We start from the raw sequence: 230,686 nt of genomic DNA on the forward strand, positions 1-230,686 counted from the left end.
ACCTAGCGGTTCGAAGTACCTAGCAGTTCGAAGCACCTAGCGGTTCGAAGTACCTAGCAGTTCGAAGCACCTAGCGGTTCGAAGCACCTAGCGGTTCGAAGTACCTAGCGGTTCGAAGTACCTAGCAGTTCGAAGCACCTAGCGGTTCGAAGTACCTAGCAGTTCGAAGCACCTGGCGTCACGAGTACCTGATGGGTAGTACTGTAGTTGCAGCACGGCAGTAGGCAGGACCAGCAGCACCTCACCTCGGAATAGCAGCACCTAGCAGTTGCAGTAGCAGCACCCCTGGAAGTGGAAGCACCCCTGGCAGTAGATTCACCTCACCTCGAAGTTGCAGTAGACGGGCCCTGCCTCTTCCCTGGGTAGGGCCCTGCGTTTTTCCGCGCCATTCCCCACGGGCCGCCTACTTCGATACGCTGATGCCGTACGCGCTATCGTTCGCCGTCACGGGACCAAACCGAAACGACGACTGCTCCCGCTTGGCCACATACATCGCCGCATCGGCAACGTCGATGAGCTGGCGTACATTCTTCACGCGATCCGGAAATGTGGCGATCCCGATGCTGAGGCCGATCTCGAATCGCCCGGCGTACTCGGCTTGAGCGACCGCACGGACCTGCTCGATCAAACGGCGAGAAAGTGCCCGCAACTGCTCGTCATCGCCGTAATCGGTCAGCAAGACGACGAATTCGTCACCCCCTACTCGCGCCAGCACATCTTCGCGCCGGACAGCGGCCGAAAGCCATTTGGCGAGCCGCCGCAAGAACACGTCGCCCGCAAGCAACTGCCGCATCGCCTGCTCGACGTCGCGCGTTCCGCGCAAGTACGGCTGCAAATAGGCTGCGGAGCCTGTGAGGAGGTACCCGCGCTGCCCCGTCTCGGCGTCTTGCAGATCGTCGAGTGCGCGGTTGGTCGTGCCCAACACCGTGAAGGCACGGTCTTCGAACACGCCGTCCTGGATGATGATGCGCGCCTCATAGACGAACGCCGCGGCGGCCGACAACAAGCCGAGGACAAGCACGACATACAGCACGACGAAACGATTGCGATCGTTGCGTGCCGATCGAAACAGCCGCGCGGGCAAGGCTTTCTCCGGAAGACGGGGTGTTTGATCAGATGGTTTCAATGATAGTCGAGCATGACCGCCATATCACGTCCACGAGAATCCTGATCAACCCGGCTGCTCCACCTGTTCGTCCGACTCGCCGTGGGACGATGCCATCACGACGCAATCGCGGCCTAAGGCCTTTGCGGTGTAAAGCGCCGCATCCGCGCGCGCCAAGACACGTGCAAGCCTATCGCCCGGGCCGAACTCGTCCACGCCGGCGCTGAATGTGTACGGCGTTTGGCCGCACGGGTGCGCCGCGATCGCCAAGCGCAGACCGTTCATCAACTGCAAGGCTTCGGCCTCGCGCGTTGCGGGAAACAGCACGGCGAACTCCTCTCCTCCAAGACGGCCGAACAGATCGCCGGATCGCAGCGACTTCAACACCGTCGACGCAAAGTGCACCAGCGCGCAATCGCCGGCCGCATGACCGTGGCGATCGTTCACTGCCTTGAAGTTATCGAGGTCCAGTATCGCTAGAGCAAGGGGTGTTCCACTCGCTTGCGAAGCCGCGACCGCCGCATCGGCGCGCTCCATGAATGCCCGCCGCACGAGCGATCCGGTCAATTCGTCGATCGTCGCGAGCCGCTCCATGCGCTCGGCTAGCCGATCGTGCGCAAGCATCACCATCCCGATCGACATGAACGGGAAGCTCAAAATGCCGAGCCCCAGGAAAGCGATGTTCAGCGGAGACGGGTCGAGAAAGGCAGTTTGATGATCCCACCCGAAGCCATATGCGATCGACCGCGCCAGATGCAGCAAGGCGCCGACGAGTGCGGCGATCCCGAGAAAGTAGTAGCTGTATTTCGGCCGATGGGCGGGCCGATAGCGCAGCGCCGTCCAACCGACCGCCGCGCGAATGTAGGCGAAGTACGCCGAAGTGACGAAGACGCTCGCGTCGAGATTGGGCCTGACGTAGATGAAGTACAGGAGCGCGATATAGACGGCGACGACTGCCGCATACTCCGGTGCCGTTGCCTTATTCCTGCCGAAGAACTCGCGCGCGCCTTGCAAAATGGCGAAGCTGCCGAGCAAAAAGAGCCCATGCGCGAAAGCGATGCCGAGCCACGGCGGTACATGCGCTTTGTCGAGAACCAGCCCGATCCCGACGGAAAAAATGCCATAGGCGGCGCACCAGCGCGCCACGCCTCGGACGTTCGCACGCAGCAGCGAGCCGAGCACCGCTGCGCTCATCACGCAGGACATGAGCGCTATGCTCAAAAGCGCGACGGTGCTGGGCATGATTTAAGTTGGTTTGATGGTATCGATGGGCACGGGGTTAGAGCGCCCCGTACCTCGCACGGCCGGCTTCCCCGTTTATGCCGCATATCGTATCGCACTCCATGGTCCGACTAAATGAAGTGTTGCAAAGCAACACCTCGATTCTATCGATTTCGTGTGCCCAGCACGGTTGCAATGGGCGGATTGGCTTCGAATTTAGCTCTACCTGTCGAGAAAAACGTCCGAACATTGCGAACGTTGGAAGATTGCGTAAAGAGCCGGCGCGCGAATTCGTCATACGAGCGCATGTCGGGCAATTCGACGATCACGACGAAGTCCGGCCCGGGCGACACCCGATAGCATTGCGTCACGGCGGCTTCGGCACAGACATAGGCTTCAAATGCGTCGTAATCCTCGACTGCCTGGCGATCGAGACTAACCTCGATGACGGCCGTGACCGTCGACGCAATTTTGGAGAAATCGAGCACGGCCACTTCCCGCTCGATAAGACCCGCCTCTTTCAGTTTGCGGACTCGTCGTAAGCACGTAGGTGCCGATGCGAGCGCTCTTTGAGCTAAGTCAATATTCGATAGCGAGGAATCTGCTTGCAGGATCGCCAAGATCCGCAAGTCGAGATCGTCCAAATCGAGTTCCTGCACCCCGGCCTCCATACCGTCACCGGCGCCTTCGTTAAATGAAATTTAATTTCACATTGAATCATATCTCACGCTTCACTTCATTTTCTACTATTTTTTGAAAGAAAATTTCATTGCCATCCCCTTACGATCGCCTCCATGGACCTGCAACGCGGGTCGCCCAACGGAGAGAACGAAATGTGCGGAATCGTCGGCGCGGTCGCCCAGCGAAACGTCTTGCCTACTTTGGTCGACGGATTGAAGCGGCTCGAGTATCGGGGCTATGACTCTTGCGGCGTTGTGGCGTATCAGGATCGCAAGCTCGTGAGAGCACGCAGCGTCGAGCGCGTCGCCGCATTGCAAGCCGACGTCGCGGCGCTCGGGTTGTCGGGCTATACGGGAATCGCGCACACGCGGTGGGCGACGCACGGCGCGCCTATTACGACGAATGCTCATCCGCACTTCTCGCCGAGCGACGACAACGCGCGCATCGCGCTGTCGCACAACGGCATCATCGAGAATTGCGACGAATTGCGAGTAGAACTCGAGCAGCACGGTTACGTATTCGCGAGCCAAACCGACAGCGAAACGATCGTCCATTTGATCGACCATCTTTACGACGGGGATTTGTTCGAGGCGGTGCGGCAAGCAGCGGGCCGGCTGTGCGGCAGCTACGCGATCGCCGTCATGTGCCGCGACGAACCGCATCGGATCGTCGGCGCGCGGGAGGGTATGCCACTCGTCGTCGGTTTAGGCGACGGCGAAAACTTTTTGGCTTCGGATGCCATCGCTTTATCGAATGAAACGGATCGAATCGTCTACCTCGAAGACGGCGATGTCGTCGATATTCAACTGCATCGCCATTGGGTGGTCGACCGTGACGGCCATCGCGCCGAACGAGCCGTGCACATCGTCGCCGCACACAGCGGAGCGGCGGACCTAGGCGGCTATCGTTACTACATGCAGAAGGAAATCTTCGAGCAGCCGCGCGCGGTGGCCGATACGCTGCTCGACGTGAATTCGATCATGCCGGAGCTTTTCGGCGACGGCGCTTGGCGTGTTTTCAACGGGATAGACTCCGTGCTGCTGCTCGCGTGCGGCGGCAGCTATCACGCCGCGCTGACGGCGAAGTATTGGATCGAGAGCTTGGCGGGGTTGCCGGCCAGCGTGGAAATCGCCAGCGAGTTTCGCTACCGCGATAGCGTGGCCAATCCCAAGACGCTCGTCGTTGCCGTATCGCAGAGCGGGGAGACGGCGGACGTGCTGGGTGCCGTGCATGTCGCGAAGCGGCTCGGGATGGTCAATACGCTTGCGATCTGCAACGTGCCGACGAGTGCGCTCGTGCGCGAATGCGCGCTGAACTTCATGACGCGAGCCGGGATCGAGATTGGCGTGGCGTCGACCAAGGCGTTCACCACTCAACTCGTCGCACTGTTTCTTTTGACTTTGACGTTGGCGCAGATTCGAGGGCGGTTGAGCGACGAGGAGGAGCGCCGGCATCTGCATGCGTTGCGGCATTTGCCCGATGCGATGGGCAAGGTGCTGGCGCTCGAGCCGCAGATCATGGGGTGGTCGGAAACGCTCACTCGGAAGGAGAACATTCTGTTCCTTGGGCGCGGCATGCATTTTCCGATCGCGCTCGAAGGCGCGCTCAAGATGAAGGAGATTTCATATATCCATGCCGAAGCTTATGCGGCCGGAGAGCTTAAGCACGGGCCGCTGGCGCTGGTTAGCGATGAGATGCCCGTGGTTGCGGTTGCACCGAACGATCGGTTGCTGGAGAAGCTGCGGTCGAACATGCATGAGGTCAGCGCGCGCAACGGACGGCTGTTCGTGTTTGCCGATGTCGATTGCGGGTTGGTGTCCAGCCCGGGCGTGAGTGTGATTCGGCTCAATGAGTACTACGGGCCGCTATCGCCGATCCTGCATACCCTGCCCGTGCAATTGCTCGCGTTTCACGCGGCGCTGGCTAGGGGAACGGATATCGATAAGCCGAGGAATTTAGCCAAGTCGGTTACGGTGGAGTAATAATCGGCGCCGCCAATTAGGCGGCTATGGTATTCGCCACTTCGGGGAGCACGGCCCTGCTCTTGCCGACTGACGCCGCGCATGCCCCCAATCTCACATTTGCGTTGCGTGCGCGGTCTCTTCCGGCATGTCGTGCGAAGCCCCAATTCAAACGAACGGCGGGATCGCAATGCGAACTGCCCTCTACAGCAGTTCCGGATCGACCTTGGGGACCTTAGGCGCGAGCTTTAGCAAACGGTCGGCCTGCGTACAAATGAAATCCGATACACGACGCACCAAGTCCCTCTCGTCGCCGATATACACTTGAGACTGGGCCAGTTCAGGAGCAAACCGCTTGGCCGCGAGCGCCATTCGTGTCATCTCGCGCCCAACCAAAGCGGTATCCATTCCGATCCGCTTGGTGAGATCCGCTAACTCGAACGCAGTGACCTGCTCAAGAATGAAGGCATCGCCATAAGCCATCGCCATTTCCTGCTCGACGACATCGCTGCCGCCATACGCATTAATCGACACGAGATCATACATTGGCGCAGGCAAGAGACGCTTTCGTCTTACATAGAAAGAGACATTCTTTCCGTGCGCATCGCTATTCCCGATCAGCAGTTGCAAGAGCGCCCAGCGCAGCAAGAACGCCTTTGCGCTCGCGGGAGCTTCAAAGTGCTTTTCTAGCGAAAAGAGCTTCTCGAAGCTTACCCCCTCGCGAATGTTCGCGACGTGTTCCCCATGACCGAAGTTTCGTTCGTACTTGAAATGCGACGGCAAATCGAGCGCCTGGCAACCATCGATGATATGCAACCGGTCGACAGCAACGATGCGTTCGGGATCGTCCAAATCGCGATGCACGATGCGATCGAAACGCTCGATAAGCAATATGGGTTCTGGAATGCGTCGAATCTGGACCCGCGAAACCGGCAAGCCCAGCGCCGCAGCCAACGTCATGCAAAAGTGTTCGTTGGCAACAAGGAATGGCGTATTCCGACCTCGCGATTCGGGCTTCAGGATATGGGTCGAACTGAGCGTACCGTCGACCAGCGAAATCCGCCCTCCTTCCACCATCACTTGCAGTTTGTCCTGATAGCCTGCGATCGACAATCGCACTCTTCGGTCCCAAACCGGAAACGGGATGGCATCTCGCTCGCGGATTCGCTGACTCAGTTCATCATTCGGAATTTCGCGGCGGATAGGTTCGGCTGGCCTATTGCAGCGATCCGTTGCGGCTTCGAACGGCAAGAAACTGAATGCACCGACGGGCTCCTGTCCAAGTACGCCGATGAGCCCGTACACATTGTTCTTCGATATCTGGTTGACCACCGACGCGACCTCGAGCGCGCGACCTTCCGGCAGCAGGTTTTCGAGAAAGCGATGAACGGTACCGGAGGACGGGACCTCGCCCGAATGCAGGATATGCGGCGAGAGAGAAAAGGCGCCCTTCTTTTTCTGCCACACCGCGTCGTACGCGAAGCTGTATTGCCCTTGTAGAGGCTCGAAACCGAGCAGGCCAACTGCCTCGTTATTGGTCGACACACGCAGGAAATGCGCCATCAAGCATTGTCCTCGGGCTGCGGCCGTAGCGCATCGACTGCATCTTCCGCTTCGCTGGGCGTTACGACGAGCAGCTTCAGACCGAGCCCGTTCAATACCTTGAATAGCTTTTCGAGCCCGACCGACTGTCCGTTCTCGATTTTGGACAGCACGTTATGTGTTACACCGACCAGAGCCGACGCGTCATCGATGCGCAATTCGGAGCGCGCGCGCTGGTTGCGAACGATTCGCCCGAGGGCAGCTAGATCATCGGCGAGCGGACTCAAGGAAGCGTCAGAGCGCGGTAAGGTTCTAGCCATAGTTCAGATATTTCAACAACTATCGATCTCGGAGCAGCGACCGCTCCTTTGTTCAGAGATTTCAGCAATTATAGATCCATGTTACCTTCAACGCAAATAGTTCATAAATTTCAACAACTATAGTCGCTGCATCCTATCTGAGAGGCATAGTTCACGTATTTCGACAATAATCGAGGCGCAATAGTCATAGTCGAGCATGCTGCCGGCGGGTACTACCCGCTGACCTGCGCATCGGAGCGGGGGCGTCCACGTCTTCATGGATCAGCCCGCTCCTCGCGAACGATGATCGCGAGACAGAACCGGATGAACATATCGACAGCGAGGTCGCATACGCAACTCGGCTGAAAGATCGCACCAGTCGGCTTTAATGCTTACGCTTGACCTTCGATCAAAAACTTCGTGCGGTCCTTGGCAGCCGCCAACCACGCCGGCGCGCGACCGCGACCGCTCCAGGTCGCGCCGCTCTTCGGATCGGCATACTTGGCCGGCTGCTGCCCTTTGACGTAGTTGCCCGAACGCTTCGTCCCGCTCTTCGTGGAAGGAGCCGGCGACGAACTCACTGCACCGCCGTCGACTAAAAAGCGGTCGCGGTTCTTCGCGCTCGCAATCCAAGCCGGAGCACGGCCGCGTCCCGACCAAGTCGCACCCGTCTTTGGATTCTGGTACTTCACCGCAGCCGCCGCAGTGCGAGCTACAGCCTTCCTACCGGCCTTCGCACCGCCCTTCTTGCCGCCGACATAAGCCTCGATATCCGCCACCGTTACCCCACTCTTCTTCATGAGGCCAACGATTCGGTCGAGCGTTGCCGTGGCCTGCCGAGCCTTGAGTGTTTCGGCCTGCTCTTGCAGGCGCTTGATCTTTGTCTGGATTGATTCCAACGTTGGCATGAGGTCCTCCCTTTATATAATTGGTCGGCACTATGCCACGACAGCCGGTGCTCCGCCAGCGGCGAGGGCAATTTCGGGCACTTTGACGCCCATTCGTTTCAAGACTTGGGGCCATCGGCTCATTGAAAGCCACTTGCGATTATCGATGTAGCGCTACACCTTAGCCCGGCCATTCAGCAAATGCAGTACCGTCTCGACCGCTGCCTCCGTCGTCTGCAAACTCGTATCGATCGACAACTCCGGCGCTAGCGGCGCTTCGTAAACATCGCCCACGCCGGTCAAATTCGCAAGCTCGCCGGTTCGCGCCTTCTTATAGAGCCCTTTAGGATCCCGCCGCTCGCAAACCGCGAGCGGCGTCGAAACGAATACCTCGACGAACCGAGCGTCTCCGACTGTCTCCCGCGCCTTATCTCGATCGTCCCGGTAAGGAGAAACGAGCGCGGCGATCGCAACGACGCCGGCCGCATTGAGTTCTTTACACCTCACCGCCACACGTCGAATGTTTTCGCTTCGGTCTTCCCGCGAAAAGCCAAGATCGCGGCACAGCGTCTGCCGCACGACATCGCCGTCCAACACGTCGCACATCCTGCCTTGGGCAGTCAGCGCGGCAGCCAGCGCATGCGCAATCGTCGTCTTGCCCGCGGCGCTCAAACCCGTCAGCCAAATCGTGCAAGGAAAATGCTTCATTTATTGCCTCGATGTCGATGCATTTCGCCGAGCACGCCGGCGCGAATCTTCCGCTAGCCCCGCGCTCAACTCGAGGGCCAGCCGCAAGGATAACGACTAGCTTCGGCCAAATGGCGTTTTCCAGTACCCCGGAGCCACTGGACAACATTACTTACAAAAATATTGCATTGGCACGACAGAATACAGGGCCCGTCGCCGCAACGTATCGACGACAGCCCCGTCTACTTACCCCGCTATTGACTAGCCGGAAGGCCCGACGTCAGGATGCTCGTCACCGCCGCGGCATTGGAATACGTCATCGCAACGATCTTCGCGATGTGCTGCGCGGCCGAGCTACCGAGCGGAATGCTCACGGTCACGACATTGCCTGACGTGTCGGTACAGGCGTAATAGCCCGACGCGTTGCTGATCCCGTACGTACTCTGACTGACCGAACCATTGTCGTAGGTCGTCTGAATCGCGCATCCGCTCGCTCCAATGGCCGCCGAGAACTTCGGCGTCCAGGTCAGCGACGCCGACGAACCCGTTATCTGCCAAGGCTTCACCCCGTTGAACGCGAGTTGGATCGCGTACCCGCTGCCGTTGTCCACCTTCTGTGCGGTGATATCCACGGGCAGGTTGTACGAGGAACCCGACGCATTGCTGTAGAGCGGCACGTTATGCACGGCGATATAGTTGCTCGTCGTGAAATCCGACGGGAACCGCGGCAGCGTGGAGAACGCGTTCTGAATGCCGTCGAAATCCAACCCCATGACCTTCGTCACGGAATCGGCGATCAGGACGAACGGGACCTCCGGGTAAGTGCTCGCAATGCCGTCGCTGCTGTTCGACGCGTTGGCATACTGCGTTTGCGCCAGCCGGCGCATCCACTTCCAAGCGTAGTCGTACCGGTTCGTCGAGCCATCCGATACGTTGAAGAACGACGTAGGCAGATACGTGAAGCTCTCGATCCCCGGCGTGTAATTGTCGTTGTTGTTGTCGTACTTGTACTCGGCGGAGTTGTTCACGTAATCGGCCTGAGCGGCCACCTTCTGCCAATCCGTGATGACATTCTTATAAAGCGGGAAGAAGTTCGGCTCCTCCGCATAGCCGTCGAGGTAGGTCAAATTCGAGGCCGGCATCGACGTTCCGTTCGGCGCCGCTTGCGTCGTATAGGTATCGTTCGCCAGCCCGACCTGCGCCACGTAGAACCGGTTCGCGCTACTCTCCCACCAGTTCGTATTGAAGTTCGAACGAAGGGTGTTGCAACGCGCCGTATAAGTCGACGCGGTGCTCGGGTCGCTCAAGAACTGCGGATAGCTCGCGAGCTTGCAGAAATAAGCAATTTGCGATGCGGCCGAATCGCCGCCCAGGAAAATGTCGTAGCCCGGCCATATGATGTTCGACTCGGTCGGATCGTAAGCGAACTCGTTGTACGTTGCCGGATCGTTGCCCGGCGAGTTCGTCACTCGGAAGCCGTCGGGATTCCAAAAGTGATTTCCGTTCGAATCCTGTGCATTCCAGTACGTCGAATTCACTTCGCCGTTGATGTACGACGCCATGTTCTTGTAGCTGGGGTCGCCCGTCATCTTATAGAGCGTCAAGATGCTGTCGCCGATCTCGAACACCGCCGGTTGCTCGGCCCGCCGCTCGTACGGCTTGCCGTTAACGCCGAAAGCCCACCATGGAATCGGATGCGAAGGGTCGGTCGTATCGATCACCGTCGAGAACTTCTGCGCCATGTTCAGGTTCTGACTGTCATAGCCCATGTAATACGCGCCGATCAGATAATGCGCGTAGTCTCTCGAGTAGTAGGCGCATCGCCCAGCCAGCGATGCGAAATACCCTCCGCCCCCGCTGTCCATCCCCGATTGGCTGCAATCGGCGCTGGTCGCGGCCGCCCAATCGAACCGGTTGTAGAGCCAGCTATAGTTCGCATCGGTCAGCGCCAGTTTGCTCGCCTCGTTGACGGCGGCATTGAAGCCGTTCGCGATCGTCCCTTGATCCGCGCTCGTCGGCGCCGGCTCGTTGGAACTCATATAGATGCTGCTCGTATTGACCGGCGCCGCGGCGGCGCTTACTTTCATGGCCTGGCTCACGGCCGCCGCGGACGGGCTGCTTCCGTCGCCGCTCCCGCATCCGGCCAAAACCGCGGAGAACGTCGCCAGGACACCAATCTCTAAATAACGACGCGCGTACGGCACGGACGACACAAAGAGCCGTTGCTTTTTCCGAGACATGATTCTCTCCAAGATAAATGGTTGGAACGTCACGCTTCGTCAAGCCGCTCCGGCTTAAAAGAGGCGTTGTCCGCCCCGCAGGAGCGTTCCTTTACTGCATACAGCCCAGCAAACGATTAGTTGTCCTAATCGATATGAAAGGAATCGATTCGCGATTTCACGGGCCGGGGATCGGCCCTGCGGCCCGATCAGCTGTCTTCGGCCACGGCCTTCATGCAGACGATCACGGCCGACTCGGGCGGCATGGGGGGAATCGGCACGCCGAGATCCATCAGCGTCGCGCCCGGCATCTCCACGCCCCCTTCCCGCATGGCCGCCAGCCATTCCGTCTGCCCCTTGAAATGCGGCGCATGGGGCATATGAAGGATGCGCACGACGTAGCTCAGATCGCGCCGCAATCCCTTCGCGGGAACCGGCATCGCATAGCGTGCGGTGTCCTCTCGGCGACGAAAAACGCTCAGCAGCGACGCGCGTCCGTCTTCGGCCGTCGCCTGCGTCCAGACCAAGGCATCGCCGAAGCGCCCTTGGTGCAGCACGCCGCGGTGCGAAATCGGCCGGCATTGCTTATAAAGCGTGATCCAGTACCGGAGTTCATCGGCCTCGGCATCCGATAGCGTGCGTACGTCGAGCTCGAGACCGAGATGGCCGAGCAGCGCCACCGCGGCGCGAAACGGCATCGAATGCCGCCGGCCGGTCGTGTGAGAGCATGCCGCGCCGATATGCGCGCCCATGACCTCCGGCGGAAAGAAGCGCAAGAAGCCGCGCTGGATATCGATCCGCGTCAACGCGTCGTTGCAGTCGCTCGTCCAGACGCGATGCATATAGGCAAGCGCGCCATAGTCGGCACGCCCCCCGCCCGAAGCGCAACTCTCGATCTCCACATCGGGAAACGCGCGGCGCAAGCGCTCGAGCAATCGATATAGGGCGAGCGTCTGGCGCCGATAAGCCGCGCGTCCATGATGCCCCGCGGTGGCCAGGTCGCGATTCATATCCCACTTCAAGTACGCGATCGAGTGATCGCGCAGCAAGGCGCCGATGCTTTCGAACAGATAGTCCGTCACCGCCGTTTCGGCGAGGTCGAGCACCAGCTGATTTCGACCTGTCACGAAGGGCCGGCCGGCAAGCTGGAGCACCCATTCGGGATGCGTTCGAAAGAGATCGCTATCGGGATTGACCATTTCAGGTTCGATCCACAGGCCGAATTCCATGCCGAGCTCGCGCACGTGCTCGACGAGCGGCGTCAGCCCCTGCGGATACTTGCGCGCATCGGGCCACCAATCGCCAAGCCCCGCCCGGTCGTTGCCGCGCCGATGAAACCAGCCGTCGTCGAGAACGAATCGCTCCACGCCGATTCGCGCCGCGGCACCCGCGAGTGCCTGGAGATCGTCGAGGTCGTGCTCGCAATAAACGGCCTCCCACGTATTGAGGATGACCGGGCGCGGGCGCATGTGGCGCTGCGGCCAGTCCAGCACCCGCGTTCTGACGAAGCGATGAAATTGCGCACTGAGCCCGTTCAGCCCCTGGTCGCTGAACGAGAGAAACGCACACGGCGTGCGATAACGCTCGCCGCGCGCGAGGACAACTTCGCCCGGCGCCAGCCATTCGCCAAGCTGCAGTTGGCGGCGTCCATCCGTCAACGGCTCGATGAGGATCGTATGATTGCCGCTCCATCCGAGGTGGGCGCCGAACACCGCACCTTCATCATCGCCGAGCGACGCGCCGACGATGACGCCGGGAAACGAGTCGTGCGACGTCCGCCCGCGCCGGTTGTCGCGCCGCCATGTCGCCACGCCCAGCGTTTCCCGTGCCTCTTGAAACTCGAGCGTCCAGCGGCCGGAGAAGCCCAGCACTTGGTCGGCCTGCGCCGGCAGCGGCACGCAGGCGGCCGCCAGCCAATCGAGGCGATACGGTGTTTCCCCGAGGTTCTCGACTTCCGCCCAGGCACGGACGACGTCCGATCCCGGGTCGATCGAATAGCTCAGCGTGACCGCCAGCGATGCGATCGGGTCGCTCAACCTCATGAGCAACGCATCGCCGTCACGGCTCATGCCGTCGAGCCGAAAGTCCTGCGCCCAATCGCTATCGCCCTGCGAGCCGGGGCGGCTGCCGAGCAGCGCCGGCTGATGAAACCAGCCAAAGCCATGAGTCGGCAGCACCGTGAACGGCGGGTCGCCGTCGAGCACGGTGGGCGGCGGCGGCCGCATGCCGTCGGCCGGCCAGACGAGCGCGTGCTCGCCGAGCGGCGCCCCGAAATGGCGCCAAACGGGTGCCGTCGAGCGCGCTTGTTCCAACGCCAAGCCAACCTTCCCGCCGTTCAATTGAATAAGCATCGTATCCGTCATGCAACTATCCCTTGGTGGCGCCCATCGTGAGACCGGCGATGAAATGCTTCTGCTTGAGGAAGAAGACCAGCACCGGCGGCAACGCGGCGACGATCGATCCGGCGGCGACGAGATGCCACTGGGCCACCCAGATGCCGCTCAGCGCCTTCAGCCCCGCTGTCACCGGCATAGCGTGATCCCCCTGCACGAGTACCGTCGCCCAGAAGTAGTCGTTCCAGACGAAGGTGAAGACGAGCACGGACAGCGCGGCAATCGCGGGGCGTACGAGCGGCAGCACGACCTTGCGAAAAACCTGAAACTCGGAAGCGCCGTCCATCCGCGCGGCTTCGATCAATTCGTACGGAAGCTCCCGGACGAAATTGCGCATGAAGAACGTACAAAAGCCGGTGTTGAACGCAATGTGAAACAAGATGAGACCGGGCACCGAGTCGTATAGCCCCAGTTGCAGACTCATGAGCCGAACCGGGATCATCAAGATCTGGAACGGAACGAAATTGCCCGCGAGAAAGAGGAAAAACACGACGACGTTCAATCGGAAGCGATAGACGCCGAGTGCGAATCCCGCCATGCAGCTCAGTGCGATCGTGCCGGCCACCGCGGGTACCGCGATGAGGCACGTATTGAGCAGATATCGGCCTAGCTCGGTATCGCGGAAGACAGCCCGATAGTTCTCGACCAATTGCCATCGAGTAGGCCAGCCCCAATAGTTGCCCGCGAAAATGTCGGCCGGGCCGCGAATCGACGTCAAGGCAACGGCCGCCAGCGGCATGAGCCAAACCACCAGCGCAACCGCTACCGCAACGCGATAGAGCCATTGCGCAGCGAGACTCCTTCGTTCGATCGGAGTGGGAAACATTCAGGCGTGCTCCTTTTCCTGGCGGTAGACGCGAATCAGAACGAAGCCGATATAGACGAGCATGACGAGGAACAATACGGTTGCAATGGCTGAGCCATACCCGACTCGATAGCCGTAGTCGCCCAGCGCTTGCTCGTACATGTAGTAGGCAAGCACGCGCGACGATCCGTAAGGGCCGCCTTGCGTCATGATCGACACCATGTCGAAGCTGCGCAGCGCGCCGACCACGGTCACGACCACCGCGACGAACGTAGCCGAGCGCAACTGCGGCAGCACGATACGCCGCAGCATCGCCCATCCGCTCGCCCCTTCGAGCCGCGCCGCCTCGATCAGATCCGCCCGTACGCCGGCCAAGCCGGTCAGATAGAGAATCATGCAGTAGGCGATCTGCGGATAAAGGCCGGCCGCGACGATCCCGTAAGTGACGTACCGATCGTCGGCGAGAATCGCGATGCTCGGCACGCCGAACGCATGCAGCACGTGAAAGAGCAAGCCGTTCGCGGGGTCGTAGAACCAGCCGAAGACCAAGCCGATGACGGCTTGCGAGATCACGAACGGAAAGAAAAAGAGCGACTTGACGGCGCGCATGCCGAACACGCTCTGGTTCAGGAACAGCGCGAGAAAAAGGCCGGCCGGTACAGACAGGAGAAAACCGGCCAGCCAAATAAAATTGTTCTTCAGCGAAACCCAGAAATTCGGGTCGCCATAGAGTTCCAGGTAATTGCCGAGGCCGATGAAATGCGGCGCGGAGAGTCCGTCCCATTCGTCGAGGCTAAAACCGATCGAACGCACGATCGGAATGAGCACGTAAAGCGTAAACAGGATGAGCGCGGGCGACAAAAAGAGCCAAGGCGCGATCGCACGCTGATGGCGCTCCCAGAACGAAGCGACGGGCATGTCGGCTGACTTTGCATCCACTGACGCAGCGTCCACTGAAGTGGCGGCGGTTTGCACGAGATCTCCCTGAGCGGACGCGCGTTTTTCGCCGCCCGTCCGCTGCACGAATTGAACGTTATTTGAAGACGCGCTGACGGACCTGCTCAAGACGGTCGAGCACGTCGGGGCGCGACGACGGCTTCAACATATAGCGTTCGAATCCGTCCATGGCCGCCTGCGTCAACTCGGGCGGCGCGTCGCGGTCGAAGAACTGCGACAGGCCGTCGGCCTTCGCGAGGAGCGCCGCCCCCGCCTGCAAGTACGGATCGGTCGGCGCCGGCGCATCGCGATTGACGGGCAACTCCTCCGTCGCCTCGCCGAATTTAGACTGCACGTCGGCACGCGCCATATAGACGAGGAAGCGCCGTGCATCCGCCTTGTTCTTCGCCTTGGCGGGAATATGGATCGTTTCGATCGGCGCTTCCTCGGCATCGGGCACCGACGAATCGATCGTGGGGAACGGCATGAAGCCGAGCTTATCGGGGCCGAGGCCGGCCTGTTTCATCGGCGCCACCACGAAGTTGCCCATCAAATACATCGCGCCTTTACCCTGCGCGAGCCACGTTGCGGCCTCCTGCCACGTGTACGACGCGTGATTGGCCATGAAATAGCCGGGCTTCACCAATTGATCCCAATGATCGAATACCGCTTGCACATGCGGGTCGGTGAACGGCACCTTGCCGCTCGTCAATGCCATGTGGAACGTAAAGCCGTTGGTGCGCAGATCCAAATAGTCGAACCAGGCGAGGTTCGTCCAGGGCTCCTTGGTCCCGATGACGAACGGCGCGACGCCGTTCGCTTTCAATTTCGCGCAAGCATCGAGCAGTTCCTGCCAGGTCTTCGGCGGCTCGATCCCGAGCTTCGCGAAGATATCTTTCCGGTAATAGATACCCCACTGATAGTAGGTGTAGGGAATGCCCCACTGCTTGCCGTCCAGCGTCACTTCGCCCAGCGCCGATTTCAGCTTGTCGTTGAGGCCGTTTTGCGCCCAGAGGCTCGACACGTCCTCGAACAGGCCCGCTTTGACGAACGGCTCCATCTTGTGCCCGGCATACCAATTCACGACGTCGGGCGCATCGGCCGTCAGGAAGTTGCGGATGGCCGTTTTATAGGCATCGTGATCGAAGCGGTTCACTTTGACCTGAACGTCGGGGTTTTCGGCTTCGAAGCCTTTCACCGCGGCATCGAACGCAGTCCTGACGGCTTGATCCGAAGTATCGGTATTGATGACGAGCGTTGCCGCGCCGGCGTGCAGGGCCATCGCCGCCGCAAGTGCCGACAACGCCGCTCTCAATAGCTTCTTTCGTGTCTCCATTTCTCTCTCCTTGTAATCGCGCGTGGCGACGCCGTCCTTCGACGACCGTTGTTGTTGACTGCGGGTGAATACGGGGGAATACGTGGAAATTGCAGCCGCCTCATGAATTCATGAGACGTGCGTGGCATCGCTCGCGGCGCTGCGGCTCGGCGGGACATTCCGTGGCGCGCCGGGTGTGAGTTCGACACGGCGCTCGAAGGCATCGCCTTGCGCGTCGAACGCGTGCAGCGCGTGCCGCGGCAACGCAAAAGGCAGACGCTGCCCTGGCGCGACGCTCGCCGTGCCGGGCAGTTTCACGACCCACGGCGCGTCGTCCTCGCGGCTTTTCAGGTAGACATAGGTGGCATCGCCCAACCGCTCTTGCCACTTCACTTCGCGCACGACGTGCTGCACTTGCGTCTGCACCTCGGCATCCTCGGGGCGAATGCCCAACGTGATGAGCTCGCCCGGCCGCAGGCGCCGCGCGTCGACATTGGCCGCGAGGGTCTCGCCGCCCGCAAGCCGCACCTGAGCGACGGATTCGCTCGCCTCGACGAGAACGGCCGGAATGAAGTTCATTTTCGGCGACCCGATGAACTCGGCCACGAACCGATTGCGCGGGCGATGGTAGAGATCGAGCGGCGAACCGCATTGCGCGATGCTGCCGTGCCGCCGTGCCGCTTCGCCGGAATTGAGCAATACGACGCGGTCGGCGAGCGTCATCGCCTCGACCTGGTCGTGCGTTACATAGACCGTCGATGCGTCGCCGACGTCTCGGTGAATCCGAGCGATTTCGTAGCGCGTTTGCGCGCGCAGCGAGGCGTCCAAGTTCGACAGCGGTTCGTCGAACAAGAAAACGCCCGGCTGACGGACGATCGCGCGCCCGATGGCAACGCGTTGCCGTTGGCCGCCCGACAGCGACCGGGGCTTATGCTCGAGCAAATGATCGATGTGCAACGCACGCGCGGCGGCGGTGACCGTTTCCCGTATGACCCGCTTGTCGGCCTTCGCCAACGAGAGGCCGAACGAAAGGTTCTCGTACACGGTCATGTGAGGAAACAGCGCGTAGCTTTGGAAGACCATCGCGACGCCGCGGCGGGCCGGCGGGACATCGTTGACTCGTCGATCGCCGATGAACAGATCGCCTTGCGTGATGTCCTCGAGCCCGGCGATCAAGCGCAGCAGCGTAGACTTTCCGCAGCCGGAAGCACCCAGCAGCACGCAGAATTCTCCCTGCGCGATATCCAAATCGACACTGTCGACGGTGGGCAAGCTTCCACCGTACGACTTCGATACCCCTCTAAGCGCAACGCTTGCCATGCCTGTCTCCGAGTTTTTTCGCGTTGTTTCGGGCCGCGGAACGTCGACTCGTTCAGTCGACGAGGCTTCCCGCGGCGGTTTTACGTATTTATTTAGTAGTGCTAATTATTTTTCGTTCTTGAGCGCCCGTTTCGGCCCCTATGTCGATCCCGGCCGATTCCCCTCGATGTTCGATGAACGAATGTCCTGACTACGTCATCCTGCGATTCACGTTGCCGTTGCTCCGCACGAGCGCCTCACGATCAAGGGCGCGACGTCGCGCCGATGCGAGCCGTCGGCCGACTCGCCTCGAATGATCTTGAGCAGCGTCTGTGCGGCGTCGATCCCTTCGTTGAACGGCTCCGTGCGCATCGTCGTCAGCGGTGGCGCAGCGAAAGCGGCCAGCGGAATGTCGTCGTACCCGACTACCGCAACGTCATGCGGCACCTTTAGCCCGGCGTCGCGCAGTGCCGCCATAGCACCGAAGGCGATCGTATCGTTGCCCGCGAACAGGGCGGACATGCGAGGGGCGCGTGCGAGCATCGAACGCATCGCGTCATAGCCGCTTTGGGCGCTGTAGTCGCCGAATGCGATCCACCTCGGATCGGCGTCGATCTTGCGTGCCGCGAGCGCCTCCCGGAACCCGTCCAGGCGATCGCGAACGACCTGATAGCTTTCCGAGGCAAAGCCGATGTGCGCAATGCGCTGATGCCCGAGCGAAAGCAAATGCTCCGTCGCGCACTTGGCCGCTGCGCGATTGTCCACGCCGATGCTGCAGACCGTCAGTTGCTCGGCCAAATTGGAGCCGAACACGACCAGCGGGAAACCCTTCTCCGCCAGCTCGCACAGATAGGCTTCGTCCAGCCGGCGCGGGTTCAAGACGACCAGGCCATCGACCCGGCCGCTGTCGATCAAGTCAACGAACGTGCCGGGCCGGTCGGAGTCCTTGACGGGCTCGAGCAGCACCTTGTACTCGTTCTTGTGGCAGGCCAGACTGAGCCCAGCCAAAAAGCGCGGCAGATAAGCATCGACGTCGACGTGAACGTGGTCGCCATGCGGCATCAGCAAAGCCACGGTTTTGGACGAGCCGCTCGCAAGCGAACGCGCGAGCGCGTTCGGCACGTAGCCGAGCTGCTTGGCCGCGGTCAGCACGCGCTCGCGGGTTTCCTCGCTGATGCCCATGCCGGACACGCCGTTCAAGACGAACGACACCGTCGTTCGAGAGACGCCGGCGAGCTTTGCGACTGCGGTGCTGGTGACACGGGGCATGTTCTTCGGGTCGCGAACTAACGCGCGTTAGTGATTTATTCGAAAAAAGTCGCACGGATGCATGCGACTTGACCTGACGCGAGTTAGTTTAACGTCGGATGGCGGAGAGTCAACTCAGTTGTGATCAGGGGTTTCCCTAGGCATCGTGGCTTGCGGATCGAGTTGCTTGTGAAAGAACGTCGTCCCGCAAAACGCGCCATCGGGCATCATGGCGTAGTTGGGCACGGTGCCAACCCGCGCCCACCCTGCTCGCTCGTAGAGTCTTTCGGCGTCGCCGCCGGCTACGGCGTCCGCCACGCTGCGCCAAAATTCGACGGCGGTCCGCCTCGATATCGGCAACATGAAGCTCACCGAGGCGCCCCCTTCCACACAATCGATCAGCACGTCGGCCAATACATCGATGCAGGCCATTGCCTGGTTCATGCCCACTCGCCCATTGAATCGGCGACCAGGCCGGCGGCGACACGTTGCGGCGAACGTAGCCCGAGTCGGGGTCCATCCACACCAGTTGCTCATGCCGCGAACAATGCGGCAACGGCTCGTGGATCGTCACGTTCTCGGACTGCTCGAACAGCGCGGCCAATGACACGCCGAACGCCATCGACAGCTTGTCGAGGACGATCGCAGTCGGGCTGAGATGCGCGCAAACTGGATCAGCACCGAGCCCGCCTCCGCAGGCGGCGCAAACGGTCGTCCTCGCACCGCTGTCTCTCGATGCTTTCGAGTTCAAGTTCGGGATCGCGGGCGCGCTCGATTCACTTCGCTACAAACCAAAGGCACGGTGCGACCGGCCAGCCGCAAGAAACTTATCTCCGGTTAGCGCCTCGATGCCTGCGCTTTGTCGCCAGTTGTTTGACACCAGCGCGCCATGGCCTAGCCGCCTGGCGACATTCGGCCGAAACCGACCCGCATCGGACTATCGAATTTCGCGGCAGAGAGAGAGCGTTTTCGCTCCATCAGCGGACGTTCGTATTTCAGACCAAGCATAGGGGTCGCGAAAAGGGATTTCGTCGCGCCACCTCTCGCCGACGAGACCGCGGGGACGGGCGGCGAAATAGCGGATCAGGACGCTTGCTGCATGTCATTGTCGATCGGCAGCATCTGTCCCGAGATCGACTTGCCCGCGTCCGACGCAAGGAAAACAGCCATTGCCGCAATATCTCGTGGATCGACGAAGCGTTGTAACGACTGGATCGACATCGCATCCCGCCGCTCGTCGTCCACGGACCGTCCGCTCACCTGCGCGCGTCCCGCGAGAACTCTTTCGATACGCTCGCCCTCGACCGCGCCCGGCAGGATCGCGTTGACGCGCACGCCGGACTCGCCGAGTTCGCGCGCCAGCGTCTTCGTGAATCCGATCAAGCCCCACTTGCTGACGGAATACGCGCTTCGATTCGGATAACCAAAACGGCCCGCCACCGACGACATCACGATGATCGACCCCGCGCGCGACTGTTTGAGATGAGGGATCGCGAGCCGGGTCACGTTGAAAGTGCCATTCAGATTGATCTGCATGACCGCGTCCCAGGCATCAGGATCGTAGTCTTCAACCGATGAGGTCGGCCCTGAGATGCCCGCGTTGTTCACCAGCACATCCAGTCCGCCGAGGGCTCGAACGGCATCCGGCACCACGCGTTCGATATCGGCGCGACTGGCCATGTCACAGACTGCAGTGTCGATGTTCGGCGATTCCGCGGCGAGCGCCGACAGGCCACTCGCGTCGACGTCGACCACGAACACTTTCGCACCGTTGTTCGCGAAGGCGCGAACGATTTCCCGACCAATGCCTGACGCACCTGCCGTCACAAGAACTTTCTGCGCACTCAATTTCCACCTCCGTTACGGGTTAGAGTCAGCCACTCCGCAACGAATGCGTCATTCGTCAAGCGGCAACAGCGCCAACAGCAGACGCCGCAACACCTGGCTCTGCCATACGGCCAGATGCCGCTGCTGGGCGCGTCGGACCAGACTGCCGGTGAATCGGGAAAGCGCGTCGGGGTGGTCGGTTTTGGTCGGCACGGGCTAGCGGTTCTGCGAAATGGGATCGGTTAGAAAAATGGGCTTCAGGAAAGCGTTCAATTCGTCGAAGGCGTCGAGCGGCAGCACGTGCGCCACGTATTGATCGGGACGGACAACGACGAGCGCGCCCCGTTCGCGATCGATGCCGCGCTCGTTGAAGATATCAGTCGATGCATCGCTCGTAAATGCCTTCTCGTAATCGACCAGCCGATACCGTCCCCTGCGCGGCAACAACGACGCATGCAGATCGTCGAGCCGCACTTCGCGATGAGGCGTTTGCAGCACGGCGCGCAGATCGAAGACGCTATCCACGTCGGCACCGGCCGGTGTGGCGAGGCGTACGACCGATTCCGGCGACGAGGCGAGTTGATCGCAGAACGCTTCGAGTGCCTTACCGCTCGCGTCCGCGAAAGCGTACAGACGCCAGCGGCCATCTGCGCGAGCGACGTGACCAAAATGCATCGGCCTGGCATCGGCGATGCGAACGACGGGCGACGAATGAAACCGAGTGCCAATCGTGAAGCCTTGTGCGAGCGACTGATGCGTCGAATCACCCGTCAGCGCACCCGGGCGATAACGCGTTGCGACGCCCGCCGTATATCGGCCTGCGCGCACGAAATACGCCTGAAGTTCCGCGGGATCGACGCCGCCGGCTTCGGGATGCGCGGGGTCCTTCGGCGGAGCGGCCATCATCGCGGACCACTCTTTATCGAAGTCGATCAGTTCCTGTGCGACAGGCTGCCGCTCGTCCGAATACGAGCGCAGCAGACTTGTGTGACTGCGTCCTTGCAGCACCGCCCCAAGCTTCCAGCCGAGATTGAAGCCGTCCTGCATCGATACGTTCATACCCTGGCCCGCTTTCGCGCTGTGCGTATGGCAGGCATCGCCTGCAATGAACACGCGCGGCTCGCGTGATGTTCCGTCGCTTGCAACGGCATCGTCGAAACGCGAAGTGAGCCGTTGCCCCACTTCGTACACCGAGAACCACGCGACTTCTTTCACGTCGAGCGAATACGGATGAAGAATCCCTTGCGCAGTCTCGATGATGCGCTCGACAGTCGTCTGTTTGATCGCGTCGCGATTCTCCGGTGTGACTTCGCCGAGATCGACATAGAAGCGCACAAGATAGCCACCTTCTCGCGGAATGATCAGCAGGTTGCCTTTGCTCGCGGACTGGATCGCGGCCTTCAAACGGATGTCCGGAAAATCAGTCACGGCAAGCGCATCCATCACGCCCCACGCGTGGTTGGCGGCGTCGCCATTCAGCGTCTGACCGATTACCGTACGCACGCGGCTTCGCGCACCGTCGCAACCCACCACATAGCGTGCGCGCACGGCGACGGTTTCGCCAGACCGCGCGCCATCCGTACGGCGCAACGTGACGTGTACGGGATACTCATCGGTGTCGACGCGCTGCACGTCGACGACTTCGAGACCGTAGTCCGGTTCGAGCCGCTGTGCGGAGCGGCGCATCAGATCGAGCAGATACTCTTGCACCCGAGCCTGATTCACGATGACATGCGGAAACTCGGAGATACCTGTTTCGGTATCTTGAACACGGCCGGTACGCCGGATCGCGCCACGATTGTCAGCGTCCGGTCTCCAGAAGACGGTTTCATTGACCCAGTACGCTTCGCGCAGCAGACGTTCACTCAGGCCGAATGCGTTGAACATCTCGACCGTCCGGCAGGCGACACCGTCTGCCTGTCCCATCAGCAACGGACCCGCGCGACGTTCGACGATGCGCGTCGTAATCGACGGAAACTGCGACAACTGCGCCGCGAGCACGAGCCCCGCAGGACCGCTGCCGATGATGAGCACGTCGACTGCTTCAGGCAGATCGACGCGAGGTGCGCCCTCGGCAGCCGGCTCGATCATCGGATCGTCCGGACGAAAACCGTTGAGATGAAACTGCATGATGTCTTCCTCCGTATGTCTTCAACTACGCTTGCAACGCATATACTCCGTACACCAACCATACTCAAACGCTTCCTGCTTTCCCGCTTTTTACCCTGGGATCACGCTACGTTCTCCACCGATTCGCACGCAGCGCGGATAAATTCAGGCACAGGGACGGCCTTCAACTGTCCGCCGTCCTGCTTGACGCACAGTGCGCGCGTCGCCTGCCCTTCGCAGATCAGCGTATCGTTGCGCATGATCCGATGGCTCTGGATAAAGACCTTGCCACGCCATTCCTCGACTCGCGTATGCACCGACAGACTTTCGCAGTAGGTTGCCGAGGTGTGAAAGCGCGTGTGAATTTCGAGCAGCGGCGCGCCGATGCAATGCGGCAGCGTTTGCATCTCGCGCCATGGCGGCAGGCCGCACTGTATAAAATAATCGTGCGACGCTGCGTCCATCCAGCGAGAGAAGTTCGGGAAGAAAACAATTCCGGCCGGGTCACAATCGCCGAATTGCACGTCGATACGATAGACAGTTTCTTTGCTCACGGGTCCATGCTCCTGCTTTCAGTTCAGCCATTGTGTGCGGGTCGCCTGCACAACACTGTCGATGCGGCGACAGTTCGCATCGAAGCCGTGCAACTCCCTCTGGAGTGACGACATGACGAGGCAAAAGCGGACGGCCACGGTGTCGCTCACTCTCGACGAACTGCTCGCGCAGTCGTCATGGTTCTGCAAGCTGGACGACGCCGCGCAGTCCCGCGTGCGCGCTGAAGCATCCGAGCGCGTGGTCCCGGCCGGTCAGGTTCTCGGACATCATGGCGAGCGGCAACATGTCTGGTTCGGCGTGCTCGAAGGGCTGATCAAGTGGTCGATCACAGCCCGCGACGGACACACGGTGACGCTCGGCGGCCAGTCCGTCGGCAGCTGGTTCGGAGAAGGCACGCTGATACGCAACCTGCCGCGCGAGTCCGATCTCATCGCGTTACGCGATAGCCGCGTTGCGCAGATTCCACGCGCGACCTTCGAATGGCTTCGCCAACACCATCCGTCGTTCAACGATTTCTTGCTGTTGCGGGTCAACGAGCGGCTGCACTGGTTCATGGGCGCCGTCGCCGCGTACGGTCTGCTCGATACGGATAGTCTCGTCGCGAGAGCGCTCGTCGGCATGGTCCATCCGCTGTCCAATCCGAGCGGCGCAGCGCATCTGCAACTGTCCCAGGAAGAACTCGCCAACCTCGCCGGCGTGTCGCGTCAGACATGCAACAAGGCGATGACCCGCTTCAAGAACGCGGGCCTGGTACGCACCGAATACGGCGGCATCGTCGTGCTGGATCTGCCCGGGCTTCAGGATCTGGGCCGGTAGCGCCGCGTCGGTTGCGACTTGGTGTTTACGCTGTCCGCGACTGTCGCGCCATCGACAGTCGTGCGGGCGGCCGCCCGAAATAATGCGTGTCATACAAGGTCAGGAGACACGCAATGATTCGCGCCCGTTCAATACCGCCCACCGCCGCGCTCGTCGGGCATTCTTCAGACGAGATAGTGGAAGACGCACTCTTCCGGAAGATAAGCTGGCGCGTCATGCCGCTCATCCTTGTCGCTTACGTCTGCGCGTTCCTCGACCGGATCAACATCGGCTATGCGCAGCTGCAGATGAAACACGATCTGGCTTTTTCCGATGCAGTGTATGGACTCGGCGCAGGCATTTTCTTCGTGACGTATCTGCTCTTCGAGGTGCCGAGCAATCTGCTGTTCGAAAAGATCGGTGCGCGGCTGACTTTCCTGAGAATCATGGTGCTGTGGGGCCTCGCGTCTGCGGCGACCGCGTTCGTCTCGGCGCCCTGGCAGTTCTACGCGATCAGGCTGTTGCTCGGCGTCTTCGAAGCCGGCTTCTTCCCCGGGATCATCCTGTATCTAACGTACTGGTATCCGAGCCAGCGCCGGGGCCGCGTCACGGGTCTGTTCCTCTTCGGCATGCCCATTACGGGTGTGCTGGGCGGCCCGCTGTCGGGCGCCATCATGAGCGGCATGGAAGGCTTTGGTGGCATGCACGGCTGGCAATGGCTGTTCCTCGTCGAAGGACTGCCGACCGTCCTGCTGGGATTCGTGCTGTATCGCATGCTGCCGGACGGTCCGGCCCGTGCGTCCTGGCTGAGCGGCGCCGAGAAAACGCTGGTGCAGAACGTTCTGGACGCCGACCATCGTGGCGAGACGAAGGCTGGACATCACGGACGCCTCGCCGCAGCGCTGGCCGACCCGAAGACGTACGTGCTTGCGTTCATCTATTTCTGCTGCGCCTGCGCCGTCTACACGCTGACCTTCTGGCTGCCGACCATGATCAAGGGCCTCGGTATCGCGCCGATCGCGACGATCGGCTGGTACACGGCAGTGCCTTATATCTTCGGCGCGCTCGGCGTGCTCGTCGTCAGCCGCAGTTCGGACCGTTTCAAGGAGCGTCGCTGGCATGTAGGCGGAACGTTGGCACTCGGTGCAATTGCACTGGCGTCGACCTCGTATCTCGGCACTGCTGTCGTTCCCGTGATGGTTCTGCTCTGCGCCGCATCGTTCTTTATCTTCGGCGGCGGCTCGCTGTTCTGGTCGATTCCGCCGACCTATCTGGACCGTAACGCTGCCGCTGCGGGCATCGCCGTGATCAGCTCGCTGGGCATCCTCGGCGGGTTCGTCAGCCCGACGCTGATCGGCATGATCAAGGGCGCAACAGGCAGCATCCAGATGGGACTGCTGGCGTTGACCGCGCTCGTCATCTGCGGCGGACTCACGATTCTTCTCGGCCTGCCAAAGAGCGCGCTTCGCGTGGGTCCCGCCGACAACGCCAGCGCGCACTAACGAACACTCAGCACATTTTTCTCTGGAGAGCATCAACATGAGCAAGCCCAAAGTCATCGTGACCGTCGCCCCGACGGGCGGCATGGCCAGCAAGAAAATGAATCCCGCCCTGCCGACGCAGCCGCAGGAGATCGCAGACGACACGTATCGCTGCTACAACGCGGGTGCCAGTGTGGTTGCCGTGCACGCACGACGTCTCGACGACGAGGCCACCTGCGACCCGGCGATCTACAGCCAGATCAACCGCCTGATCCGCGACAAGTGCGACATCATTCTCAACAACTCGACGGGTGGCGGCATCAATGGCGACATGGTGCGCGAACTTGACAACGGTCTGTGGGAAATCCAGTGGGAAGAACGTCTGAAGGGGATGCAGGGTGATGGCGTCGAGATGTGCACGCTCGACGCGCAGACGGTGATCGCGAGTTTCGGCGGCAAGGAAATCCTGGTGGCGACGCCGCCTTCGCGAATCCGGCAGATCGCGGAGATGATGAAAGCGCGCGGAATCAAGCCCGAATGGGAAGTGTTCGGCCTTGCCGACATCGTTCAGGACGTTCAGCGCGCGATCAACGAAGGCCTCGACGACGCGCCGCACTTCATTAACATCGTTATCGGCGCGAATGCCTTTCAGGGCGCGCTGCCCTATACGCCGCGGCTACTGCAGACGATGGTCGACCATCTGCCCCAAAAGACCGTTTTCAACGTCAGCGCCATCGGCGCGGCGCAGTTGCCTGCCGCGATGAACTCGCTGCTGCTTGGCGGGCATGTGCGCGTCGGACTCGAAGACAACCTGTACTACAGGCAGGGTGAACTCGCCACCAACGTCCAGTTGGTCGAGCGGCTGGTTCGCCTCGTGCGCGAAATGGGCTACGAGCCAGCGACGCCGTCCGAGGCGCGCGAAATCATCGGTTTGCAGCCGCTGCGCGAAACCATCCACGCAGCAGGCATGGAGGCTTAGGCGATGACGAACCGACCCGCCACCATCGCCATCGTCGGCACGGGTGTGATCGGCGCTGGCTGGGCGACGCACTTTCTCGCTCATGGTTTCGCCGTCACGGCAACGGACCCCGGCGAAGGCGCCGGATCGCGGCTGCGCAACTGGGTCGACGACAACTGGCCGGCCGTCGAGCGACTGGGACTGGCGGAGGGCGCCTCTCGCGACAATCTGACCTTCACGACGGACCTGAACGCGGCGGTGCGCGATGCCGACTTTATTCAGGAAAGCGGACCAGAGCGTCTGGACGTCAAGCGGACGCTGATCGCAAGCATCGAATCGGCAGCGAAAGCGGAAGCCCTCATCGCTTCGTCGGCGTCGGGTCTTTCGATCAGCGAGATTCAGGCTGGCGCGAAACACCCGGAACGGATCGTGTTGGGACATCCGTTCAATCCTTCCCACATCATCCCGTTAGTGGAGGTTTGCGGCGGCAGTCTCACATCGCCTGACAACATCGCGAAGACGATGGCGTTCTATGCGTCGACGGGCAAGAAGGTCATCAGGATCAACAAGGAGATCAAAGGTCATATCGCCAACCGGCTTCAGGCGGCGATATGGCAAGAAGCGATCAGCCTGGTGGAGCGCGGATTCGCTTCCGTGGAAGACATCGACACGGCGATTTCCCACGGTCCGGGTCTTCGCTGGGCGCTGCTCGGTCCGTTTCTCAATCTTCACGCTTCGGGTGGCGCTGGCGGGATAACCCATGTGCTGCAGCATCTGGGTCCAGCGCAGCGCGAATGGGCCAACGATCTTGGTCAGTATCCCGAGTCGGATGATTACATCGAGTCGATTGCGGCAGGCATCGAAGCGGAATTGGCGTCGTACGATTTTCCGGAAATGCTTCGCCAGCGTAATGAACTGCTGATTCAGTTGCTGGAAGCCAAGCGCAATCGTGCTGAGATTCCGTGAGCGCTATCTTGTTTTCCGCTTCAGCAGCCGGTGACAAAATTTCGCAAGAGTGCTTTCGCATCCGGCAACAACCTGGTATCCCTTGCAGCAACACCTACCGCCTGTAAGAAACGGCAAACGCTAACCATAGCTTGTAGCTGCCCCTCCGGAATGAGAATGACAGTAAAGGCCGACGACACAACGCCGGCGGTCGACAATCGAATGACCGTTTTCTGGCCGGAACTGCCGTCCGAATGTCTGACGACTGAATCAGACCAAGATCTCCTCCTTGCGCATTACCCGCACTTACCGGCTGGCGTCGCGGACGGGTCCGTGCGGACTCTGCACCGGCTACTGGACCGCGAGGGTGGGCCGCAGTTCTGGTTCGTGAGCGTCGACGCCGTTGCGCGACCTTTTTCTGTAGCAAGCGTGACATGACCCTAAGCCCCGACAGTCGCCTCCTGTCACATCACGGCGTGCACCGCCGTCCCCGTCCGCCCCGGTAAAATGTCTTCCCTCAGCGTGCCCTCGGGAATGACGTAGTCTCCGGCATTCTGCCGCCGGTACGGAATCGGTCTCGTGCTCCACAGTTCGTCCAAGCGCCGGCCCAACGCATCGCTCGTCTGGGCGAAGCGGGCCTCGTCCATCTTGCTCGTCCGATGGACGACAAACGGCGGCAACACGTCGAAGCCCGGATAGAACAGCACGCCGTGATTGATCGGAAACAGGATGTCGTCGATCGGCCCGTTGATGCCGCGCGGGCCATAGTGCGTGTCCCACCCGCCGGTCGTGACGACCAGCATCGCGCGCTTGCCGGCCATCGAGCCTTCGCCATAGCGATCGCCCCAGCGCTCGTCGGAATGTTCGCCCACGCCGTAAGCGAAGCCGTACGCATAGACACGATCCACCCATCCTTTGAGAATCGCGGGCATCGAAAACCACCAGAGCGGAAACTGCAGAATCACGGCATCGGCCCACTTCAGCTTCTCCTGCTCGGCCGCGATGTCGTCGCTTTGAGTGCCGTTCGCATAGGCGTGCTTCGAATCGAGCGACGCGTGGAACGCAGTTTCCGGCTGGTGATCCGTGTTATCGGAAGCGTCGACCGGCGCCTTCCACTTCATGGCGTAAAGATCGGATACGCGGACGGTATGTCCGGCATCCTCCAGCCGCTTCACGGAAAAATCCTTCAACGCGCCGTTCAACGACGTCGGCTCCGGGTGCGCATAGACGATCAGTACGTTCATGACATCGATCTCCAAAGGTTGTTGGAGACACAGCGTACGGCTCGCTGAGCTATATTAGAAATGAATTACAAGCATGATAGGTATTGTCATGGATAATCGCCTCAGAAATCTCGATCTCAATCTGCTCGTGACGCTCGACATGCTGCTAGCCGAGCTGAACGTCACGCGTGCGGCGCAGCGGCTGCATTATTCGCAGCCGTCCGTCAGCGTCCAGCTCGCGAAGCTCAGGGATGTATTCGACGATCCTTTGCTGCTGCCCGGGCCGCGCGGCATGCGTCCGACGAAGCGCGCCGAGTCGCTGCGCGAGCCGCTGCGCGAAGCACTCGCCGCGATCGAGCGCGCCGTCACCCCGCCCCGCGCGTTCGATCCGGTGAGCGCCAATCAAACGTGGAAGCTCGCCGCGACCGACTATGCCGAATCGACGGTCGTGCTGCCGGCATTGCAGCGATTGCGCTCGGCCGCGCCGGGCAGCCGGCTCGCCGTCGTCGAGATGGCGCCGCCCCGCTTCGAGAAACAAGCTGAACAAGGCGAGATCGATCTCGCCTTTCATACGGTCGAGGGTGCACCGGAAAGCATGCGCCGCCGCCTGCTGTTCGCCGAACGATATGTGCTGGTGGGCCGCGCCGACCATCCGCGATTGAGGCGGCGGCCCACGTTGGCACAGTTTTGCAAGCTCGATCACGTACTCGTATCGCCCGAAGGCGGCGGTTTTCATGGCGTGACCGACGAAGCACTGCAAAAAGTCGGGCTCACGCGGCGCGTAGTCCTCTCCGTTCCGCACTTTCTATTTTTAGTGTCGGCGGTCGCGAGCACGGACCTTGTAGCGATGGCGCCCGCGCGGCTGGTGCAGGCAAACCCGGCGCTACGCGTGACGGACTCGCCGATCGAGGTGCCGGGCTACGAGATGTGCATGCTCTGGCACGAGCGGGTGCATCGGGATCCCGCCCATCAGTGGCTGCGAGAGCATATCGCAGCATCGGTGTAGAAGAGCAGCGAGCCCCGAACGCCGGCGGCTCGGGACTCGCTTACAGCGCATTAGCTTTTATCCGTGCGCCCCGGCTCGCACACGGTGCGGCCAAACCCGCACCGCCAGCGCGGCGAGCGACGTGGCCACCGCCATCGCGATCACGCCAGGCCATCCCCACTGCGCCAACATCAAGCTGCCGAGCGCCGCGCCCGCCGCCATGCCAATGAACATCCCGACGAACAGCACCGCGTTGAGACGGGCACGCGAGGCGGGATCGATGCCGTAGACGATGGTTTGATGCGCGATCAACGTCGTCTGAAATCCAAGATCGAAACCGACCGTCGCCACCGCGAGCAGCACCAGTTGGGCGTGCGGCGTCATGAACGAACCCAAGGCCATCGCGGCGAACGACGCCATCGCGACACCGATGCCCAGCCGCGTCACCATCTCGGGGCCGCGCCGGTCAGCCAGGCGTCCCGCGATCGGCGCAGCGAGCGCACCGGCTGCGCCGGCCAGCCCGAAGCCGCCTGCGACCGCACTGCCCAGATGAAACGGCGCCCCGTGCAGCAGAACCGCGAGTGTCGACCAGAACGCGCTGAAGCCCATCGCGAGCAGCCCTTGAGCGGTCGCGGCACGGCGCAGCGCTCGCTGGTGTTGCCAAAGATGGCCGAGAGAGCGGATCAATGCACGATATGAGAGGTGCGTCGTCGGTTTGAACGACGGCAGGCCGCGCCACGCGGCCAGGGCGATCGCGGCCACGCTGACCGCCGCGGCAACGAACATGGCGCGCCAGCCTGCATGCGCCGCGACCAAGCCGCTCACGACACGCGATAGCAGGATGCCGAACAACAGCCCGGTCATCACCGTCCCCACGATCTTGCCGCGCTGCGCGTCGGGCGCGAGCATCGCCGCGGCCGGCACGACGTCTTGTGCCATCGTCGCCGCCACGCCGATCGCAAAGCTCGCCGCGAGCAGGAAGCCGACCGACGGCGCGGCGGCCGCGAGCAGCAGCGCCACGACGAGCGCCATCGCTTTGGCCAGAATCACGCGGCGCCGGTCGTAACGATCGCCGAGCGGCGCCAGCAGCAATATCCCAAGGGCGTAGCCCAGTTGCGTCAGCGTCGGCACCATCCCGATCACGCGCGCGGATGCGCCCATGTCCGACTCGAGGACACCCAGCATCGGCTGGCAGTAGTACAGCGGCGCGACGCCGAGGCCGGCTGCTGCCGCGAGCAGCATGACGAGGCGCGAGGGCGGCGAAGCAACGGCATGGTGCACGGAAACGGGGCGAGACGCGCTTGTCTGCGTCGTATCGAGCATTTCAGTGGTAGACATGGTCAGGCACTCACAGACGGATCGAGGGAATGGATGCGAGTGTGACGGCCGAGACACGATGCCGGTAGTACCGCCGGATGAAGATTTGTTATACGCTGAACGTATGACTGAGAGAAATCGCTCCCCCAATACGCCGAAAGGTAAAGCGGCCGCTTCCGATTTTTCGTTGGATGGGGCGAGCCAGCGCTTTCAGCTGATGGAAACGTTCGTACGTATAGTCGAGTCAGGCAATCTCTCTGCCGCCGCAGCTCAATTGCACACCACGCAGCCAACGATCAGTCGCCGCTTGCAAGCGCTGGAACGCTCGCTGGGTGTGCGCTTGCTGCAGCGCTCGACGCATACGATGCGGTTGACGGTGGACGGCGAGCGATGCTTCAAGCGCGCCAAGGAATTGCTGGCGAGCTGGGCGTCGTTCGAAGCCGATGTGCGCGGCGCCCAAGAGGAGCCCGAGGGGCTGCTGCGCGTGGCGGTGCCGCACGCGTTCGGTCAGCAAAGATTGGTCGAGCCGCTGGTGCAGTATCTGAACGATTATCCGCGCGTGTCGGTCGAGTGGCTGCTGCAGGACGACGTGCACGATTTCATCGCCAAGGGGATCGATTGCGCGATTCAGGTGGGCGAGCCCAACGATCCGGCCGTCGTCGCGATCCGGCTGTCGAAGGTGCCGCGGATCGTGGCCGGCTCGCCGTCGCTGCTGCAGGGGGGCCGTATTCCGCAAGATCCGGACGAACTCGTCGCATTGCCGTGGCTGGCGTTGCGAACGTATTACCGAACCGAGTTGACGCTGACACACGAGGAAACCGGCGAGACGCGCCGCATCTCGATCGCCCCTCGCATCAGCACCGATAACCTCTACGCGCTGCGTAGCGCCGCCGTGCTCGGCATGGGCGCCTGCGTCAGCTCGGCCTGGTTGATTGCCGACGAGCTCGCCGACAAGCGTTTAGTCCTGCTAGCACCGAAGTGGCAAGCGGCCTCGCTGCCCGTCTACCTCATCTATCCGCATGCCCAGTTCTACCCATCACGATTGATCCGGTTCATCGCGCTGATGCGCGAAGCCGTATCCGTCGCGACGAGCGGAGCCTGGGTGAGCGAGACCTGAAACGGCGCTCAGGCGTATTCGTACACGCCGCGGCCCGTCTTGCGGCCGAGCCGCCCTGCCGCGACGAGTTCGCGCAGCAGCGGGCACGGACGATACTTCGGATCGCCGAGGTCTTTCACGAAGACTTCCATCACCGATAGGCACACGTCGAGCCCGACCAGATCGGCCAGCGCGAGCGGGCCGATCGGATGATTGGCACCGAGCTTCATGCCTTCGTCGATTTCCTCGGCCTTGGCCACGCCTTCCGCCAGGACGAAGAACGCCTCGTTGATCATCGGCACGAGAATCCGGTTGACGACGAAGCCCGGGCTGTTGCGCACGCCGATCGGCGACTTGTCGAGACGCGCGACGACATCGGTCACCGACGCCGCCGTGGCATCGCTCGTTTGCAATCCGCGGATGATCTCGACGAGCGGCAGCAGCGGCACGGGATTGAAGAAATGCATGCCGATGAAGCGCGAAGGCTCGGCGAGCGTCGCGGCCAGCGCCGTGATCGAAATCGACGACGTGTTCGACGCGATGAGCGTGCTCGCCGGCACGACCGCTTCGATCTGCTTGAGGATGCGCGTCTTCAGTTCGAGATTTTCGGTGGCGGCTTCGACCACGAGATCAACCGCCGCGAGACGCCCGTAATCGGTCGAAGTCTCGATCCGTGCCAGCGCGGCATCGCGCACGGCCGCATCGAGCTTGCCCTTGGCGACGAGCCGCTCGAGGCTCGAGCCGAGCGCGGCCAGGCCCTTGGCCAGCGCCGCTTCGGTCACGTCGATGAGGATCACCTTGAATCCCGATACCGCAGCCGTTTGCGCGATCCCATTGCCCATCGTGCCGGCGCCGATCACGCCCAACGTTTCGATTGTCATAGCTAGACCTAGACTGACTGAACTTACTGAAGATTTTCGAAAATCGCGGCAATACCCTGTCCGCCGCCGATGCACATCGTCACCAGCGCATAGCGCCCGCCGATGCGCTGCAATTCGTCGATCGCCTTGACCGTGATCACGGCACCCGTCGCGCCGATCGGGTGGCCGAGCGAAATGCCGGAGCCGTTCGGGTTCACCTTGGCCGGATCGAAGCCGAGCTCGCGCGTCACCGCGCAGGCTTGCGCGGCGAACGCTTCGTTCGCTTCGACGACGTCGATGTCGGCGACGGTCAATTTCGCCCGCTCCAACACCAGCCGCGTCGCCGGCACTGGGCCGATGCCCATGTGCAGCGGGTCGACACCGGCATGCGCGTAGGCCACGAGCCGCGCCAGCGGTTTGACGCCACGCCGCTCGGCCGCTTCGCGCGACATCAAGAGCACGGCCGCGGCCGCATCGTTGATGCCCGAAGCGTTTCCGGCCGTCACCGTCCCGTTCTCGCGCGCGAACACGGGCTTGAGCTGCGAAAAATCCTCGATCGTCGCGTTGTTGCGCACGTGCTCATCGGTATCGAACACGACGTCCTTGCCTTTGACGCGACGCGTGATCGGCACGATCTGCCGCTTGAAGCGGCCTTCGGCGATCGCGCGTTCGGCGCGGCGATGCGATTCCAGCGCGAGCGCGTCCTGGTCCTCACGGGAAATACCGAACTTGCGCGCGACGTTCTCCGCCGTCACGCCCATCGGCACCGCGTGAAATGGATCGTTGAGCGCGCCGAGCATCATGTCGATCAAGCCCGCGTTGCCCATGCGCGCGCCGAAACGCACGTCGGGGGCAATGTACGGCGCACGGCTCATGTTCTCCGCGCCGGCGCCGATCGCGATTTCCGCGTCGCCGAGCATGATGGTCTGCGCCGCGGACACGATCGCCTGCAAGCCCGAACCGCAGAGGCGATTCACGTTGAACGCCGGCGTGGTGTCGGGAATGCCCGCGTTGATCGCGGCAACGCGCGACAAGTAGAAATCCTTCGGCTCGGTTGCAATCACGTTCCCGAACACGACGTGATCGACGTGGGCGGCCTCGACGCCGGCGCGCGCCAGCGTCTCGCGCACGACGATCGTTCCGAGTTCGGTCGGCGCGAGGTCCTTCAAGCTGCCGCCGAATTTTCCGATGGCGGTGCGAACGCCGCCTACAACGACCACTTCCTTGCTCATTTCGTTCTCCTCAATGATCCGTCCGATCGGATCGACCGGTTCGATCCGTTCGATCGATTCGATCCGCCCATGAAACGCTGCTCGCTACATGTTCGAGTAGTTAGGACCGCCGCCGCCTTCGGGGGCGACCCATACGATGTTTTGCGTGGGGTCCTTGATGTCGCAAGTCTTGCAATGGACGCAGTTCTGCGCGTTGATTTGCAGCCGTTGGCCTGCGGTCTCGTCCGCCACGAACTCATAGACACCGGCCGGGCAGTATCGGCTCTCGGGGCCCGCATAGTCCTTCCAATTCACTTGCACGGGTACGCCCGCATCTTTCAGCGTCAAATGCGCGGGCTGATTCTCCTCGTGATTCGTGTTGGAGAGGAACACCGACGAAAGACGATCGAAACTGAGCTTGCCGTCGGGCTTCGGATACTCGATCGGCTTGCACTGCGATGCGGGCTTGAGCATCTCGTGATCCGAATGGCGATGGCGCAATGTCCATGGCACCTTGCCCCCGAACAGCTTCTGCTCGACGCCGACCATGAACGTGCCCATGTAGAGGCCCTTGCTCATCCACGGTTTGAAATTGCGTCCCCTGTGCAGCTCCGCATGCAGCCACGAGCCGGCGAACGACTGCGAATAGGCCGACAGTTCGTCGCCCTGGCGCCCAGCGCGCACAGCGTCGAATGCCGCATCGGCCGCGAGCATGCCAGTCTTGATTGCCGCATGGCTGCCCTTGATCCGTGAAGCGTTCAGAAACCCTGCCTCGTCGCCGACGAGCGCGCCGCCCGGAAACACGAGTTTCGGCAACGATTGCAGCCCGCCCGCGGTGATCGCCCGCGCACCGTACGACACGCGCTTGCCCCCTTCCAAGAAGCTGCGAATCGCGGGATGCGTCTTGTAGCGCTGGAATTCCTCGAACGGCGAAAGATAAGGATTCGAATAGCCGAGACCGACGACGAAGCCGACGATGACCTGGTTATCGCCCATGTGATACAGGAACGAGCCACCGTACGTTTGCGTATCGAGCGGCCACCCGGCCGTATGAACCACGAGACCGCGCTGGTGCTTGGCCGGATCGATGTCCCACACTTCCTTGATGCCGATGCCGTAGACCTGGGGATCGGCACCGTCGCGCAGCTTGAAGACGTCTTGCAGCTGCCGGCCGAGATGGCCGCGCGTGCCTTCGCAAAACAGCGTGTACTTCGCGTGCAGCTCCATGCCGCGCTGGAAGTTGTCGGTCGGGTGGCCGTCCTTGCCGATGCCCATATCGCCCGTGGCGACGCCCTTCACCGAGCCGTCGTCGTGGTACAGCACCTCGGCCGCAGCGAAGCCGGGGAAGATCTCGACGCCGAGCGCCTCGGCTTGCTGACCGAGCCAACGCGTGACGTTGGCAAGACTCACGACGTAGTTGCCGTGATTCTTGAAATTATCGGGCAGCATCCAATTCGGAACGGCCGTCGCCCCCGTCTTCGAGAGGAACAGGAAGCGGTCTTCGGTGACCTCGACGTCCAGCGGTGCGCCCTTTTCTTTCCAATCGGGAATCAGCTCGCCGATTGCGCGCGGATCCATCACGGCACCCGACAGGATATGCGCCCCGATCTCGGAGCCCTTTTCCAACACACAGACGCCGAGCTCGACGCCCTCTTGCGCCGCGCGCTGTTTCAGGCGAATCGCGGCCGACAGCCCGGCCGGGCCGCCGCCGACGATCACCACGTCGTATTCCATCGATTCGCGTTGCGAGGCCGTCGTCGTCATGCTTATCTTCCCTTGAAACTCGGAGTCGGCTCAGAGTCAGAATTGTTCGATGTCTAAAGCGAGCCAGCCTTCGCCACCCTTCGCGCTGACGATCGACGCCTGGAGTGCGGCGGCGTGCGGCAGCAAGTGTTCGGCGAAGAATCGAGCGGTCAGAATCTTCGCGCCGTGGAACGAAGGATCCTCGGCACGCTTGTCTTGCGCGACGAGTGCAGCGCGCGCCATCTGCCAGCCGCCGAGCACGAGGCCCGCGAGCTTCAGATACGGCACGCTGCCCGCGAATACGGCGTTCGGGTCGGTCTTGGCCTGCTTGACGACGAAGTCGACCACGGCAGCCAATGCATGCCGCCCTGCTTCGAGTTGCGTCGCAATCGAGCTGAACGAACTATCCGAACTATCGCCGTGCGATTTCAAGGCTTCGACCGTCTTGTCGATTTCGCCCAGAAGCCCTTGCGCCACGGCACCGCCGTCGCGCAGCGTCTTGCGCCCGACGAGGTCGTTCGCCTGAATCGCGGTCGTGCCTTCATAGATCGGCAGGATCCGAGCGTCGCGGTAGTACTGCGCCGCGCCCGTCTCTTCGATGAATCCCATCCCGCCATGTACTTGCACGCCCAGGCTCGTCACGTCGAGCGACAATTCCGTGCTCCAGCCCTTCACGATCGGCACGAGGTATTCGTAAATCGCCTGATGTTCGGCACGCACGCGCTCGTCGGCGTGGCAATGCGCGATGTCGCTGTGAGCCGCCGCCACGTAGGCGAGCGCACGCGCCCCCTCGGTCAGCGCGCGCATCGTCGCGAGCATGCGGCGCACGTCCGGATGATGAACGATCGTCACGGCTTGCTTGGCCGAACCGTCGACGGGGCGGCTCTGCACGCGCTCCTTCGCGTAGGCCACCGCCTTCTGATAGGCACGATCGGCCACGGCCACGCCCTGCATGCCGACCGCGAAGCGCGCCGCGTTCATCATGATGAACATGTATTCGAGGCCGCGATTCTCCTCGCCGATCAGGTAGCCGACCGCGCCGCCGTGGTCGCCGAATTGCAGAACGGCCGTCGGGCTCGCCTTGATGCCGAGCTTGTGCTCGATCGAGACGCAGTGGACGTCGTTGCGCGCGCCGAGCGTGCCGTCCTCGCCGATCATGAACTTCGGCACGATGAACAGCGAGATCCCCTTCACGCCCTCGGGCGCACTGGGCGTGCGTGCCAGCACGAGATGGACGATGTTCTCGGCCATGTCGTGCTCGCCCCACGTGATAAAGATCTTCGTGCCGAACACGCGGTAGGTGCCGTCGCCCTGCGGCTCGGCGCGCGTGCGCACGAGCGCGAGATCCGAGCCCGCCTGCGGCTCGGTCAGGTTCATCGTGCCCGTCCACTCACCCGAAATGAGCTTCGGCACGTAGCGCTGCTTCTGCTCTTCGCTGCCCGCGGTGAGCAGCGCTTCGATGGCGCCGTCCGTGAGCAGCGGGCACAACGCGAACGAGAGATTCGAGGCGTTCAGCATTTCGATGCAAGGCGTCGCAATCAGCTTCGGCAAGCCCTGCCCCTCGTATTCCGACGGATGCTGCACGCCCTGCCAGCCGCCCTCCGCGAATTGGCGGAACGCTTGCCTGAAACCGGGCGATGCCGTGACCACGCCGTCTTTCCACGTGCTCGGGTTGCGGTCGCCTTCGACGTTCAGCGGCGCCAGAACTTCGCCGCAGAGCTTGCTCGATTCCTCGAGCACCGCCTGCGCCGTGTCGAGGCCGGCTTCCTCGAAACCGGGGAGACCGGCCACCTCGTCGAGACCGGCCAGCTCTTTCAGCACGAACAGCATGTCCTTGATCGGGGCGGTGTAGCTCATAGCGAACTGTCCAAAGGAGTGTGGGAAACCAGCATGGCACGATATGACATATACGGCCACGTCGGGATGATATGAACGAGATCGTAACGAGAAATGGCCGCCGCCGGCTGGCTAAACCGGACCACCTACTGACAAATCTGGCCAAAAAATCAAAAAGGGCCAGAATCATGGGCATCGCGCTATGCCCGGCGGCGGTAGGTTCCGGGCGTGCTGCCCGTCCAATGGCGGAAGGCTCGGTGGAAGGCGCTCGGATCGTCGAAGCCGATATCGCCGGCGATCTTCATGATCGTCTCCTCGGTTTCCGTGAGGCGCTGGATGGCAATGTCGCGCCGAAGTTCGTCCTTCAATGCTTGGAACGCGGTTTCCTCGCCGGCAAGACGCCGGCAGAGCGTGCGGACCGAGCAATGGAGGTGCTCGGCCGCTTGTTCGATCGTCGGCAAGTCGGGCAGTTGCGCGGCCAGATATTGACGCACGCGATGGCTGACCAACTGCTCGCTGAACGAACCGAAGATCCAATCGCCGGGCGCGCGCGCGAGAAATTTGCCCAAATTGCGCTTGCTCTGACGAATCGGCATGTCGAGGTACGCCGCGCTGAATCGCATCAGCGTCCCGTCGCAGTCGAACAGCACCGGCCCCGAAAAGAAGTAGCGATGATCGAGCGCATGGGCCGGGCGCGGGCATGCCAGGTCCACTTGAAGCAGCGGGATGTTCTGGCCGATAAGCCAGGACGACACGCCGTGGACGAGTTTGAGCATCAACTCATGCCCCAACGGCCCGATGTGATGGAACACGGGATTGGCGCGCAACGTCAGTTGAGCGATGGGCCCATTGCGCCGCGATTCCAAGCGGAAATCGTCGAGCACGATATGGAAGAACTGACAGAAGCGATGCAGCGCCGTTTCGAGGTTGCGTGCGTCGAGCAAGCTCAAGCAAAGAAACTTCAGCGTGCCGCTGCGCAGCGGGCGGCTGAAAAAACCCGGCATTTCATCGTCGAGTGCGATGGCGATCGCCTGATAGAACGTCGAGAATTGCTCCTCCGTTACACGCGCGCCGGGCTCGGCCAACAGTTCCGGCGCGATGCCGGCCTCTTCCAGATAGCGGCGAATCGTTTCCGGACGCGCCTCGGCACCCGCGAGAAAGGCTTTCACGAGGGAGATCGGCACGGTGGCGACCGGCGGCTCGGGCGACGCGTTTTGCGCGGCCGCGAGCGATTCGTCGAGGTTCGAGCGATGCATAGGTCGCGTCAGGATACCAGTGCCCGTTGCGCCCCGCGCTGCCCGCGTTCGCTAGCTCGGCGCTTGGCAAAGACTGCCGATGCGCCCTTGACGCACGAAGCCTAGCGTTTCGTAGAGCCGGATCGCGTGATAGCTTTCGTCGGCGACGATCACCAAGCGGTCGCGCGCACCGGCGGCGCGCTTGATGACCTCCGAGAGCAGCGTCCGGCACACGCGTTTGTTGCGCTGATCCTCGCGCGTGACTATCGACTGAAAACGGCCGATGCTTCCGAAAAAGAACAAGCCCAAGCTTCCAACGAGTTCGCCGTCGAGGAACGCGCCCCACCAATTGCCCCGCTGCCGCTCGATCAGCGAGCGGTAGGCCGAGCGCTGAAACTCGACGCACCGTTGTGATACCTCGCTCTCGGGGTCGGGCATGTTGGCGAGCGAGATGCGCGCCCAATCGTCCCAGTCGCGATCGAATTCGAAAAGCCGGACGTCGATGGACTCGTTGATTTGCGCGCAATGGATGGCGTTGCTTTCGGCGACGAGCACGCTGAACATCGTGGCCTCATAGCCTCGAGCGGCGTACGAATCGAGGGCGCCGGCCGCGCCCTCGGTCCCCGCCTCGCCCTCGTTCTCGGGCCAAGCGAAGCTGCGATGCGCGATCGACGGCGGCAGGCCGACGAGGCGCGCGAAGTCGTCCTCCAGACGTTGACGGTCGTCCTGAGCGGGACGGCCGTCGAGGACCAACATATTTCCCGAGAAATAATCCGGTGCCTGCGCCGTGCGCATAACGACATAACGATCGTCATGCGAGACCGAGCCGATCTCGGCATGCAGCAATAGATCCGTTGCCAGTCCTAGGTTTTCTTGTAGTTGCCGACGCATACGAAATGACTTCGTTGGAGCGGCGACGTGGCATCGCCACGCGCGCAGCCTGAGCAAAAGGGAGGCAATGATAGCGGCTCACCGTCGTTCGTGCTCGCGTTCGCGCTCGCTATCGTTGCGCTGACTCGAATGCGCTCAAAATCTGATACGCAGCGCGCACACGTTCGTCGATGGGGAAGTTTTTATTGGCGAGCAGAACGATCCCGAGACGCTTTTCAGGAACGAAGGCGATGTAAGCACCGAAGCCGTTCGTCGATCCGGTTTTGTTGATCCAGACATCCTGGCTCGGTGTCTGCGGTGGTGCGATGCGCGATACCGGCGTGGGGTTCAAGATGACCGCCGCCGAATTGCCTTGCAGCAACGCGTCCAACGCCACGGGATACGCGTATTGCTCCCAGATCAGATCTTGGGTCATCGAGCCTGCCCGGTAGTAGCCCGTGTGGGTCTGCGTGACGGCGCGCTGCCATTTGTCGTCGAGCTTGGCGAGCCTCATGTTCGCTTCGAGGAAGCGAAGCACGTCGGACGCCGTCGTCTTCACGCCGTAAGCCGGTGCCGAGAGCATGCCCGGCGACATGCGAATCGGGGTCCCTTGCTTCGTATAGCCCTGCGCATAGTCCGCCTCGCGTGCGGCTGGAACATCAATGAACGTGTTCTTCATTCCAAGCGCGGGGAACAGCCGCTGCTGCATGAGCGATGTGAAGTCGTCGTTCATGCTTTTCGCGGCGATATCGCCGAGCAGGCCAATACCGATATTCGAGTAAGTGCGATAGGTGCCAGGCGCATAGGCCGGCTGCCACGCCTTCAAGTATGCCGTAAGGTCGCCGTCGTTTTTGATTTGATCGGGCACTTGCAGCGGGATGCCGCCCGGCGTGTGCGTGCCGAGATTCACGAGCGGGACGGCACCGAATTTCGTGTCGCGCAATGCCGGCAGAAATTTGCTCGCCGGATCCGACAGAGATAGATCGCCGTTCGTGTCAGCGTACGAAACGAGCGTCGCGGTCAGCGTCTTGCTGACGGAGCCAAGCTCGAACAGCGTTCGATCGCTGACGGGGCTGCTTGGCGAGGCCGATGCGACGCCGTAGTTGAAGACGTAGGGCTTGCCGTCTTCGATGATGCCGACGGCCATGCCGTGAATTGCGTCCTTTTGCATGAGCGGCTCGATCACGGCATCGACGGCTTTACGGACGCTGGCTTTCGTCGTTTCGGCCGCGTGGCCGATCGTTGCCGCCGCGCCTGCGGCGAAGGCGATCGTGGCGGCAAGGCTGATCATTCGACCTTTCATCGGTCTGATTCTCCAGGGGTTTGGTACTTCGGTGAATGTTTGAGACGAACATGAGCAAAGCGTCTGCGAGACTGGCGCGACTCAACAGTTCCGCTTGCATATCAGCTGACGTCCGGCATCGCATCGATGCTCGCGTTGACTGCGGCGATGCGGAAATATCCGCCGATCGGCAGCCGAAGACAAACGACGATCATTTGAGAAAGGGTAAAGAAAAACTATGAGCTCGATTATTTTGAACGACACGGCCCATGCGAGAGAGCGCGGGATGATATATGATATGGATATCACGCTTGGAGCCCCTGATATGAGCCGGATCCTTATCGACCTGCCCGATGCCCAGCTCTCTGAACTCGCGGCATTGGTTGAAGCTGAGCAGCGCCCGCGCGCCGCAGTTATCCGCGATGCGATCGAAGCATATATTGCGTCGCACAAACGCGCGCGAGGCGCTGACGTGTTCGGTCTGTGGAAGGACAAAAAAGTCGACGGGCTTGAATATCAGCAGAAGCTCCGCTCGGAATGGTGAAAGCGCTCTTCGATACCAACATCCTGATCGACTACTTGGGAGGCGTAGCTGCGGCCAAGAAGGAACTCGCACGCTATGAAGAACGAGCCATCAGCGTCATCACATGGATGGAAGTGCTCGTGGGCACGCCCGTGGACGACCAGGCGGCGATTCGATCTTGGCTTTCCTCATTCCACGTCATTGGACTAGACAGCGAGATCGCCAGCCGAGCAGTCGAAATCCGCAAGCGGCGCCGAATCCGCCTGCCCGATGCGATCGTTTGGGCGTCCGCGGATACCCATTCCCTGCTGCTGGTCTCCCGCAACACGAAGGATTTTCCTGCCGACGAGCCAGGCGTGCGTGTGCCTTACAAGATGTAGCGGCGTTAAACGGCCCCGGCATCGCAAACGGATCAACCCGCCGGGCTTCGGGCCGATCGCTTATGCCGCTCTCGATATCGCGCCGGCGTTTCGTCGGCGATATGGGACTCGGGCGCACCGGAGACCTCGAAAACATTCGACATGACATACCCTCCTGGATGAACAGGGGGCGATGTTAGTCGCCGCTAAAGAACGGCAATGCATCACGCGCGCCATATGCTGGCCATGCTGGCCGTTTTCCGCCAATGAACTCAATGCGCCCAACGCGTCGTCGCATCTACTTGCGGCCACCTCATCCCTGTCCCTCCCGAACGAAATCGATGAAAGCACGCAGCGGCGCCGGCACGTGCCGATGGCCGGGGTAATAAAGAAATGGCCCGGTGAACGGGACCCACCAAGGTTCGAGAATGGGTTCCAACTGGCCGCTGTCGAAGTACGGCCGCAACATGTCCTCGAATAGATGAACGATGCCGGCACCTCCGACCGCCACGCTGATAGCCAAATCTAGCGACGACGCGGGCTTGACGAGCAACGGGCCGGCCGGATCCAGTTGATACGTCTCGTCGCCACGCCGATACTGCCAGGTCACCATCGCGCCGCTCGAGAATTGGATGCGCATGCACGCATGCGAAAGCAACTCGCGGGGATGAGTCGGCCTTCCACGCGCAGCGAGATAACCCGGCGCCGCCGCCGTCGCGAGGCGCTGCACGCGCGGGCCGATCGGAATCGCGATCATGTCCTGCTCGAGCCGCTCGTCGTAGCGAATGCCCGCATCGCAGCCGATCGAGAGCACATCGACGAACCCATCGTCGACGATCACTTCCACACGCACACCGGGATAAGCCGCGATAAACGCCCCCACGATACTCGGCAAAGACGTGCGCGCCGCGCTCGACGGCACATTGAGCCTGAGCGTGCCGGTGGGCGTATCGCGAAACGCGTTCAGAACGTCGAGCGCCGCTTCCATCTCGCCGAACAACGGCGTCAGCCTCTCGAGCAAATGCAAGCCGGCCTCGGTCGGCGCGACGCTGCGCGTCGTTCGATTCAGCAGGCGCAGGCCGAGCTTGCTTTCCAAGCGCTTGACCGCCGTGCTCAAGCTCGATGCCGATACCCCGCTCGCCCGCGCCGCATCGCGGAATCCGCCCGCGCGTGCGACCGACGCGAACGCCGCAAGGTCATTGAAATCCATGGGAACAGTTAGGTTAGAGCAGTGGCGACAGTTGGGGTCGTTGGGACCGTTCATTGTTCATAATTTTGAACGGCCTGTGCAACTTAAATCGGATTATCGAACAATGCAATCGCTTCCATAATCCACAGCGTCGACCAACCAACCAGGAAAGCGCCGTGTCCTCATCGCCAGTCGAAACTACCTACCCCTTCGCCGGACATACCGTCCGCCGCCTCGGCTACGGCGCCATGCAACTGGCCGGGCCCGGCGTATTCGGCCCGCCGAAGGATCGCGATGCAGCATTGAGCGTGCTGCGGGAAGCCATGGAACTGGGTGTCGATCACATCGACACCAGCGACTTTTACGGGCCGCACGTCACGAATCAAATCATCCGCGAGGCGCTGCATCCGTACCCCGAATCGCTCGTCATCGTGACGAAGGTCGGTGCGGTTCGCGGAGACGGAGGATCATGGCTGGCCGCGCAAGAGCCCGAGGATATTCGGCGCGCGGTGCATGACAACTTGCGCAACCTGAAGCTCGATGCCGTGGACGTCGTGAACATGCGGCTCATGTTCGATACGCATGGGCCGAAGGAAGGATCGATCGAAAAACAAATCACCGCGCTCGCCGAACTGCGGCGCGAAGGACTCGTCCGGCACATCGGGCTCAGCAATGCCACGGCGGCGCAGGTCGCCGAAGCGCAGCACATCGCGCCGATCGCCTGCGTGCAGAACCACTACAACTTGATGCATCGGCACGACGACGCGCTCATCGACGACCTGGCTGCGCAGGGAATCGCTTATGTGCCGTTTTTCCCGCTGGGCGGGTTCTCGCCGATTCAGTCGGCCGCGCTATCGAAGATCGCGCAATCGCTCGGAGCCACGCCGATGCAGACGGCGCTCGCATGGCTGCTGCACCGGGCGCCGAACATCCTGCTGATACCGGGGACGTCGTCGCTCGGCCATCTGCGCGAAAACATGGCTGCCGAGGCGTTGCATCTGTCCGCCGAAACGCTCGCCGAACTCGATGCGGTCGGGCGCCTCGCTGGGTAGCTTTCGTTATTTCGTCAAGAAAAGAGCTTTCTCAACTCGGCCAGCGACTTGCGTTGCTGGCCCTGCTCGTCGAAGTTATCGGCGGCGAGCCAAGCTTGGAATGCTTGCTTTTGCAGCGGCCATTGCTTGTCGACGATCGAGAACCACGCGGTATCGCGATTGCGGCCTTTATAAACGACGATCTGCCGAAAGATGCCCTCGAACTCGAAGCCGAGGCGCTCCGCGGCCGCGCGCGACGGCGCATTCAAGCTGTCGCACTTCCATTCGTAGCGCCGATACCCTAGCTCGTCGAACACATAGGACATCAACAGGAACTGCGCTTCCGTCGAAATCGGCGTGCGCTTGAGCAGCGGCGAAAACGTGACGTGACCCACCTCGACGACACCGTGTACCGGCTCGATGCGCATCAGCGCCAGCGTGCCGACTGCCTTCCCGGTCTTGAGATCGATGACCGCGTAATGTCGCGGATCGGTACTGCGTGCCGCCGCCTCGGCGTGGCGCCGGTAGACTTGTGGATCGTCGAACGGCCCGACCGCCAAATAGGTCCAGTCGCGGCCGTCGGGCGCCGCCCGATAAGCCGCGTAAAGATCGTCGGCATGGCACTGAGCATCGAGCCGTTCTAGGCGGCAATATGTCCCTGCGAGCGTCTCGGCGCTGGGCAGAGGTCGCGCCGACCAGGTGGGCACGGGTGCGCCGATCGGTTGGCCGTATTCGTTGGTCAAGTTGGACATGGGTTCTCCCGATTGGCGTTGTGGACGGGACACTTTAGAATTTCTCGTGGCCCGCAGAAAAGAGCCACAAAAGCACGATTTGATGGTGCCACGAATACGATCGACGTAGCGGATCCACGGAGCTTTCCACCCGCATGCCAGACCTTGACGAGTCCGCCGGCCCCGTGCTGGACCTACTGCTCGAAACACCGCTCGTTAGAGATCGGAACGGCGCCTCGCTGCAGCGGCAATTGCACCAGCGCATTCGAGGCGCGATCCTGGACGGCCGCTTCCCGTCGGGCTGCCGCTTGCCGGGCTCCCGAGCGCTCGCGGCCGCGCTCGGCATCTCGCGCAATAGCGTTACCACTGTTTATGAGCTGCTCGGCACCGAGGGGTATATCGCGCTCAGCCGCCAGGGAACGCGGGTCAGCACGCTCGAGCGGCCCGCAGGCCGCCCCCGCGCGGCGCGACAGACGGCCGCGCCGGCAATCGCGCAGCGAGCGGCTCGGGTGAGCGACAGCACCCTCAACGCCGGCGATAACCTGGCGCTGCGGCCCGGCGTGCCGGCGCTCGCGCGCTTTCCCTTGGGCGCATGGAAAAACTGCCTCGATCGTGCCGTGCGGGGCGCGGGAACGTCGGGCCTCTGGTACGGAAACCCTCAAGGCGAGCCGGCCTTGCGCACGGCGATCATGCGGCACCTCGCCGTCGCGCGCGGCGTGCGCTGCGAGCCCGAACAAATCGTCATCACCGAGGGGGCGCAGGAAGCATTGACGCTGTGCGTGCGTCTCGTCACGAATCCGGGCGATACGGCCTGGGTCGAAGATCCTGGCTACCGCGGCGCCAAGACGGCCATGCTCTGCGGCGATCTCGACGTCATCCCCATGCGCGTGGACGAGAACGGATTGGCCATCCCCGAGAGCGCATGGACCACACAAACGCCACGGCTCGTTTATACCTCGCCTTCTCACCAATATCCGACAGGCGCCGTGCTCACAGCGGCGCGCCGGCTCGATCTGATTGGCAAGGCGCAGCAGCACGGCGCCTGGATCATCGAAGACGACTACGACAGCGAGTATCGCCATTCGGGCGAACTGGTCGGCGCGATGCAAGGCCTCCTCCCGCATGCGCCGGTGTTTTACGTGGGCACGTTCAGCAAGACGCTGTTTCCGTCGCTGCGCTTGGGGTTTCTCGTCCTGCCGGAAGCGTTGGCCGCGAAAGCCGCGCCGCTGTTGAAGGAGACGCTGCGCGGCGGTCACCGCTACGAACAGCTTGCCTTGGCCGAGTTCATCGAGAGCGGGCAGTTCACCCGCCATCTGGGACGCATGCGCCGTTTGTACAAGCGGCGCCAAGATGCCTTGCGCGCAGCCTTGAAGCAATATCTCGACGTACCGCACACGGTGGACGGCGGCGACAGCGGCATGCATTTGACCATCCGGCTGCCCGGCGATTGCTCCGACGTGCGCATCGCCGAAGCCGCGCGCGCGTTCGAGATGGCGCCGATGCCGCTGTCGCGTTTTGCCATGCATCCATTGCCCGAGGACAACGGCCTCGTGCTCGGCTACGGCAACACGTCGGAGTCGCTGTTCGTTCCGCTGATTCAGCGCCTGGCCAAGCTGGTCGAAGCGGACCGGCAAGCGAAGGCGGAACGGACGACATCAGCGTAAATCGATGCAAATCGGCGCGGCGGCAAGGACTGCGTACAATACGCGGCTCATCGATCCAACCCGCGGGACGTAAGCCATGGCAATGAAGAAATTCGACCTTGAAAAGAACAAGGCGCTGAAACTGACACAATCGATGAAGCAGTCGCAGTCCGACCGCTTCGGCAAAGGCGCGGCCGAAACGCCGGCGAATCGCCGCGAGCAGCGCAAGCTCGACCAGGCGAAAGGCCTGGTGGCGTTCGCGTGCAAGCTCGACGGCGACCTCGTCGCAGAACTGAAGGAACGCGCAGCCGTGCATCCCGAAGGCATGACGGGGCTGCTCGACGAACTGTTGCGGCAAGCTCTGGCGAAAGCGAACTAGACGGGGACGCGCGCGGTCGGGGCTCCGCCAAAAAATCGCCACATAAAGCGCCATACCGCCATACCGAGCCGTAATCCGCCCGTAATGGAGCGTTACCAATCTCGCATGGCTCTTTCACATGTATCGCGGGGCCACCCCTACACTGGGCTCGTCTTCAACAGAAACGAGCGCAAGTAACGCGCAAGGAGTGACCCCATGAACAAGAAGCTCGTCGCAGTGATCGGTATCGGTGTCGCGGCGCTCGCGATGTCCAAGCTTGCATCGGCCCACGTCGATATCGGCGTTGGCATCGGTATCCCCGCACCGGCTTACGTCGAGCCGGCCCCTGTCTATGTCGCGCCGCCGCCGGTCGCCGTAGGCTACTGGCGCGGCGACGACGGCTGGCGCCAACGCGAATGGCGCCGCCGCGAGTGGCGCGAGCATCAATGGCGCGAACACGAGTGGCACGAGCATCACGGTTGGGGCCGAGACTAAGCGGCTAGCCCGGCTGAGTCGTAGGTCGGATCGGTTAAGCCCCAACCGCCGGGCGTCGACTACGACGCCCCCGTTCCACCCACCGGGCTTTCGAGCCAATGCACGCTGAACAGGCGCGCTTCGTCGGTCCAGACGGGGCCTGGCCGAAAGCCCGCCGCCACAGCCAGCTTCCGAAAGCCTTCGATCGTGAACTTGTGCGAGTTTTCGGTATGAAGGCTTTCTCCTTCGGCAAAGCTGAAATCCTGCCCCGCCACATGAACCGTCTGCGCACATCGGCTCAGCAGATGCATTTCGATCCGGCATCGGTACGGATCGTAAAACGCGTAATGCGCGAATTGGCGCAAATCGAAATCGGCCGATAGCTCCGCATTCGCCCGCTTCAGCAAATTCAAATTGAACGCCGCCGTCACGCCTTGTGCATCGTTATAAGCGCGATGCAAGGTTTGCGGGTCTTTGACGAGATCGACGCCGACGAGCAAGCCGCCGCCTTCGAGCAAGCGCGCGGCCAATCGCAGGAAGGTCATCGCTTCGTCGCGATCGAAGTTGCCGATCGTCGAACCGGGAAAGAACCCCACTCTGCGGCCTGTAGAGGCGTCGAGCGCCGACAGCCTGTCTTCCTGCATGTAGTCGGCCGCGACGGGCCTCACTTGCAGCCATGGGCATTCGGCGTGCAGCCGGCGCGCGGCCTCTTCCAAATGCGCGGCCGATATGTCGATCGGAAAATACCGGCGCGGCAATGCGCGAGCATCGAACGAGCGCAGCAGCACGCGAATCTTCTCGAGCGAGCCCGCGCCGAATTCGATGATGTCCGATTGCGGCCCGATCACCTCGGCCATCTCGCGCCCGTACCGTTCGAGAATGCGGCGCTCGGTGCGCGTCGGGTAATACTCGGGCAGCTCGCAAATGCGATCGAACAGCGCCGAGCCTTGCGCATCGTAGAAGTATTTCGGTGCGACGCTGCGCGGGGTCTTGGACAAGCCGGCCAGCAAGTCGCGGCAAAACGCACTGTCGTTACGATCGGCTCGGAGCTGCCGAGGGGGCGCGCCCGTAAGCGCCGCTGCGTCAGTTGTCTCGTACAAGGCGTACTCCCGTGAATTGCCAGCGGGCCGCCGGCGGGAAAAAGTTGCGATACGTGCGGCGCGTATGCCCCGGCGGCGTCGCGATACTGCCGCCGCGCAACACTTGCTGCCCCACCATGAACTTGCCGTTGTATTCGGCCGCTACGCCGGCCAACGGACGAAACCCCGGGTAAGGGTCGTACGAGGAGCGCGTCCATTGCCAGACGTGCCCCGTCATCTGCTCGATGCCCGGCGTGTCGAACGCCGCCTCCCACTCGAATTCGGTCGGCAGCCTGGCGCCCGCCCACTCGGCGTAGGCCGCCGCTTCATAAAAACTGAGATTCGAAACGGGGGCATCGGGATCGAGCGCCGTCAGGCCCGACAGGCCGAAGACGCGCCAGTTCCCGCAGTCGTCCGCATGCCCCTCGTCGCGGACCCAATAGATCGGTGCGGTCAATCCATCGCGCTGCACGGCGGCCCAACCGTCGGACAGCCAAAACTCGGCGCGCGCATAGCCGCCGTCGGCGATGAACGCCAGGTAGTCGCGGCATGTGACGAGCCGGTGCGCGATGTCGTACGGCCGCAGCAGGTATTCGTGGCGCGGCCCCTCGTTATCGAAGGCAAAGCCTCGACCCTCATGGCCGATACCGACAACGCCGCCCGCTTGATGCAGCCACTCGACCGGCTGCGCACGCCTTGCCTTTTGCTTGGACGGGGTATCGGTATTGCCCGGTTCGGGACGATAGGCCGGCATCAGCGGATTGCACGAGAGCGCATGCACGATGTCCGTGAGGATCAACTCCTGATGCTGCTGCTCGTGATGCAAGCCGAGCGTAATGAGCGGTTCGATGACCTCCCGCGTGTCGGCGTCCGCGCCCGTCATCAGCATCGACATCGATTCGTCGACATGACGCCGGTAGGCATGCACGTCTTGCAAGGACGGCCGCGTCAGCAGACCGCGTTGCGGGCGCGCATGACGAGGCCCCAATGCTTCGTAGTACGAATTGAAGAGGTAGGCGTAGCGATCGTCGATCGGCCGATACCCCGGCAGGTGGGGCTTCAGCACGATCGTTTCGAAGAACCACGTCGTATGGGCGAGATGCCACTTCGTGGGGCTCGCGTCGGGCATCGACTGCACGCCCTGGTCTTCCGTCGAAAGCGGTTCGGCAAGCGCCATGCTGTGCCGCCGAACCTCGTCGTAAGCGCGCTGCAATTCAGATACGACGATGCTCATCGGTGCGCTCCTGTCAAAGGAAAGGACGGGCCGGCAAAAACCGGACCATCATCGTTGTGCAGGTCGCGGTGCCCTGACCGCGAAGCGTTCTAATTTAAAGTGTTTTCGGCGCGGCTGCTTGCACGTGCGCTGGACATGCGAACGACGCGAACGATGCGAACCATGCGAATGCACCGCAAGCCCACGCGCGATCGCGTCGTCGATCATATGAGACAGCCGTGACAAGAATCGTTCGAGCCGAGTCGCGTCGAACGGGGAGTTTGGCGGGATTCGCCAGAGGGAGAGCTTGAGCGGTGCTTTTTGCATCCGGGCATCGGAGCAATCGGCGTTCCAGGCCTCCCGCGACTGCGACGCGATGAGCGGACAAAGGCGCGGCCGCTCATCGCGGCTCGCGCCGTCATGCACCCTCACGCAGCCGCTGCCGCGCTTATTGCACGATCCGCGTCACGCCGCGGCCGCGCGGGTCGGCCACGGCCTCCGGGGTGCGTCCGTCCACCTTGATCACTTGGATATCGCCGTTGAAGCTTTGGCCCTTCAGCACGTAGCCCTTGGCTTCAAGCGCCTGCGCGAGTTCGCCTTCGATCGGCTTGTACGGCTCCCAGAAGATCGTGTTCGGCGGCAGCAGCTGGTGATGGAAGCGCATGGCAGCGACGGCGTCGGAGAGCGGCATATTGAAGTCGTAGACATCGCTGATCACCTGGAAGATCGACGTGAAGATACGCGAGCCGCCGGGCGTGCCGATCACCATCGCCACCTGGCCGTCCTTCGTCAGGATCGTCGGCGTCATCGACGACAGCGGCCGCTTCTTCGGCGCGATCGCGTTCGCGTCGCTGCCGACGACGCCGAACATGTTCGCTACGCCGGGCTTCGCCGAAAAGTCGTCCATCTCATCGTTCAGGACGATGCCGGTGCCGTCCACGACTTCACCGGAGCCGAAATAGCCGTTCAGTGTGTAGGTGTTGGAGACGGCATTGCCCCATTTGTCGACGATCGAAAAGTGCGTGGTCTCGGCCTTCTCCGGCATCGACGTGCCGAGCCCCGGCTGCACCGACTTCGTGTCGCTGGGCTTGTTCGGATCGACCTCCGAGGCGCGTTTCGCGAGATAGGGGTCGTCGATCAGCTGCGCGACCGGCACTTTGTAGAAATCGGGATCGCCGAGATACTGGGCCCGGTCGGCGAACACGCGCTTCTCGATCTCGGCGACGAGATGAATGTATTGCGGCGAGTTGAGCTTGACGCCCGTGAAGTCGTCCTTCAAATCGGCCTTCATCTTCAGCAACTGCACGAGGCCGACACCGCCCGAGCTCGGCGGCGGCGCCGTGATCACACGAAAGCCGTTCCAGTCGGCCTCAACGGGCTGCCGCCATACGGCCTTGTATTCGCGCAGATCCTCTTTCGTGATGAGGCCGCCGCGCGATTTCATCGCCGCGGCGATCAGGCCGGCCGTCTTGCCCTCGTAGAAGCCCTTGGCGCCTTGATCGGCGATGCGCGTCAGCGTCGCGGCCATTTCAGGCTGCTTGAAGGTCTCGCCGGCCTTCAGCTGTCCAAAATATTGTCCGAAGTTCGTCTTGTCGCCGAAATCCTTCGCCGCGTTATCGCGCCGCTCCTGCAACTGTTCGCTGACCTCGAAGCCGTCGCGCGCGTAGTGGATCGCCGGGGCGAGCACCTGCTTCCACTTCAGCTTGCCGAAGCGCTTTTGCACTTCCCACATCCCCTCGACGGTCCCGGGCACGCCGACCGCGCGCATGCCGACCAAGCTCATGCCCTTGATGACGTTGCCGTCCTTGTCGAGGTACATGTTTTTCGTCGCGGCCAGCGGCGCCCGCTCGCGATAGTCCATGAAGTACGGCTTGCCGTTGACGTAAAGCGTCATGAAGCCGCCGCCCCCGATGTTGCCCGCCTCGGGATAAGTCACGGCGAGCGTGAACGCCACCGCCACGGCGGCGTCTACCGCATTGCCGCCTTCCTTGAAAATCTGCTGGGCCGCATCGGCACTGAACCCGTCCGCCACGGCCATGGCCGACGCGTCCAACACGGGCTGCTGCGCGCCCGTCTTCGCCAGGGCCGGCGCGGCCGAGACGAAACCGAGCGCGACGCTTGTAACCGCGATCAATCCTTTCACGCGGGCGGACATTCCGATTCGAGTCATCGTGTTCATTGGCGATCCTCCATGGTGGTCTGCGGTCTCCAATTCCAGGCAACGCTACGGCACGGCAATAGTCGAAATGACCTGTCCGTCGCTTATAGCACGCGCATTTTCATTCCGAAATAACGAAATGGCGTAGGATTTTCCCCGGCTTGGGCAGGCACGTTTTTTTGCGGCGCCCGTTCCGAACCCCCGTCCGGTCCGCCGGGCGATAATTGCGGATTGCCGGTCGTCGGCCCGTTTTCAGCCGGTCTTCAATTTCCTTTCGTTCGGGAGAGGTTTTACATGCATATGCGCGCGGTCGCCGCTCGTCAAGGTTCGAAGTGGTTCTCCGAGGGCTGGACGGTGTTTCAGCAGCAACCGGCCACGTGGATCCTGCTTGGCGTCATCGACCTGCTCGCCACGGCCGTCCTCTATGAATTGCCTTATGCGAGCGACCTCACAGCCGTCTTTACCGTGCTGTGGACCGGCGGCATGATCAGTGCCGCCGATCGATGCCGCACGACGGGCTCGGCCGGGCTGGCCGATGTCGTGCGCGGGATCCGCACGAACTTTCAGCCGCTGTTCGCGGCAGCCGTCTTCGGCCTGTTGATCGCGATCGTCTGCGATCTGACCGGCGATCGCGCCTCGAGCGCGCTGCGTCTGCTCGCGTTCGGCGGCGCCGGCAACGAAAGCTCCCTGCTCGCGCTGATCGCCGGCGCGCTCTATTTGACAGCCGCGCTGATCGGTACGATGGCGCTATGGCTCGCGCCCGCGCTCATCGTGCTGAACGGCGCCACGCCGGGCGACGCCATGCGCGCGAGTTTCACGGCCACCTGGCGCAACGGATCCGCCTCGCTCGTCTACGGGTTGATCACCGCGGGCCTGATGCTCGCCGGCGTCCTGACGCTCGGCGTGGCGATGCTCGTCGTCGCCCCGCTCGTCTATCTGTCCACGTATGCGGCGAGCCTCGATATGTTTCCTCCGAAATGAACGCGAAAGCAACGTCGGGCACCGGCGCGCTCGCCTTGTTCCATCCGGCCGTCGCCGCCTGGTTCGAGTCGGCCTTCACCGCCCCGACCGATGCGCAGACGCGCGCGTGGCCGCACATCCGCGCCGGCGAATCGACGCTCGTGGCCGCCCCCACGGGGTCGGGCAAGACGTTGACGGCATTTCTGTGGGCGCTCGACGAACTCGTGCGCGACGGCCTCGCGCAGGGCGGTGCGTTGCCCGACGAAACGCTCGTCGTCTACGTCTCGCCGCTCAAGGCGCTCTCGAACGACATCCACGCGAATCTCGAGCGGCCGCTCGCGGGCATCGGCGAGGAACTCGCGCGGCTCGATCTGCCGCGCATCGACATCCGCACCGCGGTGCGCACCGGCGATACGACCCAGCAAGCGCGCAACGCACACAAGCGGCGTCCGCCGCATATCCTCGTGACGACGCCCGAATCGCTTTACGTGCTGCTGTCGTCGGATTCGGGACGCCGCATGCTGGCCACCACGCGCACGGTCATCGTCGACGAAATTCACGCGATGGTCGCGAGCAAACGCGGTGCCCATCTCGCGCTCTCGCTCGAGCGGCTCGATACCCTGTGCAAACGCCGCCTGCCGCGCATCGGCTTATCCGCCACGCAAAAGCCGATCGAAGCCGTCGCGCGCTTTCTTGTCGGGGCAAACGAGGGCGCGCGCTGCGCGATCGTCGACGTCGGCCATCATCGCGAACGCGATCTCGCGCTCGAATTGCCGCCCGTGCCGCTCGAAGCGGTCATGGCGAACGAGGTCTGGGAGCGCGTCTACGACCGCTTGGCCGAACTCGCCAGCACGCACGCGACGACGCTGATCTTCGTCAACACGCGGCGCATGGCCGAGCGCGCCGCGCGCCATTTGACCGAGCGCCTCGGCAAGGATGCCGTCGCGGCCCATCACGGGAGCATGGCGAAGGAGCATCGGCTCGACGCCGAGCAGCGCTTGAAGGGGGGAACGCTGCGCGTGCTGATCGCGACGGCCTCGCTCGAACTCGGCATCGATATCGGCGACGTCGACCTCGTCTGCCAGCTCGGCTCGCCGCGCGCGATCGCAGCGTTCCTGCAGCGTGTCGGGCGCTCGGGCCACCAAGTGGGCGGCATGCCGAAGGGCCGGCTGTTTCCGAACTCGCGCGACGATCTCATCGAATGCGCCGCGTTGATCGATTGCGTACGGCGCGGCGAACTCGACGCGCTGACGCTGCCGCGCGCGCCGCTCGACGTGCTCGCCCAGCAGATCGTGGCCGAAGTGGCTTGCGAAGAGTGGCACGAAGACGCCCTGTTCGCCTGCGTCAAAAGCGCGACGCCCTACGCCGGTCTCGCACGCGAACAATACGATGCGATCCTGCGCATGCTGGCCGAAGGCTATACGAGCCGCCATGGCCCGCGCGGCGCGTATATTCACCGAGACGTCGTCAAAGGCACGCTGCGCGGCCGCCGCGGCGGGAAGATGACGGCGGTGACCTCGGGCGGAACGATCCCCGACAATGCCGATTACGCCGTGCTGCTCGAGCCGCAGGGCCTCAACATCGGGACCGTCAACGAGGATTTTGCCGTCGAGAGCCTGGCCGGCGATATCTTTCAGCTCGGCAATACTTCGTACAAGATTGCCCGCATCGAGCCGGGGCGCGTACGCGTCGTCGACGCCGAGGGGCAGGCGCCCAACATCCCCTTTTGGCTCGGCGAAGCGCCGGGGCGCAGCGACGAACTGTCCGCGGCCATTTCGAGGCTCAGAGCGCGCGTCGACGAAATGCTCGGCAGCGCCAAGCTATCGTCGAAGGGCACGCCCAACCCATCTTCCGAACCCGGCAACTCGAGCGCGTCGCATGCGCCGGTCGTCAATGCGCTAATGAGCGAGCTGCGCATCGACGAAAGCGCGTCGCGTCAAATCGTCGATTATCTTGCACGCGCCAGAGCGGCCCTGTCCGTCCTGCCGACGCAGCGCACGCTCGTCATGGAACGCTTCTTCGACGAATCGGGCGGCACGCAGCTCGTCATTCATTCGCCGTTCGGCAGCCGCCTGAACCGCGCGTGGGGCCTCGCGCTAAGAAAGCGCTTCTGCCGCACGTTCAACTTCGAACTGCAGGCCGCGGCAACGGAAGACGCCATCGTCCTCTCGCTGACGGGCAGCCACAGCTTCGCGCTCGACGAGGTATGGCGTTTTCTGCACTCGAACAGCGCCGAACATGTGCTGATTCAGGCCTTGCTCGACGCCCCGCTCTTCAACGTACGCTGGCGCTGGAATGCCGTGACTTCGCTCGCGCTGCCGCGCTTCACGGGCGGCCGCAAGACGCCGCCGCAGTTGCAGCGCATGAAGAGCGAGGATTTGCTCGCGGCCGTCTTTCCGGATCAGGTCGCGTGCCTGGAAAACATCGTCGGCGAACGCGAGCTGCCGCATCATCCGCTCGTCGATCAAACAGTGGACGACTGCCTGCACGAAGCGATGGACTGCGAAGGATGGCTCGCGCTGCTGCGGCGCATCGAGCATGGCGACGTCGCGCTCGTCACGCGCGAGCTGTCCGCCCCCTCGCCGTTGGCCGCCGAGATCCTCAACGCGCGCCCTTATGCATTCCTCGACGATGCGCCGCTCGAGGAACGCCGCACGCAGGCGGTCCTCTCGCGCCGCTGGACCGATCCCGAGGACGCATCCGATCTCGGCGCGCTCGATGCCGACGCGATCGCGGCGGTTCGAGTCGAGGCTTGGCCGCAAGCGCGCAACGAAGACGAGATGCATGAGGCGTTGATCGGGCTCGCCTGCGTGGGTGAAAGCGAGGCACACGCCCACGAGGGCTGGCGCGAATGGCTCGACGCGCTCGCGCGCTCGGGGCGCGCGACGCGCATGCAGGTGGCCGAAGACGAAGCGCTCTGGCTGCCCGTCGAACGTCTGACCTGTCTGCGCGCCGTCTATCCCGACGCCGTGTTCGCGCCGCGACTCGCTCCACCCAAGGGATTCGACGAAACCTGGGCCTACGACGAAGCGCTCGTCGACATGCTGCGCGCGCGGATGTCCGGCCTCGGCCCGGAGCCCGTATCGGCGCTCGCGCGGGGCCTGGCCCTGCCTGCGTCGAGCGTCGCGGCCGCGCTCGTCAAGCTCGAAAGCGAAGGCTATGCGATGCGCGGACGCTTTACGCCCGGCGCGCAGCAGGAAGAATGGTGCGAGCGCCACTTGCTGGCGCGGATTCATCGATACACGATCAAGCGGCTGCGCCGCGAGATCGAGCCCGTCGAGCGCGCCGATTTCGTGCGCTTCCTGATCGAATGGCAGCGCCTCGCACCGAGTACGCGCGGGATGGGACGCGAAGCGCTCGCGGCCACGCTCGAGCAGCTCGAAGGCTTCGAAGCGGCTGCGCCGGCTTGGGAAGAAGAGATTTTGCCGGCGCGACTGCGCGACTATACGGGCGTAACGCTCGATGAACTATGCCGTTCGGGGAAATTCGTCTGGGCCCGCTTCGCCGCGGACGGACGAAGCGCCGGCGCACCGGTGCGAACGACGCCGATCCTCATCGCGCCTCGGCGCGATTTGCCGGCCTGGCATGCGCTGGCGGATCGGCGTGCGGTCGGGGTCGGGGCCGGGACCGCCGTACCGGAAGCGATATCGGCGCGCGCTCGAACGCTGTTCGACGCGTTGTCGCGCCACGGCGCCATGTTCTTCGACGAGTTGGTCGGGGAGGCCCGGGCGCTGCCGCTCGAAGTGGAGGGCGCGCTCGGCGAACTCGTCGCAGCCGGGCTCGTCAACGCCGATAGCTTCGCGGGGTTGCGCGCGCTCATCGCGCCCGCCGTCTCGCGCCACCGCGGCGCCCGCGCGACGGCGCGGCGCGGTGCCCATCGCGGGGCGTTCATCGGCGGGATGCAGGATGCCGGACGATGGGCGTTGCTGCGACGCCCCGCTCAGCAGGATGAACCCGGCACCTTGGAGCATGCCGAGCAGCCGTCGGGAGCCGAAACCGCCCTCTCGCGTGCCGGTGCCCATGCGCTGCCGCCGGATGCGATCGAGCATGTCGCGATGACCTTGCTGCGCCGCTATGGCGTCATGTTTTGGCAATTGCTCGAACGCGAACCCGCGTGGATGCCGCGCTGGCGCGACCTGCTGCATGTGTTCCATCGAATGGAAGCCCGCGGCCTGATCCGCGGCGGCCGTTTCGTGGGTGGGCTATCAGGCGAGCAATTCGCGCTGCCGGAAGCCCTGGCGCTGCTGCGCGACGTGCGCAAGCGCGAACCGGACGGGCAATTCGTTTGCGTATGCGCGGCTGATCCGCTCAATATAGTGGGCACGATTCTGCCCGGCGAGAAGGTACCCGCCCTGGTCGGCAATCGCATCGCATTGCGCGACGGCACCTGCGCGGCCACGCTGATCGCCGGCCAGTTCGATTACGCGGCGCAATTGACGGCCGCGGAGAAGGAAGCCGCACGGCTTTGCCTCGCGCATCGAGGATAATCTCGCCCTCAGGCGAGCACGTGGCACAGCCCCTCGAACAAGATGTCCGCACCGAGCACGAAACCGCGGCCGTCCACGTTCACGTAGGCCGACAACGTGACACACAGATTCTTCGAACTCGCCGACATGTAGGGCTCGCTGACGATCGTCTCGCCCGGATGCACGAGCGCGTCGCGAAAATAGGTGCGCTTGGACCAATTCGCTCCGGCGGCGCGCTCCAATATGGGAAAGGTAGCCCGCCGCCAACGATCGTGCCGGTCCGATTCGACGTTCTCGCGGACTTGCCGGCCCGTGTCGTCGAGAACGTACACGCGCAATGCCCACTCGCAGGCCAAGAAATGCTGCGCAGCCATCTCGATCGGAAGGCCCGAGCACCATGCATTCTTCAATAGACCGAACGCGTGGCGGTACTGGGCCAACTCGTCCAAATCGCGCACGCGGCGCAGCTTGCGCGCATCCGTGAGCTGATCGTTGCAACTGGCGGCGCAGATGCCCGTCAGCGCCTTGGCCGATTCGATCTCGATCGTCGGCCGGCCGAAATAATAGCCCTGGACAAAATCGGCATCGCAATCGGCGGAGAGCCGCGCCTGCTCCTCGGTCTCGATGCCCTCGACGACGATATACGTGCCGATGTCGTGCAGCAGATCGACGAGCCGCAACAGGCTTCGCGCGTTCCGATAGCTGGAAACCGCCTTACAGATCAATTCACGATCGAGTTTGACGACGTCGGGCCGCAAATCCCAGACGCGGCCCAGGTTCGTCAGCCCCGCGCCGAAATCGTCGAGCGCGATGAGGAACCCCAAGCTGCGCAGGCGCGCGACGGCTTCACCGAGTATCGATGAAGTTTCCTGCTTCGCCTCGAGAATCTCGATGACGATGCGCTCCGGCGCCATCCCGCTCGAGAGCAGATCGTCCGCCAACGCGGGCCCGTGCACCGGATCGGCGAGCACGTCGGGATGGACATTGAGGAACAGCACGCTGTCCTCGTCTCCGAGGCGGACAAAGCGGCGCACGTGATGCAGCATGCAAGCGCGTTCGAACTCGCCGTAGCGCCCTGCCCGCCGCGCAATGCCGAATGCCTCCTCGGGCGAACACGGCACGCCGTCGTGCGTCGCGCGCAACAGGGCTTCATACCCGACGGCGGCCGCGTGGGCCAGCGACAGCACCGGCTGAAAGGCGCTTTCCAGCCGCGGCAGTCCGGGCGCGAGGGCATCGATCATGGCAGCAGTGGCGTGGTTGGAGTCGAAAGCTGAGGTGGCGATCGTCATGAGGCGTATGCGTCGCCTCTCTGTATCTAGCGTTATATAACGTCATATTTTTCGGTGAACTTAACAGTTTTCTTGGGGGAAACGCGAATCCGTATCAATTTTCCCGGCCGCGCGCCGTTATCAGCGGTATAGCCCGAGCGTCGGCGCCGCCACCCTGCCCTGGGTGCAACCGCCGCGCGCGGGCGCAACCCAAGAGGAAACTTTCGATGGCCGCTGATCATCACTCGATCGACGAACGCACCAACCTGACGAGCTCGAACAAGTTCGAGCTGCTGCTGTTCCGGCTCGGTGCCGCCCCCGGAAACGACGATTCGCACGAGTTGTACGGCATCAATGTCTTCAAGGTTCGCGAAATCATGACGATGCCGGCGATCACGCCGATCGCCGGCGCCTCGGAGCATATGATCGGCGCCGTCGACATCCGCGGCCAGATCATCCCCGTGATCGACTTGCCGAAGTTGATGGGTTGCCAGCCGACGCGCGGCCTGAACATCCTGCTCGTGACCGAGTTCGCGCGCTCGACGCAGGCGTTTGCGGTCGAGGAAGTCGACGACATCGTCCGCCTCGAGTGGAATCAAGTGCTGTCCGCCGAAGGGTCGGCCGGCGGCAGTTCGGTGACGAGCATTGCGCGCATCGACGGCAATACCGGCGATTCGCGCCTCGCGCAGGTGGTCGACGTCGAGCAGGTGCTGCGCGACGTATTCCCGGCGCAGCACCCGAGCGTCGAGGTGGCCGACGTCGGCACGGCGGTCAAGATGATGGGCGGCGCGAAGATCCTGGCCGCCGACGATTCGGGCTTCGCCCGCAAGCTGATCGAGCAGAGCCTGTCCGCGCTCGGCGCCGAGTACATCATCACGAAGACGGGGCAGGAAGCGTGGGACACGTTGTCGAGAATCGCGGCAGAGGCGCAGAAGGAAGGCGTGCGCACGCGCGACAAGGTCGCGCTCGTGCTGACCGATCTGGAAATGCCCGAGATGGACGGCTTCATGCTGACGCGCCAGATCAAAGCCGATGACCGGATGCGCGACATTCCCGTCATCATCCACTCGTCGCTGACCGGCACGGCCAACGAAGCGCACGTCAAGAACGCCGGGGCGACCGGCTATGTCGCGAAGTTCGCGGCCGGCGATCTGGCCGAGGCGATTCGCCAGGCGCTCGTCAACTGACCGAGGGCACCTCCCTCCCGCCGTGGGTTGGCCGCTCCTATTCCTGTAGGAGCGTGCACGTCGCCCGCCGTCCGGGTTTGCGGCTCACGCCTGTAAGAGCACGCATTTTCCCCTCCTCCTCGGTTTGCCGCGCCTATAAGAGCGGCAAACCCGCATCGCTTTTGACCTCCCGCAGCGATAGCACGGACTCCACCGACGTGACGCCGGGCAACGCGCGCAGCACGTCGCGTACGAACGCGCCGTAATCCTCGAGATCGCGCGCCACGACGTGCAATAGATAATCGGCGCTGCCCGACACGTTATGGCACGCCACGATGCGCGGTATCGCCTGGATTTCGCGCTCGAACTCATCGGCCAGACGCCGCTCGTGCACCCCGAATCGCACGAGGGCAAAGGCCGTCACGCCGATCTGCAGCGCCGGCTTCGACAGCACGGCGCGATAGCTGTCGATATAGCCGTCGGCCTCGAGCCGCTTCAGGCGCCGCGCGCAGGGCGTCTCGGTCAGGCCCACGGCATCGGCCAGGCTCGCGTTCGTGATACGGCCATCCGCTTGGATCGCCATCAGGATGGCTCGGTCGGTCTTGTCGAGAGTCATGGATGCGTCGCTGCCCTTGCGCGTTTGGTTTCGATAACGGATTGTCTAATAAACTACGTCCCAATGAATCCCTTGAAAACGGGCAGCCACGGCCCCGATGTGGCGACGCTGCAGCGCCAATTGCTCGCACACGGGTATTCTCCCGGTGCGTGTGACGGCATATTCGGCGCGCACACATACGATGCCGTGCTCGCATTTCAACGCAGCGCCGGCCTGAAGGCCGACGGTGTCGTGGGCTCGCAGACGGAAGCCGCCTTGCAAAGCGAGCCCGCGAAAGCCGCCCCAGCAACAGCCGTCCCCAGGCCCATCGATCCGAAGCCACTCGCCGATCCGGCTCCGCCAACGGTGTCCGTGTCCGACATCCCTGTCGACGTCGTCGCCTCGATGTTTCCCGATACGCCGCTCGCCAACATTCAAACGCATCTTCCAAGCGTGCTGTTGGCGCTGCAAGCCGCACGACAAACCGCGCTGCCGCTCATACTGACAGCGCTCGCCACGATCCGGGCGGAGACCGGCGACTTCGCGCCTCTGGAAGAGCAAACCTCCCAATTCAATACGAGCCCCGGCGGCAGAGCATTCGATCTCTACGACCACCGCCAGGATCTCGGCAACTTGGGGCCCACCGATGGGTGCACGTTCAAGGGCCGAGGCTTCGTCCAGTTGACCGGCCGCGCGAACTACACCCGTTTCGGCCCGCTCGTCGGAGAGCCCGACCTCGTCAGCGAGCCCGAACTGGCCTGCGATCCGGATGTCGCGGCGAGTCTGTTGGCCGCCTTTCTAAAGGCGCACGCGAGCGAGATCGGCGCCGCACTGCAGCGCGGCGATTTCGCGGCCGCGCGACGGGCGGTCAACGGCGGCACGCACGGGCTCGCTCAATTCCAGGCGGCGTATCAAACGGGTATGGCCATCCTCGGCCTCTAGCTCAAAACCGGAAGCCGAAAACTGAAGCGCGAGCGCCGCCGGTAGGCCGCCTGCCGGCTCATCGATTCGTCCGCGCGGTTCCACGCAGATTCGTGACGCTTTGCAGCAGGTCGAACCAGAACGGCGCGCCGAACAGCGTCGACAATGCCGTGATCAGCCACCCGACGATCATCAGCAGCAATTGCACGTAGGTGTAATTCCAGACGATCGAGCCGCTTTTGAAATTGAGTGGCGGCGTCCCCCATCCAATCGGCAACTCCGTGATGTTCAACTGATTCCAGGCAGACTTGGCGTTCGCCAACTGGTCGAAGTCGAACCCTTGCACGAGCGCCGGATGGATCCAGAGCACGCTGAACAAGTGCAGCGCGTCGATATTCATCAATATCGCGATGACGAGCCCGAACAATACCGTCCAGAACTGGATCGTCCGCTTATAACCCGCCGAAACATGCTGCATGGCGCTGTCGTACCAGGTGGCGATCTCTAACTCGAAATGCGCAACGTCTCCGGCGACGCGCTGATACAGCGCTTCCAGCATTTGACGCAGTTGCTCGTCGGGCACGCTATCGATGGCGCTAGCCAGATCCTGGGGCGTGGAAGCATTCCTTTGCAGGACGTCGATGAAAGCCAATGCGAACTGCCGCGGCGCCACGAACGGCGGCTTCTTGACCAGTTCCTGCTCGTTGGCGGCATCACCGGTGCCGTGCGGATTGAACAAGGCGTGGTTGTAGACGTCGAGTGCGAGGCCGTTGAAGTCGGGGTCGTTAAGCAGAGCCTTGATGCCTTGGAGCAGATACTTGCCCCGCAACTGCAACGCCGACGCGATGGCCTCATTGATCGAACTGACGATCAAGCTGACGGCGCAAAAGCAGAAGACGATCCCGAGACTGACTTCGAGTACGGTGCTGTTGAACATGGTCTCCTCTTTTCTTTTCTCTTCTTTTATAGGCCCGACGTTTCGTCGAATGCAGACTGTGGCAATGCATTGTCGAACTTCCCTTGGACCGGGACTTTGTCCTTCTTCCCGGGCCTAGGCACGGGCAAACCGCCCATCTTCTTGCGCTGCGCCGTCATCCGGGGGCTGGCGTCGATTGCGGCCGCGAGCTGAGTCAAACCGGCATGCCGCTCGCTCGCCATCGACACGCCATGGGTCTGCGGCTCCGTCGCGTGACTGACGGAGGGCTGAGTCGTCGCCTTCTTTCCTTGCATGGTGATCTCCGCGAATCGTGAAGACGAGTCTCAAAGAAAAACGAGCACATCGGCAAACTGCTTTCCATCCTCGGGACTTCCGACATTCTCCGGCCGTGGGTACGCGAGGCTCAGATTGAGTTGAGGGCTCGCATCCGGCTTTGATGCCAACCGAACGCTGAGTACGTCGCCAGGCCGCTCGGCCAACGGAAGCGGCTCGCGCGCAACGAACCGGCAACTCGGCTGGCCGTTGAACTGGGCGCCTTGCGGAGGCCCGAACAGCACCGGCTCGCCCGTCTTGCGACGCGCGAGCAACTCATAGTGTTCGAAGTTCAGTTCCGTTTGGCCGATCAGGTTGTAGCGCCAAAACACCTGCTTGGCCAGAAGCTCGATGCTGTAGCACTTGGGGCTGACCTCGCCCTTCTCGTCGATCGCGCGCGCAGCCGGCGCAACGCCTGCGGCCTGCCGCCGCCCGCCCGGATAAATGGCCACCACGCCCCAAGCGTCGGCGGGCGCGTGACCGAGCCAGAAGTCGAGCACCTTCGCGCCATCGCCCACCAACTGGTATCGCCCCTCGTCCTGCACGCCGAAGTCCAACGCCAGCGCGGCCAATTCCACATCGGGGCTTCGGCCCTGCCACACCGGCTGCTTGCCGCCATCGAGCCGGCGGAACAGTTCGAGATTCATCGCACGCCGCGGCGGATCGAGCGGCAGCCCGAAGCGCGCCGGAAGGCAGGGAAGCTGCGGCGCGGTCAATGTTCCACTGGCGAGCTTGCAGTCCAGCAGGTTGTCGAAATAAAACAGTCCGGCGGCATTGCTCGAATTCGAATCCGTGTAGCTGAGCAAAGCCGGATCGCGACCGATCAGCCAGAACGCCAAAGGCGCGCTTTCGTCGAATTGAGCAAGCGGACTCACGCCTTCCTGGTAATAGACAATGCCGCCGCCCGCCGAAGAACGGAACAGCAGGCGGTAGCGCGCGAGCATGCTCGCGCAGGCCGAAGTGGGCATCAGGCTCAGCACGCGGCACACGCCGTCGAAAAAGTAGCTGTGCGAGCACTGGATCGTCAGCAGCGGGCTCACGCGCCACGCCCCACGTTGGTATCCGGCTTGAGCACGTCGGGCACAACGGCGTCGGCCCAACCCTGCTGCAACGTAATCATGCGCAGCTTGAACACCGCGGACGGCAAATACTTCGCGCCGTGAATGCCCCAGAGGTTGTTTATTTCCTGAGTGCTGATGCTCACGAGTTCCGCGGTCAGCTTCTGGAGGTTCGGCGGGAAATTGGCGCAGCTTTGCGCATCGAATCCTGGCCTGCCCTGAAAGAAGCCGAGCGCGCCGCTCAACATGCGCAGCGAGTCGAGATAATTTTGAAACGACGCCGAGACCATGATGTACAGATTCAGGTTCAGCGGCGCCGCGCCGCGCACGTAGCCGCCGCCTTCCGCCTTCGTCGGAATGCCTAGCGACGGCGCCGCGGCCTCCTTGCCGATGTTGACGAGCGTGAGGATCAGCTTGCCGGTCAGACCCGGCACGAGAGAGCCGTCCATGCTCGATAGCGCGGAAAGCACCGCCACCTTTTCCGCACTCTGCATATGCAGGCTCAGATAGGTGTTCAGTTCGTCCAACAGGAAGCTCAAGGTCTTATCGATCATGCCGGCTCCTAAACGCTGATGCGCCCGTCCTTTCGGAGTTCGCGCCGTATGCCTTGACGAATGTCGTTCATGTGGATTTGCGGCTGCCCATGCCGCACCGCGGTCAATGCCGCGTAGCGGAGTACGTTGATGATGGCGCCGCCCGACAGCTCGTATTGCTCCGCAAGCGCAGCGAAATCGCAGTTCGGCTCCACTTTGCAAGGCGCTGCGAAGGCGCCCTGCCACAACCGCAAGCGCTCTTGCGCGTCGGGCATCGGAAAGTGGATCATCGACTGAAACCGTCGCGCGAATGCTTCGTCGATGTTGCCTTTGAGGTTGCTGGCCAAAATGATCACGCCGGGGAAATCTTCCACGCGCTGCAGCAGATAAGCGATCTCCTGATTCGCGTAGCGATCGTTGGCGCTCGATGCATGGCCGCGCTTGCCGAACAATGCGTCGGCCTCGTCGAAGAACAGAATCCAATCCTGGCGTTCGGCTTGATCGAACACGCGCGACAAGTTCTTTTCCGTCTCGCCGATGTATTTGGACACCGTGAGCGACAAGTCGACCCGATACACGTCGAGGCCCGTGCTCTTTCCGAGCAATGTCGCCGTGAGCGTCTTACCGGTACCCGGCGGACCGTAGAACAGCGAACGGAAACCCGGCTTGATCTGACGGGCCAGCCCCCAATCCTGAAGCAGCGTGCGGTGATGTTCGATCCATGCACGAATTTCTTGCACGTCGTCGCGCACGTGCGGCGGCAACACGAGATCGGCCCAGTCGAGCGGCGTGCGGATGAGCTGCGCCGGGAAATCGCCGCCATAGGTCGGCTGGAAGCGATCACCCGTGGTCAGCACGCTCAGACACTCGCGGCTCACCTGTAGCGGCTGGCCGAGATGGGCGCGAATCGTCACCGCGCCGTCCGCCGGCTTGGCTTCGTCCCAAGCCAACACTCCGTGGCGGCGCAGCGGCGAATCGGGGGCGAACAAGCGGTGAACGCAGGCGCGAGCCTGCAAGCTATCGCCCGCCAAAATGAACGCCGCCGTTTCGGCGGTCGGCCAGAAACCGCGATGATGCGCGCCGGAGTAACCGCCGAATTCGCTGAACGGATGCTCGAGATTCGCGTTGCGGATCAAGAAAGGGTCGAGCACTTGAGGGCGCACGTGCGGTGCGAGCGCAAGAATCAGCACCAGCCGTTCCTCGGCGCTCAAGTCCCAGTCGGCGACGGCGCATGCATAGGGCGACTCGGCGGGCAGTTCCGGCGGCGATAGTTGCGCGACGCGTTCCATCGTCGGCTCTTGGCCGAAATACAGCTGCATGGCACTCGATACCGCCTGATCGAGCCACTCGATCTCTAGTTCGAGTGCATTGGCTTGTGCAAGCATGGATGTCATCTCCATTTCACGAACAGGACCTGCGCAAGCCAGGGCGCGCGAATTGTGCTGTAACTCCACGGCATGCTCTCCTGCAGGATATCGACGGTCTTCTTTTCCACCGTGAGCGTTGCGCGCTTCTCCTCGACCGACAGACGCCCCTCACGCCTCAGAAACGTTTCCTGCAACCCTTCGATCGACGTGCCGTTCAGTTTTCCCCATTGCTGCGTCACGGAATACAGCAGCCCGCGCGCAAGATCCTTTTCATCCTCTCGGGGCGGATCCACTAGTTCGGGCGCGCGCGTGAGCGGCATGCCGCACAAGAACTTGTTCAGCGTCAAGGCGTCCTCGGGCGCATCGTCCTCGCCGCAAGCCAAGTAGTGCAGCAGATAGACGGCGCGGCTGCGGGCCACCTCATCGACGAAATCGTCGTTCTCGACAAGATGCAACATTTCGAAAAAGCGCGGCAGGAACGGCCACAGCAGCACCAGCCCCGCGTTCTGAACGTACAACGGCGCGTCCGCCGGCAACGGCTGGCGATCGGGATCGATGTAGGGTATCGGTCGTGACGGCGGTTTCGGAAACGACGACACCACCGTCATCCTGCGCGCTTGCCTCACGGAGCGGCGCAGTTCGGCCTCGGAGCCCGGCAGCGCATGCTCCATGGCGGCAAGGAGCTCAAGCGGCGAGGGCTTATGGTGTTCGGCCAGACGATCGGCCACAGCCGAAACAAAACGCGGTAGTGCCCATCGGCTGCCGCGCTGAAGATGAAGTTGCTCGAAGAGCGCGTCCCAGGCTTGAGCCTCTCTGCGATACCGGCCCTGCCCCGGAAGGATCGTTAGCGTTCCTAACTGCTCGAGCACGATATCGACAGCGGCGATTTGTGCCGGCGCCAGCCAAAGCGGCAACAGGCGAAGCAGCAACGCACGGGGCAACAGGCTGGCCAGCCGCTGACGATGAACAGACTGTGCGAACACGCGGTAAAAGAAGCGGCGCCAAGCGCGGCGGCGAGCGGCAGGCCAATTCGCCGCCGCGGCACTCAGTTCAGCAAGCGTCCTGCGCGCCTCCTCATGCAGCGGGTGGCTGTAGCGCAGCATGTTTTCCAGCGCGGCGAGCACGGCTTCGTCGCCCCTGCCCGGTTCGGTCCCGCGAGGTGCGCGATCGGAGCCGCGCCGCTCATCGGCCAAGCGATAGCGTACGCGTGCGATTTCGATCGGCTCTGGAATATGCGCGGACGATCGGTCCGAAGGCGGATCGCCGCCGAGCAATTCGGCCAGCACCGCGTAGCGCGCCGCTCGCTCGGCGCCCTTGGCTGCCACCGCGCTCAGCGCATCCCGGTAACGCGCTTCCGGCAATTCGAGTTTGTGCGCGACTCGGCGTGCGGCATCGTCCAAAAAGCTCGCCGCCGAAAACACGTCGCCATGAGGTCTCAACAGGAGACTGAGCGCCACCTCCCAATGTACGCGAGCGGCGTGGCGGCGCTGACTGCCCGTAAGGGCGGGCGAATTCGCAAGCGCGCTGCCGGCATTGATCCAACTTAGGATCAAACCGCCCGCGTCCGGGCTCAGCGTTAGCAGCAACCGGCGCCGCGTGACCGCCGGCAGCCAATCCAACAGACGCGGCAGCACGCGCGGATAGACGATGGCCTTGCGCAACGCGTCCGTCAGTTGGTCAGGCTGCCGGTCGAGCAGGCGCTCGAAACGGCGTTGCGGATACCGGCCGTCGTCGCCCCACCAGGGCGAGTTGCCGGTCGTCAAGAGTGCGACCCATTGCGCAAGATCGGCCCCATCGCTGCGGGGCGCGTGGGGCAGCCATACCGGGCGCGCGAGATTGATCGCGCGGCGCGGCCAGCGCCGGCGAGCGAGTTCCGCCCGAATGAAGTCGAGGGGACGCTGCGGTGTACGGACGAGACCCGTTCGGCCTGGCCCTCCCGATGCGCCTTGTTCGATCGCGCGACACAACGCCGCAATCGTCGTCGCGGACATCGGCTCGGCAAAATAGCCGTGATCGAGCCATGCATCGACCTGCCGGTGCAATGCGGCCTCTGCCGCCGGATCCGAGACGGGTTCCGGTGCCGGGGCGGCAAGGCCGAGCGCGGCCATCACTTCGCCGTATTCGCGCAGCGTGTGCATCGCCAGACTTTGAGCCATCCGGCTGCCCCACTGCGTGAGATCGTCGACGGAATCGAGCAGCGACGTCAGCAGACTCAAGTCCGCCTGCCGAAGCAATTCATGCTCCGGCACCTGCAGCTGTCGAGCAGCATCGGGCAATGCGGAGCGCAGCCGGATCAAATCGCCGGCCTGCTTGCCGGCAAGCAGGCGCAGCAATCGCTCGCGCCGGGCCGGCTCGAATTCCCTGACGATGCGGGCCGCGGCCGTCGGGCCTACCGTCATCGCCGTCTGTGCAACGACATCGTCCGGCAGTTGTGCAAGCCAGTCGCGCAATGCAACGCCCGGCGCGACATCCCACAGCCCATACTTGAACCCATTCCGAAGACGATCGACGGTGCTTGCGGCATTCGGCTCTTGCGGCCGTTCGTCCCGTCTGTCGAGCAGCCACGTCGCGTCGGCAGGAAACCGGCCTGCGTCGAATTCGTGCAACAAGGCGTGCGCCGGCACCGGATTCATCTCGGCATAACGACTCAGCACCCCGCGCGCAAAGCGAGCCGAATCGAACGGCGCCGTGGCGCTTGCCCAATATTCGAGCGCGGCGCCGTCGAGACGCGTATCGCTCTGTGGGCCACTCTCGTCGCGCAACGCGCGTTTGAGCGAACCGAGCACGGCACCGATGCGCCGCGCATGCACCGGCGCCAGCCAGCGCCAGAGCTTGTCCCGCCGGTTTGCCGGCAAGCCTCGCATCATCCGTCGCCGCGCATCCTCGCTGTGCAGGGAGGAACGTAACGCCGCCTGCAGCTCGAGCGGCAGCCGCCGCGACAGGTCGGCTAAGCATGCGTCCAGAGCGCCCAAGGTTTCACGATCGTGGCGGTCGGCCCGGCCTTGCAGCAGTGCGATCAGGGCGTGCAATCGCCGCTCCGCCGGTTCGAGGACCGTCACGCCGGAATCGTTCGCGGCGGCGAGCGCTTGCGCCGATTCGGCTTGCGCTTCGCCCAGATCTCGCCGCAACGAGTAAAGCGTGCCAAGCAGCGATCCTGGCCGCCCCTCGCGCGTCATGAGGCCTTCGATGGAGCGGGTCAGCTGATCGAGCAAGCCCGCGAAGCTCATCCGATAGTGCGCCGCCATCTGCCGCAATGTCGCGGCGACGAACGCGCGACGATTGAACTCGGAACCGCGCGAATCGAGCAGATAGTGCAGAACGAACGCCCACAGTGCGACGCGGAAATCATGGCTGCCCGCTCGTACCTGCGTGCCGACGAGCTCGACGTGCCGCAATCGGCGTGCACAGCCGATGACGTACGCGGCATCGCTAGGCACCAGCACGCCGACCGTCTGCTCGATGACCGGCTCCGGCAACGCACTCGCCAAACGCCGGCTCACCTCAGCGGCCTTGCTCGTGCGACGCAACGTCGACGCGAGGCGGATCGGTGCATGCGTGACGGCCTGCTGCAACAAGTCCGCCGGCCGCAAATCGGCTCGCACCTCTCCTCGCTCGAGCCACTCCACCAGCGCCTGCCAATAGACCGGATCGGCCTCGCCCGATCCGCCGACAGCAACAGCCTGCGAACGACGCGGTAACCCGAGCCGGCGCAATCGCGTGCGCAGCGCGGCGCGAAGCCGCTCGCTCAAATCGGATTCCAAATGCTCCGGTGCAATTCGTCCGAGATCCAGTTCGATGCGCCGAATTTGATAGACCTGCGCATCGCCGGCCGCTTCATCGAAACAGGGCTGCAGCACTTGCTCCAGCTGCTCGCGGCAATAGGCACTCAACCGCTGCTGCATCTGCCGCGCGCGTTCCTGATCGCCGCCTCCGCCAATGCGCAGTTGCAGATCGAACGATAAATTACGCAGGCGGTGCGTGGCGGCGGGCTTCATGGCGCGGCGTCGCCTCGCGCCAAATCCCGCAGAAAATCGCGCAGGTGCCGCGAGAGCTTGTCCAGGTTCGCGAGTTGCGGATCGTCATGACGAACGGATCGGTACTTCGCACAGGCCCACGCCTCATACGAAGATTCGAAGGACCACATTTGACCGAAATCGAGCCAATAGCAATCCGCCTGAACGTGCGCAGGGCTGTTCTCGCGAACCAGCCGCTCGGCAAACCGCTTGAATTCGTCGCTTTGAAAACGCGCCGGCCAATTCGGGAACAAGATGCTGATCCGGTAGCCGTAGAAGCCGTCTTCGTCATGCTGAAGAGGCGGGGCCAACGGCCGAAGCAGAATATGCTCCAGGACATACAGCCCCTCTCCGTGGAACACGTGCATTCCGGCCGCGCCGTCGGGACGCAGCCAGTCGATCAGATCGTCGCGGTATCGCTCCAGGCGCTCGGGGTCGGTGGCCGTCAACACACGATGCGTGTCGCCCGGCGACAAAAAATGCAGCACCCAACGTCGGGCGTCGGCCTCGCGCTCGATCGTATAACGCGCCAAGTCGGCCCCATACCGGAGCAGTTGCGTGAAGACGGCGGGATGGCCGGCATCGAAGACGAACCCGTCTAGCTCGCGCTCCGCGCGTGCAGCCTTCTCACCGCCGGCCGCGCCGCGCCTGCGCTCGAACTCGTATCCGGGATGGCGATCGGTCAGCCGTGCGAGCGATCTCGGATAGCGCGCGAACCGCTGCCGGCCGCCGATGCCGAGCAGGCTGTAGAGCCGATGTTCGAGCCCGGAGCCGAACGGCATGGGCGCGGCGCGTTTCATGCCGTAATCGAAGCCGCTCGCGCGCCGCCGGCTGGCGTGCGCGTAGGTCGTCAGGAAGCTGCGCTTGCAGTCGGCCAACTCGTCGAGAAACCGATCGGCGGCGGCGGGTCGCGGATCGAAACGTTGCAGCGAGTCGTCGTCGAAGCGTTCGTTGAAGCGCGCGAGCAAATGATTCAGAAACATATTGCGGCGCCGCGGCGAGTCGTCGAACTGCGCCATGAGCCGCTTCAGGCGCGCGAGGTATCGCTCGTCAGGCGTCGACGGCGCCGAATGTTCGCGGATCGGCAGCAGGCCGCCCGTCTCGCTCGCGTGCTGGCGGCGGATTTCGACGAAACGCGCCAATCCCCCTCGTTCCTTCGCGTTGCGCAAACGGAGCGCAAGCCGGCGCGCGGCGCGCCGCGCGCGAGTCAGCGTGTGATAGCGTTCCTGGCCGTGGGCGATGATCTCGCACGTTGCGTCCACCAATACGATCGCAATCCGGCCGCGCGCCCAACTCGCACAGAGGTAATGAGCGGGATCGACACAACGTTCGGCGATGGTCTTGGCCAATTGCCGCGCGTCGGCCAGACCGTCGCAGGGAACGCTGATGAGCGCGGTGCCGCCGGGCTCTCCGCCGACTGGCTCGCGCACGCACACCGTATAACGCCGGCGCGGGCAGTCGTGTTCACGATCTTCTTCCGGCTCGTCGCGCAGCAGCTCGCGTATGCCGTTGGGGTCCGGAAAGTCGACCGCCGCATCGTTCAACAACGACTGAACGAAGTAGCTCTCCGCCCGCCCCGGACGCAGCGAAAACAACCGGCGAACATTGGCAAGCTGCGCGAAGGCATCGGCAAGCAGCTGCTCGTACAACATCAGATAGCCGCGCAACTGCTTGACTTGCGCCGCGCGCTTGACGGCAGCCGCCCCCGTGTTCGGCAGGCTCGTTGGACCGTCGATGCCGGTTCCGGTCTGCAGTGCGAAATTTTCCTGAATCCCGTAGCGGCTCAGGCCGTATGTCGTCGGAAACTGATGTTGAATCGAGTAATAGCGCTCGATGTCCAGGAAGCGCCCGCTCGGCAGGCGGCGATAGTCCAAGCCGTCCGTGCAGCGCTTGACGGCATTTTCTCGGGCGCGAGCCTCAGCGACGCATTTGCGGAATGCGGCGATGACGCGGTCCGCGTCGATGGGCGCCGGCTGCCCCGTCGAGTCCACGAGTTCGAACGGCCATCTCGGCTGCGGCTGGTTGCGCTGGGGAATCTCGACGAACGGAACTTCGTTCTTCAACGCCAGCGAAGCCTGATCCGTGTTCGAAAACCGCAGGTTGCTCAACAGACGCACGCCCGGCACCGCGTGAACCACGCTCGCGATCTGATGCAGCGTCACGCAGGTCGGACGCGCGGCGAGTTGGCTGTCGTCGGCGGCACCGTATTCCAGCCGCGGGCCCTCATAGATCCGATCGAACGGCTCCCCCTCAGCGACTTGCGCGTCGACCGCGATGAGCAGCGGCTGCGGCACCAGCTTACAGTCGAGATCGAAAAATACCCTGCCCATGACATCGTCGGGATCGGCATCGGCCGCAAGTTCCAATCGCCCCGCCAACTCGAGCGTCTTCCAGGCGAGGACGTCGAGCTCGTCGACGTCCTCGCACAGCGTGCGATTGGCCCGTAGGATCTTGCGGACTTGCTCGACCAGCGCTTGCGGCTCGGGGCCCCAGCGAAATCTCTCGATCCAGCCGCGGTACAGGCCCGGCATCCCCTCGACAGGCTCCAGCCAGAAGTTCTTCAATCCTTGCACGCGGTCGTACATCACCTCGCGATAGTCACTGCCGGAAATCGGTGCGCTCGTGAGAATGCGATCGCCCGTGAACAACGTATCGCGGTCGATGAACTGCCGTTCGTTCGTCAAGAGATCGGCGATCTCGTACCGGCTGCGCAGCCCGAGATCGGTCAGCGCATAGCAAAGCTGCTCGAGTACGGTGAGACCCGGATCGTGTTCGTTGAAGTCCGTCCAAACGTCGCCCGAAGTCGCTTGCACGTAGGCGATGCCCTCGGCCAGCAGGGCATTGAAATCCATGCTGGTAGGCAGGGTGCCGGGGAACGTCGGCAGCAAAGGCGTCTCGGCCATGCCTCAGCCCTGGCCCGCCGCGGCGCGGCGCGTGATCTCGCATCGAATCTGCGTGGGCAGCCCCTTGCAGTTCGGTCCGAACGCGATGCGCGCACGCACGTTGAGCGCATAGGAAGAACCCGCGCCCTCAACCCATTTGAACTGGATCGTGTGCCAAGGCAGCAAGCTGTCGCGCTCGACGTTCTGTACGAGCCGGCGGGCCGGCGCACGCGCGCCGACAGCCGCCATCGCCGTGTTCTTGATCCGGTATGAAGAGCGCGCGTCGACGGTGGACGCCAGGCACATCCACGTGCCCACGGTCTTCTCGGTGATCGAGAGCGGATACCACTTGCCGTCCGCGGGCACGGTCACGACCGACGCCGCCGTGCCGGCACCGGCGGGTGTTGCGCTTCCCGCGGAGCTTGCACCGCCGGCGGGAGATGCGACACCGGCACCGGACGATGTGCCGCTACCGGTCGAACCGCCACCGTCGAAGACCGCCCAATCGTCGGTAGGGTTCAGCGTGCCGGCCGTAGGCGCAGGCGCGGACGCCGCGCCACCCGAGTCGCTTGCCCCGGCCGAAGGAGATGTGCCGGTGTCGCCGCTGCAGGCGGGACTGCGCTTGCGCCACCAAGCAATGATTTGGCGCAGCGCCTCCAAGTCGTCGTCAGGAAGCGAATCTCTCGGAACGAACGAGTCGATCAAGTCCGCGAAGTCCGACTCCGTCGGCCTCGCACCATTGACGAACACCTTCTTGATGTCTTCCGGCTTCTTAATCATCGGATTTTGAGAGATCGACGTCTGACGGCTGGGAGACTAGCTTCAGCGGCACGTGCAACCGATAGCGCCGATCGGATGGGCTTTGCGCGAGCTTATTCGCGGGCGGGGGCGGCTCCGGCAGAACCATCGCATCCTCGCCGATCGCCATGCTGTCAATGCCGTAGCGTTCATCGCAGGATCCGATGAAATGGCTCGCGGCGGGAATCAGCACGGCCCAAGGGCTGGACGGCATCAACGCCTCGTCGCGTCCGAACCAGCGTGTCGCGCGCGCGCCGCCGCGCTCGTAGCTATGCAGGACGTTCAACTGCAGACGCGCAACACGCTCCGCACCGACGCGGTTGACGATGAACGCCTGCAGGTCGTTCACGTTTCGATTCGACGGATCGCCGCCGACCGGCAACGCGATCGAACGATCGTCGCGCCACGGCGCGAGCCACGAAGACATGTCGCGATCGAGCGAACTCAAATCGTATGCGGCCGCTTTCCCCGAGTTCAGGTGCGTCTCCGGCTCCGCGCGCAGATCGATCTGCAGCACCACCTTCACTTCCTCGTACACCGGATTGGCCACCGACAAATCACGCAGGGTCACGACGGTCCTTTGCAGCAATGCCGAGCGTATCAGCGCGAGTTCGTCGAGCGAGATCTTGGGCCGTGCCGGATGGTTCTTGCCTTGAGCAGGCTGCGGGACGACGACGAGCTTGAGCGTGCCGGCCGGCAATCGCGCGCAGTCGTATCCTTTCGCGCGCACGACGTCCGGCGTAATGCACTTGGCCTGCAACAGCGCCGGAAGCACGTCCAATGCGATCTGCTCGAAGTCCGCTGCACTCACGGCCCGCTGCTTGTGACGCAACCGCTCGCTCACGCGCACCTGAAAAGCATCCGTGAGTTCCGCCGCCTGGCCGCCGCAGGTGGGCAAAGGTTGGCCCACACCTTGAATGCCGGGCGGTTTGCGGACGAAATCGTTGATCGAGCCGACCGGCAACGGAGCACTCGCCAAGGGCGCGGCGCCGTTCAAGACTTGCGTGACGGCAACGGCTTGCGTCCCCACATACGCGGCACGACTGCGTGCTTGCGGATCGTCCACGACGGCGGCAATCCAGTACAGGCCGGCCGGAAGCAAAGTGTTGTCGCTGTTCATGCGCCGCGCGCCGGTCTGCAAGCGCACGATGCCGCTTCTCGTCAAGCCGGCGGTCCCGTCCTCGACCAGCCCATCGCCGAAGCGGTGCCACGCATTGTCGAGCAAGTAGTACCAATCGACGGCGCCGGGTGCCGATCCCGAGCCGGGCGCGGACGGCTCCTCGCTTGCCGTCCGCCCCTGCGCTTCTTGCATGCCGAACAGCAGCGATACGATTTGCCCCGGCACAAGGTTGCGAAGACCGATATACAACTGCCCGGCGCGCGCGATGCCTTCTAGCAGCAATGTGCCGGTCAGCGGCTGAGCCACGTACCCGAACGGCCCGATCTTGTAGAAACATGGAATAGGCGCCGACGTCACATCCGGCGCTTGCCGCGCCTGCAACTGCTGGCGAGCGACGTAATCGACGGTGATGCTCTTCGCCTGCGGCAGAAACGGCGGATTGGGCATCTTGGGCAGACTGGGAAGATAGGGGTAAGGCTGAATCCGAAGCTCAGGCTCTTGCTTGATCTGGGTGCTGATCGCGAGCGCGGCCTTCATCGACGCATCCGCCAGCACTTGAGGGTACAGCGCATGGCCGAACGCCCAGGTCGGCCCGGCCAATTCCATGCGAATCCCGTCCAACGGCTGCAGCGCGCCGTTCCTGGTTGGTTCGACGACGCGGAACGACCGTCGCGTCTGCAATCCGGCCGTAATGCTATCGTCTTGCGTAAACAATGGCTTGCCGCAGCACGGCGGATTCCACCGATCGTTTGTCCTGATCGAAAACGCCCCCTGAAACATATTGTTCGTCACCGATGTCAGGTAGCCGGCATAGTGCCCCGCCAAGTTTTGCGGCGCTATCGGCAGGTTGAACCATTCGACTCGCACTACCGCGCCCTTGATCGGCTTGCTCGCGAGTTCCGGGTCGACCATTTCCAAATAGCTGCCCAGGATCGGCAAGTTCCCGAACGGCGCAAACGGCGCGGTCGCATCGACCGGCCCTTGAGTAGTCGTCATGCTCGCCGGCACCAACCCCGCCACCCGCGTCTGCACTGTGATGCCCTTGATCAGCAGGTGTTGGATAAACGAATACGGATACACTCGCGCATCGGGCTTGAGCATCAGCTTCAGGCGCGGCCACGGCGATGCGCCGCCGGCCTCCGATACCGCCGGCGGCCCGGGCTCGACCGGCGGAAAAGAAGCCGGCAGCATCAGAACGAGATCGACGCGGCATCGCGCGAGGTCGGCCAACACGGCCACGCGTTTGACGCTTTGCCACCCTTTCGCCGTGGTGACCGACACCTCGCAAGCCTGCCTCAACGCGCGCCGAACCATGGCGTCGAGCGAGCGCCCCGCGAAATCCGCATAGGCCTGATTCGTCACCTCGAGAAAAGCACGGACCACATCCGCGAACGCCAACGGAGCGGCCGCCGTCCCGCCAGGCGTTTTTTCGATCGGCGAGCGAGGAAGGCTCGAGGGTTTCGCTTCGAATTCGAAACGCAAGCGCAACGCGCGCCGGCCACCACGCAGCAATAGCATGGGCGAGGTGACGACGAATCCGATCTCGGCCGGCGGCGAACTATCCAACAACAGCGGAGCGCCGGTGCAATCGGTCCCGAACGTCGGCCAGCTCGGATTCGGCTGCACGAGCAGCGCCCCGAGGCCATCGCGCGAATCGGCGTGCGGGGAGGCATACAGCCGAGGCACATACGGCACGCCTTGCGCTATCGCTTGCGTGGCACGAATCGTTTTGAGCGCGCCGACCGCGTCCTGATTGACGACCAGATCGTCGTCGAGGGCGTAAATCAAATCGCGCCCGTCGGGCAGCTTGCCGGCGCGCAATTGGGTCAGGGCCGGTACCTTGACGTCTCGCCCCGCCGGCGTGGGCTGCAGGCAAACGAACGCGCGATCCGGCGTGGCCGGACGCTCGCGCAGCCGCAATATGTCGCGATAGTAGAAATCCAGATGCCGGGCCGTGATGGTGTTCGCGCTTTCCTGTGCGTGCCGCAGCAGGCGCACGAAAGCAATCATCAGCGCGGAGTGCGGCTGATGGCCGACCGTGTCTTGCAAGGAGTCGGCGAAGTACCGGCGCATCGTGGCTTGTGCCGCAACGATGTATTGGACGAACGACTGCAGGATATCGCGCAAGCTTCGCGTGGCAACGGCATCGCTGGGTGGGACCGACCCGTGCCACAACCACTTCAAATAGTCGCCGTCGGCGCTGTGCTTGCGCCAAAATTCGCGCGACAGCCTATGCCACGTTCGCTCCCACTCCGGGTTGCCGGCGACCTCGCTGTACAAAGGCGCGAGTTGCACGGTCACCAGCGTTTCGAGCGCCAGGCCGGCCGACGTCCCGAGCGGAAGAGACGCGCCGATGTGCTTGACGCCGACCACCCACTCGGACACCTGCCGAAACAACTCGAACAACTGCGATAGGAGCCCCTCTTCGCGGTGTGCCGGATGCGGCTCCGCGGCCGCGAGGCGTTCGGCGTCCGCCAAGATCCGCCGGCCGTCGAAGTTGACGATCGGCGCCAATGCAAAGCTAATGTCGTTTGCGAAGAACGGCTCCCAGTGGCCGTCGTGCTTGCCGTCCGTGCCGACATAGATCAAGAGCTGCGCGAACTGCCTGACGAAATCGAGCTGCTCCGGCAACGTGCGAGCGTCGACGGGCGCGCTCTCGGGAGACAGCGCCGCCAGGCGGCGAGCAGCCTGCGTCGTACCGATCACGCGGCGGCTCCGTTAAGCGATCGTACGGACATTGGTTCCTTCGGCTAGATAGAACGGGAACACCATATTGCTGCGCGTGTTGGTCTGGCGCACCAGATACGTCAAGGTGATGCGCAGGAGTCCATCGGTTGCATCGCTCAGATCGAAGTCCACATTCTCGAGCAAAATCCTGGGTTCATAGCGCAGCACCGCGTCTGAAATCAAGGTTTCCAGCAGCGTGAGCGTATTGGCGTTCATGAGGTCGAACACATGCTGCTGCAAGGCGCACCCGTAGCCCGGCAGCATGATCCGCTCACCCGGAGCCGTGTTGAACAGGATCCTTAGACTTTGACGGATGTCCTCCTCCGCCTCGGCCATCTGCACGCCCGCGCTTGCTTTGTCGAACGTCGGCGGAAACTGCCAGCCGCGCCCGAGGAATCTCGTATCGCTCGCCATGGCGCGGACTCACCCTCCTATCAATACCGTCGGAAACCCGATCGCTATCGTGCCGCCGTGCGCGCAGGTATCGCCCATGCGCGCCGCGGGACGCCCGCCGATGAAGACCGTCGTCGATCCCTTGATGATGGTGTCGGGAGGGCCCACGCAGGTGAGCATGTCTCCCACGACCGCGGCCGGCAGCTTGCCGATCAGCACCGTCGGCACGCCGGGCCCGATGATCGGCCCGCCCACGTGCGGAATCGGCACGGGACCGGCCGGTGTCTGCATCGGACACATATGCATATCGGAAATGCGCGCGGCAGGCGGCATGGTGCTTCCCCGTTAGTTGATCATGACCACGCCGCCGGTCACGGCCACGCGCGCCGCCGAGTTCAACTCGGCGGAGGCCGTTCCCTTCAGCGTCAACGTGGCCGATGCTTCGGCGCCGATTTGCGGCGCCTCGGCCTTGACACTGGCCGAAGACTTGATGCTGACGCCGGCCGTCCCTTGAATACTGACCGAACCCGTAGCCTTGATCGTAATGTCCTTGGGACTGTCGAGCGAAATTCCGCTCGACGACAGCTTGATGTTGTTCTTGTTCGAATCGGTGATGCTGATCGACTTGTCCTTGTCGCTCATCACCACGACCTGGCCTCCGGGCGTTTCGATCGTGACGATCTTGTCCACGTCCTGCAGCGTGATCTTGATTTGGCCTTTCGTGACGATGGCTTTATTCGTATTGGGCTGATCCGGGGTATAGGGCGGCGTGTGCTTGCTGCTGTACAAGCTGCCGAGCACCACCGGGAAGCGCGGGTCGTCGTTGATGAAACCCACCATCACTTCGTCGCCGATCTCCGGCATGAACATGATGCCGGCCTTATTGGTGGCATACGGCGTACCCAACCGCGCCCAGATCCCGTTGCCGTCGCCGTCGATGAGCGGCAAGTCGAGCAATACGCGCGTCATGGTCAGCGGATCGGCATCGATCTTCTTGACCGTGCCGATCTGAAGCCCCGAGATTCCGGGCAGCAACCCCGCCGCGGGCGGTGCTTCGACGTCGGGCTGCTCTTCGACGAACCAGCGGGGCGACAGTCCGAAACCCACCTCCGTCAACCAATTGCCGTGCTCCAGCGTGTGCGCGACGCGCGCGATGAAGGCTTGGCCGTTGAAACGTGTCCCTAGCCCGGCCAATTCGATTGTCTTGCCCGGCACGGCAAGCGCACTCCCCTGGAACGTCACGGTGCCGCGGATCCTCGCCAAACGCGATTTGAGCAGTTGCGCGTCGGCCCAATTCTGCAAATCGGCGTTCTCCAGCGGCGCCGGCGAATTCAATTCGAACGTGCCCGCACTCAACACGCCGGCGAGCGTGCTGCCCTCGATATCGCCTTGCGCGTTGACGGTAGGAGCGGCGCTCGTGGCCGTGATCACCTTTTGCTCGGAGATGTCCCAAGCGGTCGCGCTCACTTGCGTGTACTGGTTGCGAGCGTCGATTTCCGCTTCCAATGTCCTGAGCGCGTCGCCGTACTTCACGACGAGCCCGCACCCTTGCGCCACCGCCGGCGACTGTACCGTCACCTTGTTGTCGTCCACGAGCACGAGCTTGCCGTTGACCTCGGCACGGCTGAGCAGGAAGTCCCAGTCGGTGCTGTAAAAGCGCACGAGCTCTTCGTAAGTCACGCTGGTGGATTCGACCGTTGCCGTGAGCCCGTGCTTTTCGATCAGGGCTTTCAGCACGGTGTTGTCGGTCTTGTCCTTATAGACATTGCTCTTGCGCCCCACCGTCATCTTGACCGCACTGTCGCTGCAGGTGACGAGCAACTGCGCAGCCGCCTGCTCGCGCACCCGGATGCCGTGCTTCACCACGATGCCCTTGAACACCGAAGTCGCGTCCTGGTGGTAAGCCATCTTGATTTCCACTTTGGCGCCCGGAACGAAGGTGCTCGACTCGCTGATCGGGAACGTGCCGGTGCTCGAGTTGCCGTCGACGAGCGCGATGCGTGCCGTTCCGATACGGTTGACCTCGCGCACGATCTTGATGCTGCTGACACGGTAGGTGTCGGGAATGGGGCTGCCGTCCACCAGAACGGTGACGGAGACGAGATCGGTTTTACCTGCCAGCGGGGAGACGTTCACGATGAAACCAAAGGGGGAAAAGCGATAGGCTGCCCGGGTTGCAGATTGCGAAAATCGGTCAGGCCGTTATAGTTCGCCACCATCAAGTAGTGGCGGCTGTCGCCGTAAATGCGCTCGCACATCAAGGGCAGCGTCTCCCCCGTTCCGGCATACCGCACATGGGTCATATCCGGGGAATTCTTGCCGCTGATCTTCTCGAGGTCCTTCGCCGAGAGGAATTGCTCGAAGCTCGGCGTGAGTTTAGCGCGCAGCGGCAAGCCGTCCGGGTCGAACAACGTGTACTCGATGTCGAGCTTGGTCAACCGGCACTTGAACGACAACTTGCCCCATATCACCATCAGGTAGTTGGGGCTATGAATGCTGCCGTTGTACCGGTAGACGAGCAGCTTGAACTGCTTGATCGAATCGCTCAGCTTCAAGTCGCTGACGACGCCCGTGCCATCGAGGTAGAAGCTGAACGACAGCGTTTCGGGCGTGATCGAATCGTACTTGGTGGTCGAGCCGGCGGTATCGGTGCTCTTGGCCGGGTTATAGCTCGCGGAATGGTTGTGCGTATAGCTTTCCGGATTGATCTGCAAGCTATAGCTGCCGATTTCCTTGGTGAAGTCCGCATCGCTATAGGCGTGTAGGGTCAGCTTTTGCAGGGCCATTCTCGATCGCTCCGTGGGGCCGGTCCGATAGCGCTCAGCGCTCGCCCGCGCGCTGCAGCTGCGTCTGGATCTCTTCCTGACACAGCTCCAGCAGTTCGGCTCGCAGCATGCGGCGCAGGGCGTCCCAATCGGGAGCCGGCGTTTCCGGATCGGCCACGGTCACGCGTATGACCAATTCATGGATTTCCATCGGCATGGTTCATCTACGAGTCAACGTTTGAAATGCGAACTCCAGTGTCTCGACGGCCACGTCGTTCCTGGTGGAATCGAACGCGCCCACGCTCCACTTCACCGGCCAAGCGCGCGTGCAGTTCCAAGTGAGCAACGGCCGGCCTGCTCGATCGAGCAGGAAAATGTTCAGGTCCTTGCATGCGATCTTGCCGATGACGCCGTCTTGAAGCGTCGACTTGCACCAGTTCGAAAACTGCGACCCCTTGACCAGGATGCCGCGCTTGAGCACGAGATTGCCGTGCTTGCCCCGCCCAGGAAGGCGGTGGCTGAAGCCGTTCTCGCCGCCCTCCTTGATCTCCTCCAATTCGATTTCCATGTCGAGGCCCGAGACCTCGGTAAAAGCCGCGTCGTCCTCCGACTTGGCTCCCGAGATCTGCACCTTGAAATAGAAACCTAAGGGCGGGTAATAGCTCATCGTCACGCGTTCTTGATTTCAAGACCTTCGTGCGCGATTTCCAGCGTCTCCACGGCCACTTCGTTGCCGTCGGACTTCAGGTCGGTGCCCGTGATCTTGGTCGGCCATGCGTTCTGCAGCGTCCAGACCATGGTCGCGCCGCCCTTTTCGTCCAAGAGCTTGATCACCACCGGCACGCGCTTGATCGTGTTCATCTTGATCTGCGAATACCAATCCCAGAACTTGTTGTCCTTGACGAAAATGCCCTTCTTCAGCGTCACGTTGCCCACCTTGTTGATGCCCGGCATCTTGACGGTGGAAAACGTGGAGCTGTTGCCGGCACGGTATTCGATGATCTGCGTTTCCGTGTCGAGCCCGGACACCTCCTGGAACGCCAAGTTCTGCTGATCCCCGATATCCACGGAAAAGTAAAACTTCGGCAACGGCCAAACTTTTGGATCCTGTGCTTCACCTGCCATAATCGGTTCTCCTCTTCCGTGTCATCACGAAGTCTGCATCTGCTGCTGGAACGTCAACTCGATGAATTCAGCAGGATGCGAGATCGCCACCAGAATCGTGACGCGCATGTATCCGTCCAGGACGTCCTGCCCGGTCATCGTGCTGCCGAGGCCCACGCTCACGCTGTATGCGTCTTGCGCCTTCGCTCCGGCCAAGGCGCCCGAACGCCATAGGTTGAACAGGAAATTGGAAATCATGCTCTCGACGGCAACCCACGTCGTCGACACGTTGGGTGCGAACACGTAGGCCATCACGGCATTCTTGATCGACTGCTCGAGCATGATCATCGTGCGACGCACGTTGATATAGCGCCAATCGCCGCTGTTGCCGTCGAGCGTGCGAGCGCCCCACACCACCAAGCCTCGAGTCGGGATGTTGCGGATCGCATTCACCGCGCGGCCGTCGAGCGGCATGTTCAGGTCTTGCTGATCCTCCGCCGAGATGTCCACCACCGGCTTCACAGCGAGATTGATGCTCGTATTGGCTGGGGCTTCCCATACGCCTTCCGTCGCGTCGACGCGAGCGTAGACACCCGCCATCGCCGCGCTCGGCGGGAGCACGTTCACCTGCTCGGCCATCTTCGTCGTCAGCCGCTTGTAGAGCGGGCTCACCGACACCACCTGATTGTGAAGGCGCGCGATCTGATCGGCTGCCTTCGTCGCGTTGGCAAGCGTGTTGCCCGCGTCGTCGGCTTTCGGAACCCCGTTGTCGTCGGTCAGATCGTTGCCCTTGTCGTCCGTGACTTTCAACGCCAGGGAGCTATAGAGCGCCTGCATCTTTTGCTGCTGCATCAGGCTAGGCTGCGGAACGAGCGTGGCGATCTCGTTCGCCAGCGCCGTCTTCAACATGCCCAACGAGTCCGCGTCGAGATTGGAATAGGTGATCTTGCTCTTGTCGACGACGTCGAACTCGACCCAAGGGTAATACGCGGTGCCGTAGTTCAAGAATGCCGTGCCGATTTTCTCGCGAAACCCGGAATCGCCGGAAATCACGTCCGTCGCGGGGGCATGCGTGCGCCGCTGGTCGCCGCCGAACATGTCGATCAAGGCCATCCGGCTCTGCATGTACCCGCAGTGCGCCAGCGCCTGCTGCCAAAAGCCGTAGCAGTCGTCCGCTCCGCCCAGCAGCACCGTGTCCGGCGCCACGAGCAAAGTGACGTCGAGCACCTTCTTCAACGCGTCGAAAGGCGCTACCTGATCAGGATTGGCCGGATCGGGATCGGGCGTGAAGTGGTTGGCGTTCTTGCCGTTCGCCACCGCGTCCGCGTAGTTGCCGACCGAGATGATGTAGGCCGGGCCGCCGCCGTTGACGAAGTAAAGCTTCACCGCGTAATACATGAAGAACCGCGTGACGGCGTTCAGATCGGCTTTGTAGCTTTTGTCCGCGCCTTGCGAAAGCTTGAACTGAGGCTTGTAAGGGCCGCCGAAATACGTGACGTAGTCGTCCAGCGACTCGATGTAAGTCGGCACGTATTTCTTCGGAACGCTGCCGTCCTGCGCCTTCTCGGTATAGCCGATAAAGGCCGGTATCGCGGTGGCAACCTCGACCACCGTATTGGGAAACGCGTCTTGCTCGACGATATAGACGCCTGGGGTTTTGTATTGCGCCATGGTCCCTCACGTGGAAATCAGCCGGCAGCCACCGCGGCGCCCGGCGGGCGGCGGTGCGCCGTTTTGCAAACAGGCCGCATCAAGCGGTCATCGTTTCCGCGGGTGCCTCGGCGGACGACACCGGCTGCGAGGTTGGCGCGGCGGCGGCTTGAACGCCGCTGCGAGGCTTCAACTCAGGAAGAACTTGCGCCAGCGTCAGGACCTTGCAGTCCGGTGTGGTCACCACGTAGTTCTCCGAGCCGAGCAAGGCAACGACGCCGTCTTTGGGATTGCCCGTGGCGGAGTTGAAGCTGAAGTTCAATGAGGCGAGCTTGACCCACACGTTCTTGACCAACGAGAACAGCTGATTCTCGCCCATGGCGATGTAGCCGTTCAGGCCGTCACCGAAGAGCGCTTCGATGCCGATCTTGGGCTCCGGCGGCGGGGTGGGTGTGCCGCAAAGCTGGCCGGAAAACAGGTAGACGGTCGGGATGAACTTGCCGTCGTCGTCGCTAGTTGGGGCCTTGCCCGACGACTGCGCGTTGCGATAGACCGCGATCCCGTTGGTGCCGTCACCGGCAATGCCCGCGATCGAAATACGCGGGCTGATGTTCGTCTCGAGCCAGACCGGGTTGTTGAATACGTCCTTGATCTGAGCGATGTTCGTGCCGTCGTGGATCACGATGCCGTTGATCAGATCGCCGCACATGCCCTTGATACCCGTCTTGAACGGGGCTTCCGGCAAGGCCTTCCATTTCGCCTTGGGGTTGTTCACGTCGGTGAGGTACGAGACGGAATTGCCGAAGAAGTAGACAATCCCGTTGGCGGCGTTGCCCGTGATGCCCGAGACCGGCGCCGACGGAAGGCCTGGGGCACTCACCTTGGGCGGGACCGCTCTGGGCAAGCCGAACTGCTTGAGGTCAAAGGTATAAACGACTTGGTTCGGCTTGTCGAACACGACATAGTTGTTCGTCTTATCGCCGACGATAGAGGCTCCGTCTGCCATTACCCGATTCTCCTTAAGTCTTCATGGACAAGCGCAGCTCAATTGAAAGAGTGCAAGACTCCCCCAAAGCTGCAGGCGCAAAAAAACCTACACAGCTATTACTGCAACGATTACTTGCTGATTACTGTTCGAATCGGTCTGACGAGGCAGACGAGACATGCGGCCCTATCCGCTTGTACACGCTTGTACACGCTTGTACATCGGACTCAAGCGCAATGTCATGTTCGTGTCACGGAATGTCTGATAGACCGGGATCCCCTCGGCGTGGCGAAGCGGATTCGAATGCGCAATGCCATCGCGCACCGACAGAGACGGCCTTGCGCCGCCTGAACTTGCCCCCGGTCATCCCCGCTCTCCTTCGCTTACCACGCCGCCGATGTGCCGGCGACGTCAATTGGTCTCTTTCAGTTGTGCTTGATCACACCCTGAGCGCCCGTTGTCTTCTCTTCTTAACTGCTACGGGACGCATTCCAGCGCGACAATATCATAAGATGATTGCACTTCGTCAATGATTTTTTAGAATGCCGGCGGCGCAATGTGCGCAGGCCGCACGCGGCGCGTTTGGGCCATTTTCGTGAAGGTAGGCAATGCGTGTTCCAGCCTCATCGCCCCGATCGGATCGTCCGAATGCCCCTTGCAGCTTGCTGGGGGTGCTGCTTATGGCTAGCTAGGAGCGCAAGAGCCGGCGTGAAAGCGCCGGCTCTTGGCATTCGAGAAGGGAAGATCGATGGCCGGGGTATCCGACGAGCGACGATCCAACGAGGATCGGAGAAGCGGAAAATGCGAGCAGCTCGTTATTTAGGATCACTAATCATCTTCCCGTCGTTTATCTTCGCTTCGCTCTTTCATTCGCCCCCAGGCAGCCCCGACGAGGCAACGACGCGGGCAATCTGACGCTTCGCCGCTTCGTAGACGTGCTCGGGCGTGAACCCGAACTTGCCCAGCAGATCGCGTATCGGAGCCGACGCGCCGAACGTATGCATCGCGATCGTTTCTCCGGTCCGCCCCACATAGCGATCCCATCCAAGCGATGCCGCTTGCTCCACGGCGACCCGCGCGCCGATTTCCGGCGGCAGCACCGCATCCTTATACGCGTCGTCCTGTCGTTCGAAGATATCCCAAGACGGCATCGACACGACCCGCGCCGCGATCCCCTCCTTCGCCAGCCGCTCGTAGGCCTGCATGCACACGTGCACCTCGCTGCCGGCCGCGAGCAGCAGCACCTTGGGCGCCGAGCCGTCCGGGGGATCGGCCAGTACATAAGCGCCCCTGCGCACGCCCTCGGCGCCGGCGTACCGCGTGCGATCGAACGTCGGCACCGGCTGCCTGGACAGCACGAGCGCGGTCGGGCGGCGTGCGCTGGCGAGCGCCATGCACCATGCCTCGCGCACCTCGTTAGCGTCGGCCGGGCGCAGCACGGTCAAGCCGGGCACGGCGCGCAGCGAGGCCAATTGCTCGACGGGCTGATGCGTCGGCCCATCTTCGCCGAGACCGATCGAATCGTGCGTGAAGACGAACACGACCGGAATCTCCATCAGCGCCGCGAGCCGAATCGGCGGCTTCATATAATCGCTGAAGATCAGAAACGTCCCCGTATAGGGCCGCAGATTGCTGAGCGCCAGGCCGTTGGCCACGGCCCCCATCGCATGCTCGCGCACGCCGAAGTGCAGGTTGCGGCCCTTCGGGTCGTCCGCGGAAAAACTGCCCGCGCCTTCGAACTTGAGCAGGGTCTTCGTCGACGGCGCGAGGTCGGCGGCGCCGCCGAGCGCCCACGGCACGCGCGGCGCGATCGCGTTGAGGATCTCGCCCGACGAGGCTCGCGTCGCCTCGCCCTTCGCGTCGGGCTCGAACGACGGCAAATCGGCGTCCCAGCCCTCGGGCAATCTGTGCTGCTCGATCAACTCCAATTCGCGAGCGAGTTCGGGATAGCGCTGCTTATAGGCGTCGAGGCGCGATTGCCACGCCTCGCGCGCTTTCGTACCGCGCGCGCCGACGCCTTGCGCAAAGCGTTCGGGCACATGCGGGGGCACGTAGAACTGTTTGTCCTCGGGCCATCCATAGGCCCGCTTCGCGAGCGCCACCTCTTCTTCGCCGAGCGCATCGCTATGCGCGGCCGACGTGCCTTGCTTGTGCGGCGCGCCCCAGCCGATCACGCTCTTGACGACGATCAGCGTCGGCGCGTCGGTCGTGCGATCGGCTTGCGCGAGCGCCGCCTCGACGGCGGCGCAATCGTTGGCGTCTTCCACCGCCAGCGTATGCCAGCCGTAGCCGCGAAAGCGCGATTGAACATCGTCGCTGTAAGCCAGATCGGTGTGCCCTTCGATCGTCACGCGATTGCTGTCGTAGATCCACGTGAGATTCGACAAACGCAGGTGGCCGGCGAGCGAGGCGGCCTCGTTCGAGATGCCCTCCATCAAGTCGCCGTCGCCCGCCAGCGCATAGACGCGATAGTCGAACAGCGGAAAGCCCTCCCGGTTGTACCGCGCCGCATACCAGCGCGACGCGATCGCCATCCCGACGCTATTGCCCAGCCCTTGCCCGAGCGGGCCGGTAGTCGTCTCGACGCCCGTGGTCAGCCGGTACTCGGGATGGCCCGGTGTCCTGCTGTCGAGCTGACGGAAGTTGCGAATGTCGTCGAGCGATACGGCCGGTGCTTGCGTGGGACATCCTTGGTCATCGACGGCTTTGACACCGGCCAAATGCAGCACTGAATAGAGCAGCATCGAAGCATGGCCGACCGACAGCACGAACCGGTCGCGGTTGGGCCACAGCGGTTCGTTGGGATCGTAGCGAAGATGGTGTTGCCAGAGCTGGTAGGCGACGGGAGCGAGCCCCATCGGCGCCCCGGCATGGCCCGAGTTGGCCTTCTGCACGGCGTCCATGGCCAAGGTGCGGATCGTGTCGATGCAAAGCTTATCGAGAGCGGGGTCTGAGCGCATGGCGTAGCGTCCTCTTCGGGGTTGCAACGGGTGCCTTCGATCGAGCAACACCCATACCCATTCTAGGGCGGCAAAGGCTGCATCGCCCCTGCAGCTTTTAAGGCCCATTAGGACACGTCCTGGACCCGCTCACCGCGATGCCGCCGGAACAGGGGCAAGCGAGCGCCACAGTGCGGGGAACGGTCGTTGCTGGAATCGAAAGCGTGTTCAACTTCGCCCCAAGAGGCATGCATGGCTCAGCATCCGGCTCACGCCCAGGATCACCGGCATCCAGGACAGCCCTCGCCGGTCGCCGGTCCAGAGGGCGGATGCGGCCGCGCGGATGCGGCCGTGCGAGTGAGCAGCTTGGTAGCGGTTCAACCTCCGCCGATGCCCTGCAGCACGCGGCCCGTTCCACCGCAGATCGTGCAAGGCTGCCCTTCCACCATGCCGGTGCCGCGGCATACACGGCAAGGGCTCTCGCCAACGCCCGGCGCATCCGGCGGCGCTTCGTCGCCGGGGTTCTTCGGTTCCTGGGTTTCTTGCATGGGGCACTGTCCTCCGTAAATGGCCGCGGCTCGCCCGCGCTGCCGTCACGTGCGGGGGAGCAATTCCCGGGCCGCGTCACGGCACGGCGGCGTCGGCCCGGCGGCCAATAATCGAATCGCTGCGCCGCAATGCGAGTCGGCCGGGATTTTCGGCTTGGGAACCGATACCCGCCCGGAAATACAGGGTTCCACCTTCCGGGGTCGACTCTACCCGCGCGATTGTGACGAGCGAATTAAACGGAACGCATTATCTGTAACGGAGCGTTTCCGAAAAGTAATGCTAAACAGATGATTCAACGCCTACCCATCAAAACAAACGGGGTGGTAGACAAAGGTTGATCTTCCATATTGCGAACTGCCGAAGAGGGGATTAGTATTGCGCCAACCACGAATCAAGCCCGGTCTCACCCAACCCGCCGGGCATTCGAAACAATTACCGGATCGCTGCAGGATGCGTGCCTGCGGCGGGTAATTACTACCTTTCGCGGTTTACACAATATAAATCTTCGAAAACGTTTTATAGCGTCATATGAATAGCCATTCCGACCGCCTCGTGATTTACGGTTTCAGCCCGGAATTCTTTCCGGTTTCACTCCGTGCTTTTCGCCGACGAAGTAATTGATGCGTTGGGCAACCCGGTGCAACCGGTACCGCCCATTGCTGATCGACGAGATCAATCGACTATCTTTGTTCTACTGGAGAGAAGCATGCTGAGCCCTCACGAACTCGCCACCTTGATGCTGGTCAAGGACGCTCCCGAGCAGATCGGCGATCGCGCCGAGCTGAGCACGTTGCTCGAGCGCCACCTCATCGCGTTGGAACAACCGGCCGAAGACTTCGGTCTGCCTCGTCCGCGTATCACCGAAAACGGCAACTCGATTCTCGAAGCTTGCTCGCGCCTGCGGTAGCGGCGCGGGCAGGCCGGGGTACCGGCGGCGCGACGGCTGTAGCGGCAAGTGCAGTTCGTCGCGCCGCCTTAGTTTTACTTCGTCAAACGCTCATCACCATCAAAGGAGAACCGAAGATGACCAGAAGGATTGCCCTCGTAACGGGCGGCATGGGTGGCATCGGCGAAGCGATCAGCATTCGGCTGCACGATGTCGGCCACGCCGTCGTCGTCACCTATTCGCCGAACAACACGGGCGCCGACGATTGGCTCGCGCGCATGGAAGCGTCGGGCCGGCAGTTCCGCGCCTACCCTGTCGATGTGGCCGATTACGACTCGTGCCAACGCTGCGCCGCGCAGATCAAGGCCGAGATCGGGCCGGTCGACATTCTCGTCAACAACGCCGGGATCACGCGCGACGCGAGCTTCAAGAAGCTCGACAAAGGCGGGTGGGACGCCGTGCTGAGCACGAACCTCGATTCCGTGTTCAACATGACGAAGCACTTGTACGAGGACATGACCTCTCGCGGCTGGGGGCGGGTCATCAACATCTCGTCGGTCATCGGCTGCAAAGGCGGCTTCGGGCAGACGAACTACGCGGCGGCCAAGGCGGGCATGCACGGCTTCACGAAGTCGCTCGCGCTCGAAGTGGCTCGCAAGGGCGTGACCGTCAACACGGTGTCGCCTGGCTTCATCGCCACGCGCATGGTCACGGCCGTTCCCGAAGAAATCATGCAGACGAAGATCCTGCCGGAGATTCCGGTCGGCCGTCTCGGCGAACCCGAAGAGGTCGCCGCGCTCGTGGCCTATCTGTGCTCGAACGAGGCCGGCTTCGTCACGGGCGCCAACATCTCGATCAACGGCGGTCAGCATCTGCAATAACCGTAGTACTCGTCGTATCCGTAGTACCCGGTAAGCCGCGTCGACGGCTCCGGCCAAAACTGAAAAACGACGGCTGCGGGCGGCTCACGCCGCGATGCTCAGCCGCACGTCCCGACCGGTACGCCTCTCGCTTTGCAGCCGGTCTGTATTTCTCGCGCCGCCTTCGGAAACTCGGTCTGAACGCGGCGCACTCGTATCGAACGGCGGCGATGCTCGCCTGAGCACATCCGGAGGCGTCAAGCGCTCCGAGCACCGGCCGGTATCGAACGCGCATGCCGAAAGCGGCACACGGCCCGGCACGAGGCTTGCAGCGTCGCCCGGCGCCGATGAGTCGCGCCGTATCCGGCTTGGGCCTTGCCCCTTTTCGGCCGTTCGCATCGGCGCTCAAACGAACTACGAGAGGAACCGCTCCATGCAATTCGCCTTCGCGCGCCCGGCGCTCGCCGCCGCCTTGCTTTGCGCCGCCACGTGCTTTGCCGCCGAGCCCGCCGCCAAGCCGGCCACGCAGGCCCCGTCGGTGGCGCCAAGCGAGCACGCCGCATCGGCAGGCACGCCGGCCGCCGCATCGAGTCCGCTCGCACAGCCTTCGGCCCCGCCACCTCCGTCCGAAAGCTTCGGCGATCTTTACCGGGATGTCGAACTCGCCCATCTGTTTCCCGACAGCAAGACATTCGCCGACATGATTCCGAAGGAATCGCCGGCGCGTATCGTCGCCGCGTATAAAGCCGCGCACGGGCAAGCCGGATTCAATCTGAGCAAGTTCGTCGACGCGCATTTCGACATGCCGCCGCACGACGCGCGGCCGTATGTCTCCGATCCGAAGCAAACCGTCGTGCAGCATATCGACACGCTGTGGAACGTCCTGCGCCGCGATCCCGATCCCGCGGCGAACCGCCGCTCGTCGCTGCTGCCGCTGCCGGCCCCGTATGTCGTGCCGGGCGGGCGCTTCGACGAGGTCTATTACTGGGACTCTTACTTCATCATGCTCGGGCTCGTCGCCAGCGGCCGATTCGATCTGGCGAACGACGAATTGAAGAACTTCGCGGCGCTGATCGACCGGTACGGACACATCCCGAACGGCAATCGCACCTACTACCTCAGCCGCTCGCAGCCGCCGTTCTTCTCGCAGATGGTCGGGCTGCTCGCCGAACACGACGGCGACAGCGTCTATCTGCAATATCTGCCCGAGCTCAAGGCCGAATACGACTACTGGATGGACGGCGCGGCGACGCTCCCGCCGGGCCACGCCGCGCTGCACGTCGTGCGTCTTTCCGACGGCACGGTGTTGAACCGCTACTGGGACGAGCGCGCGGCGCCGCGCGACGAGTCGTATCGCGAAGACGTTCAAACGGCCCGCGCGATGCCGCAGCGCAATGCCGGTGATCTCTGGCGCAACCTGCGCGCGGGCGGCGAGACGGGATGGGACTTCAGCTCGCGCTGGTTCGCCGATAACCGGACGCTGGCCACGATCGACGTCACGTCGCTCGTCCCCGTCGACCTGAATTCGCTGCTCTACGGTCTCGAGCGCACGCTGGCGAAGGCGTACCGCCTCCAGGGCGATGCCTCGCGCTCGGAGAACTTCGATGCCCGCGCTTCCGCCCGCGCCGAAGCGATCCGCCGCTGGCTTTGGGATGCGCATGCCGGCGCGTTCGTCGATTACGACTTCGTTCACCGCGCGCCGCGGGAACGTTTGACGGCCGCGACGGTGTACCCGCTTTTCGCGGGCGTCGCCTCGCGTCAGCAAGCGAACACCGTTGCCCAGTCGATCAAACACGGCCTGCTGCGGCCGGGCGGTCTGGCGACCACGCAAGTCACGACAGGCCAGCAATGGGACGAACCCAACGGCTGGGCACCGCTGCAGTATCTCGCGGTGATGGGGCTGCGACGCTACGGCGATCCAGCGCTCGCTCGAACGATCGCGACGCGGTGGATCAAGACGAACGTCGACTACTACGTGCGGACCGGGAAGCTCGTCGAGAAATACGACATCGGCCGCAACGCCGGGCATGAGTCGGCAGGCGGCGGCGAGTATCCGCTGCAAGACGGATTCGGCTGGACGAACGGCGTCTTGCGGCAGCTATTGCTGCTCTATCCGCATGCGGTCGATGTCGAGCACGCCGTGCCCGCCGCGTCGTCCCCGGAAGCCGCCTCCGTCTCGCCGGCAACGGCTGCCGGGACGATCGCGGCCGTCGCCGATTCGAACATTGCTCGCTCGCTGTTCGGTGTGAGCGACGGCCTCGTCGCGCATTGAACGTCGAATACGAAGCAGGCTATGACGTCGCGCGGGACGACCTGGATCCCGATGCGCCCGAGGCAGGAGGCGTGAAGCTCTGAGTGCGAGGGCTCTGGGTGCAAGGCGCTCCGAGCCCAAAGCTATCATTTGCGCGACGGCGGCCGGCGCCGAAAGGCGGCCGGCCGCCGTCGCATTTCCTCTTCCCTCTACTGCGTCACGGCTTGGCGGATGATGCGCCTTCCGGCTGGCTGGCTGCCGTCGCGTGGTGATGATGCCGGCGATAATGCTTCTTGTGCTTATGCGCGTGCCGCGCGGTGCTGCTCGACGCGCCGTTCGCCTCGGGTGACGCGGTCGTGCCCGGCGGCATTGCCGACGCACCGGCGGTTCCGGCCGCCCCTTCGCTGCCCGGTGTCTGCGTCATGCTGGCTGGCCCTCCTTGCGACCCGCCTCCCGCCGCCGTCTGCGCGAACGACGGTGCTACCGATAACGCCAACGCGGCCGATACAGCTGACACAGCCGATGTGAAAAGTGCCCGGCGGACGATACGAATCTTCATCGAATCACCTCCTTCAGAAAGTTAACGACCTATTGAGGCCAGGCGCGCCGCGAAGCTGCCGCGACGCATGAACCTAGTGCGCCGCAACAGACATGCCATAGTCTTTCCTTCGCCTTTCATTGTCGATGCAGGGCCGATCGCATCGTTTCGACTTCGGCGGGCGTCACGGGCTGCGCCTCGTTGCCCCAAGCATTGCGGACGAAGGTCAGCACGCGCGCCATCTCCGTGCTACTGAGCTTGCCGACGAAGGACGGCATCCGTTTCGACTTCGGCCCGTCGATCGTGTCGGCGCTCTTGCTGCCGTCGATGAGCAGACGGATCAACGACGTTGCCTGCGGGGCGACGACGGCCGGGTTGCCCGCGAGCCGCGGGAATTTGCCCGGCTCGCCGCGGCCGTCGGCTTTATGACAGCGAGCGCAGAATGCGTTATAGAGCCCGGCGCCGGGATATTCGATCGACCCCGTGCGCAGCACGCTCACCGTCGCATCGTTGCGGGCGGGGTCCGTGTCGATATGGCCGCTCTTCGCTTGCGGCGGCAGCGTCTTCAAGTACGTCGCGATCGCTTTGAGATCATCGTCGCTCATGTACTGCCCGCTGTCTTCGACCACTTCCACCATGCTGCCGAATGCCGATAGCCCGGCACCGTGGCCATGCTTGAGGAACGCGGCGATATCGTCGGCCGAGAGGCTGCCGAGCCCCGAATCCGGGTCGCCCGTCAGGTTCGGCGCAAACCAATGGTCGTTGGTGCCGCCGGTCAGATAGAGCCGATCGCCGTCGTTGAGCCCGCGTTCTTCGTAAGCGGGCCCGCGCGGCGAGTGACACGCGCCGCAATGGCCGAGCCCCTGCACGAGGTACGCGCCGCGATTCCACTCGGCGCTTCGATCGCTGCGCGGGTCGAAACGCTCGTGCGGCGCGAACAATTCGTCCCAAACGGCGAGCCCCCATCGTTGGCTGAACGGAAACGGCAATTTCGTTTTCGGCACGGGGGAAGCGACGGGCTTCACGCCATGCATGAAGTACGCGTAGAGCGCGTGCATGTCGTCGTCGGAGATCTTCGAGAACGAAGGGAACGGCATCGCCGGGTACAAATACTTGCCGCCCGGCGCGACGCCGTCGCGCACCGCGCGCTCGAAGTCGTCGTAGCTGAAGCGGCCGATGCCGAACACGGGGTCGGGCGTGATGTTGCTCGTCCAGATCGTGCCGAACGGCGAGCCCATCGGCAGCCCGCCCGCGAACGGCGGCGAGGGCTTTGGAGGCGTACCCGTCGGCGCGTTCGTGTGGCACCCTGCGCAATCGGCAAGCTTGGCGAGATAGGCGCCTTTCGCGACGAGCGCCGCGTCCGCGGCATCGTCGGCGCAGCACGTCGAGGGCAACATGACAGCGGATGCGAAAACGAATGCGAACGCCAACGCTAGTGCGCCGCTCGCGGGGCCGCGTCGAAGCCGTCGAGCGCGCAAACCGAACACCATAAGCTCCTCGTTATCCATTGCCGGCGTCACGTACACGCCGACACGAGTCCGGTGGCCACGTCCGTCGCCACCAGCGCGAACAGGAACAACCCGCTCGCCATCAATCCCAAACGGGCGACGAAGGCTTCGCCCTCCACTTTCGTATCTTTCGATTCCGGCGTTTGACGACGCTCGCTTCGTTTCAAGCGGCGCCAGTTGCGCCACGCGAGCCCCGTGCCGCACAGACCGACGATGAACAGCAGCGCGCTCATCCCGCCCACGCCCCACTCCACGCTCGACGCCAGCGGCATATGCAGCGGCATGTCGTGCGGGAAACACGTATGGGCGATCAGCGTCTCGCCCGCGCAGATTTGCAGCAGCCAGGCGGCGGGCGTCGCCACCGTGCCGATCGTCAACAGCGGAACCGAAACGGGGCGCCTTCCCTGGGCGGGATTCGTTTCCATGTCACCGCAACCAATAGGGTGTGAGGTACAGCGTCGTGAAGATGAAGAGCCACACGACGTCGACGAAGTGCCAATACAAGCTGCCGATCGTGAGTGCGGCGCAGCGCCGTTCGTCGAAATAGCCGAGCGCCGTCCACCATGCGAGCAGCGCAAGGATGACGATACCCACGACCACGTGGCACAAGTGAAAACCGGTGATCGTGAAATAGAGCGAGCCGTAGAGGTTCGACGTCATCCCGTACGGGTGATCGTGCCATTCGTGCAGTTGGATGCCGACGAAAATGATGCCGAGCACGATCGCCACGCCCATCGACGCCACGGCCCAGCGCTTGCGCCGGCGCCGCACGAATCGTTCGCATAGCCACGCGAATACGCTGCTCGACACGAGGATCGCGGTATTGACCGACGACAAACCGAGCTTGGGCAATCCCTCCGGCGGCCAGGGGGTGGTCTGCTGCACCGCTAGATAGAGGTAGGAAAAGATCAGATAGCCGAATAGCGAGGCCTCGGTCGCGATCAGCATGATGCAGCCGAGCATCCCGCTCGCGCGCTCGCCGGCGCTGCCGACCGGCAAGGTGTTGGCCGGATGCAGCAGCACGGCTTGGGTGTCGTCGCTCACGCTATCCCTCCTCTACTGGCGCGGGTTCGCGCTGCACGAGCGCACGCTGCGGCCATAGCCACACGATGATCGAAACGCCGCACGCGGCGATCAGCACGAGCGCCGCCCCCCACCATCGCAGCGCGATCGCCGCGAAGAACAATGCCGCGAACACGCTGAGCCAGAACGGCGCATAGGAGTCCTCGGGCATCTTCAAGATCACGTGCGGCTTGCCGCTGAGCGCCGTCGTCCCCAATGCTTCGCGGCCTTGCATCACGATGTAGCCTTCGTCCAGATGCGAGCGCGCGCCCACGGGCTTTTCCGTTTCCTCCTCCATGCGCCCTTCCCAAAGCGGATGGCGGCTTGCGACGATCGGTAGGACCGCGAAGTTGTACGGAGGCGGCGGCGAAGGCGTCGACCATTCGAGCGACGGCGCGTCCCAAGGATTGTTGCCGGCGATCGGCCCGCGCCTCAGGCTATAGAGAACATCGACGAGGAATACCAGGATCCCGAACGCGAACATGAACGAGCCGATCGACGACAGCATGTTGACCGTGTTCCACCCCATGTCGGGCGCATAGGTGTAGATCCTGCGCGGCATGCCGAGCAGCCCTGCGATGTGCATCGGGAAGAAGCCGAGATTGAAGCCGACGAACATGATCCAGAACGCGATCTTGCCCAGCCGCTCGCTCATCATGCGGCCGGTGAATTTCGGAAACCAGAAGTAGATGCCGCCGACGACGGGAAACACATTGATGCCGATCAGCACGTAATGCAAATGCGCGACGACGAAGTAGGTGTCCGTCAATTGCCAGTCGAGCGGCACGGCCGCCGTCATCACGCCGGACACCCCGCCGATCACAAACAGAATGACGAACCCGGCGAAGAACAGGAACGGCGCTCGGAACACCGGCCTGCCGAGCCAGATCGTCGCGATCCAGGCAAACGTCGCGACGGCGCTCGGGATCGAAATGATCATGCTGGCCGAGCCGAAGAACGCCAAAGCCATCGGCGGAATGCCGGTCGCGAACATATGGTGGATCCATACGACGAAGCCGACCACCATCGTCGCCACGGTCGAGATCGCAACGGGGCCGTAGCCGACGAGCGGACGCCGGCAAAACACGGGCAGCGCGTCGGATACGATCCCCATCGCCGGCAGCACGACGACGTAGACCCACGGGTGCGCGAAGATCCAGAACAGATGCTGCCATAGCAGCGCGCGCCCGCCGCCGCCCGTCACGTCGAAAAAGTGCGTGCCGATTCGCCGGTCGAGCCACAGCATGAAGAACGCCAAACTGACCGAAGGCACCGCCAGCAGATTGCCGGCCGACGCCGTCAGCGTGCCCCAGACGAGCACGGGAATGCGATCGATCGACATGCCCGCCGCGCGCATTCGCAGCAGCGTGACGACGAAATTCACCGCGCCGACCGTCGTCGAAATGCCGAGCAAGATCATCCCGAGCGAATAGATGTCGATGTTCGGGCCGGGATCGTAGGTGAGACTGGACAGCGGAACGTAATTGAACCAGCCGGCGTCGGCCCCCTCCCCGAGCGGAAAACTCGCGTAGAGGAAAATGCCTGCGAATAGGAACACCCAGTAGGAAAATGCATTGAGGCGCGGAAACGCCATGTCGCGCGCGCCGAGCACGAGCGGCCATAGATAGTTCGAGAAGCCCGACAAGATCGGCAGCGCGTAGAGGAAAATCATCGTCATGCCGTGCATCGTGAAGAGCTGATCGTATTGCTCGGGCGTCAAGATGCCGGCATTCGGGCGCGCCAGCTGAATGCGCATGATCAGCGCCTCGACCCCGCCCATCAGCAAGAAGATGAATGCCGTCACGAGATAGCGCAGGCCGATCGACTTGTGATCGACGGTCGACAGCCAGCCGCGCCAGCCCGGGCGCGTCTCCCATAGCTCGAGCAGCCGCGCCTCGCCTTGCTCGTCGAGCCTGCCGCGCTGCAGCGGCCGCCGCAGGCGCACGGTACCGGGAGGATCGCCGGGCAAAGCGGAGATAGGCGTCTCTGACATCGTTCGTCGCTCAATGCAAAGTAGAGAGGTAGGCCGACAGCGCAGCCGCGTCCGAAGCGGAGAGCGCGATCGACGGCATCAGGGAGCCAGGCTTGATGCGCTGCGCGTGCTCGATCCAATCGAGTTGATGCGCCGGGGTATTCGTTGTTTGCCCCGCCGCGATCAAGCGGCGCGAGGCGAGATGCGTCAGATCGGGCGCCTGCATCCCCGCGGCCGGCGTGCCGCGCACCGAATGGCATCCCGCGCAGCGCTCGCCGAAGATATGCTGGCCCGTGCGCGCATCGGGCGTCGTCACCGGCTGTGCGCCGCCGCGCTGCGCATCGGCCCACGCATCGAATTCGGCCCGCGGCTGCGCGACCACTTCGAAGGCCATGTGCGCGTGCTGCACGCCGCAGAACTGCGAGCACTGCCCGCGATAAACGCCGGGCGTATCGGCTTCGATCCATTGCTCGTTCGTCTGGCCGGGGATCATTTCCGTCTTGCCGGCGAGCTGCGGGGCCCAGAACGTGTGGATGACGTCGGCGCTTCTCAGCTCGACGCGCACCGGCACGCCGACCGGAATGTGAATCTCGTTTGCGGTGACGAACGCACGCGACGAATCCGCGGCATCGGTGTATTCGATCTTCCACCACCAGTCATACGACGTGACGTCGATCGTCATCAAGGGGTCGTGCGCCGGCGACGCGACCGATTCGAGCGTCGTCATCGCGTAGACGAGCGCGGCAAAGAGCGCGATCGACGAAATACCCGTGCCGATGACGATCCAATTCATCCCGCCGGTGTCGGGAGGCAACTTGTCCTCGGTGCCGGCGGGAGATTTGGGGCGGCGCCGGGCCAGCGCGCCGACGAGCAGGATCGCGATGATGAGCATCACCGCGCAGACGAGCCCGATCAGCGCCCAGCCGAGCTTGTATGCGGGAGCCGACGCCGGGCCGGCCGCGTGCAGCAGATATTGGAGGGGCGCCGCGCTCATCGTGTCGTTCGCTCAGCCGGCGATTCCGCTCAAGCCGTTATCGCTGTCTCCGGCCGGGCTCTTTGCACTGCTTTTCGACCCGTCACTGGGCGTGTCGTCGCTGCCGCCGCCGTCCTCGCTCGCCCCGCCCTCGCCCGGCTTTGGAGAGGGCTTCGGATCGATTCGCGTGGCGCCGCCCACCGCGGGCGGATCGCTCGCGGGGAACGTCTCGTCCACACCGTGATCGATGCGCTCTTCTTCATGGTTCGCTTCGCTATGTCGCTTACTGCTTCCGGTAGACATGGCATACCCTCCGCAACGCGTGGAAACCAGCGTTGCCATGCAAAGGCTATGCCCGAACCTTTCGGAACGTGCCGCGTTTCCGACCCTGTTCCGGGTATGCCGTTTGCAAACGGTCGATTAGTTTTTGATGGCGACCTCTCATGCCCGAAGCCGACCCACCTTCCCACGAAGACAACCGCGATCCATCCCACGACGAGCGCGGTCGGAGCGACGCCAAGCGCAATGGCAATGGCAATGGCAATGGCAATGGCGACGACGACAACGACAACGACGACGGCAAGCCGCGCAGCAAAAAGCTGCTGATCATTCTGGCCGTCGTTGTCGTATTGCTCGTGATCGTTGCATTCGTCTGGTGGTTCATGACACGCAATCAAGTCAGCACCGACGATGCTTATACCGATGGCAATGCCGTCACGATTGCGCCGAAAGTCGCGGGCTATGTCGTCAAGCTCGCCGTCAACGACAACGTCTATGTCCACAAGGGCGACGTGCTCGTCGAAATCGATCCGCGCGAATATCGCGCGCAGGTCGACGATGCCCGCGCGCAATTGGGGCTGGCGTTGGCGCAATTGCAAACGGCACAGGTCGGACTCGATATCGCGCGCGTTCGCTATCCCGCCGAATATCGGCAAGCGCAGGCCCAGACGGCAACCGCGCGGGCCGATCTGCGGCAAGCGCAAGCCTCATACGATCGGGAACACAGTGTCGATGCGCGTGCCACATCGCAGCAAAGCATCGATGCGGCCGATGCCAAGGAAGCGTCGGCACGGGCGTCCGTCAAGCAGGCACAGGCTCAGCTTTCCACCGCCTCGCTCGTCGAGCAGCAAATTCGTCAGGCGGTTGCCGCCGTCGAGGAGCGGCGTCAGCAGGTCGATCAAGCGCGCGCCAAGCTGGAGCAAGCGGATTTGAATCTCTCATGGTGCGAAGTACGCGCGCCGTCCGACGGCTGGATTACTCGCCGCAACGTGCAACTGGGCAGCTATTTGCAGCCTGGCGCGTCGCTATTTTCGATCGTCACGCCGCAAATATGGGTCACCGCGAACTACAAGGAATCGCAGCTCGATCAAATGCGCCCGGGCGACAAAGTCAAGATCGAGGTCGACGCCTACCCGAGCCTCACTTTGCACGGCCACGTCGACAGTATTCAGCAAGGCAGCGGTTCGCGGTTTTCGGCATTTCCCGCGGAAAACGCCACCGGTAATTTCGTGAAGATCGTGCAGCGCGTACCCGTCAAGATCGTCATCGACAGCGGAATGCCGGCCGATCGTCCATTGCCGCTCGGGCTGTCCGTCGAGCCTACCGTTTACCTGAAGTAACGCGACCGCATCGATCGAGCCATGGCGAACGAGAACTGGCACCCCACCGCGAACCCTTGGGTCATCGCCGTCGTCGTGACGCTGGCCGCGTTCATGGAAGTGCTCGATACGACGATCGTCAACGTCGCATTGCCGCATATCGCCGGCACGATGTCGGCGAGCTACGACCAAGCGACTTGGACACTCACGTCGTATCTCGTCGCGAACGGCATCGTCTTGCCGATCTCGGCGTTCTTCGCGCGCCTGCTGGGACGAAAGCGCTACTTTCTGCTTTGCATCGCCGCGTTCACGGTGTGCTCGTTCCTCTGCGGAATCGCGACGAACCTCGGCGAACTCATCGTCTTTCGCATCGCACAAGGCTTTTTCGGCGGCGGCCTGCAGCCGAACCAGCAATCGATCATCCTCGACACGTTCCCGCCGGCCCAGCGCTCGCGCGCGTTTTCGATTTCGGCCGTCGCGATCGTCGTCGCACCGGTGCTCGGGCCCACGCTCGGCGGTTGGATCACCGACCACTTTTCGTGGCGCTGGGTGTTCTTGCTCAACGTTCCCGTCGGCATTCTCACGACGCTTGCCGTGCAGCAACTCGTCGAAGATCCGCCCTGGGCACGCGTCCAGCACAAAAAGCTGTCGATCGACTACATCGGTATCGGGCTGCTGGCCGTCGGGCTCGGCTGCCTGCAAGTCATGCTCGATCGCGGAGAAGACGAGGATTGGCTCGGATCGCCGTTCATTCGCGTATTCGCCGTGCTGGCAGCGCTCGGGCTCGTCGGCGCGGCGGTTTGGCTCACCTATGCGCGCCATCCCGTCGTTCGGCTCACGCCGCTGCGCGATCGCAACTTCGCGCTCGGCTGCGTGGCGATGGCCGCATTCGCGATGATTCTCTACGGCAGCGCGGTGCTGATTCCGCAGTTGGCGCAGGAAAGGCTGGGCTACACGGCCACGCTCGCCGGGCTCGTGCTCTCTCCGGGCGCGGTGCTGATCACACTCGAGATACCGATCGTCAGCAAGCTCATGCCACACCTCGAGACGCGCTTTTTCATCGGCTTCGGCTTCGCGCTGCTGGCGAGCGCGATGGCCTACGCGCACACGCTCACCCCCGACATCGACTACAAGACCTTAGTGCTGATGCGATGCTCGCAGTCGGTCGCGATCGGGTGCCTGTTCGTGCCGACGACGGCGCTCGCCTATCTGAGCGTGCCGCGCGACCTGAACAACGACGCATCGGCGCTCTTTACGATGTTTCGCAACGTCGCGGGATCGATCGGGATTTCCGTGTCGACGGCGCTCATTCGAGAGCGCGCACAAGCGCGGATGGCCCATTTGTCCGCCAATATGACGCCGCTGTCGCAGAACTTCAACGATGCCGTGCACGCACGCGCGGCAACGATCGCTTCGCTGACGGGAGCGCCGCCCTCCCAAGCGATGCAGACCGCTACCGGCATGATGTACCAAACGTTCATCGCCCAAGCGCAGATCCTCGCCTATGTCGACGTGTTCGCGATGCTGGCCATTCTTTGCGCGCTATGCGTGCCGCTCATGTTCTTCTTTTCGCCCGTAAAAGCCGCGGGCGGCGGCGGAGGGCATTGAGATGCGGATACGCACGCCACGCGCTTTCCATGCTTTCTTCTTTGTCCCTGCGTGCATCCGTCACATCGTAGGTGCGCACAGCGCCCGACTGGCCTGTTCGCTGGCTGTCTGCATGCTGACGGCTTGCACCGTCGGCCCGGACTTCCGTCCGCCGCAGGCGCATGCGCCGGATAGCTGGCACGACCTCGCGCGCGCCAAGGCCTCCGTCGTGCCCAGCGTCAATGCAGCGAGCGATGCCGAGGCGACATCGAAGCCCGCGATCGTCGTAGACAGCGACCCCGATCCGCAATGGTGGCGCACCTTTCACGATCCCACGCTCGATGCGTTGATCGACCGAGCGCGTGCCGGCAACCTCGATCTTCAGCAAGCGGTCTTGCGTATCGTCGAAGCGCGGACACAAATGCAATCGGCGGCGGCTCAGGGCCTGCCGAGCCTGCGCGCCAGCGCGAGCGACAAACGGGAACAGCTCGGCCTGAAGGGCTTTCTGCAATCGAATGGGGTCTACAGCCAAGTCGATCAGCTCGGCGCGCCGAATTCTCCCGTCAACTCGATCGCACCGGGCGCCGGCCCGGCACTGCAGAAGCAAGCGAACAACGTCCTCGGCGAGCTGACCTCGCCCGTCAATCTCTGGCAAGCCGGGTTCGACGCTTCTTGGGAGCTAGATCTGTTCGGCCGCGTGCGCCGCTCCGTGGAAGCCGCTTCGGCCAATGTCGATGCGGCCCGCGAAAGCCGTAACGATGCCTTGCTTTCGCTCGAGGCGGAAGTGGCGCAGACCTATCTGCAGTTACGCGGGGCACAAGCTTCACGCGATATCGCCGCGCATCTCGTCGACGACGCGCGCGACACGCTTGCGTTGACTCAAAGCCAAGCCAAGGTGGGCCTCGCCAGCGCACTCGACGTCAAGCAAGCCGCCGCCGCGCTCGCGCAAGCCCAAGCGAACGTCGCGCCGTTCGACGGCCAAATCGCGCAAGCCGCCAACGGACTATCGCTGCTGGTCGGCGCCGAGCCCGGCGCACTCGACGCGCAGCTGATGCGGAAGGCGCCGCTACCGCCTTTGCCTCCGCGGATTGCTGTCGGTCTGCCGTCGACGCTCGCGCGGCGGCGCCCCGACATTCGCCAAGCCGAGGCTCGATTGCATGCGGCAACGGCCAACGTCGGGGTTGCGGTGGCGCAGTTCTATCCCGACATCACGCTGACAGGACAAGTCGGCACGCGTGCGTCGAACGCAGCCGATCTGGCGCGCTGGTCCCACCTGTTCTACTCGTTCGGCCCGGCAATCTCGTTGCCGATATTCGAGGGCGGCCAGCTCGTCGCCAATCTTCACATGGCGAACGCAAGCCAAGCGCAAGCGGCGCTGGCCTATCGTCAAGCCGTGCTCGTCGCACTGCGCGACGTCGACAACGCGCTCGCCGTCTATCGCACCGACCTCGCGCACCGCGACGCGCTCTCGACAGCGGTCGATACGCAACGCAGCGCCTTCGACCTTGCAAGTGAACGCTATGCGAAAGGTTTCGTAAGTTTCGTCGACGTGCTCGACGCCCAGCGGCAATTGTCGCAAGTGCGCGCGCAATACGTACAAGCGCAAACGCAAGTCGAGACGGATCTCGTCGCGCTCTACAAAGCATTGGGCGGCGGCTGGCAGGATGCGGCATAGCGTTTGCTGAATCGTGGGACGCGGCCGCATTGGCACGCCGCGCATTCGCCCGACTCCATTCGACACGATTCCGATGACGATAAGGTCCGCTACCGACCGTCCCTCGCACTATGCCGCGGCGCACGACACCGCGCCGATCGCCGCGGTGCGGGCCGATGCGTACAAGATCCCGACCGATGCCCCCGAGGCCGACGGTACGTTCGCATGGACGCCGACCACGCTCGTCGTCGTCGAAATCGAAGCCGGCGGGTGCACGGGCCTCGGCTATACCTACACCGATGCCAGCGTGGTCCCGCTGATACGCGAGACGCTTGCCGAGGTGCTGCTGCACGAACAGGTCAGCCGCATCGCCGCACTCACGCAGCGTCTGTGGCACAAGGTGCGCAACATCGGGCGCTCGGGGCTGTGCGCGAATGCCATTTCCGCACTCGATTTCGCGCTATGGGACCTCAACGCGACATTGCTCGGCGTGCCGCTCGTGCAGTTGCTCGGCGGTGTGTTGCGCGAACGGGTGCCGATTTACGGCAGCGGCGGGTTCACGAGTTACAGCGACGCGCAACTGCGCGATCAGCTCGCTCATTGGGTCGATGTCGACGGCTGTACCGCGGTGAAGATGAAAGTCGGCTCGGATCCGGCCCGGGATCCCTCGCGCGTAAAGGCCGCCCGAAGAGCGATCGGCGATGCCGCCTTGTTCGTCGACGCGAACGGCGCCTTGACGGTCAACGGCGCGCTGCAATGCGCCGAGCGCTTCGCCGAATATGGCGTCGCCTGGTTCGAGGAGCCGGTTTCGTCCGACGATCTCGACGGCATGCGCCGGGTGCGCAATGCCGCACCGGCAATCATGGACATCGCCGCCGGCGAATACGCGTACAACAGCGACGATTTTCGCCGAATGCTCCAAGCGCAAGCGGTCGATGTGCTGCAAGCCGATGCGACGCGCTGCGGCGGCGTGACCGGTTTCATGCAGGCGTCGCAGATCTGCGATGCCTGGCACATGCCGCTGTCCGCGCATTGCGCCCCCGCGCTGCACCGCCATTTGGCGGCGGCCGCCCCTCGTCTGCGCCACATCGAATGGTTCCACGACCACGTACGGATCGAATCGATGCTGTTCGACGGCGCGCCGAAACCGAATCGCGGCACGATCGCACCCGACCTCTCCCGCCCCGGCTGCGGGCTCGAGTTCAAGCGAGCCGACGCCGAGCCTTTCGCACTTTGAACGGAGACACGCACCGATGAATCGCACGGCCAGCGGTATCGTCACGGCTTTGGGCGTCTTCGCGGGCGCCGCGACCGCGGCAGCCGTCTTCAAGACCGCGTCGTCGAGCGGGAACGACAACAACAGCGGTCGCGGCAGCAATACTTCGCGTACTCCGCGCGATGCGCTTGCCAAGGGCTCGCCACGCGTGATCGGCAAAGGCGCGCAACTCGACGCGCACATTCACGCCGCGCGGGCGTTCAATCGAAGTTCAGCGCTGCTCGCCTGGTCGGCGCTCGCCGATTCGGCCGTCGAGCACTATCGCGGCTCGTTCGAGAATCGCGCGATGTACACGCCGCTCGTTCTCGGCACGCTTTCGCTCCTAGCCGGCATTCATGGCGGAGCCGATCACATCGGCAGCCGTCATCCCGTACGCAACGCGATCTATCTGGCCGCCGCCGGTGTCGGTGTCGCGGGTACCGGCTTCCATCTTTACAACGTCACGAAACGTCCAGGCGGGTTCAGTTGGCACAACTTCTTTTACGGCGCACCGCTCGGAGCGCCCGCGGCGCTGCTGCTGTCGGGCGCATTGGGCGCCGTCGGCGAACGGCTGCGCGACGAGCCCGCGCACGATCCGCAACTCGCCGGCATGCCGGCGGGCAAAGCGCTCGCGCTGCTTGCGGCGATCGGCATGGCGGGCACGGTGGCCGAAGTTTCGTTGCTCCATTTCCGTGGCGCCTTTCAGCATCGCGCGATGTACGCGCCCGTGACCATACCGCCGATCGCCGCGGGCCTGCTTGCCTGCGCGGCGCTGGCACCGCCGAGGCCCAACTTCTGGACACGCATCTGGCTGCGCGCAACGGCTGCGCTCGGCGCGATCGGCGTCGCCTTTCATATCCGCGGCGTTGCGCGTCAACAAGGCGGCTGGCGCAATGGGTCGCAAAACGTGCTGAACGGACCGCCGATACCGGCACCGCCGAGCTTCACGGCACTGGCAACCGCCGGCCTCGCCGCCTTGCGCCTCAGAGACACCGAACGTTGAGAGAACCATGAGCCGATCCGATCGATCCCGCTATCCCGGCTACGATGTGCTGCTCAAACGCGACACCCCTTCGTGGGACGACGTCACGCGCGAAGTGGTCGACGCTCGCCTTGCGACGCCCAATACACCGCGCTTCTGCAACGACGCGCAATGGCGCGCGCTGAGCGCCTTATGCGCGGTTCTTGTGCCTCAGTCGTGCAGAGCGGCCTCACCCGGCGACAACGACATCAAACAAGACGATCGCCTCCGTTGGGCTGACCCTGTGGTGCCGGTCGCTGCCATCGTCGACGAAAAGCTATTCAACGATACCCGCGACGGCTATCGCGACGCACGCATGCCGCCGCTGCGCGACGCTTGGCGCGTGGGCCTCGCCGCACTCGACGTCGAGAGCCGCCGCGCCCACGATATCGCCTTCGCCGATCTTGACGAAACGAAGCAACGCGACCTCGTCGAACGAATGCAGCGGGGCGAACTGAAGGATCCCGCCTGGGAGGGCATGCCGTCCAACGTCTTCTTCGAATTGCGCGCGATGCACGATATCGCCGCTGCGTATTACTCGCACCCGCGGGCATGGAGCGAGATCGGCTTCGGCGGACCGGCCAACCCGCGCGGCTATGTGCGGATGCAGGCGAACCGGCGAGATCCTTGGGAGGCGGCCGAGGCGAAACCCGGAGACGAAGAACGCGCCGATAAGGAGAACCGCCGTGCGCGATGACGCCTTTCATACCCCGCGCGGCAAGGGCGGACGCGCCCCCGACGTCTTCACCGTGGGCGGCTGGATGCCGATGCGCGAATACCCGCAGGACGAAGCAGTCGATTTCGCGATCGTCGGTACCGGCGCCGGCGGCGGCACACTTGCGTGCCGGCTCGCCGAGCAGGGCTTTCGCGTGGTGGCGTTCGATGCAGGCGCATGGTGGCGTCCGCTCGAAGAGTTCGCCTCCGACGAGACGCATCAAGCGAAGCTCTATTGGACCGACGAACGCATCTGCGACGGCGAGCAGCCGCTCAAGCTCGGCAGCAACAACAGCGGCAAAGCAGTGGGCGGCAGCACGGTCCACTTCGCGATGGTGTCGCTGCGCTTTAGGCCCGAGTGGTTCAAATCGCGGAGTCTGCTCGGCTATGGCGCCGACTGGCCGATCGATTGGCGGGAGATGTGGCGCTACTACGCCTATGTCGAAGATGCGTTGAAGATCTCGGGCCCAGTCGACTACCCTTGGGGCCCGCATCGCCCTCGCTATCCGTATCGCGCGCACGAGATGAACGAGGCGGCGCTCGTGCTCGCGCGCGGCTGCGAAGCGCTCGGCATCCGCTGGACCCCTACGCCGCTCGCCACGCTTTCAGCTCCGCGCGGGCAGGCACACCCGTGCGTTTATCGCGGGTTTTGCGTCGCGGGCTGCGCGACGAATGCGAAGCAGAGCGCACTCGTCACGTGGATTCCGCGTGCGGTGCGGGCCGGCGCCGAGATTCGCGATTTGGCGATGGTCGGCCGAGTCGTGGTGGACGAGCACGACCGCGCCACCGGCGTCGAGTACTTCCGCGAAGGGCGCTGGCAATTCCAGCGCGCGCGCAACGTGGTCGTCGCGGGCTATGCGATCGAAACACCGAGGCTGCTGCTCAATTCGGCCACGTCGCGCTTCCCCGACGGCCTCGCGAATCGCTCGGGTCTCGTCGGCAAGAATCTGATGGTGCAAGCGAATCAAGCGGTTTGGGGCTTGATGGAAGATGAAGTCCGCTGGTACAAGGGGCCGCCTTCGCTCGCGATGACCGAGCATTGGAACTACACGGACGAAGGCAAGGATTTTCACGGCGGCTACTGCTATATGAGTCAAGGCCCGTTGCCGAACGCTTGGTCCGCAATACAGACCGGCCGGGGGCTTTGGGGCGATGCGCTGCACGGCGAGATGGAGAAATACAACCATCAAGCGGGACTGAAGATCGTCGGCGAAACGCTGCCGCAGGAAATGAATCGCGTGACGCTGGCCGACGAAAAGGATTCTTACGGGTTGCCGATTGCGCGCGTCACACACTCACCGTGCGACAACGACAAGCGGCTCGTCAAGCATGCGCTCGACTTCATGCGCACGGCATTGGAAGCGGCCGGCGCCAAAGAGGTGTGGCAGCAAGAGGACGACACCTGTCATCTGAACGGCACCGCGCGCATGGGGGACGATCCGAACACGAGCGTCGTCGATGCCGATTGCCGAAGTTGGGACATTCCGAATCTTTGGATTTGCGACGGCTCTGTGTTCCCGACCGTAGGTGGGGTCAACCCCTCGTTGACGATCCAAGCCATCGCCTGCCGCACGGCGGACCGCATCTCGGCCCTGAGCGGGCGCGGCGAGTTGTGATCTGAGATGTGACCTGAGTTTACATTTCCGTTGCGTCCCGGATTGACAGCTTCCGGCACGTTCGTTGCGTGAAAACGTAGTGAATGAGCACAACCAATCGGAGGTCAGCGATGGCGGAAAACACGCAAAACAATCCGACCCAGTCACAGCAGAACGAAATCGCGGCGAAGAGCCCGGCGAAGACGCCTGCGGCGGGCGGCGATATGCCCGACGCGAAGACGCAAGGGCAGGCGTTCCACAAGGCTAAGCGTCAGGCATCGACCAGTTGGGTGGGCGCGAAAGATCCCGCCCCATTGCCGACGATGGAACACCGTACGGAAGATGCGAATAGCGACGATCCCGTTGCACGTGCGAACGCGCGGACCGTGTCGGTCGACAACGCCGGCATGGCCGCCTCGGACAACACCGTAGACACGGACGCGAAGGGTCTGGAAGCGCGACGCGATGCATCGATGTGGCAAGACAACGTCATCAACTCGAATGCGACGCTAGAAAACAACGTTTTCGTTCCACCGGATGGCTTGGTCGATCTAGACAGCCGTCCGGGAGGCAACGTGCCGGTGGTCGCGACACGGGAAGGATGGCGGGTGGCCTATCACGGAACCGTCGACGTGCCCCAGCGCGACGGCACGCGCGCCGAGCAGGTATTCACGCTCGAACGGACGGGGAATGGGTACAGCCACGGGTAACGGCGAGTGCCGACCGAGGGGGCTGTCGCGACGTCGACCGGCGCCGCGTTCGCCGCCTGGTCGGTCGAGCATTGTCAAATAGGCGCCGCGGACCTTCCTCACTCATGCCCGTACCCCTCGTGCCCGCTGGCCTTGCCGCGAAATACCCAATACGACCAAACCACGTAAATGAGGAGAATCGGCAGCACGAACGCTGTCCCGATCATCAAGAACTCATGCGACACCGGAGCCGCCGCGGCCTCCCATAACGTGACCGAAGGTGGCGCGATCATCGGCCAGAGGCTGATCACGAGCCCCGAAAACGACAGAAAGAACAGCCCCACCGAACAGACGAACGGCAAGACCTCGCGCTCCCGATCCGCCCCGCGCACGAGCAAGCCGGCAAGCAGCAGCGTCACGAGCGGCACGGGTGCGAAAAACGCGAGATTCGGCCAAGTGAACCAGCGCGCCGCGATGCGCGGGCTGAACATCGGCGTCACGATGCTGACGATGCCGATAAAGATGAACACCAGCACCATCACACGCTGCGCGACACGCCGCGACCACATTTGAAGGCCACCTTGCGTCTTCATGATGAGCCAGGTCGCACCCTGCAGCGCATAGCCGGCAATGAGTCCGAAGCCCGTGAAAATCGGAAACGGCCGCACCCAATCCCAGCTGGTGCCGACGAACTTCCCGCCAGCCTCGTTGAATCCTTGGACGAACATGCCGAGGATCACGCCTTGAGCGAAGGTCGCGAGCACCGACCCGCAGGCAAACGCAATATTCCATAGTCTCCTATTCGCGTCCGGCACGCCTCTGAACTCGAATGCCACGCCCCGGAAGATGAGCCCGAGCAACATCAGCAAAACGGGAAAATAAACGGCGGGAATGATGATCGCGAACGCGCCCGGGAAAACCGCCATCAGTCCCGCACCGCCCAATACGAGCCACGTCTCGTTGAAATCCCACACGGGCGAGACCGACGCCATCATCACGTCGCGATCCGATTCGCTCTTGCGAAATAGGAAGAGGATGCCCACCCCGAGATCGAAGCCGTCGAGGAGGATGTACATCAGCACGGCGAAGCCGAGGATAGCGGCCCACAGCGGGACCAAATCAAGCTGCGTCATCGTCGCCTCCCTTTACTTCCGTATACGCAGGCGCTTTCGATTCCTCGCCGTCGCTGTGCTGCACGGCCGACAGTGGACGAGCCGCACGCCGATTGAGCGTCTGCGGCCCCGGCGGGCGCGCATCCGGGCCCAGCCGTACCAGCCGGGCGAGCAGCACGCCTCCCGCGCCGAATATGAACAGGTAGCTCAGTACATACAACGCGAGCGATAGCGATACGTCGGCGGTCGTCAGCGATGGCGTCACGGAATCGGCGGTCCGCATCAGCCCGTATACCGTCCACGGTTGACGGCCCGCCTCGGTCGTCGTCCAGCCCGCGAGCACGGCAATAAAGCCGAGCGGGCTGGCGAGACGGCAGACGGCCAGCCATCGCCGGCTTGCATAGAGTTTCCGTTTGGGCCAAAGCACGAGCCCCGATATCACGATGACGAGCATCAGCAACGCGATGCCGACCATGATATGAAACGCGAAGAACACGATCGGCACGTTCGGCCGATCGGCGCGCGGCCAATCCTTCAATCCGTGAACGAGCCCGTTGGGATCGTGCGTCAGGTAGATGCTGCCCAGCACCGGGATGGAGATCTCGAAGTGATTGCGTTCCTCGTTGTCGTCGGGAATCGAAAATAGATTGGCCGGCACGCGGCGGCCCGTATCCCAGAGTCCTTCCATCGCGGCGAGCTTCGCCGGCTGATATTCAAGCGTATTGCGGCCGTGCTCGTCGCCGATGAAGATCTGCACCGGCACCATGACGATCAGAAACCAAAGCCCCATCTTCACGCCCTTCCTCGGGCGCCCGCCGTTTAAGCAGATAATGCGCGCCAACGCCAAGAATGACGAACGCCGTGGTGACGAGAAAAGCCGTGACCGTATGCGCGAGCCGATACGGAAACGACGGATTGAAGATGATCGCGAGCATGCTCTCGGGCACGAACTTGCCGTCCACGATCCGATAGCCGCTCGGCGTTTGCATCCAACTGTTGACCGCCAGAATCCAGAACGACGACATCAACGTGCCCGCCGCGACGAACATCGCGGACAACACGTGCGCCCACTGCGGGACGAGTTTTCGGCCGAACAGCAAAACGCCGAGAAACGCCGATTCGAGAAAGAATGCGGTCAGCACTTCGTAAGCCATCAGCGAGCCGATCGCACTCGACGTCGCCGCGATGAACCGGCTCCAGTTCGTGCCGAATTGAAACGGCATGACGATGCCCGACACGACGCCCATCCCGAACGACACGGCGAAGATGCGAATCCAAAACGCCGATAGCCTTCGGTAAACATCACGGCCGGTCGCCCACCAAAGCACCTCCAGCGTGGCGATGTAACACGACAGTCCCACGGTGAACGCCGGCAACAGGATATGCAGGGCGATCACCCAGGCGAACTGCACGCGCGATAGCAATAAAGCGCTCATGGCGGATGGTATGGCGTGGTGAAGAGGGATACGGCATGCCGGCGCGGATCGAAGAATCGCGCCCCTTCTCTCCCTTTATAGGTCAGCAAAGCGAATGCCGCGATGCGGTAATCGGCCGCGTCGAATCCGGCACGGGATATGCGTGACCAGCCACAGCCGAATGCGCACGGCCTGGGCCGCGCATTTCCACCGAACATCACGTTTCTCGGAGACTCACATGGTGCGTTCGCTTCGCCAGCCGAAGATCGTCGTCGTTACCGGAGCCAGCGCGGGGGTCGGCCGCGCGGCTGCCCTCGCCTTCGCGCGCCTCGGCGCCGACGTCGCGCTGCTCGCGCGCGACGCCGAGGCGCTCGAGCACGTTGCCTCGATCGCCCGCAACCACGGCGTGCGTGCCATGCCGATCGCCGTCGACGTCAGTGCCGCTCACGAAGTCGAAGCCGCCGCCAATCGGATCGAAGCTGAACTCGGTCCGATCGACGTATGGGTCAACAACGCCATGGTGACGGTGTTTTCCCCCGTGGCACGGATGAAACCCGAGGAGTTCGCGCGCGTCACGGAAGTAACGTACCTCGGCTATGTCTGGGGGACGATGGCGGCGCTGGAGCGGATGAGCCGCCGCAACAAAGGCGTGATCGTGCAGGTGGGTTCGGCCCTGGCCTATCGCGCGATCCCGCTGCAATCGGCTTACTGCGGCGCCAAGCATGCGATCCGCGGCTTCACTGATGCCCTGCGCTGCGAACTGCTGCATGAAAAAAGCGGCGTGCACGTGACGATGGTGCAGATGCCCTCGCTCAACACGCCGCAATTCGATTGGGCCCAGAGCAAGATGCCCGGCGCGCCGCGTCCGGTCGCGCCCATCTACGAGCCGGAGGTGGCGGCGCGCGCAATCGTCTGGGCGGCCACGCACCGGCGGCGCGAACTCTATGTCGGGCTGCCGTCGATCAAGGCAATCGTCGCGAACAAGTTCATCCCGGGCTATCTGGACCGGTACTTGGCGAAGCGCTCGTTCGCCGGGCAACAACGTAAGAGCCCGACCGATCCCGGCCATGCCGTCGATCTGTGGAAGCCTGTTGCCGGCGCGCATCGCTTGCGCGGCTCGTTCGGCGCAGAGGCGAAATCGTCGAGCGCCGCGCTATGGCTCGATACGCACCGTGGAACCGCATTAGGCGCTGCATTGGCATTGGGCTTGGTCGCTTTGCTAACCCGCCGCAGACTAGCTTCCCACGCATAGCTCCGCACGCGCCCATACGTGCGGTCTGGGCCGGGGGGGCGATCGATAGCGCCCCCCATCAACATAAGGCCGAGTCCCTAGTACTTAGGATTCCTTCTTACCCGGCAACACCGAAGCCATCACTTGCTTGGCCGTATTGACGATCACGCTCCCTTCTTCGGGATCGCCTTCCATCAGCGTGCGCATGAACTTGCGTGCTTGCACGAGCGTCACGTGCGGCGGCAGTGGCGGCACGTCCGGGTCGGTCTTGATTTCGAGCACCACGGGCCGGCCCGCAGCCATCGCTTCGTCCCAAGCAGGACCGATCGCTTCGGGTGCATCGACGTAGATCCCTTTGAGGCCGATCAGTTCGGCGAAGCGATGATACGGCACGTTCGGCAGATCCTGAGAGACCTCGAACTTCGGATCGCCCTCCATGACGCGCTGCTCCCACGTCACTTGGTTCAGATCCTCGTTGTTCATGACCATGCAGATCCACCGGCCGTCCTTCCATTTCCGCCAATACTTGGCCACGGTGATGAGTTCGGCCATATTGTTCATCTGCATCGCACCGTCGCCCACCATCGCAATCACGGGCCGGTCCGAATGCGCGAACTTCGCGGCGATCGCATAAGGCACGGCCGCACCCATCGACGCGAGGCCGCCCGAAAGCGAGCACATCATGCCGCGCCGAATCTTGATGTCGCGCGCATACCAATTCGCGCACGAGCCCGAATCGCTCGTCAAAATCACGTCCGAGGCCAGCCTCGGCGATAGCTCCGTGAAGATGCGCTGCGGATTGACCCCGCGTTTGACGCTCTCCTTCGCGCGCTTGTCGAGCGTGTTCCACCATTCCGAGGTCCACCCCTCGATGCGCTTGCGCCACGCCTCGTCGGTCTTCTGATCGAGTAGCGGCAGCAGCGCGCGCAGCGTCTCGGCGCTATCGCCGACGAGGTTCACCTCCATCGGATAGCGCAGGCTCAGCATGTCGGCGCCGATGTCGATCTGCACGCCTCGGGCTTCGCCTTCCTTCGGCAAGAACTCCGAATACGGAAACCCCGAACCGATCATGAGGAACGTATCGCAATGATTCATCAGCTCCCAGCTCGGCTTCGTCCCGAGCAAGCCGATCGAGCCCGTCACCCACGGATATTCGTCCGGCACCACGGCTTTACCTAGCAGCGCCTTCGCGACGCCCGCCTTCAATCGCTCGGCAACGGCAATCACTTCGTCGGTAGCGTGCAGCGCCCCGGCGCCAACGAGTATCCCGACGCGCTTTCCGGCATTGAGCACTTCGGCCGCACGCGCGAGATCGGCGGGCTCGGGCATGATGCGCGGGCGCGAATAGCCGACGCCCGAATGCGCCGTCCCGTGCTTGCGCGGCGGCGGCGTGTATTCGAGATCCTGAAGATCGTTCGGAAAGATGATCGCCGTCACGCGGCGCTGCGACAGCGCGATGCGGACCGCCCGATCGACCATGTGCCGCACTTGGGGCGGCACGCTCGCTTGCTCCACATACGAGCCGGCGACGTCCTTCAGCATCGAAACGAGGTCGACTTCCTGCTGATAGTGCGAGCCGAGCCCCGCGCGTGCCTGCTGCCCGCAAATCGCGAGTACCGGCATATGATCGAGCCGCGCGTCGTACAGTCCGGTAACGAGGTGAGCCGCGCCCGGGCCCGAGGTTGCCATGCACACGCCGAGTTCGCCCGTAAACTTCGCGTATGCGCTGGCCATGAACGCGGCCATCTCTTCGTGACGGGCCTGGATGAATTCGATCTTGCCGCCCGCGCGCTGCAATGCGCCGAGCAAGCCGTTGATGCCGTCGCCGGGGTAGCCGAATATGCGCCGCACGCCCCATTCATGCAATCTTTCGACGATGAAGTCGCCCACCGTTTGCGCCATCTGTGCCTCCGATACCGTCTGTCCTCGAGACTCGATGTCGCGCAAGAAGTGCGCCCGTGAAGCACGTCAATCCTGCCAAGCAGTTCGATCGATTCGATCGATGCCGGTCAGATCCCTTTCATCCCTAAGCGCTCGCGCATTTCACGCGTGATGCGCTGCTTGGTGCCGGCATAGTCGGCCCACGGGTCGGCACGCAACCGTTCAAGCCGCTTATGGACGTTTTCCACGGTCCATTGCGCGCCGCCCGTTGTATCGGCGAGTTCGTCCCATGCGATCGGCACCGACACCCCCATCCCGGGCCTCGCACGCGGCGAAAACGCGGCAACGGTACTCGACCCTCTGTTGTTGCGCAGGTAGTCGACGAAGATACGGCCGCGCCGGTTTTGCGCCCCCATCTTGGCGCTGAAGCGATCGGGCAAGGTCTCGGCCATATGCTGCGCGGCGGCGTGCGCGAATGCTTTGACTTCATCCCAGCCGGCGTGGCGAGCAAGGGGCACGACGACGTGCAGGCCCTTGCCTCCGCTCGTCTTACACCACGATTGCAGGCCAAGCTCCGTCAGCAGGTCGCGTGTGAGCCGCGCCGCCTCGATCATGCGATCCCAGCCGAGCTTCGGATCGGGGTCAAGATCGAATACGATGCGATCAGGCTTTTCGATATTCGCCGCCACCGCGTTCCAGGTATGCAGTTCGACCGTTCCCATTTGCGCGGCGCCGACTAGCGCCTGTACGCTGTCGAGCGTGATCAAAGGCGGATGGCCGGGGTCGAGTCCCTCATGCGAAGTCACGAACGGGATCGATAAACGATTGCTGTGCTTCTGAAAGAACAGTTCGCCTTCTATGCCCTCCGGGGCGCGCACGAGCGCAACGGGGCGGCCTTTGACGTGAGGCAGCAGCATTGGCGCGATGCGCTCGAAGTACCGGACCAAGTCGCGTTTCGCGAATCCGATCGGCTTGTCGATCATGCGTGCCGGGTGCGAAACGCGCACGCCGGCTACGGTGTCACCCTCCTTCAACTGTGTGTCGGCTTCCATGGATGCCCTCACTTTCCGTCCATCGGAGTGCGTTGCCTTCGCGGCCTTGGCCTTGGCCTTACCGCTCGCCGTGCCTGATCCCCGCTCGGCGGCACCATCGGGTTTGCCGGCGGCCTCATGGACGATTTCCCGCGCGGGCTTGTCGCCACGCAAGCTGATGAACGATGCCTGCCGGACGATGCCCTCGCTCGTCCATTCCGCGAAATTGCATTCGGCGATCACGTCGGGCCGCACCCAATGCACCTTCGTGCGGCTGCGCTCGCTCGCCGCTTCGGCAAACGGCGACCGCGCCGTCTCGCGCGCATCCAGTTCCTTCTTGATCGAACGCAGCATCGCGGTATCGAAACCCGTCCCGACCCGTCCGGCATAGCGCAGCTTGCCGTGCGTATCGTGAACGCCTAGCAGCAGCGCGCCGAATCCGGTACGGCTGCCGCTCGGCTCGGAATAGCCGCCGATGACGAACTCCTGGCGCCGCCGGCAACGCAGCTTGATCCACGAGCCGCTGCGTGTCGACGTATATCGGCTGTCGCGCCGCTTGCCGACGATCCCCTCGAGCGCCATCTCACACGCGCTGTTCAATAGATCGCGCGCGTCGAGTACGAAGTCTCCGGAGAAACGCACCGTGTCGTCGCCGCATCCTTCGAGCAACGCCCGCAGCAAAGCTCTGCGCTGCACGAGCGGAACGTCGCGCAGGTCATAACCGTTCAGATAGGGCAGATCGAACGCGAAGATGACGATGTCCTGCGGACGGTTCGCATCGAACGCATTCTGCAGCGCCTGAAAACTCGGCACGCCGTGCTCGTCGAGCACGACGGCCTCGCCGTCGATCCAAGCCGTTTCGACATCCAATGCGGCAAGTGCTTGGGCTTGCTGCTTGAACTTATCGGTCCAATCGAGCCCGCTGCGCGTGAAGATGCGCACAGGCTTGGCCTCGCTGCGGTCGATGCGGGCGAGCGCGCGATAGCCATCGAACTTGATCTCGTAGGTCCAATCGTCGCCGGCAGGCACTTCGTCGACGAGCGTCGCCAACTGCGGCTTCAGCGATTGCGGCAGACGCGCCTTGACCGCGCCCTTGATCGACGGCGACGCAGCTAGCTCGCGCAGCGACTTCGTCGTGCGTGTCGCCACGAGGTCAGGCCGGCTAGACTTTTCCTCTCCCGCATGCGGCGCCTTTGCGGGGACAGCTAACCGCCCTTTGCGAGCTTTGTTCACGGAAACGCCGCTGGTCGGCCGTTCCGCTTCGTCGGCCCGGCGCGCCCCATCCGCACCGCCCTTCGCCGTGCGCTTGCGGCCCTTGGCGGCCTTTCCCTTGGCCGCGCCATCGGCAAGCGCACTGCCCGGCTCCGCGGCGATGACATCGTATTCGCCTTCGGGCCGCGCCTCGTCGTCGCGCTCCTTGATCAGAAGCCACTGCTCTTTGTCGCCGCTGCCCCGCATCCGGCTGCGCACGAGCGCCCATCCGCCGTGCAGCTTCGCTCCATGCAGCGTGAACTTGAGCTTGCCGGATTCGTAGGCCTTGCGTGCTTCCGCCACGCCGCCGTTCGGCTCCCACGTGCCGCGATCCCAGACGATCACGGTGCCCGCCCCGTAATTGCCGGGCGGAATCTCGCCTTCGAACGTGCCGTATTCGATCGGATGATCTTCGACATGGACGGCGAGCCGCTTCACCGCAGGATCGAGGCACGGCCCCTTCGGCACCGCCCATGATTTGAGCGTGCCGTCGAGTTCGAGCCGGAAGTCGTAATGCAGGCGCCGCGCGTGATGCTCTTGAATCAAATAAGACAGCGCCGGCTCGGCACGCCGGCTTGCAGCCGTTCGGGCTGTTCCTGCCATCCGCGTTGCCACGCGGGCCCGGGCACGTCCCGCTCCCGACGGCTCCGGTGTCGCCTCGAAGCGTCGCTTCTTTCGATAGGTTTCGAGCTTGCCCGCCATGCCGATTGAAGTTAATTCAGTGATTCAGGTCAAAACGAATGAATTCGAATGAATGGAAATGTCGCAGCGCGCGGCACCGCGGTGCCCGCATCAAGCCGCATGCTTGCCCTTGCCGCGGCCGAGGCTGCGCTTGAGCAATTCAGAGAGATCCACGACGTCGGCCGTCTTGCGCGAGCGTGCCGGCGCTCGCGCACCTTCGCTGATCTCGTGCGTCTTGCCCTCGCGCACCTTGCGATCGACGAGCGCGAGGACGTCGTCGCGGAACGTGTCGTGATAGTGCTCGGGCGCCCACTGCTCGGTCATGTCGTCGATCAGCTTGGTCGCCATCTCGAGTTCGCGAGGACTGATGCCGGCCTCCTTCGCACCGGCCGGCGGCAATGAAAGATCGCCGATGTCGAGCACCTCTCCGCCCCAGCGCAGTGTATTGAGCGCGAGAACGGGACCGGCCGGGATCAACGCCGCCAAATGCTGCTTGTTGTGGAGTACGACATTAGCGACGCCGATCTTGCCGGTCTTCGCCAGCGCTTCGCGCAGCAGCGCGTAGGCTTTCTTTCCCTGCCGCTCCGGCACGAGGTAGTAAGGGGTGTCGAGGTAGAGAAAGGAGACCGAGTAGGCTTCGACGAATGCGAGAATGTCGACGGTCTGGGTCGATTCGGGGCTGGCCGCGCGAATCTCGTCGTCGGTTAGGATCACATAATTGTTCTTTTCGTACTCGTATCCCCGCACGATGTTTTCGCGGCGCACGTCCTTGCCCGTGCGCTTATTGATCTGTTTATAGCCGATCGGATCCGCCGTTTCCTTATCGAGCAAATTGAAGCTCGTGCGTTCGGGCCGCGTGGCGGCAAGCAACTGCACGGGCACGTTGACGAGACCGAAGCTGATCGCACCTTTCCAAATCACGCGTGACATGGCGACTCTCCTTTCGCCGAGCGCAAGCGCATGAAGCACTTGACGAATCCGGCACCACCCGCCGTTGCGCGAACCGTTTCCGAACTCCGATTAAAACGGCTTTGCATTCCTTGCAAAGCCGTCGTTATCGCTGCAACGGCAGTGACTATTATTCTCCTGGCGCCGTCACCTGAATACGCCGATCAACAGCGTCGCCAAGAAGATGACGAGGAAGATGAAGAACAGAATCTTCGCGATCTCCGCGGCGCCGGCGGCGATGCCGGTGAAACCGAAGACGGCCGCGACGAGCGCGATGATGAAAAAGATGAGTGCGTATCTAAGCATGGCGTCCTCCTTGATATATGCCGGCGTGCCGGCCTACGCATCGCCGCTCCTTTGGCTTGCCGCGGCGGACACTGAGCGTTGAGCGTTGTTCGAAGCAACGCTTGGCTATCCATTCCGCAACGAGTATGCCCATCGGGAGACCCGGGAGGGAGAACCGTTCGTCAACGCAAGTTGCGTGCGCAGCAATCGTCGAATCGTCGGCGCGAGCCATGCAACGGCGCAACGATTCAACGATTGGCGTGAGCCTGCGTGCGAGGGGCCGCAGCTCCGGGACGTGCCGGATCTTGAAGCGGCTCGACGTCCTTGGTCGGATCGAAATCGGACCAGCGTCCGTGCTGCCAACGCCCGTGCGCGCGTTCGACTTCGAGACTGCCCGCTTCGCGCAATACCCTCGCCGCGTCCATTTGATTCTCGGGCGATACGTGGACGGCGACGAGCACGCCGGAATCGCGCGACTCGTGCGGCACCTGACTGTCGGGTAGCTTGCCGCCGCCACGCGTATGCGACATCGCACCCGCCAGCGAACCGACATAAGCGCCGACGCCGGCAGCCACGACAAGAATGAGAAACGGCGAGGAAAACGCGCTGAACAGGGCTACTCCTATCACGGCACCGATGACCGCGCCTATCGCACCGCCCTTGCCGGCGCCTTTGGTCGCCTGCGCCGCCTGCGGGTCCACATACCGGTCGCCGCCGATCGGAAAGCGTGCGTGCTGCCCGCGCGGATTGACGAAGAACAGTGTGACGTCCTCTTGCACGAATCCGCCTTCGAACAGCCGGTTCGCGGCCGTTTCGGCATCGGCGAACGTCGTAAAGCGACCTGCGACGATCAACGACATGACGTGTCCTCCCAATTGAGTGGTTCTGGTGATGCGTTGACTTTACGTAGGCGCGATCCGGAACAGGCCGCTGCGCAACACGACGGCGGCGCCGCCGCTCTCTTCGATCGCGTGCGTGCACACCGCGTGGATGCGTTCCCGGCCTTGCGCATAGGCACGCAGCAGTTCCGCCTCGAGCGTGGAGCCCGCGCCGAAATGATCCTCGAGCGCCTCGGCCGTGATCGCGCAAGACAACGCGACGCCGTCGACCACGGCAATGAAACGCACGACCATCTGCGCACCGTCGAACGCGGGCGCGTCGTCGGGAAACGTCACGCGCAGTGACGGCCCCGCCGGCTGCCGGCGCCCGTTTTTTCGCTCGTTCGTATCGCTCATAGATGGAGACTCACCGTGCCGCGCCGCGGTGTTCGAGGCGGGCGATGAGCTTTTGATTGAAGGCGGGAATGTCGTCGGGCTTGCGGCTCGTGATGAGATTGCCGTCCTCGACGACTTCCTCGTCGACCCAGGTCGCGCCCGCGTTGCGCAAATCGTCTTGCAGACTGGGCCAGCTCGTCATCGTGTGGCCCTTGACGATACCGGCCGAGATCGGCAGCCAGCCGCCGTGGCAGATGACGGCAACGGGTTTGTGCGCTTCGTCGACCGCACGCACGAACGCTTGCGCCTCCGGCACCGAGCGAATCGCGTCGCTGTTGACTACGCCGCCCGGCAGCACGACCGCATCGTATTGATCCGGCCGGACCTGGTCGAATGTCGCATCGACCGTCACCATGCCGCCGCGCTCCATATGGCGGAAGCCCTGGATCTGCCCGTGCTTCTTCGAAATCACGTGCACCAACGCGCCAGCCTCCGACAGCGCCTGCTTCGGCTCGACGAGTTCAGCCTCTTCGAAACCGTCCATCGCCAGGATGGCGACCTTGCAACCTTCCAGCGTTTTAGTCTTCGTAGTCATCGGCGCAGCTCCTCTAGATCATATGAAGTGCTGCCATGCACCGCAGCAAACGCGGTGCCCATGTCGGCTCGGCACCGGCTCGGCACTCCAGCCACTTCAGCACTTCAGCACCTCAACACTTGTCCATCACTTCTTGAGATCGCTCGGCAAGCCGGTCAGCAGATCGGCCATGTCGTCGGCGTGTTCCTCTTCCATCGCCAGGATGCTCTCCATCACGCGCCGAGAAGTAGGATCCTTCTCGCCGAGGAACGTGATGATCTCGCGATAGCTGTCGATCGCCACACGCTCCGCCACGAGGTCTTCCTTGATCATATCGACGAGCGACTTGCCTTCCACGTACTCGGCATGGCTGCGCGTGAGCAGACCGTCGGGCGAAAAATTCGGCTCGCCGCCGAGCTGCACGATGCGCTCGGCCAGTTGGTCGGCATGCTGCTGCTCTTCGTTCGAATGCTGCAGAAACTCGTCGGCAATGGCCTTCGAATGAATCCCCTTCGCCATGAAATAGTGGCGGCGGTAACGCAGCGTGCAGACGATCTCGGTCGCGAGCGCATCGTTGAGCAGTTTCAACACCGCCGCACGATCCGCCTGATAGCCGGCGGTCACGGCCCCTTCCTCGATATGCTCGCGCGCACGCTTGCGGATTGCCTGGACGTCCGACAGAAACGGTTGATTCGGCATGGGTTTTCTCCATCGATTGTATTTACGAAACACGGCTTCGCCCTGCGAGCGGCCATAGGCAAGCGCACCGCTCGCGATGCCCTGCAGCAACGCATCAACCGTGCCAAAGCGAACGCGCGAATAAGCGAGCAGCGCTGCTTGGCACGTGCATTGCATCGCCGAGAGGGACCCGCCACGACTTAGGCCAAGCTGCGCGAAGCGTTTGGACGTCCGCGCCAATCCCCCACTCGATCGGACCGCATGCACGAAACCATTTGGTTCCTCATCGTCGGCGGCATGTTCGTCGTGATGGGGGTCTCGAGTTCCCTCTTCAAGCGTTTGCCGTTGACCGGCGCGATGCTTTATCTCGCTGCCGGCTTCGCGCTCGGCCCCGAAGGCGCCGGATTGCTGGCGCTCGACATCACGAAAGACGCGCCGCTCGTGCGGCTGCTCTGCGAAGTCGCGCTGCTCGCGTCGCTGTTCGCGATCGGCCTGCGGCTGCGCGCGCCCATCTTCGCGTCGCTATGGACGCTGCCCGTGCGGCTCGGCCTGCTCGCAATGATCGCGACTGTCCCGCTGCTCGCGGCATTCGGCGTCTGGGGTTTGGGGCTCGCGTGGGGACCCGCTTGGGTCCTGGCCGCCATGCTCGCCCCGACCGACCCCGTGCTCGCGCACGACGTCCAGGTGCGCGACGCCAACGATCTCGACATCGTGCGGTTCGCGCTATCGGGAGAAGGCGGGCTCAACGACGGCATCGCGCTGCCGTTTGCGCTGATCGCGCTTGCGTGGTGCACCAACGGTACGAGCGGCGCTTCGGTCGCCCACGTGGTACCCGCGTTGAGAACGATCGCCGCAATGATTTGGGGCATCGTCGGCGCGATCGGCATCGGCGCCCTGCTCAGCTTCGCCACGACGCACGCCATCGCATGGCTGCGCACGCGCCATGCGCAGGCGCTCGGCCTCGAAGGCTTCTTCGCGCTCGGCCTCATCGAACTGTCGTATGGCGCGGCGCAACTGCTGCACACGTTCGGCTTTCTCGCGGCGTTCGCGGCGGGCGTGGCGATGCGGCGCGCCGAACATCGCGCGACGGGCGAGCGTTCTCCGCAAGACGCGATCGGTTCGATCGACTCTTCGGACGTCGCCGCAACGGCCGCGCATCCCGCGAAGGCTCACGCCTACATGGCCGAATCGGTCCTCGGCTTCACGATCGAGCTCGAGCGTATCGCCGAGATGGCCATGATGATCATGGTGGGCAATCTAATCAGTACGATGGCCGTGGCGCTCATCACCTGGCGCAGCGTCGCGCTGGTGCTCGCGCTCTTTTTCGTCGTGCGGCCGCTGGCGGTCGAACTCTCGCTGCTCGGCTCGCGCGCGCGGCCCATGGAACGCCACTTGATGGGGTGGTTCGGCATCCGCGGCATCGGCACGGTCTATTACCTCGCCTATGCGCTCGAACGAGGCAAGGCGAGCGACATCGTTCCGCTCGCCCCTTACGCGCTGGCGGTCGTCGCGGCCTCGGTGTTCGTGCACGGGATGTCCGCCATGCCGTTGATGAAGCATTACGGACGCAAGCGCGCGCGTGAAGCGGCCGGGCGGGACGCGTAGCGGAACGGACGCGGCCATCAGCCGATGCGATGCTCGATTATCCGCCGTCTTGCAGCGCAGCCGGCTTGTCCGGATTGTCGAGCGTGCGATAAGGCAGCGCATCGGATGCCGGGTCGGCCGTCGTCTCGTCGAGCACACGCTCGACGTCGGCCGTTTTGGCAAGCTCCGACAGAAAGGTCTGCTTGTCGAAGCCGGGCGCGACACAGCCTTGCACGTAGATGAACCTTCGCTGCAGCATCAGCCAGAGCGTCGTGTGCTCGCGCCAATGGGTCGAAGGCTCGATGTTCGCGAGACGCCGCTTCACCGCCTCTTGGATCTCCTTGTCGTAGAGGTAGCTGTTCGAAAGCCGGCAGCGCCCCTCCCACCAGCAGCTGTTGCCTCGTTCGATCCGGTAATGCGAATCGGCCAGCCACTCCTGTTCGGTTTGGAGGGGCCCAAGCGGCGCGGGGCATGACGATACCGCATGAGAGACCTGAAAGAAGGGATCGTTGCCGCGATTCGCGCGCGGGCCGTCGGCCCACACCGACGTTGCACACATGACCGAGGCCGCGGCGACTGCAGTAGCGGCTGCGGCCGCTGCAAGCGGCAAATGTCCCATCGTTTTTGTTCTCCTACGCGGCGGCATCAAGCGACTCGGTGCGTGCCCTCGCTCGCGAACTCTAGCACGCGCAGGATCAGTTGCGGTGTCAACGGCTTCGCGCAATGCGCGTCGAAGCCTGCCTCGCGCGCGCGAACCCGGTCCTCGGAAGCGGCATATCCGGTGCACGCAATGAGCAGCATGTGCGCCGTCGACGAATCGGCGCGCAACCGCCGCGCGACTTCCAGCCCGTCCAGCCCCGGCATGGCAATGTCGAGGAGCACCGCGAACGGCTGCCATTCGCGCGCGATCACGCACGCCTCGTGCGGATCGCTGGTAGCACGGCATTCGAAGCCGTCCGCATCGAGCAAAAGTTGCAACGCGTCCGCCGCGTCGCGATAGTCGTCCACGACAAGCACACGGCGATGATCGGCCATCGCTGGCCGAACCGTGCGCCACAGCACGACGTCGTCGCTCGGCTCGGCATTATCCCGCTCAGTCACGTCCCTTTCCCCTGGTTGATCTCGACGCAGTCGCGAACCAATGCAAATAACGATCCCGCAACCGCACACTGCGGCGAAAAAATGGCATGCACGTTGCTCTGAGGTCTGGCACGATTTGCTTAGAGGTTTTCAACGGTCTATCTCGACAGCGACATCGAACCAGGAAAAAGAGCTATGTCGACCTCAAACGCGGCATCGCGCCTCGCCTTCGCGGGTGCGCTTTTCGCGGCCTTCGCGCCCGTTCCGGCTCATGCGCAAACGCCGTCTCCGCTCGCCGAGTGGCAATACTCGGGGGGCATCCTGCTCGAGCAGATGTTCGAGCCGAACCTGCCGGCATGGCGCATCCACATCGGCCCTTCCGTCAGTTTTCAGCCGCGCTACGACGGCTCGGACAGCTATCACGCGGTGACCGGCCCGACCATCGACATCCGCTATCGCGACCGCTTCTTCTTGTCGACCGGCGAAGGTCTCGGCATGAACGTCCTGACGGGGCCGAACTGGCGCGTGGGGTTCGCGGCCGCCTACGATCTCGGCCGCCGCGAAGCCGACGACCTCGATCATTTGCATGGCATGGGCAACATCAATCCCGCGCCCAGTCTCCGGCTGCTCGGCGAGTACATCGTTTCGAAATCGTTTCCGCTCGTCCTGCGCGCCGACCTGCGCCGCAATTTCGGCGGCGACAACGGATGGATAGGCGATCTCGGCGCCTATATGCCGATGCCGGGCAGCTCGGAGCAATTCTCCTGGTTCGCCGGCCCGACGATGACGATCGCCGATTCGCGCTATATGAATAGCTGGTTCGGCGTCAACGCCGCGCAATCGGCGAATTCGGGCTACCGGCAATACAATGCTTCGGCCGGCATCCGCTCCGTGGGGTTCGGCGTCTCGGCGGCATGGACGGTCAAGAAGCATTGGGTCCTGAGTGCCGACGGCGCCTTCCAGCAGCTCGTCGGCTCGGCCGCGCGCAGCCCCATCACGCAGACCCGTGCATCGGGCGTCTTCGACGTTTCCGTGATCTATCAATTCTGATCCCGGCGCCGACGCGCACGCCGGTGCGTGGATGCGTCGGCGGTCATCGATTCGATGCGCGCCCGGCGTATCAGCGTGCCTTGGGCGCCTCGACGGTGTCGCGCGGCACCGACAAGCGAATCGCGAATCCCCCGGCCGCTTCGCTGCCGATGGAGACCGAGCCCCCGAGCCTGCGCACGCGATCGCGAATGCCCGCGAGCCCGGATGGACGCGGCCGTCCCTCGTCGCCGCCGGCCGGCGTTTCGATCGCTCTGCCGTTGTCGCGGATGGACACCTCGCACGTGACGGCCGTGCAGATCAGCTCGATATCGACGATCGTCGCACGATGCGCATGGCGCACGACATTGGTGAGCCCCTCCTGCACGATACGGAAAATCGCGGTCGAGGCCGCCTCGTTGAACTCGACGTCGTCGGCATTGCTCGTAATGCCGATGCGAAGATGCGAGCGCTGTCGGAAATCGTCGACGAGCCATTCGAGCGCGGGCAGCAAACCGAGGTCGTCGAGCACCGCCGGACGCAGTCCCGCAGCGAGCCGCCGCACCGACCCGATCGCGTGGTCGACGGCATCGCGCATCACCAGCGCCCGCAAGCGTACCGCCTCGAGTGCATCGGCCGGATCGCTCGAGAGCGGCACGTCGTCGGACGTCAGCGCCGTCAAATCCATCTTCAATGCCGTCAGCTGCTGCCCGAGGTCGTCGTGCAATTCGCGCGCGATGCGCTTCTTTTCCTCTTCACGTGTCGCTTCGATCCGCGCCGCCAATTCGCTCGCATATTCGAGCTGGCGCAACTGATTGCGCTCGGTGATGTCGCGCACGACTTTCGCGAATCCGACGAGTTCTCCGCCCGCGCCGTAGACGGCGGTGATGACGACATTCGCGCAAAGTCGCGAACCGTTCTTGCGCAGGCGCCATCCTTCCTTCTCGAGGCGCCCATGGACCGCCGCATCGGCAAGTTCGCGTTCGGGCTCGCGCGACGCGATCCCTTCGACCGGATAAAAGCGCGAGAAATGCCGCCCGACGATTTCCGCGGCATGAAAGCCGAGCAGACGCGTGGCACCGCCATTCCAACTCGTCACGTGCCCTTGTGGATCGAGCATGAAGATCGCGTCCTCGACGGCGTCCATGAGCCGGCGCATCCGCTCTTCGTTCTGGCGCAGCTGTTCTTCGCTGCGCCGCCGCTCGGTCAAATCGCGCGTGATCTTGGCAAAGCCCAACAACTCGCCGGCCTCGTCGCGCAACGCCGTAATCACCACGTTCGCCCAGAAGCGGGAGCCGTCCTTGCGCACGCGCCAGCCTTCGTCCTCCCATCGGCCGAGCTCGGCGGCGCGGCGCAGCTCTTCGGCCGGATAGCCGCGCGCCGCGACGTCCTCCGGATAAAAAACCGAAAAATGGCGGCCGATGATTTCCTCGGCGCGGTAGCCCTTGATCCGTTCCGCACCTAAATTCCACGTCGCGATCCGGCCCTTTGCATCGAGCAACAAAATCGCGTAATCCTTGATCGCATCGACCATGACCCGATAGCGCTTTTCGGGCGAAATGCGGGTGATCGACGGGCCTTCGCCATGGCCGTTCGATGGTATCGGGTCAATGATCACGGAGCGGCTCCCGCTCGAAATACTTCCGTTCAGTCTAGTGCTAGTGCCCGGTCGCCGCCATGAAGCGGCACGGCAATTCGCAAACGTTTGCCCTGTCCGTCCTGTAAGCCTCGTCCGACAATGTCGCCAAAAGCCGGACACGAATCAAGTCCCCCGCTGATTTCCAGGCCCCACGGTTTCGCCCACACTCAAAACCGTGAACTCGAACCAGTCGGTCGTTGCCATGAAAGTGTTGCTAGTAGAAGACTATCCGCCGATCAGAGAACGCCTATGCGATCTTGTCCGGACGATCCCCGGCGCGCAGATCGTGGCCGAAGCCGACGAAGCGTCGGCTGCGGTCGCCGCAATCGAGGCAAGCAATCCGGATGCCGTCATCGTCGATCTGCAATTGAAGGGCGGCACGAGCGGCTTGACGATTCTGAAGTGGCTCCGCGCGCAACGGCCCGGCATCCCGGTGATCGTGCTCAGCAACTCGGCCTACGCGCAGATGCGCAAGGTCTGCATGGATCTGGGCGCGCGGCTCTTTCTCGACAAGGCCAGCGAGTTCGCCCAGCTGCGCGGCGCGTTGCTCGAACTGGCCGACCGCTTCCCGCCTTCGTCTTCGTTGTCTTGAGCGGACAGCGCGCCGATCGATACGCGCGCGCTCACCGTGCTCACCGCTCGCCCGAGCATGCCGCCGCCGTGTAGGCAAATGCCGACAGCGATGCCGGACAGCCTACGCGATCTTCAGCGCGGCCTGATTTGCAGCGCCCGCGGCGGGGTCAATACTTCAGACAACGGACCGAAATCGATACCGAATCCGCGGAGCCGGGCTCCAAGACCGAACCGCCCGCCCCTCGACGACACGCAATAGGAGACCTGCCATGTCGACCCAAGCCACTCAGCAAGCCACGACCAACGACGTCGACGACATTCTCGAACTCGCGCGCAATGCCGGGTTGCTCGTGACGCTCGACGGGCAGATCGGCCGTGAGAAGTATCAGAGCGTCGCCGGCTCCGTCACCTCGTTGATGCGCTTCGTCGACGCGCTGCGCGAAACGCTCGTCGCCGAGGTTCCCGCTTGAATCGTTTTTTCGCGCCGCTCGAGCCCTGCGCTTCGCGGCCGGCGTAATCGGACTTTTTTGCGCATCCGCCGCCCTCGCCTCCCGAGGCCGACACACCCCGTCGCGCCGCGATAAGCGCTTCGGCCGCCCGCCCAGAGCGGGCGTATTTATTTTTTGCGCTTCGCACGGGCGAGTTTTTTTTGCCTGCCTCCGGCGGGCGTGTTTTTTTTCTCTGATCTATGCTTGCTGCCGTGCCCATCCGTTTCGGACGGGCGCGCACCGGACGGCTGATAAAACCGCCAGGTGCGCCGTGATTGGCAGCCGCGCGCTAATCTAGGACAATTTGTCAGAAGTCTGTGCTGTGCAATTGCGCCTCGCGTGCTATCGCAGACTCGATTCTTTGGCCCCGTGCCTGTTTTTTAGGCGGCGCGGGAATGCGATAACCCGCAGGATGCGCATGCCCGCAGCAGGAAATTCGTCTTCACCCCACGCGCCCCCCGGCAGCCACCGCAGGCCGGGCGAGTCATTGCGCGCGCCCGTGCTCGCGGCGACGGCCACGGCCCTCATCGTTTTCATCGCGGCGGCCGTTTCGGCGCTGATCGTTCACGATCATTTGCTTCGCGTCGCTCAGGAGAATTTCGATGCCCGCGCCGCGCACGTCGATTCCGACATCCGGCGTGAATTGCTGCTTTGCACGCAATTGCTGCGCGGCGCGAGCGGGCTCGTCGTCTCTCAGTCGCAAAACGCCGGCGACGCCACGCCAACACCCGACGCCTGGGATCGGTACGTCTCGCGCCTCGATCTGGACGACTCCCCGCCGTGCGTGCGCTCCCTCGGGTATGCCACCGCCGGCGCGCCGGCCGGCGCGAGCGGCGCGGCCCCGGGCGGCGCGCCCGCCCATACCGTGTTGATGTGGCCGCCGCGAGGCGATACGTCCGACGGCGGCGAGCTCGGCGTCAGCGATGCCACGCGCGCCGCGCTGATGCGCGCCGCCAACAGCAGCGAAGTGGCGATGGCGATCCGTGAGCTGCCGCGCGAGAGCGGCGGCACCGCCCAGCGCGGCGAAGGGCAGCCTCGCGCACGGGTCGACCTTTATTTGCCCGTCTATCGCACCGCGCCGCCGCCCACGCTCGTGCCGGCCCGCCGTGCGGCGCTGATCGGTTTCGCGTTCGGGCGCCTCGACACGGAGTATCTCTTCGCCAGCATCTCGGCGCACGAGCCGCGCATGACGCTGCGCGTCTCGGGCGGCCAGCCGGCAATGATGCTCTACCCGCCCGGCGCGCCGCTCGAGGAGCAGTATGACGGCCCGGAGCGCTTCAAACGGATCGACACGCTGCATTTCGGCGGCGAAGCGCTGACCATCGCCTATGCGACGAGCGATCCGACACTGGCGGCGTCGGCCGATTTCAGCAGCAGCGCGATCGTCGCGGCCGGGTTCGCCGCCGCGGTCATCGCCGCGGCCGCCGTCTTCATCTTCGTGCGCAAGCGCGGCACGACGCTTGCGGAGGCGGGGATGGCGCGCGCGCGTTCGTCGCAGGACGAAGCGCGTTTGATGGCGATCATCCGCTCCTCGAGCGAAGCGATCGTCACGACCGACGAACAGCAGCGCATCGTGATGTTCAATCCGGCCGCCGAGCAAGTCTTGCGCTGCTCGGCGATGGACGCGATCGGCACGTCGATCGACCGCTTCATCCCGGAGCGCTTCCGGGCGGAGCATCGCAGGCACGTCGAGCGGTTCGGCGAGACTGGGGTCACCGAACGCAAGATGGGACGGCAGCAACCGGTTCTCGTCGGCCTTCGCGCCGACGGCGAGGAGTTTCCGATCGAAGCCTCGATTTCGCAGATCCATGACGGGCGCGGCAAGCTCTACACCGTCATGCTGCGCGACGTGACCGAGCGCGTCCGTTCCGAGGATGCGCTCAAGGCCTCGCGCCAGGAGCTGCGCGCGCTATCGGCCAACTTGCAGAGCGTTCGCGAGGACGAAAAGACCCGCATCGCCCGCGAGCTGCACGACGACCTCGGCCAACAGCTCACAGCCTTGAAGATGGACCTGTCGTCCGTCGAACAGTCGCTGGGCGAATTGCCGAGCGCGCCGGCGCCCGTGCTCGCGCAGCTGATCACGATGCGCCGCCTGATCGACTCGACGGTCGGCTCCGTGCGCCGCATCGCCGCGGACTTGCGCCCCGTCATGCTCGACGATCTCGGCCTGCTGCCGGCGATCGACTGGCTGCTCACCGATTTCAGGACCCGTTACGGCATCGAGATCGAGCGCCGGATCGAACCGGGGCAGGCGCAGTTTTCGCGAAACGGCGCAACGACGCTCTTTCGCATCGTGCAGGAAGCGCTGACGAACGTGGCAAGACACGCGGAAGCAACGCGCGTGTCGATCGCGTTCGTCGTCGAGGATGACCAATGCCTTCTTCGGATCGAGGACAACGGTTGCGGAGCGCCCGGTGGACGGGATAAGGAAGGAAACGGGGAGAAATCCTTCGGACTGCTGGGCATCCGCGAACGCGTGCACATCCTAGGTGGTTCTGTCTCGATAGATACCGCGGCGAAACAGGGATTCAAACTGACCGTACGGGTCCCGCTCGCCGCAATACAACAGGAAGAGGCTCTGCCATGACCAAAGTACTGCTGGCCGACGATCACACGCTCGTCCGCGACGGCCTGCGCCATATTCTCGAGGGCACCAGCGGGTTCGAAGTCGTCGGAGAGGCTTACGACGGCCCGACCACGATTTCGCTCGTGCGCGGCACGCCGGCCGACGTCCTCGTGCTCGACTTGTCGATGCCCGGGCGCAACGGCATCGAACTCGTCAAGCAGATCAAGGACGAACTGCCCGGATTGCGCGTGCTCGTGCTGACCATGCATGCCGAGCAGCAATACGCGGTGCGCGCGTTCAAAGCCGGGGCGTCGGGCTATCTGACCAAGGAAAGCGCGAGCAAGGAACTCGTATCGGCGTTGACGAAGATCTCGGCGGGGGGCGTCTACGTCAGCCTGTCGATGGCCGAGCGGCTCGCGCAAAGCTTGAACGAGCCGACCGACATGCTGCCCCATCAGCGGCTGTCCGATCGAGAATTCGACGTGTTCCGGCGCATCGCGGCCGGTCAGACGATCAGCGAAATCGCGCACGAGCTGTGTGTCAGCGCAAAAACGGTCAGTACCTATAAAACGCGCATTCTCGAAAAAATGCAGATGCCGCATGAAGCCGCCCTGGTGCGCTACGCAATTCAGCACAAACTCTTCGAAGACAGCGAAGATTTGTAAGCAGTCGTAACGGCCGCGCGGCATGAATCGTCGCCAAGGCCCGCCGCGCGGGCTGGCGGATTCGTCTGTAGGACACACCCTACAAGTACCTTCCTACCCGCCTACAACACAATCCTACCGAACCGATATTTATTTCTAAATGCGCTGACGATACTGTGCCCATGGAATCGAGCATCCCGTCACCGCTGAGAGTGTTCGTCGTCGACGAATCGACGCTAGTGCGCGAGCGATTGTCCCGGCATATCGGGCCGGACGGCGCCGCTTGCATCGTCGGCGAAGCCGAGGATGTCGAGAGGGCGCTGCAAGGGATCGACGAGACGGACCCGGAAGCGGTCGTGCTCGATCTTCGCCTGATCGAAAGCAACGGCATGGAGCTGCTCCATGCGCTACGCGATCGTACGGACCCCATCGTCACGATCGTGCTCACGAACTACGCCTCCGAGGTGTTTCGCGAAGCGAGCGTCGTCGCGGGAGCCGATTACTTCTTCGACAAGACGACCGAATTCGATCTGGCGATGGAGACGATCGCCCGCCTGGCCCGAGAGAAAACCGACGGCGCGGCCTGCGCCTGACGGATTCCTCATTTACCCGTCTGAACCGCCTCGCTGGCCGAGTTCGCGCTCGGCATGGTCGAACGCCGCGCGCACGGCGGCTTCGGGTTCCGTATCCGAGCAATGCGGCAGGGCAACGCGTTCCTGTTCGGGCGTCACGATGTCGAGCCACACGTCATAGTAGGTACCGTTCGCCCCCTCGAGCGCCTCGACGGTGAGACGGCAGGCGCTCACCTGCTGCGCGAAGCGCATCAGCCGCAGCAATTGGACACCCGCCTCGGCTTCTATTCGTGCCGCCCCGGGAAATCCGACGTACGCGATCTGCATGCCGATTCCCATTTACCGTCTCCGCACCCGAGTCACCCTGCTTGTCGAAAAAGCGGCGCGCACGAGTTCGTGGCGCCGGTTCTCATCTTCGCGGAGCTGGCGGGAAACAGCTTGATTTGGGTCAACGGAGCGCGACTCCGAAACTGGGGAGTGGGGACGGCTCCGCGCTGTGTTTTATCGCTGATCGTGGTAGACGGTCGGGTTTCGGTGTCGAAGCAATTAGGCGCGGCGTTGCGCCAAAGGTGCGGAAGCCGGGCGAACGCAGTATGCCGGCCGAATGCCTTGTGCTTCGGGTTTGACGCAATAAGCGGCGGCGGCTTTTGCTTCAGGTTTGACGCAATACACGATCGCATCGCCCTTTGCTTCCGGCTTGACGCAATACGCCGCCGTAGCGCCCTCTGCTTCCGGCTTGACGCAATACGCCGCCGCAGCGCCCTTCGCTTCCGGCTTGACGCAATACGCGGCCGTGGCGCCCTTTGCTTCCGGCTTGACGCAATACGCCGCCGCAGCGCCCTTCGCTTCCGGCTTGACGCAATACGCGGCCGTGGCGCCCTTTGCTTCCGGCTTGACGCAATACGCGGCCGCAGCGCCCGTCGCTTCAGGCTTGACGCAATACGCGGCCGTGGCGCCCTTTGCTTCCGGCTTGACGCAATACGCGGCCGCCTCACCCTTTGCTTCCGGCTTGACGCAATACGCGGCCGCCTCGCCCTTCGCCTCCGGCTTGACGCAATACGCCGCGCCGTCACTGCGCGCGCCGAATTCACGTGCGGCCAATTCGTCGCTCTTCGCCGCCAGCGCGAAAAGGCGCGCTTCATCCTCGGCCCCGTCGATTCCGATATACGGATTGTGGTGAATCATGTACCCGAAGATCCGCTCGCAATCGGCGCTATAGCGCTGCGTGTCCAGGATGTGCATGTGCCAGAACTCGTCGACTTCCTCGCTGGGAACGATCGGCGCATCCGGATACTTCGCCGCGAGCTTCAAGAATTGCCGATAGCCCGCCTCCGCACGCTCGACGCTCCGCAGCGCGATCACGCCGTCGCGCCGATGCATGAGCTTGGCCTTGATCCGGCCGAAATCGAGCGCGTCGATGGCTTGGTACATCTCGGCAATATCCCGCTTGGTGGTTTGCATGGTGCTATTCCTTGAAGATGTAATGAGCACGCTCCGGTCGACTGACCTCGGCGCCGTTGGGTAAGGATCTCGTCGTGGACGCGAGACCGGGTTCCGTCGCGCGGCCGAGAAAACCCTCGACATCGGCGGCGGGAATCGGGCGGCTGAAGAAGTACCCCTGCACTTCGTCACAACCTTCATGGCGGAGAAAATCGATCTGCTTCTGCGTTTCGGCGCCTTCCGCGATGACGGCCAACCCAAGGCTATGTCCCAGCGCAATCACGGCACTCGTGATCTGGGTATCGCTGTGGCTGTCGGGGACGTTGCGGATGAACGAGCGGTCGATCTTCACGGTATCGATCGGGAAGCGATTCAGATAGGCGAGCGACGAGTAGCCCGTGCCGAAATCGTCGATCGAAAGGCGGACGCCGGTGCGCTTGATGGCCGTGAGCCAGCGCACGGCCTGCTCGGGATGGCGCATCACCATGCTCTCGGTCAATTCGAGTTCGAGGTATTCGCCCGACAGCCGTGCGTCGGAGAGCGCATCCAAGATGCTATCGTGCAGGTGCGGATCGGCGAACTGCCGCGCGGACAGATTGACGGCCACGTGGATCGACGCCAACCCGCGCTCGCGCCACTCGGCCGCTTGGCGGCACGCCTCGTGCAATACCCATGCGCCGATCGGCACGATCGCCCCCGTCTCCTCGGCCACGGGGATGAATTCGCCGGGCGACACCGCCCCGAGCGCCGGATTGTTCCAGCGCAACAGCGCCTCCACGCCCGTGCAATGGTTCGTGCGCAAATCGATCCGCGGCTGATAGACGAGCGTGAACTCGTTGTTCTCGACGGCATGGCGCAGCTGCGCCTCCATCTCGACGCGCCGATGCAGCGACATGCTCATCTGCCGCACGTACATCTGATACGTATTCTTGCCACGCTGCTTCGCGCCGTACATGGCCATGTCGGCATGCTTGAGCAGCGTTTGGGCATCGTCGCCGTCGCCGGGGAACGAGCTGACGCCGATGCTCGCGCTGACCTGCAGCTGCGAGCCTCCGATCACGAACGGCTGCGCCAGCGCCGCTTGGATCGCGTCGATCGTTTCGATGACGACGGTCACGCCGTCGCTTTGCTGCTTGACGAGCACGACGAACTCGTCGCCGCCGAGCCGCGCGATCATGTCGGCCTCGGCGAGCGCGTCGTGCAGGCGCGCCACGACCGCGCGCAGCAGCAGATCGCCGACGTTGTGCCCGAGCGAATCGTTGACGTCCTTGAATCGGTCGAGATCGATGAAGAGCACGTGCAGCGCCGTAGCATCGGCCCGTGCGCGCGCCAGCAGCTCGTCGAGATGCTCGCGGAACATCAGGCGATTGGGGAGTCCCGTCAGCGCATCGTGCGTTGCGAGGAAGTGCAGGTTGTCCTCGGCCTGCCGGCGCTGCAGGAAGTGGCTCATTTGACTGACGATCGAGCGCGCCATGACGAGCGCCTGCGGCTCCGCGTGACGCCGTTCGCGCGAGTAGAACTCGGCCACGCCGACCACGACCGAACCCAGGCGCAGCGCAAACGAGAAGGTCGTCGCCACGCCCGCATCGGCCAGCCAGCTTTCGTAGCCGACGCGCGCCGCGCCGCGGCCCGTCACGCTCCAGCGCGGCGCCGCCGGCGCATCGTCTTCGACGATCGCGTTGGGCCCGTGAGCGAGGAGCCAGGTTTCGAATTCGCCATCGGCGGCCGTCGATGTCGCGCACAGCAGCTGCTTCGTCCCCGCGGGCGTCGGACGGAACGCGCCGCCGTCCCAATCCATGCCCTGCACGATCGATTCGATCAAGTGCCGGCAGACATCGAATTCGTTGCCCGCGGTGGCAAGGTACAGCGTGAACGCATGCTCGAGATCTCTTGCCCGCTCGATCGACTTTTGCTTCGTGATTTCGAGTGCCGTGCCGCGCAATACCCGAGCGTCCGCGGGCCCGTACGCGTGGCCGATCAAGCGCAGCCAGCCGCGCCGGCCGCGCCGCGACCGATAGCGGCACTCGAGTTCGAACGCATCGCGCGTCTTCATCGTGCGCCTGGCCTGTTCGATCAACATGCGGCGATCGGGCTGATCGATCGTCCGCAGCAGCGCCTTCACCGTCTGCGCCGGCTGCCGGGAACCGATGAGGCGCCCCATCTCCTTCGACACATGCGCCCCGCCGTCGTCGACGTTCACGAGCCAATCGCCGAGATGGGCGATCCGCTGCGCTTCCGCGCACGCTGCCTCGCTTTCGCGCAAATCGTAGGTGATGGCGCCGGCGAGCTTGAGCGCACGCGAGCGCGAACTCGACAACGCGTAGGCCAGGCCCGACAGCAGTGCACTGATCATGAGCCCCGCCACGAACGCGACGTCAGGCAGGACCCGCTGCGTACCGCTGAGCGCGGACATGTTGGCCGAGAACACGATCACCCAGCGCCGCCCCGCGAACGGCTGCTCCGCGCGCCGTTGCAGCATCGAGGGCTTGGCCGAACGCGCGGCGCGCGGCGAAGCACGCACGACGGCGGCCGCGGCACGCATGGACACACGCGCAACGCCGGTCGCGGAGCCGGGGTGAGCCATCGCGGCACCGTTGACGCTGTCGTACAGCAGCGACGCATTCGACAGCGGCTGAGCCGGCGCGCCGATGCTGCCGGCATCGTAGATCTTGAACTTGATGACGCGCAGCGTCTCGGCGCTGAGCAGCGCGTCCATCATGTCGTTCACGCGAATACCGGCGCCGACCGTACCGACATAAGCGCGGCGGCGCTCTTCGACGTTCGTCGTCGGCATCCCCTTGCGATAGACGGGCATCCGCATCGCAAGCCCGACGAATCGGGCACCGCGATCGTCGAGGATCAGGCGGCCGCTGCTGAGGGGCTCGCCGGTATCGCGCAGTTTTTCCATGGCCGCGCGCCGCACCGGCAGCGCATCGAGATCGATGCCGACCGACTCGCGATTGGAGGCAAGCGGTTCAAGGTAGGTCAGCACGTCGTAGCCCGGGCGCAGGCCAGGCGGACGAATCGAAAAGTCGATGCCCGCTTGCTGCAAAGCCAGATCCTTGCGCTGGGCGGCCACGAATGAGCGAACATCGGATGCGCGCACGTAGGCCGCGTAATTCAGCGTCTGAAATCCCGGATAGCGGCCCGGCAAATCGAGGCCGACCACGAAATCGCGAAACTCGGTGCGCGTGACATCGGCGTCCTCGCCGAACAGCGCCCGCATCGTCACGAGCACGTCGGTGTAAAGCCGCACGCGCACCGCGATTTGCTGCTCGACGCTGCGTGAATCGTTATCGAAGCGCAATCTCGCCTCGCGCTCGACGAATTGCCCGCAGATCGAATAAACCGTCAGCGTGACCGACAGCGCGAGCGCCAGTACGCCGAGTGCGAAACCCTGCGCATACCAATCGCGGCCGAGACGCCGCATACGTTCGAATATTTCGCGCACTTCTTTTCCCCAAGGCCGCGCACCGTGGCCGAAACGCGGCCGGATACGAAGCCGATGCGCGCACGCCGCCCACGCCACGCCGCCCACGGCAGTGCGTTTCCGGTCGGCGACGCTGGACGTCGCAAACGTTCGTTAATCGATTGCCGGTCGCTGCCGGCACGCGCGCCCGACGAAGCGGGCGACAAAGTGGAACGGCGACCCAGATGCCTGGTCGGGTGCCGCAATGGAAGTCGGTTTTCTTATAGGCTCTTTTGTACGAAGGATAACGTTCGCGAATATTGATTCAAGTCAAACAAACCCTATCGACAGAAACCCTCTAGGTGTCTTGTCAGCCAATGCTGACAAGGGAATCCGGCATGACGGAATTACGCGCGTCAGGAAAACGGAAAAACGAAAAAATCGACAATGGCGATAGCCTCGGCAATAGCGATAGCTAAAACAGGTGCCGCATGCCGATTGAAACGACTGTTTGGGAATTAGAACTCGAGGCGGGGAGCGTAAATAATTGCGCACGCACGCCGTTACTCGCGCGCAATAGAACGGCGTTGCAGTAAATGTCGGTCCGTTTCGACAAGGAGTAATCGATACCGGCGACGAATTGATTCCAATGCGCCTGGCCGAGCTTCGAGTACGTGTAGCTGCCGGCCAGCGAAAGTGCGTAAGTCAACGAATACTTCACTCCGCCTTCGGCCGTTCTCAACGACGCGCTCGCGCCGTTCTGCCGGAAGTCGACCAGCGTGAAGACGCCATGCAAGAATGCGGGGCCCCATTGATAGCCGGCGCCGACACCCGAGACGGACAGCTTGTCGAAGACGACCGGCTTGGCCAGCAACCCGAGCGACCCCGTGCCGACGAGCGGTGAGCCGAGCACCGTCGCGCCGATACCGAATGCCGCCGTGTAATTATGGAGGCCGACATAAGCCGCACCCGCGCTGAACGGGCCGTGCGCATAGGTGGCGCCGAACGCCACGGCGCTGTTCGCGACGAAATTGCCGGGCTGTCCGCCGAACGAATAGAGGGCGCCGAGCTGCAAGCCCTCCATGCTGGGCGTCACATAGCGAACGGAGTTGTCGATGCGCTCGGCCCCGAGCCGGTCGAGATCGGCGAGATGAAACGCGAACACCGACGGCGTCAGCGTGCCGGCTGCGAATTGCGTGAGGTTCGTCGACATGAAGTCGTACTGGCGGCCGAGCGTCAACGTTCCGAACCGATCGCTCGACAGGCCGACCCACGCCTGGCGGCCGAATTCGAGCCCGCCCTGAGAAAGCCGTCCGTCGTTGAGCGTGAAACCGCTTTCGAGGCGGAAGACGGCTCGCCATCCATCGCCGAGCGGCTCGACGCCGCGCAATCCCCAGCGGTCGGATTGCCCGACACCGCTCGTTTGCGCCCAGGTCCGGCCTCCGCCCTCGTTTGTCGTGAACGTCAGCGCATCGTCCACGATCCCGTAGAGCTGAACCGTGCCTTGTGCCCGCACCCCCCCAGCGGCCGCCAACAACGCCGCGCCGACGAGCAAACCGCCGCCCGTTGCCCCCCGCAGCCGCCTATCCCAACGATACGACGTCCCCATATCGCGCCTCCGTTGCATGTAGCCGCTGAAACGACACATACCGGGCTCGATGAGAAAGAGCCGATTCTTCCGAGCAAAGATAGTGGTGCTCGATCGACAATGCAACATCGAAAATGGCAAGACGTCCTGCCAGAACTGACAGGCACCGCGCAAAAACGGCCGAATCCGGGCGATTGGTCGGCGCGGAGATTAGGCGGGATCAAGCGGGATCGATGCGGCGCAGCCTTGCGGCGGCATGGAATCGGTCGTACTCAAACCCGGAGGTCTAACGGAGACGGGGATCCTCACAAATAAAATCGAGGAACGTCCGCACTTTGGGCGATAGATATTTTCGGTGGCGATAAACGCCGTAAATCTTGGTGCCGAAGAAGCGATAGTCCGTCAGCACGGCCTGAAGCACGCCGGTTTCCAGATCGCGTGCGACCAGCCACTTCGGCAGAAACGCCAGCCCCATCCCTTCGAGCGCGGCGAGCCGCAGCAGCGATTCGTTGTTCGTCTGCAAGGCGGAATCGAACTTGAATGCCTCGACGCCTCTCGGCCCTTCGACTTCGAGCGTGTTGTTCGAGGGGAACATCGAATAGCCGAGCATGGCATGGCTCGAAAGCGCTTGCGCATCGGCCGGCGTGCCGGCCTTGCGCAAATAGCCGGGCGAGGCGACGAGATGAAACGTCACGGGCACGATCGGCCGCGCGATCAGTGCCGGCCCGAGCGAAAGCGGATTCGTCACGCGCAACGCGAGATCGAAGCCCTCTTCGACGAGATTGACGAAGCGGCCCGACAAATCGAGGTCGAGACGCACGTCGGGATAGCGCGTTCGGTAATCGTTCAGGACGCCGACAAAATCGGGATTGGCCATCCAAACCGGCGCACTGACCTTGAGCGTGCCGTGCGGCGCGGCCGTCGATTGGCCGACCGCCGATTCGACATCGTCGAGTTCGTCGAGCAATTGGCGAACGTGTTCGAAATATGTCGCGCCCGATTCGGTGAGACTCAAATGGCGGCTCGTCCGGTTGAGCAGCAATGTGCCGAGCCGGCGCTCCAGATGCATCACGTGCTTGCTTGCCATCGCCGGCGACATATCGAGCCGGCGCGCGGCCGCGGCAAAGCTCTTGGCCTCGACCGCGAGCCGAAAGACTCGCATGCTCGTGAGCGTATCCATCCGATCGTCAACCAGGAGTAAATGATGGATCAATCATAGCCGAGTTGATGCAATGCCCCGACGATCGTATCGTGGCGCGATTCTTTGAGGATAAACACCATGATCAACGACAAAACCGCACCGCTCGCCGGGTTGCTGCTGCGCGTCAGCCTCGGCATTCTGTTTCTGGCTCACGTCGCCTTGAAGCTGTTCGTATTCACCGTGCCCGGCTTCGTCGGCTATTTCGCCTCGCTGGGCCTGCCCGCGGTTGCCGCATACCTGACGATCGCGCTCGAACTCTTCGGCGGGATTGCATTGATCCTCGGCGTCTACGCGCCGTGGGTGGCCTTGCCCCTCGCCCTCGAAATGCTCGGCACGGTCCTGCTCGTTCACGGCAAGAACGGTTGGATGTTCACGAACAAAGGCGGCGGCTGGGAATATCCCGCGTTCTGGGCCGTCACGCTCGTCGTGCTGTTCCTGCTCGGCGACGGCGCTTATGCGCTGCGCCCGGCCAAGCGCAGCGCCTGATCGACCGTATAAAGGCGGAAACTCGAGGCCGACCTCGGCCTCGATCGAAAACTACCGCATGTTGCCCGTATGCCCGAGCGAATATCGCCCGGGCTGCGGCCACACCGTCAGCCCATGGGGCTCCATGCCGACCGGGATCGACTTGACGGCGCCGGTGGCCGTATCGAACGCATAGACCACGTCGTCGAAGCGGCCCGACAGCCAGAGCGTCTTGCCGTCGGCGCTGACGTTGCCCATGTCGGGGCTGCCGCCGCCGGGAATCGGCCAGGTGGCGACGATCTTGCGCGTGGCGAAGTCGAGCACCGAGACACTGCCTGGGCCGTGACGCGGGCCATGGACCTTGTTCGATCCGCGATTGGCGATATAGAGTTTCGTGCCGTCGCGGCTCGGATAGAGCCCGTGCGTCCCGACGCCCGTCTTGATGAAGCCGATCTTCGTGAAGGCGTCGCCGTCGATCACATAAACACCGTCGGCCATCATGTCTGCAACGTAGAACACCTTCCCGTCGGGCGAGATGCGGATGTCTTGCGGCATCCCCTTCTTTTGCAATTCCAAATAACCGATCACCTTGCGGTTCACCATGTCGATCTTGGCGAGCTTGCCGCCGAACTCGCAGGTGAAGATCGCGTATTTGCCGTCGATCGAGAAATCGGCGTGATTGATGCCCTTGCATTCGGGCACCGCTAAGCTCGATTTCAATTGCATCGTGTGCGGATCGCGAAAGTCCAGCCGCGCATGCGCTTCCGCCACGACGATGGCCTCCTTGCCGTCGGGCGTGAAGTACATGTTGTAGGGATCGTCCACGGGAATCGCCTTGCCCGGTTTGCCCGTCATCGGATCGATCGGCGTGAGGCTGCCGTCGGTGCGGCCCTCGGCATTGTTCGTCACCCACAGCGTTTTCAAATCCCACGCGGGCACGATGTGCTGCGGGCTCCGGCCGACGGAAAACTTGTCCACCACCTTGAACGTCGACGGATCGATGACGTAGACGTCGTCCGAGCGCAGGTTCGGCACGTACACGCGAGTGAGCGCACCGGCGACGGCCGGACTCATATGGTTCACGCCGGCCTCGCCGTACAGATTCGAGGCGTCGACGACGCTCGGCATGCCCGGTACCGTCTGCACGCTCGAGATCGAGGCGGCCGATGCCGCGCTCGGCGCAAACGCCACGCAGGCGCAGGCGAGCGCGGCGCCGATCGATGAAGCGACCCACGTATTGCGATATCCCGTCGAATCCATAGTCCCCCCAGTGTCGAAAGCCTGAGCCGCGTGCGGTAGGCCGACGCGGCGATCGTTTCCGCTTCAGCGGCCCGCCGTGTCCTTGCGGATCGCGGCGATCGTCCTTGCCACGATGGCGTCGGTGCCGAGCCGCCCGAGTTCCGCGCTCGCGCGGCGCGGGTCGCCGCCGTACACGCCGTCCGCGGGCCCGGGCTTCGGCGCGGTGCGCAGCGCATCGAGCCGGACCATCTGCGGCGCGACCGCCAGCAACAGCGACGTATCGGCGAGCCCCGCATGGGTGCCGATCTCGTCGTCGCGATAGCCTTTCTCGCGCAGCGTGCGCGCGTAACCGGTCGAGCTTTCTCCGTAATACTCGGGCGGGACGAACGCACGGGCCTTGGTGCCCGCCCACTGCTTGTTCAAACGCGCTACGACGCGCTTGATGTCGTCCTGATAGCCGCCATGATCGCCGAGAAACACCACATTCTTGAAGCCGTGCACTTCGAAGCTGTTCGCGGCGGACTCGAGCGTTTTTTCGAAGACGTCGTCCGGCACCGTGATGGTGCCCGGAAAGCGCATGTGCGAGGTCGGCGGCGCATAGCCGCCTTCCGGCACGTAGGCGATGACCGGCGCAACGAGCGCGTCGCCGAGCCCCTGGGCGATGCGCGCGGAGAGCACCCGCACGCGTGCGTTGTGCTTGCCCAGCGCGACGTAGGGACCGCTTTGCTCGGTCCCGCCGATCGGCACGATGATGGTGGTCTTGCCCGCCGCGATCTCGTCGCGCAGTTCCGTCCACGTCAAATCCTCGAGCTGGACGGTTTGGGGGGCTTGCGCGAATGCGAGCCCCGCGGCGCACGAAAGGCCCAAGCAAACGAAAGCTTTGCGTAATAAAAGTGACATGCACGCTCCGCGAAAATCCGTGGCGCCGAGCCGGCGCCGCCTCGATGAAGAGCAAACATACATCGAACCAGCGAACGCGGCATAATCCGCGCATGCCGCTTACATCCTCGCGGCGGTGTCACTACGAGGTAACCTTCGATGCTTCACGACCTGGTCGCGCGCTACGGCCCGGCGCTCGTTTTCGTCAATGCGCTCGCGGCATCGCTGGGGCTGCCGGTGCCGGCCATGCCGACCCTTGTGCTGTTTGGCGCCATGGCCGCGCTGCATCCGACGGCCATCGGCGCGCAACTGATGCCCGTACTCGGGCTGGCCGTTCTCGCATCGGTCATCGGCGACAGCGTCTGGTTCCTCGCCGGCCGCTTCTACGGCGGCGCCACGCTCAAGACGCTATGCCGCTTGTCGTTGTCGCGCGACACCTGCGTGAAAAAGACGGAGCGCTTTTTCGGCCGCTGGGGTGTGCGCGTGTTGACCGTCTCCAAGCTCGTGCCGGGCTTGTCGCTGCTTTCGGTGCCGATGGCGGGCGCCATGGGCACGCCGTATCGCATCTTCGTCGCTAACGACGGAATCGGCGCCGCGATTTGGGCGACGCTCGGCTTGGGCGTGGGCGTCATCGTCTCGAGCCAGGTCGATTGGCTGTTCGCCGCCATCGGCCGCCTGGGCCATGCGAGCCTTGTCGTCGTCGCCGCGCTGCTCGCCTTGTATGCGGCCTATCGCTGGATGCGGCGCCGCTCCTTCATGAAGAAGCTGGCCGATGCGCGCATCGGCGTCGACGAACTGTACGCGCTGATGTTGAGCGAGGCGGTGCCCGTGATTCTCGACATTCGATCCGACGAGAAGCGGCGCCTCGATCCCTACGTGATTCCGGGCGCGCGTTTCGCCGACGAGCGCCAGCTCGACGAGATTCTCACGGCCTATCGCCGCGATCAGAAAGTCGTCATTTATTGCTCGTGTCCGAACGAAGTGTCGGCGGCCTGGATGGCAAAGAAACTCCTCGATGCCGGTTTTCTCGACGTGCTGCCGCTCAGAGGCGGCATCGATGCGTGGCGCGATGCGGGCCGCGACGTCACGATCTTGCAAGTCAAAGCGGACGACGACGGCCAAGCCGACGGTCATTCCACGCCGCACATCGCCTAAGGGAAAGGGAGAAGGCGCTCGCGCGAGCGCTCTTTCTGTGCGCCCCTTCCGCGCCCCTTCCTGAGCCCCTTCCGCCCCTTCGGGCGCTCTCGATCCTTCCACATCGACGCTCGAATCGCCGCGATGGTTCTTCGCCCACGCGCCGATTGTGAACGAATTCGTAAAGATGATTTATCGAATTAGGCGTTAACCCTAAAGCCTCCAATCGCTAGACTGCAGTCATCGGTTCACGCAACGAACCCGGTGCAGGAAACAGGACAGATAACTTTTGGAGGCAATTGCCATGAAATCGCTCATTCAATCCGTCGTGATCGCCGCCGCTTTGGTCGCTCCGGTTGCCGTCTTCGCACAATCGAATGCCCCCGTGACGCGCGCTCAAGTCAAGGCCGAACTCGCGCAATTCGAACAAGCCAACGGCCCGCGCGCCTTGGGCAACGATCCGTACTATCCGGCCAGCGCTCAAGTGGCACAAGCGCGCGTCGAAGCGCAAAACGGCGATGGCCAGGCAGTCGGCGGCGTGCGCGCCGGCTCGTCGGACGCGGGCTCGCCCGTGACGGCCGCGGCTAAGGACTCGCTGTATTTCGGCCGTTGATCGGCAGCGCAATCAGCGATACAGAATCTGACGCTTGAGATCCGTCGAGATCTCGAGCGCGGTTCCGAACCATTGTTTCAGCACATCTGGGCCGCAGACGTTCGTCTGGAAGTTACGCTCGAGCACCCGGTCGATCTCGACGCTCTGTCCGTTTTGACGGTACGTGGCGGTATAGTGAATCACGCCGTTCTTGCTATCGACGTTGGGCGGAATCGCTATGATTCGTGAGCTTGCCGGTAATGTCACGTCGTAGTGCTCATGAACGGCCGTCCCACCACACGGCGCTTCCACCGGTTGACTTGCCTGCACCAACACGTAATCGGCAAACGCTTTGATCGAGCTATAGCCGGGCATCGTCGGAATGGCGAGCGCCGCCGGGCCTGGCATGAGGGCGATGCTATTGACGGTCCCCGTCAAGTCGAGCTCGAGCGGCTGATCGATTGCGCCCCGGTTGAGTGCCGCGACATGCAGCGCTCCCGTGAGACCGATTTTCTTCATCAGCTCGTAGCCGATCCGGTCTCCGCTGTACCGGAACAGCGCGCGTCGGGGCGTAAAAGCGGCCTGCCCATTCAGGACGAACGCGCCGCGAACGTCCGCATCGCCATTCTCACCGACCTTGATTGTGTAGTCGCTCGACGATAGGCTGTTTTCCCCGTTTTGCGGAGGTGTGTGCAGCATGTGTCCGGTCACGGTATCGAGCGCGGGCTTGTCGCTGCTCGAAAAGGTCAGAACGCCGAAGGGGGAGAACCCACTGGTCGTATCGGCGAACACACCGAATTCAGGCAACCAGGTGATGGCGTGATTGAACGCAGCCCATGTCGGCGCCGCAGGTAAGCGATAGCTGTTGCCTAGATTGACGAGGACGCTATCGGCGCGTATTCCTTTCGCCGCGAGCAGGGAAATGAACAGCACATCGTGATCCTTGCAATCGCCGTAACCGTTACGCAGCACCTCGTCGGCGTTGTGCGGAACCACGGGCCCCGCGCCGACCCACGCGGCGAGATAGCGAATATTGCGGCTAACCCAATCGTAAATGAGCACTGCTTGCCGGCGTCGATCCGTTACGCCTTGCGTAATCCGATCCGCAAGCGCTTGAATGGGCTGCGACCGCGCAACGCGTGATTCGACGCCCTCTTCATAGACTCGCCCAAGCTGCGCGTAGTCCGCGTAGTTGGTTGCGATGAAGTAAGGCCCGGTGTCGAGCGGCGACACGGTATCGGCTTGCTCATGCAGGGGCCCGTTCGCCGGAGTGCGATAACGGTAGATCTGCGTCCGCCGCTTGCCTTGTACGGTATCGCTGACAAGTTGCATGCCCTTGGCATCGATCCGCACCGGCATACCCGCCGGCGTATCGAGCGTTTCCAGCGCGGCGTCGTACGCCTCAGTGGGCGGGAAATATACAATCTCGTCGAATTTCCCCGGCAGCATCGGTGCGCGATCGGTCAGCGTATAGCTGAGCTGGACGGTATCTCCTCGCTTCACCGCGGGAAATGCCACGAAGCGCAGCCGCTGCGAGCTGAACATGGGCGCGACGGTCGACGTCGGCGTGGGCTGATCGAACACAGCCGCCTTGAGGTCGGCCGGCACCTTCTCGCCATTGGCGTGTACCGTTTGCGCCGCGTCGATCGTCAAGGTTTGCAGATCGCCGTTATACGACACGACGTACTGCGAAAAGCGCTGGACCGCGGCATCGCTCGACAGCACAACGCTGAATACCACATGCTTGACGGTACGCCCTGAGTCGTCGACCGTGACGGCGCGTTCATATTGAGTGAATCGGTACTCCGGGGCGTCCGCCGCGCTTGCGGGATGCGCGCAGGCCAAGACGAAGCCAAGCGCAGCCGCGCGCGCGGCTTGTGATACCACGCGTAGAAATAGTTGGCACATCCCCTGAGATCCTTATTTTTCGCCGAATTTCGCTGCCAAGGAAATCGGATTTAACGGGACTGTCGATTTGTCCGGCGCATCATACAAGCGTCGCATGAGCAAAACAATCGCGTTTGGTATTTCGATGCGGCGGATCAAATCATGACGCCATACAGAACGGTCTTGTTATGGCCTAATTAAAAACGCTCTCACCGCGTCGACAAACGCATCCCTCACTTCGACATTCGGCAGGTGCACGCAAGGCAACGCCACATAGCGCGCATCGGGTATCGCCGCGGCGATCGCTTCACCGTGACTCGCCGCCGTCACCGTATCGTGCTCGCCCGCAATGACGAGCGTAGGCCGGTCGATCAGTGCCACGCTCCTGCGAAAATCGAGATCCCTTACCGCGGCGAAGCCCCCGGCCAGCCCTTGCGGCGACGTTTCCAGCACCATCTTGCGAAATGCATCGACGAAGGGAAATCGCTGCTCGATCATGCTCGCCGGAAACCAATTGCGGATGAATCCCTCAGCGGTTTCACCCATGTCCGCGATACCCGCGATCCTCGCAAGCTCGGCGATACGGCCGTCGAAGTATTCGGCCGGCCCGAGATACGCGGACGTATTGCTCAATATGAGCCGCTCGATCCGCTCCGGCGCGCGAACGCCGAGCCACTGCCCGATCATGCCGCCGAGCGACAGCCCAAGAAAATGCACGCGCTCGATATGCAGCGCGTCCAGCAACTCGATCACGTCGCGCCCTAGACGGTCGATCGAATAAGCGCCAGCCGGCGCATCGGACGCGCCGTGACCACGCGTGTCGTAGCGCAGGACGCGAAAATGTTCGACGAGATCGGACATGACACCGTCCCACATCCGCAGCGACGTGGCGATCGAATTCGACAGCATCAAAACCGGCGCATCTTCGCGGCCGTCAAAGCGATAGGCGATCCGAGCGCCGTCGCCGGCGGTGAATAGCTTGAGATCTTCCATGGTTGTTTTCTCCTCGATTTCTCGATAGGCGTTGAGAGACTCAGTCCGACGGAAGCATCGTAGTTTTTCGGTCTGGCAAAAGCCATTACAAAGTTTTGATATTCTTTGTAATGACCGATCAAAAGGCCCACGAATTCCGGGTCATAATTTCCAGCCCACGACATCGCCCCTCGCGACTCGATCTCTACTCGCCCCCGCTATGAACGAATTCACGCTTCACGACCTGCAATGTTTCGATGCCGTCGTTCGCGCCGGCGGCTTTCAATCCGCCGCGGCAGCATTGCATCGGTCGCACCCGGCCGTGTTCGCGGCCGTTGCGCGATTGGAGCGCCAACTCGGCCTCGCATTGCTCGATCGCAGCGGCTATCGCGTCCGCATGACGGCCGACGGCCGCGCGTTCCACCGCAAAGCGCAGACATTGCTGAACGAGTTCGCCGGCCTGCGCACCTACGCGACGCAATTGGCGATGGGGGAAGAAAGCGAATTGCACGTCGTCATCGGCGATCTGTGCCCCCGCGAGCAAACACTCGCCTTGCTCGCGCGTTTCTTCGGCGCATGCCCCGGCACTCGGCTCCATCTGCACGTCGAAGCCGTTGCCGGGCCGCTGGAACGTCTGCTCGACGGCGAAGCCGATTTGATTCTCCATCGCATCGAGAAGGCCGATCCGCGGCTCGAGTGGATCGGCCTTCTCGAGGTCGAACTCGTGCCCGTGATCGCGCCGGTGCTATTGCCTGAACGTTTGCCGAAGTCGGTCAAACCCGAGCATTTGCGCGAACTCACGCAATGCGTGATGCGCGATACGGCGCAGCACACACCGGCGCACGATTACTTCGTGGTCGAAGGGGCGCCGCAATGCACGGTCAGCGACCAATCGATGAAGCGTGAAATCATCTTGCAGGGCTTGGGCTGGGGGCATTTGCCGCGATACATGATCGAAGACGATTTGCGTCGCGATCGATTGCGCTCGTTGGCCGGGCGCCATTTGCGCGGCGCGCGCGAAAAGATCGTCGCCGCCCGCCGCGCGGACCGGCCTCATGGGCCCGTCGCCGAACGGCTCTGGGGGTACCTCGGCGAACATGGACCCGCCGCATTCGTCAGTTCAAAGCGATCGCAATAAACAGACGTATACGACGCTCGGACCCGACTGCGCACCACCCGCGAAACAAGCCGGCGTACGTGCATCATCTGTTCATCCATGGAACACGATTCAGTGCAATTGCACCTTGGTGTTAGTCCCGATCTCGCGGTAGGATGCTTCCAATCACCTGTCGGCAATAACCGCAGGGAAAACCTCAATCAATTAGACGAATACGGGCGATTATGATGGCAGCGGAGGTTGCCGATTGCCCCTTGTTTCTCTCGCAAATCCGATGAGCACCGCCCATTACGAACCGGCGCGCGCTGAGATTGACCGTGGCTTCGCAAGCCACCGGGCGTGCATGATCCGAATACTGCTCGCGGACGATCACTCCGTGTTCAGGGAGGGCTTGCGCGAAGTCCTCGAAGGCATGCCAGGCATCCGCATCGAAGGCGAAGCGTCCGATGCGGCATCCACGCTCGCATTGGTGCGCCGCGCGCGAGCCGACCTCCTATTGCTCGACCTTTCGATGCCCGGACGCAGTGGCATCGAATTGATCAGAAAAATCCGCGAAGAAGCGCCGCAATTGAAAGTACTCGTATTGACGATGCACGAAGAGCGTCATTACGCGTTGCGCGCCTTCATGGCGGGCGCGCACGGCTATCTGACCAAGCATGCCGCGGCGCCGGAGCTGTCGGGCGCTTTGCGCAAAGTCTCGGCGGGCGGCACCTACGTCGGGCCGTGGATGGCCGATTACGTCGCGCGCAATCTGATCGCTCCGCCCGAGGCGGCGCCGCATCAGCAGCTCAGCGATCGCGAATTCGATATCTTCATGCGCCTCGCGCGCGGGAACACCGCCGCCGAAATCGGGCTGGCGCTGAGCCTGAGCACCAAGACCGTCAGCAACTACAAGGCGCGCGTCTGTCAGACCATGCGGTTCTCGAACGATGCCGCGCTCGTTCGCTATGCCGTGCGCCATCAATTGATCGACGATCACGACATCGTGTGAAACCCTCCGACGTTCAGCGCCCGAGCGACCCCGAGCCGAGCGCACCGGCGTGCGACGAGGCCCACGCGATCACTCGCGCGATCGAACTCGCGGCCCGTCTCGTGCGCGAGCAGGAGGCGCGCGTCGCGCACTTCGATACCGACGGGGCCGAGCGGCAAGCCGCGCAGGCCCTGCTGGACACGCTGCGCGTGAGCTTGGCGCTCAGCCGCCGCTATCGGCTGGCAACGGACGGCGAACCGGCTCGCCCCGACGGCAACACGGCGGGAAGCGAACCAAAGATCGACGTGCCGGCCGTGGTACCGGCCGCCGAGCCGGCCGGCGATATGCAAACGGCCCGGGAAGAAGAGCGCAAACGCATCGCACAAGAACTGCACGACGATCTCGGGCAGCAACTGAGTGCCCTGGAGCTGACTGCGCAGCGCGTCGAACGGCTCGCGGCGGCGCCGAAGCCATGCGGCCGGCTCGACGCGGCAATACGCGATTTGCACGAGCAAATCGATTCCGCGGTCGTTTCCGTCCAGCGGATGACGCGACAATTGCAGCCGCTGGCACTCGAAAGGCTCGGCTTTCCTGCCGCGGTGGAGTCGCTGGCGGCCGAGTTCGCGAACCGCTCGAACGTTCGGCTCGCGTGCCGCTTCAGGATGGACGGCGTCGACGTCTCCGAGCCCGCCGCAACGGCGATCTTCCGCATCGTTCAGGAGGCCCTCACGAACGTCGCGCGCCATGCGTCCGCGCAAACCGTGACGATCGATTTCTACCGCGACGGCGAAGTCTGCATGCTGCGGATCGCCGACGACGGCGTCGGCAATCAATCGCCAACCGGCAAGCCGCCCCGGCTTTCGCTAGGACTGTCCGGCATGGCAGACCGCGCGGCTCAATTCGAAGGAACGCTTTCGATTCGCAGCACCGCGGGCACGGGCTTCGCGATTGTCGTGCGCCTTCCTCTGGCGTCCATCGCACGGCGTCCTTAACGGTCCAGCACCCGGCCGGCCCCCCTGCGCTCCTTTACCCTTGCAAGCCCACGCTGTCGACCCTCGGCGATTGTCCCATCCCTGAGACGGTGAGTCCGCCCGGCATGTCTTCTGGCGGCCGAAGCGTTGGCATAGACTCCCTAGCCATCGACACCTGCATTGATGCATTCGTTTGGTGTCCTAACGTTTCGGAGAACGATAATGATCGAAATCAGAAAAGCGGCCGATCGCGGCGTCGCGGAACACGGCTGGCTCAGCTCGCGCCATACCTTCTCGTTCGCGAATTACTTCGACCCGGAGCAAACCGGTTTCTCGGACCTGCTCGTCATCAACGACGATCGCGTTGCCGCGGGACGCGGCTTCGGCCGTCACCCGCATCGCGACATGGAGATTTTCTCCTACGTGCTCGAGGGGGCGCTCGAGCATCGCGACTCGATGGGCACCGGTTCGACGATCGTGCCGGGTGACGTGCAATTGATGAGTGCGGGCAGTGGCGTCGCGCACAGCGAATACAACCCCTCGCCGAAGGATCCCGTGCATTTCCTGCAGATCTGGATCCTGCCGTCGGAGTCGTCGCTAGGCGCGCAGCCTCGGTATCAGCAAATGCATGTGGGCCCGGAGGAAAAGCGCGGCAACTTGCGCTTGATGCTCTCGCCGGACGGCACCGACGGCTCGCTCGCGCTGCGGCAAGACGCACGCGTCTACGCCGCGCATCTCGATGGCGAGGAAACGGCATCGCTCACGATGGCGAGCGAGCGCTACGCCTATGTGCATGTCGCCGAAGGCAGTGTGACGCTAAACGGCATTCGATTGGGCACCGGCGACGGCGCGAAACTCCGCGGCGAAACTTCGCTGACGTTGACCGAAGGAAACGGCGCGCAGGTACTCGTGTTCGATTTGCGCGCCCAGGAAACCCCGCCAATGCGCTGAAGCCGTCATCGCTGAAACCGCAATGACCGGACTGCGGCGGCGGGCGCGGCTTCTCATTGAGCCAGCGCAAGTTGGCCTGCGGCCCTGATAATCCGAAGCCGGGCAGCGTTTTCAGAAGACGCTCCCGGCTTCGGTCATTTGTACGCTTTTCGACCGGCCGTTCGAATCGGCCGACTTTACAAAACCGCCATTCCATCCGCCCCGCGGAGCGACCAGCACAGTTTCACACTGTCAAATGGCAGTTTAGTCATGGTTGAATAGCATGATTTTCACGATGAAGTAGCAGTTATCCGCCATTTTTGAGGCTGCGGTTGCGTTGAATTTGCCATCACGGCATATTTTCCCGCAAGTGAAATCGCAGACAATGACGCCGCGCCGCGCGTCACGCCATCCATCATCTCCACTTGGATATCACTGCACCTCATCGGGAGAAAGAATTGGAAGTCGTATTGACAGCTTCACCCATCCGCGGCACACCTACAGAGCCGCCGAATGGGCGACAACGTTTGCGCTGGCGGGATTTTCTGAGATACATGACTCCCCTATTGCAATCGCCCTGATTCTGACCTCATTGGCGGGCAGATGTGTTACCGGAACTTACGCCGGAGATGCCGGCTGCATTGCATCCTGGTAATCGCTCGAATCAAGCCGAAGGGCCCCGTTCAACTGCCGAGAAACATAAGAAAGGTCAAAGGCCTTCACACTTCCCTGAGATAACAGATACATTTTGATGCATTAGTTTTATGTAGAAATTTAACGCACGTCCTTTTATTATCGGTCCCCGGGATGGTTATCCGTCCGATGCATCGAAAGGGGTAACGCACCAAACCCGGGAACGCTCCCAGCACTGAAACGACACGCCCTCGGCCGCGAAAGCATTCGACCGAATCCATCACAACAGCAGCAAGCCAATTCGCATAAACCAAAGCTTACGGCAAATCTAACATTTTTAACTAACCGGCAGTCGCTTAAAACGTATGCACAGAAAAAAATAAAAGAAATTAGACAAAAATCATACAGATTCAGTTTTTGTTATTAAATCCACGCATATGGAAACCAAGGAGCCAGCCATGATCGTTGAAAAAATGGAAAAAAATAGCATTGTTCACACTATCGAGCCGCGACGTGTGGTAACGGATGAGAGTCCGCACTGCAAGCAAATTGGTCTTCTGCTGTTCAAGGGTTTTTCTTTCATGACCGCCGGCATGGTTGCCGAGGTGTTCGATTTGGCCAACGAACTGGGCGGACCCGGCACGGAAAAGACAAAGCGGTATAACGTCCGCTTGCTGTCGATCGACGGCGGCGACGTCGTATGCTCTTCGTCCGCGCGCGTCTCGACCGACCGCTTGGAAGCGCGCCACCTGGGCGATCTGCATACGCTGATCATCGTGGGCGACGCCGGCGCGGCACTGGCCGCGCGCGACAACCCGTTCGTCCGCTGGCTGCGCGTCATCTATCAAAAGACGGACCGGATCGAGCCGATCGTCAGTCAAGCCGCGCTGGCCTCCATGGATGCGCACCGTCAAAGAAAATTCGGCGGAAGCGGCGTCTGGACCTCGGCGTTGGAGCCGCGCGGCGCGGCCGAATACATGCCGGGCTCCGGCGACGACCAACATCGCCTGCTCTGCCTCGCGCTGTTCCAAGTCAAGCGGGATCTCGGTCTCGAACTCGCCATGAAGATCGCGGAGCGGCTGATGCCGGGCACGAGCCGCGTATTGCTGCCGAAGCTGAGCCGCAACAGCCATCGCAGCACGAGCGACCATGTCCGCGAATCCGCGCGCTGGCTGTTGGCCAATTGCGAGCAAGACATTACGATCGTCGACGCCGCGCGCGTGGCGGCGATGAGCCAGCGCAATTACTTGCGCCACTTCAAGCGCGAGATGGGCACGACGCCCTCGGAATTCCTGCTGCAAGCGCGCCTGGAACTCACGCGGCGCCTGCTCGTCGAGACCAAGCTCCCCGTCGACGTGATTGCGCGCCACAGCGGGATGCGAAACGGCGACAACTTGGCGAAGATGTTCCGTAAACGGCTGACAGTGTCGCCCACCGAATATCGCCTTCGCCATACTCGGGCAACGGTTTGACCGTCCGACAAGCCGAGTAGGTCCGTCGCCGACCGCGATCGTCGGACCGTCACGACTGCACAGTGCAAGCCGTGATCGTCCGACGAACACGCTCGGCATCGACTTCGCATTGACTACCGATGGCCGGCCGCCGGCCGCGCATCGATCGCACGCCGATCTCGTGATACCGGTTCAACTGCTCGTCAAAGCGGTCCGCACGATTTTCTTGAAGTGATGCACCGTATCGCGCGCGAGCAATTCGTCGCTTTCCGACTGCGAGGCCGCTCGAGCGCTACCGCTGAGTTCGAGCGCTTCGTCGATCGCCGCATTGATGGACGCGGCCGACAAGTCGGGCAGCAACGGGCCGAACCCTTCACGCTCGGCAAACCATCCGATCAGACCGGATTGCGTCGCGATCACCGTCTTCCAATAGCGGCATGCCTGCGCAAGCACGCTGCTCATGCCGTAGTGCCCCTTGTAGCCGACCCACACGACATCGCATGCGCAAAACAAATCCGCTTCCATTTCCGGCGAGATGAATTGATCGAACACGGTCATCGGACTGAACAACCCGCCGCCGATCGACGCAATGAAAGCACGGACGTCCTCGCTTTGCTCGCCGGCGACGACGATCCGCGGGTGCTCGCGTCGCCGCATGCATGCATGCAACAATTCTTTGATGCCCTTGCCGTCCGAGATCGCGCCATACACGAGAATGCAGTGCTCGTCCCCGATTCCCAGGCGCGCCCTCGCCTCGCGCCGCTCGACGTATTCCGCGTCGGGAAACGGACCCGCCAGATAATGGAGCGGCGGACAACCGGCGGCCAGGGGCGAGTTCGCATGCCAAACCGAAAGCGTGGGATCGATCGTCAACACGGCCGACAAATTCCCGCGGCGCAACGCGTTATAAAAAAGACGCTTTTGTATGAGTTCCTTGAGAGGACGGCGTGGCGCTGCGACCTTCATGTCCCGCAGATGGAATGTTTGCCCCGTCACGATGCAGATCCAGCGCGTCACGCCGAACGGCGAGCCCAGCAGGCCGGCCGCATTCAGAATCGAGTCGCCGGAAGGCACGACCACGAGATCGACCGGTTCGGATCGAATCACGCGGCGATAGACGGACGCGAAGGCGGCGTGAGGGCCGAAGCTCGCTTTGACGGCGGTCAATACGGCACGGGGGAAAACGTGGCCGCGATCCCCGGCCCAGTCATCGCTGGCTATTTTCACGGCGGAGCGCGAGACCTCGTAGCCGAGCAAGAGCGGATGGTCGCGATACCGTGGCGCCGTCCACAAGATGCACTCGTACCCCGCTTCGACGAGCGCTTCGATCGTCCACTGAACGTAATGCCAGCGGTAACCGGACAGTTCCGGCTCTATAACGAGCGCGCAAGGTTTCATAGCGTCGAGCGAGCTGGTTTTACACGCGCCGGGGCACTCGAATTGCCGATGACGAAATGAATGCGCATATTGGGGCGATTAGAGAGGCGTCGAGTTCGAGTTCGTTGCTTTCCTAAAATATGCCGCTTTGTTTGATGTCGATCAATGATGGCTGAAAAAATGACCGAAAACACCTAATCCGGCTCGCTCCACCGCCAGCACAGGCCAGGCTTGGGCGCCAGGCCTACCGCAGCGCCACGCTACCGTGCCGCGCATGAAACGGGCGATTGAGATTTCAGGCACGCCGACCTGACTGAAAAATAAGCCACATTGCGGGGCGGCGCGCTAATTCTTGTCGTCGCCCCGTTGGCTACGCCAATTGCATCTGTCATCGTCTCCGAATAATTTTTTTGGAATCGCGACTAAAGACGATGCATGTTCGGCCGTAAACAAAAGCAAGCCGAGGCGATTATCGATCGCCGCGGCCGTCGTAAAAAAGGGCGCCCGCCTCGCTCCGCCGCCGCGCGCAACGCAACCGCGCGTGAACGCTGAACGCACTCTTGCATCGCCACGTGTCGGCCGCCGCGTTCATGCCCTAACAAGGCGCCGTTTCAAGGGAAGACGTAATGGATATGGCTACGATCGAGCGCGAGCTTGACGAGAACGAACTGCATGCTGTCAGCGCGGCGCTCAACCGTGTTCAAGCGGTCATCGAGTTCGATTTGGACGGCATCATCCTGCATGCCAACGACAACTTCTTGAAGGCGCTCGGCTACACGCTCGATGAAGTGAAGGGCCGGCATCACCGAATCTTCTGCGATACGGCCTATACGAGCACTCAGGCCTACCAGCTGTTCTGGCAAAAACTGGGCCGCGGCGAATTCGATCAAGGCGAATACAAGCGTCTTGCGAAAGGCGGCAGGGAAATCTGGATCAATGCCTCCTACAACCCGGTGCTCGATTCCAGCGGCAAGCCCTACAAGATCATCAAATTCGCGACCGATGTCACGGCCGCTCGCATGAAGAACGCCGAGTACGAAGGAAAAGTTCTTGCCATCGACAAGGCTCAGGCCGTCATCGAATTCGATCCGTCCGGGCACGTACTCGTCGCCAACCAGAACTTTCTCGACGCCCTCGGCTATCGTCTGGACGAGATCGAAGGCCAGCACCATCGCCTGTTCTGCGAGCCGGAACACGCCGCCAGCCCCGAGTACCGCGAATTCTGGGCCAAGCTCAACCGTGGCGAATTCGATTCCGGCCGCTACAAGCGTCTCGGCAAAGGCGGCAAGGAAATCTGGATTCAGGCAACCTACAACCCGATCTTCGATCTGAGCGGCCGCGTCGCCAAGATCGTGAAGTTCGCGACCGACGTGACGGCGCAGGTTCACATGGAAAACGACGTACGCCGCCGCGCCGAAGAAGATCGGCGCAAGGTGGCGGATCTCCTCGCGATCGTGAGCCGTGCGGCGGCCGGCGACCTGACGGGTGAGATTTCGGTTCAAGGAAACGACCCGATCGACCAATTGGCGAACGGGATCCACGGGATGATGGTCGACTTGCGCGGCGTGATCGCCCGTATCGTGGAGTCGGCAAGCGATTTCTCCTCAGCCTCGCAGGATATCGCCGGCAAGGCCGACAGCGTCGCGGGCAGCACGCAAACGCTCGGGGCCACGGTCGAAGAGATGAACGCTTCCATCGAAGAGTTGACGGCCTCGATCAACTCGATTGCCGACAACTCGCGCAACGCCAATGGCATGGCACAGCAAACGCAGCAGGAAGCCTCGCGCGGCGCCAAGGCCGTCGGCAGCTCGATCGAGGCCATGCAGCTCATTCAGAAGTCGTCCGAAGACATCAGCGAAATCATCAAGGTCATCGGCGAAATCGCAAGCAAGACCGACCTGTTGGCGTTCAACGCGGCGATCGAGGCGGCGCGCGCCGGCGAGCACGGACTCGGCTTCTCGGTCGTCGCGGGCGAAGTGCGCAAGCTGGCGGAGCGCTCCTCCGAAGCGGCCAAGGAAATCTCGAAACTGATCGCCGAATCCGTCAAGCGCGTGGCCCAAGGCAGCGAAATATCGAAGCAGGCCGGCGAAGCGTTCGAGAAAATCGTGGAAGGCGTGAGCCGCACGACCCAAGCCATCTCGGAGATCTCGGTCGCCGCGGACGAGCAACTCGTCGCGGCGCGCGAGGTGGGCACGGCGATTCAGCACGTCGCCGAATCGACCGAAAGCTCGGCCGAAGCCTGCGACACGATCGCGCGCCAAACCGCTACCTTGAAGAAGGGCGCGGGCTCGCTCGACGACACCGTTGCGCGGTTCAAGGTTTGACCCGTCGAGGCTCGCTTGGACATCGACCACGAAGCGGATCCGGCAACGCGCACCGCGCTCTTCGAGCACGTGTACCGTCATACCGGCATCGTCATGAACGAGCGCAAGTGGCCGATGCTGGCGGGCCGCTTGCGCCGCCGGCTGCATGCGCTCGCGTTGCCGGGCTACCCCGCCTATCTGCGGCTGCTCGAAGAGCGCCCGCAAGAAATCGACGACTTCATCGATCTCGTGACGACCAACGAAACGTCGTTCTTCAGAACGCCTCGCGTCTGGGAGTACGTCGCTCACGATTTCCTGCCGCATTGGCACAGGCGCAACGCGGGGGCCGTCTTGCGAATCTGGTCCGCCGCCTCGTCGAGCGGCGAGGAAGCGTACTCGGCCGCCATGACGTGCGAGGAGTTCCGCAGCGTGCACCCCGCATTCCGGTACAGCATCGTCGCGACGGATATCAGCGATGAAATTCTCGGCAAGGCCTCGCGGGGGATCTTTCAAGGACGCAATATCGAAGCGCTCAAGGCATCGCGGCCCGCGTTCGTCGAAAAATATTTTTCGCTCGGAACGGACGGGTACAGCGTGAGCGCCGCGCTGCGCGCGCGGGTTGCGTTCCGGAAAATCAACCTGCATCAGGCGGTGCGCGCCATCGAAGACGTGGATTTGGCGATGCTGCGCAACGTCCTCATCTACTTCGATTCGACGGGCCAAGAGCAGGTGCTCGAGAACGTTCGGCGCGCGATGAAGCTCGATGCCGTCCTCGTCGTCGGAGAGTCGGAATCCTTGAGCCGCTTGAAGACCGGCTTCAGGTTCGAACAACCGCTGATCTACCGGAACGGCAAGGTGGCGCATGACAGCGGCGCGTGACATCCATGTGCGCATGGGCGAGATCGCGATCGGCCGCGGGCCGGATCTGCTGCGCGCGACCCTGGGCTCGTGCGTCGGCATCGCGATGCTGTGGCGTGAGCGCGACGTCTACGGACTCGCTCACTGTCTGCTGCCCGGAGACGGGCAGGCCGGCAGCCGGCGCTGCGCCGCGAACGGGGACACGAGCGCACGCTACGTAACCGACGCAGTGCCTTGTTTGCTTCGCTTGATGAACATCACCGCGGAGGCTCGCCGTTCCATCGAAGTCGTCTTGGCAGGCGGCGCGAGCATGATGGCGCCCGCTCGCGCGACGAAATACGGTGCCATCGGCGATCAAAACGTGCGCATGGCGTGCGGCCTGCTGGCGTCCTTGGGGATGTCGATCGTCCACGCCGACGTGGGCGGCGAGCACGGCCGGCAACTGATCGTCGACTGCGTCGGGCACAACTACGCTGTCCGTACTTTTACGCGTCCCAGCTAACCCGGGGTCACCATGGAAAACACGAGCAACTCAAGCGCGAAAGACGGCACCGCCGTCGAAGTGTACGGATCGTTTCTGCTGGGTGACAGCGAGCTCGCGATCGCCGTGGACATGCTGCAGGAGGTGGTCGACTATCCGTCGAACGTGACGCGCTCGCCGCTTTCGCCGGAGCATCTGCTCGGCATCTTCAACCTGCGCGGCACCTTGATCCCCATCGTGGACTTGCGGGGAATGCTCGATATCGCCGGTGAGCCGTGCCGCGCATCGAGCAAGATTGCCATCGTCAATTTGGGCGAGACCTGCGTCGGGCTGATGTTCGATGCCACGCGGGAAATTCTACGCGTGCAAGCGTCCGAAAACATCATGTTCGAGCAGGCGGACGGTGCGAAGGGCGTCATCGGCGGATGCCTGAAGCTCGACGAAGGCGAACGCATCGTGCAGATCCTTTCGGTCAGCGCGCTGCTCGGCATTCCCGAGGTGCCGCATATGCGCCAACGTGGGATGTCGGTCGTGCGGCGCGCCCCGCAGCGGCAAACGGTAGCGTTCCGCGTCGGCGATACGCAGCTCGCGCTGCCCATGGAGGGCATCCGCGAAATCGTCCGCGTGCCGTCGATGCATCCGTCGCCGCTCGGCGACGCGCTCTGCGTCGGGATGCTCAATCTGCGCGGCGATATCCTGCCGGTGATCGACTTCGCACGACTGATCGGTGTTGGCACGACGTCAGCCGATCCCTCGGTCGACGACGTCTCGGACGACCGCAGGATCGTCATCCTCAAGGACGACGCGGTGTATTTCGGTCTGCTCGTCGACGAGGTATCGCGCATCGTCGGCTATCGCGACGACCAGCTTCTGGCCATGCCGAGCTACGCGCAGCGTCATGTCGACTGGTTCGCGGGCTGCTTGGCCGACGACGACGGCGGCAGCCTGATCCTCTTGAAGCCGGATGCGCTGTGCGGGTACGCGCGAATCAAGCAAATCGCGCACGGTCATCGCCAACTGTACAAGGATAGGAAGGTCGAGGCCCTAGGCAACAAAGGAACAACCCGCGGCTCCCGCGAAACTTGGGTCACGTTCCGGCTCGATCAATTGTTCGGCGTGCCGATCGGCCGGTTGCGCGAAGTCATCGACCTGCCCGACGAGATCGTCGCGACGCCCGGGCTGCCAAAGCATGTGCTCGGCGTACTGAATCTGCGCCACGAACTGGTCACCTTACTGGACGTGCGCACGCTGTTCGACATGCCCGCCCTCGCGAATCGCGAGATGGCCAAAGTTCTGATCGTCGAACTTCAAGGCGAAAAGCACGGCTTGGTGGTGGACGGGCTCGATAACATCGTCACGCTCGACACGGCCAAGCGGATCGGCGTGCCGGCCGTCCTCAAGCAGCAGGCGGGCCAGCGGCTCGCGGCCTCGCTCGACGGGTGCATCGAGGTGCCTGGCTGCGGCACGATGATGCTGATGATCGATCTCGAGGCCGTGTGCCGGCAAGGCGCGCACGCTTTGGCCGCGTGAGCCGTCGATCCTCGCTCAAGACCCCATCAATCCCGCCGCGATGTTCACGCACAGGCCCAGCACCGCCGCATTGAAGAAGAACGACAAGATCGACTGCGCCAACGTGATCCGCCTCGCGCGCTTCGAGCAGACGGACACGTCGGACGTCTGCGACGCCACCGCGATCGTGAACGAGAAGTACATGAAGTCCCAATAGTCGAGCGACTCGCCGTTGTTCGGAAACTTCAGCGAAGGCCGGCGTTCGTCGGCCTGGTGATAGTGACGTGCGTACTCCAGCGTAAACACCGTCGGAATCAAAAGCCAAGCGCCGACCATCGTCGCGCCGGTCAGCGCATAGTTGATGCTCGCCTGCACCGTACCGAGCCCCTTCGCGGATGCCAGCTCGACCACGATGGCCACGATGCTTGCGATCGCGGCCATCGTGATGATCGCGAGCACGGCGCTCGCGCCTTCGTCTTCGCGCTCGGCCACGCGCTGCACGTCTTCCGGGCTCGCCGTGACCATCCGAATCCAGATCAAGACGAGATACGACCACATGCCGATATCCCACGCAAACAACGGCCGCTGAATCGGCCGCAGATGCCAAGGCTCGATGAAGAAAACCAGGATGCCGACGGCCGTGGCGATGAAGATTCGTGGACGATGACTCAAGAAGCGAACGATACGTGCGGATGCGCCCATAGGATTCCGGTCGAGTGAAGTGAGGAAGTCGCGGCCGCCCTAATGTGCGAGCCGGCCGGCGGCCATTATCGCCGCTCGAGCCGTCAAGGGCATCGCCGCGGGCCGCGGAAGACGGCGCCGCCCTCCGCGAATTTGCTATCATCCCTGTATATTTATACAGTCCCACCGAGCCGCCGTGCAGCTCCCCGCTTCCTCGCCCTACTACCTGCTGAACTTCGAGCGCGCACTGGCGTGGATCGCCGAGCGCTACGACGGCCTGCTCGATGCGAGCGAACTCGGCTTTCTGCAAGCGTTCCCCGATCTGCCACAGCCGTCGCGCGCACTGCTCGTGCGCATGCTGATGCGCCGTGGGCCGCTGTTTCGCGCGAGCCGTCTCGTCTATGAGGAAATCGGTTGTCCGCTCGAGGCCGCCGCCGCGCCGGCAAAGCTCGGATGGCTCGATGCGGATGCCCCGCTGACGATCGACGAGGTGTTCGCGGTCGCGACCCGCCCCGAACTCGCGCGTATGTTTCCGGCAAGCACCGGCGGCAAGCACGCACGCAAAGCGGAATGGCTCGACGCCATTCGCGGCGATTATCCGGAACCGCGTCGCTACGGAGAGTGGGCCGTCGGCGCAGCGGACCGCGCAATACGCACGACGATCGATCCGCTCTGCGAGCGCTTGCGGCTCATGTTCTTCGGCAACCTTCATCAAGACTGGTCGGAGTTCGTGCTGGCGGATCTGGGCGTCTACCGATACGAGTCCGTGCCGTTCCCGCCGTCGGCGCGTGCGTTCCAAACACGGGCCGACATCGACGCCTATCTCTCGTTGCATGCGTGCCGCACGGCACTCGATTCGCTCGCCGTCGCGCACGACATCGATGCCCTGCTCGCCATGGCAATGGCGATCGATATCGACAACGCTTGGCTCGAAACGCGACGTGCCAAATTGCTGTTCAGCGTTGGCAACCATGCCGAGCGTCTCGCTTGCTGGTCGGTCGCGGAGGGCGCCTATCAGCGCAGCACGTGGCCCGGCGCGCGGCACCGCCGCATCCGCGTACTCGAACGCGATGGCCGATTTGACGCGGCGCTCGACTTGGCTCGCCAATCGCTGCGCGAGCCCGAAAGCGAGGCCGAAGCCCAGCGCATCGCCAGAATGATGCCGCGCTTGAATAAAGCCGCCGGGCAACCGGCAGCGCGTACGCCGCGGGAAAGGGAAAGGGAAAGGGAAAACGAAACCCACATCGAACGGGAAACGCTCGCCCTCGCCTATCCCGACGAACCGTTCGCCGTCGAGCACGTCGCGCGCGATCATCTCGGCACCGATGCGGCGCCCGTGTTCTATGTCGAAAACGGGCTGATCAACTCGCTGTTCGGCTTGCTCTGCTGGGAGGCCGTGTTCGCTCCCGTGCCGGGTGCATTTTTTCACCCGTTCCAACGCGGGCCGGCCGATCTGCACGCGCCCGATTTCTTGGCCAAACGTGCCGAAGCGTTTGCGCGATGTCTTGTACAACTCGATGGAGGCGACTACCGCTCGACGATACGCCGTCACTTCGAACACAAAGCCGGCCTTCAATCGCCGTTCGTGTTCTGGGGCATGCTCACGGCCGAACTCGTCGACATTGCGCTCGATTGCCTGCCCGCCGCCCACCTGAAGCTATGGTTTTCGCGGCTGCTGTCCGATATCCGCGAAAACCGGTCGGGCTTGCCCGACCTCGTGCGGTTTTGGCCGCGGGAAAAGCGCTACGAGTTCATCGAGGTCAAGGGCCCCGGCGACAAGCTGCAAGACAATCAAACGCGCTGGCTGCGTTTTTGCATCGCTCATGGGATGCCGGTCCGCGTCCTCGACGTGCGCTGGACGGATAGCAACGAGTACGAGAACGACAACGACGAGCAGGCAGCGGCATGAGCTACGTCGTCGCCGTCCGCACGCTCTGCGAATTCACGGCCAAGCATGGCGACCTCGACCTGCGCTTCACGCCGTCGCCGACGGCGCTCGAAGGGATCGAAGGCCACGCGACGGTCACCTCGCGGCGCCCCGCGGGGTACGAAGCCGAACTGACGCTGAGCGGCACTCACGGTGAATTGACGGTGCGCGGGCGCGCCGACGGCTATGACGCGGCACTCAACCGGCTCGAGGAGATCAAAACGTATCGAGGCCGGCTCGAGTCGATGCCGGACAATCACCGGACGCTGCATTGGGCGCAGGCGCTCGTCTACGGCCACCTGCTCTGCCAAGCGCGCGGGCTTGCCGAACTGAACGTCGCGCTCGTCTACTTCGACATCGGCTCGCGCAAGGAAACGGTGCTGACGCAAACGCACGACGCGCAAGCGCTGCGCGCCTTCTTCGATACGCAGTGCGAACGATTTCTCGAATGGGCGATGCGCGAAGCCGAGCATCGAAGCCGGCGCGATGCGGCGCTCGGAGATTTACAGTTTCCGCATGGCACGTTTCGAAGCGGGCAGCGCGATCTCGCGGTGGCCGTCTACCGCGCGGCTCGCGACGGCCGCGCATTGATGGCCCAAGCACCCACCGGCATCGGCAAGACCCTCGCCACGCTCTTCCCCGCGCTCAAGGCATGCGGACAAGGACACGTCGAGCGCATCTTCTTTCTGACGGCGAAAACGCCGGGACGGGCGCTGGCGCTCGATGCGATCGATTCGCTGCATCGAGCCGAGAGCGACTTGCCGTTGCGAACGCTCGAACTCGTGGCCCGCGACAAAGCCTGCGAACACCCCGACAAGTCGTGTCATGGCGAATCGTGTCCGCTTGCAAGGGGGTTCTACGACCGACTGGCGCCGGCGCGCGAAACGGCCCTTTCGAGCCGGCGCCTCGATCGCGAAACGGTGCGGCGCGCGGCGCTTGCGCACGACGTATGTCCTTATTACCTGGCTCAGGAACTTACGCGCTGGTGCGACGTTGTCGTAGGCGACTACAACTACTACTACGACAGCAGCGCCTTGCTGTACTCGCTCACACGCATCAATCAGTGGCGCGTCGCCGTGCTCGTCGACGAAGCGCACAACATGCTCGAGCGCGGACGCAAGATGTACACGGCCGAGATCGAGCAAGGCGCGTTCAAAGCCGCCGGCAAGAGCGCGCCGGCCGAGCTGAAAAAGCCGCTGCAACGACTGCAGCGCGAATGGAGCGCGCTCAATCGAGAACAAACGAGCGCCTATCAAACGCGCCCCGAAGTGCCGCCGCGCGTCTTGTCGGCCGCGCAGAACCTGATCGGCGCCGTCACCGATCACCTCGCCGATGCGCCGCTCTCGCTCGACGATACGTTGCTGCGTGTTTTCTTCGATGCGATGCATTTCGTTTCGTTATCCGAACAATTCGGCGAGCATTCGGTATTCGATGTGAGCCTGCGTGGAGAGGGTTCCGCTGGAAGCGATAGGCCCTTTTCGACGCTCTGCGTGCGCAATGTCGTTCCGGCGCACTTCCTCGCCGCGCGGCATGCGGCGGCGCAAGCCACCGTCATGTTTTCGGGCACGTTCTCTCCCGAGCAGTTCTATCGCGACATGCTCGGGTTGCCCGACGGCACTGCCGCCATCGATGTCGAAGGTCCGTTTCGCGCCGGGCAACTGAAGATCCACGTCGCCGCGCACGTCTCCACGCGATGGCGCGACCGAGAGCGCTCGCTCGTACCGATCGTCGATTTAATGGCCCGCCAATACGCGGACGTTCCCGGCAATTACTTGGGATTCCTAAGCAGCTTCGACTATCTGCAGCGCATCGCCGACCAGATGCGCGAACGTCATCCCGACGTGCCGATCTGGATCCAGGCGCCCGGCATGGATGAAGCGGCGCGCGACGCGTTCCTGGCGCGCTTCCGGACGACCGATCGCGGCATCGGGCTCGCCGTGCTCGGCGGCGCGTTTTCGGAAGGGGTCGATCTCGTCGGCGATCAGCTGATCGGTGCGTTCGTCGCCACGCTCGGCCTGCCCCAAGTGAACGACGTCAACGAAGCCATGCGCCGCAAGATGGACGCCAAGTTCGGCAGCGGCTACGACTATGTCTACTTGTATCCGGGCTTGCAGAAGATCGTGCAGGCGGCCGGCCGCGTCATCCGCACCGAGACCGACGTCGGCGTATTGCATTTGATCGACGACCGGTATCGGCGCGCCGAAGTGCGGCGGCTGTTGCCGGGGTGGTGGGCTTTGCCCTGAACGGGACGCCTAGGGGCGTCGGGAAAAGCAGGAGCTTTCTATGAAAGCGCCTGCTTTCTGTCAGAGCGCGAGCCTTCTCTTGAAGCGCGAACGCTGTTTAAATGCACACGCGTTCGCTCGTCAAGTCGACGTTGAGTGCGCCAACGCTCAGACGCGGATAGCGCGATTCCCCAGAATGCGCAAACGCGGCCCTCCGATGCTGCGCGAATCGAATATCGGCAACGCACCGGTGTTCGAACAAAAGAGGGAGGCCGCACAAACCGGGGGATCGCCATGTTCAGACGCGCCGTGCTGATCGGCACCGGCATTGCCTTGCTGGGGCTGTACGCGCCTGACTATGCGGAGCAGACACTGCAAGCACCGGCGTTTACGCTTGAAGCATCCCATCAGCGAACGGCGGCATTGGCCCCGGTGCCGTCCACTCTCGCAAATCCGAAGCAAATCGAACGATTGGTGACGAGCCAAGTCGGGCAAGTCGCCCCGCCGGCGATGCAAACGAACGAGGCCGAGGACAGCGGCATCGATCAATGCGTGGCGCTCTATATCCACATCGTGGCCCCGGAAAACCCGAATTGGAATGAGCGCGACCCGCGCTGGGAGCCGATGCGCCAGGCGATCGCTCGAGACTGCGCCCGGCGCCGGGAGGATCGGATCAAAGTCGTACAGCCGAAATTGGAGCGGATGTACCGCGATGCCCTCGCGCAAAGCGACGCTCGGCATCTGTCTCGCGCGGATGCCGTCGTGCTGATCGAGTTTTACGCGACGGACACCGGCCGCCGGTTTCTGGCATTCCAGAGCCGCATGGCCGCGATCGAAAGCAGCGTGCTACGGCAGCTCTTCATGTCGCGCAGCCCAATGAACAAAGCGGCTCCACCGCCGGCGCTCGCACCGGAAGTCTTGAAGCGACGCGCGACGCTGCTGCTGATGTCGCGCGAAATATCGGCGATCCAGCAATGGCAAGACGATGCGGCCCACACCGGCGACGATACCAGCGGCGGTACGGTCGGGCCGGTACTGATCAACATGACGGCCGCCTTCGAAGGCGGCGCCATCGATCAAGTCGATAGGGAATTCGCGGTGGACATGCCGGCCTTCACGGCATTTCTGTCGTTGCCCGCCGAGAAACATGAAATCCGCGTGTTCGCCGACGCGCTGAAGGCATTCCAAAAGGCATCGGCCAGTACGTTCTTGGAACTGGCTCCGCAATCGAACGGCGACCTGCAGAAGTGGCGCGACGAATATCGGGCGTTGCCGGTGCCGCACGGGGGATCGCCCGCAAGCGCACCATCGCCCAAATAGCGTCTGGCACAGGCAAAACCGGCGGCGAAGCTGCACGTCTCGGTGATTCAGGCTACCCTGTCTGCGACGATCGCCGATACACCCGTGTCGGGCACGCTGCTCAACCCGCTGCCACTCTCGAAGAACCGCCATGTCCTACGACAGCAACAATCCGTTCGCCAAAATCCTGCGAGGCGAACTGCCCTGCGTCAAAGTGGCCGAGGACGACGCCACGTGGGCCATCATGGATCTGATGCCGCAGGCCGACGGGCACGTATTGATTCTGCCCAAGGAGCCGGCCGTGGAGATCTTCGAACTCTCGGATGCCGCGACGGTGGCATGCATGCGCATGACGCAACGAATCGCGATCGCCGTGCGCGAGTCGCTCCAGCCGGATGGCGTATTCATCGGGCAATTCAATGGGCACGCTGCCGGCCAAACGGTCGGACATGTGCATTTCCATGTGATCCCGCGCTGGGAGGGCGTCGCGCTGCGCCTGCATGCGAGAGAGGTCGCGGAAGCGGCCACACTGGAAGCGTTCGCCAAGCGTATCCGCGAGCGGCTCGTATAGCGGAAATCGTGGCGTCCGATCCCTTCCATTCACGTGAACCCTCCATGACTCGCCTCGATCCTCCCTCCATCACGACGTGGCATGCCCACGTGTACTTCGATGCTTCGAGCCGCGACGCGGCATGGGCGCTCAGGGAAGCCATCGCAAGCCAGTTCGGCGCGATCGTGCAGCTTGGGCGCTTCCATGAAAAGCCCGTGGGCCCTCACCCGCTCTGGTCGTACCAACTCGAGTTCGATCGTGCGAGCTTCGGCGCCGTTATCGAATGGTTGACCCTGAACCGTGGCCAGCTCGACGTATTCGCGCATCCGAATACGGGCGATGCGTTGGTGGATCACCGCGATCGGGCCGTTTGGATCGGCCGCTCGTATGAGTTGAATCTAAAAGCCGTGGGCGGATAGCAGCCGGCAAGCCAGCGATGCGTCAACTCTTCTTGTCGCTCCACCCGCCGCCGAGCGCCTTCACGAGCCCGATCGACAGCGCCATCTGTTGCCCGTGGATCTGCACTTCCGTGCGCTGGCTCGTCAACAGCGATTGCTGTGCATCGATGACGTCGAGATAGGCGACAAGCCCGCCCGAGTAGCGATCGTTGGCCAACGACAACAGCCGCTGAGCATCGACCACCGCCGCATGCGCCTGCTTCGACGCCTCATCGAGAACGGAAAGACCGGTCACCCCGTCCTGCACTTGCTGAAACGCCGTGAGCACGGATTGGCGATAGTTGGCCTCCGCCTGCCGATACCCCGCGCTCGCGTATTTCAAATTGGCCTTGCGCCGCCCGCCGTCGAACACAACTTGACTCACTTGCGCGCCGAGCGTCCACATCAAGCCCGGCGCCGTCAGCAGACTCGCGAACGACGTCGACTCCCATCCGATCCCGGGCGTCAGAACGAGGTTCGGAAAGAACGCGGCCTTCGCTACGCCGATCTGCGCATTGGCCGCCGCCATCGCCCGTTCCGCCGATGCCACGTCGGGCCGCCGCTGCAGCACGTCGCTCGGAACGCCGATCGCAATCGTCGGAGCGTGCATCTCGGTGACTTTCGGCGCGATCTCGAACTGCGGTGCGGGTACGCCGACGAGTGCGGCGATCGCATGCTCGTACTGCGCGCGCTGATTGACGAGCAGCGTTGCTTGAACCCGCGTGGCGTCGAGATGGGCCTGCTGCTGATAGAGATCGAGTCCCGACACCGAGCCGAGATCGTGCTCGGCTTTCACGTAGTCGAGCGCCTTTTCCTGCAATCGAACCGATTGGTTCAAGACGTCGATCTCGGCGTCGAGTTCACGCAACGCGTAATAGTCGGTGGCGAGATCGGTGGTCAATACCAGGCGGGCATTGGCCAAATCGTCGGCCGCCTGTTGCGCCGATGCATTTGCCCCTTCCACTTCCCTACGGATCCGGCCGAACAGATCGGTGTCGTAGGTAATCGTCGGGCCCAGCTCGACCTCGTTTTGCACGGTCGACTGATTCGGCGTCGAATAGTTGGTCAGCGGCCGGTTCTTCGAAATCTTCAAGCGGTCGACCTGCCCGCCCAGATCGAGTTCGGGCAGCCGTTGCGCGGACGTGAAGGCGAGCGTCGCCCTCGCCTGATCGTAATGCGCGCTCGCCGCTGAAAGCGTCTGGTTTTGTGCAAGCGCCTGTTTCTCGAGCCCGTCGAGCTGTTCATCGCCGAAGCCGTTCCACCAGTCGAGCGTGAGCGGCGCATGCGAGGGCGACGCGAGCCGCCAGTAGGAATCGGTTTGCCACGCTTGCGGCGCCTGCACTGCCGGACGCTTGTAATCGGGACCGACTGTACACGCCGCCAGCAACGCCACGGAAACGGCGGCGACAACGGCGGCCGCAGGCCTGGCCGGAACGAAACAACCGCGCCGCATCAGGACAGCCCCTTGTCGGCGTTGCGCTGCATGACCTGGACATGATCGCCGTCGGCGATCGAATCGCTCGGATTCACGATGATCTTGTCGGTCGCCTCAATGCCGCTATCGATCTCGAGTTCCTGCCCCAGATCTTGCGCGATCGAGACCGGCCGCAGATGCACGACGCCGTTGTTGTCCACGACGGCCAGCCGCGGCCCCTCGGCCCGGAACAGCAACGCGTTGCCGGGCACGAGCAAATGCGAGCGCAGCGCGCCCGAGACCGCCACCTGCACATAGGCGCCGGGCCTCAGCTTGTTGTCCGGGTTCGGCAATGTCACTTCGACCTGCAGCGAGCGCGTGGGTACATCGATCGCGCCCGAGACGTGCGTGATCGTGCCGCGGAACGATTGCCCCGGCAGTTCCGCCTGCGTGACGGCGACGGGCATGCCTACCTTGACGTTTTCCGAATAAGCCTGCGGAAGCTGCACATACACGCGCAGCGGATTCACCTGCGCAAGCGCGAACAACGCGCGGCTCGTACCGCTTCCGGCATCGATGAGATCGCCGATATCGACGTTGCGCTGCGTGATCACGCCGTCGAACGGCGCGACGATGCGCTTGAACGATTCGAGCTGCTGGAGCCGCTTCACGTTCGCATCGGCGGCGGCCAGATTCGCGACGTCCTGGTTGTACGTGCCTTGCCGGTCGTCGAGTTCCTGCTGCGAAACGGCATCGCGCTGACGCAGCTGCGACCAGCGCGCGAGCGTCGTCTTGGCGAGTGCCAGGCTCGCGCTCGCCTGCTCGCGCTGCGCAATGGCCTGCGCGAGTTCCTGATCGATCTCCGGGGTGTCGAGATCGGCAAGCAGCTGGCCACGCTTCACGCGCGCCCCGATGTCGACGTACCAATGCAGCAGATAACCCGTCGCGCGCGCGTAGATCGGCGATTCGACGAAGCCGCGCAGCGTGCCCGGCAGCAGCATGTCGCCTGCGCCGCTCGTCGTCTTCGGCGTGACGACGTTGACGTACTGTTTCGCGTTTTGCGCCGTGGCGTTGTCGACAGCACGCCGATTGAGGACGTTCGCGACGACCGTGCGCAGCGCGCCGAGCGCGAGCAGGACCAGCACGACGACGAGCGCGATCTTCGCGCGCCGCCAGACGCGATCGCGCGGCGGCAGCATCGGGCCCCCGCCGTCGTCACGGTGCGGGATGGCCAGGGAGGCGTGGGATTCTTCCGTCATTTCAATCAACCGAGGAAAAAAGGTGCTTCACGTTCATTCGGCGCCGTCCTGCGCCTGAGCATCGTCGTTTGCCTGCGCTTGGCGCGCATGCCGTCTCGCCAAGCGGCCGTGGATGCCGCCGAACAGGAGCGGCACGAACAGCAGCGTCGAAACGGTGGCGAAAAGCAGCCCGCCGATCACTGCGCGGCCGAGCGGCGCATTCTGCTCCGCGCCTTCGCCGAGCCCGAGCGCCATCGGCACCATGCCGATGATCATCGCGCAGGCCGTCATCAAGACCGGGCGGATCCGGCTCGCGCCCGCTTCGAGCGCGGCCGTGAGCGGCGGCGCGCCCGCCGTGAGCCGCTGCCGGGCGAACGACACCACCAGAATACTGTTCGCGGTCGCGACGCCCATCGTCATGATGGCGCCCGTCAACGCCGGCACCGACATATGCGTGCTGGTCAGGAACAGCATCCAGACGATGCCGGCCAGCGCGGCAGGCAAGGCACTGACGATGATGAGCGGATCGAGCCAGGACTGGAAGTTGACGACGATCAGCAGATAGACGAGCACGATCGCCATGGCCACGCCGACGCCGAGCCCGAGGTACGAGCGCTGCATCGTCTCGACTTGACCGCGCACCGTGATCTGGCTGCCGCGCGGCAGCGTCGCGCGCGTTTGCGCGACGAGCTTGTCGATCTGCTTGGCGACGCTGCCGAGATCGCGCCCTTCCACGCTCACGAGCAGATCGACCACGGGCCGGATGTTGTAATGCGTGACCGAAGCGAATTGATTCGCGGGTTGCACCTGCACGAGGTTGCCGAGCAACTGCGGGGCCGCCGACGCCGCGCTCGCGCCGCCCGGGGCGGAGACGGGCGTGCGCAGCAGCGAGTCGATCGACGTCACGTCGTATTGCGGCGAGCGCACGGAGATCTGGTACTCCACGCCGTTGTGCGGATTGAACCAGAAGCCCGGCGACGTTTCCGTACTGCCCGACAGCGAAATCAGCACGTTCTGCGCGACGTCGTTCGCGGAGAGATTGAGTTGCTGCAGCCGCGTACGATCCATTTCCAAATGAATCGTCGGCTCGTTGAATTTCTGCTGGATGTGCGTATCGACGGTGCCGGCGATCTGACGCACCTGCTTCATCAGCTTGCTCGCGACCTCGAAATTCCCGGTTTGATTCGCCCCCGTAATCTGCACGTCGATCGCCGCGGGCAAACCGAAGTTCAGAATCTGCGTGACGATGTCCGCCGGCTGAAAGTAAAACTCCACGCCCGGGAAACGCCGCGGCAGCAACGCGCGCAGTTTGTCGATATAAGTCTGGGTGGGCGCATGGCCTTCGTTGAGCGAGATCTGAATCTCGCCGTCGAGCGTGCCAATCGTTCCCGAATTGCTGTACGAGAGATTAATCCCGCTATATGGGAGTCCTAGATTGTCGAGAATCGTGCCGAGATCCTTGGGCGGCACGGCCGTGCGGATCACCTTCTCCACGTCGTCGGCAAGCCGCGCCGTTTCCTCGATCCGCGTACCTGTGGGCGCACGCATGTGCAGCCGGATGTCGCCCGCATCGACGGTCGGGAAGAAATCGGCGCCGAGGAAGAACGAGAGTCCGAGCGACGCCACGCAAAAGCCGAGGAACGACGCGGCAAACACGCGCCGGCGCACCAAAAGCGTGCTCAGCAACACGATGTAGGCGGCACGCATGCGCTCGAAGGCCGCCTCAAACCTGTGATGCAGCCGCATCAGCAGATTGGGCCGCGCCCCGCTCTTGGGCTTGTGCGCGTGGCCCATCAGCAGCATCGCCATCGTCGGCACGAGCGTCCGCGAGAGGATGTACGACGCGAGCATGGCGAACACGACGGCTTCCGCGAGCGGCACGAACAAATAGCGCGCCACGCCGGTCAGGAAGAACATCGGCACGAAGACGATACAGATACAGAGCGTCGAGACGAAAGCCGGCACCGCGATCTCCCCGGCCCCTTCGAGAATCGCGTCGTGCAGGTTCGTGCCGAGATGCAGGTGCCGCTCGATGTTTTCGATCGTGACCGTGGCATCGTCCACCAGAATCCCGACCGCCAGTGCGAGCCCGCCCAGCGTCATGATGTTGATCGTCTGCCCCAAGGCGTGCAGCGCGAGCAGCGACGAAAGAATCGAGAGCGGAATCGAGATCGCGATGATGCAGGTGCTGCGCCAGTTGCCGAGAAACAGCAGGATCATCGCGGCCGTCAGTGCGGCGGCAATCACGGCTTCACGCACGACGCCGTTGATCGATGCTTTGACGAACAGCGACTGATCGAACATCGCGTGGATCTGGATGTCGCGCGGCAGCGTCGCTTCGACCGTCGGCAGCAGCCGGTGGATCGCGTCGACGACGGAGAGCGTCGAAGCGTTGCCCGTCTTCAGGATCGAGAGCAGCACGCCGCGCCGGCCGTCCTGGCGGACGACGTTCGTTTGCGGAGCGTAGCCGTCGCGCACATGGGCGACTTCGCGCAAGTAGGTCGTCGCACCGCCCACCGTGCGCACGGGAATGTCGTTGAGCCCAGCGATCGTCGTGGGCGAGCCATTCATGTCGACCGTGTACTCGCGCGGGCCGATCTTCGCCGTGCCGGTCGGCAGAATCAGGTTCTGCGCGCTGACGGCGTTGACCACGTCGGTCGGCGTCAAACCCTTGGCGAGCAGTGCGCGCGTGTCGATGTCGATGGAGACGAGCCGCGACTTGCCGCCATAGGGGTACGGTACCTGCGCGCCGGGAATCGTGACGATCTGCGGACGCAGAAAGTTAAGCGCCGTGTCGTTGAGGTCTTGCTCCGACATCGTCGCACTCGAGAGCCCGAGCTGAATCACCGGAATCGACGACGCCGAATAGCTGATGACGAGCGGCGGCGTCGCGCCGCGCGGCATTTGCCGCAATTGCGCCTGCTCGATGGCGACGGTCTGCGCGATCGCCGTCTGAATGCTCGCGTTAGGCTGCAGAAAGAGCTTGATGACGGCGATGCCGGGCAGCGACTGCGACTCGATGTGCTCGATGTCGTTGACGGTCGTGGTCAGGCTGCGCTCGTTCACCGAGGTGATCCGATTGGCGATTTCCTGAGCCGAAAGGCCCGTGTAATTCCAGATGATGCTGACGACCGGGATATCGACGTTCGGCAGAACATCGATAGGAGTACTCATCAAGGAGAACGGGGTCGCCAGCAAGATGAGGATGGCCATCACGATGAACGTGTAAGGCCGCTTGAGGGCAACGTTGACGATCCACATGCGAAAACACGCCGGAAAGGTGCGGTGAAAGAGGGGGAATGTAGTCGAGTTGGCGACGAAAGTTAATTCCTTCGTCCGACAATTTCCATTCCTCCCGCAAGAAACAATTACGGATTGTTACGGTTGCGCAACCTTTGACACTCTCCGACCGCCCGGGCCGTCATGATTCGCCGCGTCGCGGCCGTGTCCTTTGCATCGGCTCGCGTGGCTCGCACTGACGGGATAATACGCGTTCCCCGGGGCGCGCGGGCGAACCGATAATGTCTCGGCACGCCCTTTCCTGGGTACAGCGGTTGCGGTCGAACGTAAGACTATTCGGAGGCTCTCATGAGCAAAGACGAAGTCCCCGGCGTTGGCCCCTACGGCGGACCGGCCGGCGGCTGGGGTGCGCTGCAGGCCGTTGCGCGCGCCTTGCGGCAACAGATGGGCGTGACGCGCGAAGCGAAGATGCTCCTGAAGGTGAACCAGCCGGCGGGCTTCGATTGCCCCGGTTGCGCGTGGCCCGATCCGCGCAGCACCTCGTCGTTCGAGTTCTGCGAAAACGGGGCGAAAGCCGTTTCATGGGAAGCCACGACCAAGCGCACGACGCCGGAATTCTTCGCTCATCACAGCGTTGGCGAACTCTGGAAATGGACTGACTTCGACCTCGAGAACGAGGGGCGGCTCACGCATCCAATGCGCTACGACCGCGACTCCGATCGCTATATTCCCGTTTCGTGGGAAGAAGCGTTTTCCCGCATCGGCGCCAACCTGCGCGCCCTGCCCGATCCGAACATGGCCGAGTTCTATACCTCGGGGCGGGCGTCGAACGAAGCGGCCTTTCTATTTCAGCTGTTCGCCCGGCGCTTCGGCACGAACAACTTCCCCGACTGCTCGAACATGTGCCACGAGGCAACGAGCGTGGGCTTGCCCGAGGCGATCGGCGTCGGCAAGGGCACCGTCACGCTCGCCGATTTCGAACATTGCGACGCCATTTTCTGCATCGGCCACAACCCCGGCACCAATCACCCGCGCATGCTGGCAACGCTGCGCGAGGCGTCGTTGCGGGGCACCAAGATCGTAGTGCTCAATCCCCTGCATGAACGCGGGCTCGTGCGCTTCACGTCGCCGCAAGATCCTGTCGAAATGATGACGGGACGCTCGACGCCAATCGCCTCCGATTATCTGCAGGTGAAGATCGGCGGCGACGTGGCCGTGCTCAAGGGCATGATGAAAACCGTGCTCGCGCTCGACCGCGAAAGTCTTGCTACCGGTGGGCAAGGCGTGCTCGATCGCGCCTTCATCGCCGAGCATACGAGCGGCCTCGACGATGTCGTCGCCGATGTCGACGCTACATCATGGGACGATGTCGAAGGAACGTCGGGCATCGCGCGCGCCGAAATCGAGCGCATCGGCCGTCTGTATGCCGAATCGAAAGCCGTGATCGTCTGCTACGGCATGGGCATCACGCAGCACCGGCGCGGGACGGCGAACGTCCAGCAAATCGTCAACTTGCTGTTGATGCGCGGGAATATGGGGCGCGACGGGGCCGGTATTTGTCCGTTGCGCGGCCACTCCAACGTGCAAGGCGATCGCACGGTAGGGATCACCGAAATCCCTTCACCGGAATTGCTCGATGCCATCGAGCGCGTGTTCGGCTTCCCGCCGCCGCGCGAGCATGGCCATAGCGCCGTCGCCGCGATCGAGGCGATGCGGGACGGACGCGCGAAAGCGCTCATCTGCCTCGGCGGCAATCTGCCCGTGGCGATGTCGGATCCCGAAGCCTCGTTCGAGGCCGTGCGCGGCTTGGACCTCGCGGTCCATATCGCGACGAAGCTGAACCGGTCGCATCTGCTCGTTGGGAAGGAGACGTTCATATTGCCGTGCTTAGGCCGCACTGAACTCGATATGCAGGAAAGCGGCGCGCAGTCGGTGACGGTGGAAGATTCGATGTCGATGGTCCATGCGTCGCGCGGATCGCTGACGCCGGCTTCCGAACTCTTGAAGTCAGAGCCTGCGATTATCGCGGGCATGGCGAAAGCCGCGCTCGACGATACGCGGCTCGATTGGGATGGTTGGATCGCCGATTACGACCGCATCCGCACTTTGATCGAGGCGGTCTTTCCTTCGTTCGAGCGCTTCAATGAACGCGTGCGCGAGCCGGGTGGATTTCGGCTCTATATTCCAGCCTCGGAGCGGCGTTGGGCGACGCCGGGCGGGCGCGCTCGCTTCATTGCACACCAGGGCGTGCTGGCGGACCCTCGCGTCGAACGCAGCGATGCATTGATTCTCGCGACGATCCGCAGCCACGATCAGTACAACACGACGATCTATAGCTACAACGACCGGTATCGTGGCATTACGGGGCGCAGAGACGTGCTCTTCGTCAACGAGGTAGATCTCGCGGCTCGTGGGTTGAAGCATGGCGATCTCGTCGATGTGGAGACGATCGAAGACGTGGAGGGGCTCTGCGGGAAGAGACGAGTCGAACGGCTAACCGCCGTTGCTTACGACATCGCGCCAGGCTCGCTCGCTGCCTACTATCCCGAAGCCAACTGCCTGGTTTCGTTGTCCGATGTCGATCCGCGCAGCGGGACACCCTCGTATAAATCGATACCGGTTTTGCTATCGCTGAGCCGGAGCGAAGGTGCGGCGGTGGACGATGCGCATATGTGGCAACGCGGCGACGTTCCGATCGATCGGACCGGTGCGGCTACCGCGGCCGATGCGGGCAAACCGGCAATCGATCGAACGACGCCGCCGTAACGCGCCATCCCATGGGAGCGTAAATCCGGTCCGCGAATTCTGCCTAGGATTCCGCGCGCAACGATTCTGAAGCGAGTTAGCGTGTCCGAGACGAATACCGGAGTGCTTCGACTAGAAGTGCGAACGCACGCGTCGGCTGACGGCGGCTTGGATAGTAGAGGTGATAGCCGGAAAAGGGCTCGCACGAGTCCTCCAGAACTCGGATCAAACGGCCGTCGGAAAGGTATGGCTCCATCTGTCCTTCCGTGAGGTATGCAAGCCCGCGCCCTTCGAGTGCTGCGTGCAAGCCGCGGAGCAGAAGCAGCAACTGGCAGACGCGATTCCTCGTGATGTGATGTCGATCCTCGGGTATGGACAGGAGTCCGTATCTGTCGCGTTCGAGGAGATTGAGGCAAGCCGGTGGAAGAGCGATGTATACGTCCCCGACATTCAGGGTCGCCCCGACACCTTGCTAAAGAAACCGGGTTACAAGATGTAGGCCGTAATGCGATGTCAAAAATATATTCCGCGAGGGCGAGCGAAGGCCCCGTATTGCTGACACTGATGCCGATCATGGGCGCCGTACTCGACGGCTTCGTGATAATCGGTATCGCACTGCCGGTGCTACCACTGTACGTTCATAGCGGCCTCGGGTTCGATACGTTTGTCCTGTTGCGTCTGGGGGAATCCCTTCGTCACGCGGCTGCGCCCGAGTTCGCGCAACTCAGATGCCACTTCCTTATCAGCGCGGCCGCCGCTGGCTGCGCAGTCAGGACTTGCGCCGCCTCGGGATCGTGACCATCGCTAGCAGAATTTGCGAGCCTCAACAGCGGCTAAATCTAGCCGATGGTATCGGTGTGCGTGTTCTTGGCGATAGGGGCGACGAGCGCGGTCGTGCTGGTGCGTCGCGAGTGGCCGCCGAAGGTCGATGTCGACGCCTATGAACAGGCCCTAGCCTTCAACGTCGGTCTCCAATGTTGATTCTCTCGATTGCCCCTCGATTACGGCTCCAATTCTCTCCACACTCGCCCCTGGATGTCCAAAACCTCCACGCGAGTATGTACTGAGTGCAAGCGGCTGCTGTTGTTCCAGTGAGTAGATAGCGGCACGAATACGTTCCATATTTACCTCATTCCACCGCTCCCAATCTCCGTCTGGCGGTGGCCGATCCATTGGATACAGATCGCGGCCCTCACTCGACGCTAGTTGGTCGATCGATGGCGCATTCGTTGCCCGATAAAGCTCTTCCGACATCCAGAGCGCGCCAAAGCGAACTGCAAATTCGGGGTTTTCTTTCACAATCGCTTTAAGCGTTTTCATAACCACCGGATCAAAATCCGTAAACGTCGGGTGCGTCACCAACATTTTAGCTCCAAGATTACGGCGTCTTTCTATATCACGCAAAACCGTATCCCTGCCGACATCTATGCGAATGGGTAATGCCAGTGGTTTGCCCGATTTCAACACTGCGGCGATGGTGTGATTGTATTGATCCTCAATTAACCCGGGATCGCCCCAGATTGCGAACTTGGAAGATCCCTTCACAACCAGCACATTAGCAACCGGGAGCGTACGAATCGTGTCTTCTAGCTCACCATAGTCCATATGTTCTTCGTCGTTCGATGAGGCAATAATCAATTGTGCGTTCTTTTTCGGGAAATTTCTGCATTTTTCTTGCGCCAATTTTAAGGCACTCACAGATCCCATGTAGCCAAGTTTCTTAAAATCTGGAAACATGAGTCCCGCCGACTTCTCGACTACTGGACTCTGAAGCATTTTGATCACATCCGCTCTCGCCCCAGGCAAGGAGGTAACAATGGTCCGACTTTGTGTTGTCGCCCCCACCGCACCAAAAGTAACGGTCGTACGTGACACAGGATTTGAATAATTCACGCTCACCACCCCGCCAGACGCCTTTCTAAAAGCCCCTTTTGCTCGCATGATTCTTCAACCCCCAGTATGAATATGGACGTTTTGCCGCCTCCCATCAACAATTTATCATACGAATGGTAAATTACTAAGTTTTCCGAAAGAAATGTCACATAGCGGCATATTGGCACACGGGAACACCCCGTCACCTCCCGGCACCGCCTTTCACTTCAGAATTATTGCCAAAGCCTCGATAATCGAGACCTTGGCCAGCCAGGCCCGGTGTGATTCCTGCCCCAGTCGCCCACGGTGGGGGTATTGTCCCCGACTCTGGTGGACGGCGGGTGATCGCTGATACCCAGACGACGCCACCTTGATCCTGCTGTGCACAAAGTAAAAATGAGCCACGCACAAAGCAAATCCAGGCCACCTTTCAGTACGGTAATTTTTTCGCACGAAAGCTGGCAATGCTCCAGAAGGACCAGTGGATGCAAATCCATGAGCACAAAGCCCAAGGGTTGTCGTTCCACTCCATCATGATGCATGCTCGGGCGGCAAAATTGGCTTAGAGTCGCGAACCTGCGATACAGTTTGCGGCATCGAACACCGATAAAAAACCCGGCCGGAGCCGGGGTGTCGATCGTTGGCTCAATGCAGTATCTCGACCGAACCGCTTGTGAGCCCCTTCTGAACCGTATCCAACGCCAGTTGAGTCGACCAGACATCACCGTCCAGCGCCGTCAATAAGGTCCTGGACAACTCGTCGGGCCTACTGCTGTCCACCTCGCGCTTAAGAAGATCTTTGTCGTCGCCTTCCACCGTGACCACTACATACGCTTTGTGAAATACAAAAGTCATGGACCAATGTCGTGACCCGTGCTGCAGGTCGACATTGACACCATGGCGAGTGGTGCTCCACCGACTTTCCGACCCGCCCCTAACAACTTCAAGAACGCGTTCGAAGAAGGATGGGCGCTTAAACGGTAACGCACGACTTGCCTCGACTATAAACACATCGAGGCCATGGGCATCGGTCGGCTCGAGTCTCCGCACCGTACCCCTGATGATCCCGCCAGTCACGGTTGGACTGCTCAGACTCGGCCGGTGGGCGCGAAGATCTGCGGCGGCACGGCCAAGCTCTTTGCCAGTGGTCGGAGTGTCCTCCAAGATCGTCGCATCGATCGCAGCCGAGCGCGCGCGGCGAATTGGCGTGAATTTTCCAGGGCCAGCCATGAGCGACGTTTCGGTCGACGGCTGGACAGCCGTATGTGCTACGCGCCCGTAAAGCGTGCCGAGCGAATTTCCCGCAGCTTCTTCTGCGGCGACTAGAGCATCGACCAACAACTGGCGATCCGCTTCGTTGTGTGGATCACCTGGAAGATTGAGCTCGCGAAACAACCCTTCTAGTTCCTCAGAAGAAAAGGTCGGCTGCGCGGCAGTCACATCTTCAGTTTTCACGGCTTCACTCATCTAGCCCCCCTTCAAAGACCACGCTGGGGATCAAATTTTGAAGCGAAAGTCCTGGCTTTCGCATCCGTCATCGCAAAATATTCCCCCGCCTTAACGGACCGTACGGAAGAGATCCGCTTATCGTGCCAAATACGACTCATACCGCATTTGTCTTCATAGAATTCCAAGAGTTTCGTGCCACCGGCTGGGTCCGCATGGAGAAAGATTGCGGCATCGCTCACGAAATCAAGCCGCGACTGAATCGTAATGTCAAGTAGGGCCGACGCGACACCGGAGACTCTGGGCATGCCGCGCTGCAGATAGTGCTCTGTGGGAGCGTCTGACAGGTACCAAACGAAGCCGAGTTCGGAGTCATCGTCAACGTACGGGGATGCGTAGGCCGGTACGGCAGTGAGCATACCGATCGGAAGCTGCTTGCCGTCTTCACCGAGGACGACCAGGCACCAGGCAACCGCCCGGCGGTCGCGGCGTGCAACTGGACGCACTGTGTTCCAGCGCTTTGCAAGCCAGAAATAAAAGTGCCAGTTCCATCCCACGTCGGCTCGAATACCAATTCCTGGAACTGGGCCGTTCGCGCCGTCCTCCCATTTGACGTAGTGATTCTGGATGATCGGCTGTACGTGATCGTGCCAAAAGTCCACGTGCTCCCATGTCATGGGTAACACTGCGACGTCGCAATCAAAATCGAAATCTTTATCGGAGAAAGGTAAACGGCGGGCCGGATTCATCAGATATTGGAAGCGAGCACACGGTTGCACGACGAGCCAGAACAATGGGTCGCTCGCACGGTTTAGAGGCGACAAATTTTACACCCCGCTTTCAACACCTCGCGCTCAACCGTCGATGTTCGTGCCTGCCGGCCCGCCCAGCCTGGCCGACGGCCGGTCGGCGCGCCTAGAACCGCTTGCCTATCTCGCAAAAACACTGTATATATATACCTGTCTATTTATACAGTATAGGTGCTGTATGGAACGGCTCATCCGAATCATGAATGATGACGACCGGCTCGCGCTAGCCTGGCTCACGACGCACGCGGGCAAGCTACGAGTGGCCGAGGCGGCAAGGCACCTGGCGCACTCGGGTCGCCCCGTCTTTGTGTCGGCGTTGTGCCGCTATCTGGGAATTTGGCCACCGGCACCGCGTCGGCCGATTCGGGAAGCGCAAGACTCCACGCTGGCGGACCAGCATTTGGCGCAGATCCGGCAGATTCTGGCCGGCAGTAAGGCAGCGACAGCGGCAGCCCACCATCGCTAAAGGCAGGAATCGTCACGCATCTCCAAGATCGTAGTGAACGGAAAGCTGCCCTTTCTTTTCCTTCACTTTGAGGATGCGGATTCGCCCGATGTCCGACGACGACGCAACGTGAGTTCCGCCGCAACCGTGGAGCGGCAGATCGCCGAAGCCGATCTTGCGCGTCTCGCCCTCCATCACTGTCCGCCGAGACAGGCCCGCGCGGACGTGAGCATTGACCATCGCCTCGATCTCTTGCCCATCGAATACGCGTGCGCCCGACGCGCTCTCGAATACCACCCTGGCTTCGCCGGGCCAGTGGTGCCCCTTGACGGCATGCCATCCGAGTTCGTCGCCGCAATAGCCGATCAGATGCCCGGCCGAATGCAACCGGGCATGCAGGGCCCGAGAAGCGGCACAGACTTCAATCCGCACGGGGCCTTCCGGCACAGCGCGTTCGCAAACATGCACGACTTCATTCTCGACCGCCGCGACGCGGACCACCTCCATGCCGCCAATCGCCCCCCGATCGGAAAGCTGCCCGCCGCCCTGCGGGTGAAACAGCGTGGCCGATAGAACAACGTCGTATTGCCCGTCTTCCCGCTGCGTACAGCGCACGACGCTCGTATCCATCGAGAGGCTGTCGTCGCTCATGTAAAGCCGTTGCGTCGTGTTCATGCTGTGTGCCCTTCGTTCGCCGAGCCCAAGTCGTCTTTCGACAACCCGCCGACGATGTGCCGCGCCCGTTCGAGCAGCAGATCGACGTCGTCGGCCGTCGTCGCAAACGACGTGACCAGACGAACGACGCCCGGGCCCCAGCGGTCGTGATACAGCCCAAAGCCCTCGGCGAGCAGCGCTTCGATCAGCGCGCGCGGGAATCGGCAAAAAATGATGTTCGCCTGAGGCTCGCCCTGCACGTCGATGCCCGGAATCGCCTTCAGTCCTTGCACGAGCCGCGCGGTCATCGCGTTGGCCTGACGCGCGTTGCGCAGCCAGAGATCGTCGCTGAGATAAGCATCGATCTGCGCCGAGAGAAACCGCATCTTCGAAAACAGATGCCCTGCGCGCTTGCGCCGGAACGCCAGTTCGCCCGCCAATGCGGTGTCGAAGCACACGATCGCCTCGGCCGCCGGCACGCCATTCTTCGTCGCGCCGAACGACACAACATCGACACCGGCTTTCCACGTCATTTCGGCAGGCGTGCAGCCAAGCGCCACAAGCGCATTGGCAAAACGCGACCCGTCCATATGCAGCCGCAGCTTCGACGATCGGCACACCTCGCCGATCGCACGGATTTCATCGAGCGAGTAAAGGCTGCCCACCTCCGTCGCTTGAGTAATCGTCACGCACGAGGGCTGCACCGTATGCACGTCGCCGACCTTCGTGCGCGCCGCGATACGCAAGGCGTCGACGTCGATCTTCGCCGCGGCACCGTCCACCGCGACAAGCTTCGCCCCGCCCGTGAAAAACTCCGGCGCACCGCATTCGTCGTTGTTGACGTGACTGTCGCGATGACAGAGCACGCTGCCCCAGGGCGGCGTGAGTGCGGCCAACGACAAGGCGTTCGCAGCTGTACCCGTCGGCACGAGAAGGACGCTGACTTCCCGCTCGAACAACTCGCTAAGCTTGCGCTCCACGCTGGCCGTACCCTCATCGGCCCCGTAAGGCCGCGCCTGGCCGAAGTTGCAGGCCGCCAGCGCCTCGATGATTTCAGGTGATGCCCCCGCGATGTTGTCGCTCCAAAACGCCGGCTTCTTTGCCGGCGACGCTTGATTACGATTCGCCATCGATTCCGTCCGCTCCCTTGCCAATGAGGGGCACGCGCCCCAATCGTTGCCGAATCGTATCGGAGCCGGTCCGGCGCGAATTGTAAAAAATTGACGATTGCATTCCCGGGCCGCAGGGGCCGGGTCGGGTGCCGCGGGCCACGGAACCGGCCGCGATCAATACCCCGAAGGCGCCACGCCGAAGGCCTGCCGGAACGCGCGGTTGAAATGGCTCTGATCGTAAAAGCCCACGCCCTGCGCCACTTCGGCGATCGTCTGCGAGCTGCGCGACAACATCGAACAGGCATGTTCGAGACGCAGCCGCAACAACCAGGCATGCGGCGTCATGCCGACCGTTTGCTTGAACTGCCGCAGAAATTGGAAGCGCCCTAGATCGCAAAGCGCCGCGAGCGCATCGAGCGTGATCTTTTCGCTTAGGTGTGCAAAACAATAATCCCGCACGCGCTGCCATTGCTGGGGCGAGAGCGCCCCGCTCTCCTGCTGGGGCACGATCGCCCGCGAACGCGTAAGCAGCAGATTCAGCAAGCGCAGCCACTCCGACTGCACGGCGAGCGCCCCGCTCTGCCCGCTAGCCTGCATGACGTCGAACAAGCGCACGAGTTGCGCAGCGACCTCCGGGTCCTCCAACGTCGCGCCGGCCAGTTCGGGCTCGCGCGCCGTGCCGCTCAAGTCCTCGGCAACGCTGCCCAGCAGCTCGCGCGAAAGCCGGAAAGTCCGCAGCGTGTAGCCGCGCTCGCCGACGCCAACGCCGTCATGGATTTCTCCCGGCGGCATCAGCGACACAGAGCCGGGGCCGGTCAACACCGTCTTGCCCCCATACCCGAGCCGTTGCACACCCTCAGTCACGAGCCCGATGTGGTAATCGAGGTGGAAATGGCGATCGAAGCTGAACTTCGAAAACCGTGCCGTGCCGAGCACCAGGCCCGGCATGTCAGCGATATGCCGGTAGTCCACACGGTCAGACATAATCCATCCCAGCGGCATGCTGCGCGGGCCTCGACGCGTAATCGGCCTGCCGCTCGCTCGGGCGTTTCGACGCGCGTGCAGGCCTCGGGCCGACAGCAACATCCACATCGTTGAACCGCTCGCGCAGGAAATTCAGGAAAGCACTGACCTTCGGCGATGCGTTCAAGCGCGAGGCATGCAAGGCGTAAAGCTGGATGGGGTCGACTTCCCAATCGGGCAGCAGCCGCACGAGCCGGCCGGCCCCGACGTCGGCGCGTGCCGCGTGTTGATTGAGCTGCGCGATGCCGGTGCCCGTCATGGCGAGCAGATATCCGATCGTCGGATCGGCCACGCTCACGCGCGGCTCGAAGCGCACTTCCTGACTGCTGGCTCCGCGCCGCAGCCGCCACGACGACATGCCGGCCGGCAGCCCGGGCGTACAGCAATGCGACGAAACGCAATGGTGCTCGCGCAAATCGGCCGGGGTTTTAGGCAACGGCCGCCCAGCAAGATAGGCGGGACTCGCATACAGCGCCAGCCGCACTTGAAACAGCGGTGTCGCACGCATCGTCGAATCCGCGATAGGATCGGGGCGAATATAAATGTCCGCCGCGGCATCGCCATGCTTATATTCGCCGCCGAGAAACTGCATCTCGACCCGCACATCCGGATACAGCGCCAGAAACTCACCGAGCACCGGCCCCAACGCGAACCGGGCAAACGGCACCGAGGTCGCCACGCGCAGCAACCCACGCGGCTTCGCGTGCATCGCACCGATCGCGAGATCGGCTTGCTCGACTTCCTCGAGCATTCGCATGCAACGCTCGAGGTACAACTCGCCCGCCTCCGTCAGCATGAGGCTGCGCGTCGTACGCTCGATGAGGCGCACACCCAGCCGCGTCTCGAGCCGCGTCAGCGCCCGGCTGACGCTCGATTTCGGCACGCCGAGGCGCTCCGCCGCGACCGTAAAGCTCTGCGCCTCGCAGATCCGCGCGAAGAACTGCAACTCGTTCAAGTCGATCATGATCGCCCCCGCTCATTGTTCCTGACAGGCAACAGACTGTTCGATCCCTTCCAATTGTTGCTAATGATAGCCATTCTTTCGGTCAGACGTTTGTCGTTCGTTTTGCCGCTCATTTAATCAACGCCTCTCGAAGGAGAACCGCGATGTATCTAGTCACTGGCGCTACCGGCACCATCGGCAGCCAAGTCGTAGCGCAATTGCTTGCCGCGGGGCATGCCGTGCGGGCCTATGTGCGCAGTCCGTCCAAGCTCGCGCAATGGGGCGAGCGCATCGAAGTTGCCGTCGGCGATTACGACACGCCCGACGCGTTTTCCGCCGCGCTCGACGGCGTGGAAGGCGTGTTCCTGATGAACATCGACAGCGCCGAAGCGTTCGGCAAGCTGGCTGCCCGTGCCGCATCCGCGCACATCGCGCGAGCGGTCATGCTGTCCACCTCGATGATCGAATTCCTGCCCGATACGATGCTCGCCCGCGCGCATCGAGAAAAGGAAGACATCCTGACCGCGGCCGGGCTCGACGCGCGCTTCGTGCGGCCGACCGGCTTCATGTCGAACGCCTACTTCTGGATACCCAGCGTCCGCGCCAACGGCGTCGTCGCCAACCCGATGGGGACAGGACGCGCCGCGCCGATCGCGCCGGAAGACATCGCGGCGGTGGCAGTGCGCGCGTTGACCGACGCCACGCTCAAAGAGAAGGTGCTGACGGTGACCGGCGGCGAACTCATCAGCCTGCCCGAACAGGTCGAATTGCTCGCGCAAGCGCTCGATCGCCCCCTGCGGTGCACCGACATCACGCTCGACGAGGCAATCGAGAATTTCACGCGCATTGGCGTGCCTCAGCCGGTCGCCGCCTCGGTCGCGAAGTCGTACGAAGCCGTCAAGGCCGGCCGCGCCACGCACGTGACCGATACGGTCGAGCGCCTGCTCGGTCGCAAGCCGCTGCGCTTCGAACAATGGGTGAAGGCCCATATCGACAGGTTCAGATGACCACCGCCGCCCCCGCACGGGGTAGCCGTCCGATTCCGCACCCGATTCGACAGATCTCGCCATTGTTAGCGATACTTAGCGCATTAAGTAAAACTAACGATAGCAATGAGCGAAACTGAATCGATCGACTCGGCCGACATCCGCTTCCTGCTGGCAATCCGCCAATTCGGCACCTTGGCGGCGGCGGCGCGCGCATTGGGCCTCACGCCCTCGGCCGTTTCGCAGCGGCTGCAACAGCTGGAACAGCGGCTCGACACACGCCTGGTCGATCGCTCCGCACGCAAGCTGCAGTTCTCCGAGGAAGGCGCGTTGCTGTGCGAACGCGGTGTCGAACTCGTCGCCCAATTCGACGCCTTGCAGGAAGAACTGCGCATGCAGCGCCGGGGGCTCGTCGGCACGCTGAAGATCAATGCGCCGTTCGGCTTCGGCCGGCGCTATCTCGCGCCGGTGGTTGCCGACTTTCAAAGCGAGAACCCGGAGGTTGCCGTTACGTTGACGCTGTCCGAGCAGCCGCTGACGGGCGGAGCCGAGCGCTACGACGTCATCGTGCATATCGGCGAGATGCGCGCGTCGAACCTCATCGGCCATCTGATCGCGCCCAATGCCCGCTTCGCTTGCGCCTCGCCCGCTCTCATAGAGCGTTTCGGCGAGCCGCAGACACCCGAGGATCTCGCGCGGATGCCTTGCATCGTCTTGCACGAAAACGAAACTGACGCTTCCCTTTGGCAATTCAGCAAAGGCAAGACGCGCCTGAGCGTCCGCGTTCCGTCCAAACTCGGCAGCAACGACGGCGACACCGTCCGGCGCTGGGCCTGCGAGGGCCGCGGCGTGATTCTGCGCTCCGAGTGGGACGTTGCCGACGATCTTCGCCGCGGCACGCTGCGCAGGCTGCTTCCGGCGTGGAAAACACCCTATGCCGACGTGATTGCGCTCACGCACAATCGCGCCGGTCTGCCCAGACGGACGCGCGACTTCATGCAGTTCCTGCAAAGCCGGTTTCGGCCGTTGCCGCCGTGGCGAGCCTGACGCCAATCGACGAAAGCATGCACAGGGAGCATCGCAAATGCGTAGGCTTCGCCTGTCGATTCCAGGCTTTCGGTGATTCAATTCCGCTAAATCTAAACGTAAGTTTCGCTTAACCTACGCCAAGCGTCTCGCGCCTAGAATCGATCCCATTCCAGCACCCAGCATGCGGAGGTTCTAAGCGATGTCCAACGTCACGTCTCCTTCCCCCTCGCCTTCTTCCTATCCGAAGGCCGTCCTTTTCGATCTGCTCATCGCGCTGCTCGATTCTTGGACACTCTGGAATCGAGCAGCCGGCTCCGAAGCGATGGGCCGGGCCTGGCGTGCGGCCTATTTGCGGCTGACTTACGGGTGCGGCGATTATGTCGCCTACGAGACGCTCGTCGCACGCGCCGCCGCCGAAGTCGGGCTGCCCGCATCCGCCGGCGGCGCGCTCGAAGCCGCCTGGCTCGAACTCGCGCCATGGGACGGCACAATCTCTGCCTTGGAGCAGTTGCGCCCGCACTGCAAACTCGCGGTCGTGACGAATTGCTCGGAACGCCTCGGCCACCTCGCGGCATCGATCCTTCCCGTTCGCTGGGATGTCGTCGTCACGGCCGAGAAAGCCGGTGCCTACAAGCCCGACACTCGCCCCTACGCGCTGGCACTGTCCGAGCTCGGCGTGAACGCCGAAGACGCCGCATTCGTCGCGGGATCGAGCTACGATTTATTCGGCACGGCCAAGTGCGGGCTGCGAACTTACTGGCACAACCATATCGGCCTCGAGCGTGCCGCGGGCGCGCAACCCGCCGAACTCGAATCGCCGACACTCGATGCCCTCGCCGGTTGGGCGAGCCGTTTCGGTGCGGCCGCCAGCAGATGATCGGGGCGACATGATGAATTCCGACACACTCGATACGCTCGACACACTCGACACACCGGCGGCAATCGTCGACATCAGCCGCATGGAACGAAACATCGCAACCATGCAAAAGCGGATGGATACCTTCGGCGTGCGGTTCCGTCCACACGTGAAGACGACCAAATGCTTAGACGTTATCCGCGCCCAACTTCGCGCCGGCGCGCGGGGCGTGACGGTTTCGACGCTGAAGGAAGCCGAGGCTTGTTTCGCCGCGGGCATCGTCGATATTCTTTACGCCGTCGGCATCGTGCCCTCGAAGCTAGCCCGCGCCATGGCGCTCAAGCGCCTCGGCTGCGACCTGAAGCTCGTCGTCGACAACCTCGCGGCGGCCGAAGCGATCGTGTCGTATTGCCTCGACGAAGGGGACGCTTTCGAGGTATGGATCGAGGTCGATACGGACGGTCATCGCGCCGGGATCGAACCCGAGCAGGACGCGCTGCTCGATGTAGCCCGCACGTTGCACGAAGGGGGAATGCGCGTCGGCGGCGTGATGGCGCATGCCGGCTCCAGCTACGAGCTTCATACGCCCGAAGCGCTGCGTGCGCTCGCGGAGCAAGAGCGCGCGAGGTGCGTGCGAGCCGCCGAACGGCTACGCGAATCCGGAATCGACTGCCCCACCGTCAGCGTGGGATCGACGCCCACGGCACTTTCCGCCGCGAACCTCGACGGTGTGACGGAAGTCCGCGCAGGCGTGTACGTCTACTTCGATCTAGTGATGCACAACGTCGGCGTCTGCCGCCTGGACGACCTCGCACTGAGCGTCCTCACGACCGTCATCGGCCATAACCCGGAAAAGGGCTGGGTGTTCGTAGACGCGGGCTGGATGGCCATGAGCCGGGATCGCGGCACGTCGAAGCAGGCGCGCGATTTCCAGTACGGTCTGCCTTGCGCGATCGACGGCACGCCGATCGAGGGTCATCTGCTAATTGCCGCGAACCAGGAACACGGCATTCTGACCGCCACGGATACGAAACCGGGATCGATGCCAGAATCGACAACATCGGCATCGGATGAAACGGATGTCACAACGCGCTTCCCGCTAGGGACAAAGCTTCGTATTTTTCCGAATCACGCTTGCGCCACCGGCGCGCAGTTTTCCGAATACCATGCGCTCGCGCCGAGTGGCGAACTGACTGTCTGGCAGCGCTTGCACGGCTGGTAAAAACAACAGCGCATCCCGGGTGAGAGCCTGATTCCGAGGCCGCCGGAGCGCGGCGCGCTCGTACCGGCGTGACGAACTTGACGCCGCGTACTTGACGTCGCGTACTTGACGTCGCGTACTTGACGTCGCGTTGACGCCATGTTTGCGGCGAGATACGCTCAACGCCGCCCCCTCCTCTACGCCGAACGCTTATGACGTCGATCCTTTCGCCGCGGTTCGACCACCGTCTCGTCACGGAGCGCATCACGCTCGAGCCGGTCAGCCTCGTCTTTTCTCATCAAATGCTCGAGTATCAAATCGACAATCGAAAGCATTTGCAGCCGTGGGAGCCGCTGCGCCGAAGCGATTTTTTCACGCTCGACACGATGAGAAGCCGTGCTCGCGCAATGGCCGACAGCATGGCTTCGGGCGACGCGCTGCATTGGCTGATGTGCGAAGGCGACACCGTCATCGGCGAGTGCAATTTCACGAATATCGTCAGAGGGCCCTTTCTGGCCTGCCATCTCGGCTACTCGATCGATCACCGGCGCGAAGGGAAAGGCTTGATGCGCGAGGCGCTGGCTGCGTCGATCGAATACGTCTTCGAACGCGAGGGGCTCCATCGGATCATGGCGAGCTATCGCCCCGAGAACACGCGCAGCGAGCGGCTATTGAAATCGCTCGGGTTCGAGCGCGAGGGCTACTCGCGTGCCTATTTGAAAATCAACGGCGCGTGGGCCGACCACGTACTGACTGCGCTCATCAATCCGGCGGTCTGAATACCGAATACCAACGACGCACGAACGACGCACGACCGCGGCTTTTCGCGAAAGGGGCTTGAATCCGTCGTACCAAGGGGACTATCCTGTCCCGTTGGTTTTTCGAGGGAGCGAGCATGGACCGCATTCAGGCAATGGAAGTCTTTACCCGCGTCGTCGACGCGAACAGCTTCACGCGCGCGGCCGAAACGCTCGGCATGCCGCGCGCCTCGGTCACGACGATCATTCAAAACCTCGAAGGTTTCCTCGGCGTGCGGCTCATGCACCGGACGACGCGCAGGCTGTCGCTGACACCCGACGGCGCCGCGTACTACGAACATTGCATCAAGATCATCGGCGAAATCGCCGAGACCGATGCCAGCTTCCAAGCCGGCAACCGCAAGCCCAGCGGCCTGCTGCGCGTGCATATGCCGAGCTCGCTCGGCCGGCGCATCGTGATCCCCGCCTTGTCGACGTTCCATCAGCGCTATCCCGACGTCACGCTCGATCTCGGCTTATCGGATCGTCCCGTCGATCCGGTCGAGGAAGGCGTCGATTGCTTGATCCGCGTCGGTCCGCTCGAGGATTCGTCGATGGTGGCGCGCCGCATCGGCATGCTCAAGCGCGTCACCTGCGCCTCGCCGAGCTATCTCGCCAAGCACGGCGAGCCGAAGACCATTGAAGAACTTGCCGACCACTACGCCGTGAGTTTCCGCGCCGCGCACGGCGGCCGGCCGATCCCGTGGGTCTTCGTGATCGACGGAGAAGCAGTCGAGGTCAAGATGAACAGCCTCGTGACCGTCAACGATGCCGACGCCTACACGACTTGTGCAATCGAAGGATTCGGCATGATCCAGCCGACGCTGTTCATGGCGCTGCCGCATCTGCTCGACGGCTCGCTCAAGGAAGTATTGACGGGCTCCAATCCGAAGCCGAAGCCGATTTCGATCGTCTACCCGCACAATCGGCATCTGTCCGCGAAGGTTCGCGTGTTCGCCGAATGGGTTGCGGAATTGTTCGATTCGATGCCGGCGCTCGAAGACGTCTCGCGTCCCGTCGGGCAGCCTAGCGCCAAGGAAAAGCGGCCGCGGCGCGATGCCGTGACGGCGTAAGGCCACGCGTGCGTTGCAAGCGCCGGGCCGGCGCGGCCGATGCACGGCCGGCTCAATGCGCCTTCGCTCCATCGATCTCGACGAAGCGAGGCGCCCTCGCCGGCTCGAGCGGCGAGGGCGCCGCCCGCCACGCGGCAGGGGTCATATCCGTTTCACGCTTGAACGCGCGCTGAAAGGCCGCATCCGACGCATAACCGACCGCCTCGCCGATCGCCGCGACGGACTGTTCGGTTTCCTTGAGCAGCCTGCCGGCTTCGGCGATGCGCACCCGCGTCACGAATTCGGCGGGTGTCATGCCCGCTGCCGCGCCGAAGCTGCGAATCAGCGACGACCTCGACATATTGGCGATCTCGCCCATGTCCTCGATCGTCCACGCCTGCCCGGGCGCGCGAACGATACGCATCGCCAGTTCGCGCAGGCGCGGATGCGCCGCCAGGGCGATCATGCCGACCGGCGCCTGCTCGGCGTCGACGGCCGCACGCAAGGCCAGCCCGAACAGCGCGGCGGACAAGTGCCGTAATACGGCCGCGTAGCCAGGCTCGGGGCGGTCGCTTTCCTCTTTCATCAGGCCCAGCAAACGGTTCAGCCGCGATGGCGCGGCATCCGCTCCGTCATGGCCGTTTTGCTCGCCGGCCGGCCGCGCGCGCACGATAACGTAATTCGGCAGCAAGGACCGGTAAAGACGCCAGGCCGCGTAGCCGAACACGAATCGCCCGCAGAGCATGACGGTTGCCTCGCCCGGCGTTTCGCGCACCGTGACGGTTCCGGCCGCTCGGCGCCGGGTGTTCGAGTGCGCCCCACCCTCCGTGCGCTCCGGGCCCTCCTCGCGATCGACGATTCGATGCGGGTCGCCCGACGGCAGGAGCAGAACGTCGCCCGCATGCAGCGTCGTAGGCTCGAGGCCGGGCGCCTGCGCCACGGCCGATCCCGACATGACCGCGTGGTAAGGCATCTCGCGCTGCGCGCTGCGCCCTTGTTCGATCGTCCACGGCGGCAGCAGATCGCAGCGGTCGTCGAGACGCCCGTCTATTGCCCCGAGGCTCAGCAGCGAGTCGAGCAGGTCCAGATCCATAGGTTTAGGTAGGTTGAAACGATCGAGCATGATTGTGGGCCTTCCGGGCATTCATCGAAAGGGCCTTTTTTTTTAAAGTTCTCTTACCGCATGACGCGGCTTTAACGCAGTCTCTTACCGATAACGAACCCAGGAGCACATCATGTCCAGACTTCCCGCCGTCCCCGCAGAAGAAACGTCCGATGCCTCGCGTGCCTTGTTCGACCGAATCCGTAAGGCCGTCGGCAAGGTTCCGAACGCCTATGCGTTGATCGGCAGCTACAGTCCCGCCGCGCTCGAGCTGTCGCTCAAGGGCGACGCGGTGCTGGCCGGCGGCACGCTCACCAAGACTGAAATCGAATCGATCCGGATTGCCGTCAGCGCGCTCAACGGTTGCGATTATTGCGTGGCCGCGCATACGATGGTGGGCAAGATGGCCGGTTTGCCGCCCGAGGCGCTGCGTCAGCTGCGTACCGGGGAGCCGACGGGCGACGCACGGCGCGATGCGCTCGTCACGTTCGCACGCACCGTTGCCGGCACGCGCGGCACGGTCGATGAATCCGTGCTGGCTGCCGTGCGCGAAGCCGGTTATAGCCCGGCGCAAGTGACCGAAGCCTTGCTGGCGATTTCGCTGATTTCGTTCACGAATCTGTTCAATCGCGTCAACGATACGGATATCGATTTCCCGATTCCGCGATGATGGGCAGGTAAGCGGGCGGTGCCCTTCGCGCCCGTTCGGGCACGAAGGACGGCGTTTCGCGTCAAAATTGGGGCTTCGTTTCCGCGCGGGAACGAAGCCCCCGATGTCGAGTAAGTATCTAGCGCCGAAAGGGGCCGTCGTCGGACCGGAGGGAAGCGACAAATTGACAGGGAAATGAAAGACACGTTGTTCTCATCGCACTCCTCGGCCGATCCCGCGACCGGCAAGCTGCGTGCTTACATGCGCATGAAATTGCTCGCCACCGCCCTGCTCGCGGCCATGGCCGCGATCTACGCGGTCTCGCGGATCTTCGAGCCCAGGTATCCGGTGCTCGGTTTCGTGCGCGCCCTGGCCGAGGCAGCGATGGTCGGCGGGATCGCCGATTGGTTCGCCGTTACCGCCCTGTTCCGGCACCCGCTGCGCTTGCCGCTGCCGCACACGGCCATCATTCCCCGCAACAAGGACCGCATCGGCGAAAACCTAGCCAAGTTCGTCGAGACCAACTTCCTCGCCCCTGAGATCATCGCGAGCAAGCTCGACCGAATCGACTTCACGATTCAGTTCGCGCACTGGCTCGCCGTGCCCGAACGCGGGCGGCAAATCGCCCAATGGGCGCTCGATTTTCTCCCTAGCCTGCTCGCGGCAATCGACGACGACGACGTCCGGCGCTTCATTCACGAGAACGTCGCCCAGCGCGTGCGCGACGTAGACACGCCGTTCGTCGTCGGCACCATCGCCGATACGCTGCTCGAAGACGATCGCCATCAAGCCGTCGTCACCGAATTGCTCGGCCAATTGACGCAGCTGTTCGAGGAGCACAAGCCGCTGATTCGCCAGCGCGTGCGCGAAAGCACCGCTTGGATCTGGAAGAAGCTGTCGATCGACGAAAAGGTATCCGACAATCTGATCGGCGTCGTCGACGATACGCTCAAAGAACTCAGCGAGAATCCCGATCACGCATGGCGCCGCGGTTTCGACGACGCTATCCGGAATTTCGTAGTCCAGCTGAGAACGTCGCCCGAATATCTCGCGAAATGGGAAGCCCTCAAGGATCGCTTCGTCGAACATCCCGCTCTGAAGGAATACTTGGCGACCATCTGGCGCGACGTCAAAGCCAGCATCGAGCGCGACGCGCAGGCGCCGCATTCCTATATCAAGGCGCGAATCGAAGAGGCCATTGCCGGCATCGCCAAAGGCCTGCTCGTCGACGAACTCATGCGCGAACGGCTCAACGCGTGGCTCAGAGAAACGATTCTGGCCGTCATCGCCGCTCAACGCCACGCCATCGCACGCCTCATTTCCGATACGGTGCATCACTGGGATGCGGACACCGTCACGCAAAAGATCGAACTCGAAGTCGGCCGTGATCTTCAATTCGTCCGTATCAACGGCACCGTCATTGGCGGAATAGTCGGGCTCTTACTTCACACGATAGACGTTCTGTTTTTCTGACGCTCCGAATCGCCTTCATCGACAAATATCGCCTCTCTCGCAAAGGCGAAAACGCCTTGCGTGCAAGCGCCGTGCCGAAATCCAGCGCCTAAATTTATTTAGCATTTTTTTAAGGCGACATAGCCTCGGCTTCACTCGCCATATGCATTTTCGATGGTTTTTTTTCCTTGCCGCATGAAAACGTCGAAGCTACGCTTCACCGCGCACGATATACAAACAACGAAATTCCTCTCCCTCCGCAGCGACGACACCGGCAGAGACGACCACCCGCTTCAAGCGCGTTGGCCTCGAGCATGCTCGTGCCTGCCAAAGCGGTGTCGACTCTGCAGATTCCGGTTCATTCGTTTGAACCACCGACTTTCAAAACAGGGGCGATATGTTGCTTAAAATCAGTTCGGGTTTTCTTGCGATCGGCGTAGTCTTCGCACTGGCAGGCTGCGGCGGCGGAGGCGGCGGCGGTTCTCCTAGCGCGGGTTCGAGTGTGGGGGCCGGCTCGGCGGCAGGCACCGGCACGAGCACCGCGGCGCCGACACTCGAGGCCGCTTCGGCGGTCGTCGACGGCACGACGCTCGGCACCGAAAACTGGCCGTCCGGCTCGACGTCGACCGGCGGAACCGGACAGGCCGTGAGCGGCCTGAACTGCGCCGTTGCCGGCAACGCGTATACCTATACGCACCTGTCCATCTACGTGAACGGGCAACAGATGGCGCTGCCGACGGCCATCGGCAGCGTCCAGCCGACGCTGGCCGCGCCGAAAGGCTGCGTCTATCCGCTCAATACCGTCGACGAGACGGGCAAGATTCACATGGACACGACGACCGGCGCCAACTACACGCTCGGTGAATTCTTCGCCGTCTGGGGCGAGCCGCTCAGCGCAACGAACGTGGCGGGGGTTCAGGCGTCGACCGTCACCGCCTATGTCAATATCGGCGGCACGCTCACGCAATACACGGGCGACCTGAACAATCTCGTCTTGCCGCCGCTCGGCGAAGTGACGCTCATGGTCGGCACGCCGCTCACGCAAATCCCCACCTACACGTGGACCGATCCCCCGCCGTTCGATCCGACGCCGGTCACGCTCGTCTACGGCGGCACGGTGGGCACCACCACCTACTGGCCCGACGGCGACACGGCAACGGGCGGCGCCGGCGCCACCGTGGACGGCCTGACCTGCTCGCCCGGCATGGCGGTCAACTACCACGTGCACGCGCACCTGGCGATCTTCTACAACGGACAGCAGATGATCTTGCCGCAGCACATCGGCCTGCCGGCGTCGTGCGACTATGAAATGCACACGCACGACCACACCGGCATCATTCATATCGAAGCACCGAACGTAAAGAACTACACGCTCGGCGATTTCTTCGATATTTGGGGCGAGCCGCTGACGAACTCGAATGTCGCGGGCCTGACCGGCAACATCGTGGCCTACCTCAACGACAACGGCGAATCGCGCCGCTACATGGGCGATCTGCGGGCGATCTCGCTGATGTCTCATCGCGACGTCACGCTGCAGATCGGCACGCCGGCCGTCAGCACGCTGGCGACCTACTCGTGGTATGAACCGCAGTAATGCACCGCAGTAAGTCTGGCGCCTGACGCAATCCGCGCCGGGCGCCAGGCGTCATCCATTGCCCAATCGCCGCGCCCACATAGGAAGGCAATCTACACAGTTTACCTTCATATATGGTAAAGTCGTGTCCATGGGTAAAGCAGACACGGCTTCGGGCGGTACAAACACACACGCACTGCCAGCCGCGCTGGCCGGCGACATCCGCGCAATCGTCACTCGGTTCAAGCGCCGGCTGCGCGAACAGGGCACGGTCGGCGATTTCACGCCGTCGCAGGTCGCCGTCTTGCTGCGGCTCGAGCGCGACGGTCCGTCTACCGTGTCGAGCCTCGCACGCGCCGAAGGCATGCGCCCGCAATCGATGGGCACGACCATCGCGCCGCTCGAGGCGGCCGGACTCGTGGCCGGCGCGCCCGATCCCAACGACGGCCGGCAAACGCTGCTCTCGCTGACCGACGCCTGCCGCACCTACCTGCGCGAGAACCGCGCGGCACGGCAAGACTGGCTCTGCCGTACGATCCAAGCGAAGTTGACGGCCGACGAGCAGCAGCACCTCGCCGGCGCCTTGCGCTTGCTCGAGCGAATCGCGGCCGACTGACATGAGCGATCTCGCAGCCGGCGTCTTCCGTTCGCTTCGCTACTTCAACTACCGCGTCTGGGCCGCGGGCGCGATCGTGTCGAACATCGGCACGTGGATGCAGCGCACAGCGCAAGACTGGCTCGTTCTGACGGGGCTCACGCATCACAGCGCCTCCGCGGTCAGCATCGTCATGTCGCTGCAGTTCGGGCCGCAGTTGCTGCTGCTGCCCGTCAGCGGCTATGCCGCCGATCATTTGGACCGGCGCAAGCTGCTGATGTTTACGCAAGCCGCGCAAGGCGCACTCGCATTCGGCCTAGGCATCCTCACGATCGCGGGCGTCGTGCAGCTATGGCATGTCTATCTGTTCGCGTTCCTGTTCGGATGCGCCACCGCGCTCGACGCGCCCGTCCGTCAGACGTTCGTATCGGACCTGGTCGGCGATGCCGAATTGCCCAACGCCGTCGCGCTCAATTCGACCTCGTTCAATCTTGCGCGGATGGTCGGGCCGGCCGTGGCCGGGATCGTCATCGCATCGGTCGATACGGGCTGGGCCTTCGTGCTGAACGGAGTGTCGTTCGCCGCCGTGCTCGCCTCGCTATGCTTCATGCGCATGCATGAGCTGCGCCGCGGGCCACGCGCGGTACGCACGCGCGGCGGGCTCGCCGCAGGCTTCCGCTATGTCTGGGCCCGGCCCGATCTGAAAGCGACGTTGATCATGCTGTTCTTGATCGGCACGTTCGGCCTGAATTTCCCGATCTTCATCTCGACGATGGCGGTCAGCGTCTTTCATGTGGACGCGGGCCGGTACGGCGCGCTGTCGTCGATGATGGCGATCGGTACCGTCACCGGCGCCATTTCCAGCGCTCAGGTGAGCCAGCCTCGTTTTCGTTCGATGCTGGTTGCGTCGTTCGTCTTTGGAATCGGCTGCACCCTCGCCGCGCTGGCGCCCGGCTATTGGTCGTTTGGCGCCTCGCTCGTTCTGATCGGCATCGCCTCGCTGATGTTCTTGACGACGACGAACAGCCTCATGCAGCTATCAACCGAGCCCGCGATGCGCGGACGCGTGATGGCGATCCGGCTCGCCGTCGCGCTCGGCGGCACGCCGATCGGCGCACCGATCGTCGGTTGGATCGCCGATCATTGCGGGCCGCGCTGGGCGATCGTTGCAGGGGCCGCATCGGGCTTCGCGGCAGCATGGGTCGCCGCACGCGCATTGGCCGCGGAACGAAGCCGCACTCGAGCAGCGCTCGCCGCCGAAGACTGAAGCATTGCATTCGGCGCAAAAAGGGTCGGCTCGGTTGCACGTCAAGCAACATTTCGATTAAATGGACGTCTGTCCGCTGCATTGGAAAGCGCAACCACACCGTCACGATGACCCAACAACTAGAGACCGACATACGGCGCGATTCACCTCGAACCACGGCACTCCAGCAGGGCAGCGACACATCCTCGAAGCACGGCGGGCCGGCCGCTTCACATTCGCTCGGGCCATTGCCCTACGTCGTCGCGGCGACGTTCTTCATGGAGTACCTCGACACGACGATCATCGCGACCGCCCTGCCTCAAATGGCGCACGCGTTCGCGATCAGCCCGAATGCGCTGAGCATCGGCATGAGCGCCTATATGATCGCGCTCGCGATCTTCATCCCGGCGAGCGGCTGGGTAGCCGATCGATTCGGCTCGCGCAGCGTCTTCTTTTCGGCGATCGTGACGTTCACGATCGCCTCGGTGCTGTGCGGTCTCTCGCAAAACGTCGTCGAATTCACCGCCGCGCGGGTGCTCCAAGGGATGGGCGGCGCGCTCATGGTGCCGGTCGGCCGGCTGATCGTCGTGCGCAGCACCGACAAGCGCCGCCTCATGCAGGCGATCTCGACGATCACCTGGCCCGGCATCGTCGCGCCCGTCATCGGGCCGCCGCTCGGCGGATTCATCACGACGTACGCGTCTTGGCGCTGGATCTTTCTACTGAACGTACCCGTTTGTCTGATCGTACTTTGCGCGGTGCTCGCATGGGTGCCGAACCTGCGCGGCGAGCAGCGCAAGCCGCTCGACGGCGCCGGTCTAGCGCTGAGCGGCCTCACGCTCACATCGATCCTTTACGGTGCCGACCGGGCGAGCCAGCCCGGCACGAATCCGCTCATCGGGCTCGCGCTCGTCGCGCTCGGGATCGCCGTCGGCGTGATCGCATTCAAGCACGCACGCAGACACGCCCATCCGCTCATCGATATCTCGACACTCAGGATTCCTACGTTTTCGGTGACGGTCGTCACGGGGTCGATCACGCGGATCGGCATCGGCGCGGTGCCCTATCTGATGCCGCTGCTGTTTCAGATCGGCTTCGGTCTCTCGGCGTTCCAATCCGGTTTGCTGCTGCTCGCGAGCGCGGTCGGCAATCTAGGGATGAAGGCGCTCACGACATCGATCCTGCAACGCTACGGCTTCAAGCACGTGGCCATCATCGATTGCATCGTCTGCGGCGCATTCACGATCGCATGCGGGCTCTTGACGCCCGCCGCGCCGCTTGCGTGGACGCTGTTCGTCGTGCTCGTCTACGGCATCACGCGTTCGATGCAGTTTTCGACGATGGCGACGCTTGCCTACGCCGACGTCCCGTCTCCCCAAATGAGCGCGGCCAACACGCTCTGGAACGCGACAGCGCAAATGGCCACCGGCCTCGGCATCGCGTTCGGCGCGCTGGCACTGCGCGCCGCGTCGGCCATCAACGGCGAAAGCGCCGAGCATGCCTTCACGCTCGGCGATTTTCGTCTAGCGTTTCTGAGCGCCGGACTGCTGACGCTCGTTTCGATTGCCGGCTACATTCGCTTGGCCGATAACGCCGGCCATAGCCTTCGGACCCGTCATTGAATCGCTGAGTCATTGACTCGCAACGGGACCGATCCAGCCTTAGCCGGCCGGCGCTTTCGCCGGTTGTGCGCGCGGTGAACGTGCCTGCGCCCGGGTTTCGGGCGCCGCCGCCGTACGCGCGGTCGCGCCGCGCACTTCGAAGTGCACCGCGTCGACGCTCGCGCCTTGCGCATTCACGAGTTCGAGCAGATGACGGCCGGGCCACGGCAGCCAAAGCACGCGCTCGGCATGGCCGAGCGGCTTTCCGTCCAGGCGCCACGTACTGCGCGTCGACGCCCCGCCCGCGCGCTCGAACACGATGCGTTGGCGCTGCGCCGGAATGTCGGGGTCGAGCGCGAACACGGTTCCGTCCGTCGGCGATCCGATGCTGGGCGCGGCGCTGCGCGCATTGCGCGCACTAGGCGGCGCATAGGCCGTCGAACGTTCCGACGCGCCGCTCGCGTCCGCCGCGAGGTGCACCGTCGACATCTCCGTCCCCTTGAGGAACCACTCGTAGCGTGCAGGCTCGACGTCGTGCTCGAACGCGACGCGCGTCCGAACGACACCGGGTGGCGCCACGGGCGGCGTGCTCGGCACGTTCCGATGCAGATACTCGACGACGGCCGCCCAAATCGGCGACGCGCCCGTCACGCCCGATACGTCCCACATCGGATCGCCTTCCGCGTTGCCCACCCAGACGCCCACGGTATAGCGAGACGTGAAGCCGATCGTCCAGTTGTCGCGCATGTCCTTGCTCGTCCCCGTCTTGACCGCCGAGAAAAAGGGCGTCGCCAGCGGATTGTCGAAGCCGAACGTACGCGTTCTGGCATTGTTGTCGGACAGCACGGTCGTGATGATGTATGCGGCGTCGGCACTGAACACGCGGTGCGCCGGGTCCGGCGTTCGATGATTGCGCGCGGCCGGCGAACCAGGCAAATCGTGCGTCGGCGCCACAACGCCGCCGTTGGCCAGCGCGCGATACGCATTTGTCAGCGAAAGCAACGTGATGTCCGGACTGCCGAGCGCGATCGAATAGCCATAGTAGTCGCCGCTTTGGGCCAACGGCAGGCCGAGCGCCGTCAGCGTCTTCGCGAAGCGGTGCGGCGTCACCAAGACGACCGTGCGCACGGCGGGCACGTTCAGCGAGGAGCCCAACGCCGTGCGCACACTGACCCAGCCCTTGAAGTCCTTGTCATAGTTCTGCGGGATGTAGAGCCCGCCGCCGGCTTGCAGGTCCAGCGGCGCGTCGTCGAGCAGCGATGCCGTGGTCAGGCGGCGCTCATCGATCGCCTCGGCGTAGAGGAACGGCTTGAGCGAAGAACCCGGCTGACGCCGCGCCAACACCGCATCGACGTCGCGTGCCCCCGAGAGCCCCCCCGAGGAGCCGACCCAGGCGAGGACGTTCCCGGTCGCGTTGTCGAGCACGACGACCGCGCCGTCGTGCACGTTGCGCGCATGAGCGGGCGCGTTCAACTCGGCCAGCGTGCGCTTGAGCGTATCGGTCGCGAAGCGCTGGAGCTTCGCATCGAGCGTCGTCACGACGCGCTCGCCCGCAACCGGATGAATCTCGTCCGCAATGCGCCGCGCAAAATGCGGCGCGAGCGACTCGGGATCCGGCGATACCGTCAGGATCGCGGGCGCCGGCCGCGCGAAGGCGAGTTCGACGTAACTATCGAGGTTCGCGCAGCGCTCGGGTGCCTTCATGTCGCGCAAAATGTGGCACGCCCGCTCGCTGACCTTCGTGTAAGGCGCATTCGGTGCGCGGATCAATGCCGCGGCGATGGCGGCCTCGCGCTCGTCGAGCCCCGACGGCGCCTTGCCGAACAGCGTCAGCGACAGCGCCGACAGGCCGATCGTCTCGCCGCGAAACGGCACGAGATTCAAATAGGCTTCGAGGATCTGATCCTTGCGCCAGGACCGCTCGAGCCACAGCGCGCTGACCGCCTGGCCCGCCTTCTGCACGATCGAGCGCCGCCCCGAGCGCTCCGGCTCGTCGCTCAGGAGTCCGGTCAATTGCATCGTGACGGTGGAAGCGCCGCGCGTGCGCGTATTCCAGAGATCGGCCCACGCGGCCGCGGCGGCGCCATGCCAATCGACGCCGCTGTGTTCGTAGAAGCGCTTGTCCTCCGACATGACGATCGCTTCCCGCAGCGCGGGCGAAACGTCGGCAAGCGCGACCCAATCGCCGCGGCGCGCCGTTTTGTCGACGCGCGTCCGCTCGAGCGGCACGCCGTCGCGCGACAACAGCAGCCAATCGGAACTGCGCCAGTGCGCCCGGACCTGCTCGAACGAGGGCAGCGCGTGCGCGCACGGTGCCGCCGCAATCAGCAGCGCGCAGAGCACGGCACGTACCGTCGCCGTGCCTCGCTTCGATGGCATCTTCTCTCCTTCCTATGGCTGCTGCTTCTATCGCTATCGCTATTTCTATCGCTGCCGCTACTACTTCGCCGCGGCCGGCGACTGGACGACGACGTTCGCGTTCGGCAGCACGCCGAACGTCGACGGCGCATAGAGCGCCTCGACGCGCGTCGGCGGCACACCGAACGTGCCGACGTTGTTGAGCCGAATCGTATATTCGATCGACAATTTTCCCTTCGGCAGGAAATCGTAGTACGCGCGATATCCGTCGAAGCCGCGCTCGACGAACGCCGGCCATGCGCCGTCCTGCTGCTTCTCGCCCGCGGTCGCCACCTGCGAATCGCGCCCCAGCCCCGAACCGAGAATCGTCGAGCCGGCCGGCACCGGATCGTCGACGACGACCCACGTCATGTCCGATTGCGCGTCGATGTCGAGGTGCACACGCAGGAGGTCGCCGCGCGTGTAGACGCCCTTCACGGCCGGATCGATCGGCGTGACCGTCTTCGTGATCCGGTATCCGGCGGCGAACGGCGTTTTGACGGCGACGGCCGCCAAGCTCTCGATCGTCGCCCAAGGCTTCCCGGTGCCCTGCTGCGTGAGCGTCAACGAAACGGGCCCCGTGCGCGCGTTCGCCGGCCACGGCAGCAGTTCGCCGCGCGCATTCGCGGTCTGCGTGATCGGCGTTGCCGATGCCGCGCTTACAGGAGCACTAGCGGCGGCACTCGCCGCGGCAGCAGCCGCCGGCTGATTCCACGCGATCGTCTTCGACGCCGAACCGAGGTCGAGCTTCGTCTGTCCGGTCACGGGCGTGCTTTCGAACGCGCGAGAGAACGATTCGACGGCGAGCTCTCCCCACAGGTTGGACGTCGTCGTCGACCACGCGCCGCCGTTTTGCAACGCCAGCAGGCCCGCGACGAGACGCGGCATCTCGTCCTTCCAGCCCGGCACGCCCACGAACGTCAGCACCGTGCGCGCTGCATTGGTTTCCGAGTTCGTCATCAGCCACCATAGATCGTCCGTGTCCGCCGTCGAGAACGTCAGGCGCGTGCCCTGATACGTCAAGCGAGCCCGAATGATCTGATCCGCCTGTGCCAGTTTTTCGTCTCGCTGCGGGATGTCCTTCACGCGCGAGAGGATCGCGTAGTAGTCGAGCACGGCGGAGGTCGGCCATTGATCCGGCGCGATCTCGATCGATTCGAGCATGCTCGCGCGGGCCGCGCCGTAACGCGACAGCGCCTCGATCGCGGCAAGCTTACGCAGATCGAGATCCTTGCGCGGCGCCCAGACGTTGCGCGTGATCTTGCCCTCGACGAAATTGACAAGGCCGCCTTCGAGCTTGGCCCGCATGTCGTCGGGCAGCGCGAAGCGCGGATCGAGCTTCGCGGCTTCGTCGGTGACCGACAGCAAATAGGCGCTCAGCGTCGTGCTGCCCGTGTTGCCGCTGTCGTCGCTCGGCGGGAAATAGTTCGCCAGACCGTCACGGTCGAGATACACGGGCATCCGCGCGAGCACCGCCTGCCATTGCGCGGCGTCGGCCATCCCCAACGCACGCGAGGTCAATTGCTCGAGACACCCGTACGGATAGTGCTCGAACCAGCGGCGCACGCCCGGGAGCCCATCGGCGAGCTTCGGCTGCAGCGAAACGGCGATGCCGCCGCGCAACCCGCCGGCTTGCGTGGACGCCGCATCCGGCGGCGCCGCGACGGGCAGCGTGAACGTTCCGTCTACCTGCGTGATTGTCGCTTGCTGCACCGTCACGGGGATCGCGGGCACGACACGCTGCGAGACCTTGAGCGAATCGGCCGCATGCGGGCCGCCTTGCTCGGCCGCACCGACGCTCCAGGTCAGCGCGGCGGGATTCGCTTCGGACAGGCCGTCCGGCGGCGTGACCGTCCACGCGACTTCGCGCGCGGAGTCGGCGGCGACGTCGATCGTTTGCGGCTGCAACGGCACGCCGGGCACGTCGGGCGTCACCACGATCTTCATCGCGCGCGCCGTCGTATTGCGAACCGTGAACTGCGCGCGGAATCGATCGCCTTCGCGCACGAGCGGGGGGAGCCCCGAGATCAGCTGCAAATCCTGCGTGCTGCGGATCGACGCGCTGCCGGTGCCGAACATGGCATCGCCCACAGCCGCGATCGCGACGATGCGGAAGCTCGTCAGCGAATCGTTCAGCGGGACGTCGACCATCGCCTCGCCGTTCGCGTCGAGCGTCACGCCCGGGTTCCACAGCAGCAACGTGTCGAACAACTCGCGCGTCGGGCTATGTCCGCCCCCGCCGCCCGCGGGTACCGCCTTGCGCCCGAAATGCCGGCGCCCCACGATTTCCATTTGCGCCGTCGACGTCTCGATCCCATAGGCGCGCCGCTGCAGCATGGCGCCGAGCAGATCCCAGCTATCGTTCGGCAAGAGTTCGAGCAAGGCTTCGTCGACGGCCGCGACGGCGATCCGCGTGCCGGCCGGCGCCGGCTTGCCGTCCGGCAGCTTCACGCGGATTTTCACATGGGCCTTGCCGCGCACCGTATAGGTCTTCGCATCGGGCACGACCGTCACGCCGAGCGTGTGGCCGCCGTTGCCCACTTTGATCTCGGCCAGGCCGAACCGGTAAGCCGGCTTCGACAGATCGACCAGCGGCGTGGGCGGATCGTAATGACGCCCCTCGTACCAGAATGCGCGCACCCATTCGAGCGGCGCCTTCCATCCCCATGTGAAGAACGAGTACCACGGCACCTCGTGAATCCGGCCGCGCAAGGCCAGCACCGAGACATAGACGTTCGGCCCCCAGCCCGGCTGCACCTTCAACGAAACGGTGGGGTCCTTGCCGTCGAGCTTCACGACGTGGGTTTCGATGATCCCCTCGCGCTCCACGGCCACGAGCGCGGTGGCGAAGCGGAACGGCATGCGCACTTGAAAGCGCGCCGTCTCGCCGGGCTGGTACGCGTTCTTCTCGGGCAGCACGTCGATGCGGTCGGTGTTCTCGCCGCCGAACCACAATTCGTCTTCTTTCGTCACCCAAACGGAAGTCGTCGCCGTCGACGCGTTGCCGTCGCCGTCCTTGGCCGTCACGACCAGGTCGACGTTGCCGGCCTGCTTGAGCTGCGCGTCGCACTGCAGGAGACCATGGTCGTCGCTCTTGCCGCTGCAAAGCGTGCCCAGATCCTTCGTTTCGGTGCGGTTGTCATAGGCATAGAAGCCGCCGACCATACGCTTGCGCGACGACACCGTGATGCGCGCAATCCCGCGCACTTCGAGCGCCACGCCCGCGCGCGGCTTGCCTTGCAAGTCGAGCGCCAGCGCCTGCACGGGCACCGTATTGCCGACCGACACCCATTGCCCCGACTTCACGCCCGCCACGACAGCCGACGGCCACAGCGTGGCATGGCTGCTGATCGTCTGCACTTCGCCGCTCGGATCGGCGAACGTCGCTTCGAGCTGAAGGTTCTTCGGCGCAGCGACGTGCGGCAGATTCTTGAGGATCAACGAGCCCGATCCGTTGCGGTCGAGCGTGATGGGCTCCTTGTCGGCGATGAGCTTGGTCGTATCGTCGTTCGCTTGCTGTTCGGTTTGTTCTTCGTCGTCGGAGGGCGACGACGTCGCGCCGTCATCCGGCTTGACGTAGGGCTCGAAGCTGAAATCAGGATAGGTATCGGCGAACGCGGGAGACGTCGTCGTCATCAACGCGGAGATCTGCACCGGCAAGCCGGACGCCGCGCCACCCGACGTATAGTCGAGCTGCAGCATAAGCGGGGCCTGCTTGGCGGCGACGAGCGGATGCGTCTTCTCGTCGCGCACGCCGATCGTGCCTTTGAAGACGGGCAAGCGAAACGCCTCGACACGGAAGCTGCCCGAATCGTAGCTATTGGCGGGCGAATCGTCGGCGTCCGCACTATTGCCGCCCGAAGCGCCATTGCCCGGCTTGCCGTCGTCGAGCGACACGTCGTACTCGCCGAGCTTGGCCGAGGCCGGAATCGCGAACGTCGAATCCGCGGTGTGATCGGCACCCCACGTCAAAGGGAAATGCCAGGTCTGTCCGCTGCCGAGGTGGCGGATCGTCAAACGCGTCGGATATTTCTTCGGAAACGCGAGGCCATGCATCGTCTCGACGCGGAAGAAATGCTTCATCGAGACGGTCTCGCCGGCCCGCAGCAGCGTCCGGTCGAATACCGTGTGCGCGCGAACCGTTTTGTCGCTGCCCGTGTCGAGGGGCACGTTGAAGCGCCAGGATTCGATGCCGCGATTCCAATCCGAGCGCACGAACGCCATGTCGGGGCCCGTCTTCGGATCGTCGATGCGCGCCGATACGAAGAATCCGTAGAAGCCCGTGTCCTTGCATTCCTTCAGCGCGGTCAAGCGGCCGTCGATCGTCAAAAGCCCGTGCGCGTCGGTCTCGCCGGAGGCGATCTGAGCGCCGTTGCAGTCGCTGACCCGTACATCGGCGTTGGGAACCGGCTCGCCCTTATCGAGCGTCGTGACCCAAACGAGGCTGTTCTCGCGTCCGAGCTTCAGATGGACGCCGAGGTTCGTGACGAGCACCGCGGTGCGCACGTACATCGGCGTCTTCTTGCCGAGCAAGGAGGCGCCGAGCGCGGGCGAGGACAGTTCGATGATGTAGAAGCCGGGCTTCGCGATCGGAACGCCGACGACTTCGAACGGCCGCAGTTTCTTCGGATCGGCTTTCGGCAACGTCAGCGTCTGCACGCCGGGCATCCCCGCGAGCAGCGACAACGAGCGCACGTCGATCGTCGGATTCTTCGCGTCTTTAGCCGCCTCGTCAGCGGTTTCCCCGTCTTGGTGGACGATCACGGGATGCGGATTGTGCGCAAGCAGCTGCGGGATCTCCTTGTCGATCTCGCTGCGCGTCATGCCATACGCGTCGAACTGATCGATATGGTGCATCCAGCGCAGGATGTTCGCGTCCGAATCGATGCGCAGTTCCGCGAATCGCGACGTGCCGGCGTTGAGCCCTTGGATATGCAGGTCGGCTTCGACGTTGCGCAGCGTCACGGGCACGAGCGCCGGCATGCCCGGCTCGGCAAAGCGCTCGATAATGCCGAACGTACCCGACGAAAACTTCGCCAGCGGAGGCAGCGGCGCTGTCGCGACCTTCAAGGGGAACAAGTCGGCGTTCGTGAGCGCTCGTCCGGCGACGTCCTTCAGATTGGGCGGCAACACGATCGTGAATTCGGAACGCTCGGGAAACGGCGCGGCAAATACGACATTGTCCAATTCCGGGCCGGTGTTGTTGTCGTCGTCGGAGAAGGTCGGCTTGATATCGCCGTCCGGGCCTTTGAGTCGAATCTTCTCGGCATCGGCGCGCGAAATGAGCGCATTGAACCGAAGGGTGAGCGCAAGCAGCGCCGAGCACGGCGCCTTGGCGTGCTCGCGTGTGCACGAGAAATCGACCGAGAACGGATCGCGCACGGAATAATCGAAACGGCGTTCGACGTCGTTCGCGATCCCGCTCGGGCTCGCGACGCCTTTGCCGTAAACGAGCTGCGCTTTCGTTCCCGATGGCAACGCCTGTTGGCATTGCAGCGTCAACACGTTCGACGCTTCCTTTTGCAGATCGAAGTGCTTGAGCAAAGCCTTGCGCGTGGCGGCGTCGACGTCCTTCACGGGAATGCGGTTGCCGAGCGCGCTCGATTCGCACCAGACGTTGGCGAGCACCGAGGCATCGGTGGCCGGACCGTTCAACTGCAAGACGAACGCCTGATGTTCGTCGATCTTGTCGCCGTCCGGCTCGATGTTTTTGACGAACGGGCCGCCCGTTTGGAAGGCATAGTGCGTCGGCCCGCTCAGCGCGGCGCCCTTGGCGGATTTCAAACCGTCTTTCAAATCGACCGAGCAGGCCATTCCCGGCGGAAGGTCGGACTTGAAATCCCAGGCCCAGGTTTTATCGTCGATCCAACGCGCTTGCCCCGTGCTCGCCGATGGATCGCTGCATTTGACCGTCGCCGGTGCCGGCAGGTTGGGGGTACCGAATGCCACCATCGGCTCGTCGAACTTCACGACGACTTGCCGAACCTGCTTGACCGTGCCTTGCGGCGAGACTTGCGTGATGCGCGCCGCTTCGGCGCGCCACGTGGTTGCGGCCAGAAGGCTCAATACCGCGACCGCTGCGGCCACCCATTTGCTTGTTCTTTCGATCGTGCCGCGTTGCATGACGCGCGCTCCCGGAATTAATTGTTTTTTGCAATTCGGGGCGATTTTAACCGAGATGCGGCACATACCTGCCGGGCATTCGCTTCATCCCCCCGCCGGGGCACTGCGTGGGCCACATGTCGATCGAGATCACGTCGAACGGAGAGCGAGCATTGTTCTGGGGCGACGTCGTTCATCATCCAATACAAGTACTCCAGCCCGATTGGAATTCGTCGTTCTGCGCCGACCGCACGCAAGCTTCGGAATCGCGCCGCCGGATATTCGAATCTGGCCATTCAAGTGTCGTCGCAGAACACGCCGCAGCAATACGAAGCGCTGCGGGAAGGTTCGCTCGACGGCGGCATCGTCTATGCGTTCGGAGACACGCCGCCCGGCATCCGCACGATCGTGCTCGCCAAGCACGAAGTCGTGCTAGCGGTACCCAACGATTGGGCGTTGGCGAGGCGAAGCTCCGTCTCGCTCGATGAGCTTCGCGAAATACCGATCGTGTTGTTTCCTCGACATGTTTATCCCGCGTACTACGACACGCTGCGCGCCCCAAGCAGCCCGCCAGCGGATGCCTATCGAGCAGCACAAGGTAGACCCGTTCATTCGTCATGCGCCATCGCCGCTCTACTACGGGCCAATTCGAGTGCGGCACGCCACAGGTCGACGCCTTGCTTTCCTAGTGCGCGGCGTAGTGCGGACTTATAGAGACCGGCATGGTTCGACGGTTTCGCGTTGTTTCTTCTCGCTTGCCATGCCCGACGCATCAGGTCGCCGCGCGTCTTCTCATAGAACGAAGCGGGGTAAAGCGTTTCGAACATCGAGTGATAACGGCTCTTGACCATGAAGGAGGCATTGAGCAGTTGAAAACGCCAGAACGCATCCGCGTTCAAATTGCCGAACACGGCCGTCATCATCTGGCTGATGTCCCGAGTAGTACCCGATACGCCGCCGATAAACGGGGCATCCAGTTCCCGCATCAGCTCCGTCTCGCGCTTGTCTAGGTCGGGCTTGAAACGCTTGGTACTTTCCATTCGGTCCCCCGGCCACCCGTACGGCCCCTCGAGCGGGTTCATCACTTCGAACGCGTCCGTCGCTTCTACGCGGTTGTTGACCGCAAACGGTGCCCCTCCCAGCTTGGTGAGCTGCTTAGCGGGCACGAACGGATAGAGCGCGCGCAACAAGTGAAAGAACAGCGCGATCTGCCGCTCCGGTATCGCTGAGCCGCCGTGCGACCGTTTCTTGCGCAAAAGCTCGGACCAGGCATCCAATGCCTCGTCGGCACTCCTCTCCTGCCCTTTGGGTTGCCCCGCGTTCAACGCTTGCATATCGCGCTCGACATAGGGGTTTCCGTATAACTTATTGCGTTGCTCCTTGTTGAGCCCGTTTCTAATGTAGTTTGCGAGCGAACCACTCCAGTTCGTCATCTCGCGGCGCCAAATGTCGGACCTCAGGTATCGATCGGCAAGCGCGTCCTCGAAAGCCGCCTTCACGGCCGCATTGCCGTACCTGTCGCGCAGCCGGCTATGTAATCCCTCTCGTGACGACAACAGCCCGCCAGGGGTCAGCCGGTTGGCATCGAGCAAATTTCCCAGCCCTCTCCGCAAATCGTCGTAGCCGACCTGCTCTTCGAAATCATCTCCGCTGGACAGTCGGTCGAGCGCGTCGAACAGGCGGTTCGCATCATCGACGATTTGTCCCAATTCGTCGTTGGAAGGCGATTTCCAATCGTCGCCCTTTTTCATTGAAAACACCGTTGCCGCGTTGTCGCCGCCACGCAGCAGATTCACGGCGAAGCGTTCGCCCGGGAACGCCAACCCGATGCTCGACGCCAAGTCGTGCATGCTCCCCCTGCTTCCGTCCACAGTTTGATCGTGACGACCGACGTACTCGGCGGGATCGGAATACGTCGTGAAGGAGTCATGATCGACGGCGTCGAAGAGCGCCTGGTACACAGGATTGAGGGCTGGTTCGGTAGCCCGGAAGTCCTGCGTATCGCCCCTGCTGGGTACGGATTCGTTCTTTAACCAGTGTGGAAGCGCGGCCAAGTGTCCGAGGTGGGGGTGCCGTTTGGCATCGACCGAAATAACTTGTTTCCGAGTGAATTTCTTCAAGCCGAACTGATTGGGATACTTTACATCCACGTTCAAGAGCGGCTCGTCTTGTAACCTTGTTTCCTTCAACTGGCGGCGATTGAATTGCCTGGCGACGGTACTTCGCGCGCCGTTTTCTATGGCGCGCCTCTCCTTCGCTTCCTCGGTAACAGCATTTGGAAAATGCTCTCGCAGAAAACCGACGGGTATCAGTGCGGAGCGGATAAGCGGCAACGGGCCAGACTCACCCCTGTTAGGCTTCTGAAGCCGATAGTTGAAAGCATATGAAAGCGCCCGCGCCGGGCTACCGAAGTTCAGCCACGAACTGTCGGATACCCCAATGATTCGGCCAGTCGCGCCCCGGCGCAGATCTTTGTATTTTTCGCTCGAGGATGGTGCGTACACCGTCATATAGACTCGCGCGCTTCCCGGTTTCTCGCCGTTCGCTAGGAGCAAGGTTCCGACGTTCGAACGGCTCACCTCTCGTTCGTTTCCCAAGAGGCCGGCGCGGCTCTCAAATGCTTGCCGGGCCATCGCAATTTCGCGCTCGAGTTCTTCCTGGTAGACGCCATTGCTAGCCTTGGCATCGCCTTGCAGCATGTTGCCTCGTTTGCGTGCGGTTTTCAGGGCATTTTGCAGGGCATCGATCCGTTCTTGCGGCCGCATCTGCGCCTCCTTCCCCTCCAAATATATCGCCTGCGCTACCGATAGATCTCGCTCCTGGAGCTTGCGAAGACGGTCGATTACCCGATCCGTGTATTCGCCGATGTTCTCGTCGGATAGGCCCGCCCATGGGTTGCGGTAATGGCCGCTCTTCTCACGCTCGCTTGCGATCGTCTTCAACACCTTTCGCATCGCGTGTTTGTTGACGGCAAAGCTCCGAAAACTTCGCAAATCCTGCTCGGCCTCACCCGTGCCCGAGCGGACCGGTGCAAGCTGTCGGCTCCGTGGCGTCTGTTCGAAATCGTTCACACGACATTCCTTTCGGGAGCTGCGGTTCCCTCGCAAAAATACAAGTGTGCATGCGCGCAAGAAATTGCCAATCGAGCGCGAGGCACAAACTACCTTAGCTCAAGCTTGAATGCGCTATTGCCGTCGTGCGCCACATAGTGGGTATCGCCAAGCGAGCATGCTGACACGGCGTAGGCGACGCACTGCCGCGCCAGGATTTCGGTCGGATCGACGAGCAGTTGAATGTGATCCTGAGCGCGGCTCACGCGCGCTCGCACATCGCCGAAATGGGCGGTCAGCGTCTTGAGCCATGCCGGCAGGAAAAATTCCGCGGCACGCGAGAAGCTTTGGTACTGCGCAAGCGCGATGAAATCCTCGATCCACTTGATTTCCATGAGTGACGGGCTCGTACGGGAGAGTCTCGGATCGCGGCATTTTTGCATGTTTCAGTTCGCGCTGAAACATGGACGGAGAGGGGTGCCCTACACTGCTTTCATCCCTTCACATCTTCATTGCCGAGACACCCATGACGCAGACGTACCCAATGGATCCGCTGCAGGCCGTCACGCACCCGAACCCTTACCCTTACTATGCCGAGCTTCGCCGAAACGCACCGCTTTCGCGCAACGACACGTTGAACCTGTGGGTCGCGGCGCGGGCCGAGACGGTGCGCACCGTCCTCGGCGATGAACGGCTGACCGTACGGCCCGCGAATGAGCCCGTACCAAGGACGATCGCCGGGCAGCCGGCAGGTGAAGTGTTCTCGCGGCTTGCCCGCATGAACGAAGGCAACGATCACCGGGCCGCGCGGCAAGCGCTGATCAAAGGATTGAGCGTGGTCGATACCGAGTCGGTTTTTCGATCGGCTCGCGCTCACGCCGCCACGCTCATCGGGCATTCCGGGGCGATGAACGATGAAGTGCTCGCCGCGCTGGCCTTTGCGCTGCCCGTGCGTATCGTCGCGGAATTGATCGGCCTGCCGGCGGACGACAGCCTGGAAGCGACCGTCCGCCGGTTCATAGCCTGCCTGTCGCCGGCATCGAGCATCGAGGCCCTGCGCGACGCGCATGAGGCGGCATTGCAATTGCAGGCCGGGCTGCATGCGCTGACACAAGATCGGTCGCGCATGCCGGCGTTGATCGATCGCATGGTTTCCGGTGGGCTCGACGCAAGCGCGGCTGTCCCGAACGTGCTGGTATCGAACCTCCTCGGGATGTTTTCGCAAACGTTCGATGCGACGGCCGGCCTCATCGGCAACAGCATCGTGACCCTGGCACGGCATGCCGATGTCACCGAGCGGCTGCTTGATGCGCCTTCCGACATCCATGCATTCGTGCATGAACTCGCCCGCTTCGACCCAGCTGTCCACAACACGCGCCGCTTCGTGCGCGAGATGGTTTGCATCGAGGGCGTCGCCTTGCAGCCCGGCGATGCGGTGCTGGTCGTCCTAGCCGCGGCAAGCCGCGACGAATCCGTATCCGCGAGCGCGGACCATTTCTCGCCGGATCGCGAGCAGGTACAGCTATTGACCTTCGGCTCCGGACGTCACGCTTGCCCTGGAGAAACGATAGCGCGGGCAATCACGGCCGGTGTCGTCGCCGGACTCGTCGCGAGCGGGTTCGATTTCGCCGACCCGGCTCTTCATTGGACCTACCGGCCCTCGGCGAACGTCCGAATCCCGGCTTTCACGTTCATGGATGCAGCCTGAATGCACCGTAGCAAGCGCACGGCCGCTAAGCCCACGTGAAGTGCCGAACAGCGGGTGGCAATCGCCGGCCGCTCGCTTCTCTATCCTTTTCCGCGGGAATCGATAGCAAAAATCCTTCGTTCGCCGCAACCGTACCGCTGACTACACTGGGGCTCGTTTTATACGACAGGCCCAGCATGTCCGACCGCACACCCATCTCCCAAAGCTTTCCGAAGCCGCACCCTCTTCCTAGCGTTGCCGCTCCCAAGCGACCGCAACGGACCGCTACTGCTTAGCCGGGAGGAAGCTGCCATGAACACCGAAGTACTCGAATACGACATCGTCGTAGTGGGCGGCGGCACGGCCGGCCCGATGGCCGCCATCAAGGCGAAGGAACGGAATCCGGCGCTGCGAGTCCTGTTGCTCGAAAAGGCCAACGTCAAGCGCAGCGGCGCGATTTCGATGGGCATGGACGGGCTCAACAACGCCATCATCCCCGGCCACGCCACACCCGAGCAATACACGCGCGAAATCACGATCGCCAACGACGGCATCGTCGATCAGCGCGCGGTCCACGCTTATGCAACGCACAGCTTCAAGACGATCGAGCAGCTCGATCGCTGGGGCGTCAAGTTCGAAAAAGACGGCAACGGCGATTTCGCGGTCAAGAAAGTCCATCACATGGGCTCGTACGTCTTGCCGATGCCCGAGGGCCACGACATCAAGAAGATCTTGTACCGGCAATTGAAGCGAGCCCGCATCGAGATCACGAACCGCATCGTCGTCACGCGCGTGCTGACCGATGCGCAGGGCCGCGCCGCCGGCGTGCTCGGCTTCGATTGCCGGACGGCCCAGTTTTCCGTCATCCGAGCCAAGGCCGTCATCCTATGCTGCGGCGCCGCCGGCCGGCTCGGCTTGCCCGCCTCCGGCTATTTGATGGGCACGTACGAGAATCCGACCAACGCGGGCGACGGCTATGCCATGGCCTACCACGCCGGCGCGGCCCTGGCCAATCTCGAGTGCTTTCAGATCAACCCGCTGATCAAGGACTACAACGGCCCCGCCTGCGCCTACGTGACGGGCCCGCTCGGCGGGTTCACGGCAAACGGCAAAGGCGAGCGCTTCATCGAATGCGATTACTGGAGCGGCCAGATGATGTGGGAGTTCTATCAGGAACTCGAGAGCGGCAACGGCCCCGTCTTCCTGAAGCTCGACCATCTCGCCGAGGAAACGATCCAGACGATCGAGCAGATCTTGCATACGAACGAGCGGCCGAGCCGCGGCCGCTTCCATGAGGGACGCGGTACCGATTATCGGCAACACATGGTCGAAATGCACATCTCCGAAATCGGCTTTTGCAGCGGCCACAGCGCGTCGGGCGTGTACATCGATGAAAACGCGGCGACGTCGGTGCCCGGACTCTATGCCGCCGGCGACATGGCCGCCGTCCCGCACAACTACATGCTGGGCGCGTTCACGTACGGATGGTTCGCCGGCGAACATGCGGCGCAATACATCGAGGGCCGCCAGCACGCGCCGATCGATCCGGGACAAGTTGAAGCCGAACGCGCGCGCGTGCTCGCACCACTCACGCGAGAGAACGGGCTCGCGCCGGCTCAGGTCGAGTACAAGCTCCGACGCTTCGTCAACGACTACCTGCAGCCGCCGAAGGTCACGCGCAAGATGACGATCGGGCTGCAACGTTTCGAGGAGATCGCGGAGGACATCGAATCGATCAAGGCGAACGATGCGCATGAACTCATGCGCGCCGCGGAAGTGAGCGTGATTCGCGACTGCGCCGAGATGGCCGCACGTGCTTCGCTGTATCGCACGGAAAGCCGCTGGGGCCTCTATCACTATCGAGTGGATCACCCCCAGCGCAACGACGCCGAATGGTTCTGTCATACGCATCTTTATAAAGACGGCAACGGCAGCATGGCGCACGCGAAACGCGCCGTCGAGCCATACATCATCGCGCTCGAGAACGAGGAACGCAGCGCCTACGACACGCTGCGCATTGGGCAGCGAGAACCCGCGCCGGCCGAGCATTGAGCGACGGACATAGAACGAAAGAGAGCGAATCAAGGAGCACTTCCATGTCTCACACGCCGCACGACATCTTCCAACGCAGCAGCGCGCCCGTGACCGTCGACGAATCGCGCTGCATCGCCGATAAGGGCTGCACTGTCTGCATCGATGCCTGCCCGCTCGATCTGCTTGCCATCGACTATTCGAAAGGCAAGGCGTACATGAAATACGACGAGTGCTGGTACTGCATGCCTTGCGAGCGCGATTGCCCCACCGGCGCCATCAAGGTCGCCATTCCGTATCTGCTGCGATGAATGCGATCGATGCGCCGACCGTGACAAACACGACAAACACGACAAACATGAAAAACATGAAAAACGTGCAAAACCCGCCTCTGCAGCCACTCATTGCCGTCGACGATCATGAATAACCGACACACACTCTTGCGATGGCTCGTCGCCGCCTTGATCGGCACGTCCGCGGCGCTATCGCACGCCGAAACGATCCGCGTCGCCATCGGCACGCAAGACACGACGATCAACTGCGCGACCGGCGGCTTGATGATCCGCGAGCTGCACCTCCTCGACAAGTACCTGCCGCATACGGGCAGATACAAAGACGTTCACTACGACGTGCAATGGAAAGACTTCACCTCCGGCGCACCGCTGACGAACGAGATGGTCGCGGGCAAGCTCGACTTCGGCGCGATGGCCGATTTCCCCGGTTCGCTGAACGGTGCCGCATTCCAAAAAGCCGGTAAGCGAAGCATCTTCATTTCCGTGCTCTCCGGCAGTATCGACGGTAGCGGCAACGGCATCGTCGTGCCGTTGAATTCGCCCATCCGGTCGATTGCCGACCTGAAGGGAAAAACCATCTCCGTTCCGTTCGCGTCGACGTCGCACGGCATGCTGCTGCGTGCGATCAAAGCGCAGGGCTGGGATCCCGATACCGACGTCAACATCGTTACGCAAGCCCCCGAGGTGGCCGGCAGCGCATTGCGGGCGAATAAGATCGATGCGCATGCGGACTTCGTCCCGTTCGCCGATCTGTTTCCGTATCGCGGCTTTGCACGCAAGATCTACGACGGCTCGCAAAGCCACGCGCCGACGTTTCATGGGGCGCTCGTCGATGCCGCGTATGCCGAGAAGTATCCGGAAATCGTCGTCGCCTATCTGCGCGCGACGATCGAGGCCAACCGCCTGATGACCGAGGATCCCGAGAAGTACAGCCTGCTGATTCAAAAAGTAGCGGGCATCGAAGCGCCGGTGGACTATCTCTATCACGGGCCGCTCGGCATTCAAACGCGCGACCTGACCTGGAAACCCGAGTATCGCCAAGCGCTCGCCACGGCCATCGACACGCTCAAGCTGCTCAAGAAAACCGACGTCAAACTCGACGCCAATACGTTCATCGACGATCGCTATATCCGCGAAGCCTTCAAGGAGTCGGGGCTCGATTACGACGCGGCGCTCAAGAACTACGCGAAGTCGCCGTTGATCGCGAACGATGCGGTCACGGGCAAGCCGATTCGCGATTTCAACGACGTGGCACAGGTGTGGCTCGCGAATGAAGCGCAGGTGCGCAACTACGCGAACCCGGCGGAAGCATTCGCGGCGCTCGATAAACTGGAGCAAGGCGGCACGAAGGCACGCGCCGTCTTCGTGCACGACCACGGCAGCGGCTTGAAGCTGTTCGCGAATCAAGCGTGGTACGTGAAGGACGCGCACGGTACGGTCGTTGCCTTCCTGTTGCGGTCCGGTGCCGATACCTACGCGCGGCATGTCTCGGGCAAGGTTCTCGACTACGCGGTGGTCTCCGGCGCGTCGGCCGAGGCCATCGCCGCGCGCTGAACCGCCGCGCCGCCGATCGCTCAATTCGACATTCAATCGGGAGTGCCAATCAAGATGGCCGCAACCTTCGACCTCGCCGAACCGCGTGCGAGCGACGCGCCCAAGCGCGCCGCGGTGACCCGTGGCCGCACCGCCTCCGCTGCGATCCGGCGCCGCCTGCTACAGATCGCATCGATCGCCGTTTGCATCGGCGCATGGCAGCTTGCCGTGCACACGCGACTATCGCTGGGCATCGTCACGTTCGCGAACGTGCCCGCGCCCGCCGACGTCATGCAGGCGTTCTGGGCGCAACTGCATTCGCCCAAGCTGCCGAGGCACCTCGCGGCAAGCATTTTCCGCGTGTTGAGCGGCTTTAGCGCCGCTGCCGTGGTCGGCGTCGTGCTCGGCCTCGCGATCGGCCGCCATCGTCTGCTCGAGGACACGATCCTGCCGCCGCTCGAAGCCTTGCGGCCGATCCCCGCCGTCGCCTGGATTCCGATCGCGATCCTCATGTTTCCGTCTTCCGAGTTGAGCATGGTGTTCATTACGTTCGTCGGCGCCTTGTTTCCGATTCTGCTCAATACGGTGCACGGCGCCGAGGCCGTCGATCCGCGCCTCGTCGCCGCGGCACGAGGCCTCGGCACGGGGCCGCTCGCGCTCTATACGGAAGTCGTCGTTCCCGCCGCCGCGCCCGCGATATTCACCGGGCTGTCGATCGGCATGGGCACGGCCTGGTTCTGCCTCATCACGGCTGAGATGATCGCCGGCCAGTACGGCATCGGCTATTTCACTTGGGAGTCCTACACGTTGCAGAACTATGCCGACATCGTCGTCGGCATGGCGCTGATCGGCGTGCTCGGCATGGGCAGCAGCCTGCTCGTCAAACGGATCGGGCTCGCATTGACGCCTTGGTATCGGCTGAACGGAGGAAAGCGATGAGCACCACACCGACACTCGAATCGGCCGCTGCGCCGCGCCTCGGGCGCGTCGGCTTGCGCGGGCTGAGCGTCGACGTCGGCCCGCCCCACGCACGCGTCGCCGCTTTCGACGGCCTGGACCTCGACGTCGGCGCGGGCCAGTTCGTCTGCGTGCTCGGCCCCTCCGGGTGCGGCAAGTCGACGTTGCTCGCTGCCATCGCGGGGCACCTCGCCGCATCGCACGGCCAGGTTCAAGTGGACGGCGTGCCCGTCGATCGGCCGCATCCCGAGCGCGGTCTCGTTTTCCAACAGCACACGCTGTTTCCATGGAAGCGCGTCGTCGACAACGTCGCATTCGGGCTCAAGGTGCAAGGCATCGGTGCCACCGCGCGCCGTCGAGAGGCACGCGAGCTGCTCGAACTCGTCGGGCTCGCCGGGTACGAATCGCACTACCCCGCACAATTGTCGGGCGGGATGCAGCAGCGCGTCGAGATCGCGCGCGTCCTCATCAATCGGCCCCGCGTGCTGCTGATGGACGAGCCGTTCGCCGCGCTCGACGCGCAGACGCGCAAGAAGATGCAGACGCTGCTACTCGATGTCTGGTCGAAGATACGCACGACTGTGATCTTCGTGACGCACGACATCGAGGAAGCGCTCTTTCTAGGCGAGCGCATCGTCATGCTGTCGCGCCAACCGGCGCGCATCGTGGCGGACATCGACGTTCCGTTCAAGCGCCCTCGCACCGACGAAGGCACGCTCGCCCCGGCCTTCCTCGATCTAAAACGGCGCTGCCTCGCGCTGCTGCGCGACGCGGCGTGACGCCGCCGGCCGCCCCGCCGATCGCCGCCCTTTCGACGAATGGACAAACCATGACTCTTTCGCTTGTGACTTCCAAGCCGCCCGAGCCCGATGACACCCTCAACCGCCTTGCCGACGCCGACCCCAACGTTCGACGCGTCGCGATTCTAGCGTTGGCCGATCTAGGCGATCCCGATTTCGTACCGTCGTTCATCGCCGCCTTGCGCGCAGACGCCTCGCCCGGCGTCCGCGAGCAAGCCGCGCAAGTGCTCGCCGAATGGGAACAAGACGATGTCGTGGAGTCGCTGTGCGCGGCACTGAACGATGCCGACGAAGCGGTTCGCGATGCCGCCGCGCAGAGCTTGTCCGAGCTGAAGGATCCGCGCTCGGCCCACGTATTGCTTCCGTGGGCCGAGCGGCCCGAGCCGTTCGTTCGCGAAGCCGTGCTGCGCGGCTTGCGCGAGTTGCGCTGCCCCGACGCATTCGCCGTGGCAAGCCGCGCATTGAGCGACGATGCCCCGGCCGTGCGGCTGGAAGCGATCGCCGTCCTCGGCTGGTTGAAAGACCCGCGAGCCCTGCCGCTGCTGGCCGCGCGATCGGCTTCGGATCCCGATGCCGAGGTGCGGCGCGCATCCGCCGGCGCGCTAGGCTTCGCTTCCGCCGCCGACGGCACCGTCATCACCGCGCTACTGACGGCGTTGTCCGACGGCGCATGGCAAGTGCGCGAGCAAGCCGCCGCCACGCTGGGCAAGCTCCGCGCGGGCCAGTCGGGCGAGCCGCTCGTCGCCGCGCTCGACGATCCGTACTGGCAGGTTCGCTTGCGAGCCGTCCGAGCGTTGGGTCAACTGCGCTACACGCACGCCGCCGCCGCCATCGCCGCCTTGCTGCGGCATTCGATCAGCAATCTGCGCAAGGAAGCGGCGCTCGCGCTCGGCGAACTCGGCGTGCGGGCTACGCTCCCGGCCTTGCAGGCCGCATCGCAAGACGGCGATCCCGACGTGCGCAAAGCCGCGCGAATCGCGATTGCGCAGATCGAAGAGGCAACGTCATGAAGCGGGCCGCGGTGTAGGCGTCGCCGCATCGATCCGGGCGAGCGCCTCGATACCGGTGAAGTCCAACGCTTCGAGGCAACCCCGCAGTTCAGCCATGAAAGCGGCGTAAACCGGCTCGACCTCGCTCATGCGGGCTATCCATCGCTCGATGTCGGTCATACGCCCCTCTTTCGCGAGGCCGGCCAACTCCCGGCGATCGTGCTCGGGCGGCGCGCCGTGTTCGTGCCGGTGCCGGCGCCGCCCAGGCCGGTTGCCGGATCCCAACGACCAATAGGGCACCCTGTCCGCCACACGAGCGCCGACAGCCGCCACGGCGGGCACGTCGATCTCGAACGAAAACACGGTGCCCTGGCCTAACTCGCTCGAGACGTTCAGCTCGCCACCCATGGCATCGACGATGCGTTGAGCGATGACGAGCCCGAGCCCCGTCGCGCCGTTCGCCGCCTGCATCTTCTGAAGCACCGAGGACGTATTCGATCGGCGGTCGATTTCAATGCCGATGCCGGTATCCGCGACTTCGAAGCCCATGCGCCATCGGCCGTCCCGCTCTCTCGCGCGCACCGTCATCATGACAACGCCGTCGCGTGTGAACTTCGACGCGTTCGACAAAAGATTGAGCAGCACTTGCTGCAAGCGCCGGCCGTCGATCGTCAACCGACTAGGCAGCGAGGTCAGCGCCTGGTAGAAGAACTGGTTGTTCAACTGGGCACAGAGCGCGGTCGAATACTCGGCGATGTCGTTTAACAGTGCGGGCAGATCGGTCGCGGACGGCGATATTTCCAGTGGCCGCAGTTCGGTTTTCGCGTACCCGACCAATTCGTCGATCAGGCTGAGCTGATAGTTCACGCTGCGCTCGATCGCCAGGATCAGCGCCCCCTGCTTCGAATCAGCGTCGCCCTGCAACAGTTTGACGTAGCTTGAAATCGTGGCCAGCGGCGCGCGCAGATCGTGACTGACATAACCGAGCGTTTCGATCTTCTGCCGATTCTTTTCCTGTGCATCGAGCAGGGCATCGTTCAGCGCCAGCGTGCGCCGTGCGACTTCGTCCCGCAATCGCTGCTGCTCGCTGCTTTGCTGCTCGACCAGTTCTTCCCGGGCCTCCTGCCGCTGCTTTCCGACATGGTTGATCCATGCGGCTAGCACGACGAGATGCGTCGCTAGCCCAGTGACCGCGACGATCGGGTTCGGGTGGATATCGGAATTGAGCCAAGCCGGGCCGACATCCAGCAGCCCAAGCGTTTCGAGCACATGCAATCCGAAGTTGAATAGCCCGAAGCTGACTGCGACGAGCATCAGCCGGGCAGTCGGCGTGGCCTGCCGCGAGAGCACGGCCGCGATGCACACTTCGACGACGCCGAACACGCCGTTGACGTACAGGCTGGCTTGGCCGAAGAAATACAGGCTCCCGAACGCGGCACCCGTTGCCGAAATCGCCTCCAAGACGGCAAAGCCGAAGAGGATGCGGCGCGCCGGCAGATTGGCCCTTTCGCCGGCGGCAATGCGCAAGATGAATACGAGGAACAGCATCATGCCGACGCAACCGAACACCGGAATGCTGCGCGTGCTCCATTCGACTGCATGCGGCCAAAAATAGAGCCTCGTATAGCCGCGAAGCGAGGCCTCGTACAATGCGATCATGATGCAAACCGCCGCCAGCGCGAGGAACGACGTGCTCCGCGAAAAGTAGGCGATGAGCAACGCGCTCCAGCCGAGCGCCAAGATGCCGCCGATCAAACCGGCGCCCCACAGCGCGGCTCGCTCCTCCAACGCATCATAGCCGGCCAGTAAATACAGCTTCGGCTGAAGCATGAGCCCCGTATCGCCCGCTTCGCGAATCAAGATCGAAACCTGCTCGCCGGGACTCAAGGTAAACCGCGCCAGCGGGTAGCGGTGCAGCGGCGATCGAGACGTCGATGTCGGCGTGGAATCGATGTCGTCATGCTTCCAACGGCCATCGCGTTCGAAGTAGAAATCCACGTACTCCAGCCGCGGTTCGGGCAACGCGAGAACGAGCGACGTTTCCGCCGTGCCGCGATTGCGCACCACCGCGCGCAACCACCACGCCGACCTTGTGAAACCGGGCTTCGGTCCATCTCCCTGAACCGGCCGAAACCCGCCCGGACTGCCGGCCGGGAGAGCGAGGATGTTATCGAGCTTCATCCGCCCGGACGTGTCTTCGAAAGCCTGGACTTGCTCCAATACAGGAGCAGGCAGCATCGCCTGCCCGGACGTATCGAGACCGACGGCGAATACGCGCGTGGCCCACCCACCCAGGCAAAGCAAGAGCAGCAGCAGCCGCGCCAGCGCCGGCATCGCACGGTTAGGTCGGATCAAGACTCGGCTCGTCGGTATCGGGCGAGCCATGCGCCGGCCCTTCGTCGCGGTAGGTGGACGGAGTAACGCCGAATCGCTCGCGAAACGCCGTGGCGAAATTCGCCGCGCTCGAAAAGCCGATCTCTTCGGCGATGTTCGCGATGCTCAGTTGTGTGCCGGTCAGCAGCCGTTGCGCGATCCCCAAGCGTTCGCTGCGCACATATTCGAAGACCGTCTGGCCCAAATTCTCACGGAACGCCTGAGACAACCGCTTTTCGTTGGTGCCGACGAGGCGGGCCAGTTGTTCCACCGTCGGCGGAGCGCTCAGCCGCTCCGACAAATGCCGGATGGCGGCCCGCACGATGACCTTGTCGCCGCTCGCGTCCGATATCGGCTCATCGGCTTGCCCATCCTTATTGCGGCCCGCCCGCGCAAGATGCACACGAATCCGCGCCAGTACCTCGGCGGGCTCGAACGGCTTCAAGACATAGTCGACGCCGCCGATGTCGAGCCCCTCGAGGCGCTCGTCCAGGCCGTGGGCCGCGGTCAGAAAAATGATCGGAATCGCGCGGGTGCCCGGGGTTTCGGCAAGCAGCCGACACGCAGCGAAACCATCCATGCGCGGCATCCGGACGTCCATCAATATCAGGTCGGGAGCGATCGCCAGTGCACGCTGGTAGGCCTGCGATCCGTCGAAAGCAATGCTGATCCGGCATCCGGCGCCGCGCAGGATGTCGATCAACAGGCGCAGCTGATCGGGCTGGTCGTCGACAACGAGGATGTGCGCATCCGTCAGGATGGAGCGGCTGTTCAACATGTGGGCTCTGGGCGGTCGGACGCCGTATTTTAAAAGTTTTTCCCTCCAGCAAACGATTTTGCCGCTCCATCAAAAGCGAATCTGTCCTAGGCATCGCCACAATGCGGCCGGGCGTCGAAAAAGCCGTTTATCAACGGAGGCTCCGATCGGCCAACGTCGATCATCGATTGTCGAATAGACGCCGGACCAGGCATCGAACATTCGAAAGAGGAAGTAATGGACAACGGCCGTCGCAGGCCCGTACCGGCCGAGGCACCAGCGGCACCCGCGCACGTCCTGCCCGGGCGGTGCGGATCGCGGCAGGCGAATGCCGTGGGCCGATCGCGCCGGTGCTCGTTCAGATCGTTGCCGATCGTCATGGCGGCGCTCATGCTCGTGCCGATCGCGCCGGCGGACGCAAACTTTGCCTACGCCTCCGTCAAGCCAGCCGCCGTTGCGACGCCCATGGCAGCCGCGGTGCGCGGATGAAGCGCGCCGCACGAACCGCGGAGATCGCTGAGATCTCTTGGCCCGAATCGACTCGTCCTCGCCGCTACGGTTAAAGCGCCCCCGCCGCTGCGTCATCGCTGCGTCGGCGCTGCGGACGCTCGTCGATCCGCAACAAGCGCCCCGCGTTGGCGATGACGATGAACGTCCCGAGGTTGTGAAGCAGTGCGACGGTCACGGCCCCCATGAGACCGAGCGCGGCCATGGCAATGACGGCGACCGTCCATCCGAGCCCGATCGCCGCGTTGATCGTCGCCGTGCGCCGGCATCGGCGCCCGAGCCGAACGCACGTCGCGATGCGGCGCAGGTCGTCGCCGAGCAGGACGATATCGGCCGAGGCGACCGCCACGTCGATACCGCGCTCGCCCATCGCAATGCTCGTGGTGCCGGCCTTGATCGCGAGCAAGTCGTTCAGGCCGTCGCCGACGACGAGCGGATGCCGCCCGGCCTTCATTTCGTCGATGACGAACTCCAGCTTCTCGTGCGGCAGCGCTTCGGCCACCACGGTGTCGATACCGATGCGTTCGGCCAGCGCATGCGCGACCGGGGCGCGATCGCCCGTGAGCAATGCATGACGCCGCAGCCCAAGGCCGCGCAAATCGTCGAGTGCGTCATGCGCCTCGGGCCGCAGGACGTCGGCGAACTCGAACCACGCGACGAGTTGCCCGTTCAACGCGAGGCCCACGCACGGGCCGTCCGCACGAGTCTCCGGCTGGGGCAACCCCGGGACGTATTCGGCCAGCAGCGCATGACGGCCGAGCACGGCTGCGCCGTTCGGCGTCTGAGCCATCACGCCGAGCCCACGCAGTTCCTGCATGCCGTCGAACGGCGTCTTGTCCGCTTGCCGCGGATCGAGTTCGGCGGCATAGCGAACGAGCGCGCGGCTGACGGGATGGGCACTGCCCTCCCCAAGACGAGCGGCGATATCGACGGCATCGGGCAGTGTGAATCCGGGTTGCAGGACGACATCGGCAACGTGCAGTTCGCCGTACGTCAGGGTGCCTGTCTTGTCGAGCACGACGGAGTCGATCTCGGCGAGCTTGTCGAGAAATACCGCGCTCCTGAACAAAATCCCATGCCGCGCGCCTACCGCGATACCCGCGATCGCCGTCGCGGGCGCGGCGAGGACGAGCGCGCACGGACACGCCGCGACGATCACGGCCAACATCGCCGCCGCATTCGACGACGTGAACCAGACAATCGCGGCAATCAGCAGCACGAGCGCGAGATAGCCGCCCATATAACGCTCGAGCACCTGCGTGACCGGCGGTTTGGCGCGCTCGGCCCGCTGCATCAGCTCGATGATCTTGCCGAGCGTCGATTGCTTGCCGACTTGGGTGAGCTCGATGCGCAGCGGTCCATCGAGATTCATCGCTCCGCCGAATACCGCGCTGCCGTGTTCGACCTCGACGGGAACCGACTCGCCCGTAATCGGGCCATTGTCGACGCTCGAGCGGCCCAAGCGCACGACCCCGTCGGCGGGAATCCGGGCGCCGGGTACGACTTCGACGACGTCGCCGGCCCCGAGACTATCGAATGCGACTTCCTCGACATGCCCGGCAGCGCTCACGCGGCGCACTCGCGTCTGCGTCAGCCTTCCGAGCGCGCGAATCGCTTCTTGCGATCCCAGCACGCTGCGCTCCTCGAGCGCATGGCCGAGCGTCATGACGACCGGCAGCAGCGCGGCCGTGACCATGTCTCCGGTCGCCCACGCTGCGAGCATCGCCAATGCGATCAAGCGGTCGGTCACGCCGTGCAGGCTAGGCCGCCGCAAACTGTGCCAGGCACCCGCGAACACGGGGCCGGCCACGAGCAGCGAAGCCGCGCCGGCCAGCAGTTCGGACAGCGGCTCGCCGTCCTTCGCCAAATACCGCCACGCCATCGACAGCGCGAGCAGACCGGCTGCGGCCAGCGCCAACGCGATCTGCCGCGTCACTGACCTCCGTTCGCCTTCGGTCAGCGCGATCGGCACGGATTGCGCGGATTGCCTGTGCTCGGCCGCGACTGCACCGAGGCCGGCGCGATCGATACTGCTCATCTGGCGTTCCCCGGCAAGATCAAGTTCGACGTATCGTGCGGATCGACGGTCGTCACGTGCACCTTCGAGAGGATCTGCTGCATGCGGTCGCGATAAAGGCGCGCCATGAGCCCCGGATCGCTCCCCGCTTGCGCGGCCTGTTCCAGCTGCGCGATCGCCGCGGTGCTGGAGCGCGCTTGCGCCACGCGCTCGACCGCGCTCGCTTGGGCATTCGCGAGAATGGTGTCGGCGTGCTGCTGGCCTTCCTGACGATGCTGCTCCGCGAACGTGCGCGCTTCGGCCACATTGCGTTCCGCCTGCTGCAGCGACGTCAGCACGGCCGTAAACGCGCCGACGGCAGCCGCCGGAAACGCGGCTTGCAAATCCACCCGCACGACCTCGACGCCAAGACCCGCATGCTCGCGCTCGAGCGCGTCCAAATGCCGTTCGATCTCATGCGCGACGTCCGTGCGAAGCTGATCGCGCTCGAGTGCCATCCTCTGCTCGGAGACGCGCTGCTCGGGCCGCGCCACCAGGATCGAATCGATGTCGCGCGCGGCCGCAACTTGCAGGGCCGAGGCCGAGACGATCCGCTCGAGCGCCGCGTCGAGCCTGTCCTTTTGCAGCACATAGGCGTACGGATCGACGACGCGGTAATAGAGCGTCGCATTCAATTGAACGACACCGTCGTCGCCCGTCAACATGTAGCCCGATCCGGCCAACGCATCGGGCAGCAACGCCTCGGGCATCTGAGCCCCTTCCGGGGGCGCCTCGTCAGCAGGCTGCGCCGCCCCGGTCCCCGCCGCCGCGCCCGATGCGCCGGCGTCCGCCGCGCTCGCGCGCGCGTCGCGTTGCAGCGAGCGAATCGGCAGGCTCAAGACATGCGCGCTGCCCGGCACCATCACGACCGTCTCGAACGGACGCGGCCAGGCGATCAACAGCCCGGCGTCCTGCTTGCGCACGAAGGCGCCGAAGCGCATCACGACGGCGCGGCCGTCCGCCGGAATCCGCCGCACGTTCGAAAACGCCCATGCGCCCGCCGCCACTACGGCAACGGCCACGACGAACCAGAACGACACGCGGACGGCTTGTCCGCCGGGACCGAGCGAGGAAGAGGCGTCCCGGCTCATGGCGCGCGCTTGCCTCGTTTCGGCGCCGCCGCTTCAGCCGACGCGGCGGGCACGGCGGCATCCAGACCGGCCGGCCCGTGGACCAAGGCGCTGAACGGCGCGGCATCGGTGCGCACGATCAGATTCGTATTCGAATTGACGACCGAATCCAGCGTGTCGAGCGACCGCAGCATCGTATATAGGCGAGGATCGGCCGCGTAGGCCTTGCCGTATATCGCGGCGGCATCCTTGCGCGACTGCGCCTCGATATCGGCAGCCTTGACTGTCGCGTCGGCCACCGTCTCGCGCGCCTCGCGATCGGCGTCGGAACGAATTTGCGCCGCCTCGCGCTTGCCGTCCGCCATCCGTTGCGCCGCCACCGTTTCGCGTTCGGCGCTCATGCGCTGCACCGTGGCCGCAAGCGTCACGGCAGGCAGCGTCAGCCGCTCGAGGCCGACCTGCACCACCTGCACGCCATACGCCGCGCGCAGTTGCGCACCGATCTGGCGGCGCAGCGTTTCCTCGAACGCCGAGATCCGCACCTGTCCCGGATCGGTATTGACGAGCGAAGCGAGATCGAAACCCGCCGACGTCGTCTGCAATGCCGAGCCGAGCAGCGAGCGAATCTGCCGCGCCGCCTCGTCGGGCTCGTTGCGCACGGCGCGCACGAAACGGCCCACGTCGCCGGGATCGCCGCCGACGCGCCAGGCCACGTAGGCCTGCACGATGATCCGCGAACCGTCGCGCGTCCCGACGTCCTGCAAGCCGCTCGACGTCGTGTGCAGACGCAGATCGACCGGCATCGCCGCTTCGATCGGTGCCGGCAGCCGCCAGGCGAGGCCGGGATCGAGCAGCACGCGTACGGGCTGGCCGAAGCGCGTCACGACCATCGCTTCGCCCGAGCGTACTTGGACGAGGCTCGCCACGGCTGCCGCGACCACCACGCATAGGACCGCCAATGCGATGCGCAAGGCGAAACGGCGTTGCCGATGCGGACCGTCGGGAAGCGAGTGCGAATCGCCCTCGTGATCATGACCGTGATCATGTCCGCTGTGATCATGCCCACCGTGACCATGGTCGTGACCGTGCGCATGCGAATGAAAGAGACTCACCGTGTCACCTTAAAACGATTCGACGAAACGCCGCGGACGAACACGAAGCGAAGTCATGGGGCACCCGTCGAATCTCAATTCGAACCTCAATGATTGGGCTGCGCGACGCCGGCGAGATCGCCGGCCGGATAGGCGCGCAGATCGAGCGTGGCGCGATTGCCTTGCGCGAGCCGATCGTCGATGACGGTCAACCGCGCATCGTGAAGACCGCCCACCAGCTTGCGCAGGTAATACTCGAACGCATAAGCGGGACCGCCGAGCTGCGAGGCGCCGACGTCAGCGTCGAAGTCCGTTTGCTGCGCGCGTGCGCGGGCCAGCGTCTCGGCCGCATCGCCCTGCGCTTGCGCGACGTCGTCCGTGGCGCGCTCCCGCGCATCGCCCAGTTCGGTCGCGGCGTAGGCCCGTGCTTGCGCCACGCTGGCCTGCGCGCGCACTTGGGCGGCCTGAACCCCGTGATAGGCAGCGGCGGCACCGGCCGGCGGATGAATGCTTTCGACCACCACGGCCACCACTTCGATGCCCGCGCCGAGCCGATCGAGCTGCCGCTGGACGTTGGCCCGCACGACATCGGCGATCGCCGTCTGGCGCGTTTCGAGCAGCGATGCGAGCGTGTGCGACGCGAGATAGTGAACGACCTCGCGGTTCGCGATCGAGCGGACCAAGCCCTCGGCGTCGGTCGCTCGATAAAGCGCGGCGCGCGCGTCGGCATCGGACGCGCCGATGCGGTAGTCGAGCCGAACATCGGCGCTGACGATCTGAAAGTTCTGCTGATCGCCGCTGGCACCGGCGATGACCTGCGTCGTCTCCCACGGATGCGCGACGTCCCAGAGCCGATTCAACGCGTCGGGAGCCGAATCGTCGGCATGGACCGACGGCGAAGCAACGCTGCTGTTGTCCGCGCCGCCCGAAACGATCAGTTGATGCACCGTGCCGTTATCGACGAGCCGCACCTTGCCGAAGGGCCAGGGCAAGCCGATGTGGGCCCCCGGTTGCCAGACGGCGGCCGGCTCGCCGAACCGTTCGTAGACTGCGCGCTGGTCGGGCGAGAGGAAGGACACGGAGGTCAGCAGCCAGCCGACGATGACGATCGAAACGAGCGCCGCCGGCAGCAATCGTGCGACGCTGCGCAGCACCCAGTTTTGCCGCAGATCGATGCCGTATTGCTGGCGCACCACGTTGCCGAGCGCGGCGAACGGCGAAGGCCGCCACCGGACAACGCTCGCGATCGCACTGGCCGGCACACGTGTCATGCTCGCGCGGCTCGCGAGCGGCAGGAAGAAGAGCACGGCCGCGCGCAGGGCGAATTCGAGCGCGATGGCCGCGGTAAGCCCCGCCGCGACGCGCAGCGGCCAATTCGGCGCCGAGCCCGCGTAGGCGAGCCATGCACTCGAGGCAGCGGCCGCGAGCGTCACGACCAGCACCACGCGGAACATCCGTGCCAACGAGGCGAGCACCGGCGAGCGCTCGGCCTGCCCATGGCATGTGCGCTCCGCGACGAGCGTGACGAAGGCGATGACGAGCAAGACGGCACAGTTGGCAATCGGCACCGCCGGCGAGATCAGTGCACGGATCAGCGTGGCCGGCGGCAGCGCCAGCCACGCCGCCGCCGTGGCGGCGAGCGCGGCGCAGGCGCTGACGAGCGCGCCCCACGGCTGCCAGGAGATCGAGCGCAGCGCGACGAAGAATGCCGTCGACCCATGTTGCCGCCGCGACGCACGCCAGGCGGTGCGAGCCAGCAGGCCGAAGCTCGCGGTCCGCGCGCGCACGGCGCGATCCTGCCCGGACAGCCGTGCTCCATTGGCGACGATGAACAGATCGAGCCATGCGCTAGCGAGCGGCGCGTACCAGCGCACGTCGAGCGGCAGCGCCCACACGAAGCTCAGGAGGACGAACAACGCGCCGAGGCCGGCTGCGATGGCCGCCGTCCACGCGAGGCTTCGCGTTTCGTCGCCGGTCGATTCGGTGCTGCGCCCTGCCAGGAACGACATCGAACGCCCTCTCGGTACTTGGAGATTATTTGGAAATACAACCCCTAGGCCCCCGCGGCACCTAGGGGTGCTGAATGTAGCTTGCCGGGCGCCGAAACTCAAGGCCGGCAACCGCCGAGGTCACAGCGCCTTGCGCGCACGAAAAGATACGTTATATCATTGCATCCACTTAGCGCCCTTCAAACCGTAGGCCGCTTCAGGCGTTGAAAATGATACGTTATATCGTATCTCATTCGATGCCGCCGTCCGCGCCTGTCATGGCTAGCCCTTCAGCCCCGCATGCGCGCCCTCGTGCAATGCCGCGTTTCGCCGGCATCCTCGCCGCCAACAAAAATGAATCGTCTGGTCCGCCCTGCCCAAGCCTTGTTGCTCATGCCGATACTCGGTACGCCGCTCGCCGTCCGCGCCGACGAGGCGAATTCCACCCGTGCGGCCGTCGTCGCCGCGCAAGCGGCATCCGAGCCGGCGGCCGCTCCCGACGCCGAAAAGAACGACGTCAGCATGCCTACCGTCACCGTGCGCGCGCGGCGTCTCGACCAGGCGCGCAACGCGTTGTCGCCCGACGTCGGGAGCAGCGTCTACCGAATCTCGCAAGCGGACATCGAAGCCATGCCGAAAGGAGCGGATACCCCGCTCAATCAGGTCTTGCTGCAGGCGCCCGGCGTGGCCGACGATTCGTTCGGGCAATTGCACGTGCGCGGGGAGCACGCAAACCTGCAGTACCGGCTCGACGGCATCGTCATCCCCGAGGCGATCAGCGGGTTCGGCCAATCGTTCGATACCCGCATCGTCGACCGAGTCAATCTCGTCACGGGCGCGCTGCCGGCCCAGTATGGCTATCGCACGTCCGGTGTCGTCGACATTCGCACGCAATCAGGCGACACCGGCAACGGCGGCACGATCGACGTCTATGGCGGCAGCCACCAGACGCTACAGACGAGCGCCGACGTATTCGGCTCGAGCGGCCCCTTGAGCTATTACTTTGCCGGAACCCTCGGCGAGAACAATCTCGGCATCGAGGCGCCGACGTCCGACGGCAGTCCGCTGCACGATCACACGCGGCAAGGCAACGCGTTCGGCTATTTGTCTTATCTGCTCAATCCGCTGACGCGCGTGGCCGTGATGTTCGGTACGGCGGCCAATCAGTTCGAGATTCCCAACACGCCGGGCCTACCCGGGGTTTATACCTTGAACGGCACCTCGTCGTTCAATTCCGCCGATCTGAACGAGACCCAATCCGAACTCACGAATTTCGCGGCGATCGCCCTGCAAGGCACCAACGGCGCAGCACTCGACTACCAGGTCGCCTTCTTCACCCGCTATACGCGCACGCAGTTCAATCCCGATCCGGCGGGCGACCTGATCTTCAATGGCGTGGCATCGAACGACTTTCACAGCAACCAGGCCCAGGGCATCCAAGCCGACGCGACCTACCGGCTGAACGACAAACATACGTTGCGCGCCGGCATCATGCTGCAAGAGGAACACGCCGTGTTCGACAACAGCGTCGCGGTATTTCCAGCCGATGCGTCAGGCAACCCGCTATCCGACGTGCCGTTCACGATCGACGATTCGAGCAGCAAAACGGGCTACCTCTACAGCCTGTACGCGCAGGACGAATGGAAGATCGCCGACAAGGTGACGGTGAACTACGGCTTGCGGTTCGACCGCATGGACGAGTACGTGCAAGCCGGCCAGGTGAGCCCGCGCATCGGCATCGTCTATCGGCCGACCAATGCGACGACGATCCATGCCGGTTACGCCCGCTACTTCACGCCGCCGCCCTTCGAGCTCGTCTCCAACGAGACGGTCGGGCTATTCAACGGCACGACGAATCAAAGCCCGACGCAACAAAACGACCCAGTCAAGCCGGAGCGCAGCCACTACTTCGACATCGGCGTTTCCCAGCGCGTCACGTCCGATCTGACGCTGGGCCTCGATGCCTACTACAAGCGGTCGACGGATCTGCTCGATGAAGGACAGTTCGGCACCGCCCTGATCTTCTCGCCGTTCAACTACGCCACGGGCCGGCAATACGGCCTCGAGTTCACGGCGAGCTACAAGCACGAGAACGCGTCCGCCTATTTGAACGTGGCCTACAGCCGTGCTCAAGGCAAGGACATCGACTCGGCGCAAATCAACTTCACGCCCGGCGAACTGGCCTACATCGCCAACAGTTGGGTCTACCTCGATCACGACCAGCGCGTCACGGCATCGTTCGGCGGCTCGTATGCGCTGGGGCGCACCACGCTTTCGGCCGACGCGATCGTCGGCAGCGGCCTGCGCAGCGGATTCGCCAACACCGATCGCATGCCCTGGTACATGCAGATGGACTTCAGCGTCATCGAACACCTGAACGAACCGTACGTCGGAAAGGTCGACGCGCGCCTCACGCTCGTCAATGCGTTCGGCAGAGTCTATGAACTGCGCGACGGCTCGGGAATCGGCGTCGGCGCGCCGCAATACGGGCCGCAGCGTGCGATTTACGCGGGTATCACGAAGCATTTTTGACGAACGGCGCGATCTCGCTCTTGCTGCCGGTGGACGTGGCCACGCTCGCCGCCGCCGACGGGTAAAATCCGGTTCGGACTCGCATTCATCCTCGGGGGTGCGCCGAAACATCGATCGATGCCATGACGGAACAGCGCCCCGTTTTTCAAGGACAACGCATGAACGATCTCTCTACGTTTCCCATTACGCGCAAATGGCCGGCAGAGCACCGCGACCGCATCCAGCTTTACTCGCTTCCCACGCCGAACGGCGTCAAAGTGTCGATCATGCTCGAGGAGGCCGGGTTGGCGTACGAGCCGCACCTCGTGCGCTTCGATACGAACGATCAGATGTCGCCCGAGTTTCGCTCCCTGAATCCGAACAACAAGATCCCGGCGATCATCGACCCGAACGGTCCGGGCGGAAAACCCCTTGCACTGTTCGAATCGGGCGCGATTCTGATTTACTTGGCCGACAAGAGCCGCAAGCTCATGCCGCTCGACGAAGCGGCCCGCTACGAAACCATTCAGTGGCTGATGTTCCAGATGGGCGGCGTCGGCCCGATGTTCGGGCAAGTCGGGTTCTTCAATAAGTTCGCGGGCAAGGACTACGAAGACAAGCGTCCTCGCGATCGCTACGTGGCGGAAGCACGGCGCTTGCTGGGCGTGCTCGACGGCCGGCTCTGCGAACGGCAGTGGATCATGGGCGAGCACTATACGATCGCCGATATCGCCACGTTCCCGTGGATTCGCAATCTTGTTGGGTTTTACGAGGCGGGAGAATTGGTCGGCTTTGGCGACTTCCCGCACGTGAAGCGCGCACTCGATGTCTTTCTGGCAAGGCCCGCGGTGATTCGCGGTCTCGACATCCCTAGCCGGGGGTGAGTGCGGCGGTGCGAGCGCGGCTCGCACCTCGTTCTCGGCATGCCGGCATTGGCCGGCATCCAATCATGACGCGATCACCGAGCGATCACCGAGCGATCATTGCGCGATCGCTCGCGGCTTGCGGCTTACTGCGCCTGCGCTTGCTCGGCCCGAAGCTTCGCCGCCTTCTTCTCCTGTGCCTTTTTCTTAGCCAGGTGGTGCCCGACGAGGCATCCGCCGACGGCACCGGCAACCGCATGATGCCCCGCGTAGTGACCGGCCACGCCGCCGACGACGGCGCCGCTCATGCAGCCTACGGCATTCGCCGTTCCGGTCGTTCCGAGCGCGAGCAGTGCGGACAGCAGAAGAACAAACTTACGATTCGATTTCATTGTGACACCTTGTGTTGAGTCGCAAGATTATTGGGGGCGTGACTCGCGATTTCAAGCTAGAACAAACGAGGTGTCATCGATGCAGCGGCGGCGGTCGAATTTTCCACTCTGTTCGCCAATCGTATGTCAATAGAGTAGCAACCCTGTTGACTGAAAACGATTTTAATTCCTCAATTCCCGGGCACCCTGGCAGAATTAGTAGTATTGGTTTCACGCGGAGCTGCCATGTCCCCCCTCGCCCTCAAGCTGACTCGCCCGATGGTTCATGACGAAGCAATTTGGTTTGCCGCCTATGAATTCGGATGGGGATACCGGGCGTTCGAATTGTCCGCCGACGTTGCACAACGCGAACTCGGCGCGGTCGATACCAGCGCGCGGCAGCTGACGCTGGCGTTCGAGTTGGGCCGCCAGCGCATCGCCGGTGCGATTGCGCCGATGATGTCCGGGTACGAGGGCAAGCGTATTTCCCTGAGGGCGGGCGATCTCCGCTCGTAGCGAATTGCTGTCGACGTTCAACGCACCGCGTTGAGCTTGCGCCATAACGTCGTCTTGCTGATGCCCAGCGCCCGGCAGGCTGCATCGCGATCGCCATCGCACGCCGCGAGCGCGGCGCGAATCTGATCGGCTTCGACGTGCCGGCTGCGCTCGCGCAGCGTTTTCGCATCCGCGCGAGCGCTCTGCCCATTCGCATTGACATCGCTCGCGAACAATTCCGGCGCGATCGTGCGCATCGTTTCCACATCGAGCGGGGCAACGTTGCCGTCGGAGGTGTCGTCATCGGCCAATTCAACGACGATCCGCTCGATCACGTTCTGTAACTCGCGCACGTTGCCAGGCCACGCATAGCCGCGCAGCACATCCTCGACGCCAGCGAGCACGTTTTCCCCCACCTCGCTGCCGCGGATGCGCGTCGTCAGACGCGGCTCTCGCCGCACGGCCTGCATGAAGAGCGCGACGCCCAGCGGCATCATGTCTTCGGCCCGCTCTCTGAGCGGCGGCAGCGCCATGCTCAAAATGTTCAAGCGATAGTAGAGATCGGCACGAAACGTCCCGCCCGCGATCCGCTCGGTCAACGCACCGTGTGTCGCCGCGACCACGCGAATATCGACACGGGTCGGCTCCGTCGAACCGAGCCGCACGACCTCTCGCTCTTGCAGCACGCGCAACAAACGGCTTTGCAGCGGCAGCGGCATCTCGCCGATTTCGTCCAGAAACAACGTGCCTCGGTGAGCCGCTTCGATCAGCCCGGCCTTGCCGCCTTTGCGCGCGCCGGTAAACGCGCCCTCTTCATAGCCGAACAGTTCGCTTTCCAGCAACGCCTCGGGAAACGCACCGCAATTGATGGCGACGAACGGAAATTCGCGCCTAGCGCTAAGCCGGTGAATGCTCTGCGCCACCATCTCCTTGCCGGTGCCGCTCTCGCCGAGCACGAGCACGGTCGCATCGGATTTGGCGTAGCGCCTCACAAGCGTCTTCACCCGCTGCATCGACGCGCTCTCGCCCACCAAATCGTCGAGCCGGTAGCGCGCCGAGAATTGATGCGTCAACTGCTTCGATCGCAGCGTCCGATCGAGACGCTCGACCGCGCGCGACTCCTGAAACGTCAGCACGACGCCGTCTTCCCCGCTGTCGCCGACGAGCGGGCCGCGATGCACGAGATAGCTGACGCCGCGTATCGTGGCGAGCATATCGCCGTCGGCATCGGGAAGCGTCCGCGCAAGGCCGGGCACTAGATCCGTCAGCGGCCGGCCCACGGCGCGGGCTGCATCGATACCGAGCGCATCGGCGAGCCGGCGGTTGATGGCTTCG

The 230,686-nt window shown here is 63.3% G+C and carries 186 protein-coding genes and 3 pseudogenes (1 of these 189 cut by a window edge); 79 read left to right on the forward strand and 110 right to left on the reverse strand.

The genetic code is table 11. The features are described from left to right. Positions 1 to 403 precede the first annotated feature (403 nt). The 3 genes from DWV00_RS16490 to DWV00_RS16500 all read right to left on the reverse strand — a co-directional run bounded on the left by DWV00_RS16490 (position 404) and on the right by DWV00_RS16500 (position 2,997). Positions 404 to 1,084, reverse strand: coding sequence for a GGDEF domain-containing protein (locus tag DWV00_RS16490; RefSeq protein ID WP_115534681.1), 681 nt, complete (start codon positions 1,082 to 1,084; stop codon positions 404 to 406). Between the two features lie 87 nt (positions 1,085 to 1,171). Next, positions 1,172 to 2,347, reverse strand: a complete 1,176-nt coding sequence (locus DWV00_RS16495) for a GGDEF domain-containing protein (RefSeq protein WP_115534682.1) — start codon at positions 2,345 to 2,347, stop codon at positions 1,172 to 1,174. Between the two features lie 143 nt (positions 2,348 to 2,490). Beyond that, complete coding sequence (locus DWV00_RS16500) at positions 2,491 to 2,997, reverse strand: Lrp/AsnC family transcriptional regulator (protein ID WP_181885486.1); 507 nt, start codon at positions 2,995 to 2,997, stop codon at positions 2,491 to 2,493. Positions 2,998 to 3,159: 162 nt separating this feature from the next. On the opposite strand from DWV00_RS16500, the gene glmS reads away from it, so the two are divergent. Then, entirely contained in the window at positions 3,160 to 4,989 is a 1,830-nt protein-coding gene (gene glmS / locus DWV00_RS16505; RefSeq protein WP_115534971.1) for a glutamine--fructose-6-phosphate transaminase (isomerizing), read from the forward strand. 183 nt (positions 4,990 to 5,172) lie between these two features. Here the strand turns inward: glmS and DWV00_RS16510 are convergent, their stop codons facing one another. From DWV00_RS16510 to DWV00_RS16585, 16 genes and pseudogenes are all read right to left on the reverse strand, one after another. Further along, entirely contained in the window at positions 5,173 to 6,531 is a 1,359-nt protein-coding gene (locus DWV00_RS16510) for a HipA domain-containing protein (protein ID WP_115534683.1), read from the reverse strand. Beyond that, positions 6,531 to 6,830: a helix-turn-helix domain-containing protein gene (locus DWV00_RS16515; protein WP_115534684.1), complete on the reverse strand. Its 300-nt coding sequence runs from the start codon at positions 6,828 to 6,830 to the stop codon at positions 6,531 to 6,533. The genes DWV00_RS16510 and DWV00_RS16515 overlap by 1 nt, the downstream gene beginning before the upstream one ends. A 371-nt stretch (positions 6,831 to 7,201) precedes the next feature. Next, on the reverse strand, positions 7,202 to 7,717 hold the full coding sequence (locus tag DWV00_RS16520; RefSeq protein WP_115534685.1) for an H-NS family nucleoid-associated regulatory protein: 516 nt from the start codon (positions 7,715 to 7,717) through the stop codon (positions 7,202 to 7,204). A 153-nt stretch (positions 7,718 to 7,870) separates the two neighbouring features. Next, on the reverse strand, positions 7,871 to 8,404 hold the full coding sequence (gene cysC / locus DWV00_RS16525) for an adenylyl-sulfate kinase (RefSeq protein ID WP_115534686.1): 534 nt from the start codon (positions 8,402 to 8,404) through the stop codon (positions 7,871 to 7,873). Between the two features lie 233 nt (positions 8,405 to 8,637). Next, on the reverse strand, positions 8,638 to 10,623 hold the full coding sequence (locus DWV00_RS16530; RefSeq protein ID WP_115534687.1) for a hypothetical protein: 1,986 nt from the start codon (positions 10,621 to 10,623) through the stop codon (positions 8,638 to 8,640). Positions 10,624 to 10,811: 188 nt separating this feature from the next. Beyond that, positions 10,812 to 12,965, reverse strand: a complete 2,154-nt coding sequence (locus DWV00_RS16535; RefSeq protein WP_115534688.1) for an alpha-galactosidase — start codon at positions 12,963 to 12,965, stop codon at positions 10,812 to 10,814. 4 nt (positions 12,966 to 12,969) lie between these two features. Next, positions 12,970 to 13,821 (reverse strand): carbohydrate ABC transporter permease, encoded by an 852-nt coding sequence (locus tag DWV00_RS16540; RefSeq protein WP_115534689.1) that lies wholly within the window; start codon positions 13,819 to 13,821, stop codon positions 12,970 to 12,972. Further along, entirely contained in the window at positions 13,822 to 14,718 is an 897-nt protein-coding gene (locus DWV00_RS16545; RefSeq protein ID WP_115534690.1) for a carbohydrate ABC transporter permease, read from the reverse strand. A 115-nt stretch (positions 14,719 to 14,833) separates the two neighbouring features. After that, on the reverse strand, positions 14,834 to 16,072 hold the full coding sequence (locus DWV00_RS16550) for an ABC transporter substrate-binding protein (protein WP_115534691.1): 1,239 nt from the start codon (positions 16,070 to 16,072) through the stop codon (positions 14,834 to 14,836). Positions 16,073 to 16,180: 108 nt separating this feature from the next. Next, on the reverse strand, positions 16,181 to 17,371 hold the full coding sequence (locus DWV00_RS16555; protein WP_115534692.1) for an ABC transporter ATP-binding protein: 1,191 nt from the start codon (positions 17,369 to 17,371) through the stop codon (positions 16,181 to 16,183). Between the two features lie 207 nt (positions 17,372 to 17,578). Continuing rightward, positions 17,579 to 18,619 carry a LacI family DNA-binding transcriptional regulator gene (locus tag DWV00_RS16560; RefSeq protein ID WP_115534693.1) on the reverse strand — a complete coding sequence of 347 codons (1,041 nt, stop codon included), beginning with the start codon at positions 18,617 to 18,619 and terminating at the stop codon, positions 17,579 to 17,581. 114 nt (positions 18,620 to 18,733) lie between these two features. Beyond that, positions 18,734 to 19,042, reverse strand: coding sequence for a hypothetical protein (locus DWV00_RS16565; RefSeq protein WP_115534694.1), 309 nt, complete (start codon positions 19,040 to 19,042; stop codon positions 18,734 to 18,736). A gap of 639 nt (positions 19,043 to 19,681) precedes the next feature. After that, positions 19,682 to 20,446, reverse strand: a complete 765-nt coding sequence (locus DWV00_RS16570; RefSeq protein WP_115534695.1) for an SDR family oxidoreductase — start codon at positions 20,444 to 20,446, stop codon at positions 19,682 to 19,684. A gap of 90 nt (positions 20,447 to 20,536) precedes the next feature. After that, positions 20,537 to 20,638, reverse strand: a pseudogene (locus tag DWV00_RS16575) (MarR family winged helix-turn-helix transcriptional regulator); the annotation flags it as partial. 3 nt (positions 20,639 to 20,641) lie between these two features. Beyond that, positions 20,642 to 22,555 carry an FAD-binding monooxygenase gene (locus DWV00_RS16580; protein ID WP_115534696.1) on the reverse strand — a complete coding sequence of 638 codons (1,914 nt, stop codon included), beginning with the start codon at positions 22,553 to 22,555 and terminating at the stop codon, positions 20,642 to 20,644. Positions 22,556 to 22,656: 101 nt separating this feature from the next. Beyond that, entirely contained in the window at positions 22,657 to 23,088 is a 432-nt protein-coding gene (locus DWV00_RS16585; protein WP_115534697.1) for an acyl-CoA thioesterase, read from the reverse strand. Between the two features lie 112 nt (positions 23,089 to 23,200). On the opposite strand from DWV00_RS16585, the gene DWV00_RS16590 reads away from it, so the two are divergent. The 4 genes from DWV00_RS16590 (at position 23,201) to DWV00_RS16605 (ending at position 27,289) form a co-directional block, all read left to right on the forward strand. Further along, positions 23,201 to 23,905, forward strand: coding sequence for a Crp/Fnr family transcriptional regulator (locus DWV00_RS16590; protein WP_115534698.1), 705 nt, complete (start codon positions 23,201 to 23,203; stop codon positions 23,903 to 23,905). A gap of 215 nt (positions 23,906 to 24,120) precedes the next feature. Continuing rightward, positions 24,121 to 25,386: an MFS transporter gene (locus tag DWV00_RS16595; protein WP_245964910.1), complete on the forward strand. Its 1,266-nt coding sequence runs from the start codon at positions 24,121 to 24,123 to the stop codon at positions 25,384 to 25,386. A gap of 37 nt (positions 25,387 to 25,423) precedes the next feature. Next, the gene (locus DWV00_RS16600; RefSeq protein WP_115534700.1) at positions 25,424 to 26,344 is read left to right on the forward strand and encodes a beta-keto acid cleavage family enzyme; all 921 of its coding nucleotides are present in this window, start codon (positions 25,424 to 25,426) and stop codon (positions 26,342 to 26,344) included. Positions 26,345 to 26,347: 3 nt separating this feature from the next. Further along, positions 26,348 to 27,289, forward strand: coding sequence for a 3-hydroxyacyl-CoA dehydrogenase NAD-binding domain-containing protein (locus tag DWV00_RS16605; RefSeq protein WP_115534701.1), 942 nt, complete (start codon positions 26,348 to 26,350; stop codon positions 27,287 to 27,289). Between the two features lie 443 nt (positions 27,290 to 27,732). Here DWV00_RS16605 and DWV00_RS16615 read toward each other — a convergent pair whose 3' ends face one another. Then, on the reverse strand, positions 27,733 to 28,512 hold the full coding sequence (locus DWV00_RS16615; protein ID WP_115534703.1) for an NAD(P)H-dependent oxidoreductase: 780 nt from the start codon (positions 28,510 to 28,512) through the stop codon (positions 27,733 to 27,735). A 73-nt stretch (positions 28,513 to 28,585) separates the two neighbouring features. On the opposite strand from DWV00_RS16615, the gene DWV00_RS16620 reads away from it, so the two are divergent. Further along, positions 28,586 to 29,497 carry a LysR family transcriptional regulator gene (locus DWV00_RS16620; protein WP_115534704.1) on the forward strand — a complete coding sequence of 304 codons (912 nt, stop codon included), beginning with the start codon at positions 28,586 to 28,588 and terminating at the stop codon, positions 29,495 to 29,497. Positions 29,498 to 29,554: 57 nt separating this feature from the next. On the opposite strand, the gene DWV00_RS16625 is transcribed toward DWV00_RS16620, so the two are convergent. Further along, the gene (locus DWV00_RS16625; protein WP_115534705.1) at positions 29,555 to 30,814 is read right to left on the reverse strand and encodes an MFS transporter; all 1,260 of its coding nucleotides are present in this window, start codon (positions 30,812 to 30,814) and stop codon (positions 29,555 to 29,557) included. A gap of 196 nt (positions 30,815 to 31,010) precedes the next feature. On the opposite strand from DWV00_RS16625, the gene DWV00_RS16630 reads away from it, so the two are divergent. Beyond that, complete coding sequence (locus tag DWV00_RS16630; RefSeq protein ID WP_245964922.1) at positions 31,011 to 31,910, forward strand: LysR family transcriptional regulator; 900 nt, start codon at positions 31,011 to 31,013, stop codon at positions 31,908 to 31,910. Positions 31,911 to 31,918: 8 nt separating this feature from the next. Here DWV00_RS16630 and DWV00_RS16635 read toward each other — a convergent pair whose 3' ends face one another. From DWV00_RS16635 to ampC, 7 genes are all read right to left on the reverse strand, one after another. Then, positions 31,919 to 32,770 (reverse strand): 3-hydroxybutyryl-CoA dehydrogenase, encoded by an 852-nt coding sequence (locus tag DWV00_RS16635; RefSeq protein ID WP_115534707.1) that lies wholly within the window; start codon positions 32,768 to 32,770, stop codon positions 31,919 to 31,921. A gap of 23 nt (positions 32,771 to 32,793) precedes the next feature. Next, entirely contained in the window at positions 32,794 to 33,981 is a 1,188-nt protein-coding gene (gene bktB / locus DWV00_RS16640) for a beta-ketothiolase BktB (RefSeq protein WP_115534708.1), read from the reverse strand. An 84-nt stretch (positions 33,982 to 34,065) separates the two neighbouring features. Next, the gene (locus DWV00_RS16645) at positions 34,066 to 35,724 is read right to left on the reverse strand and encodes an electron transfer flavoprotein-ubiquinone oxidoreductase (RefSeq protein ID WP_181885487.1); all 1,659 of its coding nucleotides are present in this window, start codon (positions 35,722 to 35,724) and stop codon (positions 34,066 to 34,068) included. 36 nt (positions 35,725 to 35,760) lie between these two features. Next, complete coding sequence (locus tag DWV00_RS16650; RefSeq protein ID WP_115534709.1) at positions 35,761 to 37,560, reverse strand: acyl-CoA dehydrogenase; 1,800 nt, start codon at positions 37,558 to 37,560, stop codon at positions 35,761 to 35,763. A gap of 179 nt (positions 37,561 to 37,739) precedes the next feature. Continuing rightward, on the reverse strand, positions 37,740 to 38,795 hold the full coding sequence (locus DWV00_RS16655) for an AraC family transcriptional regulator (RefSeq protein ID WP_115534710.1): 1,056 nt from the start codon (positions 38,793 to 38,795) through the stop codon (positions 37,740 to 37,742). Between the two features lie 51 nt (positions 38,796 to 38,846). Further along, positions 38,847 to 39,665: a GNAT family N-acetyltransferase gene (locus tag DWV00_RS16660; protein ID WP_115534711.1), complete on the reverse strand. Its 819-nt coding sequence runs from the start codon at positions 39,663 to 39,665 to the stop codon at positions 38,847 to 38,849. 109 nt (positions 39,666 to 39,774) lie between these two features. Further along, positions 39,775 to 40,947 carry a class C beta-lactamase gene (gene ampC, locus DWV00_RS16665; protein ID WP_115534712.1) on the reverse strand — a complete coding sequence of 391 codons (1,173 nt, stop codon included), beginning with the start codon at positions 40,945 to 40,947 and terminating at the stop codon, positions 39,775 to 39,777. A gap of 304 nt (positions 40,948 to 41,251) precedes the next feature. Here ampC and DWV00_RS16670 point away from each other — a divergent pair, with 304 nt between their 5' ends. Together DWV00_RS16670 and DWV00_RS16675 are read left to right on the forward strand one after the other, a co-directional pair. Beyond that, on the forward strand, positions 41,252 to 41,470 hold the full coding sequence (locus tag DWV00_RS16670; RefSeq protein ID WP_115534973.1) for a ribbon-helix-helix protein, CopG family: 219 nt from the start codon (positions 41,252 to 41,254) through the stop codon (positions 41,468 to 41,470). After that, positions 41,464 to 41,829 carry a type II toxin-antitoxin system VapC family toxin gene (locus DWV00_RS16675; RefSeq protein WP_115534713.1) on the forward strand — a complete coding sequence of 122 codons (366 nt, stop codon included), beginning with the start codon at positions 41,464 to 41,466 and terminating at the stop codon, positions 41,827 to 41,829. Before DWV00_RS16670 ends, DWV00_RS16675 begins: the two co-directional genes overlap by 7 nt. A 292-nt stretch (positions 41,830 to 42,121) precedes the next feature. Here DWV00_RS16675 and DWV00_RS16680 read toward each other — a convergent pair whose 3' ends face one another. Next, positions 42,122 to 43,018, reverse strand: a complete 897-nt coding sequence (locus DWV00_RS16680) for a LysR family transcriptional regulator (protein ID WP_115534714.1) — start codon at positions 43,016 to 43,018, stop codon at positions 42,122 to 42,124. A 155-nt stretch (positions 43,019 to 43,173) separates the two neighbouring features. On the opposite strand from DWV00_RS16680, the gene DWV00_RS16685 reads away from it, so the two are divergent. After that, positions 43,174 to 44,049: an aldo/keto reductase family oxidoreductase gene (locus DWV00_RS16685; RefSeq protein ID WP_115534715.1), complete on the forward strand. Its 876-nt coding sequence runs from the start codon at positions 43,174 to 43,176 to the stop codon at positions 44,047 to 44,049. Positions 44,050 to 44,063: 14 nt separating this feature from the next. On the opposite strand, the gene DWV00_RS16690 is transcribed toward DWV00_RS16685, so the two are convergent. After that, on the reverse strand, positions 44,064 to 44,780 hold the full coding sequence (locus DWV00_RS16690) for a GNAT family N-acetyltransferase (protein WP_115534716.1): 717 nt from the start codon (positions 44,778 to 44,780) through the stop codon (positions 44,064 to 44,066). Between the two features lie 134 nt (positions 44,781 to 44,914). Here DWV00_RS16690 and pdxR point away from each other — a divergent pair, with 134 nt between their 5' ends. The 3 genes from pdxR (at position 44,915) to DWV00_RS16705 (ending at position 47,255) form a co-directional block, all read left to right on the forward strand. After that, positions 44,915 to 46,423, forward strand: coding sequence for a MocR-like pyridoxine biosynthesis transcription factor PdxR (gene pdxR, locus DWV00_RS16695; protein ID WP_115534717.1), 1,509 nt, complete (start codon positions 44,915 to 44,917; stop codon positions 46,421 to 46,423). A 76-nt stretch (positions 46,424 to 46,499) separates the two neighbouring features. After that, positions 46,500 to 46,781, forward strand: a complete 282-nt coding sequence (locus DWV00_RS16700; RefSeq protein ID WP_115534718.1) for a hypothetical protein — start codon at positions 46,500 to 46,502, stop codon at positions 46,779 to 46,781. Positions 46,782 to 46,976: 195 nt separating this feature from the next. After that, positions 46,977 to 47,255 carry a hypothetical protein gene (locus DWV00_RS16705; protein WP_115534719.1) on the forward strand — a complete coding sequence of 93 codons (279 nt, stop codon included), beginning with the start codon at positions 46,977 to 46,979 and terminating at the stop codon, positions 47,253 to 47,255. Positions 47,256 to 47,314: 59 nt separating this feature from the next. Here DWV00_RS16705 and egtD read toward each other — a convergent pair whose 3' ends face one another. The 3 genes from egtD to ggt all read right to left on the reverse strand — a co-directional run bounded on the left by egtD (position 47,315) and on the right by ggt (position 51,681). Beyond that, on the reverse strand, positions 47,315 to 48,334 hold the full coding sequence (egtD, locus tag DWV00_RS16710; RefSeq protein WP_115534720.1) for an L-histidine N(alpha)-methyltransferase: 1,020 nt from the start codon (positions 48,332 to 48,334) through the stop codon (positions 47,315 to 47,317). After that, complete coding sequence (gene egtB / locus DWV00_RS16715; RefSeq protein ID WP_115534721.1) at positions 48,318 to 49,547, reverse strand: ergothioneine biosynthesis protein EgtB; 1,230 nt, start codon at positions 49,545 to 49,547, stop codon at positions 48,318 to 48,320. Before egtB ends, egtD begins: the two co-directional genes overlap by 17 nt. A gap of 427 nt (positions 49,548 to 49,974) precedes the next feature. After that, positions 49,975 to 51,681 (reverse strand): gamma-glutamyltransferase, encoded by a 1,707-nt coding sequence (ggt, locus tag DWV00_RS16720; protein WP_115534974.1) that lies wholly within the window; start codon positions 51,679 to 51,681, stop codon positions 49,975 to 49,977. 297 nt (positions 51,682 to 51,978) lie between these two features. On the opposite strand from ggt, the gene DWV00_RS16725 reads away from it, so the two are divergent. Together DWV00_RS16725 and DWV00_RS16730 are read left to right on the forward strand one after the other, a co-directional pair. Further along, positions 51,979 to 52,665 (forward strand): BPSS1780 family membrane protein, encoded by a 687-nt coding sequence (locus DWV00_RS16725; RefSeq protein ID WP_147297914.1) that lies wholly within the window; start codon positions 51,979 to 51,981, stop codon positions 52,663 to 52,665. Next, a complete protein-coding gene (locus DWV00_RS16730; protein ID WP_115534723.1) occupies positions 52,662 to 57,131 on the forward strand; it encodes a DEAD/DEAH box helicase in 4,470 nt (1,489 codons plus the stop codon). The genes DWV00_RS16725 and DWV00_RS16730 overlap by 4 nt, the downstream gene beginning before the upstream one ends. Before the next feature lie 8 nt (positions 57,132 to 57,139). On the opposite strand, the gene DWV00_RS16735 is transcribed toward DWV00_RS16730, so the two are convergent. Further along, the gene (locus DWV00_RS16735; protein WP_115534724.1) at positions 57,140 to 58,399 is read right to left on the reverse strand and encodes a sensor domain-containing phosphodiesterase; all 1,260 of its coding nucleotides are present in this window, start codon (positions 58,397 to 58,399) and stop codon (positions 57,140 to 57,142) included. A 206-nt stretch (positions 58,400 to 58,605) separates the two neighbouring features. On the opposite strand from DWV00_RS16735, the gene DWV00_RS16740 reads away from it, so the two are divergent. Then, positions 58,606 to 59,565, forward strand: a complete 960-nt coding sequence (locus DWV00_RS16740; RefSeq protein WP_115534725.1) for a chemotaxis protein CheV — start codon at positions 58,606 to 58,608, stop codon at positions 59,563 to 59,565. A gap of 133 nt (positions 59,566 to 59,698) precedes the next feature. Here the strand turns inward: DWV00_RS16740 and DWV00_RS16745 are convergent, their stop codons facing one another. After that, complete coding sequence (locus tag DWV00_RS16745) at positions 59,699 to 60,160, reverse strand: Lrp/AsnC family transcriptional regulator (protein WP_115534726.1); 462 nt, start codon at positions 60,158 to 60,160, stop codon at positions 59,699 to 59,701. Between the two features lie 63 nt (positions 60,161 to 60,223). Here DWV00_RS16745 and DWV00_RS16750 point away from each other — a divergent pair, with 63 nt between their 5' ends. Beyond that, the gene (locus tag DWV00_RS16750; RefSeq protein ID WP_115534727.1) at positions 60,224 to 61,081 is read left to right on the forward strand and encodes a peptidoglycan-binding protein; all 858 of its coding nucleotides are present in this window, start codon (positions 60,224 to 60,226) and stop codon (positions 61,079 to 61,081) included. Between the two features lie 58 nt (positions 61,082 to 61,139). Here the strand turns inward: DWV00_RS16750 and DWV00_RS16755 are convergent, their stop codons facing one another. From DWV00_RS16755 to DWV00_RS34085, 20 genes are all read right to left on the reverse strand, one after another. Beyond that, a complete protein-coding gene (locus DWV00_RS16755; RefSeq protein ID WP_115534728.1) occupies positions 61,140 to 61,997 on the reverse strand; it encodes a hypothetical protein in 858 nt (285 codons plus the stop codon). Between the two features lie 26 nt (positions 61,998 to 62,023). Beyond that, a complete protein-coding gene (locus DWV00_RS16760; RefSeq protein ID WP_115534729.1) occupies positions 62,024 to 62,290 on the reverse strand; it encodes a hypothetical protein in 267 nt (88 codons plus the stop codon). A gap of 30 nt (positions 62,291 to 62,320) precedes the next feature. Beyond that, positions 62,321 to 63,349 carry a hypothetical protein gene (locus tag DWV00_RS16765; RefSeq protein ID WP_115534730.1) on the reverse strand — a complete coding sequence of 343 codons (1,029 nt, stop codon included), beginning with the start codon at positions 63,347 to 63,349 and terminating at the stop codon, positions 62,321 to 62,323. Next, a complete protein-coding gene (locus DWV00_RS16770) occupies positions 63,346 to 63,921 on the reverse strand; it encodes a Pvc16 family protein (protein WP_115534731.1) in 576 nt (191 codons plus the stop codon). The genes DWV00_RS16765 and DWV00_RS16770 overlap by 4 nt, the downstream gene beginning before the upstream one ends. Positions 63,922 to 63,929: 8 nt before the next feature. Next, positions 63,930 to 65,285, reverse strand: coding sequence for an ATP-binding protein (locus DWV00_RS16775; protein WP_220274708.1), 1,356 nt, complete (start codon positions 65,283 to 65,285; stop codon positions 63,930 to 63,932). A gap of 5 nt (positions 65,286 to 65,290) precedes the next feature. Next, positions 65,291 to 69,262 carry a contractile injection system tape measure protein gene (locus DWV00_RS16780; protein ID WP_115534732.1) on the reverse strand — a complete coding sequence of 1,324 codons (3,972 nt, stop codon included), beginning with the start codon at positions 69,260 to 69,262 and terminating at the stop codon, positions 65,291 to 65,293. Beyond that, the gene (locus DWV00_RS16785; RefSeq protein ID WP_115534733.1) at positions 69,259 to 72,183 is read right to left on the reverse strand and encodes a hypothetical protein; all 2,925 of its coding nucleotides are present in this window, start codon (positions 72,181 to 72,183) and stop codon (positions 69,259 to 69,261) included. Before DWV00_RS16785 ends, DWV00_RS16780 begins: the two co-directional genes overlap by 4 nt. 3 nt (positions 72,184 to 72,186) lie before the next feature. Next, complete coding sequence (locus tag DWV00_RS16790; protein WP_115534734.1) at positions 72,187 to 72,942, reverse strand: hypothetical protein; 756 nt, start codon at positions 72,940 to 72,942, stop codon at positions 72,187 to 72,189. Then, a complete protein-coding gene (locus tag DWV00_RS16795; protein WP_115534735.1) occupies positions 72,935 to 76,786 on the reverse strand; it encodes a baseplate J/gp47 family protein in 3,852 nt (1,283 codons plus the stop codon). The genes DWV00_RS16790 and DWV00_RS16795 overlap by 8 nt, the downstream gene beginning before the upstream one ends. Positions 76,787 to 76,798: 12 nt before the next feature. Further along, positions 76,799 to 77,221 (reverse strand): GPW/gp25 family protein, encoded by a 423-nt coding sequence (locus DWV00_RS16800; protein ID WP_115534736.1) that lies wholly within the window; start codon positions 77,219 to 77,221, stop codon positions 76,799 to 76,801. A gap of 9 nt (positions 77,222 to 77,230) precedes the next feature. Further along, entirely contained in the window at positions 77,231 to 77,533 is a 303-nt protein-coding gene (locus DWV00_RS16805; protein ID WP_115534737.1) for a PAAR domain-containing protein, read from the reverse strand. Between the two features lie 12 nt (positions 77,534 to 77,545). Continuing rightward, positions 77,546 to 79,336 (reverse strand): type VI secretion system tip protein VgrG, encoded by a 1,791-nt coding sequence (gene vgrG / locus DWV00_RS16810; RefSeq protein WP_181885488.1) that lies wholly within the window; start codon positions 79,334 to 79,336, stop codon positions 77,546 to 77,548. Beyond that, positions 79,333 to 79,986 (reverse strand): CIS tube protein, encoded by a 654-nt coding sequence (locus DWV00_RS16815; RefSeq protein ID WP_115534739.1) that lies wholly within the window; start codon positions 79,984 to 79,986, stop codon positions 79,333 to 79,335. Before DWV00_RS16815 ends, vgrG begins: the two co-directional genes overlap by 4 nt. A 34-nt stretch (positions 79,987 to 80,020) precedes the next feature. Further along, positions 80,021 to 80,182: a DUF5908 family protein gene (locus DWV00_RS34080; RefSeq protein WP_181885489.1), complete on the reverse strand. Its 162-nt coding sequence runs from the start codon at positions 80,180 to 80,182 to the stop codon at positions 80,021 to 80,023. 3 nt (positions 80,183 to 80,185) lie between these two features. Continuing rightward, the gene (locus DWV00_RS16820; protein WP_115534740.1) at positions 80,186 to 80,632 is read right to left on the reverse strand and encodes a phage tail protein; all 447 of its coding nucleotides are present in this window, start codon (positions 80,630 to 80,632) and stop codon (positions 80,186 to 80,188) included. A gap of 2 nt (positions 80,633 to 80,634) precedes the next feature. Further along, positions 80,635 to 81,090: a phage tail protein gene (locus DWV00_RS16825; RefSeq protein ID WP_115534741.1), complete on the reverse strand. Its 456-nt coding sequence runs from the start codon at positions 81,088 to 81,090 to the stop codon at positions 80,635 to 80,637. Positions 81,091 to 81,114: 24 nt separating this feature from the next. Beyond that, positions 81,115 to 82,740: a phage tail sheath family protein gene (locus DWV00_RS16830; RefSeq protein WP_115534742.1), complete on the reverse strand. Its 1,626-nt coding sequence runs from the start codon at positions 82,738 to 82,740 to the stop codon at positions 81,115 to 81,117. A gap of 79 nt (positions 82,741 to 82,819) precedes the next feature. Beyond that, entirely contained in the window at positions 82,820 to 83,725 is a 906-nt protein-coding gene (locus DWV00_RS16835) for a hypothetical protein (RefSeq protein WP_115534743.1), read from the reverse strand. An 845-nt stretch (positions 83,726 to 84,570) separates the two neighbouring features. Then, positions 84,571 to 86,664 carry a transketolase gene (tkt, locus tag DWV00_RS16840; protein ID WP_115534744.1) on the reverse strand — a complete coding sequence of 698 codons (2,094 nt, stop codon included), beginning with the start codon at positions 86,662 to 86,664 and terminating at the stop codon, positions 84,571 to 84,573. Positions 86,665 to 87,020: 356 nt separating this feature from the next. Next, the gene (locus DWV00_RS34085) at positions 87,021 to 87,191 is read right to left on the reverse strand and encodes a hypothetical protein (protein ID WP_181885490.1); all 171 of its coding nucleotides are present in this window, start codon (positions 87,189 to 87,191) and stop codon (positions 87,021 to 87,023) included. A 707-nt stretch (positions 87,192 to 87,898) separates the two neighbouring features. Here DWV00_RS34085 and DWV00_RS16845 point away from each other — a divergent pair. The 3 genes from DWV00_RS16845 (at position 87,899) to treF (ending at position 91,210) form a co-directional block, all read left to right on the forward strand. Then, positions 87,899 to 88,099 carry a hypothetical protein gene (locus DWV00_RS16845; protein ID WP_115534745.1) on the forward strand — a complete coding sequence of 67 codons (201 nt, stop codon included), beginning with the start codon at positions 87,899 to 87,901 and terminating at the stop codon, positions 88,097 to 88,099. Between the two features lie 116 nt (positions 88,100 to 88,215). Beyond that, complete coding sequence (gene phbB, locus DWV00_RS16850; protein WP_115534746.1) at positions 88,216 to 88,959, forward strand: acetoacetyl-CoA reductase; 744 nt, start codon at positions 88,216 to 88,218, stop codon at positions 88,957 to 88,959. 412 nt (positions 88,960 to 89,371) lie between these two features. Next, the gene (gene treF, locus DWV00_RS16855) at positions 89,372 to 91,210 is read left to right on the forward strand and encodes an alpha,alpha-trehalase TreF (protein ID WP_115534976.1); all 1,839 of its coding nucleotides are present in this window, start codon (positions 89,372 to 89,374) and stop codon (positions 91,208 to 91,210) included. Positions 91,211 to 91,406: 196 nt separating this feature from the next. On the opposite strand, the gene DWV00_RS16860 is transcribed toward treF, so the two are convergent. The 7 genes from DWV00_RS16860 to DWV00_RS16890 form a co-directional block, all read right to left on the reverse strand. Continuing rightward, positions 91,407 to 91,613 (reverse strand): hypothetical protein, encoded by a 207-nt coding sequence (locus tag DWV00_RS16860; RefSeq protein WP_115534747.1) that lies wholly within the window; start codon positions 91,611 to 91,613, stop codon positions 91,407 to 91,409. A gap of 251 nt (positions 91,614 to 91,864) precedes the next feature. Next, positions 91,865 to 93,217 carry a c-type cytochrome gene (locus DWV00_RS16865; RefSeq protein ID WP_115534748.1) on the reverse strand — a complete coding sequence of 451 codons (1,353 nt, stop codon included), beginning with the start codon at positions 93,215 to 93,217 and terminating at the stop codon, positions 91,865 to 91,867. 26 nt (positions 93,218 to 93,243) lie between these two features. Next, positions 93,244 to 93,660 carry a hypothetical protein gene (locus tag DWV00_RS16870; RefSeq protein ID WP_115534749.1) on the reverse strand — a complete coding sequence of 139 codons (417 nt, stop codon included), beginning with the start codon at positions 93,658 to 93,660 and terminating at the stop codon, positions 93,244 to 93,246. Between the two features lies 1 nt (position 93,661). Then, positions 93,662 to 94,279, reverse strand: a complete 618-nt coding sequence (locus DWV00_RS16875; RefSeq protein WP_245964912.1) for a cytochrome c oxidase subunit 3 — start codon at positions 94,277 to 94,279, stop codon at positions 93,662 to 93,664. A gap of 1 nt (position 94,280) precedes the next feature. Next, a complete protein-coding gene (gene ctaD / locus DWV00_RS16880) occupies positions 94,281 to 96,290 on the reverse strand; it encodes a cytochrome c oxidase subunit I (RefSeq protein WP_115534750.1) in 2,010 nt (669 codons plus the stop codon). A gap of 10 nt (positions 96,291 to 96,300) precedes the next feature. Next, positions 96,301 to 97,263, reverse strand: a complete 963-nt coding sequence (coxB, locus tag DWV00_RS16885; RefSeq protein ID WP_115534751.1) for a cytochrome c oxidase subunit II — start codon at positions 97,261 to 97,263, stop codon at positions 96,301 to 96,303. Positions 97,264 to 97,275: 12 nt separating this feature from the next. Next, positions 97,276 to 97,545 carry a hypothetical protein gene (locus DWV00_RS16890; RefSeq protein ID WP_115534752.1) on the reverse strand — a complete coding sequence of 90 codons (270 nt, stop codon included), beginning with the start codon at positions 97,543 to 97,545 and terminating at the stop codon, positions 97,276 to 97,278. A gap of 140 nt (positions 97,546 to 97,685) precedes the next feature. Here DWV00_RS16890 and DWV00_RS16895 point away from each other — a divergent pair, with 140 nt between their 5' ends. From DWV00_RS16895 to DWV00_RS16930, 8 genes are all read left to right on the forward strand, one after another. Then, complete coding sequence (locus tag DWV00_RS16895; protein ID WP_115534753.1) at positions 97,686 to 98,861, forward strand: HlyD family secretion protein; 1,176 nt, start codon at positions 97,686 to 97,688, stop codon at positions 98,859 to 98,861. Positions 98,862 to 98,882: 21 nt separating this feature from the next. Beyond that, positions 98,883 to 100,448 (forward strand): DHA2 family efflux MFS transporter permease subunit, encoded by a 1,566-nt coding sequence (locus DWV00_RS16900; protein ID WP_115534754.1) that lies wholly within the window; start codon positions 98,883 to 98,885, stop codon positions 100,446 to 100,448. Between the two features lie 112 nt (positions 100,449 to 100,560). After that, the gene (locus DWV00_RS16905; RefSeq protein WP_181885491.1) at positions 100,561 to 102,102 is read left to right on the forward strand and encodes an efflux transporter outer membrane subunit; all 1,542 of its coding nucleotides are present in this window, start codon (positions 100,561 to 100,563) and stop codon (positions 102,100 to 102,102) included. 73 nt (positions 102,103 to 102,175) lie between these two features. Next, positions 102,176 to 103,318, forward strand: coding sequence for an enolase C-terminal domain-like protein (locus DWV00_RS16910; protein ID WP_115534756.1), 1,143 nt, complete (start codon positions 102,176 to 102,178; stop codon positions 103,316 to 103,318). Positions 103,319 to 103,334: 16 nt separating this feature from the next. Continuing rightward, positions 103,335 to 104,339, forward strand: a complete 1,005-nt coding sequence (locus DWV00_RS16915) for a hypothetical protein (RefSeq protein WP_115534757.1) — start codon at positions 103,335 to 103,337, stop codon at positions 104,337 to 104,339. 7 nt (positions 104,340 to 104,346) lie between these two features. Then, the gene (locus DWV00_RS16920; protein WP_115534758.1) at positions 104,347 to 105,054 is read left to right on the forward strand and encodes a gluconate 2-dehydrogenase subunit 3 family protein; all 708 of its coding nucleotides are present in this window, start codon (positions 104,347 to 104,349) and stop codon (positions 105,052 to 105,054) included. Next, on the forward strand, positions 105,044 to 106,687 hold the full coding sequence (locus DWV00_RS16925) for a GMC family oxidoreductase (RefSeq protein ID WP_115534759.1): 1,644 nt from the start codon (positions 105,044 to 105,046) through the stop codon (positions 106,685 to 106,687). Before DWV00_RS16920 ends, DWV00_RS16925 begins: the two co-directional genes overlap by 11 nt. Positions 106,688 to 106,797: 110 nt before the next feature. Next, complete coding sequence (locus DWV00_RS16930; protein WP_115534760.1) at positions 106,798 to 107,376, forward strand: DUF3005 domain-containing protein; 579 nt, start codon at positions 106,798 to 106,800, stop codon at positions 107,374 to 107,376. A 98-nt stretch (positions 107,377 to 107,474) separates the two neighbouring features. On the opposite strand, the gene cydB is transcribed toward DWV00_RS16930, so the two are convergent. Next, positions 107,475 to 108,488 (reverse strand): cytochrome d ubiquinol oxidase subunit II, encoded by a 1,014-nt coding sequence (gene cydB, locus DWV00_RS16935; RefSeq protein ID WP_115534761.1) that lies wholly within the window; start codon positions 108,486 to 108,488, stop codon positions 107,475 to 107,477. Then, positions 108,475 to 109,903: pseudogene (locus DWV00_RS16940) on the reverse strand (cytochrome ubiquinol oxidase subunit I). The gene cydB and the pseudogene DWV00_RS16940 overlap by 14 nt, the downstream one beginning before the upstream one ends. A gap of 217 nt (positions 109,904 to 110,120) precedes the next feature. Between DWV00_RS16940 and DWV00_RS16945 the strand changes: the two are divergent. After that, a complete protein-coding gene (locus DWV00_RS16945; protein WP_115534762.1) occupies positions 110,121 to 111,134 on the forward strand; it encodes an SDR family oxidoreductase in 1,014 nt (337 codons plus the stop codon). A gap of 84 nt (positions 111,135 to 111,218) precedes the next feature. Here the strand turns inward: DWV00_RS16945 and DWV00_RS16950 are convergent, their stop codons facing one another. The 8 genes and pseudogenes from DWV00_RS16950 to DWV00_RS16985 form a co-directional block, all read right to left on the reverse strand. Continuing rightward, positions 111,219 to 113,015, reverse strand: coding sequence for a thiamine pyrophosphate-requiring protein (locus DWV00_RS16950; protein WP_115534763.1), 1,797 nt, complete (start codon positions 113,013 to 113,015; stop codon positions 111,219 to 111,221). Positions 113,016 to 113,122: 107 nt separating this feature from the next. Continuing rightward, positions 113,123 to 115,978, reverse strand: a complete 2,856-nt coding sequence (ligD, locus tag DWV00_RS16955) for a DNA ligase D (protein ID WP_115534764.1) — start codon at positions 115,976 to 115,978, stop codon at positions 113,123 to 113,125. 93 nt (positions 115,979 to 116,071) lie between these two features. Then, positions 116,072 to 116,887, reverse strand: a pseudogene (gene ku / locus DWV00_RS16960) (non-homologous end joining protein Ku); the annotation flags it as partial. A 165-nt stretch (positions 116,888 to 117,052) separates the two neighbouring features. Then, entirely contained in the window at positions 117,053 to 117,211 is a 159-nt protein-coding gene (locus tag DWV00_RS16965) for a DUF1328 domain-containing protein (protein ID WP_115534766.1), read from the reverse strand. 227 nt (positions 117,212 to 117,438) lie between these two features. Then, positions 117,439 to 118,050: a hypothetical protein gene (locus DWV00_RS16970; protein ID WP_115534767.1), complete on the reverse strand. Its 612-nt coding sequence runs from the start codon at positions 118,048 to 118,050 to the stop codon at positions 117,439 to 117,441. A 42-nt stretch (positions 118,051 to 118,092) separates the two neighbouring features. Next, the gene (locus DWV00_RS16975; protein ID WP_115534768.1) at positions 118,093 to 118,425 is read right to left on the reverse strand and encodes a DUF1488 family protein; all 333 of its coding nucleotides are present in this window, start codon (positions 118,423 to 118,425) and stop codon (positions 118,093 to 118,095) included. Positions 118,426 to 118,435: 10 nt separating this feature from the next. Next, the gene (locus DWV00_RS16980) at positions 118,436 to 118,999 is read right to left on the reverse strand and encodes a type 1 glutamine amidotransferase domain-containing protein (RefSeq protein WP_115534769.1); all 564 of its coding nucleotides are present in this window, start codon (positions 118,997 to 118,999) and stop codon (positions 118,436 to 118,438) included. A gap of 126 nt (positions 119,000 to 119,125) precedes the next feature. Next, complete coding sequence (locus DWV00_RS16985; protein ID WP_115534978.1) at positions 119,126 to 119,677, reverse strand: ferritin-like domain-containing protein; 552 nt, start codon at positions 119,675 to 119,677, stop codon at positions 119,126 to 119,128. 240 nt (positions 119,678 to 119,917) lie between these two features. On the opposite strand from DWV00_RS16985, the gene DWV00_RS16990 reads away from it, so the two are divergent. Further along, a complete protein-coding gene (locus DWV00_RS16990) occupies positions 119,918 to 121,261 on the forward strand; it encodes a cation:proton antiporter (RefSeq protein ID WP_115534770.1) in 1,344 nt (447 codons plus the stop codon). Positions 121,262 to 121,298: 37 nt separating this feature from the next. Here DWV00_RS16990 and DWV00_RS16995 read toward each other — a convergent pair whose 3' ends face one another. Both DWV00_RS16995 and DWV00_RS17000 read right to left on the reverse strand, forming a co-directional pair. Beyond that, positions 121,299 to 121,799: a hypothetical protein gene (locus DWV00_RS16995; protein WP_245964924.1), complete on the reverse strand. Its 501-nt coding sequence runs from the start codon at positions 121,797 to 121,799 to the stop codon at positions 121,299 to 121,301. An 86-nt stretch (positions 121,800 to 121,885) separates the two neighbouring features. Further along, positions 121,886 to 122,341: a response regulator gene (locus tag DWV00_RS17000; protein WP_245964913.1), complete on the reverse strand. Its 456-nt coding sequence runs from the start codon at positions 122,339 to 122,341 to the stop codon at positions 121,886 to 121,888. A 174-nt stretch (positions 122,342 to 122,515) separates the two neighbouring features. Here DWV00_RS17000 and DWV00_RS17005 point away from each other — a divergent pair, with 174 nt between their 5' ends. Then, positions 122,516 to 123,370: a MipA/OmpV family protein gene (locus tag DWV00_RS17005; RefSeq protein ID WP_115534772.1), complete on the forward strand. Its 855-nt coding sequence runs from the start codon at positions 122,516 to 122,518 to the stop codon at positions 123,368 to 123,370. Positions 123,371 to 123,440: 70 nt separating this feature from the next. Here DWV00_RS17005 and DWV00_RS17010 read toward each other — a convergent pair whose 3' ends face one another. Beyond that, on the reverse strand, positions 123,441 to 124,916 hold the full coding sequence (locus DWV00_RS17010; protein WP_425452798.1) for a PAS domain-containing sensor histidine kinase: 1,476 nt from the start codon (positions 124,914 to 124,916) through the stop codon (positions 123,441 to 123,443). A gap of 271 nt (positions 124,917 to 125,187) precedes the next feature. Here DWV00_RS17010 and DWV00_RS17015 point away from each other — a divergent pair, with 271 nt between their 5' ends. The 5 genes from DWV00_RS17015 (at position 125,188) to DWV00_RS17035 (ending at position 129,849) form a co-directional block, all read left to right on the forward strand. Then, complete coding sequence (locus DWV00_RS17015) at positions 125,188 to 125,577, forward strand: response regulator (protein ID WP_115534773.1); 390 nt, start codon at positions 125,188 to 125,190, stop codon at positions 125,575 to 125,577. Positions 125,578 to 125,827: 250 nt separating this feature from the next. Further along, positions 125,828 to 126,028, forward strand: coding sequence for a hypothetical protein (locus DWV00_RS17020; protein ID WP_115534774.1), 201 nt, complete (start codon positions 125,828 to 125,830; stop codon positions 126,026 to 126,028). Between the two features lie 436 nt (positions 126,029 to 126,464). Beyond that, the gene (locus DWV00_RS17025) at positions 126,465 to 128,633 is read left to right on the forward strand and encodes a PAS domain S-box protein (protein ID WP_115534981.1); all 2,169 of its coding nucleotides are present in this window, start codon (positions 126,465 to 126,467) and stop codon (positions 128,631 to 128,633) included. Beyond that, positions 128,630 to 129,277: a response regulator gene (locus DWV00_RS17030; protein ID WP_115534775.1), complete on the forward strand. Its 648-nt coding sequence runs from the start codon at positions 128,630 to 128,632 to the stop codon at positions 129,275 to 129,277. Before DWV00_RS17025 ends, DWV00_RS17030 begins: the two co-directional genes overlap by 4 nt. A 161-nt stretch (positions 129,278 to 129,438) precedes the next feature. Then, complete coding sequence (locus DWV00_RS17035) at positions 129,439 to 129,849, forward strand: response regulator (protein ID WP_115534776.1); 411 nt, start codon at positions 129,439 to 129,441, stop codon at positions 129,847 to 129,849. A 12-nt stretch (positions 129,850 to 129,861) separates the two neighbouring features. Here DWV00_RS17035 and DWV00_RS17040 read toward each other — a convergent pair whose 3' ends face one another. From DWV00_RS17040 to DWV00_RS17060, 5 genes are all read right to left on the reverse strand, one after another. After that, positions 129,862 to 130,167 carry a hypothetical protein gene (locus tag DWV00_RS17040; protein WP_115534777.1) on the reverse strand — a complete coding sequence of 102 codons (306 nt, stop codon included), beginning with the start codon at positions 130,165 to 130,167 and terminating at the stop codon, positions 129,862 to 129,864. Positions 130,168 to 130,374: 207 nt separating this feature from the next. Further along, positions 130,375 to 131,289, reverse strand: a complete 915-nt coding sequence (locus tag DWV00_RS17045) for a glycine-rich domain-containing protein (protein ID WP_181885492.1) — start codon at positions 131,287 to 131,289, stop codon at positions 130,375 to 130,377. Between the two features lie 4 nt (positions 131,290 to 131,293). After that, positions 131,294 to 134,719, reverse strand: coding sequence for a bifunctional diguanylate cyclase/phosphodiesterase (locus tag DWV00_RS17050; RefSeq protein WP_245964915.1), 3,426 nt, complete (start codon positions 134,717 to 134,719; stop codon positions 131,294 to 131,296). A 433-nt stretch (positions 134,720 to 135,152) separates the two neighbouring features. Further along, entirely contained in the window at positions 135,153 to 136,286 is a 1,134-nt protein-coding gene (locus DWV00_RS17055; RefSeq protein ID WP_181885493.1) for a porin, read from the reverse strand. Between the two features lie 265 nt (positions 136,287 to 136,551). After that, positions 136,552 to 137,445 (reverse strand): LysR family transcriptional regulator, encoded by an 894-nt coding sequence (locus DWV00_RS17060; RefSeq protein WP_115534780.1) that lies wholly within the window; start codon positions 137,443 to 137,445, stop codon positions 136,552 to 136,554. Between the two features lie 99 nt (positions 137,446 to 137,544). Here DWV00_RS17060 and DWV00_RS17065 point away from each other — a divergent pair, with 99 nt between their 5' ends. Beyond that, positions 137,545 to 137,952, forward strand: a complete 408-nt coding sequence (locus DWV00_RS17065) for a DoxX family protein (protein ID WP_115534781.1) — start codon at positions 137,545 to 137,547, stop codon at positions 137,950 to 137,952. Between the two features lie 51 nt (positions 137,953 to 138,003). Here DWV00_RS17065 and DWV00_RS17070 read toward each other — a convergent pair whose 3' ends face one another. Both DWV00_RS17070 and DWV00_RS17075 read right to left on the reverse strand, forming a co-directional pair. After that, positions 138,004 to 139,191, reverse strand: coding sequence for a YncE family protein (locus DWV00_RS17070; RefSeq protein ID WP_115534782.1), 1,188 nt, complete (start codon positions 139,189 to 139,191; stop codon positions 138,004 to 138,006). A gap of 63 nt (positions 139,192 to 139,254) precedes the next feature. Continuing rightward, a complete protein-coding gene (locus DWV00_RS17075) occupies positions 139,255 to 140,070 on the reverse strand; it encodes a creatininase family protein (protein WP_115534783.1) in 816 nt (271 codons plus the stop codon). Positions 140,071 to 140,208: 138 nt separating this feature from the next. Here DWV00_RS17075 and DWV00_RS17080 point away from each other — a divergent pair, with 138 nt between their 5' ends. Both DWV00_RS17080 and DWV00_RS17085 read left to right on the forward strand, forming a co-directional pair. Continuing rightward, a complete protein-coding gene (locus DWV00_RS17080; RefSeq protein WP_115534784.1) occupies positions 140,209 to 141,204 on the forward strand; it encodes a DedA family protein/thiosulfate sulfurtransferase GlpE in 996 nt (331 codons plus the stop codon). Positions 141,205 to 141,487: 283 nt separating this feature from the next. Continuing rightward, positions 141,488 to 141,796 carry a DUF4148 domain-containing protein gene (locus DWV00_RS17085; RefSeq protein ID WP_115534785.1) on the forward strand — a complete coding sequence of 103 codons (309 nt, stop codon included), beginning with the start codon at positions 141,488 to 141,490 and terminating at the stop codon, positions 141,794 to 141,796. A gap of 12 nt (positions 141,797 to 141,808) precedes the next feature. Here DWV00_RS17085 and DWV00_RS17090 read toward each other — a convergent pair whose 3' ends face one another. Both DWV00_RS17090 and pcaD read right to left on the reverse strand, forming a co-directional pair. Next, entirely contained in the window at positions 141,809 to 143,683 is a 1,875-nt protein-coding gene (locus DWV00_RS17090) for a DUF3857 domain-containing transglutaminase family protein (RefSeq protein WP_115534786.1), read from the reverse strand. Positions 143,684 to 143,848: 165 nt separating this feature from the next. After that, positions 143,849 to 144,655 (reverse strand): 3-oxoadipate enol-lactonase, encoded by an 807-nt coding sequence (gene pcaD, locus DWV00_RS17095; protein ID WP_115534787.1) that lies wholly within the window; start codon positions 144,653 to 144,655, stop codon positions 143,849 to 143,851. A 199-nt stretch (positions 144,656 to 144,854) separates the two neighbouring features. Between pcaD and DWV00_RS17100 the strand changes: the two genes are divergently transcribed. The 5 genes from DWV00_RS17100 (at position 144,855) to DWV00_RS17120 (ending at position 150,727) form a co-directional block, all read left to right on the forward strand. Next, positions 144,855 to 145,772 carry a LysR family transcriptional regulator gene (locus DWV00_RS17100; RefSeq protein WP_115534788.1) on the forward strand — a complete coding sequence of 306 codons (918 nt, stop codon included), beginning with the start codon at positions 144,855 to 144,857 and terminating at the stop codon, positions 145,770 to 145,772. Between the two features lie 322 nt (positions 145,773 to 146,094). Beyond that, a complete protein-coding gene (locus DWV00_RS17105; RefSeq protein WP_115534789.1) occupies positions 146,095 to 146,742 on the forward strand; it encodes a response regulator in 648 nt (215 codons plus the stop codon). Further along, a complete protein-coding gene (locus DWV00_RS17110; protein WP_115534790.1) occupies positions 146,739 to 147,713 on the forward strand; it encodes a sensor histidine kinase in 975 nt (324 codons plus the stop codon). Before DWV00_RS17105 ends, DWV00_RS17110 begins: the two co-directional genes overlap by 4 nt. A 201-nt stretch (positions 147,714 to 147,914) precedes the next feature. Further along, positions 147,915 to 148,643, forward strand: coding sequence for a pirin family protein (locus DWV00_RS17115; protein WP_115534791.1), 729 nt, complete (start codon positions 147,915 to 147,917; stop codon positions 148,641 to 148,643). A 1,193-nt stretch (positions 148,644 to 149,836) separates the two neighbouring features. Further along, on the forward strand, positions 149,837 to 150,727 hold the full coding sequence (locus DWV00_RS17120) for a GlxA family transcriptional regulator (protein ID WP_181885494.1): 891 nt from the start codon (positions 149,837 to 149,839) through the stop codon (positions 150,725 to 150,727). Between the two features lie 171 nt (positions 150,728 to 150,898). Here DWV00_RS17120 and DWV00_RS17125 read toward each other — a convergent pair whose 3' ends face one another. Then, the gene (locus DWV00_RS17125) at positions 150,899 to 152,104 is read right to left on the reverse strand and encodes a glycosyltransferase (RefSeq protein WP_115534793.1); all 1,206 of its coding nucleotides are present in this window, start codon (positions 152,102 to 152,104) and stop codon (positions 150,899 to 150,901) included. A gap of 605 nt (positions 152,105 to 152,709) precedes the next feature. Here DWV00_RS17125 and DWV00_RS17130 point away from each other — a divergent pair. The 4 genes from DWV00_RS17130 to DWV00_RS17145 are packed head-to-tail and all read left to right on the forward strand — an operon-like array spanning position 152,710 to position 157,255. Next, a complete protein-coding gene (locus DWV00_RS17130; RefSeq protein WP_115534794.1) occupies positions 152,710 to 154,407 on the forward strand; it encodes a methyl-accepting chemotaxis protein in 1,698 nt (565 codons plus the stop codon). A 15-nt stretch (positions 154,408 to 154,422) separates the two neighbouring features. After that, positions 154,423 to 155,265, forward strand: coding sequence for a CheR family methyltransferase (locus tag DWV00_RS17135; protein WP_115534795.1), 843 nt, complete (start codon positions 154,423 to 154,425; stop codon positions 155,263 to 155,265). Continuing rightward, on the forward strand, positions 155,249 to 155,746 hold the full coding sequence (locus DWV00_RS17140) for a chemotaxis protein CheD (protein ID WP_115534796.1): 498 nt from the start codon (positions 155,249 to 155,251) through the stop codon (positions 155,744 to 155,746). Before DWV00_RS17135 ends, DWV00_RS17140 begins: the two co-directional genes overlap by 17 nt. A gap of 12 nt (positions 155,747 to 155,758) precedes the next feature. Further along, positions 155,759 to 157,255, forward strand: coding sequence for a chemotaxis protein CheW (locus tag DWV00_RS17145; protein ID WP_115534797.1), 1,497 nt, complete (start codon positions 155,759 to 155,761; stop codon positions 157,253 to 157,255). Positions 157,256 to 157,270: 15 nt separating this feature from the next. On the opposite strand, the gene DWV00_RS17150 is transcribed toward DWV00_RS17145, so the two are convergent. After that, positions 157,271 to 157,936: a DUF1345 domain-containing protein gene (locus DWV00_RS17150; protein WP_115534798.1), complete on the reverse strand. Its 666-nt coding sequence runs from the start codon at positions 157,934 to 157,936 to the stop codon at positions 157,271 to 157,273. A 175-nt stretch (positions 157,937 to 158,111) separates the two neighbouring features. Between DWV00_RS17150 and DWV00_RS17155 the strand changes: the two genes are divergently transcribed. The 5 genes from DWV00_RS17155 (at position 158,112) to DWV00_RS17175 (ending at position 164,332) form a co-directional block, all read left to right on the forward strand. Continuing rightward, complete coding sequence (locus tag DWV00_RS17155) at positions 158,112 to 159,824, forward strand: VRR-NUC domain-containing protein (RefSeq protein ID WP_115534799.1); 1,713 nt, start codon at positions 158,112 to 158,114, stop codon at positions 159,822 to 159,824. Further along, positions 159,821 to 162,085, forward strand: a complete 2,265-nt coding sequence (locus DWV00_RS17160; protein ID WP_115534800.1) for an ATP-dependent DNA helicase — start codon at positions 159,821 to 159,823, stop codon at positions 162,083 to 162,085. The genes DWV00_RS17155 and DWV00_RS17160 overlap by 4 nt, the downstream gene beginning before the upstream one ends. Before the next feature lie 273 nt (positions 162,086 to 162,358). After that, a complete protein-coding gene (locus DWV00_RS17165; protein ID WP_115534801.1) occupies positions 162,359 to 163,384 on the forward strand; it encodes a hypothetical protein in 1,026 nt (341 codons plus the stop codon). Positions 163,385 to 163,514: 130 nt separating this feature from the next. Next, a complete protein-coding gene (locus tag DWV00_RS17170) occupies positions 163,515 to 163,934 on the forward strand; it encodes an HIT family protein (RefSeq protein WP_115534802.1) in 420 nt (139 codons plus the stop codon). A gap of 44 nt (positions 163,935 to 163,978) precedes the next feature. Beyond that, entirely contained in the window at positions 163,979 to 164,332 is a 354-nt protein-coding gene (locus DWV00_RS17175; protein WP_115534803.1) for a DOPA 4,5-dioxygenase family protein, read from the forward strand. Between the two features lie 22 nt (positions 164,333 to 164,354). Here DWV00_RS17175 and DWV00_RS17180 read toward each other — a convergent pair whose 3' ends face one another. The 3 genes from DWV00_RS17180 to DWV00_RS17190 are packed head-to-tail and all read right to left on the reverse strand — an operon-like array spanning position 164,355 to position 170,263. After that, entirely contained in the window at positions 164,355 to 165,803 is a 1,449-nt protein-coding gene (locus DWV00_RS17180) for an efflux transporter outer membrane subunit (RefSeq protein ID WP_115534804.1), read from the reverse strand. Beyond that, complete coding sequence (locus tag DWV00_RS17185; protein ID WP_115534805.1) at positions 165,803 to 167,023, reverse strand: efflux RND transporter periplasmic adaptor subunit; 1,221 nt, start codon at positions 167,021 to 167,023, stop codon at positions 165,803 to 165,805. Before DWV00_RS17185 ends, DWV00_RS17180 begins: the two co-directional genes overlap by 1 nt. Positions 167,024 to 167,056: 33 nt before the next feature. After that, a complete protein-coding gene (locus tag DWV00_RS17190; RefSeq protein ID WP_115534806.1) occupies positions 167,057 to 170,263 on the reverse strand; it encodes an efflux RND transporter permease subunit in 3,207 nt (1,068 codons plus the stop codon). 327 nt (positions 170,264 to 170,590) lie between these two features. Between DWV00_RS17190 and DWV00_RS17195 the strand changes: the two genes are divergently transcribed. Continuing rightward, positions 170,591 to 173,008 carry an FdhF/YdeP family oxidoreductase gene (locus tag DWV00_RS17195; RefSeq protein ID WP_115534807.1) on the forward strand — a complete coding sequence of 806 codons (2,418 nt, stop codon included), beginning with the start codon at positions 170,591 to 170,593 and terminating at the stop codon, positions 173,006 to 173,008. 76 nt (positions 173,009 to 173,084) lie between these two features. Here the strand turns inward: DWV00_RS17195 and DWV00_RS34615 are convergent, their stop codons facing one another. The 4 genes from DWV00_RS34615 to DWV00_RS17225 form a co-directional block, all read right to left on the reverse strand. Continuing rightward, positions 173,085 to 173,315: a LysR substrate-binding domain-containing protein gene (locus tag DWV00_RS34615; protein ID WP_342766986.1), complete on the reverse strand. Its 231-nt coding sequence runs from the start codon at positions 173,313 to 173,315 to the stop codon at positions 173,085 to 173,087. Positions 173,316 to 173,938: 623 nt separating this feature from the next. After that, a complete protein-coding gene (locus DWV00_RS17215) occupies positions 173,939 to 174,928 on the reverse strand; it encodes a hypothetical protein (RefSeq protein WP_147297916.1) in 990 nt (329 codons plus the stop codon). A 576-nt stretch (positions 174,929 to 175,504) separates the two neighbouring features. Beyond that, positions 175,505 to 176,326 (reverse strand): hypothetical protein, encoded by an 822-nt coding sequence (locus DWV00_RS17220; protein WP_115534812.1) that lies wholly within the window; start codon positions 176,324 to 176,326, stop codon positions 175,505 to 175,507. Between the two features lie 11 nt (positions 176,327 to 176,337). Continuing rightward, a complete protein-coding gene (locus tag DWV00_RS17225) occupies positions 176,338 to 177,099 on the reverse strand; it encodes a hypothetical protein (RefSeq protein ID WP_147297917.1) in 762 nt (253 codons plus the stop codon). Between the two features lie 214 nt (positions 177,100 to 177,313). On the opposite strand from DWV00_RS17225, the gene DWV00_RS17230 reads away from it, so the two are divergent. Further along, complete coding sequence (locus DWV00_RS17230) at positions 177,314 to 177,580, forward strand: CppA family protein (protein ID WP_425452793.1); 267 nt, start codon at positions 177,314 to 177,316, stop codon at positions 177,578 to 177,580. 12 nt (positions 177,581 to 177,592) lie between these two features. Here the strand turns inward: DWV00_RS17230 and DWV00_RS17235 are convergent, their stop codons facing one another. The 4 genes from DWV00_RS17235 to DWV00_RS17250 all read right to left on the reverse strand — a co-directional run bounded on the left by DWV00_RS17235 (position 177,593) and on the right by DWV00_RS17250 (position 181,312). Continuing rightward, entirely contained in the window at positions 177,593 to 178,234 is a 642-nt protein-coding gene (locus DWV00_RS17235; protein ID WP_181885495.1) for an alanyl-tRNA editing protein, read from the reverse strand. Then, positions 178,231 to 179,343: a threonine aldolase family protein gene (locus DWV00_RS17240; RefSeq protein WP_115534814.1), complete on the reverse strand. Its 1,113-nt coding sequence runs from the start codon at positions 179,341 to 179,343 to the stop codon at positions 178,231 to 178,233. Before DWV00_RS17240 ends, DWV00_RS17235 begins: the two co-directional genes overlap by 4 nt. A 156-nt stretch (positions 179,344 to 179,499) precedes the next feature. Then, a complete protein-coding gene (locus tag DWV00_RS17245) occupies positions 179,500 to 180,309 on the reverse strand; it encodes an AraC family transcriptional regulator (RefSeq protein ID WP_115534815.1) in 810 nt (269 codons plus the stop codon). After that, a complete protein-coding gene (locus tag DWV00_RS17250) occupies positions 180,302 to 181,312 on the reverse strand; it encodes a LysR family transcriptional regulator (RefSeq protein ID WP_115534816.1) in 1,011 nt (336 codons plus the stop codon). The genes DWV00_RS17245 and DWV00_RS17250 overlap by 8 nt, the downstream gene beginning before the upstream one ends. A gap of 143 nt (positions 181,313 to 181,455) precedes the next feature. Here DWV00_RS17250 and DWV00_RS17255 point away from each other — a divergent pair, with 143 nt between their 5' ends. The 6 genes from DWV00_RS17255 to DWV00_RS17280 all read left to right on the forward strand — a co-directional run bounded on the left by DWV00_RS17255 (position 181,456) and on the right by DWV00_RS17280 (position 187,233). After that, positions 181,456 to 182,298, forward strand: coding sequence for an NAD(P)H-binding protein (locus DWV00_RS17255; RefSeq protein WP_115534817.1), 843 nt, complete (start codon positions 181,456 to 181,458; stop codon positions 182,296 to 182,298). Between the two features lie 105 nt (positions 182,299 to 182,403). Next, a complete protein-coding gene (locus DWV00_RS17260; RefSeq protein WP_115534818.1) occupies positions 182,404 to 183,324 on the forward strand; it encodes a LysR substrate-binding domain-containing protein in 921 nt (306 codons plus the stop codon). Positions 183,325 to 183,505: 181 nt separating this feature from the next. Beyond that, positions 183,506 to 184,183 (forward strand): HAD family hydrolase, encoded by a 678-nt coding sequence (locus tag DWV00_RS17265; RefSeq protein WP_115534819.1) that lies wholly within the window; start codon positions 183,506 to 183,508, stop codon positions 184,181 to 184,183. A 13-nt stretch (positions 184,184 to 184,196) separates the two neighbouring features. Next, the gene (locus DWV00_RS17270; protein ID WP_115534984.1) at positions 184,197 to 185,384 is read left to right on the forward strand and encodes a DSD1 family PLP-dependent enzyme; all 1,188 of its coding nucleotides are present in this window, start codon (positions 184,197 to 184,199) and stop codon (positions 185,382 to 185,384) included. A gap of 191 nt (positions 185,385 to 185,575) precedes the next feature. Beyond that, entirely contained in the window at positions 185,576 to 186,142 is a 567-nt protein-coding gene (locus tag DWV00_RS17275; RefSeq protein WP_115534820.1) for a GNAT family N-acetyltransferase, read from the forward strand. Between the two features lie 116 nt (positions 186,143 to 186,258). Next, entirely contained in the window at positions 186,259 to 187,233 is a 975-nt protein-coding gene (locus DWV00_RS17280; RefSeq protein WP_115534821.1) for a LysR family transcriptional regulator, read from the forward strand. A 52-nt stretch (positions 187,234 to 187,285) separates the two neighbouring features. Here the strand turns inward: DWV00_RS17280 and DWV00_RS17285 are convergent, their stop codons facing one another. Continuing rightward, complete coding sequence (locus DWV00_RS17285; RefSeq protein WP_181885496.1) at positions 187,286 to 188,335, reverse strand: AraC family transcriptional regulator; 1,050 nt, start codon at positions 188,333 to 188,335, stop codon at positions 187,286 to 187,288. Positions 188,336 to 188,447: 112 nt separating this feature from the next. On the opposite strand from DWV00_RS17285, the gene DWV00_RS17290 reads away from it, so the two are divergent. From DWV00_RS17290 to DWV00_RS17315, 6 genes are all read left to right on the forward strand, one after another. After that, on the forward strand, positions 188,448 to 188,984 hold the full coding sequence (locus DWV00_RS17290) for a carboxymuconolactone decarboxylase family protein (protein ID WP_115534823.1): 537 nt from the start codon (positions 188,448 to 188,450) through the stop codon (positions 188,982 to 188,984). A gap of 174 nt (positions 188,985 to 189,158) precedes the next feature. Then, on the forward strand, positions 189,159 to 190,436 hold the full coding sequence (locus DWV00_RS17295; RefSeq protein WP_115534824.1) for a DUF445 domain-containing protein: 1,278 nt from the start codon (positions 189,159 to 189,161) through the stop codon (positions 190,434 to 190,436). Positions 190,437 to 190,812: 376 nt separating this feature from the next. Beyond that, positions 190,813 to 192,009, forward strand: coding sequence for a hypothetical protein (locus DWV00_RS17300; RefSeq protein ID WP_181885497.1), 1,197 nt, complete (start codon positions 190,813 to 190,815; stop codon positions 192,007 to 192,009). A 130-nt stretch (positions 192,010 to 192,139) separates the two neighbouring features. Next, positions 192,140 to 192,604: a MarR family winged helix-turn-helix transcriptional regulator gene (locus tag DWV00_RS17305; RefSeq protein WP_115534825.1), complete on the forward strand. Its 465-nt coding sequence runs from the start codon at positions 192,140 to 192,142 to the stop codon at positions 192,602 to 192,604. Between the two features lies 1 nt (position 192,605). Continuing rightward, a complete protein-coding gene (locus DWV00_RS17310; protein WP_115534826.1) occupies positions 192,606 to 193,850 on the forward strand; it encodes an MFS transporter in 1,245 nt (414 codons plus the stop codon). Positions 193,851 to 193,957: 107 nt separating this feature from the next. After that, positions 193,958 to 195,451 (forward strand): DHA2 family efflux MFS transporter permease subunit, encoded by a 1,494-nt coding sequence (locus DWV00_RS17315; protein WP_115534827.1) that lies wholly within the window; start codon positions 193,958 to 193,960, stop codon positions 195,449 to 195,451. A gap of 39 nt (positions 195,452 to 195,490) precedes the next feature. On the opposite strand, the gene pbpC is transcribed toward DWV00_RS17315, so the two are convergent. Both pbpC and DWV00_RS17325 read right to left on the reverse strand, forming a co-directional pair. Continuing rightward, entirely contained in the window at positions 195,491 to 197,809 is a 2,319-nt protein-coding gene (gene pbpC / locus DWV00_RS17320; RefSeq protein WP_115534828.1) for a penicillin-binding protein 1C, read from the reverse strand. Between the two features lie 60 nt (positions 197,810 to 197,869). Beyond that, positions 197,870 to 203,950, reverse strand: a complete 6,081-nt coding sequence (locus DWV00_RS17325) for an alpha-2-macroglobulin family protein (RefSeq protein WP_115534829.1) — start codon at positions 203,948 to 203,950, stop codon at positions 197,870 to 197,872. Between the two features lie 21 nt (positions 203,951 to 203,971). Here DWV00_RS17325 and DWV00_RS35090 point away from each other — a divergent pair, with 21 nt between their 5' ends. After that, on the forward strand, positions 203,972 to 204,643 hold the full coding sequence (locus tag DWV00_RS35090) for a LysR substrate-binding domain-containing protein (protein WP_115534830.1): 672 nt from the start codon (positions 203,972 to 203,974) through the stop codon (positions 204,641 to 204,643). Here DWV00_RS35090 and DWV00_RS17335 read toward each other — a convergent pair. Both DWV00_RS17335 and DWV00_RS17340 read right to left on the reverse strand, forming a co-directional pair. Continuing rightward, positions 204,538 to 207,000, reverse strand: a complete 2,463-nt coding sequence (locus tag DWV00_RS17335) for a hypothetical protein (RefSeq protein ID WP_115534831.1) — start codon at positions 206,998 to 207,000, stop codon at positions 204,538 to 204,540. The two genes, DWV00_RS35090 and DWV00_RS17335, sit on opposite strands and share 106 nt — an antisense overlap. A gap of 89 nt (positions 207,001 to 207,089) precedes the next feature. Next, positions 207,090 to 207,374, reverse strand: a complete 285-nt coding sequence (locus tag DWV00_RS17340) for a hypothetical protein (protein ID WP_115534832.1) — start codon at positions 207,372 to 207,374, stop codon at positions 207,090 to 207,092. 131 nt (positions 207,375 to 207,505) lie between these two features. Here DWV00_RS17340 and DWV00_RS17345 point away from each other — a divergent pair, with 131 nt between their 5' ends. The 7 genes from DWV00_RS17345 to DWV00_RS17375 all read left to right on the forward strand — a co-directional run bounded on the left by DWV00_RS17345 (position 207,506) and on the right by DWV00_RS17375 (position 215,290). Continuing rightward, a complete protein-coding gene (locus tag DWV00_RS17345; RefSeq protein ID WP_181885499.1) occupies positions 207,506 to 208,687 on the forward strand; it encodes a cytochrome P450 in 1,182 nt (393 codons plus the stop codon). A 291-nt stretch (positions 208,688 to 208,978) separates the two neighbouring features. Next, entirely contained in the window at positions 208,979 to 210,718 is a 1,740-nt protein-coding gene (locus DWV00_RS17350) for a fumarate reductase/succinate dehydrogenase flavoprotein subunit (RefSeq protein ID WP_115534834.1), read from the forward strand. Positions 210,719 to 210,762: 44 nt separating this feature from the next. Next, positions 210,763 to 211,008 carry a 4Fe-4S dicluster domain-containing protein gene (locus DWV00_RS17355; RefSeq protein WP_115534835.1) on the forward strand — a complete coding sequence of 82 codons (246 nt, stop codon included), beginning with the start codon at positions 210,763 to 210,765 and terminating at the stop codon, positions 211,006 to 211,008. A 108-nt stretch (positions 211,009 to 211,116) separates the two neighbouring features. Continuing rightward, a complete protein-coding gene (locus tag DWV00_RS17360; protein WP_115534836.1) occupies positions 211,117 to 212,544 on the forward strand; it encodes an ABC transporter substrate-binding protein in 1,428 nt (475 codons plus the stop codon). 54 nt (positions 212,545 to 212,598) lie between these two features. Continuing rightward, on the forward strand, positions 212,599 to 213,462 hold the full coding sequence (locus DWV00_RS17365; protein WP_115534837.1) for an ABC transporter permease: 864 nt from the start codon (positions 212,599 to 212,601) through the stop codon (positions 213,460 to 213,462). Beyond that, positions 213,459 to 214,259, forward strand: a complete 801-nt coding sequence (locus DWV00_RS17370) for an ABC transporter ATP-binding protein (protein ID WP_115534838.1) — start codon at positions 213,459 to 213,461, stop codon at positions 214,257 to 214,259. The genes DWV00_RS17365 and DWV00_RS17370 overlap by 4 nt, the downstream gene beginning before the upstream one ends. Positions 214,260 to 214,309: 50 nt before the next feature. Beyond that, the gene (locus DWV00_RS17375) at positions 214,310 to 215,290 is read left to right on the forward strand and encodes a HEAT repeat domain-containing protein (RefSeq protein ID WP_115534839.1); all 981 of its coding nucleotides are present in this window, start codon (positions 214,310 to 214,312) and stop codon (positions 215,288 to 215,290) included. Here the strand turns inward: DWV00_RS17375 and DWV00_RS17380 are convergent. Together DWV00_RS17380 and DWV00_RS17385 are read right to left on the reverse strand one after the other, a co-directional pair. Further along, the gene (locus DWV00_RS17380; protein WP_281272635.1) at positions 215,285 to 217,624 is read right to left on the reverse strand and encodes a sensor histidine kinase; all 2,340 of its coding nucleotides are present in this window, start codon (positions 217,622 to 217,624) and stop codon (positions 215,285 to 215,287) included. The genes DWV00_RS17375 and DWV00_RS17380 overlap by 6 nt on opposite strands. Then, on the reverse strand, positions 217,611 to 218,420 hold the full coding sequence (locus DWV00_RS17385; RefSeq protein ID WP_115534841.1) for a response regulator transcription factor: 810 nt from the start codon (positions 218,418 to 218,420) through the stop codon (positions 217,611 to 217,613). The genes DWV00_RS17380 and DWV00_RS17385 overlap by 14 nt, the downstream gene beginning before the upstream one ends. A gap of 216 nt (positions 218,421 to 218,636) precedes the next feature. On the opposite strand from DWV00_RS17385, the gene DWV00_RS17390 reads away from it, so the two are divergent. Further along, positions 218,637 to 218,888: a hypothetical protein gene (locus DWV00_RS17390; RefSeq protein ID WP_115534842.1), complete on the forward strand. Its 252-nt coding sequence runs from the start codon at positions 218,637 to 218,639 to the stop codon at positions 218,886 to 218,888. Between the two features lie 70 nt (positions 218,889 to 218,958). On the opposite strand, the gene DWV00_RS17395 is transcribed toward DWV00_RS17390, so the two are convergent. The 4 genes from DWV00_RS17395 to DWV00_RS17410 form a co-directional block, all read right to left on the reverse strand. Further along, the gene (locus DWV00_RS17395) at positions 218,959 to 220,944 is read right to left on the reverse strand and encodes a heavy metal translocating P-type ATPase (protein WP_115534843.1); all 1,986 of its coding nucleotides are present in this window, start codon (positions 220,942 to 220,944) and stop codon (positions 218,959 to 218,961) included. Further along, a complete protein-coding gene (locus DWV00_RS17400) occupies positions 220,941 to 222,053 on the reverse strand; it encodes an SPFH domain-containing protein (protein WP_115534844.1) in 1,113 nt (370 codons plus the stop codon). The genes DWV00_RS17395 and DWV00_RS17400 overlap by 4 nt, the downstream gene beginning before the upstream one ends. Continuing rightward, entirely contained in the window at positions 222,050 to 223,144 is a 1,095-nt protein-coding gene (gene hflC, locus DWV00_RS17405) for a protease modulator HflC (protein WP_115534845.1), read from the reverse strand. The genes DWV00_RS17400 and hflC overlap by 4 nt, the downstream gene beginning before the upstream one ends. Before the next feature lie 86 nt (positions 223,145 to 223,230). Then, a complete protein-coding gene (locus tag DWV00_RS17410; RefSeq protein WP_115534846.1) occupies positions 223,231 to 225,132 on the reverse strand; it encodes a protease modulator HflK in 1,902 nt (633 codons plus the stop codon). Between the two features lie 333 nt (positions 225,133 to 225,465). Here DWV00_RS17410 and DWV00_RS17415 point away from each other — a divergent pair, with 333 nt between their 5' ends. After that, positions 225,466 to 227,643 carry a TonB-dependent receptor gene (locus DWV00_RS17415; protein ID WP_115534847.1) on the forward strand — a complete coding sequence of 726 codons (2,178 nt, stop codon included), beginning with the start codon at positions 225,466 to 225,468 and terminating at the stop codon, positions 227,641 to 227,643. Positions 227,644 to 227,801: 158 nt separating this feature from the next. Then, the gene (locus DWV00_RS17420) at positions 227,802 to 228,506 is read left to right on the forward strand and encodes a glutathione S-transferase N-terminal domain-containing protein (RefSeq protein ID WP_115534986.1); all 705 of its coding nucleotides are present in this window, start codon (positions 227,802 to 227,804) and stop codon (positions 228,504 to 228,506) included. Between the two features lie 125 nt (positions 228,507 to 228,631). Here the strand turns inward: DWV00_RS17420 and DWV00_RS17425 are convergent, their stop codons facing one another. Next, positions 228,632 to 228,877: a hypothetical protein gene (locus DWV00_RS17425; protein WP_115534848.1), complete on the reverse strand. Its 246-nt coding sequence runs from the start codon at positions 228,875 to 228,877 to the stop codon at positions 228,632 to 228,634. Positions 228,878 to 229,102: 225 nt separating this feature from the next. Here DWV00_RS17425 and DWV00_RS17430 point away from each other — a divergent pair, with 225 nt between their 5' ends. Beyond that, positions 229,103 to 229,372, forward strand: a complete 270-nt coding sequence (locus DWV00_RS17430; RefSeq protein WP_181885500.1) for a hypothetical protein — start codon at positions 229,103 to 229,105, stop codon at positions 229,370 to 229,372. A 17-nt stretch (positions 229,373 to 229,389) separates the two neighbouring features. Here DWV00_RS17430 and prpR read toward each other — a convergent pair whose 3' ends face one another. Continuing rightward, positions 229,390 to 230,686: the 3' portion of a propionate catabolism operon regulatory protein PrpR gene (prpR, locus tag DWV00_RS17435; protein WP_181885501.1), read on the reverse strand. The gene runs 689 nt beyond the window's last position; only the last 1,297 of its 1,986 coding nucleotides appear in the window; its start codon lies beyond the right edge, outside the window — the gene reads right to left on this strand; the stop codon is at positions 229,390 to 229,392.

Origin of the sequence: Trinickia dinghuensis, assembly GCF_003367175.1 — a bacterium.
Lineage (GTDB): Bacteria > Pseudomonadota > Gammaproteobacteria > Burkholderiales > Burkholderiaceae > Trinickia > Trinickia dinghuensis.

Coding starts and splice junctions, on each gene's coding strand:
- DWV00_RS16495 (WP_115534682.1), bottom strand. CDS start 2,347: ATGCCCAGCACCGTCGCGCTTTTGAGCATAGCGCTCATGTCCTGCGTG.
- DWV00_RS16500 (WP_181885486.1), bottom strand. CDS start 2,997: ATGGAGGCCGGGGTGCAGGAACTCGATTTGGACGATCTCGACTTGCGG.
- glmS (WP_115534971.1), top strand. CDS start 3,160: ATGTGCGGAATCGTCGGCGCGGTCGCCCAGCGAAACGTCTTGCCTACT.
- DWV00_RS16510 (WP_115534683.1), bottom strand. CDS start 6,531: ATGGCGCATTTCCTGCGTGTGTCGACCAATAACGAGGCAGTTGGCCTG.
- DWV00_RS16515 (WP_115534684.1), bottom strand. CDS start 6,830: ATGGCTAGAACCTTACCGCGCTCTGACGCTTCCTTGAGTCCGCTCGCC.
- DWV00_RS16520 (WP_115534685.1), bottom strand. CDS start 7,717: ATGCCAACGTTGGAATCAATCCAGACAAAGATCAAGCGCCTGCAAGAG.
- cysC (WP_115534686.1), bottom strand. CDS start 8,404: ATGAAGCATTTTCCTTGCACGATTTGGCTGACGGGTTTGAGCGCCGCG.
- DWV00_RS16530 (WP_115534687.1), bottom strand. CDS start 10,623: ATGTCTCGGAAAAAGCAACGGCTCTTTGTGTCGTCCGTGCCGTACGCG.
- DWV00_RS16535 (WP_115534688.1), bottom strand. CDS start 12,965: ATGACGGATACGATGCTTATTCAATTGAACGGCGGGAAGGTTGGCTTG.
- DWV00_RS16540 (WP_115534689.1), bottom strand. CDS start 13,821: ATGTTTCCCACTCCGATCGAACGAAGGAGTCTCGCTGCGCAATGGCTC.
- DWV00_RS16545 (WP_115534690.1), bottom strand. CDS start 14,718: ATGCCCGTCGCTTCGTTCTGGGAGCGCCATCAGCGTGCGATCGCGCCT.
- DWV00_RS16550 (WP_115534691.1), bottom strand. CDS start 16,072: ATGGAGACACGAAAGAAGCTATTGAGAGCGGCGTTGTCGGCACTTGCG.
- DWV00_RS16555 (WP_115534692.1), bottom strand. CDS start 17,371: ATGGCAAGCGTTGCGCTTAGAGGGGTATCGAAGTCGTACGGTGGAAGC.
- DWV00_RS16560 (WP_115534693.1), bottom strand. CDS start 18,619: ATGCCCCGTGTCACCAGCACCGCAGTCGCAAAGCTCGCCGGCGTCTCT.
- DWV00_RS16565 (WP_115534694.1), bottom strand. CDS start 19,042: ATGAACCAGGCAATGGCCTGCATCGATGTATTGGCCGACGTGCTGATC.
- DWV00_RS16580 (WP_115534696.1), bottom strand. CDS start 22,555: ATGCAGTTTCATCTCAACGGTTTTCGTCCGGACGATCCGATGATCGAG.
- DWV00_RS16590 (WP_115534698.1), top strand. CDS start 23,201: ATGACGAGGCAAAAGCGGACGGCCACGGTGTCGCTCACTCTCGACGAA.
- DWV00_RS16595 (WP_245964910.1), top strand. CDS start 24,121: ATGCCGCTCATCCTTGTCGCTTACGTCTGCGCGTTCCTCGACCGGATC.
- DWV00_RS16600 (WP_115534700.1), top strand. CDS start 25,424: ATGAGCAAGCCCAAAGTCATCGTGACCGTCGCCCCGACGGGCGGCATG.
- DWV00_RS16605 (WP_115534701.1), top strand. CDS start 26,348: ATGACGAACCGACCCGCCACCATCGCCATCGTCGGCACGGGTGTGATC.
- DWV00_RS16615 (WP_115534703.1), bottom strand. CDS start 28,512: ATGAACGTACTGATCGTCTATGCGCACCCGGAGCCGACGTCGTTGAAC.
- DWV00_RS16620 (WP_115534704.1), top strand. CDS start 28,586: ATGATAGGTATTGTCATGGATAATCGCCTCAGAAATCTCGATCTCAAT.
- DWV00_RS16625 (WP_115534705.1), bottom strand. CDS start 30,814: ATGTCTACCACTGAAATGCTCGATACGACGCAGACAAGCGCGTCTCGC.
- DWV00_RS16630 (WP_245964922.1), top strand. CDS start 31,011: ATGGAAACGTTCGTACGTATAGTCGAGTCAGGCAATCTCTCTGCCGCC.
- DWV00_RS16635 (WP_115534707.1), bottom strand. CDS start 32,770: ATGACAATCGAAACGTTGGGCGTGATCGGCGCCGGCACGATGGGCAAT.
- bktB (WP_115534708.1), bottom strand. CDS start 33,981: ATGAGCAAGGAAGTGGTCGTTGTAGGCGGCGTTCGCACCGCCATCGGA.
- DWV00_RS16645 (WP_181885487.1), bottom strand. CDS start 35,724: ATGACGACGACGGCCTCGCAACGCGAATCGATGGAATACGACGTGGTG.
- DWV00_RS16650 (WP_115534709.1), bottom strand. CDS start 37,560: ATGAGCTACACCGCCCCGATCAAGGACATGCTGTTCGTGCTGAAAGAG.
- DWV00_RS16655 (WP_115534710.1), bottom strand. CDS start 38,795: ATGCATCGCTCGAACCTCGACGAATCGCTCGCGGCCGCGCAAAACGCG.
- DWV00_RS16660 (WP_115534711.1), bottom strand. CDS start 39,665: ATGCGTCGGCAACTACAAGAAAACCTAGGACTGGCAACGGATCTATTG.
- ampC (WP_115534712.1), bottom strand. CDS start 40,947: ATGAAAGGTCGAATGATCAGCCTTGCCGCCACGATCGCCTTCGCCGCA.
- DWV00_RS16670 (WP_115534973.1), top strand. CDS start 41,252: ATGAGCCGGATCCTTATCGACCTGCCCGATGCCCAGCTCTCTGAACTC.
- DWV00_RS16675 (WP_115534713.1), top strand. CDS start 41,464: ATGGTGAAAGCGCTCTTCGATACCAACATCCTGATCGACTACTTGGGA.
- DWV00_RS16680 (WP_115534714.1), bottom strand. CDS start 43,018: ATGGATTTCAATGACCTTGCGGCGTTCGCGTCGGTCGCACGCGCGGGC.
- DWV00_RS16690 (WP_115534716.1), bottom strand. CDS start 44,780: ATGTCCAACTTGACCAACGAATACGGCCAACCGATCGGCGCACCCGTG.
- pdxR (WP_115534717.1), top strand. CDS start 44,915: ATGCCAGACCTTGACGAGTCCGCCGGCCCCGTGCTGGACCTACTGCTC.
- DWV00_RS16700 (WP_115534718.1), top strand. CDS start 46,500: ATGGCAATGAAGAAATTCGACCTTGAAAAGAACAAGGCGCTGAAACTG.
- DWV00_RS16705 (WP_115534719.1), top strand. CDS start 46,977: ATGAACAAGAAGCTCGTCGCAGTGATCGGTATCGGTGTCGCGGCGCTC.
- egtB (WP_115534721.1), bottom strand. CDS start 49,547: ATGAGCATCGTCGTATCTGAATTGCAGCGCGCTTACGACGAGGTTCGG.
- ggt (WP_115534974.1), bottom strand. CDS start 51,681: ATGTCCGCCCGCGTGAAAGGATTGATCGCGGTTACAAGCGTCGCGCTC.
- DWV00_RS16725 (WP_147297914.1), top strand. CDS start 51,979: ATGCATATGCGCGCGGTCGCCGCTCGTCAAGGTTCGAAGTGGTTCTCC.
- DWV00_RS16730 (WP_115534723.1), top strand. CDS start 52,662: ATGAACGCGAAAGCAACGTCGGGCACCGGCGCGCTCGCCTTGTTCCAT.
- DWV00_RS16735 (WP_115534724.1), bottom strand. CDS start 58,399: ATGACGATCGCCACCTCAGCTTTCGACTCCAACCACGCCACTGCTGCC.
- DWV00_RS16740 (WP_115534725.1), top strand. CDS start 58,606: ATGGCCGCTGATCATCACTCGATCGACGAACGCACCAACCTGACGAGC.
- DWV00_RS16745 (WP_115534726.1), bottom strand. CDS start 60,160: ATGACTCTCGACAAGACCGACCGAGCCATCCTGATGGCGATCCAAGCG.
- DWV00_RS16750 (WP_115534727.1), top strand. CDS start 60,224: ATGAATCCCTTGAAAACGGGCAGCCACGGCCCCGATGTGGCGACGCTG.
- DWV00_RS16755 (WP_115534728.1), bottom strand. CDS start 61,997: ATGTTCAACAGCACCGTACTCGAAGTCAGTCTCGGGATCGTCTTCTGC.
- DWV00_RS16760 (WP_115534729.1), bottom strand. CDS start 62,290: ATGCAAGGAAAGAAGGCGACGACTCAGCCCTCCGTCAGTCACGCGACG.
- DWV00_RS16770 (WP_115534731.1), bottom strand. CDS start 63,921: ATGATCGATAAGACCTTGAGCTTCCTGTTGGACGAACTGAACACCTAT.
- DWV00_RS16775 (WP_220274708.1), bottom strand. CDS start 65,285: ATGCTTGCACAAGCCAATGCACTCGAACTAGAGATCGAGTGGCTCGAT.
- DWV00_RS16780 (WP_115534732.1), bottom strand. CDS start 69,262: ATGAAGCCCGCCGCCACGCACCGCCTGCGTAATTTATCGTTCGATCTG.
- DWV00_RS16785 (WP_115534733.1), bottom strand. CDS start 72,183: ATGGCCGAGACGCCTTTGCTGCCGACGTTCCCCGGCACCCTGCCTACC.
- DWV00_RS16790 (WP_115534734.1), bottom strand. CDS start 72,942: ATGATTAAGAAGCCGGAAGACATCAAGAAGGTGTTCGTCAATGGTGCG.
- DWV00_RS16800 (WP_115534736.1), bottom strand. CDS start 77,221: ATGGCGAGCGATACGAGATTCCTCGGGCGCGGCTGGCAGTTTCCGCCG.
- DWV00_RS16805 (WP_115534737.1), bottom strand. CDS start 77,533: ATGCCGCCTGCCGCGCGCATTTCCGATATGCATATGTGTCCGATGCAG.
- DWV00_RS16815 (WP_115534739.1), bottom strand. CDS start 79,986: ATGGCCCTGCAAAAGCTGACCCTACACGCCTATAGCGATGCGGACTTC.
- DWV00_RS34080 (WP_181885489.1), bottom strand. CDS start 80,182: ATGCCGATGGAAATCCATGAATTGGTCATACGCGTGACCGTGGCCGAT.
- DWV00_RS16820 (WP_115534740.1), bottom strand. CDS start 80,632: ATGAGCTATTACCCGCCCTTAGGTTTCTATTTCAAGGTGCAGATCTCG.
- DWV00_RS16825 (WP_115534741.1), bottom strand. CDS start 81,090: ATGGCAGGTGAAGCACAGGATCCAAAAGTTTGGCCGTTGCCGAAGTTT.
- DWV00_RS16830 (WP_115534742.1), bottom strand. CDS start 82,740: ATGGCGCAATACAAAACCCCAGGCGTCTATATCGTCGAGCAAGACGCG.
- DWV00_RS16835 (WP_115534743.1), bottom strand. CDS start 83,725: ATGGCAGACGGAGCCTCTATCGTCGGCGATAAGACGAACAACTATGTC.
- tkt (WP_115534744.1), bottom strand. CDS start 86,664: ATGCGCTCAGACCCCGCTCTCGATAAGCTTTGCATCGACACGATCCGC.
- DWV00_RS34085 (WP_181885490.1), bottom strand. CDS start 87,191: ATGCAAGAAACCCAGGAACCGAAGAACCCCGGCGACGAAGCGCCGCCG.
- DWV00_RS16845 (WP_115534745.1), top strand. CDS start 87,899: ATGCTGAGCCCTCACGAACTCGCCACCTTGATGCTGGTCAAGGACGCT.
- phbB (WP_115534746.1), top strand. CDS start 88,216: ATGACCAGAAGGATTGCCCTCGTAACGGGCGGCATGGGTGGCATCGGC.
- treF (WP_115534976.1), top strand. CDS start 89,372: ATGCAATTCGCCTTCGCGCGCCCGGCGCTCGCCGCCGCCTTGCTTTGC.
- DWV00_RS16860 (WP_115534747.1), bottom strand. CDS start 91,613: ATGACGCAGACACCGGGCAGCGAAGGGGCGGCCGGAACCGCCGGTGCG.
- DWV00_RS16865 (WP_115534748.1), bottom strand. CDS start 93,217: ATGGTGTTCGGTTTGCGCGCTCGACGGCTTCGACGCGGCCCCGCGAGC.
- DWV00_RS16870 (WP_115534749.1), bottom strand. CDS start 93,660: ATGGAAACGAATCCCGCCCAGGGAAGGCGCCCCGTTTCGGTTCCGCTG.
- ctaD (WP_115534750.1), bottom strand. CDS start 96,290: ATGTCAGAGACGCCTATCTCCGCTTTGCCCGGCGATCCTCCCGGTACC.
- coxB (WP_115534751.1), bottom strand. CDS start 97,263: ATGAGCGCGGCGCCCCTCCAATATCTGCTGCACGCGGCCGGCCCGGCG.
- DWV00_RS16890 (WP_115534752.1), bottom strand. CDS start 97,545: ATGTCTACCGGAAGCAGTAAGCGACATAGCGAAGCGAACCATGAAGAA.
- DWV00_RS16895 (WP_115534753.1), top strand. CDS start 97,686: ATGCCCGAAGCCGACCCACCTTCCCACGAAGACAACCGCGATCCATCC.
- DWV00_RS16900 (WP_115534754.1), top strand. CDS start 98,883: ATGGCGAACGAGAACTGGCACCCCACCGCGAACCCTTGGGTCATCGCC.
- DWV00_RS16905 (WP_181885491.1), top strand. CDS start 100,561: ATGCTGACGGCTTGCACCGTCGGCCCGGACTTCCGTCCGCCGCAGGCG.
- DWV00_RS16910 (WP_115534756.1), top strand. CDS start 102,176: ATGACGATAAGGTCCGCTACCGACCGTCCCTCGCACTATGCCGCGGCG.
- DWV00_RS16915 (WP_115534757.1), top strand. CDS start 103,335: ATGAATCGCACGGCCAGCGGTATCGTCACGGCTTTGGGCGTCTTCGCG.
- DWV00_RS16920 (WP_115534758.1), top strand. CDS start 104,347: ATGAGCCGATCCGATCGATCCCGCTATCCCGGCTACGATGTGCTGCTC.
- DWV00_RS16930 (WP_115534760.1), top strand. CDS start 106,798: ATGGCGGAAAACACGCAAAACAATCCGACCCAGTCACAGCAGAACGAA.
- cydB (WP_115534761.1), bottom strand. CDS start 108,488: ATGACGCAGCTTGATTTGGTCCCGCTGTGGGCCGCTATCCTCGGCTTC.
- DWV00_RS16945 (WP_115534762.1), top strand. CDS start 110,121: ATGGTGCGTTCGCTTCGCCAGCCGAAGATCGTCGTCGTTACCGGAGCC.
- DWV00_RS16950 (WP_115534763.1), bottom strand. CDS start 113,015: ATGGCGCAAACGGTGGGCGACTTCATCGTCGAAAGATTGCATGAATGG.
- ligD (WP_115534764.1), bottom strand. CDS start 115,978: ATGGCGGGCAAGCTCGAAACCTATCGAAAGAAGCGACGCTTCGAGGCG.
- DWV00_RS16965 (WP_115534766.1), bottom strand. CDS start 117,211: ATGCTTAGATACGCACTCATCTTTTTCATCATCGCGCTCGTCGCGGCC.
- DWV00_RS16970 (WP_115534767.1), bottom strand. CDS start 118,050: ATGTCGTTGATCGTCGCAGGTCGCTTTACGACGTTCGCCGATGCCGAA.
- DWV00_RS16975 (WP_115534768.1), bottom strand. CDS start 118,425: ATGAGCGATACGAACGAGCGAAAAAACGGGCGCCGGCAGCCGGCGGGG.
- DWV00_RS16980 (WP_115534769.1), bottom strand. CDS start 118,999: ATGACTACGAAGACTAAAACGCTGGAAGGTTGCAAGGTCGCCATCCTG.
- DWV00_RS16985 (WP_115534978.1), bottom strand. CDS start 119,677: ATGCCGAATCAACCGTTTCTGTCGGACGTCCAGGCAATCCGCAAGCGT.
- DWV00_RS16990 (WP_115534770.1), top strand. CDS start 119,918: ATGCACGAAACCATTTGGTTCCTCATCGTCGGCGGCATGTTCGTCGTG.
- DWV00_RS16995 (WP_245964924.1), bottom strand. CDS start 121,799: ATGTGTGCAACGTCGGTGTGGGCCGACGGCCCGCGCGCGAATCGCGGC.
- DWV00_RS17005 (WP_115534772.1), top strand. CDS start 122,516: ATGTCGACCTCAAACGCGGCATCGCGCCTCGCCTTCGCGGGTGCGCTT.
- DWV00_RS17015 (WP_115534773.1), top strand. CDS start 125,188: ATGAAAGTGTTGCTAGTAGAAGACTATCCGCCGATCAGAGAACGCCTA.
- DWV00_RS17020 (WP_115534774.1), top strand. CDS start 125,828: ATGTCGACCCAAGCCACTCAGCAAGCCACGACCAACGACGTCGACGAC.
- DWV00_RS17025 (WP_115534981.1), top strand. CDS start 126,465: ATGCCCGCAGCAGGAAATTCGTCTTCACCCCACGCGCCCCCCGGCAGC.
- DWV00_RS17030 (WP_115534775.1), top strand. CDS start 128,630: ATGACCAAAGTACTGCTGGCCGACGATCACACGCTCGTCCGCGACGGC.
- DWV00_RS17035 (WP_115534776.1), top strand. CDS start 129,439: ATGGAATCGAGCATCCCGTCACCGCTGAGAGTGTTCGTCGTCGACGAA.
- DWV00_RS17040 (WP_115534777.1), bottom strand. CDS start 130,167: ATGGGAATCGGCATGCAGATCGCGTACGTCGGATTTCCCGGGGCGGCA.
- DWV00_RS17045 (WP_181885492.1), bottom strand. CDS start 131,289: ATGCAAACCACCAAGCGGGATATTGCCGAGATGTACCAAGCCATCGAC.
- DWV00_RS17055 (WP_181885493.1), bottom strand. CDS start 136,286: ATGGGGACGTCGTATCGTTGGGATAGGCGGCTGCGGGGGGCAACGGGC.
- DWV00_RS17060 (WP_115534780.1), bottom strand. CDS start 137,445: ATGGATACGCTCACGAGCATGCGAGTCTTTCGGCTCGCGGTCGAGGCC.
- DWV00_RS17065 (WP_115534781.1), top strand. CDS start 137,545: ATGATCAACGACAAAACCGCACCGCTCGCCGGGTTGCTGCTGCGCGTC.
- DWV00_RS17070 (WP_115534782.1), bottom strand. CDS start 139,191: ATGGATTCGACGGGATATCGCAATACGTGGGTCGCTTCATCGATCGGC.
- DWV00_RS17075 (WP_115534783.1), bottom strand. CDS start 140,070: ATGTCACTTTTATTACGCAAAGCTTTCGTTTGCTTGGGCCTTTCGTGC.
- DWV00_RS17080 (WP_115534784.1), top strand. CDS start 140,209: ATGCTTCACGACCTGGTCGCGCGCTACGGCCCGGCGCTCGTTTTCGTC.
- DWV00_RS17085 (WP_115534785.1), top strand. CDS start 141,488: ATGAAATCGCTCATTCAATCCGTCGTGATCGCCGCCGCTTTGGTCGCT.
- DWV00_RS17090 (WP_115534786.1), bottom strand. CDS start 143,683: ATGTGCCAACTATTTCTACGCGTGGTATCACAAGCCGCGCGCGCGGCT.
- pcaD (WP_115534787.1), bottom strand. CDS start 144,655: ATGGAAGATCTCAAGCTATTCACCGCCGGCGACGGCGCTCGGATCGCC.
- DWV00_RS17100 (WP_115534788.1), top strand. CDS start 144,855: ATGAACGAATTCACGCTTCACGACCTGCAATGTTTCGATGCCGTCGTT.
- DWV00_RS17105 (WP_115534789.1), top strand. CDS start 146,095: ATGATCCGAATACTGCTCGCGGACGATCACTCCGTGTTCAGGGAGGGC.
- DWV00_RS17115 (WP_115534791.1), top strand. CDS start 147,915: ATGATCGAAATCAGAAAAGCGGCCGATCGCGGCGTCGCGGAACACGGC.
- DWV00_RS17120 (WP_181885494.1), top strand. CDS start 149,837: ATGACCGCCGGCATGGTTGCCGAGGTGTTCGATTTGGCCAACGAACTG.
- DWV00_RS17125 (WP_115534793.1), bottom strand. CDS start 152,104: ATGAAACCTTGCGCGCTCGTTATAGAGCCGGAACTGTCCGGTTACCGC.
- DWV00_RS17130 (WP_115534794.1), top strand. CDS start 152,710: ATGGATATGGCTACGATCGAGCGCGAGCTTGACGAGAACGAACTGCAT.
- DWV00_RS17140 (WP_115534796.1), top strand. CDS start 155,249: ATGACAGCGGCGCGTGACATCCATGTGCGCATGGGCGAGATCGCGATC.
- DWV00_RS17145 (WP_115534797.1), top strand. CDS start 155,759: ATGGAAAACACGAGCAACTCAAGCGCGAAAGACGGCACCGCCGTCGAA.
- DWV00_RS17150 (WP_115534798.1), bottom strand. CDS start 157,936: ATGGGCGCATCCGCACGTATCGTTCGCTTCTTGAGTCATCGTCCACGA.
- DWV00_RS17160 (WP_115534800.1), top strand. CDS start 159,821: ATGAGCTACGTCGTCGCCGTCCGCACGCTCTGCGAATTCACGGCCAAG.
- DWV00_RS17165 (WP_115534801.1), top strand. CDS start 162,359: ATGTTCAGACGCGCCGTGCTGATCGGCACCGGCATTGCCTTGCTGGGG.
- DWV00_RS17170 (WP_115534802.1), top strand. CDS start 163,515: ATGTCCTACGACAGCAACAATCCGTTCGCCAAAATCCTGCGAGGCGAA.
- DWV00_RS17175 (WP_115534803.1), top strand. CDS start 163,979: ATGACTCGCCTCGATCCTCCCTCCATCACGACGTGGCATGCCCACGTG.
- DWV00_RS17180 (WP_115534804.1), bottom strand. CDS start 165,803: ATGCGGCGCGGTTGTTTCGTTCCGGCCAGGCCTGCGGCCGCCGTTGTC.
- DWV00_RS17185 (WP_115534805.1), bottom strand. CDS start 167,023: ATGACGGAAGAATCCCACGCCTCCCTGGCCATCCCGCACCGTGACGAC.
- DWV00_RS17190 (WP_115534806.1), bottom strand. CDS start 170,263: ATGTGGATCGTCAACGTTGCCCTCAAGCGGCCTTACACGTTCATCGTG.
- DWV00_RS17195 (WP_115534807.1), top strand. CDS start 170,591: ATGAGCAAAGACGAAGTCCCCGGCGTTGGCCCCTACGGCGGACCGGCC.
- DWV00_RS17215 (WP_147297916.1), bottom strand. CDS start 174,928: ATGCGAGCAAAAGGGGCTTTTAGAAAGGCGTCTGGCGGGGTGGTGAGC.
- DWV00_RS17220 (WP_115534812.1), bottom strand. CDS start 176,326: ATGAGTGAAGCCGTGAAAACTGAAGATGTGACTGCCGCGCAGCCGACC.
- DWV00_RS17230 (WP_425452793.1), top strand. CDS start 177,314: ATGAATGATGACGACCGGCTCGCGCTAGCCTGGCTCACGACGCACGCG.
- DWV00_RS17235 (WP_181885495.1), bottom strand. CDS start 178,234: ATGAACACGACGCAACGGCTTTACATGAGCGACGACAGCCTCTCGATG.
- DWV00_RS17240 (WP_115534814.1), bottom strand. CDS start 179,343: ATGGCGAATCGTAATCAAGCGTCGCCGGCAAAGAAGCCGGCGTTTTGG.
- DWV00_RS17245 (WP_115534815.1), bottom strand. CDS start 180,309: ATGTCTGACCGTGTGGACTACCGGCATATCGCTGACATGCCGGGCCTG.
- DWV00_RS17250 (WP_115534816.1), bottom strand. CDS start 181,312: ATGATCGACTTGAACGAGTTGCAGTTCTTCGCGCGGATCTGCGAGGCG.
- DWV00_RS17255 (WP_115534817.1), top strand. CDS start 181,456: ATGTATCTAGTCACTGGCGCTACCGGCACCATCGGCAGCCAAGTCGTA.
- DWV00_RS17260 (WP_115534818.1), top strand. CDS start 182,404: ATGAGCGAAACTGAATCGATCGACTCGGCCGACATCCGCTTCCTGCTG.
- DWV00_RS17265 (WP_115534819.1), top strand. CDS start 183,506: ATGTCCAACGTCACGTCTCCTTCCCCCTCGCCTTCTTCCTATCCGAAG.
- DWV00_RS17270 (WP_115534984.1), top strand. CDS start 184,197: ATGAATTCCGACACACTCGATACGCTCGACACACTCGACACACCGGCG.
- DWV00_RS17275 (WP_115534820.1), top strand. CDS start 185,576: ATGACGTCGATCCTTTCGCCGCGGTTCGACCACCGTCTCGTCACGGAG.
- DWV00_RS17280 (WP_115534821.1), top strand. CDS start 186,259: ATGGACCGCATTCAGGCAATGGAAGTCTTTACCCGCGTCGTCGACGCG.
- DWV00_RS17285 (WP_181885496.1), bottom strand. CDS start 188,335: ATGCTCGATCGTTTCAACCTACCTAAACCTATGGATCTGGACCTGCTC.
- DWV00_RS17290 (WP_115534823.1), top strand. CDS start 188,448: ATGTCCAGACTTCCCGCCGTCCCCGCAGAAGAAACGTCCGATGCCTCG.
- DWV00_RS17295 (WP_115534824.1), top strand. CDS start 189,159: ATGAAAGACACGTTGTTCTCATCGCACTCCTCGGCCGATCCCGCGACC.
- DWV00_RS17300 (WP_181885497.1), top strand. CDS start 190,813: ATGTTGCTTAAAATCAGTTCGGGTTTTCTTGCGATCGGCGTAGTCTTC.
- DWV00_RS17305 (WP_115534825.1), top strand. CDS start 192,140: ATGGGTAAAGCAGACACGGCTTCGGGCGGTACAAACACACACGCACTG.
- DWV00_RS17310 (WP_115534826.1), top strand. CDS start 192,606: ATGAGCGATCTCGCAGCCGGCGTCTTCCGTTCGCTTCGCTACTTCAAC.
- DWV00_RS17315 (WP_115534827.1), top strand. CDS start 193,958: ATGACCCAACAACTAGAGACCGACATACGGCGCGATTCACCTCGAACC.
- pbpC (WP_115534828.1), bottom strand. CDS start 197,809: ATGCCATCGAAGCGAGGCACGGCGACGGTACGTGCCGTGCTCTGCGCG.
- DWV00_RS17325 (WP_115534829.1), bottom strand. CDS start 203,950: ATGCAACGCGGCACGATCGAAAGAACAAGCAAATGGGTGGCCGCAGCG.
- DWV00_RS17340 (WP_115534832.1), bottom strand. CDS start 207,374: ATGGAAATCAAGTGGATCGAGGATTTCATCGCGCTTGCGCAGTACCAA.
- DWV00_RS17345 (WP_181885499.1), top strand. CDS start 207,506: ATGACGCAGACGTACCCAATGGATCCGCTGCAGGCCGTCACGCACCCG.
- DWV00_RS17350 (WP_115534834.1), top strand. CDS start 208,979: ATGAACACCGAAGTACTCGAATACGACATCGTCGTAGTGGGCGGCGGC.
- DWV00_RS17355 (WP_115534835.1), top strand. CDS start 210,763: ATGTCTCACACGCCGCACGACATCTTCCAACGCAGCAGCGCGCCCGTG.
- DWV00_RS17360 (WP_115534836.1), top strand. CDS start 211,117: ATGAATAACCGACACACACTCTTGCGATGGCTCGTCGCCGCCTTGATC.
- DWV00_RS17365 (WP_115534837.1), top strand. CDS start 212,599: ATGGCCGCAACCTTCGACCTCGCCGAACCGCGTGCGAGCGACGCGCCC.
- DWV00_RS17370 (WP_115534838.1), top strand. CDS start 213,459: ATGAGCACCACACCGACACTCGAATCGGCCGCTGCGCCGCGCCTCGGG.
- DWV00_RS17375 (WP_115534839.1), top strand. CDS start 214,310: ATGACTCTTTCGCTTGTGACTTCCAAGCCGCCCGAGCCCGATGACACC.
- DWV00_RS17385 (WP_115534841.1), bottom strand. CDS start 218,420: ATGTTGAACAGCCGCTCCATCCTGACGGATGCGCACATCCTCGTTGTC.
- DWV00_RS17390 (WP_115534842.1), top strand. CDS start 218,637: ATGGACAACGGCCGTCGCAGGCCCGTACCGGCCGAGGCACCAGCGGCA.
- DWV00_RS17395 (WP_115534843.1), bottom strand. CDS start 220,944: ATGAGCAGTATCGATCGCGCCGGCCTCGGTGCAGTCGCGGCCGAGCAC.
- DWV00_RS17400 (WP_115534844.1), bottom strand. CDS start 222,053: ATGAGCCGGGACGCCTCTTCCTCGCTCGGTCCCGGCGGACAAGCCGTC.
- DWV00_RS17410 (WP_115534846.1), bottom strand. CDS start 225,132: ATGTCGTTCCTGGCAGGGCGCAGCACCGAATCGACCGGCGACGAAACG.
- DWV00_RS17415 (WP_115534847.1), top strand. CDS start 225,466: ATGAATCGTCTGGTCCGCCCTGCCCAAGCCTTGTTGCTCATGCCGATA.
- DWV00_RS17420 (WP_115534986.1), top strand. CDS start 227,802: ATGAACGATCTCTCTACGTTTCCCATTACGCGCAAATGGCCGGCAGAG.
- DWV00_RS17425 (WP_115534848.1), bottom strand. CDS start 228,877: ATGAAATCGAATCGTAAGTTTGTTCTTCTGCTGTCCGCACTGCTCGCG.
- DWV00_RS17430 (WP_181885500.1), top strand. CDS start 229,103: ATGTCCCCCCTCGCCCTCAAGCTGACTCGCCCGATGGTTCATGACGAA.